Below are 226819 nucleotides of genomic sequence, written 5' to 3' on the forward strand. Positions count from 1 at the left end.
CGGTGGTGGCGGTGTCGAGGCTTCCGGCGAGCAGCTGCTTCAGTGTCGGCACCGGGATGCCGAGTTGTGTCGCGGCGGTTTCCGGGGCGGCGCGGGCGGCGGTCATCTCGGCGGCACTCAGCGAGCGGATGGTGACGGTGGCTTTGGCGTGGGCGACGGCATCGGCCTGTCCGTCGATGATGGTGTCGACAGCCCCTTCTGCGGTGGCCGGGTCCGGGCTTCGGTAAATGTCCTCGCTGACGGCTTCGCTGTTCTGCCGGGCCTGTTGGTTCAACACCTGCTCGGAGAGCCGCAGCCGTCGCAGACTCACCCGCAATGGTGTCCCGTCGTCTGCCAGCAGCCCGGCGTCGGCCATGTAGTGATCTCCGATGCCCGCGGTCAACCATTCCTGCCGGAACGGGCCGACTCCGGTGCGGTTCTTGTGCCGGTGGGCAATGAGTAACTTCTCCGACGGGTTTCCGAGCTCGGCGAGCGTCGCGCGGCATGGCTCGGTCAAGCGGACCGCGTTCTCCCACAGTTTTCCGGCCTCGCCGGCGAGGATTTCGGCGCTGTAGCGCTTGGTTCCCCGTCTCGGTTTGTCGGTGTTGACGGTGTATATCGAGTCTTCACCGGCACCGTCGGATGCCCTGAACGAGGTCACGGTGAGGTTGTCCATGACGGAGAGGTTGAATCCTCGCTCGCATACGAGAAGGACCATCAAGCAATAGATTTCCCGTATCGACGGGAACAGCGCCTGCGCCGGGTTTGACACGCCGGCCAGGTCGAAGCAGCCTTTGAGGACCACCCGGTTGGCGAGGTACTGAGAGGGAAGCATCCCGTTTCGCGACAGATGCTCCAACAGGGATCCGGTGCTCCACCGCTCCCCGCCGACATTGAACGTGATTCCGTCACCGACATCGCCAACCTCGCGGTACTGGTGCAGCCGCTTGGTGTTGGTCTGGATTCTGCGGAGCGCTTGACGGACCTCGCCTTTGGCGGCACTGCGGATCCGTCCGAACTCGTCGCGACTGTAGGAGTCATTCTTCGGCAAGCGTTTCCGGGGCTTCACGGCCTTGGCGCGCATCGCCTTGCGTGTGGTTTCAGGAAGTCGGGGTGATTCCGACAGGAGGGTCCGCATGAGATTCACTTGCCCCGGCCAGCGGGATTGGCTCTCCTTGGCAGCGCGCCACGTCCACCACACCTCGGGGCCGAAGTCGGCGATCGAGTGGACCTCGGGGAACTCGGTGCCCAGGTAGGCGATGAGTTGCCGCGCGGCACTCACCGCCGCATCCACGGTCGCCAGCGTGCGCCAACGGCCACCGGATTGAGACCCGTTGGCCAGTGCGGTGACCAGGTCTTCGATCAGTTCAGCGGGTCCGCGGACGTCGTTGAATGTGAATGTCCTAGTGCGTCCCGCCTCATCTGTGAAGCAGAGCTGCCGAAGCGCAGGGCCTACCCGGGCAGGTCGGGTGTACTTGCCGGCGGGCAGTGCCGCTGTTCTACCCGAGGCCACCGCTCACTGCTCCTCGACGTCGACAATTCCGGGAGCCACGGCTGCGATGTGTGTGATGAAGTCGGTGATCGACGTGTCCTCGGCGACGTCGTCGTTGAGGAACAGGTCCACCTGCAGGCCAGATACGGGTTCGAGATAACAGTTGCGCGTGGTTTCCACGCTCACGTGGCCCAGTAACGTTTGAACCAAAACCCAAGGGTCACCAAAGATATGGCGATATTCGCGCCGTTCGGCAGGGGTGATGCCCATCTTGCGTTCGTGTGCGTAGATCAACGTGACCAACATCCTCAGGGCGAACGAGTGGCGCAGCATATGCGGGTGACAATGGATGTCTACCCCAAGGGTCTGACACCGCTTATTGGCCGTGGAGAAGATCGCTTCCCAGGTGCGGTACGGCAGCGGAAGACCGCCTTCGGACAGCCACACCATCCATGGTTCGAGCCCGCGATCGGTGGTGATGTAGAAGTTGAGCCGATCTCTCCAGTCGAGACTGTCTAGCGGTACCGTTCCTTTGGTTCCGTCCCGGTTGGTGAAGTGAACACGACGATGATGGTCCACCGTGTCGACGATCTTGATGTCGGTCAGCGCATCGTAACGACCTTCAGACCGGGCCCCGTGAACCGCTGCTGCTCGGGTTGAAATGACGTAGTTGTCAATGTGGTTCAGTGCTGCGGCGCTAATCCAGAAGTCACGGCCGCGGCCTTTCGCGACGGCTTGCCCGACTCGGGCCTTAGCGTATCGCACTTGATTGTCGGCGCTGGGAATCTCGTCCAGGACCAGTGTTCCGCCTTCACGCAGCCGCAGTCCACTCGACCACAGCGCTTCGGCGAACGCCAGGTTGCGGCCGTCGTTGCGTCCTCGCCACGTCGCATCCCGTCGCCCGTCGCTGCGGTAGCCGCCGAGGCCGACGTTGCGCCAGCGCTTGTAGGCTCTGGGCGTCAGCCATTTCAATTGGACCGAGCGGACCGCGTTCGGCTGCAGCCGCGTGGAGTCCGAGTCCCCGGTCGAGCTGGGTTTGTGCAGGGCGACAGGAGACACAGTCACGTTGCCGCGCCACTGCTGCCAGTCGTAGAACTTCTTGATCGCCGCTAAATCCCGTGAAAATGTAGCTGCACCAACCCGATCCGGGTTTTGTTGGTCGCGTCGCCGCCAGAACTCATAGTCGGCGAGATGCTCGGATGTGGCAGCTCTCCAATCGATGCCTTGAACGGACAGGAAGGACAGAAACAGCTGGATGTCGGGCGCATAGGACTCCTGCGAGCCGGCCGCCAACGATTGGAACACCGCCGATCGGAAGAACTCCAAGACCTCGACGTCCGGCCGGCCATCGGCCATCAGGAGAAACGGCTGCCCAGGACGAATTCCGAGCGCGGCCTCACGCTCCGCTAGGTCCGGGAAGTCTGCAAGGACATCGGACCGCGCGGTATACAGCCGGCTAGGCTGCCGCGCCCAACACAACCTCCACCGGGAGCCGTCGTCGTGTTGTTCCACAGCAACAGAACCTGCCACAACACACCGACATTCTACGGAAGGGCGGGTTCCCGACGACGACGTGGATGGGCGCGGCGAGCTGCTTGACGATCCGGGAGTTGTTCTGCGGGAACATCTCCGTGTCCATCGAATCACCGTCTTCGGTGATCTGGAAAGTATCGGCGAGCACGATCCCCTCGAACGGGCTGTACTCCGTCTCGGTGAGTGCGTGGTAGGTGGTCTCGATGTTGACCGCCGCGATGTAGTAGGCGAGCAACATGATCTCGTTGGCGTGAAGCTCACCGGCGTACTTCCGCTCCAGATCCTGCCGCTTGACCAACCCTGACTGCAGCAGCCGGGTCAGGAACGTGGCGGTGCCGGTGAACGTTATGCGCTCTACTTGGGCGTGTCTCACCACCGAACCGTCTGCACACCGTTACCGTCGGCACTGACGCGCCAACGGGCGGCGGATCCGGAGGCTGGGACATGAACCCCGAAGGGCGGATTCTTGTATGTGGCAGGAGTCGGACGGTGCCGTCGGTGACTTGCTGACGTCGCACGTGCTCGGCCGAGTGGGTCAGATCGATGACCCGGTCAAAGTGAGTGCCTGGTGGGCTGATCACGGAATCGCGATTGACCCGGTCGAACTCAATCGCGATGCGCTGTTCGCAATCGCCGCACAGTGCCGGGAGAACGCGGATGCGGATTGGGTGTCTTTCCTGTGGCACGTTCTCGCCTGGGGCGTGATGGGTGACTATCGAAACGCACCCACGATCGTGGCGAGCGCAGCCGGTTGCGACCAGCGGATCCGGCTCAACGACATTCTGCGCAGAGCTGCTTACGCCAGCCATCGCGGCGAAATCCGTTCCGCTTACATGGCGATCCGCCGCAAAGTTCCACGACTGGGGCCGGCCTTCTTCTCGAAATTCCTCTACTTCACTGCTGACCGAGATTCGCCGGATCCAAGTTCAGTAATCCTGGATTCGCGCGTCAGCGCCGCGGCCTTCACGCTCACCGGCCGCGACTACTCGGAAGACAAGGCGGCGACATACGAGCGCTTCTGCAACGACATGCACATGTGGTCCCGGCAGTTTGGTGCACCCGCGGACGTCATCGAGTTTCGCATGTACCAGTTCGGCCAGCTGATCGACTCGCGCCGCTGGAAGTGGCTGCACGCCGAGGCCTCGCTGTACCGAGAGGGACACGAGCAGGTCGGGTTCGACGACATTGCCGAACGGCGAGCCCATCTCGCGGGCTGGAGAAGGTAACGCCAGTGGAGCTCTACTACGCGGATTGGGACCTCGTATCCGAAGGCGACTGCGAAGGCCTCGCCTCAGGCGATCCTCCAATCGTCCAGGACGGTACGCCGATCATCGTGGACGACGAGATGCGGCCGCTGGAGCCATGGTGCACGTTCCTGCGGCTATACAGCCAGAACCTGCGACCGAACTCGGTTTACGCCTACGCCCGCGACGCGTTGGAGTTCGGAAAGTTCTTGGACACGAGAGGGATTGGGGTGCTGAATGTCTGCGAGCACGACCTCGTCGCCTTCCGAAAGCACCGTCGCAGCGAAGGTGTGTCAGCGCGGTCCTGGTCACGACACCTGGTCGTCATTCGAGCCCTGTTCGCCTACCTGTACGAGACTGGACAGCGCGACAGCATGCCCTGGATTCAAGTCGGGAGCAGGTCAGTTGTCACTCCCAGGACACCACACACGGAGATGGATGTCCGAGCACTCTCACATGCGCAATGGCTTACCCTGCGTAACATCGGTTTTGGCGGAGAGCTGCCTTCTGGGGAGCTGGACCGGTCCTATCGTGGCCAATCGACCGTCCGCAACGTGTGTGCGGTCGACCTGGCCCTGACCAGCGGTATGCGTCTCACCGAGTGGTCCACGCTGCTGGACGTCGAGGTGCCTTCATCCGACGGTGGCGCGTCGCTGGTGCTGGAAGCATGCGCGAAGAATGAGCGTCGCCGGCGGGTCTATATCCCGGCCTCGACCGTCAAGGCCGTTGAACTCTACCGCGGCACAGAACGCAAATCCCTTGTCCGCAAGGCTCAGAATGCTCTGCGGCGGAAGCTGCCGACACTGGCAGTCGTCACACATGTTGACCCGGCGGCAGGCAAGCTCACCTACCGGTACAAAGGGATCGATAAGCGCGATGAGTTCGCTGCGATCCCTCCCGACGTGCGCCGTCTCTTGGTCAGAATCGACGAGGCTGGCTCCATCGAGCCCATGTCGCTCTTTGTGGGCAAGGGCGGCCGCCCGCCGTCACAGCGACGCTGGCATCAGTCCTTCCAGGACGCCAACAACCGCCTCGCCGCCTTCGGCAGCGCCACGCCCACCATGCCCCCGGCCGTCACACCCCATGACCTGAGACACACATTCGCCGTCGTCATGCTGCGAAGCCTTCAACGGAGAGCGGCGCAGTTCGAGCAGTCCCGGCCGAGAACAGGATTCGGCACCATCAGCGAACATGTCGTCCACAATCCGCTGCTGACACTGCAACGCCTGCTCGGGCACGCCAGCCCGTCCACGACGATGGTCTACCTCCGCTATGTCGACGAGTCAGATGAGTTGATCCAGCGAGCTTTTGAATCCTGGAACGACGACACCCGCGACTACTCCACGTACGTTCTGGACGAGCTGGAGGCGCAATCGTCGTGACACCCGATGACCGTGAACCGCGAGTCGTTATCTTCCCGCCTGGTGGTCCGATGAAGTCCGCCCGCATCAGTCCGAGTGACTATGTGGCCACGCGACTGGTCGCCGAGCTCGCCGATGCGTGGAAGGAGAGCGCTGAGACACTAGATCTCACCCCCGGAACGATCTCCCGGCAAGGCGGGGTCATCAGACGGGTCGGCGAGTTCTTAACCGATCGCGCCGACCGATTTCTCACGTTGTCCGGCGATGGGGCGGATGTTGCACGTCGGCTACACGACTGGGAATCGGCGATGATCGTGCGCTTTCCGCCGCCCAGCGTGCACGCGAAAGACCTCGGTATGGAGCTGCGCAATCACGTCGCTCGATATCTCCAATCGCACGAGATATTTGATGGAGTGCTTGCGGACTGGGCCAGCGGATGGGTCTTGGACGGCAGCGTGTGGGAGGGATTGCCGCTCGACGAGTTCAACAACAACGAACGCCTCCAGCTCGAGCAGACATGTCGAACGATCGTGCGCGATACCGAAGAACGGCTCGCCCACGGCAACGCCCTCCTGGCGGCCGGTACGGATCCTCGCCCGGACGGATGGAATCGGGTCGAGAATGTTCTGTGGGCTCTGCGGAACCTTCCCTACGACGACTCGTTCCATGTCCATCTTGCCGGGCCGCGTCGAGCGCTGAATGGATGTGACGTCGACCAAGAGTCAGGCGTCAACCGGGATGCCCGTTTGAAGGCCCGCCCGCTGGTGACGGCCGTGGGCGCCTACCTCACGCCAGAGGACGAATACCTTCTCGCCATCAGAGTGCTACTCCACCTGCAAACGGGGTGGGCACCCGAAGAGAGCCGCCGACTCCTTCGCAGCGACATCGAGTTCGGAGACTCGTCTGTCAGGGTGCGAGCGACCAAGCTGCGGGCGCAACGAATCCGTTGGCACACCCTGCCCTCGACGCAACAGCCGCCGTGGGGATGGAAGGCCGGCGACCTCATTCGACGCGCCGCACACGCGATGCAGCATGCGCACGCACTCACGCCCGACGAGCCCCTGTTCTGGGTGACAGGGATTCGCTCAGCCCGGAACCGGCGCGCCGACGAGTATCCTCAATATTTCATCCGTGCAAGGCATTTCGGCGGCCCCAACTCGCTCAACAAGCTGATCGGGCGCTATGGACTGTCAATCAGCGAACCACACGACATGCGTAGGATCCGCAAGACGGTGAAAAGCGCGCGAGCCGCGTTGCTCGGTACTCTCAACGGCGCAGCCGGCGACGACCACTCCGTCGAAGTCTTCAGGGGACATTACGCCCAGACCACCACGGTTCACACCATCGCCGCGCAGACGGTCCTGCGCGCCCAACGCAAAGTCCTCGACCGTGCATCAAATGGACCGACGTTTATCGATGCGACGGCCGCCGACGTCGCCGCCAGCCCAATTGACTCCGATGTAGCTGCCCTCGTCGCGTCAGTCGCAGAAGAATCACCGACCGAGCAGCAGCTGACACTTTCAGCGTGCCGAGACCCCTACGAACCGCCCGTGGGACAGACAGGTTCGTTGTGCCACGCATCGCCGTCGCTGTGTCTGCAGTGTCGCAACGCGGTCATCTTCCGCGACCACTTACCACGCCTCGTCATATACCGCGACCTGCTAGATGACATCGAAAAGACCATGCCACCAATACAGTTCAGTGAAATCTACGGCCAGCAACGAGTCAACATCGACGCCGTGCTCAATGAATTCACCAGTGACCACATCGAAGCAGCGCGCCAACAAACCGCTCACCTTCATCGACCGCTCGGACAGAGGGCAGAACAGTGACCCGCCAACTCACATCACCGATCTCGGCGGCGTGGGATCCACCCTTCGCCGCCGACGAACCGGTCCTACCGGCTTCCCGCCGCATTGCACCCGGCCCTGAACCGCGATTCGGTGACATGCCCCGCTGGGATCTGACCGCCGGCGGAATCGCCCCCAACTTGAGTCCGTCTCGTGCGCATCTGCGGTTCGATGGTCTCCCCGAGGCATGGGTGCCGATCGCCAAGACGTTGGCAATGGCCATGCTGCAGCCGACCCACAGCATCCTTCGGGAAGCGCACGTCTACCGGTCCAACCGGCCCTACAAGATCAAGTCGATCCAGCACACGCTCGCCGAGCTCCGATACCTCGCGAGATGGGCTGAGGACCATGATCGCACCGCTGATCTGTCGCAATGGATCGACGACGACAGCGAGGCCTATCTCGCATCGGTCCGCGCCACCCGCGCGCCCACCGCCGAGCATTCCGCCAAGGATCTGCTGCGTCACCTGGTGGAATTCGGACCCCTGATGCACAACGGTGGGTTGCGGGTGACGGTGGGGGCGTCCAAGACCGGGAGCTCGGGCGAGATCAAGACCCCGGTTATCCCCCCGGACGCATTCTGGCCGCTGATCCGCGCCTGCTGGACCTACATCGATGTATTCGCCCCCGATGTCCTTGCGGCCCGCGAAGACATCGAAACCCTGGATGCCAGTCCGCATCCCGCAAAATGGCCAGCAGCACAAACCATCGACAAAGCGATCAACTCCTGGCTGACCTCGCCCGATGCCTTCATTCCATTGCACATCTACACGCTTGGACGCGGAAAAGCCGGCGAGATCAACTGGGACGGCCTGGCACTATGTACCACGCCGCGGATCCGGGCAGTCAACTTCTACAACGGCAGCGGACCAGCCCGACGGCAACGAGTCCGCGACGCGATCGCCGGCGGCGTGCCCACCAAGTTCGGCTACTCCTCCGTTCCACCCACCGTCGTTGATCGACCCGACGGGACACGTGGGCCATGGATCAGCGGATTCGACCGCGTCATCGTAAGCAAAGAGCTCACCCAAATCCGCAACGCTGCTTATATTTTCGTCGCAATCATGACGATGATGCGGGACAGCGAAGTCCAGGGAATCGCCGCCGGAGCGATCGGCACGCACTATGGCGCCCCCGCGATCACCAGCACTGTCCATAAAGGCCAGACGGGTGCGGGTACACCACAGCGCTGGTGGGTAAGCCCGCCGGTCGTTCGCGCCCTCGAAGTCGCAGAACGCATTACCCGTGACCCAGGCAGACTGTTCGGCAGCGTCCGCACTGGCGTCAACCGTGACCTCGCCGGGTTCGACCAGCACGAACAGATCCGGTTGTTCATCAACTGGGTCAACGACCACTCACCCCGTAACGGGCTGGAACCGATCCTCGCAACAGCGTTGGCGCCGCATATGTTTCGCCGAACCATGGCCGTCATCACCGCCAACGAACCTGACGGCGAGATCGCCCTCGGAATCACCCTCAAGCACAACGCCACACGAGCACTAGCCAACGCGACTACCAGTGGGTATGGGGCACCCACACCGGAGTGGGCCAAAGAGTTTGAACACCACGCCAAGGAGGCCGCCGCCGCAGAACTCGTCGCCGACTGGGCACGGCACGCCAACGGTGACCGAGAAGTGCGCGGCCCCGGCGCGACCACATTCGTCAACAGCCTCGACAGCGTCACCGACCGTGCGGGCAGCACCGCCGCGGTAGGCAACGAACGCATGCTCCGAAACCTGCTGCGCGACGAATTCGCCACCATCCGCCTGGGCACCCTCAACCACTGCCTCGGTGACCCGAGCAAGGCACTCTGCCTGGAAGGCGCGTCCGCCGCAGTTAAAGCTGGCGGACCCATCCCGAGCATGTGCCAACCGGCCACCTGCCGAAACTCGGTCATCACCGACAAACACCTCCCGGTCTGGCGCCACGAGGAGGCCGACCTCGTCGAGAAACTCAAGGACAAGAAGATGGCCACCGTCCACCGCCAGCGCCTCGAAACCCAACTCGCCGACGTCCGACGAATCACCCAGCAGGACCCCAAGTGACCGCCGTCAGCCCTGCGACGGAGAAGAAGCTGCGCGACGCCATGCAGCGACTCCTCACAGGCCAATCCAGACGGACCGACGGGCGGCTCACCAAAGCCAACCTGCACGTCGAAGCCGGTGTCAGCCGCGCCACCATGAACCGGGCCGACGCCGTCCTCGCCGACTGGAATACCGCTGTCGGCGCCCGGGTCGCACCGCGGGACTCCCAGATCATCGAGTTGCAGGGAACAGTCACCAAGCTCAAGCAGACCATCGCGACGTTGCGGCAAAGCAACACCGACCTCGAACGCAAGAACCAAGCCGCCGTCACGGTCATCGCAGAACTTCACGCACAGTTGCGTGCAAAAAATGGAGAGGTGCCGACTGGCACCGTCACGCCCTTGGCTGCCAGACGGAATCGTAGACGCTGGTAATCCACGTGCTTGGGGACATCTCAGGTCACGACTTCAGTAGTTCTGCACGAGGATGCGCAAGTCACTTGCTAATGTCGACGTTATAGAGTCGACATCTCGGATTGGAGGTAGCCATGACTGACGAGCAACGTAGACGTCGCCCCCACGGCGAGGTGAAGAACGCGATGCGCGAATACCTGGCTGGCAAGAAGGGGGAGCCCGCCAGCATCGCCGAAATCACGGCAGCCCTCATGCCACAGATCGGTGAAGCGCCAAAATCCTCGTACCGCTCCGCACTCCAGGATGAACGGTACTTCGAGCGCGTCTCACCCGGCGTCTTCCGTATCCGTGGCTAGGCGCATCGTCACCTCCTCGTCGGTGGTAGGTGAGACGATCCCGGGTATGGGCGGCGTGAACTCTCTTAGCGACCTCGCACGTCTCTGCGTGGACCTTGGCGCGGACACCGTGGGTGAGCTGTCTTCCGACGAGAAGGCGCTTGTCTCCGCAGCGGAATCCCCGTTGGTATCCGCCGCGGTGGCGCGTGCACGTGCAGCGATCAAACGCGGGGCTGATCCACTCGGTGACACGTACTGCCGCCTGTTATCTCCCGCCGAGCGCCGTCCACTTGGGCAGACATACACCCCGTCGCCGATCATCGCCGCGATGACCGCCTGGGCATCGGCGCAGGGCACTCCCACCCGCGTCGTGGACCCCGGCGCAGGCTCTGGACGGTACCTAGTCGCGGCAGCCAAGAAGTTCCCCAGCGCCTCGGTGGTTGCCGCCGAGGTGGACCCTGTTGCCGCACTAATGCTCCGCGCCAACATCGCCGTGCACGAGCTAGGTAACCGCACTGAGGTGCGCCTCGGCGACTACCGCGCACTAGATCTCCCTGAAGTTGATGGATCGACCCTGTTTATCGGCAACCCACCGTACGTCCGTCACCATCAGATCAACTCCGAATGGAAGCAGTGGCTCGTCGACACTGCTCGGGCACGTGGCCTGAAAGCGAGCGGACTAGCGGGACTGCACGTGCATTTTTTCCTTGCCACCGCGCAACTCGGCAGGCCTGGCGACTTCGGGACATTCATCACAGGAAGTGAATGGATGGATGTCAACTACGGCAGCCTGGTTCGTCAACTCCTGCTGGACGGGCTGGGCGGCGAGTCGATCCACGTCCTGGACCCTTCAGCCGCGCCATTTGCCGATGCAGCGACCACCGGCGCGATCACGTGCTTCAAGGTGGGCGATGCCCCAGCGTCGATGAAGTTGCGTCGTGTCGAGAAAGTGAGCGACCTAGGCAATCTGAGCAAGGGGCGCAGGGTGTCCCGCCAACGGCTAACCGAGTCGAGTCGCTGGTCCGTGCTAACCCGGGTTACCCCGAAACTGCCGACCGGGTACGTCGAACTCGGAGAGCTGTGCCGAGTGCACCGCGGCGCGGTGACGGGCGCCAATGCTGTTTGGGTGCAGCGTCACACCGACATTAAGCTCCCTGAAAGTGTCCTGTTCCCGTCCATCACGAAGGCTCACGAACTGTTCAGCGCAGGTGACCGTTTGGCGTCACCCAACGGGTTGAAGGTAGTCATCGACCTGCCCGTGGACCTGGACCAGTTCGACAGCAATGATCGCAGGCAGATCGACCAGTTCCTCCGAATTGCCAAGGGACGCAAGGTGCACGAAGGATATATTGCCGCCACACGGAGAGCGTGGTGGAGCGTTGGTCTTCGTAACGCAGCACCACTACTTGCGACCTACATGGCGCGGCGCCCACCCGCGTTCGTGCGTAACGAAGCGGACGCCCGACACATCAACATTGCGCACGGGCTGTACCCGCGGCAAGAGCTGAGCACCACAGTGCTGGACAACCTTGGCGCGTACCTGCGCACTGCTGTGTCGCTTACTGAAGGACGTACGTACGCAGGCGGATTGACGAAGTTTGAGCCGAAGGAAATGGAACGCATCGTGGTGCCCAACATCGACATGCTCACAGCAGGTGTCACCGCGTGACCCCAGCACCGTCACCCCGCTGGACCAAGGAGCAGTTCGCTGCTGCCGCCGAGGCTGCGCGAAGGGAATTCGTGGAACTGCGAATGCAGGAGCCGTTGGAGCAGTACCTGGATCGCTTTGAGGAGTTCCGCTTGACCATTGAGGAGCTGATCGAAGGCACAGTTGACCTGTCACAGATAACTGAACAAGCCGTAGACCTTCTCACTAAATCTTCCGACATGCTGACCTCCATCAGGTATCTCGCCGCTCCACCCATCAGCGAGGACGACCTCAAGGAGATCGCGGATACGCGACTGAGCACCAAACAGCTCACATCTGAGGATGGTGCTGGGGCACAACGGGTCATCGAAACGGTGATGCAGGGTCTCGACCGCAACCGATTCCCTTGGGTATCGGAGAACCGCGAGCCCACACCGACAGAGCGGGAAGTCGCCGTAATCTCCACGGCAGCGCTCATCGCTGCCCGAAAGGTGGAGACGGCACGGCGCAACGAGTCGAAGAACGAGCAGGAAGACCACGTCGCCGAATACTTGATCAGTCAGGGGTTCGTCCAAGTTCCTACCCGAACGGTGACCAACCTCAGCGAGTTACCGTCGCAGGGTGAATTCTGCCGCGAGAGCCTGTTCGGAGAACGCAAGGCCGACCTGATCGTGCGCCTCTGGGACGGTCGCGCTATGCCCATCGAGTGCAAAGTTTCCAATTCCTCCACCAACAGCGTCAAGCGCCTCAACAACGATGCAGCGGTGAAAGCCGTTCGTTGGATCGAGGACTTCGGAAGGAAGCTCGTCGTGCCCGCCGCCGTGCTTTCCGGGGTATTCAAGGTGCACAACTTGGAGTCCGCGCAGCAGGACGGCCTCACGATCTTCTGGGCGCACAATCTCGATGCTCTCGGCGCGTTCCTCGACGCGACCAAGCCAAAGGGGATATGACGCTTCGCTTCTGAACCCGGGATTTCAAGTTGCGCGTTCTCCGCAGAATTAGCGCGAAACCACGTCTAGGCGCAGGCCGTTTTGATGTCTCTTGAGACGTCAAAATTTCGCATAATAGCGGGATCCAGCACGTGCACGCCCTCGTCGGTGAGACCGCGGCCGAACGCCTCCCGCGACGCGTGGTCGGCGGCCCGCAGGATGAAGTCCACGATCTCGACTGGGGTGTAGACCACGCCCAGGGCCTCGGCCTGCTTGGCGAAGCCAATCTTGAAGAACTTCTCGTACAGTTCGGCGATCACCCGCTGCTTACCGTCCGCAGAACCGACCTCCGACGCACGGATCCGCACCGAGTCATAGAAGCCCTCTAGATGCGCCGTCTCGGCTTCGAGACCCGCACCGCCGAGCTCGTCCACCATCGTCTGCATCGTCTTGGATACGGGGTTGTGCGCAGCGAACTCGTGGCCGGCGAACAACGCGTCGAAGACAGGTGCGGTGATCAGGTGCTGGGCGAGTATCGAGATCGCATCGTCTCGGGTGATGGAGTCGTTGAGGTTGTCGCGCAGGCCCCGCAGGAACCGGTCGAACGCCGCGGTCACCTTCTTGTCGGCGCCGTCGAGCAGGGCGCCGATGCGGGTGATCAAGGCCGCCGCGATGTCGGCGACGTCCTTCGCCCAGTCCTCCCAGTACGTTCGGGTTCCGACCTTGTCGACGATGCGGGTGTAGATGGCCTCCTGCCACTCCGACAGGGAGAAGAGCGCCATCTGCGAAGCCAGACCACCACCGCCGCCGGATCCGTCCCCGTCGGTTACACCAGCTGCGGGGTCGGCAGTTTCGGTGCTGCCTTCCGCGGCGGTAGTCGGTCCTTCGGCGCCGAATGTTTCGGGGTTGTCGACGGTCGGGCCGATGTGCCCGCCGAGTAGGCGATCCGATCCGTGACCGGTGTCCGTGCCGGGGTTCGCGGTGTTCAGCGCGATCGAGTTCACCATCGCGTTGAACCGGTCGTCGTGGGCGCGCAGGGCGTTAAGAACCTGCCACACCACCTTGAACCGCCGGTTGTCGCCGAGGGCCTGCGATGGCGAGATCCCGGCCGGGACGGCCACCGGCAGGATGATGTAGCCGTAGTCCTTGCCTTCGGCCTTGCGCATCACGCGGCCGACGGACTGCACGACGTCGACGACGCTGTTGCGCGGGTGCAGGAACATCACGGCGTCCAGGGCGGGAACGTCCACCCCCTCGGACAGGCACCGCGCGTTGGACAAGATCCGGCACTCGTCCTCCGGCAGCGGCGCTTTGAGCCACTGCAGCTCCCGGTTGCGTTCCAGTGCGTTGAAGGTGCCGTCGACGTGGCGGACCTGCACAGCGAGATCCAGGTTCGTGGTGTTGATGTCGACGCCGTCGTCCTGGCTGTCGGTGAGCAATTCCCGGTACGCGTCAACGACTTTCGGAAAGAGTTCGGCGACCTGCTTGGAGGTCGCGATGTCCTTGGCGAACGCTACGGCCCGGCGCATCGGGGGCGCACCCGGTACGAAGCCCTGACCGTCGGGGGTCTTGCCGGCACGCTTGGCGAGCCCGTTCCAGCACCCGACGATCTTCGTGGCATCGTCGAGCCGCAGTTCACCTTCCCCGCCCGCCAGCTGCCCCTGCAGCGGAGCGGCGACCATCTCCTCGTCCACGGTGAGGACCAGAACCTTGTAGTCGGTCAGCAGGCCACGCTCGACGGCCTCCCCGAACGAGAGGCGGTGGAACTCCGGCCCGTAGTCCTCCTCGTTGTCCATCCCCGTCAACACGGCGGAGTGTTCCTCCGCCTTCGCCTTGACGTTCTCGTCGAAGATCCGCGGGGTGGCGGTCATGTATAGGCGGCGGTCGGCGTGGAGGTAGTCCGCGTCGTGGACTCGAACGAAGTTGGACTCGTCGTCGCCAGCCAGGGTGACGCCCGTGGTGCGGTGCGCCTCGTCGCAAATCACCAGGTCGAAAGGGGCCACTCCGAGCTTCTGCGCGTCCGCGACGACCGGCAGCGACTGGTAAGTGGTGAAGACGACGGTCAGCCCCTTGGCTCGCTTGCGGTGCTCCATCTCGGAGGCGAGCTTCGCGGCGTTCGTGGTCACCGGGATCGCGACGTCGTAGGTGTTGATGTCCTCCGCTGCGCGGGAGACTTTGACGTCGGAGCAGACGGCGAACGCCCGCAGATCCAGCTGAGTCTGTGCGGTCCACTCACGCAGCGTCTGGCTGAGCAGGGAGATCGACGGGACGGCGAATAGGATCCGCGCGCTGCCACCGTTCTCAGCTACGGTGCGCTCGGCGATCTTCAGCGCAGTAAAGGTCTTGCCGGTTCCGCAAGCCATGATCAGCTTGCCACGGTCGTTGCCGGCTGCGAAGCCGGCGAACACCTTGTCGATCGCGGTGGCTTGGTGCGGTCGTGGTTCGTGGCGGGTCGCCTCCGACACGTCGACCTGGATGTCGCCGTCGACCAGGCTCACGTCCCAGTCGATCGGCGAATCGGCGATCTCCGCCAGGCCGATCCGCTGCACCGGGGTCGTCTGATTCTCCAGGGAGGCCTCGGCGTTCGGACCCCACCGGTCGGTGGTGGAGATGATGATCCGGTTGGTGAACGGCTTCTTCCCCGACTCGTTGAAGAAGGAGTCGATGTCGCTCTTGGCGAGCGTCGTAGTGGGCTCGTAGAACTTGCACTGGATCGCGGTGTACTCGCCGGTGTCCCGCTCCCGTGCCACGAGGTCGATCCCGAGATCGATCTTGCCCTTGGGGCGGTCGGGCCAGTCGACCCACCGCCACACCGCGTCGTACTGCTGCGACAGCATCGGGTCGAGTTCGAAGTATCGCACCATCAGTTTCTCGAACTTGGTGCCCCGCTCGGAGTTCGACGGCGCCTCGCGGAACACCTCCATCACCTCATGGATCGTCCCCACCTGTGTGCCCCCTGTCCGTCGAACGCGTGCGTCCGATGAGCCTATGCGGCGGCCGCGACTCGGCGTCGCTGATCGATGAGTTGTGCGGTTCCGTGTTACCGGTTGTCCTTCGGCACCCGCTCCGGCGAGGCTGACCGACAGCGTCCTTTCATGTGGATACGCTGCGTTCGACGGGGGAGAGATCCGCCATAGTGGCGCCAAATGGCGGAGTGTCAGGCGTCGACGGTACTTACGATCGGGTGGACACTCCCGGGACATCGCCACGTCGACATGACAGGCACAGGCCGGCGAACACCACAAGTAGCTGGTCGTCATCGGTCGCCCAGGAAACCCGGGTGTCGCGGTCGTGTCGACCGCATCCGTCGCAGAGGGTGTCAGCGTCGTAGCCCTTGATGTTCTGGGTGTGCGGGCCTACGCACTCCCAACAGACACGCATGTGGTTGGGGTCCCAGCCGAACACCGAGAGGTTGCGGGGTCCCATGCTGGCATGCACACAGCTTTGGGCATCAGAGTTTTCAGCGATCCGCCGTGCATAAAGCCGATATCCGAGGTCCAGCGCCGCCTTCTCACGCTGCTTGTTCTGGCGGATGAACTCAGCTGTGGCGATACGGCGTTCCCACTCTGCAGGTGCTCGACCTGCGAGATGGTCCTCGAGAGTTTGGCGGTAGCCGCGGAAGATTACTTCACCTTTCGAGGGGGCGACGCCGACCGTGTCGGTGTCCTGGGGGCGTTGCGTGCTTGTTAGCCCGGACATCGGGCTGATGTAGAACCCCTGACGCCGATACCACTGAATGGAGTCCGTGCGAGTCAGCTCGACGTTGCCGTACAGGCCAACGTATTTGCGTGGCATCCGGCGAACAGTGGCATCTAGCAGGGCTCGTCCGATTCCACTGCCGCGATGGCCCTCATCCACGGCTAGAACATAGATCTTCCACCAAGGGACCTTCGCCGGATCGAAGGCCGGCCCCCCTTTCTGGTGCAGGACATGCAGGTTTTTATCCGTGGGCTGGCCAACACCGATGACGCCACACACGACGCCGCGGCTGTCGGTCGCCACCAGAGAAAGCCACTCGTGGGCGCTCGACCCGGAGCCCAACCGCTCTGGCCACGGATAATCGATACCGACATACCGCTCGATCAGCCCGATCGCCCGCTCGTTGTCACCTGGAGATGCCTCGCGCACCTGGAATGTTGTCCCCACAGATCCATGCTTAGCAGGCGCCAATGACAACGCGCGTCAACGCCGAAAGTGTCGGTGGACGGGGCGAAGCACACTCTGAACGCGCAGCCGTGTGGCGTCTGCCCATCCGCGCCCTGTGCCCGCGCAGCTGGATCGCAGCGGCAAAGTCCCACCCCTCACACGACATCGGGGAGGACTGGATGAGCAGCGGATGCGCTTCGATCGACGCTGTCAACGCCGCCAACGCGGCACTCGGTCACAGCTGTTTTCACAGCCAACCCCCAGTTACCGTGGCTCTCGAACCGTCGACCAGCGCTGGACTGTGCAGGCGCGTCTGGCAACCTGTCGATCGGCGAGGTTAGGCTGCGGCCGTGTCCACACCGGCTGTCCCCGATCCCGGCTCCGTGGCCGGGCTGGACCGTGGTGTGCGCGAACGGATCCTGCGCGCCGCCTCCGGTGCCCAGTCGCCAGGAACCCGCCGAACCTACGACAGTTCCTGGAGCAGGTTCGAACGCTGGTGTGCCGCGCAGGGGCATCAGGCGCTGCCAGCACACCCCGCGGTGGTGGCCGCGTACCTGGTGGATGCTGCCGACACGTTGACCTCCGACGGCCAACGTGCCTATGCGCCAACGACCTTGATCAAGTGGGTGGCGGCGATTACCGACCGACATCGCCAGAGCGGAATAGAGTTCGCGCCCACCCACCATGAGATGGTGCGGACCACCCTGGCGGGCATACGGCGCGAATATGCCGCCGCTGGGGACCGTCCCCGCAAGCCGCGGGCGCCGCTGCTCACCGATGATGTGCTGGCCATTGTCGCCGCCGCCCGCGACCAAGTCGGCAGCTGGGCCGACGCAGTAGCGGAGCGGCGCGACTCGGCGCTCCTGCTGATGGGATTCGCCGGTGCGTTTCGGCGTAGCGAGCTGGTTGACCTGCGGGGATCAGACGTCGAGTTGCATCCGCTCGATGGGATCCACATCCACATCCGGCGGTCCAAAACCGATCAAGAAGGACTTGGAACCGTGCACGCACTGCCGCGTGCCGAGCTGCCTGACCGTTGCCCTCCGTGTGCGTACGCGCGGTGGGCACAGGTGGTTGCAGCCTTCGACAGGGGAGGACGCCCCGCAGTGATTGCGCTGGTCGCTGAAGACGACGGCGTGCTTAGCGAGCACCTCTGCCGAGGTCGCACTGTCCCCGGGATCGATTCGAGCCGAGCGATTTTCCGTGCGGTGGGGCGCACTGCCAACCTGTCGACGGGGCCTATGTCCGGCGCCGCAGTGCATGCCGCGATCCGCCGGCGCGCTGAGCGGGCCGGATACTCCGCGACGGCGGTGACCAGACTCGGGGCGCACAGCCTCCGTGCTGGATTCGTGACGCAGGCCTTCCGCAACGGCGCTGACGCGCACGCGATCATGCGCCAGACACAACACCGCAGCCCCGCAATGGTTGAGCGCTACGCCCGCGAAGAAGCTCCGCTGATCGGCAACGCTGTCACGTCCCTAGGGCTATGACTGGGACCGGGCCTCGTGAACGCGCCGTATGGCAGCTGTTCTGCGACTGGTGCACCGCATCGGGACGTGCGTCGCTGCCAACGGATCCGTTGACACTGGCGCAGTTCGTCGCCGCCACCCCAGCCAGTCAAGCCACCCAGCGCCGCCGCGTAGGAGTGGTCAACGCGATTCACGCACGCGCAGGCCTGCCCACGCCTGGACGGGGCGAGGCGGTGCGCCAATTGATGTATGACCGCCGCCGCGGCCGATTGCGGGAACGTGCTGTTGCTGCGGCCGGCGCGATCACCAGACTGCCGGACGAAGGCTGGCCGACAGCGCTGTTCGCCAGCCGGGACGCACTTGTACTTGTTCTGGCAGCTGCGGGGTTGCCCGCGACGAGAATGGAAGCACTGCGGATCGGCGATGTGCGTAGCGACCAGTCCGGACACCGGGTCCTTGTCCGGGACGAGAACGGTGGAATGCTTTCCACCCCGGATGATCTGGTGCATCTCGGGGTCTCAGCAGTTGACATTCATCGGAACTGGGCGCGGATCAGGAGCATTCAGCACCGCCTGTCCAATCCTCGGTTTCTGGCGGCTTTCCTTCGAGGCGAATCGGTACCTGCTACAGGGCAAGCTCCGCCGTCGCTGCCGCTCGTGACCCCCATCGACAGATGGGGCGCGACTCCGATTCTGGATGTTCCACTGAGCGCGCCGTCGATCGCTCACATCGTTGCCACTCATCTGGCGGGCGCGCCTGTCGCGCACCGTCCGGTTAACCGACCCACACCGACGCTGGATCCAGAAGACGAGGCACCGGAACCGCCGCAGGTTCCAGAACTGGACCCTTCGATGTTCTCGCGCGGGGTCGCCGCTCGTTACCGCGCGGCTCAGAAACTCAGCGGCGTGAGCGACACCCTCGACGACATCGAGGCGAAGGCTGATCGGATCCTGGCTGACCTCCTGAATCTTCTCAGTGACTGATGCTGGTGCGTGGTCCTAGTGGGCTGGGGCACTGCGCGGTGGACGTGACAGCAGCCCTGCCGTCACGTCCTGTGTTCCTGCGGCTCAACCCATCCCGGGGGCGGCGTAGCGCTGAACTGTGCCGGCTCCAGCCACAGCTGCATGTTGAGTTTCGATATGCCGTTCCCGCTGGAGACGGGAACGGCGACTGCGGCCAACCAGCCGCCATCGAAATCGGCGCATCCAGGCCACCTGTCGGCCTCGCTGCCACGGTTCGATCCGGAGACCGCCGCTTCTCAACCACATCGGGACCCCCGTCAGGCGTTTACCGAGGTCGGGGAACAGAGTCTGGAAGTGAACCCACACGGGTCTGTCCACCCTGTACAGCGTGGGGTAGTCGTCGGTTGTCACCCAGCGATCCAGATCATCGAACATAGTTTCGAACACTACTCGGTTGGGATGCCGCGGTCAGGCGTGGCGTGACGCCCGGGTGGCGCTGCTGCCCGCGCTCAGACGATGAGCACGGCAATGTACGGCCCCTGCCGGGCGAAAGCTCGACCACTTTGGTCCCCGGCCTTGATGGCCTCCCGCAGGGCGGATCGGGATCGTTTCAGATCGCCGAAGTGTGATGCCTCGGTGTGCGCCTACCCGTGGATCGGGAATCCGGGAACAGGCGCGCAGCATTCTGTACTCGTCGGTGTCGTGTCAGATGGGGAGCTGCGCCGCTTCTCGTCGCGCCGCACTCGCTGTCGCTGCGGAAACTGAAGCAGCGTTGCCCCCGGCACACCCAACCATCCGGAGGCGACATCGTGAGAACAGTCTATTTCGACCATCAAGGTGCAACGCACCGGCTGGAAGTCGACGATTGTGGTGACTCCGAATCCTCGGACATCGTGACGATCTACGGTCCCGACGGCAGCGAATTGTCCAGCTATGACAGCTGCGTTCACACCGACGAGGAGTACATCTCCGAGGCCAAGAACGAGCTCGGGGGACTGTAGGGGCCAATGGACATCCCTGATTCGATCATCGACCCCGCCACCGCAGATCCGGACGTATGGGCTTACATCGTCGCGCTCGATGATGACGACTGGGACCACTGGGGCTCTCCCAGCCAGATCGCGAAGTACAACGGCTGCCGCCGTTCCACCGGTCGCTGGAACCTGCGCGACGTCGTCACGGGAGCACCGGTCGATTGGGACTACGCCGACGACGAAGTTGTGGTCTTGAGGGTCCTGTCTTGACCTCGATCACGGCATCGTTTCGTCCGGCAGGGCGACACCTGACTTTCCCGTCCGCGTGTCGGGGCCTGTCATTGGACGCCGGCCCGCAGTGGAGCGAAACTCACCGGCATGTCATGTCATCTCTGAAAGCGGCGAAATGAACAACGGGTTCCACAAGGGCGACCAGGTGACGATCGGACACAGCGGACGTGTTGGCCGTGTTCTCGCGGTCACCGACGCCGCGCTCTATGTCAAATGGAACGACAACCCCCACGTCGGGTGGGAGCCGTTCGCTTCATACCCGCAAGGTTTGCGGAGTCTGACAGCTGAGGAGGCGTCGCTCGCCGCCGACGACGTCGCCGACAGGGTGAAAGCGAGACCGCGATGACCGTATACGTCGACGATATGAGGATGCCGGCGCGGGTCGGCCGCTTTAACGCGCGGTGGTCGCATCTGTTGGCCGATACCGACGAGGAACTGCACGCCTTCGCCGACCAGCTCGGACTGCGCCGGTCCTGGCACCAGAAGCCGGGGACGGCGATTTCGCACTACGACGTGACGGACACCAAGCGGGAGTTGGCGATTCGGCTCGGTGCCGTTCCGATCAACTACATGGGAGAGCAGTCCCGCGCGCTGATCCGCCGCAAGCGGGCTGAACTCGCAGGGCACTCGACAGCTGAACCGCGGGGACAAGGAGGCCGACGATGAAATTCGCCGGGTCGAATCCGATGTGACCAAGGGACCTGCGCCCCAGCGGTTCGACGATGTACCCGAGGGGACCCTGCGGGACAGGGTGCGTTAGGCGCGCATCACGCCGAGATGCGGCGCGACCGCGAGCTCCACAGTGTGTGATGCGGGAGCGGAGACGGCGGGACTCGAACCCGCGGCCGGCACCTGCCGACTACGCCGTAGCAAGGCGCTGCATTCGCCGCTCTGCCACGTCTCCAAAATCGAGATTGCGTCGAGGCGCAATCTGCGTCGGGATAGTGGGATTCGAACCCACGACCTCCTCGCCCCGAACGAGGCGCGCTGCCAAACTGCGCCATATCCCGGGTGCGGCACCGGGTATGCCGCACCGAGCCGCGTCACTCCTCGAAGATCCGCACCCCGTACCCGTCGCCGCGGGTGTCTGCGCATCCGAAGCCGGCAGCTGCGACCGCAAGCAGGACGTCGGCTGGATCTTCGCCGAGCAGGGCGAGTTCAGCGGTCGCGTGTTGCTCGGCTGTAGTGCGGTCGGGATGCTCGGAGCGTCCGAAATACTCACCGCTGCGGATCTTCTGGAACTCGCATACAAACATCGCCGTTCTTCCTTTTCGCCGGCGAGGTCGACCGGGGCGACCTCGATCACGCGAGAAGGTAGGTGCGCGAGGCTTTCCCTGCGCTACGCGGCGCGGACGTGCGCAGTGCGCCGTCCTGGAGCCCCCAACCGGAATCGAACCGGTGACATGCTCATTACGAGTGAGCCGCTCTGGCCGACTGAGCTATGGGGGCGGGTCCGGCGAGTAAGCCGGAACGGTTACAGGCCAAGCTGGGCGCGGTGTTCGTCAAAGTGTGCCGTGGCGGCAGCATCAACCTGATCGCGATCGTTTCCGCGTTCGACCCAGACGCAGTTCTGGCACACCGCCACCCGCTCACCGGACTCCCGATCAACATGCGCATCGACAGCGACCAGTGTGTTGCCCTGCTTGTCGACGAACTCCAGGTGCCGGACATCAGGGTGACCGTCCAGATACCCGATGCGGTCCATGGCGTCGCTCCTCGCTCGCAGGAAGGTGGGCAGGGGCGGCCAGTATCTACAAGAATCGACACGACGCGGGGGTGCGACGCGGCGCGGAGTCTGCGACCGGAATCGAACCGGTGTACGCGCGACTGCTGCGCCGCTGCCTCGCCATTCGGCCACGGAGACGGTGTTTTCGTGGGTAAAACCATGCCCGCCATCCGCGGCTATCGCCGGTTCTGCTCAGCGGCGGCGGTGCATCTTCAGTCGAAGTCCATCAGGCTTTAGGGTCATCATTTCGCTGATCTCCAGCCGGTAGTCGGGGTCAGGCTCCAGGTCGAACTGGTGCAGGACCGCGGCCAGGGTCAGCATCATCTCGTGTAGTGCGAATTGACGCCCGATGCATGCGCGTGGACCTGTCCCGAACGGTTTGTAGATGCGGGGCCCGAGCTGGCGTATCTCTTCAGGCAGGAATCTGTCCGGACGGAATTGGTCGGCGTCCTCGCCCCAGGCCGCTGGATCGCGGTGCGCTGCCAGGAGTACGACGAAAACCCAGTCGCCGGTCTGGAAGTGGAACTCGCCGTCACCGATCGTTGTGTTGTGGCGGGCCTGGCGGAAGTAACCGGGGGCGACCGGCCACAGGCGCAGCGTTTCGTCGACGACTCGGCGCAGATAGCGCAGACGAGCGATCTCGTCGAAGTCGAATTCGGGCAGGTCGCCGCGTGGCCAGCGGTTGTCGATCTCGGCGCGGGCTGCCGCGGCGATTTCTGGGTTGGTCGCCAAGTAGTGCAGGGCGAAAGCGATCGCGTTGGCAGAGGTTTCACTGCCGGCCACCATCAAGGTCAGGATCTGGTTGGCGATGTTCGCGTCGTCGAGTTTGTCGCCCGAGTCAGGGTCTGCGGTATTGAGCAGTGCGTCGAGCATGCCGGCACCGGAGCAGATCCCGCTGCGGCGGCGGTCGTCGACGATGGCTGCCACCTGCTCACGCAGCCATACCTTGTCGTGCTGGTGCTGCTCACGGCGCCGCCGGCCGAACAGCTTCTCGTAGAACGGGATCGCGTCAGTGCGCCGGTTGGCGTAGGTGAGTTCGCGGATGACGGCGGCGATGAACGGATCGGCGCTGTCGGAGCCGATTTTGTTGAAGCTGTGCCCGATGCCGGCGCGGCCGATCAGCTCGGCGGTGAGCCGGTTGGTAACCGCCGGGATCTCAATCCAGCTACCCGCACGGTCGTTCCAGACATCGATGAGTTCGCCGACAGTGGCCGCCATGTCGCGGTGGTAGGACTGCATGGCGGATTTGGTGAACGCTGGCATCAGGATGTTGTGGGCCTTGGCCCAGTTCGGTTCGTGGCTGTGTGCGGTGAATAGTCCGTCGCCGGCCGCGGCGCGCAACTTGACCATCGAATAGCCGACCTGCTTTTCCCAGTGCTGTTCGTCGTTGATCTCGTTGACCAGGTCGGTGCGCGAAACGATGATGCCGCTGACGTTGAACACCTTTTGCTCAATGATGCCGCCATGCTTGACCAGTTCGCGGGCCAGGCCTTGGCAGACCTTGTTGCGGTCGAGAGTGAGCAGGTCACCGACGATCGGTAACCGCCAGCGCGTGTGCGGGAAACCGTTGTGCGAGTTGGCGTAGGCCATTACGGGGCCACCTCCATTGGGCGGACGGAGCCGGTGAACGTTCGGGCCGCTGGCCACCAGCTGGCCAACCGGAGTAGGTCAGCAGCCTCTTCCCGCAGACTGGTGGAGCGGTATGTGGTGATTTCAGTTTGGTCGTTATCAGCGATGGGGGCGCCGGCCAGCTTGGCTTCGGCGGCTCGCGCCAAGCTCAGCGCGCGTAGCGCTTCGGGGTGCCGGCGCGGGGAGACTGCATGCTGTTTGAGGAACTGCGCGGCGTCGTCGCTATCAATCGGCCGTTCCCAGGGGCGAAGCTGCAGCATGGCGTCGCGCAGCTGCACGACGCTCTGGTGGACATCCAGGGGCTTCTTGCGCCGATAGGACGACGGTTCGTACAGCTGGAATGCGATCCCGGGGACGATACGTGTCATATCGGTCAACATCGGTTGCAGCTGGCGCCAGGTGCGGCTCATGGAGTCCAGCCCAGAGCGCGTGTGGACGGCCATCAGGCAGGGGACTGCGGCCAGTGCGTTGGCGCACACCGAGATGGTGAAGAAGATGACCGAATGCACGGCCAATCGGTAGTCGACGCTGTGCAGCCAGCCCAGTTCCTCCAGCAGTGCCAGTACCGCGGCGCCGGGATTGGATACTGCGATCAGCAACCCGATCACGATGCCACCGATGGGCACGAGGCGTTCTTTAAAGGCGGCGTCACGGCGGATGGTTTCCTTGATGCACATCCACATCAGGGGAGCGGTCAGTGCGACGATCGGGATCTCGTAAAACGACCAGGCGATGACCGCCGGCCAACCACCGTGTACCTCCAGGTGCTCATCGGCGTTGCGTGCTGGAGTGGCGGCGACCAGGAACACCACGCAGCAGACCACTGCGGTGATTCGGTGGATACGGTGTCGGCGGATTGCTTCGTCCTTGGGCAGGTCTCCGCGCCAGACGGTTGTGAAACCACGAAATTCAGCGCCGACGAAGATCATGAGAGCCAGAGAGATCTGTTGCATCGTCGTCAGATCCCAGCCCAGGGCCTGGTTGAGGTGCGTTTCAATGGTGCGGTCGCGCAGCAGGTTGGAGGCGAGTGCGAAGCCGAGGGTGTAGTTGAGGTACTTGTCGTACTGCGTGCTGTTGGTGCTGTAGAACGCGAACCTGGTGAGGGTCACCGCTGTCATAAAGAACAGCAGCGGCCACGCCACCGCGTCGGGGAGTCCTGTGATCATCTGCGCTGGAAGAACACACGGCGAATGATCGAACGCTCATGCGCCTGCTCCTCGGTGGCGATCATCAACAGCGAGGCGAACGTCTCGGCCTCGCGTTCCTGATCGTCGCCGTAGTCCTTACGACCCAGCACAGCATGCACTGTTTCGGGATCGATGTAGGGGAGAAGATGACGCCACGCAGATTCGATCGTCTCGTCGCGGTTTTCGCGCGGGCTGCCGCTGCGGTGTCCCAGGAGCATGTGCCCGATTTCGTGGCAGACGATCTGATCGATGTGGTAGTCCGAGGTGCCTCGCTCGTGCACGATCACATCCTCGTCATCGCGGGCCACCCACAGCCCGCACGGACTATCGATCAGCGAGGCAGTGTCGGTTGGGATCAACGTGATCGGCCGACCGCGCATGTCGGCAACCCCCTGCACGAAAACATCCCGATCCCATGGTGAGGGGATCGGGAGCGTTCGCGCTAGGTCAAGCATGTCTTGGTTGGACAGTGTCATTGAGAACCCCCCGCTACAGGTCCGCCTGGTCAGGACTCGCCGTCGACACGGTCGACAGGGGGCAGTTGCTCGACGCGTCGTGCCTGGTCAACCATTATTCGAATACTCTCAAGCGACTGTGGCGTTAGTCCAGACGCACGTGCGGCGATGTCACGCACTCCGGCATCTCGGAGAGTTTGTAGCAAACGTAGCTGGGCGTCAATGTTTGGGTCCGTTCCATTGTCAATCAGGTAGGACGCGGGGACGCCGAAGTATGTAGCAATCGCACGAAGGTGAGCGATCGTGGGATTGGTTTTCATCCCTGACCTAAGCTGCCACAGGTAGGCGGAGCTGATCGATACGCCGGTCTTTGCGGTGATGGCCTCCGCGGCGGCAGCGTTGGAGAGCGGCGATTCGGTCGGTTTCCGCATGATCTCGAACAGCCGGTTGATCTTCGCTGCCAGTTCGGAGTCTTCTGCTTGGTCAGCCACGATTCACTCCATTGCGTATTTGTGAGTTTTCGGTTAACGGTGCGTCTGTGTGCTCACGTTACTGCAGTGGTGGCTCGATTGGTACTTTCAGATCCACATCGGTGTCTATCTTCAGAGCCAACACCCAGCTTCGTATCGCAAGAAACACGATTGAGATGCGAAGACGCGCCTTGGACCGTCGCGGCATCGGATGGGCGGCATGTTTGGCCGTCCGCACGGCCCGCGGGGCCGTTCCCGTCTGAGGGAGACGTCTGGGGCGATGCGTGGGATTCGAACCCGACTACCTCCTGGACCACAACCAGGTGCTCTGCCGATTGAGCTACCACCGCCATGACAGGCCGACATACAGATCAGCCCGGCCGACGTCGCCGAACCGCCCGTCCACGGCCACAGAGGCGGAGCCATCCGCACCTGGCATCTCAACTGGGTAGGCAGTTCCAGCGCGGTATTCAACCGTGTCGGTGCGCGGAGGGCGGGAGGATCGAAACTCCCAAGAGCTTGCGCTTCGGCTGTTTTCAAGACAGTTCCCGTCGCCATCCGTCGGGTTGGCCCTCCAGGGTGCGCCGGCCTGTCTGGTCAGCGCGTCGTGGCTCCGGCGGGACTTGAACCCGCGACCACCGCATTATGAGTGCGGAGCTCTGCCAGCTGAGTTACGGAGCGTCAGGCACGGCGATGCTCCGTGCTGCTCGGCCTTGAACTCGATGGTTTTCGAGTCTCACCGGGTTTGCCGCGCCTGCTACCTTCCCTCCCCATGGAGATCGGACGAGGGAATCGAACCCCGGACAGCGCGAACGTCGTTGCGGAGGCGGGATTCGAACCCGCGACCTCCGGGTTATGAGCCCGGCGGGCTACCTACCTGCCCTACTCCGCGTTGGCTGATACGGGCGGCGACACTGGTATCGGATCGCTCGCATGGACGCCCGCCGCGGTAAATCGCGTTCGACCGTGCAGCGTGGTCCCGGCTGGGTCCGAACGAGCGACCTTTCCATGCCGTGGAAGCGTGTTGCCAACTGCGCCGACGGCCCGCGTCTTCTCTCTAGTGCGAAGCTTCGGCGAGGCGAGGCTCCGGAATGCCCAACAGGGTCCGCAGGGCTTCGGCGTTTCCGTGAGCGTCATCGAGCGGATGGTGGGTGTGCCGGGTACGCCGCATCCCCTTCCACGATGATTGATCGTTCCACTTGCCGCGGGAGCCGGCGTAGAAGTCACCGATGCGCCGCGACGAGTGACCGAACAGCACTCGCCGGAGCTGTTCATCGGTGAAGCAGTTCAGCCACATCGCATCGAAGCTGTTGTTGTCGCTGACCAACGTGCGCCGTGCGAGACCAAAGCCGTCGATCCAGCGGTGCAGCGCCCCGGCCACTTCGCTGGCCTCGCGGGCGTGAGTGGCATCTGCGGTGTCTTGGCCGTCGGTGCTCCAATAGGCGTCAATGATCGGTCGTCCCGCGGCGTCGAGTTCCACGACCGGCAGGGCCGGGGTGTCAGGGTGCGGATGAGCGCGGTACACGTGCCCATAGAACGACGCCCCGGTGACGACGTGGACCACGGCGAACTCGGTCATCAGACCTGACATCGGAGTCTTGTCAGTCGCTTCGACGTCCACGATGAACAGGTCTCCGACGCCGGCCGGCAGCAGGTGAGGATTACGCGTCATGGTTATTCCCCCTCGTCATGCTCGAAAACCGGTGCCCCTAGACGGATTCGAACCGCCGGCCGCCGCGTTAGGACCGCGCCGCTCTGTCCGCTGAGCTACAGGGGCATATGTACGAGATCCGGTGCAGGTCACCTCTCGTCCGGGGATAGGTGCGGCGTCGTGGAGGTGCCTTCGCCAGGTGATAGCAGGGGTGGCGTTGACACAGGATCTCGCGGATTAAGCATCTACGCGGCGTGCGGAATGTTCCACTGAAATGCCACGACACGCCGAAAGCAGTAGCGCCGACGGGAATCGAACCCGCGCATCCCCGAGGTGAAAGCCCGAGTGCCTAGCCATCACAGCACGGCGCCATGGACGAGACCGCGATCGTCGCCACGACCTCTGGATCCGACCATCGTTCGGTGATCGGAGATCTGCACGCCCGGCAGGACTCGAACCTGCGTTGTCCGGTTTTGGAGACCGGCGTCATAGCCGCTAGACCACGGACGCATAGGGGAGATATCCCCGTAAAGCGGAAGACGGAGGCGCTGATCCCCATCGCCGAAGCGACCAACGGTGTTCGAAGCCGTGCGCGCCCGGGCGCGTTCATCTTCCAGATCTCGGCCGAAGATACGACCTGGTGCCCCCAGCAGGATTCGAACCTGCGACTCCAGCAAGGTAGATAACCGTAGCTCTGGACCAGACTGAGCTATGGAGGCGAAGTACCCACGCCGAGAATCGAACTCGGCACCTCCTGCTTCGGAAGCAGGCGCTCTAGCCGCCGAGCTACGCGGGCTGAAAATCTTGTCGGGGTACCCGGATTCGAACCGAGGACCTTTCGCTCCCAAAGCGAACGCGCTACCAAGCTGCGCCACACCCCGTTTCGCATCGTTGAGGCCGACGCGGGCCTTGGTGCCGGCAGAGGGATTCGAACCCCCTCACCCGAGAGACCTGATTTACAGTCAGGCGCGCCTCGCCAACTGCGCCGTGCCGGCGTAGTGGTCCCGGAAGGGTTCGAACCCCCGACATCCGCGTTGTAGGCGCGGCGCTCTCCCGCTGAGCTACGAGACCTAAACGGTGCCCATTGCACCGCTGGCGCCAGTGACGGGGCTTGAACCCGCGACCTCCGCCTTGACAGGGCGGCGAGCTAACCAGCTGCTCTACACCGGCATGCGCGGCGATCCGCCGCGTGGTCGACCTGCGAGGAGTTGAACCTCGGACCTCATCGTTATCAGCGATGCGCTCTAACCGTCTGAGCTACAGATCGTTTCGGGGAGTTGACGGTCCCGGTCCGTTGCACCGCGAGAGGGATTTGAACCCCCGGCCCCTGCTTCGTAGGCAGATGCTCTTTCCACTGAGCTACCGCGGCTCGGCGTCGGTGGCAGGAGTCGAACCTGAACACCGACAAAGTGGTCCCGACCGGAGTCGAACCGGCGTCTCCGGGGCTTCAACCTGGCGCTTGAACCGTGTCAGCTTCGGGACCATTTCAGGTGCGTGCCCGCAGCTGCAGGTGCGCATCGACCGCCCCCATCACTGCGCGGGTAATGCCATGGCGCGCATCGAGCGCGGAAATCAACAGTCTGCCTGACGTGACGGCCGGCTGACCGGCGACGGCTAGGTAGTCCGTACGGGGATCGAACCCGTGATCTCCACCTTGAGAGGGTGGCGAGATAACCAACTACTCCAACGGACCATGTCGGGTCGGCGGCTGTGTCCCACACCGCGTCGACCGGCATGGTGCGGAACACAGCCGCCGTCACAGGTGGCCGGGACGAAACGGTTCGCGCACCAGGCGCATTCCCGCCTCGGCTGGCGTGCGATTGGCCTTGGCGCCGTTGCACGCCTCGCAGCTGGCCACCAGGTTGTGCCAGGTGTTTCCGCCTCCGCGACTGCGCGGCAACAGGTGATCAATCGTCGTAGCGCTCCCGCCGCAGCCGACGAACTGACACCGGTTCGCGTCGCGCGTCAAGATCTCGGCGCGGCTGGCGTGATCGGCTTCGCGACGGTACGGAACCGGGGCGTAGCGCACCAGCAGCAGCGACTTGGGCAGCTCGATTGCGGCGGTGGGGGAGCGCAGCACCTGTGGCGGGTCGTGCGCCTCCAGCGCGTAGGCGACCTCGCGCATCAGCATCGACACTGCAGCCTGCCAGCCAACCCGGTCGAGCAGGCTGTAGTCGGCGTTGAACACCTCGACGGCAGGTGCGGGGGCCGTCATCGTCATGGCGCCGCACCTCCTTTCAGTGTCGTGGCGGGCCAGGTGGCGCGGATGCGCCAGAAGTGGAGACTGGGAGATTCGAACTCCCGACATCCTGCTTGCAAAGCAGGCGCTCTACCAGCTGAGCTAAGCCCCCGAAGTGGTGCGCTGGCCCGGAAGGGGTCGAACCTTCAACTACGCGATTAACAGTCGCGTGCTCTGCCAATTGAGCTACGGGCCAAGGTATTTCCTCTGTGTACCCCTCCCCGGATTCGAACCGGGAACCTTCGGAACCTAAATCCGACGCCTCTACCAGTTGGGCTAGAGGGGCATGGTGCGGATGGCGGGGATCGAACCCGCGGCCTTCTCGTTGGCAACGAAACGCGCTACCGGCTGCGCCACATCCACTTAGAGCCCACGGCTTTCGACCAGCTACAGCTGGCTTGCCCAGTTCGGCTACTGCCGCCATGCGCCCCCGCATGGCAGAGGGGACCTGGTCTGACGGCTCCGCGCTCCGCTGCGCGAGCGGATAGTCACCGACAACCGTGGAGCCTTCACCGGGGGTCGAACCCGGGGCCTCGCCCATACCAAGGGCGCGCTCGTGCCACTGAGCTATGAAGGCGAAGCGGGCGAGCAGCGTACTTGAGCGTGTCCGCCAGATCATCTGCGTGGTCTCGGCTAGCGACAAGGGTGAGTAGCGCATTCACGCAGCGGAGCCTAGCGTCGTGATGCATGCGGATATCCCCACACACAGCCCTACTTGAACAACAGCGCTGTCTGCTGTTGGCCGGCGTTGGCCGGTGCAACGCCGATGAGTTGCACCAGTTCAGGATCCGAGTCGACCGGTTCGCTGAAGCGCCGACTCCAGACACGCCCATGGCCAGCCGTGAGCGCCTCCGCTACGGCCTCGCGACAATGGAGGACATGCTTGCGGCGATCGAGCGGCACTTTGAGCCGCTGCATTCGTCACAATCGGGTTGAGCCCCGGGCCGGATTCGAACCGGCGACGGTCGCTGCTTACAAGGCAGCCGCTCTGGCCGGACTGAGCTACCGGGGCGGGTTGTCCGCCTCGCGGCGGTTGCGAATGCGTTCATGCTGCTCGTCTCTCGGGAGGGGACCACCGTTCATACCGGGCGGAGTCATGCCAATCGAGGGAGTGGGAGCGCTGCTCGCGGCCGTACTAGCGGCAACCATTGGGCGTGGAGTCCTTTGCGTGCACGTCCTACGCCGGCGAGCTGTCGCACCGCTGCCCAGCCGGCCAGAAGTCAGCGACCGGAATGATCAGCGTGGTGCCGCCCGTGCCGATGTTCTCGCGGCGGAACCAATAGCAGCGCTTGCCCTCAACCTGCGGTCCGTACCCGAGCGCGACACGTGCTCCCAGATAGTTCCACTTTTCTCGCACGCCCACGTCGCCGAGACTGATCGGTGTGAGGTGCAGTTTCGGGTTCATCGACATGGGTGGATGTCCTCACTCCTGGAAACGATCAATATCCCTAAAATAGAGAATAGATGCCGCCGCCTACCAAGTGAGCAGCCCAGATGCGACACGCCGACGAGACGAGAGTGGCTGCCCCGCCTGGATTCGAACCAAGGCTGAACTGATCCAGAATCAGTCATGCTGCCGTTTAGATCACGGGGCATAGTGTGGTTACGGTCCGCCGACCTGCTGCCTCGCCAGGGTTCGAACCTGAACCAGGCGAACCAAAATCGCCAGTGCTGCCAGTTACACCACGAGGCAATCGGTAGCCCCCGCGGGAGTCGAACCCGCACGCCCGAATGGGCACGGGGTCTTGAATCCGGTGCGTCTTCCAGTTCCGCCAGAGGGCCTGGCCGTTGAGGGGAGCCGAGCGGGTGCTGCAGCGTCCTGGTCATGCGACGACGCAGCATCCGGGTCGAGGTGAGCCCGCGCATCTCGCGCATCTCGCGCATCGAGCGGACGACGGGCATCGAACCCGCGACATCCACCTTGGAAGGGTGGCGCTCTGCCAGCTGAGCTACATCCGCAGTGTCCCAGGCGGCGCCGGGGACTGGTCGCGTGTGGTGCGCCGCGAAGGGATCGAACCTTCGGCCCGCTGATTAAGAGTCAGCTGCTCTACCGACTGAGCTAGCGGCGCGAATCTGCAAGCGCGGACCGGCATTCAAGACCCGGTCCGCGCTTGCAGAAGACCGTACAGTCCACGCGATCGTGGTCCTGTACGGCCGCTGGGCGCATGGCGGCGCCCAGCCACTGCCCCGGGTTCACCGGTACGGGGGCGAAACGCGATCGTCTGGCTGACCGGTCACGTGCCCTCGAAAGAGCCCGGACGCCGAGGCGGCGCGTTCGCCTGTCCCGGTGAGGGGCAGTGCATCACACACTGTGGAGTTCTCAAGTTGCTGTGCATCACGGGGGTGTCCCGGGTGGTGCGGACCGAAGCCGTGATCGCTGGGAGCGATTCCGTATCCAGTGACCAGAATGGTGCTACTAGAAAAGCGAGTTGTCCAGCCCATTTTCGACTGAAATAGTTTGTGGGACTGCGGATTTGGGTGTAATTAGCTACAGAGACGTCAAGCGACGTTTCTGTCAGGGAAAACAGCCAGGCTGAGGGATTTATAAGATTGTTCTTCGGGCCCAAGCTTCCGGCCGGCGCACACGCCCACTGACGGGGCGGAAGGGTGACGCAGTGATGGCCGGAAGCACCTGGACTGGCTGAAGCTACGGGACTCGTCCACCGACCAGAGGCCGACAATGCTGGTGATGTTGGTGTCCGCGCATGACAACGAAGCCGAGGATGCAGCGTGCATCCCGGTCGTTGTGCGATAGTCGCGGCCCCACACGGTCATGTATCAAAAGGTAACACCCGCTACCGACATCAACCAGCGAATACGCACGGGGGCGACGCGCGTCCGCGCCGCTGGGAAGTTCGGGCAACCGCAGCTGTGACGCTGCAGCACATGATGGAACGAAACACTGAACTGTCAGGAACTGACCGCACCGCCGACGGTGTCCTGATCACCGAGGGCCTTCGGGTATGGACTAACGATCTGGAGCGAGGCCACATATCACTGGCCGAAGCCGGCTACGAGACCAACCAGAACACCGGCGACAAAACGCTGTGGTTCCATGTGATTCGACGACCCGGCGACCGGGGCGTGCTGCAGTCCAGCGACCGGGTCGCTACGCGCTTCCAAGGTAAGTCGGCCTGAAAGGCAGTGCATCCGATCGCGCCGCGTGACGGACGTCCCAGACTCGTTGGCGAGGATCTGCGCCATGAGCAACGACTGGCCCATCCCTGAGGACCTGAGCGCTGACGGCCGCAAAGCCGCCGAGACGATCCGAGACTTCTTCACCGAGAAAAACATCACCAATCACGGTGGGGGAGGCAAGTTCTACTCGCCGCAGCAGTGGCTGGATCGCGGCGAGTTGTACGGACTGAGCTCACTGCTGATCATCACCCACGACGGTGGTGATCATGCCGGTGCATTCAATCTCGACTACGAGCAGTACGAGCTCCATGACCAGCTGCAGACGCGGTTGCGGCCGCTCGGTGTGTTCGTCGAAGGCTGCACCGGCTGGTACAGCGCGATCCACCCCATCTGACAGATTCCTTGAAAGGGCAGACCTCATAGGCAGACTCACGACAGTCACCAACGTTGGAGCGGGAAGCCCGTGCTGTCGCCACCCGAATCTTGTTTGTGAAAGGGCGGGGGAGCGTCGGAGGTCTCCCGGGTCCGCCCCAGTGTCCTACCAGTCAGGCGCAGACGAGGACGTCGCCGTTGGCGAAGGCCTCGATCTCCGCGAGATCGGCGTCAGGCACGAGCGAATCGTTTTCGTTCGCGGTTATCTTTTCGGCTCCGACGCTCGCAGTGGTCGAGAGCCATTCACTGGCACGCTGTTCAGTTGTCTCTTCTGGCTGTCGAAACCTGTCAGCCCCGAGTGTCGCTAGTTTAGAGATGGGGCTCTGCCTGCGCAAGAGTTGGCGCTGCAACACGCCGAAGGAGGGGCCGTCCGGGGAATCTGGGCCGCGCTGCGTCTCCTGCCCCATTTTGGCCGGCGGCGTCCCGGAGCATGCTCGCTCCCACCGCTGAGGTGGTGCGCAGCTGGCGGTCCCGGTCACGGGTTCTCGAGCCCGCGGGCAGAATGGCCGCGGTGACCCGGCCCGAGACCGTGTTCGTCAGTGTGTCGCGGTAGGTCTACGCTGCTGGACGCCCGTAGGCGCCGTTCTTAGGTTCCGGCGGGGCCCACAGAACCTGATGTCGCGCCCGGGTCAGGGCCACGTACAGCAGACGCAGCTGCTCGTCATCGTCGTCATCGATCGGAACGTCGCCCATATCGACCAAGACACGATCCCAGGTTCCGCCTTTGGCTTTATGCACGGTGGAGACGGTGACGTCGGCGCCTGAAGGGTCCCCCACCAGAGCCTGAGCCAGTGTTTTGATCGCGGATACCCCGTACTTGAGAACTGCCAGCACCTGGTCTCGCAGCTCCTCGTTTTCGGGGTCCTCTTCATAGAGCCAGTCGTTCCAAAGCGCAAGGTCGGTGAACCCCTGCAACACAGTGTCTTTCGCCTCTTCGGCTCTGCCGTCTTCGACGAGTTCAACATCCCGGGCCAGTCGCTCCAACGCGACGATGTCGATCGTTGAGTGCACGCGGCGGCCGGCCGCGAGCTGAAGCATGATGTGTTCGATCACGCGGGCGTTGGTGCGGCACACCACTGCGGTGACGGCGTGGGTATCGCTGTCGCTGTATTGGTGGTGCACCTGCCCACCCTCCGGCCCAATCCCGACGAGGCGGATTCCAGTTCGGGCAGGGTCAAGCAGGTCGAGAACCTTGTTGGCCTCCGCGGCGATGGCGGGGCCGAAGCGGCGGCACTCTGTGAGCGGCAAGGCCCGGACTCCGGGCCGCATCACGAAGTCCTGCATGGCGTCGACGCTTCCAGTGAACGTGTAGATCTGTTGGTTCTCGTCGCCTACCAGGGCCAGCTGTACCCGGCCCTGCTGGGCCATGACGACTTGAGCTAGTACGGGGTTTGCGTCTTGGGCTTCGTCGTAGAGCAGCACGTCGCCGGGGCTGCCGATGATCGGCGCACTCAACGCCCACGCTTTCAAAAAGTGCTGGTGGCTCGTTCCCAGCGGGCTGTCGGGATCCGACAGTTCGTCCCACATGCCTCGTGCGCATGTGATCAGCTCCCGGCGCACGATCGGCCGCATCTCTTTGGGCATCCCTGCCAGTGACGGCACATGCATCCAGTCAATCTCGGGTTCTGCGGACTGACAGAACTTCTCCACCGTCTTGCGCGTCAGTGTCAGAAACCGACGTTGCAACGAGAATCTCGGATCCCGGGACGGCACGATAACCCCCACGCACTTTCCGGTGCCGGGCTCCAGCTTCAATACGGCGTCAAGACACCGTGCGGCGCGGGGGACACCGAGCAGGCGCATCTCCTCGGCCATGCGAAGAGAGTGCTTATTGAGCCGCTCCACCCAGTGCCGCAGCGCCGGGGTCGCCCGGCAGGTGCGGTTGGCCAGTGAGTGCGCGGTGGAGGCACGTGCGTTGGTGAGCCCGTACTCGGAGAATGTGGCCTGCACCTCGTCCGCGTTGCGTCGATTGAACGTGATGTACCAGGCTGTGGCACCGGGCCGATGATCCCGCTGAGCCTGTGCGATCAAGGCCAGGGTGCTCGACTTTCCGGTTCCCGCCAGTGCTTGTACGGCGAGGTCTTCACCACGGAGATACGCATCGATCACGGCCTGCTGCTCGGCGGAGGGGACGAACGGAACGGGCACAACGACTCTCCTTGCTCAACGAAATCTCTAAAAAAGAGAGTATCTAGGAGTTCGTGCACTGCAACCGAATCAGTGCGCCACGCCGAGGCGTATGACCGCCCCAACAAGGATTACGTCACGCCGTGAGGCTGAGTTCAACCTCAGCGCAGTCGACGCAGACACCGAGACCTGCATGCGGGCAGAGGCTGAAATGGATACCGCATCGCGAACACAGCCGCCGTACGCTGTGCTCGGCGTCAGAGATCCCGTATGAATCGCGGTGGTTACCGGCTCGGGCCTCCGACGGCCGGCGTGGTGGGCCGGGCGGGTCGAGTGCGAGAAGCTCCAGGAAAAGCCGATCATCGTCAGTCACCGGCCGATACGGAGCGTGGACCGGGAGCATGTCTTCGGTGACGTCGAAAATGCTGATGGCCTTCACTGCGCCGCCGGACCCCCAGATGACATCCTCATCGCCCTCCTTCGAAAAGGACCACTCGCCAGGCGTGCGCACGTCCCGCGGCGGCTTCGAAGTCGCCGACAGATGGTCCGTGTGTGTTCGATAACTCCCGTGAGTACCGCCGCAGCGCCTCGTCATGGGAGGGGAGGCCGATACTTGACCGCAGCACGGATAAGTATGCGTCGACGAAGACACGCAACGTGTCGGGGATGTCGCCGGGGACCGTGTCGATCCACCGGGAGAGCGGCGCTGATGCCTGAAGCTCAGCGGCGTACCCGATCACGGCGAGGAAGTTGCCGATGCAGGCGTGGATCTCGTCCTTCGCCACCGCTTCGTATGTCGGGTGGTCATGTTCGAGTGCGCGAGCCGCGTCTGCTCCACCCTGGTCGAAGGCGGCGTGCCACTGCTCCTGGGCGATTCTCGCGGTGCGTCGTTCCTCCAGCGCGGCTGCGAATTCGAAGAGTCGGTAACTGCCGGCTCGCGCACGCAGGCGAGTAAAGCCGGCGGCCGGGTCTGAATCGTCGACGATGTCCGGCAACAGAACTACGTAACGGTTGAACTCGGCGATCAGCCAGGCGAATGCGTCGGCCCGCAGGCTCTGGCCTCGCGTTCTTGCTGCAGTCTCGTGGCATCCCAACCACTCTGTGTCCGGGTGCCCATCGCCGCCGAATCCGATGTTGGTGTCCGGGGAGACCTCCGCGCTCACCGAATCCTCCTCCTTCACACACCGCTGTCTCGCTCTCGTCCGAAAAGAGAGCGGGCCCCTGTCGCTAAAGTGGAGAATAGGATCGACGGTGGGAATCACCTCAAAGCAACTGCGCGCCACGCCGGGGGAGCGGTCGGGGGGGACGTGCGGCTGTGATGTGTCGACGCACCCCGGCCGCGTGTGGCGAGTGCGGGACAAGGTCAAGACTCGGCGTTGGCGGCGTTCCAGCCCCGGCTGAAAGCTGCCAGCAGGTGCGTCTTCTCACCGACTGCGGCGTCGGCGACCTCGGCCATGATGGTGGGATCCAGAGCCGCGGCTGCCGGGCGACCGGCGGCGAAAGCGTTACGGCCCAGCTGCTCAGCTTGTCGATCGTCCACGGGCTCTTCCCCTTTCCCTGTGCACAATTCGCGCACACTGCCGACTTTGATCCATCCGCGGTGCGGATGTTCCGCAGACTTGCGGCTGGCGCAGTGAAACCGCGTGTGAGGCGCGATTGCGTCGGCGAAAGGCGTGCCGGGTGAGTAACGAATTAGCGATCGCGGGAAGGGGCGCGCCTCGTGGTCTTCTTGGCTACAGCTTTGCGCGGGGCCTTGGCGGGCGTGGATTTCTTCGCAGTCACGGCTGCCTTTTTAGCGGGGGCTTTAGCGACTTTGACTGGCGCAGACTTCTTCACGGCGGGGGCCGCGACTTTCTTGGTAGGAGCTTTCTTCGCACTTCGAGGAGAGGTGTTGGCCGGAACCGATTCCGGAGCCAGTCTGCGTGCGCGCCGGACACGGGCCATCGCCCGTTCATCGCCGGAGATCGCCTGCATCATGATGTGCGAGGGGATGTCGTAGGCCCGGGATAGGGCGTCAAGTTCTGGAACACGGCATGGCCGGTCGCCGATCTCGATCCGAGAGAGGACTGCGCGATTGACGTTGGATGCCTCCGCGCCGGCATCGAGATCCATCCCCACTGCTGCGCGTGCCTGACGCAGCACCGCTCCCACTGCCTCGTCGGTCAGGTCGTAGGTGCGCTGGGGGTGAATAGGCACAGTGCGTCCTTCCGCTTTAACCGAGGCGCGTTCACGTCTCTAACGTGGAGATTATGGCAAAACCACCCGTGGCGGCTACCGTAACAGCGCAGGGACGTGACATGTTGGCGAAAACAGGCGTTTCCGGCAGCGCTGAGTCTTGGAGCATGCCCCCTCGGAGAGATCGAGCGGGCCACATGGCGCGCAACACGCTCGCTGCGGGCGATGCGCGAGCGGTGGTGTGAACGCATCGTTTGCGGAACCTAGCAGCACGACACTGGAGATGAACCCACCCAGTCGAAGTTCTCTGCCTGCGTGATAGCTAAGTTTTTGCTGACACGCGCCACATGCGCCGTGTCATGTCCGCATCGGAGACAGTGCGGGCATGACACCAGACGCGATCGCAGCGATCCTGGTCCTTCTGTCCAAGGTCCAGGGAACTCCGTACATCCCCGGGGGCAACAGCGCCGCGGGAACCGACTGTTCTGGGTTGGCGTCCTGGGTAGCCAACACCGCGGTGGGACGCGACCCATTCTCGGGGCGATTCAGCACCGCCGACGAGGCATCCGAACTGGCTTCCCGCGGGTTCGTCCAAGGCACAGCACCCAATGCCCTGGTAATTGGGTGGAACGCGTCGCACACCGCGGTGACGTTGCCCGACGGTACAGCGGTGTCCTCCGGTGAAGGTGGCGGGGTGAAGTTCGGCGGCCCAGGTGCCTACCAGCGCCAGTTCACCCACTACATGCATCTGCCGGTTGTTGCGGATACGCCACCCGAAACGCCCGCGCCACCTCGGGCATAGGCCCGAGTACACGGCTGCGGTCGACGTACCGGTTCTAGATGCCCCCCGCGGACGCTCCGGCACCAGACCTCGATCCCCGCCGACGTGTCTGGCCCCGAGATGGTTCCAGCTGAAGCCCCGCCTTCCGGTGCGAGTGCGCCCCCCTGAATGCAATAAGTCGACCCGGCTGAGTGCAGCGGGTTACACCGTCGCTGCTGATCGGTTTTGCGGCCGGCTCCGATCGCTGCGATTCTCCGGACCATGGCGGGCCATGAGAGTTCGACCTCCCCGCCCGGTGTCGCGCCGTGCTACGCGAGTGGAGCCCAAATCGAGACCCAGGATGCGTCCGGGTTCACCGTCGAGCGGCACCGGCCGGCGACACGCACTGTCGCTGCCGATGTGCCTCGGGGTCCCCCCGCCACTGCGGCGGCGATGCCCCGCGTAGGGGCGTCCGATGCGCTCCCAACTTGTGTCGTGTCACGAATGCCGCGCCCATCTGTTCGAACAGGTTTTCGACAGACCGGTTCCCGTCTCCGGGTCCCGTATTCCGGCTGAATTTGTCGGATGTAAATTGTCCCGGCCGCGCTGAACCTCCCCGTACTTCGATGTAAATTACCCGTTTGACCTGCGGTAACTGTCAGAGGTCTGGTTACTTCACCGCTCAGCTGGGCAAACATGCAGCTGTCGTGGGAATGGGGGGTGCCTCCGACAGCGGATATTCTCTGTTTCAGAGAGAATGCAGGTAAAGATACGTATCTAGAACAACTAACTAATTAGCTTTCATCTATAGACCCTGTTGCCTTCCGTTACGCCGAGCTGTCCGAGGCACCCCCCATTCCCACGACAGCTACGCATTGGTGCAGGTGAACCGAAAAGTCACCGATTTACTGACAGTTACCGCAGGTCAAATGGGTAATTTACGGTGAAACTCGGGGAGGTCTAGCTAGCGGCGAATCATGTCGGCCGGCTGAACCGGAAACGAATGCGCGCAAGCGCCAGGGATGAATCGGACCGGAAGGCGAGTTCCAGGATTCCGAGCAGGGCTCGATGGGAGCTCCACTGGCTCCAGTAGTTGGAGGCGATCCGAGCGCCCCTTCCGGCGCCGCGGGGAGGACTGCACGGTCGGCTCGGTCAGTTGGTCTCGACGTCGGCGTAGCGGCCATCGACAAGCGGTGGTGCGCCGTGTTCTGAGAGGTGTGTCCGCCACATGGGCGCAACGGCCAGTCCGAGCAGGTGGGGAAAGTGGGACCAGCGCTGCGAGGCTGAGATGCTCACCGGGGCGACGACGCGCCGATATCGGAAGCGCAGCAGCGACAAGTCCTCACGTATCTCGCCGCTGAGAGCGGCGTGCAGGGAGCGCCCGAGAACTGCGGCGGCTGCGAATGGCGCCGGCCGTGATCATCGCCAGTTGCCGCCTCACTGAGGTCGACGCGCCCGTCGACGCGGTGCCGGATGAAGTTCCGGGTGTCGGCTTCGGGGCTCGGTGTGAGAATTTCGGCAGCCTCGTTGATGTGGTGCGCGACCGGCGGTGTGGCCCACCAAAGGGATTCGGCGCTGAGGGTGGGCGGCTGGTGTCACCGTGGGTCGCCGTAATTCTCAGTGCCGGTTTCTGCCCATCGTGCGGCAACGTGATTCGAGCGGGTTAGTAGCAGCCGTCAGCGCATAGCGCGGCATGGTGTTCGCCGGCGTCCCGGAATGCGACGTTGCTTTCGATGCTGGGGTCGCATCAAACAATTGCACTGTTCTTGGCTTTGCGGCGCCGGCCGTCAGAAGCCTGTGTGATGGTGCGCTGGCGGGCTTGCTCCAGCAGCTTGTCCACCGGGATGGGCAAGGCCGCGGCAATGGTGGACAGCTCGGTGGCGCGGCAGGGGCGCTGACCGAGCTCGATACGTGAGAGCACCCTTACGTCGATGCCGGTGTCACGGGAGAGCTGGTTCTGGCTGATTCCACGGTTCTGACGTTCGATACGAATGATTGCCCCGATCCGCGCGTCGGTCAACCGAGGCCGCTTCTGGGCGCGGATGCACTGCGCGGGGCGCGTGCCTGAGGTGGTCATCGTCGAGTGTCTCCGTCGTGTCGTGGGTAGTCTCTAAAGTAGAGAACTTTAGTTTTGATCGTATGTGACGGGAACAGGCGCTGCAAGGCGCGGGTGGCCTGTGCATGTTGTCCCAGCTGTGGAGGGAACCCGCCGGGAATGGTGGGGGATACAGCGTTTTCGGTCACCCTACGAGGTCCGATACGCACATCACTACATGCAGCGCCACGCCCATCACGCACACGGCGGGTGCGCTAACCCGCGCCCCACCCGCGCCGTGGCGGATCAATCGACCACGCTCAGCCCCCGAACGCGCCGCTAGCAACAGGCCCGGCGCCGGTGATCGAGGAGGTATCGGGTGCCCTGGTATCTGACAACCCCGCGGCAGATCAAGGGATACAGGCGCGAATTGAATCGTGTCGACGAAGCCCTGTCGCGTCAGGACGTGCGGGGCCTAGGTTCCCCTTTGAAGCGAATGCGCGGCTGGCTTGGGCTGGGCTTCGGAGGCGGCATCCTTATCCTGGTCGCGGCGTTCGTGGTGTCGCTGATCAGTCCGAAACCCGATGGCAGTGTCGCCGAAATTGTCACGACCCGAAGCGGTGGCATGTTCGTCCAGTTCAATGGGCGCCTGCACCCGGTGACCAACCTGGCCTCCGCGAGGCTGATTGTGGGCAAGGCCGACGATGCGAAGGTCGTCACCGATACGGCGCTACGTTCGATGCCGACTGGCCCACTGATGGGAATCCCCAATGCGCCGAACCTGCTTACGCCGCGTACCGATGAAGAGGCGGCCTGGACGGTGTGCGACTGGCGTGACACCGCTGTGCCATTGTCGCTGCTGCGCTCCGGTGACATCACCACCGCGGTCATCGCTGGGAAAGACATGTTGGAAGGTGGAGAGGACCTTGGCCAGACGCGGGCAGTTCTGGTTCGACCGTCCACCGATCCTTCTCAGCTGTGGTTGATCTACCGTGACACCCGCGCACAAGTGGGACGAGGCGACTTCGCCGCACAAGCCGCCCTAGGTCTGACTCCCGCTCGCATTGACTCGGCCGCAGTGGTGTCCCCGGCACTGCTGGGGGCGATTTCGGCCTCGCCAGTCTTGACCGCACCGCAGCTGGCTGATCAGGGCCAGCCAAGCGCAGCGGTCCCCGGGTCGGCTATCGGCGACGTGTTGACTGTGTCCACCGCATCAGGGGCCCGCGCCTTCTATCTGGTGGGCCGCACCGGAATTCAGCAAGTGGGGCCCGTGCTGGCCCAGATGATGGTCAATGTCGGTGCTGCACAGCGGCTGGTCGATGATCCCGCAACAGTGCAGACCTTCGAACGCGTGTCGATCGTCGACGACGGCCGGTTCCCGTCGTCGGTGCCGACCCTCGTCTCGAATCCAGCGCTGTGCTGGAGCTGGACTAAGACTCGCGGTGAATTGGCGGCTCACACCCGGGTTTTCACCAACTCGAAGATGCCACTGACTGAAGCGGGACGTATCTCGACTGTGCGCCTGCTACCCAACGAGGGAACCGCCGAGCAGGCCACCGACGCGATCACGCGACCGGGGTATGGCTGGTATGCCCGCGTCACCGGGGACGCCGCTGATTCGGTGGCCGCCGAACAGGTGTTGTGGATCGACCCGAACGGGACGCGCTTCCCGATCGATGCGGTGATTCCAGACAGTGGCAACAAGCTCGACGTCTCCTACGACCCGACAGTGAAGGCACTTGGACTCGAGAACGTGTTTCCGACCCCGATCCCGTGGTCGGTGGCCAAGCTTTATGCGCCTGGGGCCACGTTGTCGATCAAGAACGCACAGGTGATGCAGGGAACGATCAAGCCATTCTCTCAGGTGCCGAGTCCGGCGAGGACCGCCAACCAGGCCCCGCCCGCGCAAGCTCCTAGTCCCACTGGGGACCAGACCCCGCCGCCGGCCGCGCCGCCTGACGATTCGGCGCCGGAGGAGACCGAAGCGCCCACTGATTCTGCCTCCGCCGTACCAGCGCCCACCGCTGACGCCGCCGGCTGATCCGACACCCTGACCTGCTTCGAAGGAAGGACCTTCCGTGTTGTTCAACGAGTTCCGGCCAGCACCACGGCCGCAGACACAGCTCAGTCCCACCGGGGTGGAGATCCCGGCACCGCTACCCGCGCCGGAGCCGGACCGCCGCCCAACCTGGCAACGGATGCTTCCGCTACTCATGGTCGGAGTCATGGTCGCGATGGTGGGGGGCATGGCGCTGATGGGTGTCCGCGCGATCACCTCGGTTCTGTTCAGCGTTCCAATGATGATGATGATGCTGATCATGCATCTGAGCACCCAGCGCGGGGGTGCGTCCGGGGGCGACATCGAGCAGGAGATCGAGCGCTACGACTTGGACCTGCGGGAGCGGCGCGCCGAAATCCACGACCAGGGCCGGGCGATGCATGATCTGCGCACCACCTGCTTCCCGCACCCGTCGGATCTCCTGTCCCTGGTGGGAACTGAGGAAATGTGGCAGGCAGACCCGAATCCGGACATCGGCCGGGTGGTTCCCCCTGAGAGCGAACAGGATCCGGACGTCAAGCACCTGACGGCGAACCCGTTCCTGCGGGCCCGGGTGGGCATCGGTGTGGCTCCGCTGTTCCCGAAGCTGCCCAAGGCTGAGGAGATGGTGATCGAGATGACCGAACCGGTCACCTTGGTGCGGTACCAGCGGGCAATGAACACATTGTCGGTGGTGGCCAACCTGCCGATCGACGTGCGCTTGAGCGAGTGGCCTGCTTACGCGCTGCGCGGTGACGAGTCGGCGCGCCTGGATCTGGTGCGGGCAATGGTGATGAGTCTGGCGTTCAACCACCGACCCAGTGATCTGAATATCGGTGTCATCACCGACGATCCGAAGGCATGGGAATGGATCAAGTGGCTGCCGCACCTCGAGGACATCTCGAAGGTAGAGAAGGGGACCGGCCCACGCCTGCTGGCGTGGCGCAGTCTGGACGAGTTCGCGGTGCGCCACGCAGCTGTGATCGAGCGGATCCGTTCCGGCGGGGATGATCGGCCACCGCACTTGCTGGTGATTGTCGATACCCCTGAGCAGATGGTGGCATGGCCGGCCACGATGGCTGGCGGGATGGATGGCATGACATGGCTCGTGGTGCGCTACGGCACCGATCTGGTCTCTGAGGAGCGGTCGCGCATTCTGCTCAAGAACGGCCGCGTGTCGACGCTCGAAGACTACGACGCCGCGGCAGCCGATTCCGCGTCGGCGACCCTGGCCGAGACGTTCGCGCGTGCGATGTATCAGCACCGCCCGAAAGGCTACGGTGCCGGAGGCGGAGTCCAGGATGAGCGGGCCGAACACATCCCGGACTTCTTCGAAGCCATCGCGATAGGAGACATCGAAACGCACGACCTGATCAAAGTGTGGAAGTCCAACGCGTTCACAGACGAGATCAAAGTTCCGTTCGGGTACATGCGCAAGGGTGACGAACTCACCCCCGAGCTGAGCTTCCTGAACTTCTACGAGGAGAACCGCGACGGAAACGGCCCACACGGGGCGATCGCCGGCCGCACCGGATCGGGAAAGTCGTACTTCCTGCGGGCAATTGTGCTGGCGCTGCTCGCCTTGTACGGGCCCGACAAGGTGGCGCTTATCCTCGCTGACTTCAAAGGCGGTTCGACATTCCTGGGGATGGACCCCGACCGGATTCCGCACGTGGTGGCCAACATCTCCGATCTGGAGCACACCGCAGAGCTGGTGGATCGTCTCGGCGCGGTGATCGATGGTGAGGTCACCCGTCGCGAGGAATTCATCACCGGCGAAAAGGGATGCAAGGACATCTTCGAATACCGCGAGCAGCAGCAGAAACATCCCAACGATCCGCTATGGCCTCCGGTGCCAGACCTGATTGTCGTCATCGACGAGTTCGGTGAATTCCTCAAGAAACGTCCGGGATACCTGGAACTGTTGACCCGAGTCGGCCGCGTTGGCCGTTCACTTGGCATGCACCTGGTCATGTGCAGTCAGTACATTGACCAGTCCGTGCTCGGTGATCTTCTGCAGCACTTGACGTTCCGCTACTCATTGGCGGTGAACTCGCCCCAGCATTCGAACGTAATGCTCGGCACCGACGACGCGGCCCGAATGATCAAAGGCAACCTCAAGGGCAAGATCCTGCGCAAGTTCACCACCGACCACGGCCCGGTCGAGGTCGCGGCGTTCCATCACGAGGCCGCCTACATACGCAAGACGGTGGTCGAACGCGCCCGCTCGGGCGGCGATTCGGCTGAGGCGATCGCAGAAGCGGTCCTGCCGTTCGCCCTGTTCACCGAACGCAGCTTCACTCCAACGGTCGTCGACGGCGAGGTCGTCAACGTCAAGCAAGAGGAGACCGGCGACAGGATGAGTGACGTACTGCTGGAGAAGGTTTCTCGGCTGGCGGACATGAAGGTGCTCGACCTGTGGAAGCCCTCACTGCGTGAGCCTCTGAGTCTGCCGACACTGAAACTGAGCCGTTCCTCTGTGGGGCTGAGTATCCGCATCGGCGACCTCGATGTGCCCGAGAAGCACACCCGCTTGCCATGGTTCATGGACTTCAGCGGCGCTCTGCCGCACCAGGTTATTGCCGGTGGCGGTAAGTCGGGGCGCACCACGTTGTTGCAGACGTTGGTCATCTGTGGCTGCCTGCAGTACGGGTCGCGCCGGCTGGCGTTTATGCTCGCCGACTTCGGAACCGGCAAGCTGGGTGAGGTCAAAAACAGCCCGAACGTAGCGTCGTATGCGGCCCCCGGCAGCGCTGACGGAGTGTCGCGGATCCTGGGTGAGGCCCGGCGAGTTATCGGGCTTCGCCGTGAAGCGATGGTGGACCGTGCAGTGTCCTCGGTGGACGCCTATCTTGACTCAAAAGTCGACAACCCTGTTCCCGGTGACCCATATGGTCGGGTGATGGTGCTGATCGACGGGATCGGAGGGTTCCTCGGCGAAGACCGTTCCGAACGGGCCAAGCTGCTGCGCCCGATCCTCGACCTCGGCGCTGCTGTCGGTGTGCACCTGGTGTTCACCGCTGATTCTTCCGGCGGCGGCACCACCGGCAACGTGGCTCACTACTCCATCGACGTTCCCGGTGGCGTGCAGTTGCCTGCGACCGATTACGCCGGCGCCAAGATGGCTCCAGAGCTGCGGATGAATCTCAAAACCCTGATCCCGCAAGATCAGCCGGGGCGGTCGGTGGATCCGTACAGCACCAAGCAGGCGCGAACGGTGGTGCCGATCAACCGCGAAATCGAACCCGACTCGTTCGCCAGGGGCATGCCGGTGTTCGAGGTGAACGACTATGGCGCCGAGATCCGGGGCCTGTGCGACCAGCTGGCCGAGGTGTTCGCCGCCGAGCAGGTGCCTGTTGTCCGGCCCGCAGACCCGGTGATCGACTTTGAGACGATCTGGTCGGTCTATGCGCCGCTGGTCCCACCGAACCGTCATCCGGTACAGACACACTTCCCGGTGGGCTCCCTGACGGACACCCTGGAACTCGCGCTCGTTCCGAACAGGTCGCAGGACCTGCTGGTGTACGGCGAGAAAGGCTGTGGCAAGACCAATATGCTGCGGATGCACATGGAGTCGGTGATGCGTCAGTTCGCGCCGAAGGACGCCGTGATCGTCGTCATCGACCCGCTGCGTCAGCAACTCGGCGAACGCGACCGCCTCTACGCGCGTGGTCACGTGCGGCCGGCGAAGTTCGGCGAGCCTCGCGCGGACGGTACAACCAATCGGATCCGGCCCCCTGGCTATGTCAGCTCGGCTGAGGATCTCAAAGATGTTGCCGACATGCTGGTGCGGCTGATGGGCCAACGTCGCCCCAGCGAGGACGCAACCGCCGAGGATCTGATCAACCGGACCTACTTCACCGGTCCGGAGGTGTATGTGTACATCGACAACTTCCACGCAATCTCCGAGGGCTACATGGCCAAGACCGTGTTCGACACTGTCGAAGTCGGCGATCAGACAGTCTCCAAGCTGCTGTCGACGGGCACTGACCTCGGGGTGCACTTCATCATCTCCGACGACGGTGGGTTCAACGACCGGGTGAAGTCGGCCGCGATGCTTGCGGCACTGCGCGAGAAGATGATGGCCCCGATCCTGCAGTTGGCCGGGCAACCGTCCTCGGGTATGCCTATCCCGCAGGCGTACCACCTCAAGCCTTCTCGGTGGCGCCCTGGCCAGGGGCGGCTCATCATCGACGCGGACGCCTACGAGATGGTGCAGACGGCGCACATCGACGTCAATGCGGTGGCGGCGAGGTTCGAACAGAAGTAGGGCATACGACAACGCCCCGGTTCCGGTGGTCTGGGCCGGGCGTTGTCGTATGAGGGATCAGTGTGTGTCGCGGATCTGCAGAGTCAGCGCTCCGCCCCTGGCGGTGATGATCAGCTGTACCAGCGCATTGCCGGCGTTTGGGTCCAGCCACAGTGTCACGGGCACGGATGCCAGGTTGTGCAGGTTGTCGCGGGGGAGTACGGCCTCCGCAGCGGCGACGGGAAGCTCACCGTGGAGTTTCACCGTGCCGGCGACCTGTCCACCGTTGACCGGTTGTGGACCTTCGAACGACAGCGGTGAGATTGTCTCGATCATCGACGCCAAGCCCAGCTGCGGGTCCAAAAGCAGTGTCGGGTCGAAGTTTCCGCGCGCTGGGCCGACAGTGATAGGTTCTCCGTCCGCGGAGTCGAGGAGCAGCTCGCCGTCTCGGACTTGGAAGTTCGCTTGCTGCCGTTCGCCGTTGATCATGAGGCTGGCGTTACCGTTCGCGGCAGCCGGGTCGGTGCTCACCTGCGCCGCGTAGGACGATGCAATCAGATTCTCTATTCCGGTGGTGGCCACCATGATGGTTGCCGCGGTTGTGGTGCGCAGTCTTAGAGCTGCATCGGCCACCGCTGCGGACGGGGCAGAGGGAAAGTCCGGTGCTGCGGCGGCTGTCTCGGTGGCCGGGGGCGAGCCTGTCGGCGGTGGACCCGCAGTCGAGCAGCCGCTGGCCAATAGGACGGTGGCCAGTGCGGTGGCCACAGCAGAGACGGTGGGGGTGGGCATGGCCGGGGACGGTAAAGGCCTCGGCGTCGATGTCTGGCCGGTGGCGCGGCGAGTTCAGCAGTACCCTCGGAACCGCATCATCACCGACTTCTCGGCGGCGGTCACCGTGAGCCGGTACTTATTCTTCACCTGCACCTGTCGCTTGACGTACGTGCACTGGAACGACGGGTTCGGCGGCAACCACTGATCGGCCGAAGCCGCGCCCTTGGACTGGTTGGCCGATCCGTCGGAGGCCATCAGATTCAGTGGGTCATTGGCGATCTGCTTACGCCGCGCCGGCGGCCACGCTTCCGCCCCCGACACCCAGGCGTTGGCCAATGCGACCAGATGATCGATCTGTACCAGTGCAGAGGTGTCCCGGCCGCGGGTGAAAGTAATCACGGTGCCTGTATACGGGTCGGCCAGCGTGCCAGAGAGCACTTTGCAGCCGTCGCGCGTCAGGGCTCCTGTCATATCCCGAGCCAGGATGTCGTCGCGGGTGTTGCATCCGTTGTGTCCGTATTCGACGTCCACGTTATCGGTCCACGCCGCACCGAAGCGGTCTCGGGCGTACCCGCGCATAGGCCCCGACTTGGCTACCGTCAGAGTGGACGGGTCGTCGCTCGGGGTGCCGGTCCCTCCGATTCCGTCCGGCAAGGTTTGAGCCGGGTTGATCCGTTCGGTTGCCCAGTTGATGGCGGTGTCGGCATAGGCGCGCACCCCGTTCGGACCGATGCGGACAATGACAGCGATCACCGCGATGACGGCGGCGATCACCAACACTGTCCGTGCGAGTTCGCCCGAATCTCCGAGCACGCCACCCTTTTTGGACTTCTTCGAGTCTCTGTCAGCCACGATCGCAGACTGTCGCCGCACTCGCGCGACTGCGGCGACTACGGCGCGACTTGCGGCGACTGTCGCCGCCGCGGTGGGCGCGTCCTGAAGGCAGGCGGTGCGTCATTCAATACCGTGTCATGTCCCGTGGTTGCCTTGCGGCCAGTCGTCTCGCACGGAGTCACAGTCAACGGTCACGGGGGCTGTTGGAAGCGCTACGGCGCGGTGGTTGTAGCGCTGCGCGTAGTTCCGTGGGAATGCACGGTTCCGTCGAAACGCAGCGCCAACAGGCAGTTCAGAACGGTGAACCGGGCCGCTTATCGGCCGACGTGTCCCCTCTCGTGGCGATCGTTGTAGCGGCGCGTGTGGAGATGTCTGTAGCAGGGCGTCAGGCGACGAAGCTGGGCCCGGTGTACCCCCACCGCGCCGTAGACGGCCGAACGCAAACGTTGGGACCAATGTTGTGCCCGCAGCCCGGCACCCACACCGCCGATGCTGCTCGTCGCGGGATTCACCGCGACGGGAGCCAAGGAATCAGAAGGTGGAACGCATGCCCGTCATCATCGACAACGAATCGTTCGTCAAGGGACTGTCTGCGGCCAAAGTGATGGCCTATTCGGGAAACGACGACCCAACCCACGCCGCGGTCGTGCTGGGCTCGAGCCGGGTGGAGGCCGGTGACAGTGGAACTCAGAACAGCCTCGCCTTCATCGCCTCAGACGGTGTCAGTCCTGGGCAGGCGATCTTCGAGTGCGACGGCGATCTGAAGTTGGTGAAGTTTTCGGTCGACCAGGCGTCACAACTGTTGTCGGCGGCCAAGGGTGCGGCATCGGCGGTCAAGAAGCTCGACAAGGAAGCCGACTGCTCCGTCGAGCTCTCGGTGGTCGACAACGGCGCAACACTGCTGATGCGCACACTCACCGACGGCGACCCGGGCGAGGCCGACTCGCGCCACTACATCCCATTGCAGGACGCCGAGGACTTCCCGATCCGCTCGACGATCAGCCGACTCAATGCTCGTGGTGCCAAAGAGATTCTCGGCACGCGAGGAACGGGTGACGAACAGACACTCGCGCCGCTGGGTGCCGGCAACGTGCAATCGTTCACCGCTGATGCCATCAAGAAGATGAGCGCGATCACTGCAGTGTTCAAAGAGCCTGTCGAGCTCTACACGCGGGAACACCCAGCTTCGATCGTGACTATCACGTGCGCAGGGGTGTTCCGCGCGGTACTGGCTGCACATGCCTATTCACCCGACCTGGACGTCGATGACCCGGAAGTCCCGGTAGCTATAGCTCTGACCGACGACGCCGAAGCTGACGCAGCGTGACCGCGTGCCCTGACAAGGACTTCGACGCACTGGGCATCCCCAGCATCGAATGTCGCGAGCAGGCGATGCTGCAGGTCATGTTCGGCTACGGCCGCGGTGTGGTCACCGTGTGTCCCCGCCATGCCGAAAGGCGCGTCGCGCACGCGCAGCAGCGGGCGCGTAACGATGCCCCCGGGGCAAGTCCGGGCAGCCGAATCCTAAACGCGTAGAGGAGTTTCCGTGAGTCTTTCAGAACTGCAATTCGCACTGGACCAGCTCGGTGTCGCTTGCTGGTTCAACCATCTGCCGGCACACGTGCGGCACTGGGAGGACCGGCAGGGGAAAGAGGCGATCTTGCTCCGGGCGCGGGAATTCGCAGTCGCGTGCGGTGCCACCGCAGAACAGATCACCGATTGCGAACAGTACGGATCCCGCCTGGCGATAAAAGACAAGGCTCCACTGACGCTGGCGGGGCGATCGTGGGACCAGTTCTCCGCTGGGCTGCGGGACTCGCGCCGCGGCTGCGGCTGACCGAATCGCTGACGATGTCTGCCATGGCCGTCGACCTCGAAGCCAGATATTGCATCGGTGGCTACGCGGGCAACAGCGATGAACGGCAGCGATGTCGCGGAGAGTGCTGACGTTGCGCCGCAGTTCATCTCGATCTGTCACGTCCCCCTGAACTACCAACCCAGTGAAAGAGAAAACCATATGAGCTTCACAATCGAGACCGGCGACCTTTTCGCGCACCCGTCTGAGGCGCTCGCACATGGCGTCAATTGCATCGGAGTCGCCGGCGCCGGTGTCGCAGCAATCATGAAACAGCGCCACCCAAACGCGATTCACCAATACGAGGTGCTTGCACGCCGAGGTGAGCTTCCAGTTGGCGGGGCGATGATATGCCCCCAAGGGCCGGGAGATATGACGATCATCCACTGCGCCAGTCAGTATGAGCCGGGCCCCGACGCCCGACCCGAATGGCTACGCTCGTCGCTGACCGTCGGGCTCGAACTCGCAGTCTCGCACGGGATCGCGTCCGTGGCGCTGCCACTCATCGGCGGAGGCATTGGTGGTCTCGATCCGAAAGAGGCCGAACAGATCATTCGCGAAGTCGCCGAGTCTTCCTCGGTAGCGGTCACGCTCGTGCTGCTCGGGTAGAACCTGATTCGGCGCCACAGATTGGCCGGGACACGCCGTCGGACATGCATATTTCGTTCCACAATGCTTTGTCGGATGCCGGTGCAACGATTGAGGTAATCCGGTGCGGGAACACCCACAGGCCGGAGTGCCGGGGAAGTATTCCGGCTACGTTCTCGCACCGGATTACCGCAACAGAAACTAAACGAGAGGTTCCGCCATGACTGTCCCTATCGCTCAGGCCCCCGTGGCCGCTGCTCCGCCGGTCGCTCAGGCACCGGTTGCTGCCGCTCCGGTTGCTCAGGCGCCCGTGGTCGCTGCTCCGGTTGCTCAGGCGCCCGTGGTCGCTGCTCCGGTTGCTCAGGCTCCGGTGGCTGCCGCGCCGGCTCCGGCCGCCGCTCCCGCCGCCACCTACGGAGGCATCACGGCGGCCCCGGCGATCGGTTCGATTCCCACCGGCGGCGGTGGTGGTATCAGCGACGAGCACTTCAACAAGCCGATCCTGTTCCGCCTGCTGTCGGTGAGCCCGCGCTACAGCAAGTACGAAAAGGCCGAGGTTTCGACACCCACCGTCGACTACATCGTGCTCGATCCGGCCACCGGTGCCTTCACCGAGATCAAGAATGCGGTGATGATGCAGAAGCACATCCGGAACGAGCTGGTGGCATGTTTCCAGCGCGGAATGACCGCGGTGACCGCCGTGGCCATCAAGGTGCCGACGCAGAACGACGAACCGGCCAAGGTGCTGCGCGCGTTCGACGACCAGAACACGGGCTACGGCGCCGAACTGGCCACGCAGTACTTGCGTGAGGCCGCGATCAGCCAGTTCAACTGGTGGACCGCCACCGCCGCCTGACCCGCGATCAACACACGGCCCGTGCCTCAACCGGTGCGGGTCGTGTGTTGTTCTCACCGGCACTTGCGTAGACGCGTTGCGCGGAGTGATGCGGCGGCAACATAGCTAGCATCACCGCCGACATACCTGCAAGGGAAAGGCAGAGTCTTCATGAGCGAAGACGTCACCACCGGCGAGCCGACTTACTTCCGCCCGCCCAACGCTGATACCGGCGAGCCGACGCTGGCCGTCTACTTCTCGGCCGAGTTGTTCCCTCTGATGCGTGCCTACGAGTACGACGTCGCCGCCAAGACGGACCAACTCGCTGCCGATGTTCGCGACCACCTGGACAGGTTGGGCATCGCAATCCGGCCTACCATCCGGCACGGCCGCCTGCGCGCGCTGCAGGATATCGAGCCCGACGAGAACGGCGTCAACCGCGACCCCATGGTTGTTTCGACAGTCGTCGCGTATCTGACCGATGCCGAGCCCGATGACCCGCGTCTGGTCCCACTACTAGAGAACAGTTTTCACGGCCACCGCATTGACGCGCAGATCGAGTTCGAGATTCCGACCACCGCCAGCGAAGCGGCGCTAGCCGAGCAGGAAAAGGCTGACGCTGAGCGTGCCGCGGAGTACCGCGTCAAAGCCGATGCCGCGCGTGCGGAAGCTGCGGACCGGGAAGCTCGACCGTTCGACCAGGACATGAGCGAGCTGTTCGACTGAACCTCGCCAAAGGCCCGAGCGCGGAAATGTCATCGTGCTCGGGCCTTTGTCCTGTCTACACCTGATGAAAGGACGACATCCTGTGGCGCATTTTGGTGGACGCACACCCGATCGCGTCGCCGCCGACCAGCTTCTGGACAGGGCGCAGCTGCTCGACGCTGCGGGGAAATCGGAGCAGGCGAGTGAACTGCGCCGACGCGCTTCGAAGCTGATCGGGGTCAATCGCAAGTTCGAATGGCCGAAAGACGTGACAGGCTCTCCACCAGCGCCGTGAAACCGCTGCGCAACAGTAAAAGCAAGCCCCCAGTTGCTCCGGTCCAAAGTCGGCAGTAATCTCCAATTTAGAGAATAGAAGGGTATGGCTGCATTGTGATTTCACGTTCCATACTTCAGCGCATGGCGCTGGCGGGCGCGTTGACCGCCGGCGTCGGGGGAGCGACCACCACGGCCCTTCCAGGACTGAGCCACTGGCCGGCGCCATCGGTGATCGTGACCGTTGCTGCCATCACCCTCCTGGGCGGGCTGATCCGCAAGGTGTTACTGGTTGCGGCCGTTGCAGTCCTGCTCACAGTCGCGCTTGTTGCCGTGGATGCGGCAACAGGTCAACACATCCAGCAAGCGCTGAACCCGGCGGCGGCGCTGCGCATGGTGGGTCAACCGTGACCGTCAGCCGCGCATACGTGACCGACACCGAGACGGGCGTAGTCATCTACGTCGGTATATCCCTGTTGCACTGCGCCTAATCCACCACTACAGACGGGATTCCGTCCATGACCACCATGAACGCCACCGACGCACCCCTGCCAGCAGTTGACTTTGATGGCAACGTCTCCAGTGTCGTCAAGTGGATTGAGGACGACGGCCTCGGCTGGTTCCTGGCGGTATGCCGTGACGGTGCAACACGGCAGGTTTCCACCGACGAACTGATCGGGTTCGGGGTAGACCCGGCCCGCAACGTAAACCCCATGCGGCCGAACACTGCCCGCTAACCACCTGGCCCAGCGGCCTGACTGGCCGCCGGGAAGTTCCATCTGAAGGAGTTCGACATGAACGCAAGTCCCACCAACTGTCAATGCGTCGGACGTCGCGACGAATCCGACCCGCATTCGGTCCACTGTGACTCTGCCGGCGAGGGCGCGGACGTTCGCCCGATCGAGGTGGGCGACCGTGTTCAGTACCGCGAACGCGTTGGGCAGGAATCCCGCGCATTCCACGGAACCATCCTCGGAATCCATAGCGGCATAGCCACGATCGATCTGGGCGGCGGCGGACGGTCTAGCGTCGCCGTCGAACGACTTTCCCTCGTAGCCATCGACCCGTACGCGCCCGGCGCGGTGTACCGCTGCCGGATAGACATCAGCACCGACTACCGCACACACGAGGCGTTCGTCATCATCGACGCGCTTGAGGAATACGCGTCGCGCCAGCGATGGCGGGCAGAAGACGGCGACAACGCCGAACTCCTGAAGGAGCTGGCAGACACTGCCGACCGGCTGCGCGAACAGTTCCACGCCCAGATGCACGACGGAGCAAACGTTGTCGACGCCGCGGGAATCGCGCAGGAACCCGTTCCGATCGGCGTCGGCGACGTCGTGACGTGGACCTACGGCCACTCCGCGCCGTGGAACGGCGCCGAACAGCGCACGGGCACCGTCACCGCGCTCGATACCGACGTGAACGTTGCAACGATCGCCGACGCCGCCGACGGCCGCTCCTGCATCGTCGACGATTATCCGAACCGCCTGCGCCGCGCCTAATCCACCACCACAGAAGGTATTCCGATCATGCCTACTTACTATCCCGGTGACCACCTGCGCACACCCGTCGACCTTGCCGCCGACGCGGCCGAGGCCGCCGAATCCCGACCTCACCCCGACGCCGGATTGCCGCTGCCGGTCCACCACCTCGATGAGGGACATTTGGCGGCCGACAAACAACGCGGCGTGTGCCCGCACAGCGGCACCGGCGACATGGCCCACGGTTGCCCGCGCGGATGCGAGGGTGCCAGGGAGCACTACTCGAACGACGGGCACCCACAATGCGAGGACGACCCGTTCGGCGAGACCACCGCTGACGACGCCGAGAAGCTGCCCTACGAGTGCCCGGACTGCGGTGATCGTCACGACGGGATGACCACCGGCACCGAACGATGCCCAGATTGTGAAGGCGGCAACCAGTGCGAAGGCCACGAGTCCCTGGCCGGCGAGCACATGGGTGAGTCGGTGTACTGCGATGGCTCTTGCCGACGGGCAGCGAAGCGCGGCCGCACCCCCGGGCGGGCATAACCATGGCGAACAAAACGACCTACGTCGCCACCGCTCCCGACGGCAGCACCCGCACCCGCACGTCCACCCGGACCTACACGCACGCCGTGCTGGTCTTCGGGCGGAACTGGTACGCCAAGGTGCGCCGGAACGGGCTATGTCGCTGACGAAGAATGCGTCGATTGTGACGGAACCGGCGAGTGGTTCGAGTGACCAACAACAGGCCACGCAAGGCCAAATTATCGGAACAGGAGGAGCCGTGAGCAGAGCTACCGAGATCGTCACAACCATGCTGGTCTATGAGTCCATTGGTGGTGGTCACGTGAGTCGCAACGAGGCCGAGCGCCTGGCGGGCGAAGTTGTCGAGGCGTTGACCGAGGCGGGTTTCGACCTGACGTAATCGGTGAGACACGTTGAGCACCAAGGTCACAAAGGGGTCTGACGATGAAGATACCGATCAGCGAGCTCGACGCACAGGACGCCGGGGCGCGGAACTGCCCGGCGGTGCGGCCGGGCACGTTGGGATACCAAGGCTGCCGCCGAGTGGACGGGCACCCTGGCCCGCATGTGTCACAAGACCGTGGCGAGTGGACGACATAAGGAATAGGACATGGACATAGATGGACTGCTCGACAGCGAGGGCGACTGGGAGGTGCGATCGAGTGTCTACCGGGATGGGAAACTCGTCGGCCACGTGGACGTTATGTCCGCTGGCACATTCGACAACCTCAGTCACACGGTCTCCTGCGCATTTGAAGAACGAGATGTGGTGCGGCGTATCCGGAAACCGCGAAAGTAGGTGACCGTAAGGGGGGCACGACGTAGACGATGATCTGGGGCCTGCGGACCAGCGAATCGCCGCCAAGGGCTTACGTAATCGGCGGCAGACGGCGAAATCATCGGTGAAGGATGGGCGTATGAGTGGACAGACATGGCTGGAGAACATCAGTCAAGACTTCGCCGTTGGCGACCATGTCACGGTCGGGTCCGTGGTCACTGTTCGGCGTGCCCGCAATCGGGCATCGCAGCACGCCACAGGCATCGTCACCGGCTACAACGATGTCGGAATTGTGGTGGAGTTCGACGGCGGGCCAATCAACGGTGCTACTTGGTGCACGGCCAGCCCGTTGGAACTTCGGCACCTGACGTAATCGCGGTTCATCGCAGAGGAGAGGTATGACGCACACCGACCTGTACTGGGAGCTCCGGGACCGGGGATACACCGACCCGGAAGCTCACCGAGTGACCGAAGAACCCGACCTGATCGAGGAGGTAATGACATAACCAGGCCCGTATTGGCCGCCGAGCTCAAGAAACTCGCCGATGAGCGACTGTGGGGGCGCGTCGGCGCCACAGCAACTGGAGAGTTGTCGGCCTCTTGGTCTATTCTCTATATTAGAGAATAGACCGGATGCTGAAAGGGCCATGATGACCGCCGCAGGGGAACCCAGAACCGCGAGCCTCTACTACCGGGAAGGCAACAGCGACAAGGAATACCATGCGAGGCTAGAACCCACCGACGCCGGATTCCTCGTCACTTTCGCCTATGGACGCCGGGGTTCGGCACTGACCACCGGCACGAAGACCACCACCGCGGTGGACTACGCCAAGGCCACGGCGATCTTCGACAGGCTGGTCAAAGCCAAAGAGGCCAAGGGCTATACCCGCGGCGAGGACGGCACCCCATATCAGAACAGCGCCAGCGACCGCCACCCGTCTGGCGTGCTGCCCCAGCTGCTCAACGTCGCCGACCAGGCCGCTGCGAACGAAGCCATCAACAGTGACAGCTGGTGCCTGCAGGAGAAGTACGACGGCCGTCGCATGTTGATTCGCAAGACCGGCGACACCGTCGAGGCCATCAACAAGTTGGGCCTGGCGGTAGGGGTGTCCGCGGCGGTGGCCCGTGCAGCTGGGTCCATCGACGGTGACTTCATCCTCGACGGGGAGATCATCGGCGATGTGCTGTACGCCTTCGACATCTTCGAGTACGCAGGCAATGACCTGCGCGACAAGCCCTACCAAGAGCGCTACCGCATCCTGCTCGATCTGATCGCCCTGAACCTCGATGACGCGATCGCGCCGACCCACAACTGGACCTCCCAGAGTGACAAGCGCCGGAAGCTGGCCGAGCTGCGGGACGCCAAGGCCGAGGGCGTGGTGTTCAAGCGCCTGGATGCACCGTATTCGCCGGGGCGGCCCAAAAGCGGCGGCCCACAGCTCAAGTTCAAGTTCGTCGAGACCCTGAGCGCCCTGGTGACCGCGGTCAACACCCAGCGCAGCGTGGGCCTGAGCCTGCACGGCAACGACGGCCTGACCTTCGTCGGCAACGTCACCATTCCCGCCAACCACGACGTGCCGCCGGTCGGCGCCGTCGTCGAGGTCCGCTACCTCTACGCCGCCCCGGCGCTGTACCAGCCCGTCTACCTCGGTGTGCGCGACGACATCCTGCCCGCGGAATGCGTGATGGCGCAAGTGAAATTCAAGAACGGCCTGACTGGTGAACGCTGACGGCGAAAATTCACAATCAACGCGCGGTGGCGGCGGAGGACTCATGCGACATCACCGCGAGACCACGACGGATGGCGACCTGTTCGATCCCCCCGAACCGGGCAAGTTCATCGTCGATTGTGCCTGTGGCGACACCTATCTCGTTGACAAGCCAAGGCGGTCCGATGCCGAGTTCGAGGCACTGGAAGCCGCCGCACTGGCGCACGCCAGGAGACGACATGGCCACACCGTCTGAGCTTGTGAAGCAGGCTCTCGATGAGGCTGCCGGTTTCGGCACCGGAGACTGGGCCGACCGTGCACTCGCTGCGCTCCGTGAAGGCGGTTACGAGGTCACCCTTCGCAATCCGTGCAGGTGCGGGTGCGAAAAAGCCACGAGATCAGCACCTGTGCCCGTGCGGCTGCGGACATCCCTACGAGGACGCAGTACGCAAGGTGATGGGTGGCCCGATGTACCTGAACTGGGACCAGGCGAGCGCCAACATTGACGAGCACCCCGACGAGCCGTGCAAGTGGCCGGCCTGACGTAGGCGCAATGATCGGATGGGGGAATGATGGAGTTTGAGACTCGTCAGATCGTGATCGCTCACGAGGTTATGTGGGAAGCGATCAGCGAATGGGCAGGTAAGCGCGGCCTTCGCCTAGTGCAGATACCGGGGTCGGGCTACGCCGAGGACGACCTACCGGCGTACATTTTCTCCCCGATCGACCCGACAAAGTTGAGATAGTCAGTGAAACACGTTGATCGCCAAGGACACAACGCGAAATTGTCAGTGGAATAATCCATCCAGCATCACCGCGAGGCCACGGCAGACGGCGACCTCTACAGCCACTTCATAGCTGTGTGGGCGCCCGCGCCAAGCTGACGTAGGGGAGACTGCCAAAGCATGACCAGCCAATGCACCCATCCCGCAGACCAGCCGCGCGCCGTCTCCGACTTTGACGAACACCGCGACACCATCGACGGACCAAAGACATGGGTCCGCGAAACCGTCATCTGCGACGCTTGCGGCGAGCGCCGAAACATCCGAACATTGCTCACCAACGACACCGACGACGGTCCAGAGTCGGGGATACACAAGCGGTGTCCAGATTGCGGCGGCCGCGTGTTCACCACTGCCCGCGATGGCGCGCTGGGCCCGCATCAGTGCGCTGACGTATGAATCAACTGCCCGACTCAGAGGTGTTGCGCGGCCTGCTGCACGCCCGGATCAACAAGGCCCATTCAGCTGGGCAGCATCGCTACGTGGATTTCCTGTTGGACCGGCTGTATGGCCTGGACGCACAGAAAAGGCGGCTGGCGAGCCAGCGCGGGTCCCGACATCGAGCCGAACTTCCGTCGATTTCGCCGGCTCAAGACGACAGGTCCGGGACGTGACATCCCCGTGCGGCCGGTGATTGCACCGGCATCGAGCCAGCAGTCAGGCTGCCTGCCGGTTGAAATCCCCGCGGAGCACTCGATCGGCGAACTCGGCCAGACTGATCACGCGTGGGCCGGGAACTTGCCGGTTGTAGGTGGTGTCGCGCACCACGGCGATCCTTCCGGCACTTCGGATCTCGTCGATGTTGTGGGGAGCATCATCGAGGTAGACGTCACAGCCAGAGAGGCTCTTTCGCTGCTGGAAAAGCAGATCGTCAGTTTCGATGCCATGGCGAGCAAGCCAGCTTGCGAGGTCGCGGCGTCCGGCACGGTGCCCTGATTCTCCCGCGCGGTGCTCTTGTCGTGCAGTCACGATGGAGACCTTGTGGCCGCCGTTGCGCAGTTCACGCACCGCGGCCGGAGCGGTGTCGTCGAACAGTGCCAGATCGCCCAGGCCGCTCTCGTGCAGCTGGGCCATTGCCCTCGCCGCAGTGCGTGCATCGGGAAACCAGCCAGGTTCGATCAGTCCATAGGTGAGCGGTCCCTCGCCCGACATCGCGTGTCCGTTCCCGCGTCCGACCTCGGCGATGGCCGCCATATAGTCAGCAAGCACACCATCGACATCGAGACCTATATGCAACGATTGCCGGATCATTGCGAAACCAGTTCGGGGCAGCCCCAGTAGACCAGCGTGAAGGGCTTTCCGAAACCGGGACGGGCGGCAAACCAGTGCGCGTGCCACTCGCCTTCACTGTCGCATGACCAATCATGGCGGCCGCACCACTTGATCCGCGACGCCACGCTAAGCCAGACCTCTTCGACTACGAGTTCCTGGCCATCGGTGCGTTGGCTTCCGCCGTTGTCGGCCAGGTCGGCCAGCAGCATGCCACGGTCAAGATCATGTCCTGCATGGATGCGTTGCCATCCGTGATCCTCGTTGACGAAATCACTGGGATATTTCACTGTCTAGGCTCCTCATCTTGTCGGGCGGTGCTTACCGGTGTTCATCGCGATCCGGGACGCCGACACCACTGATCCACGCGTTGACGATCCGGTGCGGCCGGTGATCCTCGCTGCGCACGGTCACGTTGAGACCTTCTGGCCGATTGGGGCATCCAAGTGCTCAGTGTCGGGTTCAAGGGTGCGCCCGGTGATCCCATCGATCAGCAGCGCATGGATGTGCTCGTTTCCCTGCTGGGTGGACTCGAAGTCGCGCGTAGTGAACGAGATTTCGCTCATGCGGCAGGCCACCCATAAACGACGTCGCCGCCGTGCACTGAGGCGTACTCGTCCATCCGGTCGCGGCTGATTCCAGGCCCGCCGGCTATGACGGTGCCGCCTTTCCAGACGTGCCAACTAGTTTCGAATTCGATGCGCGGAACTACGATCTGCACTGACCGCGTGGTGATCTCGCCATTCGCGGTCCGGATTCTATACACCGACGAGCCTGTGATGGGGGAGTCGAACGGTCCCTCTTCGATAGTTCCAACCTCCAACACATTGCCGTACGCAATGACCTCGGCCCCGGCTGGGATGTGTGGTCGTGAGACTGAGTTCATGGCGGCTGTTTTCCTCTTATCGTCAGTTGGGGTACGGGGTTCGGATGTCAGACCCTGAGCACGCGACGTGCTTCCTGAACTCGCTGGAACTCCTCTGGTGTTCCTCCGCGGTCAGGGTGCGTAGCGCGCAGCGCGGCACGCACGCCGCCGTAGGAGTCGATGAGCGCCTGTGCGCGGGAACGGACGTCAGAGTGATTCTCGATCGCCACCCAGCCTCGGTACTGCTCATGTCCGGGCGTGATCCCGTAACGGTCCAAGCGGCGAAGCCCGTTGAGTCCGAGTGTGATGGCCCTCAGGTTGTCCTGCCAGGTATCGAATTTCGCGGCGGGGTAGGACAGCGGTCCGAATCGCGATTCGACGTGCAGGACTACCCCGGGGTGGATGGTTTTAGCGCTCGCCCGTGGCATCCCGTCCATGCGGAAGTCGTCGTCGCGTAACGCGATCTCAAGCACCGACGGTGCATTGCGGAAGTGCTTGCCCAAGTGGCGGAGTTCGCGGTCGAGCTCATCGAGGGTGGCCGACAGCGGCGCGGTGAACGGCGAGCCTATGTGTGCTGACGGCAGCTGTCCCGGCCATTCCAGCAGGGGGCGCAACGTCATCCCGTCCGGGTAGCTGGTCATGTCCCCTCTTTCATCGAGTCTCTAAAATAGAGAATATCATTGACGGTCCGAAGGTGTAACGGGCCGGACCGGCGCGATGGCTGCCCCATGGGGCACAGGCGCTCTACGCTGGAATGTCGAGGGCTCGCTGTTCGGCGGCCGATATCAGTCGCCGCAACCGGCCTGCGAACGTGTGCTTGGTCATCGGCGGTATGCAGCGTTCGGCAAGTTCGGTGTTTGAGGCGTCGGGGTGGGCGATCCGCAGCTGCGCAGCGCAAATCCACTCTGGCGGCACGTCGGACCCTAGAATGTCGAGGGCGAGCCGGACCTTCTCGGCGATGTGTTGTCCTGCTTGCGAGGCGCGTGCGCTGTTGGCCTGGGACAGTGGCCTGGTGTCGAGCCGAGATTTTGCGGCAGCAACAGCTTTCGCATCGACCCACCGCGTAGCGGCCCCCGGCGCGCCGAGCTGTTCCAGGAGAACCCCAACCCCGTAGCGGACCCGGACATAGTCAGCGGCACCGTCGATCTCACTGCCTTGACGTGCTTCCGCGATCGCCGACAGACGACGAGCAAAACCGGCCACTGCCAGTGCCGACGCCGGTCCGGGACAACGCATTTCCAGCGCTGGTGGCCTCACTGAAGTCACCCGCAGGTGTCCTGCGGACAACACCGCTCCGCGAAGTGCCGCAGCTGCGATCTCATCCGATGCGCACGCCGCTGACACCAAGGCTGCCGGCATGCCCACCACGGGGCGTCCGCGCGGGTCGAGAAGCCCGATGCGCCGAGCAAGGTCGTCGGCGTCGCTCACACGAAGTGTCGCGGTTCTGCGTGGTCCTACATCAACGCGCGGTGTGCATCCATACAGGTCGGTTAGCGCCTGCGCGATGCGCACTACGGCCGCTTCGGAGGACATGCGCGATTCCAGAGTCAATCGACCGTGCTGCATACGTAGGCCACCACCGACACGTATCGCGGAGACGGCCTCGGCTTGGCGGTACCTGGCTTCTCCAGTGCCTTCGACAGGGGTCTCTACCAGTTCTGCAACCAGACTCATTGTCGGATCCACGGAAACGCTCCTTCCGGCTCGTCGAGCCCAGCACTGACAGCCACCAGCTGCGGTTCCGGGTCAGCGACAGTGACGGGCAGGGCCGCTTCGTGCTTGTCGGCCAGCGCCAGCAGGCGCCGCAGGCGCCCTGCGACAGCGTCTTTGGTCAGCGGTGGATCGGCCAGGCGCCCCAGTTCCTCAAGAGAGGCCTCGCCGTGGGTCAGGCGCAATGTTCCGGTGACAGCCAGGTGCTCCGGAACGTCGGTACCGAGAATGGTCAACGCGCGTTCGACCCGGGCCGAAGTTTCTGCCGCAGCATCGGCAGTTCGCCGACTGTTGGCGGCGTCGAGGCTGGCCATGCGGCACATCCGTCGGCGCGTCGCACGGCTCTCCCACTCGAGGCGTGACTCGGGGGCTCCGATGCGCGTCATGAGATCGGCGATGTCAGTACCGGCACGGACCATCACCCGGTCGATACCTCGTGATTCGCGCACCAACGGCAGCACACCGATCCGGCGTGCGCAACTGGCCAGCGCGTATGCCACTTCTGTAGTGGGGCAGCGGATTTCCAGACTGGTGTTACTGCCAGGGCCGCTCAGGGTTCCCGAAGCCAGGAATGCGCCACGCCAGGCGGCCTCGATCTCGCCGGGGGAGCCCCCAACAACAGTGGCCGGCAGACCCTGGACCTGGCGGCCACGATCGTCGATCATTCCGATGGATCGCGCTAACGTCCCTCCGCCATCGCTGGCGGCGACACGGACCAAGTAGCGGCCGCCGCACAGTGCCGCATTTCGCGGCAGCACCGTCGCGACCGCGCGGTGGCCGTACAGCTCGGAGATCTCACGGCGCAGGTACCGGGCCAGCGATGCGCTGCTGACCTCCGCGGCGACAACCAGGCCACGCGACACACGCAGGGTAGCGGTCAGGCGTAGGACTGCGGCCAGTTGTGCACGCCTGCATCCTTCAGGGGTGCCGGTGTGCACTCCGAGGAGCTCGTCTTTCAGTTCTGCGGTCATCGACACGGTGTGCCTCCAGATTTGGTGGTGGTGGGGTAGTGGGGTGGGAGTGCCTGTCAGGCGGCGTTACTGGTCGGGCTGAGGTGTTCGGCGTCATCGAGCACACGCCACAGGGCGGTGTCGGCATCGCATGCGTCTTCGGGGCTGACACGGCGACGGTGATCGGCGATTGCGGCAACCAGATCGCTAGCGGCGGGCCAACGGGCATCCCGCATCTGCGCGAACTGCACGGCGGCATCGCAGGCGGCGACGATCTCGGTGGCGTTGGCGCTTCGTCGCAGCAGGACTGCTCGCTCGTCGGGGTCGGTACCGGTGCGCGCATCCAGCAATGCCAGGCGGGCGTCAAGTTCGGCTTTGACCCCACGCGCGGTGATCAGAACTTTGGACGCGACGTGAAGGTCCGCGCAGAACCCGTCGATCGTCGAGCGCACTGTGCGCCAGCACAATGCGTGCACCGCGGCCCGCAGTTCCGCCGGTCCGGCAGCAGCGATCCAGCTCGGGTCAGCCAACCGGGCGCGCATCGTGTCGCCTCCGGTACGGCTGGTGTCGGTGAGATTCACAGGGATAGTCCTTTCGGTGTCAGGCGGCGGTGGTGTGGGTGGGGCGGTCGAACAGCGGAAGCCAGCGGTCTGCTTGGGCGAGGGCGATCATGTCGGAAAGGTCGCGGCGGTCCAGGTTGTGTGCGTCGGGGACACCGAGACGGGCGGCCAGGTCGACCTGTGCGCCACTGGCCTCGCTGCGTTCCACATCACGCATGTGGCCGGAGAAGATTTGTTGGGCCAGTGAGTCCGCGCGCGCCAGGTCCATGCCCTGCAGGTGACAATCCGGTCCCGGCCGGGTCCACTGTCCATCGAGTCCCACCCAGAACATCTGGTGCACCGTGGTGTCGAAAAATCCGAAGGCCCAATCTTTTCCGGCGACAGTGCCTGGCACTCCGCGCATGTCGGCGAGCAGGATGGCGCCTTTGGACCCGCCCTGCCGGTAGACCGGCCGTACCAGTCCGCGCGGATGCTGGGTCCAGCGGATCGTCGAAGTACGCACCGACCAGGACGAATCGGTGCGACGCTTGGGGCCGGCAGCGGTGAGTTCGCCGGTGACCGGGTCGAACGTGACGAGCGGATCGACCCGGTGCTGGTCGCACTGGCAGCCGCAGCGGCACACTCCGAACACCGAGGCGCACTCGCACGTGCATTCGATGCTGCCTTTGACGGTCTCGACACCCGAACCGGTTGCCGCGCAGCTGCAGTCGCATGAACAGCCGACACCGGTGCAAGTGAGGTCGCATTCCCCGTTGCACGGCTGGTCACAGCCGCAGCCGAGCCCTTCCTCGTCGCCGTCGGGTTGCTCTCGGCGGTCGGGCTCCAGCCTGGTCTGCACGATCAGGCCCAGCGATCCCGCTCCGACCAGATCCACCACCAGGGCGCGCTCTTTGACGCGGCCGTCCTCGAATGTGTGCGGACGCAGTGCCCGGCCCACGCACTGCACCAGCCGAGACTGGCTGCGTGTGGGGCGGGCCAGCACCACGGCCTCGCAGCGGGGGAAGTCCGCGCCCTCAGTCAGAACATCGACGGTGACCAGAACCCGTGTGGTCCCGTTGCGGAATCGGTGGTAAATGCCGGTGCGATCACGAACGGTGGTCGGCCCCACCACCATCTCCGCGGTGGCGCCGAGGCCGACCAGTGATTCGGTGAGTTGGCGGCAGTGCTCCATTGAGGCGCCGAACGCGATAGTCGACAAGCTGGCGGTACGTTCGAGCACCGCCTCCACGGTGGCGTTGAGCGTGGTCGTCCGCAGCATGGCTTCGGCGGCCTCGTCATCAGTGATTTCGCCGGCGCCGGTGTGCAGCGATTCCACGTCGAGGTCGGGTAGGTCAACGGTCACCCCATAGGGAGGCAGTAGAAACCCGTTCTCGATAGCCCAGGTGATGTCCCGCTCGAAGACAACGTCGCTCCAGACGGTCCGAAGTGGTACCTCGTTCTTGCCGGCGGCGTGGCGCGTCATCGTGGCGGTGAACCCGGCGCGGCGTGCACCGAGTGCGTGAAAATGGTCAATTACCTTGCGGTAGGTGGTCGCCACCGCGTGGTGCGCCTCATCGACGATGACGAGATCGCGCTTACCCAGACGCAACAGCGCCGCGCTGCGCTGCAGCGATTGCACGGTGGCAGAGACGATCTGCGCAGTCGGATCGCCGCGGTGCGGCCCACCGATCATCGCCGGGGAAGGACCTGCCGGGTTCACCGCGGTCACAGCGCCGCTCATCTGCTCGATGAGTTCGTTGCGATGCGCCAGCAGCAGAACCCGGCCGCCGATTGCCACGTCGCGACGGACCAGCTCGGCGATCACCGTCGTCTTGCCCGATCCGGTGGGTAGCACAACCGCCGGTCCCTCTACGCCGCCGGCGAAAGCCTCGGTCACACGATCGGCGGCTTCGACCTGGTAGCCACGTAGCGTGCGGGGCTCGGCGCTCGGTACCAGTGACGGAAATGGCGCCGTCAGTGTGGAACTGGCGAGGGTCACGCCACCGACCTCCAGGTGATCCCTGCACGGACTCTGGAAATCGTGGCGTCAGATACTCCGAACTTGATGCTCAAGTCCCGGTTGGTGCCGGGGCTGGATCGGATCGAGCGGACTTGGGCGGCGGTCAGTTTGGCGGAGGGGTTGCCCTGGCCCTGCCGTGCCTGGACGGGCCTGCGGCGTGCCGCGATTTCCGCGAGGGAGGCCCAGCAGACATTTTCCGCTCGAACATCCGCATTGTTCTCGTTGAGAACGGCCACGTACGGCTTTCCCTCGGGAGCGGGACCGTGGTAGCCCTCGCAGACGAGCCGTTTGACCCCTTCCCAACGGATTCCGCCGCCGGGAATGCACCGAGCGACGCGCAGGTATCCGGACACTTCCGCAGGTTTGAGTGTCTTTCCCGACGGACCCTGGATCGTTCCGTCCGAGTGCACAAGGAATCCGCGGACGTGCTGCGGCGAGGTGAGGTTGGTCGGGTTTCGCTGTGGCAGAGAGGATGCGGTGGCCATGGCCGTCACATCGCTGGTGCTGGCAGGTGATCCAGCCAGGACGGCCACGCGCCTTCGGCGACGTTCCCGGCAGTGACGGCCAGGCGCACCGCGACGGCGTTGCGAACGGTGTCGGCTACGGGGTTACCGTCACGGCCAACCCGCGGGCAGACTATGCCGGCCAGATGATGCGCGGCCAGCGCTGCCCGGCTGTGCGGCACCAAGACACGACTCGGCTGATATTTGCGGGTGAGGAAGGACAGCAGCTCCAGATCTGCGCGTTCGACGCGCAGGCACATCAGCATCACCTGGCCCCAATGATCCCCGTAGAGGTCGTGCATGGTGTTGGAGCTGATCGCCAAACGCCGCAGCCGCGACATGGTGCGGGTGTCGGTGCAGTCCGGCTCGAGGTTCCAATCCTCGTCGGCGGGGGCAGCACTGCGATTCAGGATTTCGAGCAAAGTGGCGGCCAGGGTCGGGTGCTCGGCTGCGCTAAGGACCGCGCACCGTAGACATGTCACCTTGCTTGGATGGCGGTGAGGGTGGTTGACCTGTTCGACCAGACCGTCGCGGATGTAGCTGGCGGTGCGCCGTGCCAGGGCTCCGGTGTAGTCGATGATCAGCTGCATGTCGACGACCGTTTCTTCCGGCCCTTCACCGTTGCCGTCGTCGCCGTCATCGTGGGTGCGGGTCAGAGAGTCCATGCGGACCCGGATCATCGGCGGCGCCGGAGGCATCGCACGAAGCGGAATCGGGGCCGGCGACACAGCTGTCTCATCACCGGCAGCGGTTGTGTCGAATGCACTGTGAAGCATCCCGGCGGCGGTCACAGCGACACCGCCGCTGCCGTCGCGAAGGTCGCCAGCACCGCGGGACCATCTGCGGACAATTCCAGCACCGCGGAGGTGATCATCAGACCGGGCAACGCGTGGGCAGCCATCGCCACCAGGTCGCTGTCAGGGCCGATTTGCAGAGTGCGTCCGCCGCTGAGGTCGAACGGCAGCCGTACGGTGCTCAACACCGCAGCCGGCGGGGCGTCGGCAGAGGTAACAGGCGGGGGGCTCGGATTGGCGGGATTCTCAGTGGCAGGCACCTCGACGGGTGCGACGACCACGGAATCCTGCGCGATGTCTATGGCCTGAACCGGATTCACCGGGGTGGAAACCAGCGGCTGTTCGGCCACGGCGGCCGGCACCGGGGTCGCTACGGGTTCCGGCGCAGGATTGAGGCTCTGTTCCCCAGCCTCGACAGCTGCTGCACTGATCGCGGCTTCTACGTCGGCGCGCACGATGCGCCCACGGGTTCCGGTTCCGGTAATGGTGCGCAGGTCGATCCCGTGCCGGTCGGCCAGCGTCTGAACCGCTTTGGAGACCGAGGGCGCCGGGGTGTCGGCGGTGGGTTGCAGCGCTGGAGTGTCGGGAAGCGCGATGACCGGCGGCAGGGGAGCGCCACCGGCGACCGGCGACGGTGCGAACACCTCTTCTTGCGCCGGCGCGGATGGCTGAACGGGAGGCACACCCGTAACGGGCACGGTCACGGGTGCTGGCGGTGCGACAGCGGGCGCCGGAGGAACGGGGGCCGGAGCCGGAGCGATCGGCGGACCGGCAGGCACGATTCCAGTAATCACGCTGTTGTCGGCTGCCGCCGGCGCCGGTGCCACAGTCAACGGCGTGGACTGCACGGCGACAGGGTCGGGCACAGGCAACGGCTCCGAGGCAGTCACCGGGGCGACCGCCGCAGTGTGCGACACATCATGCAACGGGATGATCGGAGCCATCGCGTATGCGGGAGCCGGAGCTACGGATACGGGTGCTGGTGCAACAGCAGCGCCGTGACTGATGTCCTGCAGACCTTGTGGGGCAACAGGAGCCGCATTGGGGGCGGGCGGTACAGAAGCGGACATGGTGGTGTTCTCCTTGGTGGTGGTTGCCGGTGGGGCGGCGATGTCAGGCGGTGTACTTGAGGGTCCGGCCGGGCGACTTGGTGGTCACCAGCTCGTCGTAGATGTCGGGGTATTCCGCCTCGAGGCGCTTGTAGTCCATCTGCCGACCGCCGGCGGTGGCAGTCACCGTGAATCCGGCGTAGACACCCGCGGTGCCTCCGACTGAGTCCAGCAACGCGGTCCGCACCGCGTCGAGGGTCTTGGAAATCGCGGCGTTCACATTCGACAGAGTCCGGCCCTGCTCGGCTGCGCTGCGCGAGCGTGCGGCGGTGGCCAGCACCAGCTGGGTGAGGACCGCGACGGGATCGGCGCTGGAGGCGACTGCATCGGAGAGCGCAGCCAGGTCGAGAACCGTGGCGGTCTTGGATGTGGCCGGCGCAGCGGCCGTCGGGGCGATGGGGTAGCTCGGGGGCGCGGTGGGCGCAAGTGCAGCGGTCATAAGGACCCTCCTTGGTGGTTCGGGTTTCGGTGGTGGGGTGGTTCGTGGGCGGTGGCTTCGGGTGCCGGTACGAACCTGTGGTTGCTCACAACTACGAATCAGCCACGTTTTCGTCACCGGCACTGGATGCCAACGATGCCGACTGTAATGCCGACTGTGATGCCAGGCAACCCCTGTTGAGTTATCGCGTGTCGTTTGTATCTGCGGGCACCGACAAGGCGACGGAATCGAGGACGTCTGGCTTTACGGGATGGCGACTCTCGCGAGGCGGCTTGGACCGCCCCCTGGGGCCTCCCTGGCGGTCGATCAGAGGATCCTGAATTGCCGCCAGGATCCTCTACGGATGTCTCGATGGTGGTACTAAAGGTGCAGTAAAACGAGCATTTACAGCTGTAGTGGGCTCACGGCCGCGAGATCCTTTTCTGCCGCTCCAGTCCACCTAGAGCGGCCATCTCTGCGCGTGCGGCGGTGGCCGGCTACACAGCCGTGTAGTTCACGTGTTTCACACGCGTCTCAGTAGCACCTTCCCGCTTTGTCATGTCCCTAGCTCAGTCGGATTGGCGGACTGACTCGGCATCGCGATGCCGATCCAAACCGGCATCCGTGCGGCACTAGATTCCACATAGTGCCGTCATCGGCGTGTCGAAACAGTGCAGGCAAACATGTCGGCAACTGCTGCTTGACTGACTCGCGTGTCCCCAGAACCCGACGTCCCCCGAGTCGAGCTGCGTCGCGTCGCGGCTGCGCAGTTTCAGATCTACGACCACACCGTGGGTGCATACCTGGTCACCGACGATGACGCGATGGCGCAATGGGTCGACGCCCTGTGCTCCACCGCGCCCTCGACTGTGGCTGCCGACATCGAGACACGCGGACTGGACGTCAACAAGTTCTCGATCACCTGCGTGACGGTGGCATTTCACCTCGGCGCCGACACCGTGTCCCTGCTCTTGGACCCGCTACGCCGGCCCCAGCACCGCAAACTTCTCGCCCAGGTCTTCGACCATGCCGCGGCGTTGATATTCCACGGTGCTTGCTTCGACGTGGCGCCGCTGTATGCACACCGGCTGATGACCCGTGCACATATCCGAAAGTTGGGTGACACCCTGGTCGCCGCCCGAATGGTGAAGACCTACGACAAAGCCGGACGCACTCTGGAAGACCTGGCGATGGCGTACCAGCTGATGAATGACGACCGGACGACCATGTCGGAAGTGTTCGCTGTACGGGGGTTGAAGAAGGACGAAGGCTGGTGGGCCACCGACATCGACACACCCACGTACGCCGTTGGCGCGATGTCGGACACCGTGGCGACGCTGCGGCTGTGGGGCACCCCCGGAGTAGGTGGAACCGGAATCATGGCCACCGCTGCTCGGTACCTGACCACCCCGGACCTGGGGATGGGTGGTCGCGGTGTGCTCAACGCCGATGACGCCGAGCAGGTGGTTGAGGACGTTCAGCAGGTCAACCGGATCGTCCTGGAACGCACCGCCCGCGGCTATGCCGTCGACACCGAGTTTCCTGAGCGGTTCCGCGAACAGACGGTGGAGCAGGCGCGGGCAGCGGCGCAGCTGCTGGCCAACGCGGGCATCCGCCCAGGCAATGGCCGGGATCTGGTCAATGCACTAGATGCTCGTGGCGAATTGCCCCAGCCGTGGCCAACCACCCCCACCGGGCAGCTCAAGGCCGACAAAGACGCGCTGAAGATATTCACCGACGACGACGCGGTGCTGCGATCGGACCTGGCACTGGCACACCGCACGGTCGCGGGGGTCGAGAAAGTCCTTGGCTATGTCTGCAAGGTGAAGGAAAACGCCGCTCCCACAGGACGTTTGCACCCTGAGATCAAAATCCTCGGCGCCAACGCCACCGGCCGCATGTGCTTGCCGGAGAATCAACGGTTGCTCACCCGTCGTGGCATCGTCGGCGTCGGTGACATCAGGCTAGGCGACAAGACCCTTGATGCGGACGGGAATTGGACCACAGTGCGTGCGGTGCATCGCTACACCGATGCGCCGGTGAGTACCTATCGGCTGACAAATGGGATGCACTTCACGTGCACTCCGGAGCATCGTTGGGTGACTGAGGATGCAACGGCGCAAACACATCTCAAAACGCTCGACGCTCTGACGGAAACTGACACGATTCGGTTGACCCCGCCGCCGTACATCGCCAGGCAGCTCGGCGCAGACGCGATCAAGTCGGTGACGGAGGCATGGACTAACGGTGCCCAGTCGATGGCAGCTGCGGCGGCATGGAGGAAAGAACTCGAGCTTCAACAGTGTGCCGCGATGGCGGGAGGCGCATCCGTCTCCGTCGTGCGGAAACAGCTCCTGGAACGACGCTCCGCTGACTTCGCCGACCGGTTGAGGGATCAGGGCAGGCTGCCGAATCAACCGCTCCTGTGGGCGTTGGAGGCGCCGACTTCCGATCTGGCGGGCTGGGTGAACGGTGCGGGCTTCTGTCACGAAAAGGGTGCCCCGCCGCACTCTTTCGACGAACAGTGGGGGGCCGCGGCTGCGGTGGCGCTGTACCGTCTTGGAGTGTTGCCTCGCGTGAGTGGTGGGCTGGTCGAGGTATGGAACTTCACCGATGTACAGGTTGCAGAGGGGCCGATGTCGCTACCTGGCCGTGGCCGTGCCGACGTCTGGTGCGTGACCACTGATGCCGGCACCTTCACGGCGTGGGGATCTCGGGGACCGTACTTGACCGGCAACTCGGCATCCAAGCCGGAGATTCAGCAGTTTCCGAAGGAGGCGCGCGGGATCGTCGTGTCAGACGCCAGTGACTGGGTCAGCGCGGACTGGAAGTCGATTGAGCCGGTGATCCTAGCGACGGCATCAGGTGATGGTCAGTTCCTTGCCGACATGCGAGCTGGGAAGGATCCCTACGAGCCGGTCGGCCAAATGGCCGGTATCGATCGCAAACTGGCGAAACGCAAGATGCTTGCCGACATGTACAGCCAGGGTCACAAGGCAGCCGCGCTGCAGTACGGCTGGACTCTGGATCGGGCCAAAGAAGTCGCCTGGGCGATCCGGGACAGTCTTCCCATTCTTTATCGGCTCATCGACGCTCTGAAGCACGAGTCGAAGAACGTCGGCAGGGTGGTCACACTGATGGGGCGTGTCGTAAATCAGGAATTCTCGTTCTATGACAACGGAATTCGCATGAACGAAGTGGCATCGAGGATCGCACCGAACCATTTCTGCCAAGGGTCTGCACTTGATGTGATGCACTATTCGATCCTGGAACTGGATCGGATGGGCTTGTCCGACCATGTGCACCTGTGGATGCATGACGAGATCGTCGCGGATCAAGAGATTGCCGATGCTCTGACCCAAGTGATGGCCACCCCGCCGCCGTTCCTGCAGCGCGCGGCTGCGCAACGAGGGATCGAGGCGTTTCTGGCTGTCGACGTTAACGGGATGGGGAAGCGGTGGGAGTACGTCTGATGGACGACGCTGTCATTCTCGACATTCACTGGCGCAGCGGCAATATACCCAATCTTCCCCGGATGGTTGGACCTTTCACGTGTCAGGACGAGGCCGTGCAGTGGGCACATTTGAACGCACGGCGGTCACTGTGGCAGGTGCATCCGCTGACCTTCCCCTACTTGCGCAGCGGCGAGTCACTTGGCAAGGGAGACAACAATGCTCGGATCTGACCCGATCGCTGCGCTGCTGGGTGCAGGCATGGATCCGCGCCTGCCGGAGGTGCTGTGGAAAGGCTATCTGCGGCGGCTGGTGAATGCGGGTGCCGCAGTGACGATGCTCGGACCGGACGTGGTGGTCCCCGACGACGCCACCGACGCTGAGCGGGCAGGACTGGCAACGCTGGTGAGTACCTATCCCACCGGAACGCAGATGCCCATGGAAACAACCGGGAAGTTGGCGGGGGCCGGACTCATCGACGCTGCCGCGGAGCGGGTCAACGTCCGTGTCGGTGCCTACTACCGGCGGATCAATCGCACCGTGGGTAAAGATGTGGCCGCGGGTCTGTGGCGCCGAGGAGCGATCACCACCTCGGCGGCGATCCATGCCGGCGCGTCGAACATGGTGGCGGTGATGATCGGTGATGCTGCGTCGTTGCGGGTGTGGCGACAATGGTCCATGCAGGCTAGTGGCGATGGCTACGAACGCCACAGTGCACCAACGCTGTTGGTGCCGCAGTTGCGTGGCGGCGGGATGTATCTGTTCCGCACCTCGGAGGGGGACCGTATCGATCCACTGACCATGGCGGTCACCGGCTGGGAGGACTGCTCGATCACGGTGACATCTGGCGACATGCTGGTTCCTGTCCCGCCGACGTGCCAGAACGGCGCACCGGTGACGCGGCTGGGGCCGTGCCGCATGCTGCCCGGGTGGTTGCGTGAATCGCTGTTGGGCTACGGCGTCCCGCCGCAGTCGGCTGCCGCGTAAACAGCTGCACGACAAAGCCCCGCGACTGTATAGGTCGCGGGGCTTTGGTCGATGTGTGAAGCCTCAGCCGGCAGTCGCCATGCCGGGGCCCTGGTTCATGTCGAAGGAATGGATGTCATCCATCGAGGTGTTGAGCACGGTCACCATCTGGGCGTCCACTTCCTCGTTGGAAGTGATTGCGGCGTTCTGCTTGTCCGAGAACTCCTTGACCGCATCCGAGGTGGTGCCTTGCAGGGCGCCGCCGGTCATCTGCGTGTACTTGTCGAGCAGCGTCGTCGCGGAGCCGGCGATCGCCTTTGACAGGTTCTTCATCTGCGCGATGGCGTCAGTTGTCCCGGCGATATTGAGATCGATCATTCCACCACTCATAAGAATCTCCTTGTCGTTGAGGCGTGGTCGGTGGGCGGGTGGATCAGACGGGCCGGTATACGGCCTGCTTGGCCGCTTCGGCCTGCGCGATCTGCTGCTGGGTGTACTTGCCCAGCCCTTCGAGAGCCTGGTTGCCCGTGTTGATGAGATCGGTCATCTTGGGCATGGTCTCGGTCTCGAAGCGGTTGAGGACTGCTGTCGCGCCTTCGGACTGGAAATGCACATGCGCGATCTCGGTGATCACCTTGTGCTTGTTGTCCGTGGCCTGTCGCAGGTTGACGAGTTCGCTCAACATCGCGTCGCTGATGGCCGCAATTTCATCCTGCGTGAGTCCAACCTTCGGGTTGGTCATGGCTAACCTCCGTGTGTCGTCGCTAATGGGCGATTACGGCCGATGCTAGCGCAGATTTGCCGATCACCCGCCTCGGTATGCGTGTCGTAGAGCCTTGATGCCTTCCTCAATGCCAGCTGCGTTTCCCCTGGCATAGGTGATGCGCCGCAACGGTCCAGTGCCTGAGGGGTACGAGGCAACTATCCCTTTGCCCCGCAGAAATGCCAGCGCTAGCGCGGATGGAGCCCCCCGCTGGGTGTCCACGTCGTTGGTGCGAACAGTGATCTGGGCCAACGCGTGAACGGTAGAGGTGGCGATCTCGGCGATCGCGTCGGTGGCCGCAGCAGGGGTGCGTGCGGCGGCGAGTACTTTGCGGGCACCTTTGCGGACTCCGGCGCGAAGCTCTGCGTCGGCTGCGCGCTCATCATCTGTGGCGTCTTCGTCAGGCTCTGCGTCAATGAGCTTGGCCGTGGCCGCCGACGTGGCAAGCTCATCGGCGACAGCCCCCGGCAGCACCACGCTGGTGCGCAGCGGATACTCAGGCCAGATCCCCTGCGGATCGAGCAGACCCAGTACCGCGTCGGCAGCATCAGCAGTGTCATGGATACGCCGCAGTCGGCGTGCGAAGACAACGGTGTTGTTATTGACCAGAGTCGTCACCACCTCGCGGTCGCTGATACCTACCGCGAACGACACCCGAGGAACATCGCGCACCGCGGCGGACAGCCCGAACTTCTCCAGTACCGCGGGCAGCTTTTTGGGTGCGCGCCGCTGGGCGTAGAGCAGCACTGTCCCGTACACGGTGAGCTCGGAGAAACCTGTCACCGCACCGAACATGTCGGCCGCCTCGGCGGTGATTTGGCCATCGCCGCTGAGGGCCCCCCACGCTTTGAGGTCGAAGATCACCTGTGCTTCAGAGATGAACAGATGCGGCAGGACGAGCCCCAATTCGACGGGCATGCGCCGCACCATGTTCTTGGCCGCCAGCCACTGCCAGTGCGAAACAGTGAACCACGGCGAAACCTTGGTGACCGGCGACGACAAAGAGTTGTCAGCGCTCAGCCAGCCTCCGACCGTCCGAAACCCTCCATCAGGCGCCGTGTCAGGTCCCGGAACAAGGGTGTCCATCGCGTCACGCAGTGTCGAGGAGACGCGGACGTTCCCGCCTCCACCCATGCTCACGCCTTCACGTGCGGCGTGGGCGATCGGCGCCAGTGCCGGATTAGCCTCGACGGCCTGCGAGATCAACTCCCGGCGCACTTCTTCGGGGTCGGCGGTGTCTGCCGGCTTGGCGTGAGCGCCGGTGTCTTCGGCTTGCGTGTCGGGCACTGAACCGGAGTCCGTTTCGACGGGGCCGACGATGTCCGGTTCGGCTTCGTCGGTCGCCGCTTCGGCCTCAAGATCGGGGTCAGGGCGATCCTCGAGGAGCGCTTGCAGGCGTGGGTCAATCACATCGCTGATCGTGACGGCCCGGCTTCAGTCGACCGGCACGCGGCGCGCCCTACCCGAGCGCGTGTCCCTCATAGGGAACCTGCCGCGGCAGCGTCGTCTGATCATTTGACGAGATCGCCGATAGGGGCGCGGCTGCAGGAGCCGGCGGCGCAGGATCGCTCACTCGAGCTGGTGCCGGTGGCATCGCGGTAGCCGCAGCAGGTGACATGTCTGTCGGGGGCAGCGGAGCTGTCGAAGCGGGCTGATCTGACTTCGGGGCCGGCGCGTTCGGGGGATCCTGGGGGGCTTCTGCACTTGATGTGTTCACGGTGATGGCGGGCATGGAATCCCCGTCTACCCCATTGCGTTCGGGCACCACGGGAGCCGGGTTGTCCGGCAACAGCTGCCCGTCCGGACCGACCGGTTCTTCTGGCAGTTCCGGCAGCGGGATCGCCGAGATAAACCCGTCGTCCCCCAACACATCGGCCAGGTCCTCCACGAGACCCGTCGCGGTGAGCACCAGATCGTTGCCGAGATAGATGCCTGAGGAAACAGCACCGATGACCGCGTCACCGACCTGGACATCCGATGGATCGAGCGCATCGCCCAGGGAGGCGATGTCCATTCCGGAAGCTTTCGCGGCGTCGACAACCGACATCGGCGACCCTCCGCTGGCCTCGGCCATGTTCAACATCATCTCGCCAATCCGCGGGTCAGGAACATCCTTGACCTGTACGTTGCGCCCGTCGGCAGAGACTTCCAAGGCGAACGGTTTGACGGTCCGCTTCGACAGCGGGACTGCATCCTTGTCGACTTTGCCGTTTCCGTCCTTGTCGGCTGGCTTGCCGTTGGCGTCCAGCTGGTGCGGGCGGGCATCGGTACCGGGTGCACCGAGGTGTGTCGGAGCTGCGGGGCCCGCTGGTGTGGGGGTCGCCGACGTGGCAGCGGCCCGGTCAGTTTCGGCTGCGGCAACCGCCGCCGGATCGGCTTTGGCGTTGCTATTCGCGGTATCGCCACGCAACGCTTTGAGGACGTCGTCGGGGAGTGCGGCGGCTTTCTGGGCGGCCTCGGTGAGCGGAGCCGCGGTCTGCTGTGCGGCGTTGGCGGCTTGCTGCGGAACTGCGGACGCCTGCTGCGCGGCGGTGGACGCCGGTTGTCCCAGTGCCGAAAGTAAAGGTCCGAGGTCGTTGTTGCCTTTGGCCTTGGTCCCCGAACCTTCCGAGCCCGATGGTGTTGCTCCCGGCTTGGGGGTCGAGGCTCCGGTGCTGCCGGTGCTCCCGGTCACGTTCGACTTGTTGGTCGCCGCTGTGGGAGTAGCGGCAGTGTTCGCGACCGCGGCCGATACGTTCTCCACCGGCACTGTGTCGGGCTTTGTAATCGACCCTGCGTACTCCTGGATCTTCTGTGCGGCTTCGGTCGGAGCTCCCAAGCCGGCAGGTACGGCCACATCCGGCAGCTTGGTGAATTCCCCATGCAGCGTGAGCCGTTTCTTGATGTCGAGACCAGTGGTGCTGCCGTAGTCCCGCTGCAGGTTGGACACGATGTCACCGATGGCCCGCCGGATCGTGTGGTTGCTGTTGCGAAGCTCCTGGAAAGCGTTATTGGCGCCAGTTCCTGCACGCCAGATCTGCTGCGGAACATCAGCGGACGTGTGCAGCCCGGCGGCAAGCTGGTCGAACACCGGAGCGATGCGCTCCAGTTGCTTGGTGATCTGCTGCTCACCGCTCCTCTCGAACGCCCGGCGTAATGCGTCTAGAACCCCCAACGCCGCGGTCACTTTCTTGTCCGCGGCGGTGAATGCCGACCCGAGCGTGGAAATGTGGCTGCCGGTTCCGCTCTCGGTCGGGATGGCAGCACCGGACGGGCTCCACGCCTGTGACTTCTCCATGTCGACGTGGAAGTGTTCCAGGTTGACCTTCTGCAGCGCGTCGTCTCGTGCGTTGAGCGCCGCCTCGTCGCCGTAGGTCAGGCCGCCCTCGTCAGTAAATCCGGGGAGGTACTCGTTAGACGGCAGCCACCAGCGACTGCCGGCGAATGCGGGCGCGGCGTTGAACGCGGTGTCCGCCGCCGAATCGCTGGCCTTGAGCACCGATCCTTTCGCTCCGTACGCGTCGCTGTCAGGGATCTGGGTCGTGGCATCGGTGCTCCCATCGATCCTGGGCTGTTTGGCGTCGGCATTCCTCAGGACGTCCTGGGCATTGAGCGTCTTGGAACGGGAGCTGTAGGGACCGTCATTCAATTGATTGTTGGCCGTCGCGCGGAAATCGATCGCAGCGTCGATACCGTTGCGGCGACGAATGATCGCTTCAATCTGATCGAGCAGGGACTGGCCGGTCGCCCCACTCCGCATCGCCACACTGTCGATGCCGTTCCACTTGGCGATCAGCTGGGTGAGGGTGGCGTCGGTGCGAGACTGCGCGTCGGTTAGAGGTGCCATCGCTATCAGTACCCGACGCCTCGGCCCGTGCCCCGGGCCATGAACGCGTCCAGCCCGGAACCCGTGGCCAGGTTCACGCCGTACTGGACGCGGATGTAGCGCCAGGCCGCGGCGATGTTGGCAACCGGGTCGTAGATCGCGGTCGAGGTTCCGGGGGCGTGATATGTCGCGAACGTGCCGGGGACGGTCTGCATGGGACCGCGGCTGCTGTTGTGTGGTGCGCCGTCGGGCTGGGTGGCACCCCAGGCATTGGAATCCCAACGGTTCACTGCGTTGGTCGATCCACCGGACTCACCTCCGATGATGGTGCGGGTGGCCGCGGTGAACCGTGGCGTCAACTCCGGAGCCACCCCAGCTGCGTTGAGGCCCGCGACAATATCGGCGTCGCCGACGGCGGCAACCGGATGGGCGCTGTAGTCGACAGCGGCCTTGTCGATCGCGGTGGCGGGCACAGCCGGGTGCTGGCTCGGTTCCTCGGAGACGAGCACCAGCGTCCGCGACGGTGTCGTTCCCCCGATCGGGTCAGTGACTGAGACAGCCTGAACTGGGATGACGCCAGAGAGCAGTGACTTTCCTGGCTCAGGAGCCGCCGGGATCGGCGTCGAGCCGACCTCGTCCGGGATAAGGACGACGGGACGCGGCGGGACGTCGATCTGAGCCATGTCCACTTCGGCGGGACCGGCGGCCGCGCCGTTGGCTGCTCCGTGTGCCGTCACGGGCGGTTCGGCGCCCGGGGCCTCGAAAGTGAAAGGTTCGGTGAATGCGCGAGCCTCCAGCGCCGGGGGACTGTCGGGTACGGGCGCCGGCAACGCCCACAGCTGGTCAACGGCTTCCGGGCCCGGGACGTCGAACGTAGACGGATCGGGAGCGGCAACAGTGTCATCTGCGCTGGCGATACCGGCGCTGATCGCGCCGAGTGTCATAGCGGCGGCAGCAGGAAGAAGGATCCGCGTACCGGTGGACAGCGGGGGCATCGTCAGCAGAGCTCCTGTGTTTCGGGGCGCGTGCGCGCCGATGCCGGGAAACTTAGGTCGTCGGCATCTCAGGAACTGCCCGCGGCGCGAGCAGGTAGATACTTTGAAGCCAGGCGCATGATGCCGGTAGTGGTGCAGCGGAAGTTTTCGTATGCGTCGCGTTAGCCTGCGGCCATGTCGACCGCACATCCAAGCAAACCCTGGATCGCCAAAGTTGCTTCTGTCGTTGTTTTTGGTGCAGTGGCCTCCATGGCGACCGTCGCGCCCGCCGGAGCTGACCCTTTGCCCGGCGGGCCTTGGGTGGCGATCGCCGGGGTGCACGGCGCATCGCAGCCCGTCGAGGTGACTGCGGCTGACTATCCGCAGCCGGGAATTACCATCGCCTCCCAGGTGGATGAGACCGAGGCGCAGAACTGCACCGTGTCATGGCCGATCGTGGCGACCACCGACGATCCGGGCTACCTGACAGCGGGCCACTGTATGGCCGCTAAATCTGCCCCGCTGTGGATGTATACCGCCATGAACAAGTCAGCGCGAGAACAACTTCCACCGTTGCAGAGCTACGATCGCGGATACGACCGGGACGGGGTCTACCACGACGCCGCGGTGTTTTTCTTGTCGGCCAGCCAGCAGCAGGGGCCCTACGGTGTCGAAATCGCCCCCGGAGTCAGACTGCGCGGGGTCCTCGGCGTGGACGCGGTGCGGTCACTGCCGGCAGGGACTCCGATGTGCATGAATGGCGCCCGTTCCGGTCTCACCTGCGGTCCCTTGGTGAGAGCCACGTCTATACAGGTGCGTTGGGGTGGCTCGGCGGTCCATGGCGACTCCGGTGCCCCTGTGTTCGTCGTCGACGAGAGGGGAGAGGCGATGGCCGTGGGGATGCTCGCCTACGGCCCGACCGACACCGACAACTACGTCACCTACCTGGCTCCCGTGCTCAAGCGAATGGGGCTGCGCCTGGTCGTCGACAATGACGCAAAAGGAACTGACCGATGAGCGACACCACGTGGTGGCGGCAGCCCGCAACCCCGGAACATGCAGCGGCGGCTGCACTCTCAGCGGCGCTGATCCGAGTCGAACCGGTGCGGGCGCAGTCGGCCCGGGCCCTGTACCCGCTGATCGCCGAGTCCTCTTCCGGGGACGGTGTTGCGGCCCGCCGCAAGGCAGGTCCACTCTCAACACTGATGCAGGCACTGATCGACTCCGACTTGCAGTGCACAGACCTGGCGCTGGCCTGCGAACAGTGGCTCATGCACCCGTCGGCGGACACCGGCGCCGCGCTCGTCGTCGCAGCTGGCTCACTCGAAACCTCGCCGAAAGAGAAAGAGCTGGCGTGGTTGTGTGGGGCCGGGATCGATGTCGCGATGGCCGAAGTAGCCCTCAACGGTCTGCGCGACGCCTCGGATGCGGCCTGCTCACTCATCGCCGCGGGGTGCGCTCAGCTGATTCCGCGGGTGTGGGTGGCCCGACAGCTTGGGGTGTCCCGCGATGCGCTGCACCGCCGGATCCGCGCTACCGGTGCGGACGACTGGCGTCACCTTCTCGGGGCGTTCGCATCTCCATGCACAACCTGATCATCGCGGCTTGCCACTGAACTCCCGACCGGCACCGCTGGAGCGGGATCTGCAGCGCCACTGCGACGCGTCCGGATGCTAAATGGCGGGGTTCCGGCCGCCCTATTCGAGGACGTCTCGCGAATGCCGCGCCCATCTGTTCGAACAGGTTTTCGGCACACCGGTTCCCGTGTCCGGGTCCCGGTTTCCGGTCGAATTCGCCGGATGTAAATTGTCCCGGCCGCGCTGAACCTCCCCGTACTTCGATGTAAATTCCCCGTTTGACCTGCGGTAACTGTCACCGATCCGGTTACTTCACGGCTCAGCTGGGCAAACACGCAACTGTCGTGGGAATGGGGGGTGCCTCCGGCAGCGGATATTCTCTGTTTCAGAGAGAATGCAGGTAAAGTTATGTATCTAGAACAACTAACTAATGAGCTTTCACCTATAGACCCTGTTGCCTTCTGTCACGCCGAGCTGTCCGAGGCACCCCCCATTCCCACGACAGCTACGCATTGCTGCAGGTGAACCGAAAAGTCACCGATTTACTGACAGTTACCGCAGGTCAAACGGGTAATTTACGGTGAAACTCGGGGAGGTCTAGCGAGCGGCGAACCGCAGAGAAGACGAACACCGAGCAGCCGTTCGGACGGGCGAACGAGGTATGAGCGCTGAGGCCCCGACGCCGGTGATCCGAATGACGGTCTCGCGCCGCAGGCGCCCAAACTGTGACGGCTTCCTACAGTCACCGTCTGTGATCGAGTTTCTCCTGCATCCAGCGGTCCCGCTAGCACTGTTGGTGTTGTGGGGCGTGGTCTGGTGGGCCCAGCGCAATACTCCGCCCGTGCTGCCTCGGATGGATCGCCAACGGGCCCGGCCCGGAGATCTGGCCGCCGACGGCTCGACGGCGACCAGCAAGACCGAACAGCGCGTGCGCCAGGTCATCGAGAACGCAGGCTACCGGACCTACCCGCAAGGCACGCTGATGTGCATGGGGCGTGACAGCGCCGGGAAGAACCGATTCTTTACCCCCGATATCCTTGTGCGAAAACCGTTCTCGGTGGTGGAAGTCGACCCTGAGCGCTGGCACGGGACCCCAGAGCGTGTGGCCGAGGACCTCATGCGCAACCGGTTCTACGCGTCTCGCGGACTGAGGGTAGTGCGGGTTCGCATCGCCGGCACGCAACCGCTGAGCCCCAACGACGTTGTGATCGCCGATGCAGACTTCATCCCCGAACGCCACGGGGCCGCTCTTCTGCGCGCACTGCGCGGTGCCCGCATGCTGCCACCGCGGTACTGGGACAGGCGGGCCTCCTGACACACCGCTCGATTCACGGCGAGACTGGGCTGGGCGGGGCCAAATGGGCGCGAGACACGAAGCTCAGTTCGTGGCGGGTCGGCCACCGCGTGTGAAGATCGCCGTGTGGAATCAGTGAGAGACAAGGAATATCGCGCGGTGGCCGACCGGGCTGACGCTTCTCGCAAGAAGGCGGCCGAGACGTTGGAGGCTCTTCAGAAAGCGTCCACCCAACCAGATCCGATGCAGATCGCGTTGTTGTCGGCGTATCAAGAGCAAGCGAAGATCGATGCGTTGCACAAGATTTCGCACGAACTCGACTGGGTAAGGGACGCGATCGAATCCCGGTAGATGTGAGAGGGCACAGCGGGTAGTCGCCGCGTGCTGCGGGATGGACACAGCGACGTGACCGTGCTGTGTCGGCGTGTCGTGCCTGCAGATTGGGCGAAGGCCGCGGTGGTTCCTAGTGTCTGGGCATCTGTTCTGCAGCGATGCCACCACCGAGAGGGCCCAGATGACCACCACTACCTGTGACCACCTGGTCTACACAGACAGCGAGGCGAGCACTTTTCGCCAGAACATCGACAAGATCGCCGCGCGGGCAGTTGCAGCTCAAGCTGAGATCGTTGCTCTCGGTGGGGCGCATGGCGGCGCGCCGGTCGACAAGAATGCGGCGCTTGCCCAGGTGTACAGCGACCTGATGCGCGACATCGACAGGATCGACAGCTGAGCTGGCGAATTCTGCTCCAAGTCACCGCGAAGGTGACCATGCGGACGACCTGCGCCCCCCGGATCTGCGAAGTAGTAGCTACTGGAGCCGTTAACCTGCCCATATGGCAGGAAGCGTTGAAGGGGACAGCGCCGGAGGGCTGAAGCCTCCACGGCCGGGCGAGGAGACCGCGGAGGTGATGATCACGGTCAAGACCTACCCAAACCCTAGCGACAAGTACTTGGAGACCGTCTGCGTCGCCGGTGTGCGACTCGACCGTGGTCGTCCGGAGTGGATTCGTCTCTACCCGGTGAAGTTCCGCAATGAGGATTTCGACAAGCAGTTCAAGAAGTACGAGATCCTCCGACTTAACGGCACCTACACGCAGTCCAATGACAACCGCCCCGAGTCGTTTCGACCACGCCAGGAAGAGATGGTGCACATCGAGCACGTCGGGACCAAACACAACTGGTTGCGGCGGCGTCAGCTTCTCGGTGAGCTGGTTGGCGCCACCTCGATGTGCGACCTGATTGAGAGCAACCCAAAAGGCGGTATGGGCACGCCCTCACCTTCGCTCGGCTTGATCAAGCCGATGGATGTCGAAGTCGATGTCGCAGAAGGTGATCCGTGGTCGGATGTCGAGCAAGCAAAAGTTGAGAAGGCGTCAGCACAGGACTTGTTCGGCACGGCTATGAAGCCGCTGGAACCGGCGCCGTTCGCCATCCGCTACCGGTACCGCTGTGAAGCCCCCAAATGCCGCGGACACAGACAGAAGGTGCTCGACTGGGAAGCCGGTCAGGCGGGCCGTGACTGGAAAACACAGCACGGCGAAGCAAAAGCTCGCGAAATGCTCTACGGGAATTGGCGCGACCTGATGCTCGCACCGGAGCGGGACGTGCACTTCTATGTCGGCAATCAGGCCCTGCATCGTGGGTCGTTCTCAGTGCTCGGGGTCTGGTACCCAAAGACTGAGTTGGCATTGTTCAACTAGACGTGCACGACGGCTGCATCCGGGCAGGCCTTCAGGAGCTGGCGCACCACGATGTCGCGGTGGCACTCGGCGTGATTGTGTTCAAAGCACAGCAGCGCCACCGCTCCATCCTCGAGTAGCTCGCAGACGTGGGCCAGAGCATCGGACGCCGCGGCGCTCTCGAGCACCTCTCGGTACCGCGCGCGGGACTCAGGTTCGCCGGCACGGAACCCTGCCCTGTTGTCCTTGGGGTTGCCGAGCGCGCGGTGGTGGATGTAGCCGATGCCGACGGCAGCGAGCGCTTTGGACAGCTTCGTTTTCGACAGCCCAGGCTTGCGGCTGAGCGGGGTGAGGCGAACGTCGACGAGGACGCGCACGTCCTGTTCAAGCAGCTGGGCTACAAGGTCACTGGCGGTCTTGCCCTCGTAGCCGATGCTGACCAACGTGCCTTCGGCGGAGCCAGTTGTGCTCATGGGTTCTTATGGTGCAGCACGAGCTGCAAGACCGTGAAATTACTGCCGATATCGCGACGAAGATGTGATCGCCATGCCCGGGCACCCGGCCATAACCGCCACTGAACCAGATGCGCCAAGAGGCACGCTCCGCATCGAAGGACATGACACCCGTTCCATGCACACACAGCGCTCCCGAGGCGCTATCGACGTGAATGGGGTGGTGGGCCACTCTTGCAAGTGGATCCCACGGTGAAGGTCCCACGACCCCAGCCCAGAAGCGGCCGGGATCGTGGGACTTGTTCAGTACCCCTTGTATCCCTTCGGGACTGATCGGGTGCGTGCGTCGATCCCTCGCACCGCGATGACGATGTCTTCAGCGGTCAGCTCTGTCAGCTGCGCATCTGTCAACTTCGAAAGGTCGGTGTCCGTCAAGCGCGCAATGGACGCACGCGCTGCGTGCTCGACGATGTAGCTCGCGAACCGAATGTTGGAAAGCACATCGAGCGGTGAGTGGTCTTCGTCGGTGTGCTCGAACAGGTGCGCGACCTCTGTGTAGAACGTCGCTTCCGAGCCGGCCGCTGGCAGGCGGCCAGCTTTGTGGGCGAACCGCTGCAGGTGCTGCCAGAGTTCGGCCGCCGTGGGGCGTGCGAGGTCGATTCGCGCGCCAAGCAGAGAGTCCAGCCTGCGATTCGTTACGAAGAGATGCGCCACGTCTGATGGATAGCCGGTGAGGATCAGCGCGATGTCGCCGCCACTACCACCGTCATCCAGCTTGTCCACGAGCATGTCCGAAATCTCGGCCGCATGCCACGGCTGGACATCGTGAATGATGAGAGTTGCGCCGCTGGCTTCCTTAAGTACGGCCTGAACCTTGTCCACTGTATCGCCCGGGTTCGCACCCGTGAGCTGCGTCCAGCCGGCTACAACGACTTTTGAACTACGAGTGAGTCCGCACGTGTACAACGCGCGGGTGAGCAGGTCAGCGGTGTATGACTTTCCGGTTCCGGGATGACCGGTGATGACGAACGTGCGCTCTACGGCACCGATGCTCCCCAGGCCGCGCCGCTTTCGTTCTGCAGATACCTGCGCCGACGCGAGGGTTCGGCGCAACTGGTCTTTAACAGCGTTTCGTCCAATCAGGTTGTCGATCTCACCGTGAATCACCTGCAACTCGGACCGGCGAGCGGCGTCAGCGAGCTCCGCGAGACGTTCAGGTGTCGGCTTCTCGACCGGCTCGATGCCTGAAGACAGCGCTCTGCTCAGTTCCTGAACAGCCGAGGTTCGGTCAACGTTCAGTCCGTCCGGTTCGATGCTGCCGGCGACAGGGAGGGCAACGCGCGCCTGCAGTCCGGTAGCGGGGTCGATCGAGCGGCCGGGCTGGTCCCGGGGGATCTCAGCGTCGAAACGCGCTCGGAGAATGTTCGGGGCGTGAGCGCGGTGGTAGTGCTCGCATGGAAGCTGGATATGTCTGGAGAAGTTCGCCTCGAGCCCGGGGGAGATCTCCTGTGCGCGGGTCTGGTCTGTTGCCACAAGATGTACACCCAGTCCGCGGCCGAGAGCGGCGATTCGGTGTATTACCGAACCTCCACCGGCCCCGAATCCGGCGAAACCTGCAAGCCCATCAACGGCGACGATCACGTGGCCGTAGGGATCGCCGGGAACCGTGTCGGTGTTCTTTCCCGCCAGATAGGCATCTATCCCTGCGCTGTAAGGTCGGGTGACAGCGTCGTGACGCAGCCTCATCAACCGATCGATCTCGTCCAGAGCCGCTTTCACGCTTTCAGCATCCCCACTGTGGGCATAGGCGATCACGTTCGCCGACTCGGCGACCGCGTGCAACTGACCGGAGCGGCTATCGAGGAGAACGAACGATACATGCTGGGGCGTGTGCTGCGCGCAGGCCGCCAGCACAATGGTCTGCAGCGTTGTGGTGCACCCGGATCCGGGGTCCCCCGAGATGAGCCAGTGCGGGGTGTTTGAGCCGAGATCTATTGTCCAGGGGAGGGTTCGGTGATACAGCGGGTCGTCAAGGTAGCCGATCTGAATCCCGAGCCCATCCTTTTGGCGCTGTAATCCAAGTTCTGGCAGTGTTACTGGCTCCCGCAGTGGTTTTGTCCACAACCGGCGCACATCCGGAGCTGGTTCACGCGACAGCCGATCAAGCAGCGCGTCAGCCATCGTGGCATTGCGTCCAGAAACTGAAGCGCTGTGGTCCAAAGCCCTGATCTCGACGGGTGCTTCGTCGCAGCTGAACCTGCGCCAGATCTTCCCTGTGAGCGTGCCGCCGGACGATTTTGCAGCGGCATCAGTGCCGATCATGGTGATCGATTGATGTGGTGAACTCACTGCCATGCAGTAGCGGAATGCAAGCTGCTCCAACAGCTCGCCAAACGTGGACCGGTCGGCGTGCTGGCTGCACATGACCAGGTGCATGCCAAGTGAACGGCCAACGCGGCTGACGCGAGTGAGAAGTTCGTTGATTCCTCGTTGTCTCGGACGGGGACCATTGAACTCTTCGATGACCACGAACAAATTCGGCAGCGGAGGCCAGTCAAGCTCACCGGGGTGCTGTCGTTGCTGCTCCCGGTATTCGAAGATGTCCTTGCATCCCTTTTCGCCGGTGATGAACTCCTCGCGGCGGACAATTTCGCCCTCGATCACCAAGCCGAGACGATCCACCATCTCGGGGTCGTCAGCTAGGTTGGAAACGTTGGCCAGGACATGTGGGCACCGGCCGGGGTCCATGCCCCGGAATGTCGCTCCGCCCTTGTAGTCCGCGAGGAGGAATCCGATCCTGTCGGGGCTGTATCTGGACATCAGTGCAAGGACGATTGTTCGCAGGAAACGGCTCTTCCCGCTACCCGTTCGTCCAGTGATCACCCCGTGCGGTCCGTTGCCGCCGCGAGTCTCCTCGCCGAAGTTCAGATAGCTCAACTCCGGTAGGAGTTCATCGCCTGCACGTAGGAGGGCAACCGGGATTTCGATCTCATCAGTGTGATCATTGGCCGCCCATGTCGCCTGGAAGTCGTGGGTGGAGATCTCGGAAATCCCGAGGGCTTCGAAGAAGTCCGGAATGTCGTTGATGGACGCGGTAGAGGTGACTGGCGCGATGTCAGTTTCGGTGGCGGTGACCGCGTCGAGTGCCTGCTGGTACTTGGTGCCGGGGTGGGCGGCCATGTAGCGGCGGGCCCGGTTCTTGAGACGTGCGGATTCAACCATGTGGACTAAACCTCCTGTGTCGTACGGGATGTGGTCTGAACGGTTCCGCGACCACCTGCCACGTCCCGCTGAAACAGGAAGGACGAGCCGTGTGCCCCTAGGGGGGCTGACCGCCGAAATCGGCCGGGGTCGCGGCCCGGCTCGAAGACGACTCCCGCCCCACGACGAAGGCGATTGGGGCGAAAGGTAGGCGATGTCTGAGGCTGCCGACGAACGCGACGCGGTTCGGCCGCCTTCAACGCGCGGTCTTGGTGCCAAACGCAGTGGGGTCTGGCGACGGTTCGGGCTCACCGTCATCCCAGCCGCGGCAGTACGGACACCACAGCAGAAGCCGGTAGTGGGTCGTCTCTGAGTACAGAATGGCGAACAACCAGAGGTCCATCGGAATTCGAAGGCGAGTGGACCAGATTCCGGTTGATAGAGCGCCCGGAAGTGCGAGCGACAATAGCTGCGGGCCGACCAAGACGATGATCGTCACCGCTATCCCCGATGACCGAGTAACAAAATGGGCCAACCAGAGCCAGCGCTTCTTCCGCTGGGCACGGAGTGGAGCGTCGGTAGGCACTTCCTCGATGCAACGAACACATAACGGCCCCCTGAGCCGATGCCCTAGCGCCGCCAGTGCACACGCGGCCATCACTGTGCCGGCAGTGAAGCGGCTGGTGGGCCCCAGAAAGCCAAACCACGACGCGATACACACAGCCAGCCAGCAGGGCAGGACATAGAGACTGGAATGGGCAAGCATCCGCGAGAATCGTGAGGCTCGTGAGTCGCCCCCACAGGCATTCCTGTGCGTCATCTCAGGTCCTCCGTTGGCCGGGCGTTTTGCCGGCATTTTGCTTCGATCACGTCGCGATGCTCGCGCACGTCGACTACTTCGACGAGTCGGCATGCACGACACGCCGACGCAGCTGGTCGGCCGAAACGGTCGGACTGCGTGCAAGTAGAGGGCACGTGACAGTGCCTGTCGCGAAGCCGGTTTCGCTTCCAGAATCAGGCTGCACCCGCTTTCCACGGATGCAGGTGACCGCTGCGAGAATGCGCCGCAGCTGATCCAGCTGTCTCAAGACTCCGTCGAGGGTGCACGACACACGGGTGTACTGAATCCACACTGTCGCCGTCGCAGCGTGTAATCTCTAAAATAGAGATAGAAGGAGGTTGGGATGCGAGGCGGAATCAGCTCCCCGCGGCGGCAACTGCCATGGAATCGCACCGTGCACGAACGCACCGCACGCCAGATCGTCCTCGCGGCCACACTGTTGTGTGCCGCGGTGCTGGCCGGAACTGCCCTCGGTGAGAACCCTTGTCTAACAGGCCTGATTGCCGAGTTGGTTGTGCGATGACCCGACGCGTCATGGTTCTCATCACCGCGGGCGCGGTCGGTTCGGTACTGGGCTGCCTCTATCTAGCGGACATCGGCATGTTGGTGTGCGCCACAATCATCGGTGCTATTTGCTGGATCGTGCTCGACTTCCTCAAATGGCAGGGGGAGTGAGGTCGGGTGCCGGTGTCGACCCTGGTGGTGGCTGGTTCTGCGATATATATTGGAGGCGTTCTCCTTGGTGGTGGAACACACGTGGGATGCGAGGCCCCGGCTCCAGTCGGGGCCTCGCATATTTTCTCTGTCAACAGTCCCGCGACTACTGAGCTGAGCTGCGCAGAGATGCGCTCATCGCCACGCACCAGGATCTGGCCAGTTACCTGCCTGCCGGGGCCTGTCGCGAGGCGATCCGCCGCCCCCGAATTCATTTGGCCCGCCATTAGATCCGCCACAGGCTCTGACCCGAAAACCAATTGCTCCACATCACTTCTGTCACGGACCATGATTCGATGACGACCGTTCTGCACGAGCCGGGGCCCAGCACGGTGATGCTGGCCGGCGACTGGCACGGCAACACTGGCTGGGCGACGTCGCTGATCCTGTCCGCAGGTGTCCGCGGCATCCCGGTGCTGCTGCAGCTTGGAGATTTTGGATTCTGGGTTCCGGGGCGTCGTACCGACGACTATCTCGACGAGATCGACATGGCCTGTGCACGTCACGGCGTCACAGTGCTGTGGGTCGACGGCAACCATGAATGCTTTGATGCGTTGTACGACCTGCCGGCTGACCCCGACACGGGACTGCGCCAGATCCGGTCGCACATCTTCCACCTGCCCCGCGGCCTGCGCTGGCGCTGGCACGGCAAGACGTGGATGGCCTTGGGTGGCGCGCACTCGGTGGACCGCCCCATGCGCAAGCCCGGCGTGAGTTGGTGGCCCGAGGAACGTCTCACCGCAGCTGATGTCTCCCACGCGATCAGCGGCGGCCCGGTCGACGTGATCGTCGCGCACGATGCACCGGACGGCTACGAGATCCCGGGTCTGCCCGGCGGTTTCCCGCCAGCCGAGCTGTACCAGGCCGACCTGCATCGGCAGCTTGTCGGCGAGGTTGTAGACGCCACCACGCCAACGGTGCTGTACCACGGCCACTACCACATCCGCTACACCGCGCAGCGCGGACCGACCCGGATCATCGGCCTAGCCGACGACGGCGGCAACTTCGTGAAGAGCGCCATGATCCTGGACCTGACCGTCTGACAGCAGCCGCCGCGGGCGACGAACACTGCAGCTCGGGAGCGAGCGGTGCTCCGGTCCGCTGCGGTGCCAGCGCCTGTCACCACCAACAGCTCCAGGCGCAGCTGCGGGCTCGGAGGGCGGGACACGGCGGGCCGCGACACTGACGCACATCACGTCCCCCGATGTCCGAAGCTGTCGAGCCTCGGTGCGAAGATGCTGTGCATGGCTGAGGAGATGGTGCAGCGCGTCAAACCAGCTCGCCGGGATGTCGAGCTGAAGGATCTCACCATCCTCGTGCGCGCTGACGGAAATCCATTCGCCGTGCGGTGCTTCACCGAGGCGGAGTATGGCGAAGCAGAGCGCTACGCCACCGAGATCAATGGTGAGTTGGTCGATATCTCCTGGCCGCGGCTGACTGACTCGACAGCCGCGGCCGATCAATCGCTGTCGTAGTGGCGCCGGTGCGGCATTTCCCGTCACAGATCCGAGCAATCGCTCCGATCCGGTCCAGGTCTCCTCAACGTCGACGACATCGCGGCGCGCACGACAGAGCAGCGGAGGGTCACGCTGCTGTTCTCAGAGCGCGAAGGTGACGATCCAGCGCGGGTCGTTCTGCTCGATCGCCGCGGCTGCTTCCACGAACACGCCGCGGCTGCGTTCCTCGTCATCGAGTCCGAAGCGGTGTGCGATCGCGCCGGTGACGGCGGCGGTGTTGGCGTCGTCCCACTGCCCGGTGGCTCGCTGGCCTTGGGGGAGGTACACGTCAGCGCGGCCGTGGCGCGACACCCGGATCGCTTCGGTCTCGCGGTGGTCCCACACGTCGTAGTCCAGGTGCACGAAGACAGTCGCGGTGCTCACGACTGGAATGCCCCGCCGGCATCCACGATGCGGGCTGCTGTCGCCCATGCGAATTCGACGCGGCCGCCTCGCCCATCGCTACGCGACACCGTGGCGAATGGGTGGGCCCAGCCGATGATGCGTGCTGGCTCCCCGTCGAGCGTCACTTTCGATTCGCAGAGTTGTTGGCGTTGGGCGTCGTCGAGTCCACCGTGTGTTGGCATGCGCGCATAGTGGCAGCCATCGCACGGGAGCACGATGCTCGGCGCGAGTGCTTTTGGAGGAGATCAGCTCAGGATTGTCAAGGCTTCGCTTTGCGCGCGCGTCCAGTGGCGTGGGGGTGCGTCACCGGTGAACGTGGTCTCGTCCCACTCAATGGTGAAGATGCCTGGACGCATCCCGTGGTCGAGCCAGTCGACGACGGCGCCGATCGCGCCATTAGCGGTCTTGACAACATTGCCGAGTTCGACCACGGCGCCTTACCTTTCGACGGAGCAGATGTGGGTGTAGCTGAACCGGTCGAGATTCTGCTGCGACTTGATGGCGGTGAGCTGGCCGGCGGATTCACCGTCTGCGATGACCCCGTAGAGCCGTAGGCGGCCGTAGGCGTCGTAGCCGGGCTCGGCCAGGATCGCCGCGGCCTCGTCGTAGGTCAGGGTCTTCTCAACGCCGCCATCGATGATCGACATCAGCGGTTCTCCTCCATCCAGCCGCGAGCGGTGACCAGGCCCAGTGGACCGTTCGCCACAGACTCATCGGGCTTTCCGTAGTTCTTCACCACGGCCGTCGCGGTGTTCAGTGGCGTCCACACGATCAGAATCTCGATACCGTCACGGCCGTAGACGACCTGCTCCTGGTCTTCGAAGCACGGGGTCACCGAGACGGTGGCCCATCTGTGTTGTGCGGCGACCTGTTCGAGCACCGCGCGTCCGTTGTAGGTCATGTCGGCATCGTGGCAGGGCCCGCACATCACCGGTGTGCACGGCGCGACCAGCACCAGTGGGCAGGCGCATCTCGCCACCCCCGCCGCGATGTCACGTCCTGAGAGTGATCCGGCGGGAGGACCGCGACGCGCCGCGTTCGCCGGTCGGAGAACGGCGCGGGCAGAGTCGCGCTGCCATCCGCCGACGAGAGGAATCATCCATGGGCAGCACGAACTTCGAGCAGCTACGCATCAACGTGCTCAACGCTGCACGCGAAGGCCGGGCCACCTACCTGCCGGCCGGTGCCCGAGACAACCGCACCGCCGAGGTCTACATCGATGGCGAGCTGGTAGGCCAGGCGTCCACCGTCGCGCACTTCGTGCGTGAGGATCCGGAGAACACCACGCGCTTCGGGGAACGAAAATTGCTGCCCGGATACGACCACCAGATCCCGGAACGGTTGCGCTGAAACGAAACTGGAACCAGATTGGCGCCGGCCCGGCTCAAGCCGCAGCGAACAGGAACCCGTCACCGTCTGCGACCCAACTTCCGGGCGGGAAACCGTGATCAGCGATGAGAGATGCCAGGGCCGGGCTGCGCACCGCGGAGCTGGTCCCGCTCAGCCGCACCAGCACCGTGCCCTTGTCATCTTCGACCCACCGCGGCGGGGAGGCGCTGATTGCTGGTCGACGCCGTCGCCAGCCCCACTTCGGACTATCTCGCGACGAACGACAGGAACACCTGCTGCTTCTGCCCGCCGGCGGTCACGTCGAATTCTCCGTCAGCGTGCACCGGGTCACCGCCTGCCGCGCGGATCTGGGAGGCGACGGATTCAAGGATCAGCGCCAGGGTCTCGGCGTCGTCGGGGCCATCGGTGGATGCGGAAACAGTCAGGTTCATCGACACGGCGTCAGTGTCACCGCACCCTGGTGACCGGGCTCTGCGCGGCGCGAACACCGACTCGCACTAAGCCCGTCGAACAGCGTGGTGTCGACCGTGCGGACGTGACATTCTGAACCGAGTCCGTGCGGTCTGCGCAGGCCGAGCCACCCGAACTCCCGGCCCGACTTCACACATAGTTCCCACTCAACGGCTAATCCCGCCTATCCACTCTGCTATGTTTATGCAGGTCAAAGACGCATGGGCAGCGGCCTGAATCAGGGAAAACAGTGGTCTACACTCCTGGGGGTCAAGTGGTCGCAGGTTCAAATCCTGTCAGCCCGACACAGAAGAGAAACTCGCCGGCGAAAGCCGAGCGAGTTTTTTTTCTTTGTCGGGGACATGATGCGGGTCCTGTCGGCCCGACGTAGATCAGAGGCGGTTTCCGAGGTTCAGAAGCCAGGGGAACCTACGCCGGTATGACCACGACGCGTCATGCGCTCGTACCTGTGCGGTTGCTGCCAGGATGGCCGGATGAGCCCGAAGAGCCGAATCGTCCTGTCCGTCATCGCCACCGCCGCGGTGCTGCCGCTCGCCGCGTGTAGCGGCGGCGCCGCGCGGGCCACGGAGACCACCGTGGCGGAGACTTCCAGCACCATCGCGACTACCAGCGCCGCAGTGTCGCTGCCCGAGTCCTGCACCGCCACGCCGGCCGGCCCTTTCGGTCTCACGGGAGTCGAGCTCACCCCCGCGGCCGGGCACACTGACGGCGCGAAGACTGTCCGCTGGACCACGAACGCGCCGATCCCGGCCGGCAAAGTGGCATTCACCCTGGTCAGCGGCACCATCATGCGCGGCGTGAAGTTCAGCGACGGTGAATTGATCGAGAACTACGTGTTCCACGCGACAGGAGCGCCGCAGGACGACCTCACGATCCCGCCGAGCTCCGACGGCAACACCGTGTCGGCCGTCATCCCGGCTGCCGCCGCCGAGGAGCTCGGGGACACCTGGTCGGCCAATGTGGAGGTCGACGGGGAGGCGACTGGCAAGTGCGCGCCGTAGCGCCGGCGTCGGCGCCGGGAGCTCGTGTCGCGCAGAGCTTCACTGGTTGATCGAGGCCCGAATTCGGGCAGAGCGAAGCACCTCATAGGAGTGGCCCGTCACAAGACCTACGTGGAACCCGCTACTGCAACGTCGCGTACGTTCTTAGAGAATCAAAACCAAGAACCTAACGCAGCATTCAACGAAGGCCATCATGTCCCAGGATCAGAACACAGACGTCCCACCGAATCACCTCTCCATCGATCCGCGCAGCGCCTTCTATGACGAAGAGGTGCTCCAGCGCGACGTGGGTATTCGTTTCAATGGCGTCGAGAAAACCAATGTGCACGAATACAACGTGGCCGAGGGTTGGGTGCGTGTGGAAGTCCCCACCGCCAAGGATCGCCGCGGAAATCCGATGGTCGTCAAGCTCAGCGGCACGGTTGAACCTTATTTCCGCTCAGCCAATTAGCGGACGCCCTTGGCTTACTGGCGCGGTTCTGGGTTCGTCAGACCGTGCCGAGGTGAGCCGGTAGAAAAACCCTCTCCGACCAGCATCGGATAGGGTTTTCTCGTTGCCCGGCCGGTCGGCCTGCCAACAAAAGCCCCCCAGGCCGATTCCCACACCGAATTCGAAGTCCACGTTGACGCCCGGCACACCACTGACAGTGCCCGTGTTGGAGTTCGGGTTGCCGACGCAGTAATCGACCTCGACGCCATCCACGACGTCGCTCGTGCAGGTCGCGATTGGTTCTGCCGAGGCTTTCGGCGCGCCGACGATGGTGGACAGGGCGAGCGCGCTCGCTGCTATCGCCCGCCGCCCGAATCGTGCCTGCACAGCGTGCTACTTCGTGAGCAGCGAGTGGTAGAGCTCGAATGAGGCCTGTTCGACCCAACCGTGTTGTAGCTTGCCGTCGGCCACGGACCAGACGGCTGTGCCGGTCAGGACGATCGGTTTACCGTTGGGTTCGGTGCCGAGCATGCCTTTGTTGGTCCCCGTCAGTACCCACCGAGAGGTGACGCGGGTGCCATCCTCGTTCTGAAAGGATTCGACAGGTTTGATGTGCAAGTCGTTGACCTGATCGAGGAATTGCTGCACCCAGTTTTTTACGTTGTCCAGCCCAGAGATTTTCTGACCACTGGCTTCGATAACGATGTCGTCGGCGGCGAACCGGTCGACGGCATCGGCGTCGCGGGCGTTCCAGACGTCATCCCAGAACGCGGCGACGATTTCTGTTGATCGCATATCCGCACGATCCCACTCTTGTTCTGCGGCCGTGGCGATTTCGACATACTTTCGGAGCCGGGCGGGCTACCGCGAACGACCCGGCTACGCCGCAGCCGCTCCATCCGAGACCCGGACGGCCACTCGTGTACCTTCCGGGTTCTCGCTGATGCCTTCGTGTTTCGTGTTCACAGCAGCCCGTCAGACCGACTTGGTGATGCCGTAGTAGGCGACCACGTCGTCGGTGTCGGTGGTGGAGCTGGTCAGGGTGGCGAACGAGCGCAGGAAGGACTGACCGACGCAGCCGTCGACCTTGATGTGGACGTCTTTCAACGTGACGCGTACGGGAGCTGCTTTGAACGACTTCTTGTTGACCGAGACGTTGGTGACGGTGCCCGGCTTGGGGTGGACTTCCAGGGTGCCCGACATTGGCATGCTCACGCCGGTCGGGATGATGCCGGCCAGCGTCGACCCCGAGGTGCTCAGGCCGATCGACCCGACGAGGCGGACCTGTCCCAGTTCGATGCCGCAGCCGATTTGGTAGCCGGTGTCGAGTGTGCCTCCGGTCAGGGAGGTGGATCCGCCTCCGGCGACGGTGCCGGTGAACGTGCCTGCCACGAGGTATTCGCGGGAGGATGCGGCGGTGGTCAGCGGAGCGACGGGCAGCTGGCTCTCGTCTTTGGCGGCCACGGTGAGCTTCCATCCGTCGGGGGTGGTGACGACACCGGGCTCGGCGGAGGCGACCAGTCCGTTGTCCGGTGGTGGGCCGGCGTCAACGGCCGGATCGGCTGGGGGCGGGGGTGGTGGCGGGTCGGCCGACGCGAGGGGCGCCAGCGCTACCGGGGCCAACATGCATACAGCGGCCAAGGTGGCGAAACGATTCAACATGCGGGAACTTGTGCCTCTCATGGGTTTTGAATCTGAGGGGTCGGCGTGGTGATCAGAGCGGGTCATGGTCGGTGTCGTTTGCGGGCCCGGGGTCAGACGGTTTTGGTGACGCCGAGGTAGGTGACGACGTCGTCGGTGTTGTCGGTGGAGCTGGTCAGGGTCGCGTAGGTGCGGATGAACGATTGACCCGCGCATTGGTCGAATTTGATGCGGACGCCCGTGACGGTCACGCGGGTACCGGTGCCCTTGAACGACTTCTTGTCGATGGGGACGATGCTGACGGTGCCCGGCTTGAGATACACCTTGCCCTGCAGGCTGATACCGGTACCGAGGCTGCCATCACCGGCGGAGCCGGTGAACGGAATCCTGATGCCCGGTGTGAAGCTGATGCCGGGGTTGATCTCGGTTTCGTCGTTGATGATGCCGCAGCCGATCTGAGTACCGGCTTCGAGTGTGCCGCCGGTCAGCTTGGTCTTGCCTGCACCTGAGACCTTTCCGGTGAAGGTGCCACCGACGAGGTATTCGCGTGAGGACACCGCGGTGGTCAGCGGGGCGACCGGCAGTAGGGTCTCGTTGGCGCCGGCTACGGTGACGTGCCAGCCGTCGGGGGTGTCCAGGACGCCGGGAGCTGAGGACGGCATTGCGCCGGTGTCCGGCGGGGGCGGGGGATCTGCCGACGCGAGGGGCGCAATCGCCACAGGGGCCAACAGGCAGACTGCAGCCAGCGGGGCAAAACGACTCAACATGTGTGAACTTGCGCCTCTCGTGGTTGAGATCCAGGAATTTACATCGAGTTTGGGATCCATGTGATCCAAGGGATTTGTCGCGTCGAATCATTCGACGGGTCGAGTTGCAGCAAGGGGAGGAGCGTGTCAAGTTTTCTGTGTAGATCGCTTGTCTGAAACTTTCGGTTGTGGTGCTTACAGATACCGTTCGATGCGGTCTGGGTAGACCAGGGTGAGTTGTTCGAGGGCCTTCTTCCAGTTGGTGACTACCTGGCCTTCTACGAGTCGTCCTGGAGCTGTTCGGCTGCGTTTCTGACCGCGTTCCTTGGCGCGTTCGGCGGCGCGTTTGTCTTCGATGTTGCAGATCGCCAGCCACAGCAGTTTCACCACCGAAGCGTCGTTGGGGAACTGGCCGCGGTTCTTGGTGACCTTGCGCAGTTGGTAGTTCAGCGATTCGATCGAGTTGGTTGTGTAGATCACCCGGCGTAGCTCGGGCGGGAACGCCAGAAACGGGATGAACTGCTCCCACGCGCGTTCGAAAACCTTTGTCACCGTGGGGTTCTTCTTACCCAACTCCGATCCGGCGAAAGCATCCAATTCGGCGCGGGCGGCATCGGCGTTCGGCGCGGTGTAGACCGGTTTGAGCGCGGCGGCCACGGCTTTGCGGTCGCTGTAGGACACGAACCGCAGCGCGTTGCGGATCAGATGCACCACACACGTCTGCACGGCTGCTTGCGACCAGGTCGCCCCGATCGCCTCGGGGAAACCGGTCAGCCCGTCGCAGCACACGATCAGCACGTCTTTGATGCCGCGGTTGGCCAGATCGGCACACACCGCCGCCCAAAACGCCGCCCCTTCGTTCTGCTGGACCCAGATCCCCAGGACATGCTTGACCCCGGCCATATCCACGCCCACGGCGATGTGAGCCGCCTTGTTGCGGGTATGGCCACCGTCTTTGACCTTGACGATGATCGCGTCGAGGTAGATCACCGGGTAGATCGGGTCCAGCGGGCGGCGCTGCCAGGCGAGGACCTCATCGGAAATCTCGTCGACGATCTTGGAGATCGTCTCATGCGACACCACCGTGCCGATCGTGGATTCCAGATGAAATTGGATGTCGCGCAATGTCATTCCACCGGCGTACAGCGAAATGATCATGTCATCGAGCCCGCCGGTACGACGCTGGCCTTTGGGGACCAGCCGCGGGGTGAACGAACCATCCCGATCCCGCGGGACGTCCAGGGGTACCGGGCCGGCCTCGGTGGCCACCGTCTTGGGTGAGGTGCCGTTGCGGGCGTTGGGCAGTGCCCGGCCGGCCGGATCGCCCTTCTCGTAGCCCAGATGATCGGTCAACTCGGCGGCCAGGCCGCGTTCCAGGGCCAGCTTGATCAGCCCGGGCAGCAAGCCACCCTCACCGGTCAGCGCGACCTCGCCGGTATCGATCTGGGCCAGCAGATCATCGACTGCCCCCGAGGCCCGCAGCGCCTCAGCCATCTCCACCGTGGAGCCAGCCTCAGCCAACTGCGAATCCACGTCCTTGCCATCCGTCACGTCCTGAGATCCTTCCGTTAGGACCTACACAGAACATCTGACACCCCCAAGGGGAGGGTTCCCAAGGGACGCAAACGGCCGACAATTCGGGCCGTGTTCCCGGCTAGTGAGGATCCCGTAACGCCCCTCTGCTGGACATACAACACAGCACCGGCACCTGCCCGTGTGTTGTGCTCATCAACCACGTTCCTTCCGCACAGCGACGACCGCTAGAAGCTAGCGAAAACCAACGTCGTTGATACGGGCAAAAATCGGGATGATTTCAAATACTCCGATGAGGGACCCGCTCGACCAGCAGGAGTAGATGAAGGTTGGCGTGGCACTGCTTTCGGCAGCCGGAGTGAACTCACCTACCTGCCAGGTGCCCAGCTACGTGCCTGACGCTGCCCGACGGACCTCGGCTTCGCCGGGCACCAATTCGAGGTTGTCGCCGATGTCCACCGTGACTACAGCCGTGGCCTGGAACAGACCGTAGAAGTCGTCGGTTCTGGCGAACGTGTGTGCGCGGGAGAACAAGGGCTGCACGTCGAACACCTTCACCCGAAGCTTCTCGCGCGTGAGTCTGCCCAATTCCCGGCCGGATTCGGGATCGGTGATCACCTGATCCGAATCGGACTGGACGGCAAAGACCATGCCTGCCATCACGCCCGCCTCAGCCCCACGATTGATGACCAACGTGTAGTCGTCCTCGATGAGGGCGACCTGACCGGTGAGGGCGTGCTCGGTCATGATGCGGCGAGGGAAGTGTTGTCCCGCAGCGATTTTGCCGCGGAGCCGGCCCGGATTCGCGGCCGCGAGTCATGGTCGTCCATCGACAGCATCGCGTCGACATGGCTTGCGGTGTCCTGCTCCGTGCCGAGCGTGAGTTCGACGGCGGTCTTGGCCTGGAAGAGCGCGATCATCGCGTGTTGTTGACGGTCAGCGCCAAAAGCGTTGAGGGCGAGCGTGAGCTTCTTGTCGACGTATTCGATCGAACGCTGTAGGTCGGGTGTCGAGGCTGCGACGGCCGGGCCTTCCACGCGGGCGGCGGGCTGTGCGCCGAGTCCGCTGTACCAGCGGTGTCCGAGCGCGCCGAGGGTGATCGAGCAGAGCGGGACCACCACGACGATGCAGACCAGGCCGATGGAGCCTCCCAGTGCAATCGCGCCGACAATGCCCAGAAGCATCACGGCACCCAGCAGGGCGAGCGCGCGCACGGCCGGCGGCACTGCCTCGACCGCCAAGGCCAGCTGCCGAACGGTGCGGGCGACATACCGGGCAACGCCGACGATGAACCCCATGATGGCGGTGACGGCATTGCGAGCGATCCGCCCCACCTCATCGGCTTGCTCGCGCGTCACCGGAGACTTGGGCATCGTCCAGACGCGCTGCTGCTGAGCGGGCGAACTGGCAACGGGTTCGGGTTCACTACGCACCTCGTCGGCTTCCGGGCCGGACGTCGGGGGCACCGGGACAACGTTGGTCACATTCGCATCATCAACCACATCTGCATCATCGCGCCGTTTGCTCTCGATGCCGCTTCCGGCACGCCGATGATCCGCAATTTCAGCTCGGACATCCGGTGAAGGTTTGGGCGTCCTATAGCAAATCCCTTCCCCGGCGGGGCTGGTCCGCGCTATGAATCAAGGGTGAGCAACCATGTGAACCTGACACCGCAGGAAAACTCGTTGATCGATGAGAGCCATCCCGAGGCTCTGGCCCGCATGGACGAGAAGTCTCTGAAGGAACTGCAGAGCCGACTCAGGCAAGCGCGTGAGAAGAACTTCAGCCTGTTGCGGCGCCAGGGTGCCGCGCGGGTGGAGGCGGAAGGTGGCCGCGGCGCTGCCCAGCCGGCCAACGAGAAGCGGGGCGAAAAGGTGGACGTCTTCGATGAGGCATTGGCTCGGGTGAGCCAGCGCCTGGAAGACGTCGGCGACTCCGAATAGGAGCCGCCCGACTTTCCTGCGAAATACTTACGTCAGATACGTTTCGTGCCCGGTCGGGAATCCACCGCCGTTGGTGGCGATGTGCACGTGGTCGTAGTGGTTGGCCGTGTCCCCGCCGCGGTCGGACATCATTCGTGGCGCCTTACCGCGGTAGTAGATGTGCTGCCGGAAGATCAGGTGATTCACGCCGATCCGATCGGCATTGTCGAGGACGTACGCGACGATCCGGTCCCCGAGGGCTTTACCTTCCGGGCTGCCGTAGTTCGGGATCATCACGTCGATCGCCAAGCCGTTCGGATGCCACTTCATCGAATCGGCCCGGACCCCACCGATGTCGAGAATCTGGGGGAACCGCGCGCTGACGGCGCGGGCCGCCAGGATGGTCTCGACCTGGAGGCCCTTTTCGGGGGCGCGGCCGGCCGGCAGGGGGAACCTCATGTTCCGCCGCACGCCGCGCTCGGCCGGTACAGCCGGTGCGGCCGGGGCGGCGGCGGGCTGGACGGCCGCTACGGGCACGACCTCGGTGTCGAGTTTGGCGGTCGGCCCGGTGTCCGCGCCGACGACGATGAGTGCGACGGCAGGCACGACGACCGCAGCAATGGCTGCGGACCGGCGGCGCCGATCCATTTTCAACTGGTCTCTACCCACGGGAACCGGACCCTACCGGCGGGGCCGACGATCACTGGAATCGCGAAGTTGTCTGGTGCTGTCGATAGCAACCAGTTCGACGATCAGGCGTCAACCGTGGATTGACGCGCCCGGGTATCGCGGGAGCGCGAGGTAAGCACGAGGCGAATCCTGGTGAACAACCAGGTCAGATATCTTTGCACACCCCGCTGCGGGTGCGGATATCAGGGGGTGGGCAGGGCATTCCCGGCCGACCCGATTCGGCTCGATCGGAGTGACCTGCCCACGGGTGGGCAAAATTTATGGCATTTACCACATCTGTCTGCCAACAGTGCCTCCGGAGCGGCCGGCGACGGCGTAATTTGAGCGAATCTGGCCCGTCGAAAACGGGGAGCGTGACCCATGACCGATGTCGACTGTTGCGTAGTGGGTGCGGGGTTCGCAGGCCTGACCGCGGCCCTGCGACTGAAGCAGGCGGGCCGCTCGGTGGCGCTGCTGGAGGCCCGTGATCGGGTTGGTGGCCGCACCTTCACCGAAGTGCTGCCGGACGGCACGTGGATCGACCGGGGCGGGGCCTGGATCGGGCCGGGGCAGGATCGCATCAAAGCCCTGATGGCCGAGTTCGGCGTCGACGAATACAAGGAGTACGTCGACGGCAACGCGATGATGGTCCTCGACGGCAAGCAGCACCGCTATTCCGGCACGATTCCGTGGGCGATGAGCCCGTGGGCGATCGCCAACCTCGGCGCCGGATTGCTCGAGGTGGAGCTCATGTGCAAGACGATTCCGTTCGATGCCCCGTGGGAGGCGAAGAAGGCCATTGAGTGGGACCGGATCAGCCTGGGTGAGTGGATCAACCGTCACATGCGCTCCAAGCAGGCCCGCGAGATGCTTGAGATGGCGCTTGCCGGCATCTACACCTCAGCGGGATCCGAGGTGTCGTTGTTGTGGGCGCTGCACCAGATGGGGTCGGGCGGCGGGCCCGGCTTCGTCATTTCGAACCGGGGCGGCGCCCAGGATGCCCGGGTCCGCGGTGGGATGGGTGCCGTCTACGGGCCGATGGCCACCGAACTGGGTGAGGCGCTGCATCTTTCACAGCCGGTGCACCTCATCGAGCAGGGCAACGATGGCGTGACGGTCCACGCCGACGGCACCACGGTGCGGGCACGGCAGGCGATCGTCGCGGTCCCGTTGGCCGTGGCGAGCCAGATCGCCTATGAACCAATGCTTCCCGTCGACCGGATGTTTCTTCATCAACGGATGCCCAGCGGCGCAGTCTTCAAGATCTCGGTCGTCTATGGCAACGCATTCTGGCGCGAGGACGGCTTGTGCGGGCAGTCCGCTGCTCCCGGCAGCCCTGCCACGTTGACCATCGACGCGTGCACCGACACCGGCACCCCGGGGATCATGTGCGTCATCACCGAAGGGCCTGCCGCCCGCCGGCTCGGGCTGCTCGACGCCGCGGAACGCAAATCCGCGGTGATCGGCGAGTTGATCGACCGGTTCGGTCCGAAGGCCGCGTCCCCGATCAGTTATCACGAGCAGAACTGGACAGTGGAGCGCTACTCGGGTGGCGGGATGATCAGTCACGCGCCGCCGGGTGTGCTGACCGAGTTCGGCCATGCCCTCCGGGAGCCGTGCGGGCGAATTCACTGGGCCGGCACCGAGAGTTCAGCAGTCATGTGCGGTTGGATCGATGGTGCGGTTCGGTCGGGCGAACGTGCCGCCGCGGAGGTGCTGGCCGCCGAGAGCGTGGCGGCAGCGTAATTGGCCCGCGTAACGCGTTGGCGAGGGCTACCGTGCATTCGTCGGCGTCCGATCGCGAGGTGATATCGATGCGCACACTCGACGAGTCGATGCTGGCCGACGACGAGGAACAAGACCGGCCTGTCGTCGATTTCCTGCGGGCGACACCGGGCCGGATCGCGGTGCTGGCGGTGTTTCTGGTTGCGGCAGTTCTCACCGTGGGTGTGGCGGCGTCGGCGATGGAGTCCAGCCGGCAACGCCAACTGGAGACCCTGCGTTCGCACACCGAACCGCTGGCCGATGCAGCGCAACGGATTTACGGTGCGCTGTCGTCGGCCAACACCACCGCGGCCACCGCGTTTCTGGCCGGCGGGGTCGAACCTCGCGAGGTCCGCGAGCGCTACGACGCGGCGATAGGGGAGGCGTCGGCCGGCCTGGTCACCGCATCGAATGGGGTGTCACCCAACGACATTCCATCGCTGACGTTGCTCACCGACCTGTCGAACCAACTGGCGGTGTACACCGGCATGATGGCGACCGCTCGTGCGACCAACCGCGGCGGCCGCCCGATCGGCGTCGGGTACCTCAGCGAATCGTCCGCGCTGCTGCAGCAGGCCATCCTGCCCGACGCCGAGCGGCTGTACCGGACGCAGGCTCATGCTGTCACCGCATCGGGACGGTCGGCTGGCACACCGTGGGTGTTGATCGCAGGAGCCGCACTCGTGGTGGGGTTGCTGGTGGTGGCGCAGGTCTTTCTCGCCAGGCGCAGTCATCGGCGCCTCAACCCCGGTCTGGTGGTGGCCTCGGTGTTGATGACCGTGCTCGCGGTGTGGTTGGCCGTGGCCGGACTGGTCGTGACGCAGGCGGTCAGTAGCGCGCGCACCGAAGGCAGCGAACCACTGGAATCGGCGGTGATGGCTCGGATTCTGGTTCAACAGGCCCGTGCCGACGAGATCCTCGGACTGCTCAAACGCGGGTCCGATCCGCTCTCCGACATCCGATTCGAACAACGCACCACCGAAGTCGGCCGGATTCTCGACAAGCTTCCGGTGAACGGGGCGCAGGACGCGTTGCGATCCTGGAAGGAATCGCACGCCGAGGCCCGGCGAATGTTGGGCAGCGGCAACTACGCCGGGGCCGTGGCGATCGCGCGGGACGGCGGGCCGCAGCACTCAACGGCCCAGTTCGGCCGACTCGACGAGGCATTGGGAGGCGACATCGCCCGCCTGCGCGATCGGCAGCGCGACGGCATCACCCGCGCCTATGAGGCGCTGAGCGCACTTCCGGCCGGTGCCGCAGCCATCAGCGTGCTGGCGGCACTGGCGGTGGCCGCCGGTGTCGCGCCGAGGCTGAGCGAGTATCACTGATGCGGGCGGTTGCCGGACTTCTCCTGCTCGCCGCGACGGTGATGGCGGGATGTTCCACAGCGCAACCGCTCGCCCAGGTATCCGCCTCGCGCACCACGTTGCCGCTGCCGAGCGGGGCCGCCGTGGTATCGGAGGTGCCAGGTGCGCCGGTCGAGAGTTGCGACGCCACAGCGAGTTTGCGCCCGTCGACGGTGTCCGGCCCGGCGGTGCAGGCGATCCGGCAGCGGGGCCGACTGGTGGTCGGCATCGACCAGAGCACCAATCTGTTGAGTTTTCGCGATCCGGTCTCAGGTGAACTGCGGGGCTTCGACGTCGACATCGCCCGCGAGGTGGCCCGCGATCTGCTCGGCGATCCCACCAAGGTGGAGTTCCGCCTGCTGACCTCACCCGAGCGCATCAGCGCGGTGCAGGACGGCTCCGTCGACATCGTCGTGAAGGCGATGACGATCACCTGTGCCCGTGCGGAGCAGATCGCCTTCTCCACGGTGTATCTCGACGCGCACCAGCGGTTGCTGGTGCCGAAAGATTCGGCGATCGAGGGGCCCGGGGATCTGTCCGGGAAACGGGTGTGTTCACAGGTGGACACCACCTCGCTGGCCACCGTCGCCCGGGTGGCCCCCGAAGCGACCCTGCTCGCGGTTCAGAATTGGGACGACTGCCTGGTGGCACTGCAGCAGGGGCAGACCGATGCGGTCAGCACCGACGACTCGATACTGGCCGGCATGGCGGTGCAGGATCCCAACCTGCACCTGGTCGGACCCGGCCTCGAGGCCGAGCCCTACGGCATCGGGATGAACAAGTCCCGGGAGGATCTGGTCCGCGCAGTCAACGGCACCCTGGAACGGATACGGCGCGACGGAACCTGGTCGTCGCTGTACCGGAAGTGGCTGAACGTTCTGGGCGCTGCGCCGGGCCCTCCGGAGCCGAGGTACCGGGACTGACATGGCAGGGGAAGAGGGCACGCGAGCCGTCCTGGTGACCGAATCGGCACCGGTCAAGACCGAGGGCGCAACCACCCGCCCGCGCCTGCGTACCGGGCGGCGGCGCGTCGGCGATGGCCTGGTCGAGATCCCGATTCGGGAGGACATCGAACCCGCCAGTGCCGTCCTCGCCAATCCTGTTGTCGCCGAGGCGAAACGGGAGTGTCCTGGGTGCGGTCGTCCGGTGGGGCGGGGGAGCGCAGGACGGCCCGCCCCGAGCGACGGGGTGTGTCCGCAGTGCGGCACCTTGTTCACGTTCTCGCCGCAGCTGGAGACCGGTGAGTTGGTGGCAGGTCAGTACGACGTTCAGGGCTGCATCGCGCACGGCGGTGTCGGCTGGATCTACCTCGCGATCGACCGCAATGTCAGCGATCGGTGGGTGGTGCTGAAAGGTCTGCTCCAACCCGGAGGGCGGCAGGCGCAGGAGATCGCTGTCGCCGAACGGCAATTCTTCGCGATGGTCAACCACCCCGGCATCGTCAAGATCTACAACTTCGTCGAACACCCGGGGTTTGACGGACACCCGGTTGGCTACATCGTGATGGAGTACATCGGCGGAACCACGCTGGAAGCCATCCTGGACAAGCAGCTCGCTTCGGGTGGAGCGGCCAGGCAGATGATGCCGGTGGAGGAGGCGCTCGGCTATCTGCTCGACGTCATGCCGTCGCTGTCCTATCTGCACTCACTCGGCCTGGTGTACAACGACCTCAAGCCGGACAACATCATGCTCACCGAGGACAACATCGAGTTGATCGACATGGGTGCGGTATCGGGCGTCGAGGAGTTCGGATACATCTACGGCACCAAAGGATTTCAGGCACCCGAGATCGTGCGGACCGGACCCACCGTCGCCACCGACGTCTACACGGTCGGCCGTACACTGGCCAAGCTGACCGTGGACCTGCCCAACGACCGCTACGCCGAGACGTTGCCCAACCGCGACGAGGTGCCGCTGTTCGAACAGTGTGAGTCCTTCTATCGACTGCTCGTCCGTGCCACCAACCCCCGCCCGGCGCAACGGTTCTCGTCGGTAGACGAGATGGCCGACCAGTGCCGGGGTGTGCTCCACGAAATCCTTGCCGAGCAGGCCGGTGCACCGAGCCCCCGGAAATCAACGCTGTTCAGCCCGCCGGTCTCCACCTTCGGTGCCGATCTGGCGTTGCGGTGCACCGACGTGTTCGTCGACGGCCGTCAGTGCACCGTTGCCCTGGGCGCCCGCGACGTCGCCGGTGCCCTGCCCGAACCGGTGCCGGTCGAGGACTCCGACGATGACTGGCGAATCGAGTGGGACGACGGGATCGCCGGTCTGCAGGCCGGTGACCTCGGGGCGGCCCTGACATGTTTCGAGCGCGTCGTCGCGCTGCTGCCCGGTGAAGCCGCACCCAAGTTGGCGGCGGCCGCGACGGCGGAACTATTGCTGGACACCGACGACGCGCCCGATGCGGAACGCTTCCGGGCCTTGGCCGAACGGTACTACCGCACGTTGTGGCACACCGACCACGCGATGGTGAGCGCAGCGTTCGGCCTGGCTCGTGTCCTCTTTCGTCGCGGCGATCGGGTGGGAGCGATCGAAGTGCTCGACCAGATCCCGGTGACCTCGCGCCATTACGGTGAGGCCCAACTGACGTCGGCGGTGCTGCTGCTCGAGGGGCGGTCCAGCACGGAGATCACCGAGGCAGACCTACGCGATGCCGCGCGGCGCGTGGGCGCCCTGCCCGAGACCGAGCCACGCGTTCTGCAGGTCCGCGCGCTCGTCCTCGGCATCGCCCTCGACTGGCACCGCTCCGGCGCGGGGATTGTCTCCGGCGAACCGCTCCTCGGCCATCGCTTCGACGAACGGGGATTACGCGTCGGTGTCGAGGAGGCGCTGCGGGAGCTCGCACGCCATTCGCCGCGGCAGCGTCACCGCTACCGCCTTGTCGACGTGGCGAATTCGATCCGGCCGTCGAGCTGGATGTGACGTCTAATCGTCCGACCGGGTGACACCGTGAACCACGGCGACACAGAGGGTGGCGCATTCGGCCGCGAGATCCTCGGGCGTTTCGGCGGAATCCTCAAGCCAGGCCTCGATGATCTGGTTCACCCCGCCGACCATGAACTGTGCGCCACGGCGCAATTCGGCCGGACTCGGCGCCGCTGACGGCAGCACATCCGGGGCGAGCTGCACGATCAGGCCGGTGATCATCTCCAAGATGTGCGTGCGGTGCTCGGTCAGCCCGGCGACGCTGCTGACATCTCCGGTGGCGATGCGGTGGATGTGCGGATCGGCCGCGATGGTCTCGAGAAATGCGGTGAGTGCCGACCGGAGTTTGTCGGTCAGGGTGCCCGGGTCGCCGATGCCGGCGTTCACCAGCGCCGTCAACAGTTGATCCCGCACGTCGTCGGAAATGGCGAACAACAAGGCGTCTCGGGTCTCGAACTGTTCGTAGAAGTACCGCGACGTCAGCCCGGCGGCGCTGCAGACGGCACGGACGGTCACCTCGGTGATCCCGGATTCGCCCCAGATCTGTCGCCCGGCAGCGAGCAGCTTGCTTCGTCGCTCGGTGCGGCGGTCGGCTGCGCTGATACCGCCGTAGCCACGCACCACCTGTACGCGCTTCATCGACAGCACCCTACCTGCCGCCCAGCTATTGCCCCTTCGGCTTCTAGCGGCTTATCGACCCCATGAAATAGGTCTCGTGCCCGGTGGGATATCCGCCACCGTCGGTGGCGATATGCACATGGTCGAAGTGATTGGCGGTCTCGTTGCCGTAGTCCGCGGTCCAGTGCGGTGCGCCGATCCCGGGATAGAGGCCCTGACGCCAGATCGCATGCAGCACGCCCCAACGTTCGGCGTTGGCCAGAGCGAAACCGGCGATCTGATTGCCGAGTTCGATGCCTTCCTTGGACTGATAATTCGGGATCATCACGTCGATCGCCAGACCATTGGGGTGCCACTTCAGCGCATCCTGGCGATATCCGCCGATCGTGGTGATCTCGGGGAACATCACGGCAATGGCACGGGCCACCCAGATCGTCTTGAGTTGTAGCCCGCCCTCGGCTGCCGGACCCTTCGGCAGGGAAAACTGGAAGTCGCGGGCCACGACGGGCGCGCTGGCCGCCACCAACTCGGCCTGAGCGGGGACCGGCGCCGGTTGCTGACTGCTGGGCGGCGGTGTTGCCGATGGGACCTCCGGACCCGACTTCGACTCGGTGTTCTGCACATACACCATGCCCCCAGCGAGGGCGACCGAGGCGGCAAGTGCCAGCAAGCGTCCTGCGCCGCCGGCCAACCGTCGTTTCCCCACGGCAGCAATCTACTGCGGTCGCCGCCGTGGCGGGTAATCTTTGCCATCCGCGTAGCGATGTCACGCCGTCGCCAGAACCCGCAGTCCCTCACGTCCGTTCGCCGGTAGGACGAACTTGGCGCCGACATCGGCGGCCCGCTCCTGCCACGGCACGGTGAACGCGCTGCGGTAGTTGCAGTAGAACGTGGGCGGCCGTGCCGAGCCGAGAATGATCCGAGCGATCGCGGCGTGATCCGGGTGCGCGAAGTTGTCCCCGTTGGTCGAGATCAGATACCGCTTGGCCGCGATCGCGTCGATCAACTCGGCGGTGACGTTGGCCCGGCTTCCATGGTGCGGAAGCTTCACCAGGTCCAGCCGAACCCGTTCTTCACCCACCGTCGTGGCGTATTTGTGCAACGACTGCACGAGTACATCGGAGTGGGCGTCGGCTCCCAACAAGGCGCGCCGGCCCTCATATTCGACGATGAACGCAATGCTCGATCCGTTGGCCTCCGAGTTGTCGGCGCTGGACGCCGTCGCCATCGTGCGCAGAATCTGGTCGGTGAGCGTGTCGGACAGCGGCGGGACTTCCCGGTGGCGTATCGGCGGCGTCCGCGCTTCCAGCGGGGTTCCCTCGCCGGGCACCAGACCTGCCGCGGTGACCACCGATCGCCACTCGCTCGCCATCTTCTTCAGCTTCTGCCCGGTGGGGGACAGCAGATGGACGGCGGCACCGCCGGGCAGTTCGATGACGGGAAGCTCCGTACCCGAGGCCGAAACCACCACCGGCCCACCGACCTTGTTACTGACGCGGTTGCGGAACGGCTCATTCCAGCGGAACGGGCCGTCGTTGATCCGCTGGGTGAGTCGCTCGCCGTCGACGGGCCCCAGCACGCTGCCGCCACGTTCACAGTGCACGAACCCGTTGAACCAGATGTCTCGGATACGGTGGCTCAGATCCGGATCGGCCAGGATCTGCAGGCTCCCACCGATGTGGTCCTCGTCGACATGGGTGATGACCATCGCCTCGTAGGTGTGGTCGGGCCGGGCCTTGAGGCGTTCGCGCACCGCATCCCAGGAACGTGCGGTGCCGCCGTCGATCAGGATCCGGTGCGTATCCGCCGTGGTGCCGTACTCGACGACGAGGGCGTCGCCGTGACCGCCGGGCAGCATTTCGATGGCCAGCATGACTTCTCCTAACCGACCAGCTTGAGGTCGATCTCACCGACGGCGACCAGTAGTAGACCGACCAGCAGTCCGTTCGCGACCAGGTCGCGTCGGGCCTCGGTCAACGCCGATCCCAATGTGAGCCCGCCGTCCGCCGCGCCGGTGAACAGTGCAGAAACGACCGCGATAGCGGCCTGGGAAGCGTGCTGGCCCTTGAACTTCGTCAGTGTGGCCACCACCGCTGCGGCGCCCATGAGAATGAATGTCGCGGGCAATGCTCCGAAGACGTCGCCGGATATCGCGGAGTCACACGCGAACAACAGCACGATCGGTGCGGGATTGGTGGGGGCTCCGAGCTCACGCTCGGAGATGTCCGGTTGGGACAGCGTCGAATGCCCGCCGATCTCGATCCGGAACTCGGACTGGGCCTGATCGGTGTGGCCCAGCACCACCAGTAGTTGCGGGTCGGTTTCCTTCACCGCGGTGCGCCACTTCGGCCACGTCGCCACCCGTGTGCAGTTGGCGGAACCCACCCGCTGGGTGAGCGCGGATTGCAGCAGTGTCGAGGGCAATTGATCTGCCGGACTGCCGATGTCGGCGCGATCGGCTGCAGCGTAGACGACGGGCCGCAGGGCCAGTTCGGTGAGTTTCGGGCGCGATTCGGTGGCGGGCGCCGGGCCGAAGCGCACCGTCCGGGCGATGACACGGTTCATGCCCCAGAACCCCCACGGGCACACTCGCCGCCTGGAGCGCCGCCTCGTACACGGATGATCGGCAGGCCGGCCCACGCAGTCGCAGAGAGCCGCTTTCTCAGTCGGAGCCGGGCCGTCGTAGGCGAGCTCCAGGGGCAGGATCGGGGCGTCGTAGCGCACCATGACCGAGATGGTGCGGGCATCCTCCAGGTCGAGTTCAGTGAGTTTCTTGGCAAACTGGCTGCCGCGCCGGGCCAGCAGGATCAGCAACCTCACCGCTTCCGGATCGGTGATCGATCCGGGAGCGGAGTCGGTGCCCAACACCTGCGACGCCACCTGCTCGAAGGCCTTCGACCAATTCTCCGCGCCGACAAGGGGAATGCCGTCGGCGTGGTCGGTACCCCGTAGAGACAGCGTGACGCCGTCGTCGTCGAGCGCGGCGTCCGCACCGGTGACCACGGTCGGTTCCGACGGAGAGCTCAAGCCGATCGGCCAGAACTGGACCTCGTCGTCCGGAAGCGCACTGCTGCGGACGACGGCGACGATCCGGCCGGCCCGGGTCGGTCGATTACGGTACAGGACAGTGATATTCAGCTGCAGAATCGTCCCGTCGTCGCCGGCCCGCACGGGGAATGTCGCCGTGGTGCTCGGGCGGGTGCGGTCCTGCGGCAACACCATGGGCCGGGTGGCGTGAAAGGTTCCGTCCTCGCTGGTGACATCGACGATCAGGTCGGCCGCTCCGTCCGGATCGAATTCGATGTCGTCTTCGTCGAAGTCGATGCCCCGCTGACCGCGGCGCGGGACGGCGATCCGCACCGCGAGCGTGTGGTCCTGTCCCGGCGTCAGGACCGCGCAGACCGCACCGTCGCGGAAGATCTCGGCGATCAACTGCCGGGGTGCCTCGGTATCGGTGTCCACAGCGGGCGGCTGCTCCTGGACTCCGAGTTCGGGTTGGTCGGGGGGCGCCACGTGGGCCACGTCGCCGCGGAGGCTTGCGTGGCCCTCGATGACATCCGGTGTGGAGGCGATTACCTGCAGACCCGTGAGGTGATCCGACTGCGCCAGCAGAATGGCCTCTTCGACGCTGGCCACCCGGACGTAGAGCACCGAGACGTCGTGAGCGTGTTCGACGGCCTTCCGCCACGCAGTATGGAGCTGGGGCGCTATTCGTGCCGCGAATTCCGGATCTGGCGCCACCCAGTACGGCGGTTCCATTGGCCCACCGGGGCCAGAATCTGCGCACATCTGGATCAGTTTTTCGAGCCTGTCCATCAGTTTATCGGCGTCCCGCTGTGGCGCCAAAGCGTCGTTTCCCATCAACAATCCGGCAGCGAACAATACGTCATCAGGTATTGCTTCACCCGAGGTCATCGCAGGAATCTCCTACTCGACTGGTCGATCAGGAACTGAACCGAGTATCCCTGGGTCGGGCGCATATGTCCGATATTTCGACGCGGTCCGAGATGCTGCGAAACAATCTACTTCCGCTTGCAAATAACATGACGAGCGTCATTGGAACAATGGAGTTGCAGAATGCAATGTCCATTTGTCGTACGCGAAACTCACCGGCCAGAATTTTGCCGACGATCGCCAGGGCACGTAGTAATACCCATCCGTGCAGTGCACCGATACCGGCAGACTGGGGGCCATGCCAATCGATGAGGTTGTTCCGACCTCGGACACCGTCGCCCGCGACACCAAACTCGACCGCGACCGCGCTGTTGACGTGGCGCGCCTGGGCGCCCTGCTCGTGGTCATGTTCGGGCACTGCGCCCTGCTGCTGGCCACCATCGACTCCGGCGGCGTGCGGGTCGGCAACATCCTCGGCGCCTTGCCCGCGCTGGCCCCGGTCACCTGGGTGCTGCAGGTGATGCCGCTGTTCTTCATGGCCGGTGGTGCCGCGGGCGCCTACAGCTGGCGCGACGGACGACCCTGGGGGGAATGGCTGCTTGCCCGCGCACAACGGCTGTGCCGGCCGGTGTTCTGGTACCTGGCCGTGTGGACGGTGGTCCTGCCGGTGGTCCACGCGACGATGGGAGCCTCGTCCGCGTCGGCACTCGGGCGCGAATGCGTTGCCCTGCTGTGGTTCCTGGGTGTCTACCTGGTGGCGCTCGCCTTTGTCCCGGCGCTGATGCGCCTGACCACCGGTCGGACGCTGGCCTGGGTGGTCGCCGGACTGCTCGCCGCGTCCGGGCTGGTGGATGCGATCCGGTTCGCAGTGGGAACACCCGAGGCGGGCACCGCCAACCTGATCATCGTCTGGCTGATCCCGGTCGTGATCGGCGTGGCCTACGCCCGTCACCTGATCTGTGCACGGAGAGCGCTGGCGATCGCCGTCGTCGCCTTCACCGCGCAGGTAATCCTCGCTCTCACCGGCATTTACGACGTATCCCTCGTCGTCACCGGAACCGAGCGGGTGTCCAACGTGTCGCCCCCGACGCTGCTGCTGGCACTGCAGTGCGTCTGGATGCCATGCCTGTTCATCGCCGCCGCGAACCCGATCCGCCGCTGGGCCGCCCGTCCGCGCGTCTGGTGCGTGGTGGCGACGGGCAACGGGGGAGCCATGACGCTGTACCTGTGGCACATCCCGGTGATCGCGATCGCCGCATTCAGTCTGCACGCTCTCGGCCTCGATGCCTTCGATCCGCACGCCCCGGGCTTCTGGGCCCACCTGGCCCTGCGCGCAGCGGTTTTCGCCGTTCTCATGGCGGTGGCTTTCCGGCTGCTGTCACCACTGGAACACCGCCCGCTTCCGTGGTGGGACAGCCGGGTTCAGATCAGCGGGGCACGCTCGGTAATGACCGGTGTCCTGCTGTGCGTCGCCGGTGCCACGTTGACGCTGATGGCCAAGAACGGGCTCGACGGCGTGCTGGGCTGGTCAGCGCTCGGTGGGTTCGTCATCGCTGTGGTAGCCGCGCGCGGGAGCGCAGGGCGGGCGGCGGAGGCCGGATTATCACAATGTCGTGCAACGTAATTCACTACCCCTGTGGCTGAATCATGCGTTGTGGATAACGCCTCCGCGTGTCAGGACATCGGTGACGGTTCGGGTGGTCTTGGTGGTGACACTTCTGCCTTCAGGCTCGGGCGGTGGCTGTCAATGAACCCATCGCGCACGTCATACGGTGAACACCTCCGGGACCATCCCACCAAATGTCACCCATGTCCTGATGCAGAACTGTCACCGATCTCTTGAGAGATAACACTCGCGCCCGTCGCCCGGTAGTGGCATAATCGAACACGTGTTCGAGAACGTGTCTGATGTGGAGCTGATCGACAAGGTCGGTGCTGCGGCGCGGGCGGAGTCGGTGGCGATTGCGGCACGGTTGGCGGCGATCGGCGGGTTGGACAGCCTGCGTGAACAGGAACTGGTCGACAGCATTTTGTGGCGGACCGATCCGTTTGAGGAGGTGGCGGCCGAAATCTCGGTGGCGATGCGGATCGGTCGGGGCCGGGCCGGCACCCAGATTCATCATGCCCGGGTGTTGCGGGACAAACTGCCGTTGGTGGCGGCCCGCTTCGCGGTCGGGGATGTCGATTATCGGGTGGTGTGTGCGCTGATCGCCCGCACCGGCACCGTGGATCGGGCGGTGTGGGCCGGGCTGGATGCCGAATTGGCGGCGCGGGCGCATAAGTGGATGCGGCTCTCAGAGCGGGCGTTGCGGGATCGGGTGGATCAGTGGATCGCCAAACTCGATCCGAACGGGGAGCGGGTCCCTCCGGATGTGGCTGAGGAGCGGTTCGTGCAGATCGAGCCGGGCAGCCCGGGTAAGGCTACGGTGTGGGCCAATGTGGATGCTGCTGACGGGGCGGCGTTGGATCAGCGTTTGGATGCGTTGGCGGACACGGTGTGTGAGCATGATCCGCGGAGCCGTGAGCAGCGTCGGGCTGATGCGGTGGGGCCGTTGGCCCGGCTGGAAGCTCAATTGGCCTGCCGGTGTGGTCGTGACGATTGCCTGGCCGCCCAGAAGCGTGCGGCTGCCGATGCGGCGGTGGTTCATGTGTTGGCCGGGCAGGCCACCGTGGAGGGCTCCTCCGATGATCCGGGGTATCTGCCCGGGTATGGGGTTCTGCCCGCCGAGTCGGTGCGGGATCTGGCCGCGACGGCCAAACTCAAGCCGCTGCCGGTGCCTGGTGGTCGCTCCGATACCAACGAACCCACCGAACCCGCCGGACCCGACCAGGCGGTCGAACCCGCCGAAGTTGGCGAGCCGCAGTACCGGCCCTCGGTGGCACTGTCGGAGTTCATCTGCTGGCGGGATCTGACGTGTCGGTTCCCGGGCTGTGATGCCCCGGTGGCACGTTGCGATATCGACCACACCGTGCCCTATCCACTGGGTCCGACGCATCCGTCGAACACCAAATTGTATTGCCGGGCACACCATTTGGTGAAAACGTTCTGTGCTGGCTGGTCGGATCGACAATTGCCCGATGGCACCGTCGAATTCACCGCACCTACCGGGCACACGTATGTCACCGAACCGCACGGCGCCGGCATGTTCCCGGCCCTGGGCCAACCCACCGGGGAGCTGAACCTGCCCGAACCCGAGGCGCCCAGCCCGAACCGGTCCGCGATGATGCCCAAACGTCAACGGGCCCGCGAACAAGACCGCCAAGACCGTATCGAGGCCGAACGGCGCTTCCGCGCCGAAATCAACAACGACCTCGAATTCGAACGCCAATACCAAGCCTGGCTCGCCGAAGAATACGGACCACCCCCACCATTCTGAGCCGAACGGCGTTGCGCCGACGGAGGACCCCCTTCATCGGATCATCCGTGCATCGGATTCCACGGCCGGGTGGCCGTCAACTCGGCGGTCCATGTGCCGGACCTCACCAGGGCCGTTCCAAACCTGGACGATGACGTATGCAGGCAAGGCCGTTGAGACGTCGTCGGCCGATCTGGTCGCCGGCACCTCCGATGGTCCCCTGGTAGACGTGGCGTTCCACGTCGAGGCGAAAATGGCTGTGCCGCCATGGATCCAGGGCTCGTTGCAGAAGGCGGCAGGGGACCGGATCAAGAATTCCGTAGAAGGCGATCTCATGGGTGGTGCCCGCTATGAGCAATTGTTCCGGGCGCGCGGATCGGTGACGATCAACGGCGACAGCCAGGACTTCACCGGCAGCGGTCTGCGGATCCGCCGGCAGGGGGTACGCAAGCTGGGCAGTTTCTGGGGCCATGCCTGGCAATCGGCGGTTTTCCCCAGCGGCAAGGCATTCGGCTACATCGCCTACCCGCCGCGCGACGACGGCCGGCCCACCTTCAACGAGGGCTACCTCTTCACCGGTGACGGTGAGCTGACTCCCGCACGTGCGGTGCAGGCGCCGTGGCTGACGAAACTACAAGCAGTGGGTGAGGACGTATCGGTAGTGCTGGAAACAGCTGACGGCCAGGTGCACATCGAGGGGGAGACGGTGTTCTCGACCCATGACATCCACCACAACGACAACACGTTCTCGGTGCGCGAGATGAAGAAGGAGAACCCGAATTTCCCTGCCCTGCAACAGGCCGGCGTGCGCTACCGGTGGGACGGCGAGGAGACCTTCGGCATGCTCGAACGCTCGAATCCGATCGAGAAGATCGACCTCGATGCACGGGCTTGAGGGCAAGACGTTCATCATTGCCGGGGGAGCGACCGGCATCGGCGCCGGCACTGCCGAACGGTTGGCTGCCGAGGGCGCGTCGGTGGTCGTGGGTGACGTCAACATGCAGGGTGCCAAGGCCACTGTCGAGACAATCACGGCCACCGGCGGTGCTGCGATCGCCGAATTCGGTGCGGTCCACGGACTGGACAACGTCGGTGCCGACCTGTCGGCGCACAACCTCGGGCGTGACACTACGATCCTGGACACGCCGTTGGAGGTGTGGCACCGGACCATCGACGTCAACTTGCTCGGCTTCGTGCGCACCATCCGGGCGGCGCTGCCGCATCTGCTCGAGCACGGTGGCGGCAGCATCGTCAACACCTCATCGGGCGGCTCACTCGGAACCGACCCCATGCACGTCGCTTACAACGCCTCCAAGGCCGCAGTCAATCAGCTGACCCGCCACGTGGCGAACAACTACGGAGCCAGGGGGATTCGCAGCAATGCCGTGATGCCGGGACTGGTCATGGGGGAAACCCAGGAACGCCAGAACGATCAGCAGATGCAGCAGATGTTCCTGAGGGCGGCCAAGGTGACGCGGCTCGGTAGGCCCGCGGACCTGGCCGCCGTCACCGCGTTCCTGCTGTCCGACGACGCCGAATGGATCAATGGCCAGACCTGGTATATCGGCGGCGCATCGCACATGCGCCAGTGAGGCAGCGCGAAAACCTCAGTCCTCCTTGCGGATCAACCGTCCCAGCGCTTCACGATCGGGCGCCAGCAGTTCATCGATGCGGGCCTGGTTCACATCGGCCACGATGATCTCGCCGACCTCCTGGTACACATCGCTGAAGATGCCGTGCGCCTTCATCTTCTCGGTCTGATAGACGTTGTCCTCGGTCGGCGTCACGTAATAGACGATCTCCGGCTTGAACCGGTGGATGAGCCATACATGTATCAGATCCATCAGGCGCTTCTTGCGCAGCTTCTCGGCGAAGGTGTTCTGGTCCCGCACCGTCAGAATGTTTCGGCCATGCCGGTCCTTGATGGGGTCGACGACAACGTTGGCCAGCGGCTCGTCACCGCTGCCGTAGATACCGAGGTCGAGCACGTCCGATCCGGCGCGGCGCGGCCGCAGCTGCACCCGCAGGTTCTCGCCGATCTTGTAGTGATCGCCCCACATCGCCAGCCACTCCTCGAGCAGCTTCTTGGGCACCTCGGTCTGGACCAGATGCTGATGCTGCGTGGAGCCGGCGCCCATCGACTTGGTGGTGGCGGTGCGGCCGGACGACGCCGCCAGCGCCGCATCGCTGCGCGGGCCGCCCACCAGGGTCTGCGGTGTTCGATAGGGAGATTCGACGAGTCGCATCTTGCGTTGCAGACGGGCCAACGCCAGCATGCCTTCCTGCTGGAGCGAGGTGGCGAACTCCTCGCACGCCACGCCGTCGACCTGGTGGCCGCCGTAGGTGATGAAGTTGAAGACGAACCCCATCTTGCCGAGTTCCTCCGGGAACGCCCGCATCTCGTCATCGGTCATCCCGGTGGTGTCCCAGTTGAACGACGGTGACAGGTTGTAGGCGAGCATCTGGTCGGGGTACTCGGCGTGGATCGCGTCGGCGAACTGCTTGGCGTCGGCCAGGTCGGCGGTCTTGGTCTCCATCCACAGGATGTCGGCGAAAGGCGTGGCCGCCAGCGACTTCGCGATCGCGTACGGAATGCCACCGCGAACCTGGTAGTAGCCCTCGGGGGTCTTCACCCGCTCGCAGTCCCAGGCCACGTCGGCGCCGATCTCCTGCGCCTTCTGCTGCGCCGTGTACAGCGATGCTCGCGCGGCGAAGGCACGCCAGTCGGTGGCGCTCATCGCGACCGGTTCTCCCTCGCGTTGCCGGTATTCCAGCAGTTCGGCGACCGCCTCGCCGTAGGTGTTGAGGCCGGCGTCGGCCTGCCAGGCCTCGACGAACGCCGACTCGACCTCGTCGAACAGGGCATCCACCGAGGCGCCGGCCCGGTGGCCCTTCGCGGCGTCGTCGATCGTGTTCGTGATGCCCTGGCGATCCAGCCAGGCCTCGGCGGTCGCGTACTCGCCGTCGGGTAGCGCATACAGCAGGTGGCCGTTGAGTTCGGTGACGCCTTGGTCGTAGAACCGACGCACCATCGCCAGGAAACACGATTTGTAGGTCGGTACCGAGAGGTTCGTCGCCCCCAACAGGAACGGCTGGTCGCGCTCATCGGCGCGGCTGTCGATCAGGTTGGCCGCCTCGGCGTCGGTGCGGGCGACGATGATGCCGGGCACCCGCATGATGTCCAGCTGGAACCGGGCGGTGTTGAGCCGCTTGATCTGCTCGTCGGACGGCACCAGCACCTTGCCACCCTGGTGCCCGCATTTCTTCGTGCCGGGACGCTGATCCTCGATGTGGTAGCCCGGCACCCCGGATTCGACGAAGCGACGGATCAGGTTGCGCACGTGCGGATCGCCGCCGTGTCCGGTGTCGGCGTCGGCGATGATGAACGGGCGGTAATCGACCGCCGGGGTGGCTGCGCGCTGTTCGGGCGTCATCCGCAGTCGCAGATACTGCTGATTGCGGTCGGCGGTCAGCAGCGCCCGCACCAGCCCGGCCGCCTCGTCGGGCACCTGGCTCAGCGGGTAGCTCGCCAGGTCGGGCCCGGGATCCTCACTGATCGAGCCTTTCGCCGAGGTGGCCCAGCCGCCGAGGTAGATCCCCCTGATTCCCATCCGTTTCATCACCACGGCCTGACCTGGCGAATACGGCCCGAAGGTGGTGATGCTCAGCTTCTGCGCGAACAGGTCACGAAGGTAGAGGAAGAAGTCGGTGGCGGCCTCGCGCGCCACCGGATAATCCGACGGGATGGTGCCGCGCTGCTCAGCGACCTGCCGCGCCGTGTATAGCCGGGTGATGCCCTCGAACCGAGAGCTGTCGATGTAGACCTGCGTGGCTTCGACATCCTTCTCGAACGACGAGTTGGTCTGTGCGTTGGCGTCGGTGGTGGCCATGTCTGCGCTCCTGAACTCGGGTACTGGTGATTATCGCGGGATGCGGGCCGTGACGGACCCAGTTGGCGCAAATCGGCAAACTCCTCCGGGTCGCGGCTGTCGCACGTTGCGGTGGACAATTTCCAAAGACGGCCGATGTCAGGGTGTTTCGCGAGCGGGATGGTCGAGTTGGATCGATGTCGCCGTGAGCTACCCGCCGGCGGCCTAGGATCGGCAGATGTCGAAGTTCACCAGGAAAGTGAAGTCGATCTTCAGCAGGCGCCGGCCGGTGACACCGCAGGATGCCGCCGAGATCAACGACTGGGTCAGCGAGGGCGGTGCGTTGCACCCCGACGGTCCGCCAGACATCATCGATCCGAAGAAGAAGCGCTGATGGCGGACGCAGTCGCGCTGGCCGCCGGCGCCATCCGCTTCGCGTCGGGCGTCTCGTTTCTCGTCGACCCGTTGCGGGCCAACCGACTGTGGGGCGCACGGAACGAACCCGACACGACGGCACAGCTGCTGTTGCGGTCGATGGGATATCGCGATGCGCTGATCGGCGGGCTGCTGCTGGCGGCGGGATTACGAGGCAAGGACACCCGCGGCTGGTTCCTGGCCTCCGGCGGTGCCGACGCCGCCGACCTGCTCGGCGGCGTCGCGGTCCACGACCAGATGCCGCGGTCGCAGCAGGTCATCGGCCTCGGGGGAGCCGTGGTCGGCATCGGGGTCGGTCTGTGGGGTGCCACCCGCCGGCGGGAGCGTGCCACCGACCGGCAGTCGATCAGCCCGGTCTAGGTAGCCGTCTCGATGATGTCGGCGCGGTACCAACGTGCAGCGATGAGGTAGCAGCCCATCGCCATCAGCTGCAGCGCCGGCACCAGGATCAGCAGGGCCCGCCCCAACGCCTGCGCGCCGAGATCGGCAGTTAGCGCGTCACTGATCAGGCCGGTGACGAACGGGCCGACGGACCCCAGGGTGGCGTTGAAGAACAGGAAGATCGCCGACGCGGTGGCCCGTTGCCCCGGCAGGACCAGACGGTGGATGGCCGCGATCGACGGGGCCAGGTACGCCGTGCCGATGATGTAGCTGAGCGCCAGGAACCACACGCATGCCAGGCGGCTTTCGACGGTGAACGCCAAGACCGAGGCCGGCAACAGCAGGGCCGTCGTCGCCACCACGATCCAGAGCAGCCAGCGGGCATCGCGCACCGCCAATCGATCGGCCAGGCGACCCACGATCAGCAGCCCGAGCACCCCTCCCAGGCCGGTGGCCAGGCCGTACTCCCACCCGACCTCGCTGAGCGACATGGACCGCGTCCGCATCAGGAATGCCGGGGAGAAGGTGGTCAGCGAGTAACCGGCCGCCGAGACCAGCGCGGTCCCGCCGATGACGGCCAGGAAGCTGCGTTTACGCAGCAGAGCCCACCACTTGACCGTGACGTCCTGATCCCGGTGTACCGCAACCGGCAGCGATTGGCGGGTCCCGACGATCAACAGCACCAACGGGGCGAACACCACGCTGAACGCACCCATCACTACGAAAGCCATTCGCCAGCCCAGGTTTTCGGCCAGCAACCCGCCGCCGATGAGGCTGGTGGCGCTGGCCAGCGGGATCGCGAAGGTGATGACTGCCAGCGGCGCCGCGCGACGTTCCGGGGCGAAGTTGCGGGCCACGTAGGCATGGGCGGCCGGGGTACTGCCCGCCTCGCCCACCGCGACGCCCACCCGGGTGAGCGCGAGCTGAAAACCGGATTGCACGGCACCGCCGAGCATGGTCATGCTGCCCCATAGCGTCAGACAGGCGGCGATCACCGCGCCGAACGCCCCGCGGTCGGCGACCCGGGCCGCCGCGACGCCGAGTACCGCGTACACGATCAGAAAGCCGAAGCCGTTGATCACCCCGATCGCGGTGTCCGACAGGGCAAGGTCGTGTTTGATCGGCTCGGCCAGGACCGAGGGCAGGAACCGGTCGACGTAGTTGAGGGTGCCGGCCAGAGTCAGCAGCGCGACCGCGGCCCATGCGCGTCGTGGTGGGTGGCCGGCCTCAATCACGCCGAATGCCGCGGCTGAATCGCCACAGGTACCGCGGCAGCCGGCGTAGCGGAACGGCCTTCGGCCACTCCTGGGGACGGAAGAAGGCGTCGGAGCCACCGTCGACGAAAATCACACTGCCACAAAGGAAGTCGGCCGAGTCCGACAGCATGAAACACATCCAGTCGGCGAGGTGGCCGGCGTCGCCGTACCCGCCGACCGGTACCGGGAACTTCCGAACGGCGGCACCCTCGCGTGGATCGGCGAGTTGGGCCTGTAGGAGTGGAGTCAGGATGGCGCCCGGGGCCAACGCGTTCAGTCGGATACCGGCACCGGCCCAGGCGGCAGTGACCGCATTGGTCCGTAGCCAGCGGCTAACCGCAATCTTGGAAGCCGCATACATGAGGGCCGACCCGTTCCGGCCCAACAGGCGCAGCGAGCGGACCGCCCGGTCGGTGTCGCGCGCCAACAATGCCCGAATGGTGCGGCGGGGAACGATCGGTACCGTCGTCGTCGAATTGCTGGAGATCACCACGACTTTGGCGCGGTCGGCCTTGGCCAGGGCGGGCCGCCAGGCATCGAGGAGTTCGACCACTCCGAGAAAGTTGACCTCGGCGATCAATCGGTTGCGGTCGGCACCCGGGCCGGGGCCGAGGCCGGCAGCCAGCACAGCTCCGTCGAGCACTCCACCGCACGCGGCCAGCACGCCGTCGGCGGCTGCCCGGCGGCCCTGCGGGGTGGACAGATCGGCGACGACCTGGCCTTCTTTGAGGTCAACACCGATCACGGTGTGTCCGAGATCCTGGAGTCGTTGGGTGACCTGCAATCCCATGCCGGATGCGGACCCGGTGACCGCGTAGGTGCCGATGATCGTCTCCTTTGCCGCCCGATACCGGGCTGGTGTGGCGGCCAAAGATAGCATCCGAGGGATGACCGACCTTGCCAGATACGGGCCGTGGGCCGTGATCGCCGGCGGCTCCGAAGGTGTGGGCGCGGAGTTCGCCCGCCTGCTCGCCGAGGACGGGTTCAACCTGGTCTTGCTGGCGCGCAAGGCCGGCCCGCTGGAAGCCACCGCGCAACGGCCGGGAGCTGGGCGTGCAGGTGCGCACGCTGCCGGTGGACTTGGTGGACAGTTCGTCGACCTCAACGTGACCCGGATGATGGAGTTGTCCAGCACTTCGGCAGGCCGATGGCCGCGCGCGGCCGGGGCGGCATCCTGCTGGTGGGGTCGCTGGCGGGTTATGCGGGATCGATGCGCCACAACGTCGACGTGCTGGAGCTGGTGCTCGGGGTGACCCGCACGCCGGCGATGCAGCGCGCCGGCCTGAACTTCGACGCCCCGGGCATGCTGATCAACGATCCCGCCGAGGTTGCCCGCGAAGGACTGGACCACCTTGGTCGGGCCCAGGTGATGCTCACGTCCGACGCTGCCATCCGCGACCTGATCAACAGGCGAGCGCAGTGACGACGTCCGAGGTGGCAGCACCGGAGGCGCGGCTGCGCCGCCTGGAGGACGAACGCGACATCGCCCGGTTAGTGGCGTCCTACGGCCCGCATGTGGACGCCGCCGACGCCGACGGCACTGCCGCGCGGTGGGCGACCGACGGCCAGTTACGAGGTCGAGGGCTGGACGATAGCCGGCCGCGCAGATGTCCACGCGATGGTCAGCTCGACATCTCACTGTGCCCTGGTGGCCTCGGGCTGCAGCCACTTCCTCGGGCCCGCTGTGGTGACGGTTGACACCGACACCGCGGTGGCGGTGTGTGAGTCGCTGGTGCTGGTGCGCCGATTCCGGTGATCCGGGAGTCGGTGCCGACCATCGCGCAGGCACCCGGCGGCCCACCGGCAGCCGAGCCGCACCTTGCGGCAGATCCGGCGCCCGGCCCGGCGGCAGTGCCACTGCCCGCACCTGCGCCTGCAGCCTGTGTTTCCTCGGCGCGATGCCGTAGCAGGGAGCCCGCCCGAATTACGGCATGGTCGCCACGTTGTTCCAGAAATGCCTGAGACTGTCGGTACCGCCGAACAACGTTGTGAAATTGGTGGAATCGACCAGGACGATATCGCCGGCCCGACCACCCGCCGGGGGCATCCAGATCAGCGCGTTGAACTCGGTGTTGCCCGCCTCGGTGAACGGATGCGGCCGGGTCGGGTCGACGCGCTGGCGCCCCAGCACCCGCAGTGCGCTGCTTTCCGGTGCGGTCAGTTGGTAGTGCGGCAGGTGCGGGTGGAAATTGAAGGTGGGGACATCGGCGAGCAAACCGGGGGAGTCCAGATCGCGCAGTGCCGTCAACGGGGCGATCTCGGTGGTGCCCTCCACCACCGCCGGACGTAGCCCCCAGACGTTGTGCACCGGGACGTCGAGCGCCGACATCAGCGAGCGGGTGTACTGCCCGAACCGCTGCTGCCGTGGCACCAGCGGATCGCCGTGATGCAGATACTCGACCTGGCGTCGGGCGTAATCGTCGGTGTCGCCGACATCGTGATGCGGCGCCAGCAGTAGACAGGTGCCCTCGCGCCGCAGCCAGCGACGGATCGCCTCGATCTCGGCGGCATTGGCCTCCTGTTCGGACAAGATGTGGTCGAGGCCGAACACCATCAGGGTGTCGCAGTCGTCGAGAATCCGCTCGTCGATCGGTAGCCGGTAGCCGGCCTGGTCGATCCGCTGGAACACGGCCACCGGGTGCCCGGTCGCTTCGCCGGCCAAGTCCTGGAAGGCCAGCGTCGACCGGTGGAACAACTCCAGCGTTCCGGCGATGCCCTGCAGAAAAGCGGCTCCGTCGTATTCGGGTGTCTCGTATGCCGGCCACAGCACGTTGCGGACCTCGGTCATCGTGGAGAACCGGTTCTCCATGGCGGCCGGACTGCGCTGGGCTTCCCACGGGTAGCTCCACGTCCAGTAGATGCTGATCCGGCGGCATCCGTCGTGGCGGCGGGGAACGTGTGTCTGGTTGTAGGTGCGGGCACCGGTCAAGAGACGGCCTTTCCGTCTCCGGCGGCCAGGTACCGCAATGCCGACATACCCGGTAGTAAGAAGTAGGCGCCACCCCGAAGCGTGGTGAATGCCGGAATTCCCTTGTGTACCTTACGTATCGGCCGTTTGGGTACGGTGAAGTCCAGCGTGCCGTCCTGGGTGCCGCAAATCGGGTCGTGCTCGTTGTCCAGTTCGTGGAACGTCTTGTCGTTGATCCAGACGTTCTGCGCGAACTCGAACTGGCGCACCAGATCGGCGCAGATGATGAACGCCGCGATACCACGCTCGGCACCGTCGTCGGGTGCGCCGTCGGGCAGGGCCGGGCCGTAGGTGGCGCCGCGCCGGATCATCCGGCGGCGGTTCATGTAGTGCGCGGTGTCCCGTGGGTTGAGTCGGCGCGCATGTGACCCCAGCGGGCAGGCGTAGCCGAAGGGATCCATCTCTTTGTAGTTGAAATCGTTGTTGCGCATGGGATCTGCACCCAGCTCGGGATCGTCGTGCTCGGGTGCCAGCACCAGGGGAGCGCCGCTGCGCCACCGCCCCATGAACTTCGCCGCCAGCAGTTCCCCGGCTTCGGGTGAATCCGACCGTTCACGGATGTAATCCCGGAACAGCGTGACGTGCTCCTCGAGCCGGCGGTAGGCCATATAGCTGCCGTTGCGGGACAACACCTCCGGCTTGGGCAGATTGGCGACCGGTCCGTCTTCATCGGGATAGCCGAGGATGAACTCACCGGGCTCCAGCGGATCACCCGAACCCGGGGTCGGCTCCTCCCCGGACCCCTTCATCACCGGTTGGGACAACCGGTCGCGAAATCCGAAGTGATCGTGGGCGTAGTTGAACGGTGGGCTCGCGTTCAGGTCCAGATAGGACAGGCTGCGTACCCCGTCGGTTCTGTCCAGCAGCTTGTCGTGCTCATCGATGGAACGACGGCACTGCTCGTCGGTGCGGGAGAACAGGATTGCGATGGCATGCAGGTCCTCGCCGGCCAGGCCGCCCAGCCAGTGTTCGGGTGCGGCCGCGCCGGTGTCACCCAGGATCGAGGCACGCTCCGCCATGCCCTGCCGGAACGCATCCGGGAAGCTGGCCAGCGCCTCCTCGTCGACGCCGAGTGCCCGCAATCCGGTCCAGGTGAAGGCCAACGTGACCCAACGGTCGGATTCGTCCATGGTCGCCACCGCGTCCGCGGCCGAGGACACCTTGTCCAGCAGCGCGGCGAGCCAGGCCCGGCCACCCTCGGGGGTGTCGAACGTCAGGAACTCGTAGCGCCCGGTCAGCGCCGGGGTGCGGGTAAGCAGGATGTGCTGGATCTCGTCGAACTCGAGCACGGTCGGCTACTGCATCTGGTCGAGCATGTCCGAGAAGGCCGCCTTGAGTCGCAGGGCCTTCTTGATCTCATCGGCGGTGACGTACGGATACTCGCCGTATTCCAGGAAGCTCGGAACCTGGTGCGCCCGGACGAACTCGATGAACGCCTGTGGGTTCTCCTTCCAATCCTCGGGAAACCCCTCCAGATGGGTGAACACCGTGGTGATGCCGGTGCTACTGAACAATTGCACCGCATCCTCGGTGTACTTGTCGAAATCGGTGTCGAAGATGCCCTGGTATTGGAAATGTAGACCCGACCCGACATCAAAAAGTACCCAACGCAAATAATGCAGTCGCAGTGGCGCGAGTACGTCCGGACTGCCGGCGATCGCCGCCTCGATTTGCTTGCCGTATTCGCGCACTACCTCTTCCCGCCCCTCCTTCACCTTCGCGATGATGGAGAAGCCGTGGCAGGCAGGTGTCCTCGGGTAGACGGGCCCATACCTGCCTTGTTCGAGTTCGAAATAGCCCTCCGGCGGAATGGCCAGCGCGGCGGGCTTGGTCCAGTCGGGTTTGTTCGCAGTCACTTTGGCACCCCCAGGTGTAGTCAGGTAGGACGGAACGCTAGCACCCTCATTAAGTCGGGGACGGGGATTGCATTGACGGCTTGTCTGAATTTGTCGGGGCATCTGAGGGAAAACTCGGAAAACGCGCGTACCGGGCGTATCGTTCGCTGGGTCGGGGCCATTTGAGGGGTTGGCCGCGGCCATCTCCTGGCCCGATCCACTACGCGTTCTCGGTGCCGCTCAGAACGGCAGCGCGGGCGAAGGCACGAACCCGGTCCTTGGCGACCTTGCCGTTGCCGGTCAGCGGCAGCGACTCGGTGAACAACACCACCCGTGGCCGTTTGAAACCGGCGATGATCCCGCGGGCGTGGCCGATCAACTCGTCGGCGGTCGGTTGACGCCCCGGCACCGGGACGACCACCGCACACACCGCCTCGCCCCAGTAGTCATCGGGGACCGCGACCACCGCCACCTGGTCGACCCCGGGGTGGCCGGACAGAGCGTCCTCGACCTCGCGGGAGGACACGTTCTCACCGCCGGTGACGATGATGTCCTTCAGCCGGTCGACCACGAACAGCCGACCATCGGCGTCGGTGCGGCCCATATCGCCGGTGTGCAGCCAGCCATCCTCGGTGCCGGCACCGTCCGGCCAGTATCCGGGAGTCACCTGTGCGCCGCGCACCAGAATTTCGCCGACCTTACCCACCTGACCGGTCGGCACCAGCCCGCCGTCCGGGTCGGCGATGCCGATCTCGACCGCGCGGTGTGGATGGCCGGCGCTGGTGAGCAATTCGGGCCGTCCCGCGGCGCCGGCCCGGTGGTCGTCGGGACCGAGAAACGTGATGTTCCCACCGGTTTCGGTCATCCCGTAGCCCTGGTGGAAGTCGACTCCGAGCACCTCGATCGCGCGGCGCAGCAGATCCAGCGGCATCGCGGCAGAGCCGTAGGCGACCGTGTTGAGGGTGGGCAGGTCGGTCGCGGTGCGTTCCAGATAGCCCAGCAGCGCGTGCAGCATCGTCGGCGCCAGCGAGCACGAAGTGACCCTGTGCGCGCGAACCAGTTGTGCGAAACTCTCGGGGCGAAATTGTGCGCACAGCACGACCGTGGCGGCGACCGCGTGCTGAACCAGCATATTGTAACCGGCGATATGGCACATCGGGAACGGCAACAGGTACACGCCGGCCGGCTGCACCGAGCGACCCTCCACCGAGCCCCACACCGCGGTGAGGATCGAATGATGGCTGTGTAAAACAGCTTTCGGAACACCAGTGGATCCGCTGGTGAACAGTAGCCAGGCCGGATCGTCCGGACCGGCGTCATCGGCGAAGGGGAGATCGCTTGCGGGTGCGGCTTGCCACTCTGCGGATCCGAACGCGACCGCCGGCGCCGCGGTGCCGGTAAGAGCCGAGAGATACCGGTCATCACCGAGCAAAAGGGTGGGCCTGGCGGTGGCCAACTGCGCCACCTGCTCGGCCGGGCTGAGACGCTGATTCATCAACGTGAGCACGCGCCCGCTGCGCGGCACACCGTAGTACAGCTGGGCGTAGGCGGCGCTGTTGTCGGCGACCACCGCCACCCGGTCACCCGGGGCGGTCCGGGCGGCCACCCAGCCTGCGACACCGCGGACCTGGCGGTCGAACTCGGCGAAGGTCGCGGTGGTCCCATCGTCGCCCACCACGGCCTGGCGTCGCGGTGTGCCGGCGGCGGCCACCGAAATCAGCTCGTGGAGAAGACTCATTCCGGATCACCCGGCGGCAGTTCGAACCGGTCAAGGTAGCGGCGCACGAAATCCTGGGCCTGGCCGTGCCCGCGGCTGATCCCCAGTCCCTGTTCGAGCACCAGGATGCGGGCCAGACTCGCCACGATCATCGACATCACCACGGGCGGAAACTCGTCCGTGTCGACCCCGTGGGCCTGTAACGCCGAGGCCATCGCGGTCTCCTCCAGAGCGCGGAACCGGTCGGCGTAGCCGGCGATCTCGGTGCGGATGGCCTTGCGGTGGTTGGCCAGAGCCGTGAACTCCATCCACAATGCTGCACCCTGTGTGCTGTTGAGCTCCCACAGCGCGTGCAGCGGGCCGTCCTCGGCGAAGGCCTCCTGCTGTGTGCTCAGGTTGCTCTCGGCTCCGGCCTGCAGCACCGCCACGAACAGGTCGTCCATGCTGGGGAAGTAGTAGTGCACGAGTGCCGGTTTCACCCCGGCATGCGCGGCCACCCGTCGTGATGTCGCGGCGGCATAACCTTCCTCGAGCATGACCTGGGCGGTCGCCCGGATCAGGGCGCGCCGGGTGGTCGACTCACGTCCGGCGGGGGCCTTGTGCGTACTCATCGCATCCTTGACCACGCGCGGCGGCGGCTGCTAGACATGGCCTGAGTGTAATTATTGGGCGATCGCCCAAGGTAGGCAGTGTGGCGGTAACCCGACACCTGCCCCGGCATTGAGGGCGGGCAATGACTGGACGGGTCGACGGCAAGGTTGCACTGATCACCGGAGCCGCCCGGGGGCAGGGGCGCAGCCACGCGGTGCGGCTGGCAACCGAGGGCGCCGACATCATCGCCGTGGACATCTGTGCCACCTTCGACCGGTCACCGGTCTCGGGTGCGACTGCCGAAGACCTGGCCGAAACTGCCGACCTGGTCAAGAACCTCGGCCGGCGCATCGTCACCGCCGAGGTCGATGTACGCGATTTCGGCGCGCTCAAGGCGGCGGTCGACAGTGGCGTCGAGCAGCTGGGCCGACTGGACATCATCGCGGCCAACGCGGGGATCGGCACCACCGGGGTGAAGCTGGACCGGATGGACGAGGACCTCTGGCAGGAGATGATCGACGTCAACCTCAGCGGGGTGTGGAAGACCGTGAAAGCCGGTGTGTCCCATATGCTTGCGGGTGGACGTGGCGGTTCGATCATCCTGACCAGCTCGGTGGCCGGGTCGAAGGCCTACCCCTTTACCGGGCACTACGTCGCGGCGAAACACGGCGTGGTCGGCTTGATGCGCAGCTTTGCCGTCGAACTGGGTCAGCATTCGATACGGGTCAACACCGTGCACCCGACCCACGTCAACAGCCCGATGCTGATGAACGAGAAGACCTACCGTATGTTCCGGCCCGACCTGGAGAACCCCGGCCCCGACGACCTGGCGCCCATCTGCCAGACCTTCCACATGCTGCCGGTCCCGTGGGTCACCCCGGAGGACATCAGCAACGCGGTCCTGTTCTTGGCGTCGGACGAGGCCCGCTACATCACCGGGGTCACCCTTCCCGTCGACGCCGGCAGTTGCCTCAAATGACCGTCTACTACGACCCGTACGACGTCGGCATCGTCGCCGATCCCTATCCGGTGTACGCCCGACTGCGCGACGAGGCACCGTTGTATTACAACGAGCGCTATGACTTCTGGGCGGTGTCGCGGCACGCCGATGTAGAAGAAGCGTTGTCGGACTGGGAAACATTCTCCAACAGTCGAAGTGACATCCTCGAACTGATCAAGTCCGACTTCGACATGCCCCCGGGCGTGATGATGTTCGAAGACCCGCCCATGCACACCCTGTTGCGCGGGCTGATGTCCCGGGTGTTCACCCCGCGCCGGATGGCCGAGATCGAGGACCAGATCCGGCAGTTCTGCGTGCGCTGCCTGGACCCGCTGGTCGGGTCGGGTGGTTTCGACATCATCGCCGAACTGGCGTCGATGATGCCGATGCGGGTGATCGGGATGCTGCTCGGCATACCGGAATCCGAGCAGATCGGGGTGCGTGACGCCAACGACGCCAATCTGCGTACCAAACCGGGCGCACCCATGAAGGTGGTGCAGGCCGACCGCATCGCCGACGGCCGGATCTACGCCGACTACGTCGAGTGGCGGTCGAGGAATCCCTCCGACGACCTGATGACGGCGCTACTCAACGTCGAGTTCACCGACGAGTTCGGCGTCACCCGCAAGCTCGAGCGCAAAGAGGTACTGCACTACACCCAGGTGGTGGCGGGTGCGGGAAACGAGACCACCGGCAGGCTCATCGGCTGGCTGGCAAAAGTGCTCGCCGAACATCCCGACCAGCGTCGCGAGGTGGAGCGGGACCGCTCACTGCTGACCCGTGCGGTCGACGAGACGCTTCGCTTCGAACCCACCGGTCCGCATGTGGCGCGCTGGGTGGCAAGGGATTTCGAATACAACGGTGTCACGGTTCCGGCCGGGAGCGCGATGCTGCTGCTGTTCGGGGCGGCCAACCGCGATCCGCGCCGCTACCGCAACCCCGACACCTTCGACGTCCACCGCGACAACATCAGCCACCTCACCTTCGGCAAAGGGTTGCACTACTGCCTGGGCGCCAATCTGGCCCGGCTCGAAGGCCGGGTGGCCCTCGACGAACTGCTCAACCGTTTCCCAGAATGGGAGATCGACTACGACAGTGCGCAACTGGCGCCGACCTCGACGGTGCGCGGCTGGGAACGATTGCGTCTTGTGGTGAACTGAACACCGTGAACATCTGGATCGGTCAGGCCCGGCGCAATGTCAGCGGTGAGGTGCCCGCACCGCCCGAACAGGTGCGGGCGTTCTACGTCGATCTGGACAACATCCCGCGGGTGCACCCGCTCGTGCAGTGGGTGCGCAGCACATCCCGGGTGGACCTGGCCGACGGATACCAGCAGGACTATCGGGTGCGCGATCGGATCCCGTTGGGGCCGATGGGTCTTCCGATCACGTATCGCGCCCGGGTGATCGTCCCCACCGCCGGCCCGGTGACCGCACACGCCAGACAGTTCCCGCAGGTGCGGCTGGACAGTCGGGTGGACTTCGTGACGATCGTCACCGGCACCCGGATCACCGAAGAGTTGACCATCGCCGCGCCCAGGCCGTTGTTGGCGCTCACCGTGGAGCAGGCGGTCGCCGCCCACACCACGATGCTTGCCGCCATCGCCAAAGTGATGTCGGACTAGGAGGTACTGACGGCCTCGGCGTGCTCGGTGGCCACCGACTTGGCCCAGCGGTAATCGGCCTTGCCTGCGGGGGAGCGCACGATCTGAGGTGACCGGACGAACGCCTTGGGAATCTTGTAGCGCGCGATCGCAGTCTCACACACCGCCACGAGTTCCTCGTCGGTGGCCGAAGCGCCTTCGGCGAACTGCACCACCGCGACGACCTCGTTGCCCCAGCGCTCCGAGGGGCGCCCGACCACGACCACGTCGTAGACGGCCGGGTGTGCGGCAATGGCCCGCTCGACCTCCTCGACGAAGATCTTCTCGCCACCGGAGTTGATCGTCACCGAATCCCGGCCCAGCAGCTGAATACGCCCGTCGTCCAAGACGTTTGCCCGGTCGCCCGGAACCGCCCAACGGACTCCGTCGATGGTGGGGAAAGTGCGTGCCGTCTTGGCCTCGTCGCCCAGGTAGCCCAGCGGGATCAGATCGCGTCGCGCCAGCCAGCCGCCGCCCTCGCCGGCGCCGAGTACCCGCGACAGATCCTCGGCAACCACCGCGGTATCGGATTGGGCATTGAAGGTGGCGGCCTCGGAATCGGTGCCTGCGGTGGAAGCGGTGCTCATCTGGGTGCCCGACTCCGAGGAGCCCACGGCATCGAGCAACATCAGGTGCGGCAGTGCGGCCAGGATGCGCTCGCGGACGGTCGGGGAGAGGGGCGCGCCGCCGTTGGTGATCGTGAACAGGCCGGACAGGTCGTAGTCGCCCTTCTCGATCTCGTCGATCAGCGGCCGCGCGATCGCATCGCCGACGACGGGGATGCTCAGCACCCGTTCGCGTGCGGCCAGTGCCAGCACGTTGTCCGGGCGCATCCGCACGACATCGTCGGGAATGACGAGCTTTCCGCTCATGGTGATGGCGTTGTAAGCGGCCCACTGTGCGGCGCCGTGCATGAACGGAGGGATCATCAGCAGCGACAGCCCGCCGCCCGCGGTGGCGGCCCGCTCGGCGAGTTCCTCGTACGACGCGATGAAGGTGTCGCTGCCGAACGGCCGGCCACCCATCGAGGACAGGAAGATGTCGTGCTGGCGCCACAGCACGCCCTTGGGCATGCCGGTGGTTCCGCCGGTGTACAAGACGTACAGGTCATCGCCCGACGGGGTCGGCATACCCGCCTGCGGCGCAGGGGTTTTCAGGATCGTCTCGTAATCGACGGCACCCGGCAGCAGTTCGTTGCCGGATTCGTCGGCGACCTGGATGAGCACCTGCAGATTCGGCAACTGGTCGCGGATCGCAGCCACCCGGGGTGCGAACTCGGCGTTGTAGATCACCGCGCGGGCGTTCGAATCCTTCAGCAGGTAGAGGAGTTCCTCCTCGACATAGCGGTAGCTGACATTGAACGGTGCCACCCTGGCGCGGTAGCTGCCGATCATCGACTCGAGGTACTCGTTGCCGTTGCGCAGGTAGATGCCGAGGTGGTCCTGGCCCGATTCGTGCCCGGCCAGTCCATCGCGCTCGGTGTGCATGCCGAGACCGGCCGACACCAGGTACTGCGCGAAGCCGTCGACGCGCGCATCGAACTCGGCGTAGCTCAATCGGAGTTCCCGCCACACCAGGAAGGTGTGACCGGGCACAGCTTTGGCCACCGTGGAGAACACTGTGGACAGGTCGAACTTCACGTCAGCGCTCATGGCACTCCTGGTGTGCACGGATTCGGGCCCCACGACCATACAAGGATCACTTGGCTGTATGGCCGAGGGGGTGTGACCCGCGACTCAGACCGGGAAGAAGCCGTCGCCGGTGAGTACTCCGGGCTGCCAGCCCTGCGGTCCGAGGCACAGCATCGGCCGGCCGTCAGGGGACTGTGCTGCGGCCTGCGGCTCCGGGCACGGTGTGCCGATCTCCTGCACGCCGTGCAACGGATAGGCGTAGGTCCAGAAGCCGGTGTAGACCGGTGGCCACTGGTTGGGGATCCAGCGGCACTGCATCGCCGTGCCGCCCGGCCCGCGGCCGAACACGTTGCGTTCCCAGCTGAAGCAGGGTGCGCCGTTGGACGCCTCATAGCTCATGCCGGGGACGTCGGTCGGATAGCGGCCGGGATTGTCCGGGTACATATTGCTGTTGTCGTCGGCGAAGGCGCCGGGCGCCACCGAAATCGCCGTTGCCAGTGCCGCCGCCGCGACCGCCGTGGTACCGAAGAGCTCGCGAATCATGTTCCACCCTCAGTATCGCCGGCCGCCTGTCGAACCCGGCCGGCCAGTTCATTGACTTTGGCTCAGAAGCCTAGCCGGTCGCCGAGCGGCGCAGTCCACATTTGGACCCGTTGTTACTCGCCGGTATCGGTGTCGAGCACGCTGACCGCGATGCCGTAGGGCAAGAACCGCACCCGGCGGCCGGGATCGGTATTCGCCGCGTTGGCCCGCAGGGCATCGAGTTCATGCGGGTAAACCTGCTCGATATGGGCGCCGCCGGCATCGTCCACGGTGTAGATCGCCCACACCCCGTCGCCCTTTTCGCCGGTGGTCTCGGGCTCGGTTCTCGGCCGCGAGAACCGGGTAACCTCATCGATCAGGCCGGCCCACCCGGTGGCCTGGCCGGAATTTCCGAGAAACTTGCCCAACCCGTCGAGCGCATCGCGGGCGACGCGGTCGAAGTCCTCGGGGTCGAACCCGAACGGTCCACTGCCACTCATGCGCTCTCCTCGGTGGTTGTGGGCATCTGAATGTGTCAAACACCAGTGTGCGCGCACGCGGCGCCGGGCGGGATGGTAAACGATCCATATGCTCTTCACACGGGACGAACTGTTAGCCACCGTCGAGTTGTCACCGCAGGCAGCGGGTGCGCACGACCGTCAAGGATGGGTGGGACTGTTCGCTGCGGGCGGACAGGTCGAAGATCCGGTGGGCTCACGGCCGCACCGCGGACCCACCCAGATCGAGCGGTTCTACGACACCTTCATCGCGCCCCGCGACATCACGTTCCACCGCGACGTCGACATCGTCATCGGATCGACGGTGCTCCGCGATCTCGAGCTCGAAGTCGTCATGAGCCCGTCGGTCACCATGCGGATCCCCGCTTACCTTCGCTATGTGGTGACGTCCGCCCCGGCCGGCCCGCGGATCGATGAACTGCAGGCGTACTGGGAGCTGCCCGCGATGATCGGGCAGTTCGCCCGGGCCGGTCTGGGCGCCGTGCCGGTCGGCCTGCGGCTGAGCACGGCATTGCTGCGCAACCAGGGACCTTCGGGCGCACTCGGGTTCGCGAAGGGAATGGGCGGCGCGGGCCGGGCGGGCAAGCGCCTCATGACGGGGCTGCTCGACGACCTGTGTGCCGGCGACGCGGTCGCGGTGCAACGGTGGCTGAGCGCCGACACCGTCATCCGCGCCGGCGACGACGCACCGCTGAGTGCTTCCGGTTTGGTGGAACGCACGTCGGGTGCCTCGTGGCGCAAACTGATCGCGTCCGGGTCGAGTCTGGTGGCCGGGCTGGACCGCGACGGTCGACGGGCGGTGCTGATCGCGGATCTGGGCAGCAGACCTCGCACGGTCGCCCGATTGCGGTACTTCGCGGACGCGAACTGAACGCGGCATCGACACGCATAGGGACCCGGCTGCACCACCCCGATCTACCGGCGTGAGACCGTAGAAGGATCATGGCTGATCACGCTTTCATCACCTACGAGGAATTCGGGCGACGGTTCTTCGAGGTGGCGGTGTCGGAGGACCGGGTCGGTGACGCCATCGGCTCGATCGCCGGCGACGAGTTCGAGATGGGTCCGATGGCCCAGGGGCCGGGCAAAATCGCCAAGGTCACCGCGCGGGTGAAGATCCAAAAGCCCCGGGTGAACCGCGTTGTGGGCGAAACCATCACGTTCTCCATCCGGATCCCACTGGAGATCGACATGGTGATCGACCTGCGCATCGACCGGCCCAAGTTCATGGTGTTCGGTGAGATCGCCCTGCGGGCCTCGGCGTTGGCCGCCGAGCCGCTCCTACTGATCCTCGATGTCAAGAAACCGCGGCCGTCCGACATCTCGATCCACGTCACCTCCACGTCGCTGCGGGCCGAGGTGCTGCGGATACTGGCGGGTGTCGACGCGGAGATCAAACGCTTCATCGCTGCGCACGTGGCCGGCGAGATCGACAGCCCGGCGTCGGAGCAGGCCAAGGTGATCGACGTCGCCAAGGAACTCGACTCCGCCTGGGGCGGAGTCTGAGGGGCGCCCGAAAAAGGCGCCCCTTCTTGAGGTTTCGTGAATCTGGTCGGCTTACTTCACGTCTACGTAAACCGTCTTGTTGACGACACTGGTCTGAAAGTTGTCGCCTGGGTTACCGGAATCTGTCCGGCTGTAGGTCTGGCCCTGCCGGATCGACACCACCGTCGCCCGGTTCAACGGAGTGGAGCCGATGTGGTTGACGACCACCTTGTAGCCCTGCCGCTGCAACTGACTGATGGTCTGCTCGGCATTGCCCGGGCCGGTCGGTGCTGACTGGGCCGGTGCGGTCGGGCTGATCACTGCTGCGGCGGCCGCGCCGGCAAGTGCAGTGGAAAATCCGATCCTCATCATCTTTGGTGCCTTCTTTCGATCTTCTTTTGTTTCGCGTTCGCTGTCGACTTCGGCCCCCGTCGTCAGCTCCATTCGGGTGTTACTCAATGGTTAACCGGTTGTTCACAATTTAGATTCCGGCTGGCCGAAAATAGTTGACGAGTGGTGCGTCACATCTGGCGGTGCGGCATCCGCGTAGCGTGCACCGGGTGGCGAAGTTGAGCGCAGGCGTCCTGCTGTACCGTCTCGCCGGGTCGGCGGTGGAGGTACTGATCGCCCACCCGGGCGGTCCGTTCTGGGCCCGTAAGGATGCCGGGGCATGGTCGGTGCCCAAGGGGGAGTACGTCGACGGCGAGGACGCGTGGTCGGCGGCGCAACGTGAGTTCACCGAGGAACTCGGCTCGCCCCCGCCCGCGGGGCCACGCATTGAGCTGGCCCCGGTGCGGCAGGCGGGAGGCAAGGTGGTCACCGCGTTCGCGGTGAACGGAGACTTCGATCCCGCCACAGCCGTGAGCAACACATTCAGCGTCGAGCTGCCGAAAGGATCGGGGCGGCTCGTCGAGTTCCCCGAAATCGACCGCGTCGCCTGGGTTTCGGTGGCAGCAGCCCGTACCAAGCTGCTCAGCGGGCAGCGCCCCCTGTTGGACCAGCTGATGACCGCACCCGAACTGGCCGGCTACGGAGAAGGCGATCCCGAGGGCGGGTAGCGGCTCAGAGGTCGAGTGCCAGCCGGTGTCCGGCCTCGGCCCGCGACACGCAGGTCAGCAGATACCCGGCGTCGCGCTCCGGGTCCGTCAACAACGTATCCCGGTGCTGCACGGTCCCGTCCGTTCCCGGCAGGGTTCGAATTCGACAGGTGCCACAGAACCCCTGCTGACATGAGTACGGGGCATTCACCCCGGCCCGGCCCAACGCGGCGAGCAGCGTCTCGTCGGCGCCGACCGACACCGTGGCGCCAGTAGAGGCGACGGTCACCGAGAACTCCGCACCGTCGACAACCGGTGGGGCCGCGAACCTTTCGAAATGCAACTCCACGTCGTCACGGCCGGCGAGCGCGGCCCGGATTCCGGTCAGCATCGGGGCCGGACCGCAGGCGTAGACCGTGGTGCCGTCGGGACAGTCGCCGAGAAGATCCGCGGCGATGGGCAGGCCCTCGACATCGTCGGTGCGGATCTCGATGCGGTCACCGAACCGGGCGAGCTCGTCCAGGAACGGCAGGCTGTCGCGACTGCGCCCGGCGTACACCATCGACCAGTCGACACCCAGCCGCGCCGCCAACCCGAGCATCGGCAGGATCGGGGTGATGCCGATTCCGCCCGCGATGAAGCGGAAACGTTGGGCGGGCGACCCGTGACCGGGCACCGTCAAGGCGAACGCATTGCGCGGGCCGTGGGTGCTGACCCGGCTGCCGACCTGCAGGCTGTCGTGTACTTCGACGGAGCCACCGCCGCCATCGGGGATGCGCCGCACCGCAATTCGATAGCTGTCGGTCACCGTGGGATCACCGCACAGGGAGTACTGCCGGACCCGTCCGCTGGCCAGGTGCAGGTCGATGTGTGCACCCGGATACCACTGCGGCAGCGGGCCGCCGTCAGCCGCAGTCAGGGTGAGTGCGATGACATCCTGGTCATGGGCCACCACTTCCCGCCCGGCGACGCTCAACGCGATCGTGCGGTCCAGCTCCGGCGGCAGGGCCGGTCGCCGCACGAGTCGGCCCACCGTCCAGATCGTGGCGATGGCGGCGCCGGCGGCACCGAGCATCGGATCGTGCCGAAATCGGCCCGAGATGCTCGGTGGCAGGCGGCGATATCGGGATATCAGTGACAGCGTCGGCATGGCTGAGCCCGTCACAGGTGCGCGGCCCGCGCCGCGGGCGAGCTCGCCAGGTACGCGACCGCCTGGGCCGTCGACCCCATCTCCTCCGGTGAGAAGCCCGGCCGACAGTAGGCCAGGGTGTGGGAGCCGAACATCTGGGAGAACTTGGGCAGCAGTCCCAGCTTGGAATCGCGGATACGCATCTTGTTCATCCGCCACCAGCCGATGTCGAGGGTCGGGTCGTTCTTCACCATCGCCCAGCAGCCACGCTGGAAGAACAGGTAGACCGCGGTCGCCGCGATCGACATCGCGCGCACCCGGCTGAAGTAGCTGTCCTGGAAATAGACCGCGACATCGTGGGCCACGCTGCGGTGCTCGACCTCTTCACTGCCGTGCCAGCGGAACAGATCGGTCATCGTCGGGTCGGCTGCGTAGTCCTCCCAGGAGCAGTTCAGCACGAAGTCGCCCAGCACCGCGGTGTAGTGCTCGATGGCCGCGATCAGCCACAGCCGATCGCACAGGTGGGCCAGCCTGCGGCGCGGATCGGGGGAGTCCGACGGTGCCAGTGTCTTGGTGAATACGTGCTCCACCAGGGACAACACCGGCTGGTAATCCACCCCGTGGCTGGTGAAGAACTCGTCGAGCACCTGATCGTGTGTCTCGGCGTGGGTGGCTTCCTGACCGATGAAGCCACGCATGTCATCGGCGAGCTTGGGATCGCGCACGTACGGCAGCGCTTCGTTGAACGTCGCGACGAACCAGTGCTCGGCTACCGGCAGCACCACATTGAACAGGTTCACCATCGACGAGGCCACGGGATGACCGGGGATCCAGTGCAACGGGATGTCATCGAGATCGAAGTGCACTTTTCTGGCCTGGATCTGTACCGGGCCCGGGTCGATCTCATGGTCGAACCGCAACGGACGCAACATCGAGAGCCTCCTGGGATGAGTGGACTCTCAGCAGTGTACGGATTTAGGTGGGAACGGCGGTACCGGGTGGGGTCAGGCGGGCGGTGGAGTACCCGCGCCTGGGGCGCCGGGGATCGGGATCACCGGGGTCGGCGTCACCGTGGTCACGCCATTGCTGCCGACCCTCGGTCCGCCGGGCACGGCCGATTCGGCGGACTGTTCGGCGGCGGCTTCGCTGCAGTCCAGCGTCAGGATCATCTTGCCGCTGGAGTTGACCTTCTGGGAATCGACGAGGCACTCGGCCTGCGGCAGGGAGCTGCCGAAGGAGCCGCCGAACGTGGCCTTGACGCCCTGGCTCTTCAGGATGGCCAGCGCCTTCAGATACGGCTCGCCGACGACGTTGACCGAAGCCGAGCTCGGCTGTGAGGTGGCCGTGCCCGCGGCCATCAAGGCCATCGAACCGGCGGCGAGTAAACCGCCGCCGAGTGCAACAAGCTTCTTCACGTGAACTCCGTCAGTCGGGTGCGTTTGCGAACATATCGCAGCTGTGACGATTGTGAAACCGGAGCAGAGGCCGGAAGTGTTACATCCCGGCCCCGTCTCCGTGTCCGGTGATCCCGGCCACCACCTCGCTCAACGCGGCTGCCCGGGGGTCGGCGAACACGTCTTCGAGCAGCAGTCGTCGGCCGTCCGGACCGGCCAGCGGGATCCGCCAGTTCGGGTACTCGTCGGTGGTTCCCGGCTGGTTCTGGGTACGCAACTCACCGACTGCGTCGGCAAGCGACAGTGCCAGCAGCTTCGACGGGGTCCGGGCGAGGTACCGGTACAGCGCCGTCACGATCTGATCGGTATCCGGGTCGGGTCCGAGCAGGCCGACCCGGCGAAGCTCGTCGAGCCAGGCCGATTGTGCGGCGCGGTCGGCGGCCGACTCCTGATCGGCAGACCGGGTGAGCAGGCCGAGTTCCTCCCGCAACCGCACATGCTCGCCGGCCAGATAGCCGGGCGTGGGCGGCAGGTCATGCGTGGTCACCGAGGACAGGCAGTACTCACGCCAGTGTTCGGCGGGGAGCGGCTTTCCGGACCAGTCCGACTCGAACCACAGGATCGAGGTGCCGAACAGACCCCGCTCGCGCAGGTAATCGCGCACCCACGGTTCCACCGTGCCCAGATCCTCGCCGACCACGAGCGCGCCGGCCCGGTGCGCCTCGAGCGCGATGATGCCGATCATCGCGTCATGGTCGTAGCGCACATAGGTGCCTTCGGTCGGCGCGACGCCCTTCGGGATCCACCACAGCCGGAACATGCCGATGATGTGGTCGATGCGGACCCCGCCGACGTGCCGGAGCGCCATCTCGACCAACGCCCGGAACGGTTCGTAAGCCTGCGCGGCAAGTCGGTCCGGTCGCCACGGAGGCTGCGACCAATCCTGACCGAGTTGGTTGAACTCATCCGGTGGGGCGCCGGCGGTAACCCCGAGGGCCAGCACGTCCTGCAGTGCCCACGCGTCGGCACCGTCGGGATCGACGCCGACCGCGAGGTCGCCCATGATGCCCAGCGCCATCCCGGCCTGCACCGCCGTGGCCTGAGCCGCGGTGAGTTGGTCGTCGAGAACCCACTGCAGCCAGCGGTGGAAATCGACGGCTTCCGAATGGGAGGCGGCGAACGCGGCGACCTCCGGGTTTCCCGGATGCTGCAGCGCGCACGGCCAGGCATGCCAGTCGGCACCGTACTGTTCGGCCAGCGCGCACCAGGTCGCGAACTCTTCCAGGCTGCGGCCCTGCCGGGCCCGGTAGGCGGTGTACGCCAGTTCCCGGCCGGCCGAGCGTTCAACCCGGTACACGTGTTCCAGTGCGGTGCGTTTGGCCTGCCAGGCCGCATCGCGGTCGATGGTCGGCCGGCGGTCGGCGCGCTTGTTGACCGTGGTGCGCAGCCCCCGGAGGCGGCCGCGGTGACGGACCGAGGCGAATTCGGTGATGGCCTCCACCCGCAGGTAGAGCGGATTGCCGAAGCGCCGCGAGGTGGGCAGATACGGCGAGGGCTCCATCGGGGCCGTGGGGGCGGCCGCGTGTAGCGGGTTGACGAGAATGAACCCGGCGCCGTGCTCGGCGGCCGACCATACGGCAAGATCGGTCAGGTCGGTGAGATCGCCGGTACCCCACGAATGTTGCGAGCGGACGCTATAGAGCTGGACTGCCAGACCCCAGGCCCGACGCCGGTCCAGGCGGGTGGGCAGGCCCACGGCGGCGGGGGAGATCACGACGGGCGTCTCGGTATGGAAGTCGCCCTCGCGCAACCGGAGCCGGTGATAGCCCAGCGGCAGATCCGCCGGCAGCTCGAACGTGGCCTCACCGACCAATCGGTCGCCGAGATCGTATGGGGGCCGGTTGTTTTCGAGTTGCCTTAGGTCGCCGCGTTCAGTGCCGTCCTCGAGCGACAGTGCGAGGTGCACCGGATCCCCGTGCGTGACGTGGACCCAGAAACTCGACGGCATCCCGGCCTGGCCCAGCACGATCGGCGGCAGCCGTTGCTGCCAGTACCGCCGGTCGTGCGCCGCCAAGGCGTCCGCGCACTCCCGTTCGGTGCCGGCTTTCACGCCCAGCGCGTCCAAGACGGCGACCAGAGTGGACGCCGCGACAGCGGTACGGCAGCCGGTCCAGTCGTCGAACTCGGCGGCCACGCCATAGCGACGGGCCAACTCCAGCAGGGCCGGCGACGAAGAAGTCATGACGCCAATCTTGGTGCACCTTCGGCTCACGTGCTCACGGCCGCTGTAGGGTGTCTGTAACGATCCTTACCGACAGGTGATACAGATGACCCAGCCGGCCACCCGACGACAACAGCAGGGTGCGGATTCGCGGGAGCAGATCCTCGAGGCCACCGAGCGGCTCATGGCCACCCGCGGTTACGCCGCGACCTCGATCAGCGAGATCCGAAAGGCCTGCGGCCTACCGGCCAGCTCCATTTACTGGCATTTCGGATCCAAGGACGGCGTCCTCGCCGCGGTGATGGCCCGTGGGGCCGAACTTTTCTTCGCGGCGATACCGAGCGAAGGCAGCATCGACGAACAACTGGCGGTCCTCGCCGAACTGCATTCGCAGCGCCCCGAATTCCTGCGGATTCTCTACCTGCTGTCCCTGGAGCGCAGCGATGATCCGACGGTGACGCAGGTGGTGCGCCGGGTCCGTGACACCGCGATCGCGCGATTCTCCGACGCCGTTCGCCGCCTGCTGCCCAACGGACTGCCGCCACAGCGCGCCGAGCGGGTGGTCGCCGAACTCACCGCCTTCGCCGTCGCGCAGTCCGACGGCGTGTTCTTCGCCAACCACCTCGAACCCGACACCACCGACGTCGTGCGCATGTACCGGAGGCTGTGGCAAGCCGTCACCGCTCTGGTCCCGATACTCCTGGAGGACGAACAGTGAGCGACAAGACCGCGATCATCACGGGCGCGAACACCGGGCTTGGATTCGAATGTGCGCGTGCCCTGCTGGAATCCGATCCGGGGTGGCACGTGGTGCTGGCCGTGCGCGATGCCGAACGTGGCGCCGACGCGGCGGAGCGGCTCGGCAGCCCCGGCCGTGTCACGGTCAGTGAACTCGATCTGGCCTCGCTGCGGTCGGTGCACGACTTTGCCGGCAGATTGCCGCGATTGGACGTGCCGCCGGTGACCGCGCTGGTCTGCAATGCCGGGCTGCAGATGGTTGCGGGTTCGCAGGCGACCGCGGACGGCTACGAAATGACGTTCGGCGTCAACCATCTCGGTCATTTCGCCCTGGTACAGCACCTGCTCGAGCGCTTGGCCACACCGGCACGGATCGTGGTGGTCAGCAGCGGCACCCACGATCCGGACAAGTTCACCGGTATGCCGGCGCCCCGCTACACCACGGCTGACGACCTGCTCAGCCCGCCGCCGGGCGGACTCACCGGCGAGGAGGGCCGGCGTCGCTACACCACCTCCAAACTGTGCAACCTGTTGTTCAGCTACGAGTTGGACCGGCGGCTGGGCCACGGTGCCCGCGGAATCACGGTCAACGCGTTCGATCCGGGCCTGATGCCGGGCTCGGGGCTGGCCAGGGATTACTCGGGCGTTCAGCGAATGGCCTGGCGTCTGTTCATGCCTGCCCTGCGGATACTGCCCAATGTCAACAGCCCTCGACGCTCCGGAGCCAACCTCGCCGCCCTGGTGGCCGGTCCGGACCTCGACGGCGTCACCGGCGCGTACTTCGAAGGGAGTCGCCGGATCCGGTCCTCGCGTGATTCCTATGACGGGGCCAAGGCCGCCGACCTGTGGCAGGTCAGTGAACGGCTGGTATCGGCGGTCGGCTGACCCAGAGGGCGCGCAGTAGTGTCGGCTCAGTGGCATCGACGTTGCGCCGGGCCCGGATCGCGGTCGGGGCGCTGTTCCTGACCAACGGCGCGATCTTCGCCAATCTGCTGCCACGCTATCCGGAGATCAAGACCGACCTTCACCTGAGCAATGCGGTGTACGGGGCGGCCGTCGCCTCGTTCTCCGGTGGCGCGCTGGTCGCAGGATTGGCTGCGGCGACGCTGATTCGACGGTTCCACAGCGCGCGCGTGGCGGTCATCGGCACCGTGGCGCTGGCCGCCTTCGTCGTCATGGCCGGTGTGGCGAGCACACCGCTGACGCTGGCGGCCGCGCTGTTCCTGGCCGGCTCCTGTGATGCGGTGGTCGATGTCGCGCAGAACGCCCACGGGCTGCGGTTACAGCGCGCACACGGCCGATCGATCATCAACTCACTGCATGCCGTGTGGGCCGCCGGGGCGATCTTCGGCGGCCTCACCGGTGCCGGCGCCATTGCCCTGGGGGTCCCGCGCGCCGTCCACCTCTCGGTGATCGCCGTGTTGTTGAGCGCGGTGGCCCTGGTGTCCTACCGCTACCTGTTGCCCGGACCCGACCATGACGAGCATCGTGCGGCACACGCCCCGGCCGGGACCCGTGCCGGTCCAAGGACTTATCTGATCCTGCTGGCCCTGGTGCTGATCGCCATCGCAGGCGCCACGGTCGAGGACGCCGGAAGTTCCTGGGCCACCCTGTATCTGCGCGACAGCCTGCACACCCCGCCGGCCTTGGCGGTCTTCGGGTACATCGCGCTGGTCGGGTTCATGTTCGTCGGGAGGCTGATCGGCGATCGGCTGGTCGACCGGTTCGGCGAGGCCACCGTGGCGCGGGTCGGAGGACTCATCGCCGCCGCCGGGATGGGGACCGCACTGGCCTTCCCGAGCATCGCCACCACGATCGTCGGCTTCGCGCTGGCGGGCCTCGGGGTGGCCACGCTGGTGCCGGCCGCGATGCACGGCGCCGATCAGCTGCCGGGCCTGCGACCGGGGACCGGGCTGACTGTGGTCACCTGGCTCATGCGGGTGGGGTTCTTCGGTGCGCCACTGCTGGTCGGGCTGGTCGCCGATGCCGCCGGGCTGCGGGTCGGCCTTCTGGTCGTGCCTCTGGCCGGGCTGGCTGCCGCCCTGCTGGCCGGAGTACTGCCGAAACGGCGGTCGTCAGTGCGTCGTTCCGGGGCCGATACCGGCCAGCTCGATCGTGAACACACCCGACACGATGAGCGCGATACCGAGCAACATCACCGGGGTCAACGGTTCGCCGAATAGGAACTTGGCGATGACGGCGACCAGCGCGACCCCGCACGCGGTCCAGATGCCGTAGGCGATACCCACCGGCACCCCCAACGACAGGGCCAGCCACAGCAGGTAGAAGGACAGCACGTACCCGGCGATCACCGGCGCGATCCACGCCTTGCGGCGGAAGCCGTCCGACGCACGCAACCCGAGCGTGGCACACACCTCGACCAGGATCGCCCCGGTCAGGGCCAGCCACATCATGACTCCGCCTGACGCGGGCGTGACCCGAGCTCGACCAGCAGCACGCCGGCGATGATCAGACCGATACCGGCCACAATCGGCCAGGTGAACGGATCGCCGAACAACGCCGCGGCCAGCACCGCCGTCGCTGCGGTACCCAGCGCACCCCAGATGCCATAGGCGACACCGACGGGCATGCCCGCCCGCAGCACCAGGGTCAGCAACAGGAATGCGGTCAGGTAACCGGCCACCACCAGCACCAGCCACCCCGCATGATCCTGGGATGCGCGCAGCGACAGCGTGGCCGCGACCTCGGCGACGACAGCCGCGATCAGCAACGCCCACTTCTGCACCGGACAAACCTAGCCGAGCCCCGGTCGACGGGTGAGTACCGTGGGGGAGTTAGCCCCAGCTTCACCGAGGAGTCCGCATGACCGGGTCCGTCCTGGACTTTCTGCCCCCGCCGATGCGCGATCCGGTTTTCTTCGCGATCCCGTTCTTCCTGGTGTTGTTGACCGTGGAATGGGTTGCCGCCCGGCGCCTGCAGCACATCGAATCGCAGCGGGAACCCGCAGGCGCGTTCAACGCCCGCGACGCATGGACGAGTATCTCGATGGGGTTGGTCTCCATCCTCACCATGGGCGGATGGAAACTGGTCGCGCTGTTGGGTTATGCCGCCATCTATGCCTATCTGGCGCCATGGCACTTACCCGGGAACCGGTGGTACACCTGGGTGATCGCGATCGTCGGGGTGGATCTGCTGTTCTACGCCTACCACCGGATTGCGCACCGGGTGCGGTTGATCTGGGCGACGCATCAGGCCCACCACTCGAGTCAGTACTACAACTTCGCCACCGCGCTGCGTCAGAAATGGAACAACAGCGGTGAGATCCTGATCTGGATTCCCCTGCCGCTGCTCGGTATCCCACCCTGGCTGGTGTTCACGAGCTTTTCGCTGAACCTGGTCTATCAGTTCTGGGTGCACACTGAACGAGTCGGAAAGTTGTGGCGGCCAATCGAATTCATCTTCAATACCCCGTCGCATCATCGGGTGCACCACGGCCGCGATCAGCTGTATCTGGACCGCAACTACGGCGGCATCCTCATCATCTGGGACCGCATGTTCGGCACGTTCCAGCCGGAAGTGTTCCGCCCGCACTACGGGCTGACCAAACAGGTGGACACCTTCAACATCTGGAAGCTGCAGACCCACGAATATGCGGCGATCGCCCGCGACGTGCGGCGGGCCCGCCGGCTGCGTGACCGGCTGGGCTACCTCTTCGGCCCACCGGGATGGCAGCCCGCCGAGGTTCGCGATTCTCAGCCGGTCGGCTGACCGCCCGGAACCGGGCAGCGCCCGCCGCCTTGGCGATTCCCAGTGTTTGCGTGGCGTTTGAACTCGCGGCGAGCTGAATCCCGCCAAAGCAAACGTGAAATCAGTAAGGTCAACAAGACCCGGGTGCCTTCACCCGGATCACGGTCACGAAAGGGGCATTGCGTGGGAGACACACTCACCGAAGGTCAGAAGCTGGAGAAGGGTGGTTCGCTCACCTCCAACAACGGCGCATACACGCTGACGTTGCAGGATGACGGCAACCTCGTGTTGGAGGCGCGTGGCCAAGCGGTCTGGTCGACTTCCACCAACGGCCAGGACGTCGTGCGGGCGGAGGTGCAGACCGACGGCAACTTCGTGCTGTACACGTCCGAGAAGCCGGTGTGGCACACCGACACCAAGGGCAAGAAGGACGTCAAGCTGGTTCTCCAGGACGACCGCAACCTGGTGCTGTACGCCGCAGACGGGCCCGCGTGGTCGTCCGACACCGCGACCTCCGAGCCTCCGCCACCGGCGCCCGAGGCCGAAGTCGCCCCGGCCGCTGTCGAGGAGCCGGTTGCCGTGGCCGAGCCCGCTGCGCCGGCCGCGCCGCCGCCGCCCCCGCCTGCACCCGAGCCGCGGACCTACACCGTGGTCTCCGGCGATACTCTCTGGGCGATCTCCGAGCGGTTCTACGGAGATGGCAACAAGTACCAGCAGATCGCCGATGCGAGCGGTATCTCCAATCCCGACCTGATCCACCCCGGCCAGGTCTTGACAATTCCTTGACCTGAACAGACGCACGGCCCGGACCTCGATGGTCCGGGCCGTTCGTTGTTTCTGGCGATGGATCGCACGGGATATGCGGACCGCCGGTAACGAAGTTGCCGCCTGACCGATATTGAAGTCAGTAGGGTGACGTTCACCACGTTCGCACAGCGAGGGAGGTCGGCCGTGAGTAGGTGGCTAGGTGGGGTGATACGGGCGCTGGCCGGGGTTCCGGTGGCGGGTCTGCTGGCGTGTCCGGTACCGGTGGCCGCCGCCGCGGGTTCGCTGGTGTACCCGGGTATGGAGATCCGGCAGGGCACGAATGTCTGCACGCTGGGTTACGTCGATCCGATGAGCCGCGTCGGCTTCACCGCGGGTCATTGCCGGGGTGGCGGTCCGGTGGGCGACCGGGACGGCAATTTCATCGGGCACCAGGGGTCCTTCGAGGACAACACGCCCGACGGCGCCACGGTTGACACCAACTACATGATCTCCGATTGGGAGACCATCCAATTGGCCGGCGATGTCGCGATCAACAACATCCTGCCGGGCGGGCGGATGCTGGTGGAGGATCCCGGGGTGGTTCCGACGCCGGGTGCCCCGGTCTGCCACTTCGGTGTGGTTACCGGTGAGAGTTGCGGCACCATCCAAGCCGTCAACAACGGCTGGTTCACCATGGCCAACGGTGTGGTCAGCCAGAAGGGCGATTCCGGTGGTCCGGTGTATGTGGTCACCCCGGACGGCCGTGCCGCCATCGTGGGCATGTTCAACAGCACCTGGGGCACCTTTCCGGCCGCCGTGTCCTGGCAGAACGTCAGTGGGCAGTCCCGCGGCGGCGGGTTACCCGCCGGCGAGGTGTCGACCCTGGTGGGGCAGCCCTGACCACTAACTAGAACACGTTCTAGCCATTGCGCCGGGTGGGCGATATTCTCATGGCGATGCTTAATCAGACACCTGTCCAGATCGCCTGGGTTACCGCTGATCTGGACGCCACCGAACAGGCCCTGACCACCATGCTGGGGGCTCGCCGGTGGGTGCGGATGCCCGCGGTGCATTTCAGCCCGGAGACCTGCCGCCACCACGGCCGACCCGCCGATTTCGTCGCCGACATCTCACTGAGCTACGCCGGTGACACTCAACTGGAGCTGATTGCTCCGGTCAGCGGCGAGAGCATCTACGCCGAGTTCCTGGAACGGCACGGCGCGGGTCTGCACCACGTCTGCATCGAGGCGGCCGACGCAGAGGAGTTCGAGGCGCGACTGCGCGACGCTGAAGGCGACGGGACACCGGTGGTGTGCCAGGGCGAGATGCCCGGAGGAATGAGATTCGCCTACCTGTCGGCCGTAGGAGCCGGGGTGCCGTATCTGGAGATCGCTTACATTCCGCCCGAGATCCGGGCGTTCTTCGAGTATGTGAAACAGGAGCAGCAGTGAAGGAAATCCCCGAGGTCGTCGAGGCCGCGGACATCGAATCCTGGTCGGACGAGTTCGATGTCGTGGTCATCGGATTCGGTATCGCCGGAGGCTCTGCGGCGGTCAGCGCCGCCGCCCGCGGTGCCCGGGTGCTGGTGTTGGAGAAGGCTGCGGCGGTCGGCGGCACCACCGCGATGGCCGGTGGGCACTTCTATCTCGGCGGCGGGACCGCGGTGCAGGAGGCCACCGGGCACTCCGACACCCCCGAGGAGATGTACAAGTATCTGGTCGCAGTCTCGCGCGAGCCCGACCTGGACAAGATCCGCGCCTACAGCGACGGCAGCGTCGAACATTTCAATTGGCTTGAGGCACTGGGTTTTCAGTTTGAGCGCAGTTTCTACCCGGGCAAGGTCGTGGTGCCGCCGGGCACCGAGGGGCTGTCCTACACCGGAAACGAGAAGGTGTGGCCGTTCATCGAGCAGGCCGCGCCGGCGCCGCGAGGTCATTCGGTCCCCGTGCCCGGCGAGCTGGGCGGCGCCGCGATGGTGACCGATCTCCTACTGAAGCGCGCCGAGACGCTGGGTGTCACGTTCCGGTACGAGACGGGAGCCACAAACCTGATCGTCGAGGGCGGCGGGAACGACCGCTCCGTGGTCGGGGTGAAGTGGAAGAACTTCGGTGAAACCGGTTGTGTCAAAGCGAAATCAGTCATCATCGCCGCCGGGGGATTCGCAATGAACCCGGAGATGGTCGCCGAATACACGCCGGCTCTCGGAAAGAAACGTCGCACCAAGCACCACGGCGAGGTCGAGCCCTACATCCTGGGCAACCCCAACGACGACGGCCTCGGAATCCGGATGGGTGTCGCCGCCGGCGGCGTCGCCAACGGCATGGACCAGCTGTTCATCACCGCCGCGGCCTACCCTCCGGAGATCCTGCTGACCGGTGTGATCGTCAACAATCAGGGTCAGCGCTTCGTCGCCGAGGACTCCTACCACTCCCGCACGTCGGCGTTCGTCCTGCGTCAGCCCGAGCAGCAGGCGTACCTGATCGTGGATGAGGAACACATGGAGATGCCGGCGATGCCGCTGATCAAATTCATCGACGGCTACGAGACGATCGCCGAAGTCGAAGAGGCACTGGGAATTCCGGCCGGGAACCTGGCGGCCACCCTGGACCGCTACAACGCGCACGCGGCCGACGGCGAAGATCCCGACTTCCACAAGCAGTCCGACTACATCGCGGTGCAGCACAAGGGTCCGTGGGCGGCGTTCGACCTGTCGCTCGGGGTCGCCATGTACTCGGGATTCACCATGGGCGGGCTGACCGTGTCCATCGACGGTGAGGTGCTGCGCGAGGACGGCAGCCCCATCGCCGGCCTGTACGCAGCCGGGGCCTGTGCGTCCAACATCGCCCAGGACGGCGAGGGGTACGCCAGCGGTGTGCAACTCGGGGAGGGCTCGTTCTTCGGGCGCCGCGCCGGTACGCACGCCGCGGAACGATGAAGAGGATCGCCGTCTCGACCGGTTAGGTCGGCAAGCCGACCGGCGCGAGCTCCCAACGGCCGTCGCCGAGCAGTTCGAGGCGACGGTCGTGGAGCTCGTTGACGCTGTCGCGGTGGCTGATGCTGACCACGATGCAGTCGGGTAATTCGCTGCGCAGCGTCGAGTACAACGCGTACTGCTGACCGGCATCGAGCGCCGAGGTGGCCTCGTCGAGGAATACCGCTGCCGGCTTGGCTAGCAGCACCCGGGCGAAGGCGATCCGTTGCTGTTCGCCCGGGGACAGCACCTTTCCCCAATCGGTGTCCTCATCGAGGCGAGAGGTCAGATTCCCCAGGGCGACCGCGTCGAGCGCGGCCCGGATCTCGTCGTCGCCGTACGTGCCCGCCGGTGCGGGATAGCAGACCACGGTGCGGAGATCGCCCAGCGGTGCGTAGGGGAGTTGGGACAGGAACATGACCTCACCCTGCTCGGGATAGCGCACCGTCCCCGATCCATACGGCCACAGCCGGGCCAGGCTGCGCAGCAGGGTCGTCTTCCCGGTACCGGACGGCCCGGTGATGACCAGCGAATCGCCGGGGGCCAGTTGGATGTCGAGGTCGTGCAGCAGCAGATCTCCGTCGGGCGACCGCACCTCGACATCCTCGAGTTCTACCCCGCCGTTGGCGCTCACCCCGATATCCAATCGCGGTAGCGCCCTTGCCTGTTCGTTCGCTTTCACCAGTCCGTCGAGGCGAATGATCGCGGCCCGGTATCCGGCGAATGCGTCGTACACCGAGCGGAAGAAGCTCAACGAACTCTGCACCCGGTTGAACGCACTTGCCGACTGAAGGACATCACCGTAGGTGAGCTGACCGGCGAACAACCGTGGTGCCTGGACGATCAGCGGAAGCGGGTCGATGATCTGGTTGATGGATCGGTTCCAACCGAGAAACGCCACGCCGCGCAGGACAAGCCGCCGGTAATTGGCGATGACGGCGGCGAACCGCGCTGCCAGCGTGTCACGTTCGGTGCGTTCGCCGTGATAGAAGCCCACCGCTTCGGCTCCGTCACGGACCCGCACGAGGGCGTACCGGAAAGCGGCGTTCGTGAGCGAGTTACGGAATGTCAGCCGAATGATCGGCCTGCCGATCCAGATCGCCACGACCGTCGTGACCGCCACCCACAGCAGTGCGATCCAGAACAACGCCTTCGGCAGCGTCACGCCCAGAAACGTCAAGGGGCCGGCCAGATTCCACAGGATCGGCGTGAACGCCACAACCGAGACGAGCGAGTAGACCGATCCGAACAACAATGTCTGCGCGGTGGCGACCGTCGGCGTGTTGGTTTCTGGCCCGGTGCCGGTGGTGAAGACGTCGATGTCCTGTTGGATGCGCTGATCAGGGTTGTCGATCGGAGTGCCGCCGAAGCCGCCGATGAATCGGCCGCGGTAGTAGGCCCGTTGATCGAGCCAGTCGCCGGTGAGTCGGTGGGTGAGCCAGACCCGCCAGCGGACGATGAAGTACTGCATGAGGTACAGGTCGAGCAAGGTGCGGGTGATGTCGACGGTCACCAACAACGCGAAGATCAGGATCGAATGCCAGAAGCCGTCGATTCCGGAGCTGCGGACCGCTTCGTTGCCCGAACCGGCGCCGGAGAACGCCACCTGCAGCGCCGTGGTCTGGTCGTTGAGGTAGTAGCTGAACAACACGTCCATGCGCACCGAGAACATCACCGACAGGAGCAGCACACCCAGCAGTCCCCACACCGGAATGCTTTCGCGGCCAAGGAAATAACCGCCGGTGACCCGCCAAAACTGACGGCCCCACGTGGTGAAACGCGCCAGCACGGCCAACGCGAACACCAGAGCCACCGCACCGATCGCCCAGGCCTTCGCGACCCACCACAGCGAGGCCAGGATCTCGTTGCCCCAGTCCAGAGACTGGGTGAACATCTCCATACCCCGGCAAGTTACCGGGAACTACCGCCCGATCAGGGTTGCTTGACCAGGTCGGCCGCGTCGTCGTCGACCTCGCCCAAGGTCCAGCGACCCTCACCGTGCAGCTGCAGATGCTTCTCGTGGTGCTGGCCCACGGTGCTGCGATGGGTGACGCTGACCAGGATCGTCTCCGGCAGCTCGGACCGCACCAGCGCATACATCGTGTACTCCAGGCCCTCGTCCAGAGCGGAGGTGGCCTCGTCGAAGAACACCACCCGCGGCCGGGTCAGCAGGATCCGGGCGAAGGCGATGCGTTGTTGCTCACCGGGGGAGAGCACCTTCGCCCAGTCGGCCACTTCGGAGAGTCGCTGGGAACACTGCGGCAGTGACACCTTCTGCAGCGCCGCGTGCAGTTCCTCGTCCGGGATGCTGCCGGGCTCGGCCGGATAGGAGACCACCGCGCGCAGATCGCCGAGTGGGACATACGGCATCTGGGACAGGAACATGGTCTCGTTGGCGTCGACCGGATAGCGGAAGGTGCCGGTGGCATAAGGCCAGAGTTGCGCCAAGCTGCGCAGCAGGGTGGTCTTTCCGGCGCCGGACCTGCCGGTCACGATCAGGGTGTCGCCGAGGTTCAGCCGCAGGTCCAGGTTGTCGACCAGCGGCTCACCGGACGGCGTACGCACCTCGACATCCACGAGTTCGACCAGGCAGTCCTGGCTCGGCTCGACAGTCAACTCCGGCAGTTGCCGGGCCTGTTCGTTGGCGACCACCAAGCCGTGCAGACGCATCACCGACGCCCGCCAACCCGCGAAGCCGTCGTAATTGTTGCGGAAGAACGACAAGCCGTCCTGAATGCTGCCAAACGCCGAGGAGGTCTGCGAGATGTCGCCGAGCTTGATCTCACCGGCGAACATTCGCGGCGCCTGGATGATCCACGGCAGCGGATTGATGATCTGGGAGATCGAGAGGTTCCAGCCGTAGAACTTCACCGAGCGGTTGATGAACCGCTTGTAGTTGTCCACCACGGGAGCGAACCGCTTGCGCAGCTGCATCCGTTCGGCCGCCTCGCCACGGTAGAACGCCACGGCCTCGGCGGCGTCGCGCAAGCGGACCAGCGCGTACCGGAACGCCGCGTTGAACTTCTCGTTGTTGAACGTCAGCCGGATCAACGGACGGCCGATCCAGAAGGCGATGACGGTCGCGACGAGCACGTAGGCGATACCGATCCAGAACATCGCCTTCGGCATGGTGAACCCGAACATCGTGAGGTCACCGGAGAGGTTCCACAGGATCACCGTGAAGGAAGCCACACTCACGATGGCGTCGATGGCGCCGAACAACAGAGTGCTCTGCGTGAAGGTATTCGGGTTGCTGGGAAGCGGACCGATGCCGTTGGTGAAAATGTCGATATCGGACTGGATGCGCTGGTCCGGGTTGTCGATGGAGTCGTCGATGAACCGGGTGCGGTAGTAGGCCTTGCGGTCGAGCCAGTCGCCGGTGAGCCGGTCGGTCAGCCAGGCGCGCCAGGCCAACGTGAACCGCTGCATCATGAACAGGTCGAGCATGACCCGGGCGACATGGACCGTGGCCAGGATGCCGAAATGGATGAGGGCCCACCAGAAGCCGTCGACGCCGGACTGTTTGACGGCGTCGTTGCCGCCGCCCATTCCCTCGAACGCGGTCTGCGCCGCCGACATCAGGTCGTTGCTGTAGTAGCTGAACAACACCTGCAACCGGACCCCGGAGATGACCGACAGCAGCAACGCCGACAACCACAGCCACACCTTGACGCTTTCCGGACCGGTGAAGTACCCACCGGTGACGCGCCAGAACTGCCGGCCCCAGGTGGTGAACTTCGCGATCAGTACCAGCACGAGCATGGTGGGAACCGCGGTGTAGACCCACACCTTGGCGATCCACAGCAGTGAAACGGCCAGCTCGGCGCCCCAGTCCAGCGAAGGGCTAAACATCTCCATCCGGGCAAAGTACCCGCATCAGCTGGCGTGAGCCCGGCCGGACGGCTCCAGGCGCGGTCGCGCCGATCCGGTTTCTGGGGCACTCCGCGCGTCCGCGTACCGTGAACGTGTGTCGAAGACGTCCAGCGCCAAACCGGGCCGCTTGAGCAGCAAGTTCTGGAAGTTACTGGGGGCCAGTACCGAGCGCAACGAGGCCCGGTCGCTCTCAGAGGTCAAGGGTGCAGCCGGGTTCGAGGACAAGGCTGCCAAACTCGACGACGAGCAGCTCACCAAAGCCGCCAAGCTGCTCGAGCTGCAGGACCTGGCCGCATCGGCCGACATGCCGCAGTTCCTGGCACTCGCGCGTGAGGCCGCCGACCGGACGACTGGCCTCCGGCCTTTTGATGTGCAGCTGCTCGGTGCGCTGCGCATGCTCGCCGGCGACGTCGTCGAGATGGCCACCGGTGAGGGCAAGACGCTGTCCGGGGCGATCGCAGCGGCCGGCTACGCCATCGGCGGCCGGCACGTCCATGTCATCACCATCAACGACTATCTGGCCAAGCGTGACGCGGAGTGGATGAGCCCGCTGCTGGAGGCGCTCGGTCTGACGGTCGGCTGGATCACCGAGGACTCGACGGCCGAAGAACGGCGCGCCGCCTACGGGTGCGATGTCACCTACGCGTCGGTCAACGAGATCGGCTTCGATGTCCTGCGTGACCAGCTGGTCACCGATGTCGCCGATCTGGTGTCACCCAACCCCGATGTCGCGCTCATCGACGAGGCCGACTCGGTCCTGGTCGACGAGGCACTGGTGCCGCTGGTGCTGGCCGGCACCAGCCACCGTGAGCAGCCCCGCGTCGAGGTCATCCGAATGGTTGGCGACCTGATCGCCGGGACCGATTTCGACACCGACGACGACAACCGCAACGTGCATCTCACCGAGGCCGGTGCCCGCAAGCTGGAAGCTCGGCTGGGAAACATCGACCTGTACTCCGAGGAGCATGTCGCCACCACGCTCACCGAGATCAACGTCGCGCTGCACGCACATGTGCTGCTGCAGCGCGATGTGCACTACATCGTCCGTGACGGCGCGGTCCACCTGATCAACGCGTCCCGTGGACGTATCGCCTCGCTGCAGCGCTGGCCGGACGGTCTGCAGGCCGCCGTCGAGGCCAAGGAGGGCATCGAGACCACCGAGACCGGCGAAGTTCTCGACACCATCACGGTGCAGGCGCTGGTCAACCGCTATCCGACCGTGTGCGGCATGACCGGTACCGCGCTGGCGGCCGGCGAGCAGCTGCGCCAGTTCTACAAGCTCGGGGTGTCGCCGATCCCGCCGAACAAGCCCAATGTCCGCGAGGACGAGACGGACCGGGTGTACCTCGCCGAGGCCGCCAAGAACCACGCCATCGTCGAGCACATCGCCGAGGTGCACGAGACCGGTCAGCCGGTGCTCGTCGGCACCCACGACGTGGCCGAGTCCGAAGACCTGCACCGCAGGCTGATCAAGGCGGGCGTCCCCGCCGTCGTGCTCAACGCCAAGAACGACGCCGAAGAAGCCTCCGTGATCGCCGAGGCAGGCAAGCTGGGCTCGGTCACGGTGTCGACCCAGATGGCCGGTCGCGGCACCGACATCCGGCTCGGCGGGTCCGATGTGGGTGACGACTCGGCAGAGAAGGAGAAGGTCGCCGACCTCGGCGGGCTGCACGTGGTCGGCACGGGCCGGCACCACACCGAACGCCTGGACAATCAGTTGCGCGGGCGGGCCGGACGCCAGGGCGACCCCGGTTCGACGGTGTTCTTTTCCAGCTGGGACGACGAAGTGGTGGCGGCCCACCTCGACGACACCAAGCTGCCTACCGAGACCGACGAGAACGGCCGGATCACCGCACCCAGGGCGGCCGGTCTTCTCGACCACGCACAGCGCGTTGCCGAGGGCAGGCTGCTCGACGTGCACGCCAACACCTGGCGCTACAACCAGTTGATCGCCCAGCAACGCGCGATCATCGTGGACCGCCGCGAAACCCTGCTGCGCACCGACACCGCCCGCCAGGAGTTGGAGGCCCGCTCGCCGGAGCGCTACGCCACCCTGGCCGAGGATCTCGGCGAGGACGGTGAGCAGAAGCTGGAGAAGATCTGCCGCCTGATCATGCTGTACCACCTGGACCGAGGCTGGTGTGACCACCTGGCCTTCCTTGCCGACATCCGGGAGAGCATCCACCTGAGGGCGTTGGGCCGCCAGAACCCGCTCGACGAGTTCCACCGGATGGCCGTCGACGCATTCGCCTCGTTGGCCGCCGATGCCATCGAGGCCGCCCAGCAGACCTTCGACACCGCGGATTCGATCGAGGACGAACCGGGTATCGATCTGTCCAAGTTGGCGCGGCCGACGTCGACGTGGACGTACATGGTCCACGACAATCCACTCAACGACGACACCATGTCGGCGCTGAGCCTGCCGGGTGTGTTCCGCTAGGTTTTAGGCATGGACCATGCCGTGCACGATCGGGTGCTGACGGTGCCCAACGCACTGAGTGCGCTGCGCCTGGTGCTCGTGCCGGTGTTCCTGTGGCTGCTGTTCGACCAGCACGCCAACGGGTGGGCGGTAGCGGTCCTGATGTTCAGCGGGTTCTCCGACTGGGCCGACGGCAAGATCGCGCGCCTCGTCGACAACCAGTCGTCGCGGCTGGGCGAGCTGCTGGACCCGCTCGTCGACCGGATCTACATGGTCATCGTTCCGATCGCCCTGGCGCTGTACGGCGTGGTGCCGTGGTGGGTGGTGCTGACCCTGCTCGGCCGCGATGTGCTGCTGGCCGCCACGCTGCCGATCTTGCGCCGCCGGGGACTGACCGCCCTGCCCGTGACGTATCTGGGCAAGGCCGCCACCTTCGCATTGATGTCGGCCTTCCCGTGGGTGCTGCTCGGCCAGTGGGACGCGACGTGGAGTCGCGTCGCCCTGGCCTGCGGATGGGCCTTCCTGCTGTGGGGAGTGGCGCTGTATCTGTGGTCGGCGGTGCTCTATCTGGTTCAGGTGGGCATGGTGGTGCGACAACTCCCCGTACGGGCATGAGCACCCTGGGTGGTTACGAGTCGGGGGCCGGGCTCAACGACCATGAGGCCCACGCGCCCACCCGGATCCCGCTGCCGTCACTGCTGCGATCGTTGTTGTCCGAGCACCTCGACCCCGGCTATGCCGCGGCCGCGGCCGCGCGTGAGGCCGGCGACCGGCCGCGCCGGCGGGTCCGGGATTTCGGGTGGCTGGCGCTCGGCGCGGGCGCGATCGCCACGGTGTTCGCCGTGGCCGCCGGCCAGGCCCAGACTGCGGCGCCGGCGGCCCGGGAAGCCCAGCACACCATGGCCGGACGGGTGCGCGCGGCTCAGATCGGCGCCGACGCGGCCAGCGCTCAACGGGACACGCTGGTCAATCAGGTGGACACCGAGCGACGCAGCCGGCTCGGGATGGACGAGAACGGCCAGCAATTGCTCGGCAGCCTGGACACCGCCAACATCGAAGCGGCCGCAATCGCGATGATCGGGCCCGGGCTGACCGTCACGGTCACCGATCCCGGCATGTCCAAAGACCTCAGCGACGTGTCCAAACAGCGGGTCGCCGGCGGCCAGCAGATCATCCTCGACCGGGACCTCCAGTTGGTGGTGAACTCACTGTGGGCCAGTGGCGCAGAGGCGGTTTCGGTGGATGGCGTGCGGGTCGGCGCCGGCGTCACGATCAGGCAGGCCGGTGGTGGAATTCTGGTCGACAATCAGCCGATCACCAGTCCGTATGCCATTGTGGCCATCGGACCACCGAAGGGGATGGCCGATGCCTTCGACCGCACTCCGGGTTTGCAGCGGTTGCGGCTGTTGGAGACTTCCTACGGGGTAGGGGTGAATGTGAGTGCGGGTGACGGCCTGACCGTGCCCGCGGTGTCGGTGCGAGATGTCAACTTCGCCAAACAGATTGGATAGGCCGGACGTGCACAGGATGGACCGTTAGATGATCGGGATCGTCGCACTGGTCGTCGGGATCGTGCTCGGGTTGGTGTTTCACCCCAGCGTTCCCGACTTTGTCGAGCCGTACCTGCCGATCGCCGTGGTCGCGGCACTGGACGCGGTGTTCGGGGGGTTGCGCGCCTACCTGGAGCGCATCTTCGACGCCAAGGTGTTCGTGGTCTCGTTCGTTTTCAACGTGTTGGTGGCGGCGTTGATCGTGTACGTCGGTGATCAGCTGGGCGTCGGTACCCAGCTGTCGACGGCGATCATCGTGGTCCTCGGCATCCGGATCTTCGGCAACGCCGCCGCACTGCGGCGCAGGTTGTTCGGCGCCTGACATGAGCGAAGCAGAACCCCCACAGGTTGAGCCGGACCATCCCGACGCGGAGTCCGAGCCCAAGCCTGAGCACCACGGCCGCCATGAGATGCCCGCCGATGTCTCGCCGCGCCGGTTCCGGAATCTGCGGATCGCGCGTCGTAGCCGTTCGCAGTTGGTGTTCGGCGCACTGGGGGTGTTGTTGTGCCTCCTGCTGGGCATGGCGATCGTGACGCAGGTCCGCCAGAACGAGTCGGGGGATTCGCTGGAGACCGCGCGTCCGGCTGATCTGCTGGTGCTGCTCGATTCCTTGCAGCAACGTGAGGCTTCACTCAACACCGAGGTGGCCGATCTGCAGCGCACACTGCAGCAGTTGCAGGCCTCGGGCAGCAGCGATCAGGCCGCGATCGAGAACGCCCGGTCGCGGCTGGAGGCATTGTCCATCCAGATCGGGACGGTGGCCGCCACGGGTCCAGGAGTGACGCTCACCATAGAGGACAACGCTCCTGGAGTGCCCGCCGAAACCATGCTCGATGTGATCAACGAGCTGCGCGCAGCGGGCGCTGAGGCCATCGAGATCCGCGGCGCAGACCCGCAGTCCGCCGTACGGGTCGGCCTCGACACCTGGATCATCGGCACACCTGGCGCGCTCACCGTGGACGACGTGACGCTGCGGCCGCCGTATTCTGTTCTGGCCATAGGGGATCCGCCGACCCTGGCGGCCGCGATGAACATTCCCGGCGGGGCAATGGACAGTGTCAAGCGCGTCGGCGGCACGATGGTGATGCAACAAGCCGAGCGCATCGACGTCACCGCCTTGCGGCAACCGAAACAACGCCAATACGCTCAGCCCGTCAAGTAGTGCAGCAGCAATCAACCGCCCGACCTGAAGGAGCGCCGTGAGCGAGATCCCAGCCGACCTCTACTACACCTCGGAGCACGAGTGGGTAGTGCGTATCGGTGACGACACGGTACGCGTCGGAATCACCGACTATGCGCAGTCCGCCCTCGGCGATGTGGTGTTCGTCCAACTGCCCGACGTCGGCGCCGAGCTGGCCGCCGGCGATGCGTTCGGCGAGGTCGAGTCCACCAAGTCGGTATCGGACCTCTACGCGCCCGTCGCGGCGAAAGTCGTTGCGGTCAACGGTGATCTGGACGGCAGTCCACAACTGGTCAACTCCGACCCCTACGGCGAAGGCTGGCTGGTCGATCTGCGGCTCGAGGAGGGCACGCTCGACGCCGCTCTGGCCGGTTTGCTCGACGCGGACGGCTACCGCGCCGCCGTGACCGAGTGAGGGGTTGTTAGGGTTTCGAAGGCCGGTCGCCAGGACCGGTTCGGCAGTACCCTGCGCGCAGATATCTTCCCCATCGGATCCGGCGGTGGTGGACACAACGATGCCTGAAGCGCGGTACGGTCGACGTGAGACCGACGATGAGCTGGGGCCGCGCCGGCCAACGCCACAGCAGCCAGTGAGGAGCAGCGGGTGACGGAAAAGGACAGCAATTTGGGGGCCGACCAGTCGGAAGACGTGACGGTGGAAACCACATCGGTTTTTCGCGCGGACTTCCTGACCGAACTGGATGCACCCGCAACGGCAGGTTCCGAAGGCGCCGTTTCCGGTGTCGAGGGCCTGCCCGCGGGTTCGGCATTGCTCGTCGTCAAGCGTGGGCCGAATGCCGGATCGCGCTTCCTGCTCGATCAGCCGACCACGTCGGCGGGGCGTCACCCGGACAGCGACATCTTTCTCGATGACGTGACGGTCAGCCGGCGACACGCCGAGTTCCGGTTGGAGAGCGGCGAGTTCCAGGTTGTCGATGTCGGCAGCCTCAACGGTACGTACGTCAACCGCGAGCCGGTCGATTCGGCCGTACTCGCCAACGGCGACGAGGTGCAGATCGGGAAGTTCCGCCTGGTGTTCCTCACCGGCCCTCGATCTGACGACGACAGCGGCCCGACCAGCTAGCCGATGACAGCCCCCGACAGACCTGCGCTGGCCGGGATGTCGATCGGCGCAGTGCTGGACCTGCTGCGGGGCGACTTTCCGGACGTCAGCATCTCCAAGATCCGGTTCCTCGAGGCCGAGGGACTGGTCACCCCGCAGCGCACCGCGTCGGGCTACCGGCGGTTCACTGCATACGACTGTGCGCGGTTGAGGTTCATCCTGACCGCCCAGCGTGACCAGTATCTGCCGTTGAAAGTGATCAAGGCTCAGCTGGACGCCCAGTCGGACGGTGAGTTGCCGCAGACCGGATCGGCCTACGCGGTGCCCCATCTGGTCGGGGTGTCCGAGGGTGGAGACGGCCCGGACGGCGCCGCCGCAGGTGTTTCCGCGGTGGCGCCGACACAGGTCCGGCTGTCTCGTGAAGATCTGTTGACCCGGTCGGGAATCGACGAGGAGATGCTCGGGGCGTTGGTTCGCAACGGCATCATCACGGCCGGACCGGCCGGGTTTTTCGACGAACATTCCGTGGTGATCGCCCAGTGTGCGCGAGCCCTGGGCGACTACGGAGTCGAGCCCCGCCACCTGCGGGCATTTCGGTCCGCGGCGGACCGGCAATCCGACCTGATCGCGCAGATCACCGGCCCGGTGGGTAAGGCGGGCACGGCCGGTGCGCGCGATCGCGCCGACGATCTGGCCCGTGAAGTGGCCGCCCTGGCAATCACTCTCCACACGTCGCTGATCAAGTCCGCCGTACGCGACGTTCTGGATCGCTGAGGACTAGACTCGTTTCGACGGCCAGCTCGTCTAAGTCGGGACCCCTGAGGCGAACTGGCGAAGGACGAAGATTCGACGAAACGGCACGGCGGTGCGAAGGGCAGGCACAGATGGCTGAGGTTCGCGTGGTCGGCATTCGGGTGGAGCAGCCGCAGAACCAACCCGTGTTGCTGTTGCGGGAATCCAACGGTGACCGTTACCTGCCGATCTGGATCGGGCAGTCGGAGGCCGCCGCGATCGCTCTGGAACAGCAGGGTGTCGAGCCCGCCCGGCCGCTCACCCACGACCTGATCCGAGATGTCATTGCCGCCCTCGGACATTCGCTCAAAGAGGTGCGGATCGTCGATCTGCAGGAAGGCACGTTCTACGCCGACCTGATCTTCGACCGCGACATCACGGTGTCGGCCAGGCCGTCGGACTCGGTGGCGATCGCCCTGCGTGTCGGTGTGCCGATCTACGTGGAGGAGGCGGTGCTGGCCGAGGCCGGCCTGCTGATTCCCGACGAGAACGACGAAGAGGCGACGGGCACCGTCCGTGAGGACGAGGTCGAGAAGTTCAAGGAGTTCCTGGACAGCGTTTCGCCGGACGACTTCAAGGCCACCTGATCGTCGCCCGCGCCGCGGTACCGTCGCAGATCACGGATACGTCTCAACTGCGCATACCGGTGTCGACACGCGGCGCGGGAGCCGATCAGGCCGGAATTCGGGCGCCATACTTTCTTCGCAGCGGGCAATCAGGACTCGGCGGAAAGCGTATGCTCGACACATTCGAGCTCACCGCAAACCGCCGCAGTAGAGATTGCTGCGGTGCAGGACATATCGATACGGCGCGGGCGAGTTTGATCGGCGAGAGGATTCACAGTGGGTGACACGCCACGGCAGGAAGAGCTGGATCTGGCCAACGGGAGCGGTGCGGAGCCGCCTGTCAGGCCAGCTGGCGAGCCGGTGCAGGGTGGCCTGTTCCCCGACGACTCGGTGCCCGACGAACTGGTCGGATACCGCGGGCCCAGTGCCTGCCAGATCGCCGGCATCACCTACCGGCAGCTCGATTACTGGGCGCGTACCTCCCTGGTGGTTCCGTCCATCCGGGGTGCGGCCGGTTCGGGCAGCCAACGGCTCTACTCGTTCAAGGACGTCCTGGTCCTCAAGATCGTCAAGCGGTTGCTGGACACCGGTATCTCGTTGCACAACATCCGGGTCGCCGTCGACCACCTGCGCCAGCGCGGCGTGCAGGATCTAGCCAACATCACCCTGTTCTCCGATGGCACCACGGTCTACGAATGCACCTCGGCCGAAGAGGTCGTGGATCTGCTGCAGGGCGGTCAGGGCGTGTTCGGCATCGCGGTGTCCGGAGCAATGCGTGAGCTGACCGGCACCATCGCCGATTTCCCGGGTGAGCGTGCCGACGGCGGCGAGTCCATCGCCTCACCCGAGGATGAGCTGGCCTCGCGGCGCAAGACCCGCGACCGCAAGATCGGCTGAGTTCCCCCGCGCCTGTTCGCGTCTACCGGCGTGCTGCCGGTAGAATTGCCGACGCATCGCCCTCGTGCGGGAGAGCTTCGTGACAGCCAGCCACGGACGCCGAAGGAGCAATACCTCTCCGTCAACCTCTCAGGCACCCAGGACCGCGCAGGCCCCGATGCCTCTGGAAAGTGGTGCCCACTGGGCACCCGCCCATGGGGAAAAGTCCTGTATCGGGGCTGAATCTCTCAGGCGCCCGGACCGGGTCGACGACAGAGGGAGAGGGACTGTAGGACGTCTGCGTACGTCTGCGCCTCCAGGAGAGTGTCGTGTCCGACCAGCTTCAATCGCGTTTCGCCGATCGCCATATCGGCCCGGACGCCACCGCCGTTGCCACCATGCTCGAGGTGATCGGTGTCGCATCGCTCGACGACCTCGCTGCCAAGGCGCTGCCGGCAGGCATTCTCGATGCGCTGTCCTCCGGCGGGGTCGCCCCGGGCCTTGAGGGTCTGCCCGCGCCCGCCACCGAAGAGCAGTCGCTTGCGGAGCTGCGTGCGTTGGCTGACTCCAACACGACCGCGGTCTCGATGATCGGCCAGGGCTACTTCGACACCTTCACGCCCGCCGTGCTGCGGCGCAACATTCTTGAGAACCCCGCCTGGTACACCGCCTACACGCCGTATCAGCCCGAGATCAGCCAGGGCCGGCTCGAAGTGTTGCTCAACTTCCAGACCATGGTGTCGGAACTGACCGGACTCGAGGTGGCCAACTCCTCGATGCTCGACGAAGGCACCGCCGCGGCCGAGGCCATGACCCTGATGCACCGTGCGACCAAATCCAAGACGAACCGGCTGCTGGTCGACACCGATGTGTACGCGCAGACGGCGGCCGTGCTGGCCACTCGCGCACAACCGCTCGGCATCGAGATCGTCACGACGGACCTCCGCGAGGGGCTCCCTGACGGCGAGTTCTTCGGCGTCATCGTGCAGCTGCCCGGAGCCAGTGGTCGCGTCGACGACTGGACGGGGCTGATCGGCGAAGCCCATGAGCGTGGCGCACTGGTGGCCGTGGGTGCCGACCTGCTGGCGATGACGGTCATCACCCCGCCGGGCGAGATCGGGGCCGACGTCGCCTTCGGCACCAGCCAACGGTTCGGTGTGCCAATGGGATTCGGCGGTCCGCACGCCGGCTATCTGGCGGTCCACGCCAAGCACGCCCGGCAGTTGCCGGGCCGGTTGGTCGGTGTCTCCGTCGACGCGGATGGGTCGCCGGCCTACCGCCTGGCGCTGCAGACCCGTGAGCAGCACATCCGTCGGGACAAGGCGACCAGCAACATCTGTACCGCGCAGGTGCTGTTGGCCGTGATGGCGGCGATGTACGCCAGCTATCACGGCGCACAGGGATTGACCGCGATCGCTCGCCGCGTGCACGACCATGCCGCTGCCATCGCGCACGCACTCGGTGATGCGCTGATCCACGACACGTACTTCGACACTGTGCTGGCCCGGGTCCCCGGACGTGCCGACGCGGTGGTCGCGGCCGCCAAGGCCAAGGGGATCAACCTGTGGCGTGTGGACACCGACCACGTGTCGGTGTCCTGCGACGAGGTCACCACCGACGAGCATGTGGCCGCCGTGCTTGAGGCATTCGGGGTTGCGCCCGTCGGTACGGCCGTTGCCGGCGACTCGAGTGTGGCCTCCCGTACCTCGGAGTTCCTGACCCATCCGGCATTCAACTCATACCGCACCGAGACCGAGATGATGCGCTACCTCCGGATGCTGGCGGACAAGGATATTGCCTTGGACCGCAGCATGATTCCGCTGGGCTCCTGCACGATGAAGCTCAATGCGGCCGCCGAGATGGAGCCGATCACCTGGCCGGAGTTCGGCCGTCAGCACCCGTTCGCGCCGGCCTCGGACAATCCGGGCCTGCGCAAGCTGATCGCCGATCTGCAGGACTGGCTCACCGGGATCACCGGCTACGACCAGATTTCGTTGCAGCCCAACGCCGGATCCCAGGGGGAGTACGCCGGACTGTTGGCGATCAAGGCCTATCACGACGCACGTGGAGACACCGGACGTGACCTCTGCCTGATCCCGTCGAGCGCGCACGGCACCAACGCCGCGTCGGCCGCGCTGGCCGGCATGCGCGTCGTGGTGGTGGCCTGCCGCGAGAACGGCGATGTCGATCTCGACGACCTGCGCGCGAAGATCGCCGAACATGCGGATCATGTTGCGGCGCTGATGATCACCTACCCGTCGACGCACGGTGTGTACGAGCACGACGTCGCCGACATCTGTGCGGCGGTGCACGATGTGGGGGGACAGGTCTATGTGGACGGCGCAAACCTCAACGCGCTGGTCGGGCTGGCCCGACCGGGTCGCTTCGGCGGCGATGTCAGCCATCTGAACCTGCACAAGACGTTCTGCATCCCGCACGGTGGTGGCGGTCCCGGCGTCGGTCCGGTCGCGGTTCGCTCGCATCTGGCCCCGTTCCTGCCGGGCCATCCGTTGGCCGACGAGCTGCCCGACGAGCACACCGTCTCGTCGGCGCCGTACGGGTCCGCGTCGATCCTGCCGATCACCTGGGCCTACATCCGGATGATGGGCGCCCCGGGCCTGCGTGCAGCGACCCTGACCGCGATCGCGTCGGCCAACTATGTGGCCCGTCGCCTCGACGAGTACTACCCGGTCCTCTACACCGGGGAGAACGGGATGGTCGCCCATGAGTGCATCCTGGATCTGCGCGGGATCACCAAGGACACCGGCGTGACCGTGGATGACGTGGCAAAACGTCTGGCGGACTATGGATTCCATGCCCCGACGATGAGCTTCCCGGTGGCTGGCACGCTGATGGTCGAGCCGACCGAAAGTGAGAGCCTGGCCGAGGTCGACGCGTTCTGCGACGCGATGATCGCCATTCGGGCCGAGATCGACCGGGTCGGCTCGGGGGAGTGGTCGGTGGACGACAACCCGTTGCGTGGTGCCCCGCACACCGCCGAGTGCCTGTTGGTGGCCGACTGGGATCACCCGTATACCCGCGAACAGGCCGCCTACCCGTTGGGCAAGGGATTCCGTCCCAAGGTGTGGCCGCCGGTGCGTCGCATCGACGGCGCGTACGGCGACCGGAACCTGGTGTGCTCCTGCCCGCCGATCGAGGCGTTCGCGTAGCGCGCCGTCAGGCGGGCAGGGTCACCTCAGGCCGATGTGCCGGGGTGGCCTGAACGCGTCTGCCGGTTGGGCAAGCGCCACCGCGATACTGCTGCCGATCGGGCCGTGCCGGTCGAAGAGGGTGGCCGCCCCGGATGCGATACCCGAGCCGCTGTGATGACTCTGGGCTGCCAGGCCGATGTATTCGCCGTCGGGCCGGCGGCTCAGTGACACCGTGAAATCTGCGTTGATGTAACGCAAACCTCCTGTGCCCCAATGTGTCAGCGCGCTGGTGACGTCCCCGGCCAGGGCGAGCCGGGTGAACGGGGTCATCGGATGGTCGGCAATCAGTGGCCGGACCTCCTTCACCCAGGCGAACTTCGGTGCGTGGTCCTGTTCCCACTCGGGCGAGGTGCCGCCCAGCACGCCTTCCGATCCGCTGGCGCCGTAGGCCCACAGTAGAAACGGCATCTCGATCTCGGGCACGTCGGAGTCGTCGGGGAGTGGCGGCATGCTGACCGGGGCAGACCACACGGTTCCCTCCGGGTGGTCACCCCGGCGCAGGAACACCGCGCTGGCCCGTGACACCACGGTGTCGCGTTGCAGCACCTCCGCGTCGATCACCGTGATGCGCTTGCCCTCCCGTTGCACCGTCGTGCGTAGATACACCGGCTCCATGAACGTGGGGCGGAGCAGATCGACGGTCAGCCGGGCGGGTTGCAGCGCAGGGTCGGCCTGTGCGCCCTCCACCGCCCAGCCGAGCAGCCCGCCCATGATGTGGCCGCTGACCGTCGACCCCCATGGGCCCTGTGCCAACGGTCCGGGCACATAGCTGTCGCCGTTGACAGTGAAGAACGCGTCGGATTCTGGCACCGGGATGCGGCTCAGCCCAACATCGTGTTGATCGCGGTGGTCAGCTCGGGCGAAGTGGAGCTGGAGATGTGTTGGTAGGTGCCGCTACTGGCCTGCGTGACGGCTTCCCACGTGGCCTTGTCGGAGCCACCGCCGAAGTCGATCACGTTGACCGCAATCGGACGGGCGGGGTCGAATGCGCCGCGGATGTACTCCTGCAGCCCAGCCCCATCCAGACTCTGGTCTGTGTGCGGTCCGGCGGTGATCACCAGGATCGAATTACTCTGACCCTCACGATATTTCGACAGTGCTTCGGTGTAGAGCATGCGTAGCGTGGTGAACGACACCGCGCCGCCACCCGAGGCGGACTGCTCGTCCAGTGTCGAGGTCAGCACATCGGAGCGGCGCTGCCCGTTGACCGGTTCAGCCAACGGACCGGTCGAAATCTCCGAACGCCCCTCGGTGCCGTCAAAGGTCCAGAGGCCGACTGCGGCGGTATCCGGCAGTGCCTTGACCCGGCTGTCGAGCGCTGCCGCGACGTTGGCCAACCGGGACTTGCCGCCCTCCTCGGTCGGCATCGACTGGTCGAGCATGATCGTGACCGCAGGTTTTCCGGACGGTGCGGCGGTGGCATTGGACAGCGTCACCCGCGTGGCGTTGTCACCGACCGACAACGGTGCGGCGAGCTGACTGAAAGACGTGACATCGCTGGACGGTGGCTTTGTCCCCTCGGCGCGGAACCCCGCCTTGGCGAACGCGGCGAGCTGCTCGGGCTTGCGCAGGTAGCGCGCGAACTCGCTGGCGGCGGTGACCTGTTCCTTCTCCAGCCAGTCCCCGGACAACAGCACCGTCGGATAGTCGGCGGTGGCGGGGGCCCCCGGCGGCAGCCAACCGGCCAACGAGGACCTGACGTCGTCGACCGAGGTGGCCCGCTGGAACAGTTGCTGCTCGGTGGTGGCCACGGCGTGCACCGGCGCGGTCGCCGGATCGGAGGCGTTGAGCAACGCGTCGAAGGCGGTGCCCAACTCGGAGTCATCGAGTTTGGGCTGCCCCTGGATCAGGCTGCTCGCACCGCTCATACCGGAGGTCGCCGGCGCGCCGGACGGAGCCGTCGCCGCGGCGACAGCCTCGACGACGAGGGAGGCGGCATCGCCGTTGCTGCGGGTCGGTAGCGCCAGTTTGAGCGTGCCCCACCCGGGCAGCTTGAGCGCGTTCATCGCTGCCGGGCTGCTCTGAAGTTGCGGCAGAGTAGCCCAGGTCTGTTGTGCCAGTGCGTCCTTGAGCTGAGGGCGGACCGCAAGCAGGACCGGTGAGGTGACCAGGGACCGGCTGTCGCTGACAGTCTGCGTGCCCGCGGCCGCCTCCAGTCGCGCCTCGGCGATGCCGCTGGCCGGAATCCACAGCGCCGGGCGGTCACCGAGCTCGCTGGGCCACGTGTTGGCGAAACCACCGACCACGCGGTCGGAATCGGCGGACTGCACCCGCACCTTGACGCAGCGGTCACCGACCGGGCTGACCGACTCGTTGTACGCGTTGGCCAAGCCCTCGATGTGGGTCGAGATCGTCGGGTCGGCGATGACGGCGACACCGAGTTCGCCGTCGACGCAACGTGCGGCGGCAGCGTCGCTGCGGCCGGCCAGGACCTCGCCGAAGAAGTTCCACAGGATCACCGCACCGACGACGGCCACCACGGTGACCAGTGCGACGATCACGCTGACGCTGACACCGCGTCGGCCGGACTGCACCGCGCGATGGCTGCCCGTCCACTCACCACCGTCCCAGTCACCGCCGTGCTGGCGACCGGTCGGACCGGACGGCGGCGGCGGTTCGCTCACCGCACCGAACTGGGCGGTCGGCTGATCATCGCCGTACTCCGCGTCGTAGTCGTCGGAGTACGTGCTGCGGTACCCGTCGATGTACTCGTCGTCGTACGAGTCGTCCTCGGCGTTGTCCGATTCGTCATAGTCGGCGTACTCCGAATCGTGGTAGTCCGATTCGTAGTCGTCGTCCCCGTCGGCGTACTGGGGTGCGCGGTATTCGGGTTCGGCCCGGTACCCGCGGTCGTCCCGGTACGTCGGCGAATCCTGGTAGCCGGCATCGGGGTGACGCCCGGACGGGTCGAACTCGTCGTAATCGTCCTCGTAATCGGAGTCCCCGACGTGCCCGTGGTCGGGCCCGTCGGGTGCACCGTCAGGGTCGGGAATGCTGTGCCTGCCCATTCCTAACCCCTGTACGTCTCGCGCCGACTAGTGATCCGGATCCGCCGAAGTCTAATCACTTCCCGGCGGCGCTCGCTTTGAACTCGCGGCGGCGCCGGTGCAGGATCGGCTCGGTGTAGCCGTTGGGCTGCTGGGCTCCGGACAGGATCAGCTCCTGTGCCGCGCCGAACGCGATGCTGGCGTCCGGGTTGGGCGCCATCGGCAGGTAGTCCGGGTCCCCGGCGTTCTGCTGGTCGACGACTGCGGCCATCCGGCGCAGGCTGGCCTTGACGTCCTCTTCGGTGATGACGCCGTGACGCAGCCAGTTGGCCAGCAGTTGGCTGGAGATCCGCAGGGTGGCGCGGTCCTCCATCAGCGCGATGTTGTGGATGTCGGGCACCTTCGAGCAGCCGACGCCGGCGTCGATCCAGCGGACCACGTAGCCCAGGATCGACTGGCAGTTGTTGTCCACCTCTTCGTGGATCTCCTCGGGCGACCAGGCGAGCGACTTGTCCGAGAGCGGAATAGTCAGCAGATCTTCGATCGTGGCACGCTTCTTGCCGGTCAGCTCCTTCTGCACCGCCTCGACGTCCACCTCGTGGTAGTGCATCGCGTGCAGGGTGGCCGCGGTCGGTGAGGGCACCCACGCAGTGGTGGCGCCGGCCTTCGGCTGACCGATCTTCTGCTCGACCATGTCCGCCATCAGGTCGGTCATGGCCCACATGCCCTTGCCGATCTGGGCCTTACCGGCCAGGCCGGTGGCCAGGCCGACGTCGACATTGTTGTCCTCGTAGGCCTTGATCCACGGCTGGGCTTTCATGGCGCCCTTGCGGATCATCGGGCCGGCCTCCATCGAGGTATGGATCTCGTCGCCGGTGCGGTCCAGGAAGCCTGTGTTGATGAACACCACGCGGTCCGCGGCAGCCTTGATGGCGGCCTTGAGGTTGACCGTGGTGCGGCGTTCCTCGTCCATGATGCCGACCTTGAGGGTGGACTCGGGCAGGCCGAGCACGTCCTCGACGCGGCCGAACAGCTCGCAGGTGAAGGCGACCTCGTCGGGCCCGTGCATCTTGGGCTTCACGATGTAGACCGAGCCGGTGCGGCTGTTCTTCAGGGGGCCGTTGCCCTCTTCGTCCTTCAGGCCGTGCATGGCGATCAGGCCGGTGAACAGCGCGTCCTGGATGCCCTCGGGGATCTCGTTACCGTCGGCATCCACGATCGCATCGTTGGTCATCAGGTGGCCGACGTTGCGGACGAACAGCAGGCTGCGGCCGGGCAGGCTCAGTTCGCCCTCGCCGTCCGGGGTGGTGAAGGTCCGGTCGGGGTTGAGCGTCCGGGTGAAGGTCTTGCCGCCCTTGGTCATCTCTTCGGCCAGGTCGCCCCGGTTCAGGCCCAGCCAGTTGCGGTAGCCGAGCACCTTGTCGTCGGCGTCGACGGCGGCCACCGAGTCCTCGAAGTCCATGATCGTGGTGATCGCGGATTCCAGCACGACGTCCTTGATGCCCGCGGCATCGGTGGAGCCGATGGGGGAGTCGGGGTCGATCAGGATCTCGATGTGCAGCCCGTGGTTGGCCAGCAGCACCGACCACTGGGGCTGGCCGAGCTCACCGGTGTAGCCGACGAATTGCTCAGGGGTGGCCAGGCCACTCGAGAGACCGTCGCCGTACTCGACGAGCAGCTGGCCGTCATCGATCTTGAGGCCGGTTGCTTCGGCCCAGGTTCCCGCGGCCAACGGGACGGCCTGATCCAGGAAGTTGCGGGCGTAGGCGATCACCTTGTCGCCGCGGATCTGGTTGTAGCCAGTGCCCTTCTCGGCGCCGTCGTCCTCGCTGATGACGTCGGTGCCGTACAGCGCGTCGTACAGCGAGCCCCACCGGGCGTTGGCGGCATTGAGCGCGAAGCGGGCGTTGAGGATCGGCACCACGAGCTGCGGGCCCGCGGTCGAAGTGATCTCGTCGTCCACGCCGGAGGTGGTGATGGTGAAGTCGGCAGGCTCGGGCAACAGGTAGCCGATGTCGGTGAGGAACTGCTTGTACGCCTCGGGGTCGACCGGCTCGAGCACATGAGCGCGGTGCCACTTGTCGATCTGCGCCTGCAGATCATCGCGACGGGCCAGCAGGTCCTGATTCTTCGGGGTGAGGTCAGCGACAACCTTGTCCACACCGGACCAGAAACTGTCCGGATCGACGCCGGTGCCCGGCAGTGCCTCTTTGGTGATGAAGTCGTGCAGCACCTGCGCCACGCGCAGGTTCCCGACAGTCACGCGATTGGTCATGCGCGTTTCCTCCCTCGGCTCCAGGCGCCGTGCGACGCCTGCCGTTTATCCAGCTTACCCATTGGTAACGTCGGCCTTTCAGCCGTCCAGCCTGGTGAGCAACAGCTCACACCGGTTTGCCAGAGTGACCCGCAACGGAGCCGCTCGCTCGGCGATGCGCTGTTGGGCTCTGACGTATTCGGCACGCCCGGCCGGTGTTTCGATGGCGATCGGCTCGAAACCATACTGCGTCAAGTCGTATGGGCTGGCACACATATCGAGTGCCCGTGCGTCGGCCGCCAGATCGAGTGCGTCCATGACCAATTCCGACGGCACCAGCGGGCCCAGTTTGTAGGCCCATTTGTAGGTGTCCATGGCGGCGTGGATGCAGCCGGGCTGCTCGGCGTCGAGCTGCTGCTCCCGGCGCAGTTGCCGGTCGTTGCGGGTGACGGCGGCGTCGGTGAAGAATCGGAACGCGTCAAAATGGCTGCACCGTAAAGGCATTGATTCGACGACGGCATCGGTTCCGGCGGTGCCGAGGCGCAGCGGAACCTGGTCGTGACGTAGCTCGGGAGCCCGGTAGACCATGGCCCACTCGTGCAGTCCGAAGCAGTTCATCCGGGGTGCCCGCGTCGCGGTCGCACGCATCAGTCGGGCCACGAACCGGACCGTCTCGATGCGGGAGAGCAGGTAGTCGTCCCGCACCGTGACGCCGTGCGGGTGCGGGCCGTAACCCGTGCGCCGCAGGTAAGGGGCTGCTGACTGCCCGGCGAGTGTCACCCCGAAACCCGGATGCCATTGGCGTAGCTGGCGGGGGCGAAGGCTGTAGTAGGTGAACAGGAAATCCCACACCGGGTGCGGTTCACCGGCGTGTCGGCGCCGCACGTGCGGTGTGAGGAAGTCGTCGGCGCGCCGCCGGTGTGATTCTGCTCGGGCAGCCCACTCCGGGGGCGCCAGGACCTGCTCGGCAGATCCCGCACGGCCTTCCATATTTCCTCCACCAGGCGGGCCCGTCGCCGCCACGCGGCTCGAGCCTACCGATCAGACCGGGAGACAGTCCCCGAGGTCAGATGCGGTGCGTGCCGTCCCGTACCGTTCCGACCAGATCCTCGACGAGGTCTTCCAGCGCGACCATCGCGGTGACAGTTCCGGCCGCCTCTCCGTCATTCTCGTCGCCCGGCCCCTCGTCACCCTCGTACCCGGGCTCGTCACTCGAGACCACCAGCGCGAGGTGACTGTTACTGCGCCGCATCAGCGACAGCGCGTCGGGCAGCGGCAACGACGCCGGGACGCGGGGCAACGGACGCACCATCGTCACGTCCACCACCGCATCGGGATCGTTGATCTGCGGCAGCACATCCTTGATGTGCAGGTATCCGATGACCGATCCCGACGTATCGGTCACCGGGAAACGGGAGTAGCCGGTCTCGGTGAGCGCCTGCTCGACCGCACCCACGGTCGGCCCGCTGCCCTCGGCGGCCACGGGTATTGCGTGAATGTCGGTCAACGGCATCGCGACGTCGTTGACCGTCCGGCTGCGCGTTTGCAGCGCCCGCGTCAAGCGACCGTGCTCCTCGCTGTCGAGCAGGCCTTCGGACACCGATTCGGCGATCATCTCCGACAGTTCGACGGTCGACACGGCCGAGGCCAGCTCATCGACCGGTTCGACCCGGAACACGCGCAGGGTGGCGTTGGCGCACCAGTTGTAGAAGGCGATGAACGGGCGGGCCGCGCGGATGTACACCAGGTACGGCGGGACCAACAGCATCGCCGCGGTCTCGGGCCCCGCGATCGCGATGTTCTTCGGCACCATCTCGCCGAGCAGCACGTGCAGGATCACCACGACGGCCAGCGCGACGAAGAACGAGACCGTGTGCAGCACGGCGTCGGGTACCCCGATCAACGCGAACGGCGTCTCCAGCAGATGCGCGACGGCCGGTTCACCGACCCGGCCCAGCAGGATCGAGCAGATCGTGATGCCCAGCTGGGAACCGGCCAGCATCAGCGACAGGTGCTCGCCGGCCCGAATGACGGTGACGGCACTGCGTTTACCCTGTTCGGCCAGGGCCTGCAGCCGGTCCCGGCGGGCCGAGATCAGCGCGAACTCTGCCGCCACGAAGAACGCGTTCGCCGCCAGCAGCAGCACCGTCAACAGCACGCCGAGGATGTCACCCATGGTCGTGCTCCCGGTGGCCGAGGCTGGTCAGCTCCAGCAGATCGATCCGGCGGCCGTCCATCCGCACCACGGTGGCCAGCCAGTGCGTGGGTTTGTCAGGATCGCCGTCGGGGTCGAACGCGACGAGCTCCACGGACTCGCCGTTCTCCGGGATGTGGCCGAGTTCCTGCAGGACGAGCCCGCCGATGGTCTCGTATTCACCTTCGGGAGCGCGAAATCCGGTGGCGGCCGCCACCTCGTCGATGCGCAGCAGCCCGGACACCTGCCAGCCCGCCCCGGCCGGCACCACGTCGGGGGTGGCGTCGTCGTGCTCATCGCGTACGTCGCCGACGATCTCCTCGATCAGATCCTCCACCGTCACCATGCCCGCGGTGCCGCCGTATTCATCGACGACGAGCGCGGTCTGCAACCCGTTGGCGCGGATCTGGGTCATCACGGAGTCGCCGTCTAGGGTCGAAGGCACGGTCGCCACCGGCAAGGCCAATGCGGCCAGGCGCATCTTGGCCCGGTCCTCGCGCGGAACCGAGAACACCTGTTTGACGTGGACCACGCCGATCGTCTCGTCGAGGTCGCCCTCGACGATGGGGAACCGCGAATACCCGGTGCGGATCGCGGTGGCCATCAGGTCGGCCACCGAATCGCCGGCGTCGAGTACCTCGATCTTGGAGCGTGGAGTCATCAGTTCCTCGGCGGTGCGCTCACCGAACTGCAGCGAGCGGTGCACCAGCAACGCAGTGGTGGGATCGAGCGACCCGCTGCGGGCCGAATTCCGGACCAGCGATGCCAGCTCCTGGGCCGAGCGGGCCGAGCGCAGCTCCTCGGCGGGTTCGACGCCGAGGCGACGGACGATCCAGTTGGCGGTGCCGTTGGTCAGCCGGATTACCGGGGTGAACAACAACGAGAACAGCAGCTGGAGCGGTGCCGCCGCGCGTGCCGTCGGGACCGGGCGGGCCACGGCCAGGTTCTTGGGCACGAGCTCGCCGAACACCATCGACACCGACGTCGCGATGAGTATCGCCAGGAACAGGGACAGACCACCGGCGAATCTGGCGGGGATGCCGATGGCATCCAGGCCGGGGCGGATCAATTCCCCGACCACGGGTTCGGCGAGGTAACCGGTGGCCAGTGTGGTGATCGAGATGCCGACCTGGGCGCCGGAAAGCTGGAATGACAGGGTGCGGTGTGCGCGGCGGACCAGTTGGTCACGGCGGTCGCCCGAGCGGGCGTTGGCTTCGACCGTGCTGCGCTCCAGTGCGGTCAGGGAGAACTCGGCGGCCACGAAGACCGCCGTGCCGAAGGTGAGTAGAACGATCGCCAGGATCGACAGCAGCGAGAAAATCACGTCTGTTGAGCTGCCCATCAGATCCTCACCAGGGTTACGCCGGGCCTGGGGCCCGGCCGACTAGGAGAGGGGTCGTCAGCTTCGGCGGGCAGTAGGGACTGATGTTCCACCCGGAAGGCCGGTTCAGAACCGGAGGCCTCGGTGGGTGCCTGCGGCACGTGAACCCTTTCGTTCGATCTGACGCAGCGGACGACCGGGCAATGTCCGACCGTCCGCGCGATACTCCGAACCTCAATAGTATCGCGGTCACCATCCGGTCGGCAGCGGATGACCCTCGGCGAAGCCGGCGGCCGATTGCACGCCCAGCACCACCTTCTCGTGCAGTTCGGTGATATTGGTGGCCCCGACATAGGTGCAGGTGCTGCGGACTCCCGAGGTGATGTGGTCGAGCAGGTCCTCGACGCCGCCGCGCCCCGGGTCGAGGCTCATCCGCGAGGACGAGATGCCCTCTTCGAACAGGGCCTTGCGGGCGCGGTCGAACGAGCTGTCCCCGGCCGTACGGGCGGCCACCGCACGTTTGGAGGCCATGCCGTAGCTCTCCTTGTACGGCCGTTCCTCCCGGTCGTGCAGCAGGTCGCCGGGGGATTCGTAGGTTCCGGCGAACCAGGAGCCGATCATCACGTTGGCGGCGCCGGCGGCCAGCGCCAGTGCCACGTCCCGCGGGTGCCGGACACCGCCGTCCGCCCACACCTTGGCGCCGAATTCCTTTGCTGCAGCGGAACATTCGACGACAGCGGAGAACTGTGGGCGTCCCACGCCGGTCATCATCCGGGTGGTGCACATCGCGCCGGGGCCCACCCCGACCTTGACGATGGAGGCGCCGGCCTCGATGAGGTCGCGGGTGCCCTCGGCGGAGACCACGTTGCCCGCCGCCAGCGGCAGGCCGAGGTCCAGCGATGCCACCGTCTTGACGGCGTCGAGCATCTTGAGTTGATGCCCGTGTGCAGTATCGATTACCAGCAGGTCCACCCCGGCCTCCGCCAGTGCGCGAGCCTTGGCGCCGACATCGCCGTTGATTCCGACGGCCGCGGCGATGCGCAGTCGTCCGGCGGCGTCGACGGCCGGCCGGTAGATGCCCGCCCGTACCGCTGCGGTGCGGGTCAGCACCCCGGCCAGGGAGCCGTCCGCCGCGGTGAGCACCGCGAGATCGATCGGCGCGTGCTCGAGCAGGTCGAACACCTGCCGCGGGTCGGTGCCCACGGGCGCGGTGACGAAGTCCGACACCGCGACGTCGCGGATCCGGGCGAACCGGTCCACGCCGGCACAGCCGGCCTCGGTGACCAGACCGATCGGGCGTCCCTCGAACACCACGACCGCCGCGCCGTGGGCACGCTTGTGCAGCAGCGCCACGGCGTCGGCCACCGCGTCGTCGGGGCCCAGCGTCACCGGTGTGTCGACCACCAGGTCGCGGCTCTTGACGAACTCCACGGTTTCGGCGACCACGGTGCTCGGCAGATCCTGTGGCAGCACCACGATGCCGCCGCGCCGGGCAATGGTCTCGGCCATGCGTCGACCCGCCACCGCCGTCATGTTCGCCACCACCACCGGGATGGTGGTGCCGGATCCGTCGTCGGTGGACAGATCGACGTCGAACCGCGATGCCACATCCGAGCGGCCGGGGACGACGAAGACGTCGTTGTAGGTCAGGTCGTACGGCGGCGTGTGTCCTGGAAGAAACCTCACGCCACGAATCTACTCAGTCTGCTCAGGCAGGGACTTCGCTGCGGTCGCCGCTCCAGAGGGTGTGGAACTTCTGACCGGGCGCGGCATCGGTGCGTCCGTAGGTGTGCGCGCCGAAGAAATCGCGCAGGCCCTGAGTCAACGCCGCGGGCAGCCGCTCGGTGCGCAGCGCGTCGTAGTACGACAGCGACGAGGCGAAGCCCGGGACCGGAATCCCCAACTCGGTGGCCTTGATCACGACCCGGCGCCAACTGTCGATGCCGGCCTCGACTGCGTCGCGGAAGTACGGCGCGGCGATCAGGGTGGCCAGGTCGGCATCGTCGTCGTACGCCTCCTTGATCCGGTTGAGGAACTTCGCCCGGATGATGCAGCCACCGCGCCAGATGGTGGCCATATCGCCCAGGGTGATGCCCCACCCGTACTCGGCCGAGCCGGCCTGGATCTGATTGAAGCCCTGGGCGTAGGCGATGATCTTCGAGGCGTACAGCGCCTTGCTGACATCGTCGATGAACTGTGCTGATTCAGAAGGCTTGTCGCCGAGCTCGCCGGACGCCAGGCCGGTCGTCGCCTTGCGCTGGGGCACCGAGCCCGACAGCGCCCGGGCGAACACCGCCTCGGCGATACCGGTCACCGGGACGCCGAGGTCGAGGGCTGCTTTCACCGTCCACCGCCCGGTGCCCTTCTGCTCGGCCTCGTCGACGATGACGTCCACCAGCGGCTTGCCGGTCTTGGCATCCACCTGCTTGAGCACCTCGGCGGTGATCTCCACCAGGTAGCTGTCCAGATCGCCCTTGTTCCACTCGGTGAACACGTCGGCGATCTGCCCGGCCGCCAGGCCCAGGCCGTCGCGCAGCAACTGGTAGGCCTCGCCGATCAGCTGCATGTCGGAGTACTCGATGCCGTTGTGCACCATCTTCACGAAGTGACCGGCGCCGTCGGGGCCGATGTGGGTGCAACACGGAACACCGTCGACGTGGGCGGAGATCTCCTCCAGTAGCGGGCCGAGTGACTTGTAGGACTCGGCCGGGCCGCCGGGCATGATCGACGGCCCGTTGAGTGCGCCTTCCTCGCCGCCGGAGATCCCGGCGCCGACGAAGTGCAGGCCGCGCTCGCGGATCGCCTTCTCGCGGCGGATGGTGTCGGTGTACAGGGCGTTGCCGCCGTCGATGATGATGTCGCCGGGCTCCATGGCGTCGGCCAGTTCGTTGATCACGGCGTCGGTCGGGTCACCGGCCTTGACCATGATGATCACCCGGCGCGGTTTCTCCAGGGCGTCAAGGAATTCGGCGATGGTCTCGCTGCGCACGAACTTGCCTTCGGACCCGTGTTCGGCGAGCAGCGCGTCGGTCTTGGCGATCGACCGGTTGTGCAGCGCGACGGTATAGCCGTGGTTGGCGAAGTTGCGAGCGAGATTGGAGCCCATCACCGCCAGGCCGGTAACGCCGATCTGCGCAGTGGCGGTGGTGCTCGACGGAGTGCTCGACGAAGTCATGCAGCAGCCTTTCGTTGTTTTGTTGTAGCAGAACGCCTGTCGTGCAGGGCGTTATCCGAGTCCGGAGAACAGGCGGTGAAGCTCGGTGAGCCAGGGAACTGCGACGGCGACGGTGGGGATCACCAGAACTGCGGCCGCGGTCAGATAGGCGGTGGCGGCCATGGCGACGCTGTTGGGCTTGCCGCCCAGGCGTCGTACCCGGATCACGGTGGTCGGCCCGCCGGCGGCCAGCGCGCCCGAGGGGGTGCGGCCGCTCGCGCAGGCAACCAGCGCCCGGGCCAGGGGAGTGGGACCTGCGGTCCGGACCGCGGCGTCGTCGGCCAGCAGCTCGATCAGTAGCCGGACGGCATCCAGGGCGTTGGCGCTGCGGACGAACCGCGGGAAGGCGGCGTGGACGGCGGTGAACATCTCCAGGACCAGATCGTGGCGGGCGCGCAGATGGGCCCGTTCATGGGTGAGGATTGCGGCGATCTCGTTGTCGGACAACGTGGTCAGCGTTCCCTCGCTGACCACGACGCGACTGCGGACGCCGGGCAGGCAGTAGGCGAGGGGCTGGGCGACGTCGAGAATGCGCAGCCCGTCACCGGCGAGCGGACGGTGGGTCGTACAGAGATGGGCCGGAACCGCGTCACGGGACTTGCCGAGCAGGTCGACCATCATGCGGTGATGGGCGCGCCTGCGCCGGGTGGCCACCGCCACCTGGATCACGGCCACCCAGAGCCGCCCCCCGATGAACAGGGTGAGCGTGAACACCACGACCAGCAGCAGCCACAGCGGCCAGCCGAGGGCCTCGATCTCGCTGGTGATGGTCGCTGTCGGCCGGCCGTCGGGCCCCGGAACGAACAGCCGGCTCGCGATGGCGATCCCGGCCGAGAAAGCGGAGAGCACAGCGGCCAATGCGATGGACTGCCACAGCACAATCGCCGCGCGCGGGGCGCGCAGGGGCCAGGTTGCGCGCGCCAGCACCGCCGGTACCGGCCCGACCAGGGCCAGTGCTACGAGGGTGAAGGCCAGCGCGGACACGCCGTAAGTCTCTCTCAGGCGGTACCGGAATTGCCAGTCGGTGGGGGCAGCTGGTGCTTGCTCTCCAGTTCGGCGAGCGCCCGGCGCAAGGCCCGGGCCTCGTCGACGCCGACTCGCTCGACGAAATGGACCAGCGCGGCCTGGCGGCCGCCGGAGTCCGAGGCCTGGTCGAGGGCGTCGACCATCAGGCCGGCGACCAGTTCGTCGCGGCCGTGTGTGGGCGCATAGCGGTGCGCCCGGTCATCGCGGTGCTGTACGACGAGGTTCTTCTTCGCCAGTCGTTGCAGCACGGTCATGATCGTGGTGTAGGCCAAGTCGCGGTGGGCGGCCAGCGCCTCATGCACTTGGCGCACTGTTTGGGGTTCGGGCGCAGACCACAACCGGTCCATCACCTCGCGCTCAAGCTCCCCGAGACGCGTCAATTTGGCCATGTTCCGTTCACTCTCCTGAGCAGTAAAGCCAGCGTACTACGGGATTACTACCGCGCGTCGTATGCGGATGCGACCGGCCTCTGGACAGCTGTCTGCATCGGTTTAGGGCAAGGTCAACGCCCGTTGTCGGGCGCCTTGTGAATCCAGTCACAGGGGATGGCTCTCGTGCTTCACGTGACTATAGTAAGGCTAACCTAAGTGAACTTGGAGCCTTCGGAGGTGGCATGACGGTTTTGATCGAGGACCCGCTGATCGTGGGCATGGACATCGGGCGGACACTGCCGCTGCATGAGTCGAGTCGGCGCCTGCGCGAGCTGTACCCGGAATGTCCGCGGGTCTACGGCGTCGCTGTGGTCGGCGATCTCTCGCGCCGGCGGTGGTGGCCGCTCGCGGAGGCGTTGTCCGCGGATCGGCTGCAGGGAATGTTCGATGCCGCGATGGCCGAGACCGGGAACCGGGCCGCCGTCGCGCAGCAGTTGGCCGCCACGTTCACCCATGTGGTGATCGGTCGGGTCGTGCCGCTGTTGGTGCTGGAAGGACGGGCCTGGGACACCGGCCTGGAAAACCTCTGGGTCCATGTCGACTCCGAGGGGGCGATCGACTGGGTCGGTGTCGTCGACCCGACCCTGCGTGGCCTGCCCGGGGATCCCTGTCTTTCCGGCCGGACGGCCCGGCTCGCCCGTGCGTCCCATGACAGGATCGTCGCGTTGCCGAGCGAGGCGGCGCTGACGACCTGGGTGGCCCATCGCAGCCATCGGGCGCTCGCGCCGTTGTTCGCCCGGCTGGTGGAGATCAGCGACGGTGCTATCACGGCCGCTGCCATGTGGCACATGGTGGGCGCGGCTGTGGTCGGCGCGGCTACTCAGATCCCGCTGCTGGCCGGGTCGAGCGAGGTCGTGAGTATGCGGCGCGGTCAGGCCGTGCTCGATGCCCTGGTCGGCTTCGGCCTGCCGGTCCGCGGCTCGGGCCGGGTGGGGAAGGTCTTGCTAAATTAGGATAGCCTTGCCTAGTATGTAGGTACGAGACTAACGGACCGAGCCGGAGTCCTGAGGGCTGCAGAGACCCCCGGTCCGCTCGAGGGCGGGTTCCGCGTATTACGCGGGACCCGCCCGCATCTTTGCGGCGCCACAGCGTGTAGACACGAGGACTGTGACCACTGATTCCCCCGAGGGCCTGGGTAAAGGGTTCGACACCGAGCTCGGCCTGACCTATCTGGACCTCACGCCCGACGGCGGCCGCGCGCAGCTGACGATCCACGACAAGCTGTTGCAGCCGTGGGGCATCGTGCACGGCGGCGTGTACTGCTCGATCGTCGAAAGCCTGGCCAGCGTGTCCGGCCATGTCTGGTTGTCGGAGAACGGCGGCGGCACGGTGGTCGGGGTCAACAACAACACCGACTTCCTGCGCGCCATCGGTTCAGGCACGGTGACCGCCGTGTCGACGCCGATCCATCGCGGCCGACGTCAGCAGCTGTGGTTGATCACCATCACCGATGACAACGACCGCCCGGTGGCCCGCGGACAGGTGCGGTTGCAGAACATCGCCGAGTAGTCACCGGCCCGCCATGCGTGCGCTGCCGAACTCCGCTCGCCGTGGCAATATCGCGCACTATGCGTTTGACCCCGCATGAGCAGGACCGCCTGCTCATCTCGTATGCAGCCGAGCTCGCCCGCCGCAGACAGGCTCGCGGCCTGCGGCTCAATCACCCCGAGGCTGTCGCGCTGATCACCGATCACCTGTTGGAGGGTGCTCGTGACGGTCGTACCGTCGCCGAGTTGATGGTGAGCGGACGAGATGTGCTGACGCGCGAACAGGTGATGGTGGGCGTGCCCGAGATGCTCGACGACGTGCAGGTCGAGGCGACGTTCCCCGACGGCACCAAACTGGTCACCGTCCACCACCCGATCCCGTGATCCCCGGCGAAGTCGTGTTCGGCGACGGTGCGATCGTGCTCAATGCCGGTGCGCCACGGTCGATTCTGGACGTCGTCAACAATGGTGACCGGCCGGTGCAGGTCGGCAGCCACGTACATTTGCCGCAGGCCAACGCCGCCCTGGACTTCGACCGGGCCGCAGCCCGCGGCCATCGGCTCGACATCCCGGCCGGCACCGCGGTTCGTTTCGAACCCGGTGTGGCCCAGCGCGTCTCGGTGGTCCCACTCGGCGGTTTGCGCGAGGTGCACGGAATCAGTCTCGATCCGCCCGGTCGATTGGAACCCTCATGACCGAATTGACCAGGGCCCGCTACGCGGCTCTGTTCGGCCCGACCGCCGGTGACCGGATCCGACTGGCCGACACGGACCTGTTCATCGAGATCACCGAGGACCGCAGCGGCGGCCCTGGACTGGCCGGCGACGAGGCGGTGTTCGGCGGCGGCAAGGTGCTGCGCGAGTCGATGGGGCAGTCGAGAGCCACCCGGGCCGACGGCGCGCCCGACACCGTCATCACCGGCGTGGTGATCATCGACCACTGGGGAATCATCAAGGCCGACATCGGGATCCGCGACGGCCGCATCGTGGGGATCGGGAAGGCCGGCAACCCCGAAATCATGACCGGCGTGCACCCCGCCCTGGTCGTTGGTCCATCGACCGAGATCATCGGCGGCAACGGCCGGATCCTGACCGCAGGCGCGATCGACTGCCACGTGCACCTGATCTGTCCGCAGATCATGGCGGAGGCGCTCGGTTCCGGCATCACCACGATCGTCGCCGGGGGCACCGGACCCGCCGAGGGCAGCAAGGCGACCACCGTCACCCCTGGTGCCTGGCACCTGGCCCGGATGCTGGAATCGCTGGACTCCTGGCCGCTCAACGTCGCGCTACTGGGCAAGGGCAACACCGTCAGCTCCGAGGCGATGTGGGAGCAGTTACGAGGCGGCGCGGCCGGTTTCAAGCTGCACGAGGACTGGGGCACGACGCCGGCAGCCATCGACGCCTGCCTCACCGTCGCCGACGCCGCGGGAATCCAGGTCAACATCCACACCGACACCCTCAATGAGGCCGGTTTCGTCGAGGACACCCTGGCCGCGATCAAGGGCCGCGGCATCCACGCCTATCACACCGAGGGTGCCGGCGGCGGGCATGCACCCGACATCATCACCGTGGCCGCGCACCCGAATGTGCTGCCCAGTTCCACCAATCCGACCCGGCCGCACACGATCAACACCCTCGATGAACACCTCGACATGCTCATGGTGTGCCATCACCTCAACCCGAGCGTGCCCGAGGATCTGGCCTTCGCCGAGAGCCGGATCCGGCCCTCGACGATTGCCGCCGAGGACCTGTTGCACGACATCGGGGCGATCTCGATGATCGGCAGTGACGCGCAGGCGATGGGCCGCATCGGTGAGGTGGTCCTGCGGACCTGGCAGACCGCGCACGTGATGAAGCGCAGGCGTGGCGCGCTGGAAGGTGACGGTGCGGCGGACAACAACCGAGTCCGCCGGTACGTCGCGAAATACACCATCTGCCCGGCAGTTGCGCACGGTCTGGACGACGAGGTCGGTTCGGTCGAGGTCGGCAAGCTGGCGGATCTGGTGCTGTGGGAACCGGCGTTCTTCGGGGTGCGCCCGCACGCGGTACTCAAGGGCGGAATGATCACCTGGGCGGCCATGGGCGATGCCAACGCCTCCATCCCCACCCCGCAGCCGGTGTTACCCCGCCCGATGTTCGGTGCGGCTCCCGCCGCGGCGGCGGCCACATCCGTGCATTTCGTTGCGCCGCAGGCGATCGAGGACGGCTTGGCCGAACGCCTCGATATTCGTCGAAAGCTGGCTGCGGTCAAGAATGTTCGGCAGGTGGGTAAGGCTCAGATGCCGCTCAACGATGCCATGCCGAGTATCGAGGTCGATCCGGACACCTTCACCGTGCGGATCGACGGGCAGGTGTGGCAGGAACAGCCCGCGGTCGAGCTGCCGATGGCACAGCGATATTTCCTGTTCTAGATGACCAGCCTGACAACCCTTCTGAACCTGGCCGATTCGCGGTTGCCGACCGGCGGCCACGTGCATTCCGGCGGCGTCGAGGAGGCGGTGACCAGCGGCCTGCTCACCGACCTCCCCACCCTGCGTGCCTTCCTGGTTCGTCGGATCCGCACCACTGGCATGGTGGCCGCCTCGCTCGCGGTTGCGGTACACACCGGGGCCCTGGATCCCGAGGCTGCCGATGCCGAAACCGATGCCCGCACACCGGCTCCGGCGGCGCGTGACGCCTCCCGCGCTCAGGGCCGCGGACTGGTCCGGTTGGCCAGGCGGGTCTGGCCGCTGCAGTCGTGGGACGTGCTGGGTCCCCGGCCGCATCTGCCGGTCGCAGCGGGCGCGGTCGGGGCAGCCGCCGGACTCGATCCGGATCAGACGGCACTGTCGGTGGTCTATCCCACCATGACCGGTTCGGCCACCGCCGCGCAGCGGTTGCTCGCGCTGGACCCCGCTGATGTCGCGGCCCTGACCTTCGAGCTGTCCGGGTTGTGTGACGACGTGGCGGCCGAGGCGGTCACCGGGTTGGCCGATCTGTCCGACCCGTTGCTGGACGTCCTCGCCCAGCGGCACACCGAACGGGACCGTCCCCTGTTTGTCTCGTAAATTTCTGTCAAGTTCTCGAAAGGCCCACCATGCCACCACATTTCCTCGACGGCGAACCGCACACCCACACCGACCGGCCCAAGCGGGTACGTCATCCCGGTGAGCCGCTGCGCATCGGAGTCGGGGGTCCGGTCGGCTCAGGAAAGACCGCACTGGTCGCGGCGCTGTGCCGGCAGCTGCGCGATGAATTGTCGCTGGCGGTGTTGACCAACGACATCTACACCACCGAGGACGCCGACTTCCTGCGCCGGCATGCGGTACTGCCCGACGAGCGGATCGCCGCCGTGCAGACCGGGGGATGCCCGCACACCGCGATCCGCGACGACATCACGGCGAACCTGGATGCCATCGACGACCTGATCGAGGCCAACCCGGCGCTGGATCTGATCCTCGTCGAATCCGGCGGTGACAACCTCACGGCGACATTCTCGTCGGGGCTGGTGGATGTGCAGATCTTCGTCGTCGACGTGGCCGGGGGAGACAAGGTGCCGCGCAAGGGGGGCCCCGGCGTCACGTACTCGGATCTGCTGGTGGTCAACAAGACCGATCTGGCCCCGCTGGTGGGCGCCGATCTCGGCGTGATGCGCCGGGACGCGGCCAAGGTACGCACAAACCGGCCGACGGCCCTGATCTCGCTGACCGAGGATCCGTCCTCGGGTCCGGTGCTGGCCTGGGTGCGCGAACAGCTCAAGGCCGCGCAGGCAACGACGGTCTGATGCACGCGCATGTCGTGATCGTGGCCGCGCCGGGCCGGTTGCCGCGCATCGAGGCCGCCGGCGGTGTGGCCGGGCGGTGCACCGAACCCGATACGGTGCACCTGATCTCAACGGCGGCCACGCCGCTGGGTGGCGACACCCTCACGGTGCGGCTGGTCGTGGAAGCCGGTGCCCGGCTGCGGGTTCGCACCGCCGCGGCGACGCTGGTGCTGCCCGGCGCCCACACACTCGGGTCGACGGCGCATTGGGACATCCAGGTGGCCGGGCAGCTGGATCTCGATCCGCAGCCGACCGTGGTGGCAGGCGGTTCGACGCATTGCACCACCACGCGACTGCAACTGGCCGATGCCGCCCACCTCCGGATCCGGGAGCGAACCCAGATCGGCCGATCCGGTGAACGAGAAGGCTTCTGGTCGTCGGCGATGCATGCCGACGTGAAGTCGGCGCCCTTGTTACGTCATCGGATAGAACTCGGCCGCGGAGCAGTATCCGATGACGTATTGGCCACACCTCGGGCCTGCATCAGCGAACTGCGTTACCCCGCATCCTCATTCGATGCGCGCGGAACGGTGCTGGCATTGGCCCGCGGCGGCAGCCTGGCCACCTGGCAAGGTGACCGGCTCCCACCGGACGCCTAGGACGCCGCCTTCTCGGTTTCCTGCACCGAGGCGGCGATCTCTTCGAGTTCCTCGATCCGGGTGCGGGCGTAGGCCTGCTGCTCGGTGATGGTGAGCTGACCGCGCTTGGTGCTCAGGAACGTCACACCCCACGACAACACCGTCACCAGACGGCTCTTGAACCCGACGATGTACACCAGGTGCAGCACCAGCCAGCACACCCAGGCGAAGAACCCGGAGAACTCGATCGGGCCGACCTTGGCCACCGCCGAGAACCGCGACACCGTCGCCATCGAGCCCTTGTCGAAGTACTCGAACGGCGCCCGGATCTTCGGGCTGGTTCCGGCCACCTCGCGCTTGATCAGCTTGGCGGCGTAACGGCCGCCCTGGATCGCCCCCTGGGCGACACCTGGCACACCTTCCATCGCGGCCATATCGCCGACCACGAAGACATTGGGATGGCCCGGAAGCGTCAAGTCCGGCCCCACCTTGACCCGGCCGGCCCGGTCGAGTTCCACCCCGGACTGTTCGGCCAGATCCTTGCCGAGCGGGCTGGCCGAGACGCCGGCCGACCACACCTTGCAGGCCGATTCGATACGCCGCAGGGTGCCGTCGGAGTCCTTGACCGTCAGACCGTTGCGGTCGACGTCGGTCACCATGGCGCCGAGCTGAACCTCGACCCCCATCTTCTCCAGCCGTTCCTGGGCCCGTTTGCCCAGCTTCGGGCCCATCGGTGGCAGGACGGCCGGTGCGGCGTCGAGCAGGATCACCCGGGCCTCGGTGGGGTCGATGTGGCGGAAGCTGCCGTGCAGTGTCTGATCCGACAATTCGGCGATCTGTCCGGCCATCTCCACGCCCGTCGGACCGGCACCCACCACGGTGAAGGTGAGTAGCTTGGCCCGACGCACCGGGTCGCTGGAACGCTCGGCCTGCTCGAACGCGCCGAGGATGCGGCCGCGCAGCTCCAGCGCATCGTCGATCGACTTCATACCGGGGGCGAACTCGGCGAAATGGTCGTTGCCGAAGTAGGACTGCCCGGCGCCGGCCGCGATGATCAAACTGTCGTACGGAGTGGAGTACGTGTGCCCCAACAGGACTGAATCTACCGTCTGGTTCTCCAGATCGATGTGGGTCACGTCGCCCAACAACACCTGGGCGTTCTTCTGCTTGCGCAGGATGACGCGGGTGGCCGGGGCGATCTCGCCTTCGGAGATGATGCCGGTCGCCACCTGGTACAGCAACGGCTGGAACAGGTGGTGGGTGGTGCGGGCGATCAGCTTGACGTCGACGTCGGCACGTTTGAGGGTCTTGGCGGCGGTCAGACCGCCGAAACCCGATCCGATGATGACTACTTTATGCCGATCCGATGCCGTAGCTCCGGGATGGCTCATTGCTGCTCCTCGCGGACGTGTTTGCCACTCGTATAACGAATAGGTTAGACGGCGCCATTCCGGTCAGTGCGGTGAGATGGCTAACCGAACCGATTGTTTACCCGTATATAAGCGGTTTCAACTCCTCGGCCACCGCGGTGATGCCACCCGGCACGTAACCGCCCGTGGTCACCGGACTCAGGATGACCCCGTCGACCCCGGCATCGAGGACCTTCGTCTTGACCTGTTCGGCGACCTGCGCTGGGCTGCCGAAGACCACATTCTGCTTCACCTCGTCGGGAATCATGTCGGCCGTGATGTGGTCGCCGATCATCGAGAAGACCAGCATGCTGGTCTCCAGTGTTGCCGGGTCGCGGTCGATTTCCTCGCAGCGTTGTCTGACCACCTGAACTTTGCGGGGCAGCTCGTCGAACCCCGCGATGATGTTGAGGTGGTCGAAATGCCGCGCCGCCAAGGGGATGGTCTTCTTCTCGCCGCTGCCGCCGATCATCAGCGGAATGTGTTCGCGGAAGCGCGGTTCGGCAAAGGCGTCCTGGGTGCGGTAGTAGTTGCCGCTGAAGGTTGCGTGCTGGCCTTCCAACATCGGCAGGATGATCTGCAGTGCCTCGTCGAGCTTCTTGAATCGCTCGGTGAAGGTGCCGAATTCGAAGCCGAGGCTGTCGTGTTCGAGTTCGAACCAGCCGGTGCCGATGCCCAGAACGGCTCGGCCCGCGCTGACCACGTCGAGCGTGGTGATGGCCTTGGCCAGCAGGGTCGGGTTCCGGTAGGTGTTGCCTGTCACCAACGTGCCCAGCTGTACCTCTTGGGTTGCGTTCGCCAATGCACCGAGAGCGGTGTAGGCCTCCAGCATCGGCTGATCGGGAGTGCCGATCTGCGGCAGCTGATACAAGTGGTCCATCACGAACACCGAATCGAATCCGGCGGCCTCGGCCTCGCGGGCCTGGGCGATGACGGTGGGGAACAGCTCGGCGATGCCGGTGCCGTAGGTGAAATTGGGAATCTGGAGCGCGAGTCGGATCGTCACTCCGTCAACCGTAACCTTCTAGCCGAGAGTCGCCAATGCCCCACGGCTGACGTGCATCGTCTGCCCGGTGATGTGGCGGGCCGACGGCGTGCTCAAAAACACTGCGAGACGGGCGAACTCATCGGCGACCGACGGCGGCGTGGCGCCGAGGCCGTCATAGCTCGGCTCGGCGGAAAGGCCGGGGGCGATGGCGTTGACGGTGATTCCGCGGGTGCCGAAGTACGCGGCCTGGCCGGCCGTCCATTCGCCGAGAGCCGCCTTGACCGCGGCTTCGATGCTGCCTTCACGCGGGCTCGCCGGCACGACGTTGATGATCGAGCCGCCCGAACTCAGCTGGTCGCCGACGATCTGCACGGTCAGCACGGCCGAGACCACGGTGGCATCCAGTGCGTTGCGCCAGGCGGTGGACTGATCGGCCAGCGTGAAGGTGCGGGGGTCCTTGGCCTCGAACAGCGGGGCCGGGACGTTGACCAGGGTGTCCAGGTGGAGGGGGAACTGGGCGCGGGCGCTCTCGACGCTGGCCGGATCGGTGTTGTCGAACACGATCGACGAGATGTCGAGCTGCTTGGCCGCCAACTCCAGATCTTCGCGGCGGGCGCCGGCGATGACCACGTTGTGGCCGGCATCGAGGAAACCTGCCGCAATCGCGCGGCCGAGTTCGGTATCCCCGCCGGTGACCAGCACCTCCGCCATGATGTACCTCCGTGTACCTGGGGGTCGCCGCGCCGGACGGGGGCGACCACGGTCCAATGTTACTGGACGGTAGCTAGGTCGGGAAACTCGGCGCGCCCGTCCGCGGCTCGCATAAGGTAGCCGAGATGACCCGACCCAGTGCCGCGACCTGCGTCGACGTGGTCGGCAAGGTGGTGTCGTGACGAATTCGCCACGGCTTCCGCGCTGGATATATCTCCCTGCCGCGGTGGGCGCGATATTCGTCGTGCTGCCCCTGGTCGCGATGGTGGCAAAGGTGGACTGGCCGCAGTTCGGGTCACTGATCTCCAGCCCGTCGTCGACGGCGGCGTTGAAGCTCAGTCTGGAGACGTCACTGGCCAGCACGGTGTTGTGTGTGCTGTTCGGAGTCCCGTTGGCGTTGGTGCTGGCTCGCACAGAAGGTTCTGTCACCCGAATCGTGCGGCCGCTGATCCTGTTGCCGCTGGTGCTGCCGCCGGTGGTCGGCGGTATCGCATTGCTGTACGCATTCGGCCGGCTCGGGTTGGTCGGCCGGTACCTGGAGGCGGCCGGCGTGCACATCGCGTTCACCACGGTGGCGGTGGTGCTGGCGCAGACCTTCGTGTCCCTGCCGTTCCTGGTCATCTCGCTCGAAGGCGCGGCGCGCACCGCCGGCGCCGATTTCGAGGTCGTGGCGGCAACTCTGGGTGCGCCGCCGGGAACCGTGTGGTGGCGGGTGACGCTGCCCCTGTTGGCGCCGGGCCTGATTTCGGGAGCCGTCCTGGCCTTCGCACGTTCCCTGGGCGAGTTCGGTGCCACGTTGACGTTCGCGGGGTCACGCCAGGGAGTCACGCGCACCTTGCCGCTGGAGGTCTATCTCCAGCGGGAGAGCGACGCCGACGCCGCCGTCGCCTTGTCGGTGCTGTTGGTGGCGGTGGCGGCGGTCGTGGTCATCGGGCTCGGCAGTCGTCGGCTGCGGGCAGGCGGATGGACATGACGCTGCAGGTGCGAGTCGTCATCGAAAACCGGGGCCTGGACTTGGAATTCGCTGTAGCGGCCGGTGAGGTCCTGGCGGTGCTGGGCCCCAACGGTGCGGGCAAGTCGACCGCACTGCACTCCATCGCCGGACTGGTCGGTCTGGATGCCGGGCGTGTGCAGGTGGGGGACCGGGTGCTGACCGATACGGCCGCCGGGGTGCACGTGCCGACGCATGCCCGCCGGGTCGGCTTGTTGCTGCAGGACTCTCTGCTGTTTCCGCACCTGAGCGTGCTGGCCAACGTCGCATTCGGGGCACGCAGTGGGCATCGGGCAGGACGTCGCGCTGCCGACGAGAGTGCTCGCCGGTGGTTGGCCGAGGTCGACGCGACGGATCTGGCCGATCGGCGGCCCCGCAGGCTGTCGGGTGGCCAGGCGCAGCGGGTGGCCCTGGCCCGGGCGCTGGCCGCCGATCCCGAGGTCCTGCTGCTCGATGAACCGTTGGCGGGGTTGGACGTGGCGGTGGCGGCGTCGATGCGCAAGGTCTTGCGCCGCGTTCTCGCCACCGGCGGCAGGTGCGCGGTGCTGATCACCCACGACCTGCTCGACGTCCTGACGCTGGCCGACCGGGTGATCGTGGTAGAGGGTGGCCGTATCGTCGAAAGTGGTTCTGTGGCAGAAGTATTGGCTACGCCGAAGAGTCACTTCGCGGCGAGGTTCGCCGGTGTCAACCTGATCGGCGGCACGGCCGCGGCCGATGGCGTGCTGACCACCGCGTGGCAGGCGAATTGGCACGGCGCGCCGGCGATCGACGTGCAGCCCGGCGCCCCGGCCGTCGCATTGTTCTCCCCAGCGTCGGTCTCGGTGTACCGCGACGAACCGCACGGCAGTCCGCGTAACACCGTCGCGGTGACCGTCGCCGAGCTGGACAGCCGGGGGCCTGGCATCCGGGTTCGGGCTGATGAGCAGCCCGACGGCGCACCCGGCCTGGCCGCCGACATCACCGCGGAGGCGGCCGCCGAGCTGCGGCTGACCCCGGGCGACACCGTGTATCTCTCGGTGAAGGCGCAGGAGGTAGCCATCCATCCGGCGGGGCACCGGACGTGACTCGGGGCCCTTCGCGTAACACCGGCGGGCGCAGTCCCGAATCACCTGTTGAGGGCCCGGTCCGTCGAGTGCCGGGGAGCGGGTTGCCAGCTCCGGCGTGGCGCCCGACACGCTCGTGCGTCAGCAATCGATGTAATTGCACTTACCTGATGTTCTCCTGTAGGTAGCAAACTTACTTTTGAACACTCTAAGAGCAACTCACACTTGCGTCACGGCCGTAACACGGTAGTTTCATCCCCATGGACGAGTCGGATGCGATGCCACCTCGGCGCAGAGGTCTGTCGAAGAAGCTGGCACTGGTTGCGCTGACCGGCGCAACCGCCGTGGCCGTTGCGCTGCCTGCGGTGGCGTATGCGGATCCCGAGCCGGCGCCCCCGGCGCCCCCGGCGCCGGCCCCAGCTGTGCCCGGCGCACCCGCCCCGGCTGCTCCGGCTCCGGCGGCGGCGCCTGCTCCCGCCCCGGCCGTGCCCGCGCCGCCTGCCCCGGCTCCGGCCCCTGGAGCGCCTGCTCCCGCCCCGGCTGCTCCCGCGCCGCCTCCGCCTGCCGATCCCAATGCTCCGGCCGCACCCGCACCCGCACCCGCACCTGCTCCCGCGGATCCCAACGCCCCGGCCCCGGCCCCCGCGCCGGAGCCCGGTCGAGTGGACAACGCAGCGGGCGGCTTCAGCTACGTCGTACCCGGCGGGTGGAAGGTGTCCGACGCGACCCAGTTGTCATACGGCCAGGCGTTGTTGACCCCGATCCCGCCGGAGGGCGCGCCCGAGCCTCCGAACGACACCAGCGTGCTGCTCGGGCGCCTGGACCTGAAGCTGTTCGCGGGCGCCGAAGCAGACAACGCCAAGGCGGCCGTCCGGCTGGCCTCCGACATGGGTGAATTCTTCATGCCCTTCCCCGGAACCCGGGTGAATCAGGAGACCGTTCCGCTGGATGCCAACGGGCTCACCGGTGTCGCCTCGTACTACGAGGTGAAGTTCACCGATACCAACAAGCCCAACGGCCAGATCTGGGCCGGTGTGGTCGGTGCCCCGCCGGCCCCGGGAACCCCGCGCGGGCAGCGTGCTCCGGAACGCTGGTTCGTGGTGTGGCTGGGTACGGCGGCCCATCCGGTGGACAAGGCCGCCGCGGCGACATTGGCCAACTCGATCCGGCCGTGGACGCCTCCGCCGTCGGCCGCGCCTGACCCCAACGCGCCGCCACCGCCTGCCGACCCGGCCCATCCCGGTGTCGGGGTGCCGGTACCGGTTACCAACGCTCCGCCGGAGATGCTGCCCCCGGGCTGATACCGGGCACGCCGGGTCACGAGAATCCCGCAGGCGAGCGCTGATTGTTCCCGATTAGCCCACCGGATTGTTACGTTCGGCAGGTACATCTGGGATGTGGCTCAGCGAGCCCGCTGGGCCTAGCCAGTGACAGGCAGGAGACCTGCAATGGATGTAATGGCGGCTACCGAAATTCTGGCCCGTTCCTCCACGCTGACGAACGTCGGCTGGATCGGTTACATCATCATCGGCGCGTTGGCCGGATGGATCGCCGGAAAGATCGTCAAGGGCGGTGGCTCCGGCATTCTGATGAACATCGTCATCGGCGTGATCGGCGCGCTCATCGGCGGATTCCTGCTCAGCTTCTTCCTCAACACCGGAGGGGGCGGCTGGTGGTTCACCCTCTTCACCGCAATCCTCGGATCGGTGATCCTGCTCTGGATTGTCGGAATGGTGCGCAAGGGCAGCTGATTCGGCGCCGGTCATGACCACCGGGACGATGACAGCCTGGCAGGTCGTCCACCCTGGCCCGGTGAGTTCACGGCCGTTGCAACGAGTTACGGTGCGCACCCCGCAGCCCGGCCCTGACGAACTGCTCGTCAAGGTGCTGGCCTGCGGGGTGTGCCGTACCGATCTGCATGTCGCCGAAGGGGATTTGGCTGTACACCGGCCACAGGTGATCCCCGGGCACGAGGTCGTCGGTGAGGTCGTCGCGCTCGGTGCCGATACCGGCGGCGGTTTCGCCCCCGGTGATCGGGTGGGTGTGGCGTGGCTGCGGCACACCTGCGGGCAGTGTGTCTATTGCCTACGAGGGCGGGAGAATCTCTGTCCGTCCTCGCTGTACACCGGCTGGGACGCCGACGGCGGCTATGCCGAATTCACCACCGTCCCCGCGGCGTTCGCGTTGCGGTTGCCGACCGGATACTCCGATATCGAGCTGGCGCCGTTGTTGTGCGCGGGCATCATCGGCTATCGCGCCCTGTTGCGGACCGACCTACCTCCGGGCGGACGGCTGGGACTCTACGGTTTCGGCGGCAGCGCGCACCTGACGGCGCAGGTGGCGTTGGCGCAGGGGGCTCGGGTGCATGTGATGACCCGTGGCGAGCGCGCCCGGGAACTCGCACTGGCGCTGGGTGCGTCGTCGGTGCAGGGCAGCGCCGACATGCCACCCGAACCCTTGGATGCCGCAATCCTGTTCGCACCGGTCGGCGATCTGGTGTTACCTGCGTTGGCGGCCCTGGACCGCGGCGGCATCCTGGCGATCGCGGGAATCCACCTCAGCGACATCCCGACCTTGAACTATCAACAGCACCTGTTCTTCGAACGCGAAATTCGGTCGGTGACCGCCAACACCCGTACCGATGCCCGTGATTTCCTGGCGTTCGCGGGTGCGCACCGGATGGCGGTCAGCACTCCCGAGTACGCCCTGGACCACGCCGACCAGGCGCTGGCCGATCTGGCCGCCGGCCGTATTGCGGGTGCAGCGGTGCTGCAGGTGTAGCCGGCAACGCATCAGAGTGCGGCGAGCGCAGCGCCCAATCTGCCGTCCAGGTCGCCGTGTCCGAACGCGTACAGGGGTCCGAGTCCGTCGTTGAGCACCCGGTTCAGGCGGGCCATCCCGCGTGCTGCGACCGGTAGCGGTGAATGCAGTCGCAGGGCGATTGCGTCGATCGTCGCCTCGGCCGCGGCAATATTCTTCCGGTGCAACGGGATTCGTGACGACCACAAGATGGTGTCGTTGGCGGCCTCGCGCGCGCAGCGGCGCAGTACGCGGGCCACGGCTTCCCGCTCGGAGATCGATGTCAACCGGGTCGCCCTGGCCGCGATGGCGCTGCCCGGGGGAGTCGGCGCGCCGACGGCCAGCATGGCGTCGAGTCGGCCCGACCGGATCCGTGCGGTCAGGCGGGCCCGGATCGACGGGCGGCAGGGGATGGGTGCACGGCGGACTGAGGTCGCTGGTGTCGCGGAAATTCGGTTGTCGTTCATGGCGATACCTCGTAGTTTCCGTGGTGCGCGGTTCCGGGAAGGCGTGACTACCTAAGACTGTACGACGGTCATGAATGACTAGTCAAACCAATTTAGCGGTCACGGCGGTACGCTGGTGTCATGACGACGACGTGGGCCGGCGACACCGAGACGAAACCCGCGCCCGGTCCGCTGGCCCGGATTCAGGGGTTGGTCAACACCATCGAATTGCCCGCCGGAATCGACCGCCTTGCGGATCCCGACGACGCGGCGCCCTGGCTGGCGGCGAACGGGTTACTCGCAGTAGGGGCGAGCCCGACCACAGCCGAACTGGACCTGGTGCGTCGGGTGCGCGAAGCGTTGCGCGCGCTGCTGATTCACAACATCGGTGGTCCGCCGCCGGGCGCCGATCACCTAGCCGTGCTGCAAGAGGTCACGGAAAGATCCACCGCGAAGGTCGACGTAACCCCCGACGGGCAGGTGCGGTTGTCGGCCGTCGGAGAGGGCGTGGGGGAGCGACTGCTCGAGCTGCTGCTGGTGATGCGCGATGCGCAGCGCGACGGCACGTGGGCCCGGCTCAAGGCGTGTGGGAACGACGAATGTACGTGGGCGTTCTACGACCGGTCCCGCAATCATGGCGGTACCTGGTGCGATATGGCCAGCTGCGGGAACATGCTGAAAAACCGTGAGTTCCGGGCGCGGAGACGCGCCGGTAGTTAAGTCGACAGATGCCACACCACGGCGGCGGCCAGTGCGCCGATCCCGTTGAGTGACCAGTGCAGGGCGATCGGCGCGATCAGGCTGCCGCTGCGTCGGCGCAGCCAGGTGAACACGAAACCGGCGACGCCGGTGGCGATCACGGCGAGCACGACACCGGCGACCATCCCGAAGACGCCGCCGCCGAACAGTCGGGTGAATCCGACGTTCTCGCTCGTCAGCCCCAGCGAACTGGCGATGTGCCAGAGACCGAACAACAGCGAGCCACCCGCGGCGACGCCGCGAAACCCCCAGGCCCGATTGAGGGCTCCGTGCAGTACACCGCGAAACGCCAGTTCCTCGGGGATCACTGTTTGCAGCGGGATGATCACCATCGACGCCAGCAGCGCGCCCGAGATGGTGGCGTAGTTGTCGTTCATGAACATCGGCCGCGTCCACGGCAGCGCCGCCCCGATCGCGATCACCGAGACCACCAGGGCGACGGCGCCCAGCGCGTACCCGGCTCCTGCGCGCCAGTGCTCGCGGCCCAATCCGAGTTCCGTCCACCCCAGCCCGCGGGCCCGCACCAGGATCAACAGGCCGACCGCGGCGGCCGGGACGGTGGCGATGCTGGCCCACGGGGTGGTGAAGTGCGCGATCAGGTTGGTCAGGGTGAGGATGACGACGACGATGCCGATGTCGGCATAGATGCGGAAGTGATGCAACGCAGAGAGTTGGGCCACCAGCGGATGTGGGTGCGCGGCCACGGCGCTCGGCTCAGACATAACTTGCCAATCGTACCGGTGCAGCGCAATTACCCAGGTCACACCGCATCCCAGGTCCAGTTGGAGATCGCCGGGTCGTCCTCGCCGTGCTCGCGGGTGTAGCTGCGGGCGGCCAGTCGGGCGTCGACCATCTCCTGCCGCAGCCCGGCGGCCCTGACCGCCAGGCCGTCGACCCGGTCGATCACGTCCATGACGAGGTGGAACCGGTCGAGGTCGTTGAGCATCACCATGTCGAACGGCGTCGTTGTCGTACCGCGTTCTTTGAATCCGCGGACGTGGAGTTGGTCGTGGTTGGTGTGCCGGTAAGTCAGCCGGTGAATCAGCCACGGGTAGCCGTGATAGGCGAAGATGATCGGCTTGTCCGTGGTGAAGATCGAATCGAACTCGCGATCGGGCAATCCGTGTGGATGTTCGGACTCGGGCTGCAGGCGCATGATGTCGACGACGTTGACCACCCGGACCGACAGGTCGGGAAGCTTGCGGCGCAGGATGTCGGCGGCGGCCAGGGTCTCCAGGGTCGGGATGTCGCCCGCGCAGGCCAACACCACGTCGGGCTCACCGGTGGCATTGCTCGCCCACTCCCAGATCCCCAGTCCACGGGTGCAGTGCGCGACGGCCTCGTCCATGGTCAGGTACGTCAATGCCGGTTGCTTACCCGCCACGATGACGTTCACGTACTGGCGGCTGCGCAGGCAGTGGTCGGCGACCGAGAGCAGAGTATTGGCATCCGGCGGCAGGTAGACCCGCACGACCTCGGGACGTTTGTTGGCGACGTGGTCGATGAAACCCGGATCCTGGTGTGACGCGCCGTTGTGGTCCTGGCGCCACACATGAGAGGTCAGCAGATAGTTCAGCGACGCGATCGGCCGGCGCCACGGCAGGTGCGAACTGCTGAACAGCCACTTGGCGTGCTGATTGAGCATGGAGTCGACGATGTGGACGAAGGCCTCGTAGCAGTTGAACAGTCCGTGCCGCCCGGTGAGGAGGTAGCCCTCCAGCCAGCCCTGGCACAGGTGTTCGGACAGCACTTCCATCACCCGGCCGTCGGGGGCCAGGTTCTCGTCGACGGGCAGTGTCTCGCCCTGCCATGCCTTGTCGGTCTTCTCGAACACTGCGGCGAGGCGGTTGGAGGCGGTCTCGTCGGGACCCATCAGCCGGAAACGGTCCGGATTGCCGGCGATGACATCACGCAGGAAGGTGCCGAGCACCCGGGTGGCTTCAGCGGTGTCGGAACCGGGGCTCTCCACGGTGACCGCGTAGTCGGTGAAGTCCGGCAGGTCGAGATCACGCAGCAGCACGCCACCGTTGGCGTGCGGGTTGGCGCTCATCCGCCGGGTGCCCGACGGCGCGAGTGCGCGCAGGTCGGGGTGGAGCGCGCCGGTCGCGTCGAACAGTTCTTCGGGCCGGTAGCTGCGCAGCCATGTCTCGAGCTGGGCCAGGTGCGACGGATTGGTCCGGGTCTCCGACAGCGGCACCTGGTGGGAGCGCCACGTGCCCTCGACCAGTTTGCCGTCCACCTCGTGCGGGCCGGTCCAGCCCTTGGGGGTGCGCAGGATGATCATCGGCCACAGCGGACGGCCCGGCTCGTCGTCGAGACGGGCCGCGCGTTGGATCGCCGCGATCTGGTCGAACGCGTCGTCCATGGCGGCGGCCAACTGCTGATGCACGTCGGTCGGGTCGTCGCCGGCCACGGTGATGGGCCGATAGCCGTACCCGTACATCAGTGATTCGAGTTCTTCGGCGGGAATGCGGGACAGCACCGTGGGATTGGCGATCTTGTAGCCGTTGAGATGCAGGATCGGCAGCACCGCTCCGTCGACGACCGGGTTGAGGAACTTGTTCGAATGCCAGCTGGCTGCCAGCGGGCCGGTTTCGGCCTCGCCGTCGCCGATCACGCAGGCCACCACCAGGTCCGGATTGTCGAATGCCGCGCCGTAGGCGTGTACCAGGGCGTATCCGAGTTCGCCGCCCTCGTGGATGGAGCCCGGTGTCTCGGCGGCCACGTGACTGGGGATCCCGCCGGGAAACGAGAACTGGCGGAACAGTTTCCGTAGACCGTCGGTGTCCGGCCCGATGGCGGAGTAGACCTCGCTGTAGGTGCCTTCCAGGTAGGCGTTGGCCACCAGACCCGGACCCCCGTGGCCGGGCCCGGTGACGTAGATGAGGTTCGCGTCGCGCTCGCGGATGATCCGGTTGAGATGGGCGTACAACAGGTTCAGCCCGGGGGTGGTGCCCCAATGGCCCAGCAGTCGTGGCTTGACGTGTTCGGCGGCCAGCGGCTCATCGAGCAGCGGATTGGCCAGGAGATAGATCTGCCCGACGGACAGGTAGTTCGCCGCCCGCCAGTAGGCGTTGAGCTGTTCAAGTTCTGTGTCGGTCAGTGCCGGTGATCCAGTCGCGTCGCTCATATCCTCATCGTGGCCGGTGTCGGTGAATGGTGTCTGCGTTCCGGGTACCCGGATTCGTTCCGGTCAACCAACGCGACGCGAAATACGCCGCCCTACGCGGTCGGATGTGCTATTCACAGCCACAGAACTCACCTAGATCGGAGCCCACCATGGATCGCATTCCCGCCCCGGGCGAGCCGGCCCAACTGTTCATCGACGGTGCCTTCCGTACCGCTGAGCGGGCCGAGTCGGTGATCGAGGCGGGCACCGGTGAACCGCTCGGATCAGGATGCGCAGCAACCGAATCTGAGGTCGACCTGGCAGTATCGGCGGCCCGAGCCGCGCTGCCGGGCTGGCGGGAGGTGCCGGTGGCCGAGCGTGCGGCGGCGCTGCTCCGGTTTGCCGACGCGCTGCAGTCCCGGGCGAGCGCCACCAGGGAACTGTGCAGCCGGGAGAACGGGATGCCGCTGGCGTTGTCGCGCGGGGCCAACGGCGCGTTCCCCGCGGCGCTGCTGCGCTACTACGCCGCATTGATCGTGGAGAACGGTATCGAAGAGACCCGTCCCAGCACGATCGGGCACACCATCGTGCGGCGCGAACCGGTCGGTGTCGTCGCCGCGATCATCCCGTGGAACTACCCGCAGGCGCTGGCGGCGATGAAGTTTGCGCCGGCCCTGGCCGCGGGCTGCACCATGGTTCTCAAGGCGGCACCCGAAACAGCCCTGGATGCACTGGTTTTCGGGGAGGCGGCCGTCGAGGCGGGCCTGCCGCCGGGAGTGTTGAACGTGCTGGCCGGCGGGCCGGACGCCGGTGCGCACCTGGTGGCGCATCCCGGGATCGACAAGGTGGCATTCACCGGGTCGACGGCAGCCGGGCGAAAGATCGCCGAGGTGTGCGGGCGGTTGATGCGTCCGGTCACCTTGGAACTCGGAGGCAAGTCGGCGGCGATCGTGCTCGACGACGCCGACCTGGACGCCACGATCCGCGGGCTGCGTACCGCGTCGTTCGTCAACAACGGCCAGACCTGCCACCTCAATTCGCGCGTCCTCGCTCCGCGTTCGCGCTACAACGAGGTGGTCGATGCGGTGGCCGCGCTGGCCGAGGGGCTGCGGGTGGGAGACCCGCTGGACGCCGCCACCGAAGTCGGGCCGTTGGTCAGTGCCCGGCAGCGGTCTCGGGTGCTCGACTACATCGAGGTGGGCCGCGCCGAGGGCGCCAAACTGGTCGCCGGCGGGTCGGTTCCCGCCGACCAGCCGCACGGCTGGTTCGTCGCGCCGACGGTGTTCTCCGAGGTGGACAATTCGGCGCGGATCGCGCAGGAGGAGATCTTCGGGCCGGTGCTGGCCGTCATCCCGTATGACAGCGATGACGATGCGGTGGCCATCGCCAACGACAGTGAGTTCGGCCTCGGCGGCAGCGTGTGGTCCACCGATGTCGAGCGGGCGACCGATATCGCCAGGGCTGTGCGCACCGGCACCATCGGGATCAACGACTATCAGTTGGACATGGGCGCACCATTCGGCGGTGTGAAATCCAGTGGCATGGGCCGGGAGTTGGGGCCCGAAGGCTTGGCCGCCTACCAGGTACTGAAGTCGATCTACCGCGTCGGCTAGGTTCGTGGGCATGACCGTCCCCAGGACTCTCGACCCACGCACCCCGGTACTGATCGGCTACGGCCAGGTCAACCTGCGGGAGGAGAATCCGGACGTCGAGCCGGTCGATCTGATGGTTGCGGCCGCTCGCGAGGCTGCCGATCCGCGGGTGCTGGAGATTGTTGACTCGGTACGGATCGTGAACCTGCTGTCCTGGCACTACCGGGATCCGGGTTTGCTTTTGGCTCAACGCATCCGGGCCGACAAAGCGGCGACGCGCTACACCGGGGTGGGCGGCAACGTCCCGCAGTCGTTGGTGAACGAGGCCTGTCTGGATCTGCAGGGTGGACGGGCCGAGGTGGTCCTCATCGCGGGCGCCGAGACGTGGCGCACCCGCAGCCGCCTGCGCGCGGCCGGGACCAAACCCGACTGGACGCGTCAGGACGAATCGGTGCCGGAGGCACCGGGTGCGCATGACGGTGTGCCGATGGTCGGTGATGCCGAGATCCGGATCAATCTGGACCGTCCGGCCTACGTGTACCCGATGTTCGAACAGGCGCTGCGCATCGCGGGCGGGGAGACCAGCGAGGAACACCGCAGGCGGATCGGCGAGCTCTGGTCGCGGTTCAGCGCGGTAGCGGCCGACAATCCGCATGCCTGGAGCCGGGAGGCGGTACCCGCCGAGCAGATCTGGCAGCCGGGCCCGGACAACCGGATGATCAGCTGGCCCTACACCAAGTTGATGAACTCCAACAACATGGTCAACCAGGGTGCGGTGCTGATCCTGACCACCGTCGAGAAAGCGACGTATCTCCAGATCCCGACCGACCGTTGGGTTTTCCCGTACGCCGGGACGGATTCGCATGACACTTATGCGATCGGCGAGCGGGCCGAGCTCTACCGGTCACCGGCGATCCGGATCGCCGGGCGCCGGGTGTTGGAGCTGGCCGGAGTGGGTGTCGACGACATCGATTTCGTCGATGTGTACTCCTGCTTCCCGTCGGCCGTGCAGGTGGCAGCGGCCGAACTCGGTCTGTCAGTGGCCGACCCAGCCCGGCCGCTGACGGTCACCGGTGGGTTGACCTTCGCCGGCGGGCCGTGGAACAACTACGTGTCCCATTCGATCGCCACCATGGCCGAGAAACTCGTGGCCAATCCGGGGACCCGCGGGTTGATCACCGCCAACGGCGGATATCTCACCAAGCACAGTTTCGGTGTCTACGGCACCGAGCCGCCGTCCCACGAATTCCGTTGGCAGGACGTGCAGTCCGAGGTGGACGCCGAGCCGACCCGTGCGCTGCAGTTGGACTTCACCGGCATCGGCGAGGTGGAATCGTGGACCACCCCGGTCGGTCGTGACGGCACCGCGGAGCGGGCCTTCCTGGCGGTGCGGACCCCTGAGGACGGACGAACGCTGGTCCGGATCGTCGACGAGTCTCAGGCGGCGGCGACCATGACCGAGGACATCGCCGGGGCCGCCGTGCAGGTTCACCCCGACGGCAGCGCGACCCTGCTCTGAGCGGCCAGGGCCAGCACTTCGTCAGTGGTCGGAGGGCTGGGCGGATGGTGTGACAGGCACCAGGGCGTCTGGATCTTGTGAAAGGCGTTGCCTTCCAGTGCCAGATAGAACTGGCCTGAGCGCAGCTTGCTGATGTCGGGTACGTGGCCACCCTTCACCCGGGCCATCTCCCGGGCCACCGCGATCTGGGCGGGGGAGTTCAGCAGACCGTAGAACTGGGTGGTGGCGTTACCCGGGATGTGGTTGTGCAGACCGCGCGGGGACTGCGTGGCGAACACCAGTCCGAGCCCATACTTTCGGGCCTGCGAGGACAGCGCCAGGGTGCTGTGTGTGGAGGCGGTCGTATGGCTGGACGGTGCGAAGTTCTGCGCCTCGTCCATCACCAGCAACCCGCCCAACGGCCGGTCCGCGGCCGGGTTCCGCTTGATCCAGGCGAACAGCGCCATCTGCAACTGGTTGACGAATCCTTCGCGCTGTTGATCGCTGGTCAGACCGACCATGCTGATCACCGATACCCGCGCCCGGTAGCCCGGCGACGGTGTCAGCAGGACCCCCGGGTCGGCGGCGGTCCCGGTGCCACCGAACAGCGGATCATTGACGGTCGCCGCGCGCAGGTTCTGGGCCAGCTCGGCGGCGAGCTTCTGTGCCCCGCCCAATGCGCTGACGTCGGCGGGCAGATGGTCGAGCAGATCGATGAAACCGCCCAGGGACACCGAGGGGCCGGCCCCGTAGAACCGCAGCGCCTCGCGCAGCACCGCGCGGGACCGCTCGGCCTTGGCGGTGTTGCCGGCGATCAGGGCTCGGGGTTCCAGTGCGGCGACGGCGGATTCGACGGCGTCGGAGAACTCGTCGTCGTCATCGATGACGCTGGCGAAGTCGGGGAGCGGCTGGAAGGACAGCGGGCGGCCGGTCGACCGGCCCGGCGTCCACACCACCACTTCGGCGTTGTCGAAATACGCGTCGGCCCGTTCGTCGTCGGCCGGGTTCCATCCCGGCGGATTCTCGGGCCAGCGCGCGCCCAGCCGGGACAGGTCGTTGTTCGGGTCCAGCACGATCGACGACACGCCTCGCAGCGCGCACTCCTCGACCAGCCGCCGGATCAGCACGGTCTTGCCCGACCCGGAGCCGGCGAAGATCGCGGTGTGTTTGCGTAGTGCGGCCAGGTCGACCGAGACTGGGCGCCCGCCGGGGCTTTCCAGACCCAGGGTCACAGCGGTGGGCGAATGCTCGATCACCGGTGCCGGCGGCTGAATACGTATCGGCCCGGTGGCGAGTTCGGCCTCCACGTCGATCTGGGCCGGCGGCGGCGGGTCACCCGCGATGTCCCCGAGGGCGGCACGCAGCCAGCCGATCCCGTGGGCCGGGCGGCGGCGGCGCAGCCATTCGGGTAGGTCGGGGTGATTGTCGTCGATGAGGTCGCGCAGCGCCGTCATCGTGCGCACGTCGTCCTCGGTCATCGGCAGCACCCGGCCGCCGGCGGCCTCGAACTCGGCCATCATCACCGCGGTTTTGGCGCCCTTGGGCCACGCGGTGTTGCGCAGCAGGAACAGCTGCCGCCGGTCCGCGTTGAAACCCGTTGCTTCCCAGGCTTTTCGGATCCTGTTCTGCACGGCCACGGCATTGCCGGACGAGATGGCGCGAAATGCCCAGTGCCGCTCGTCGTCGGTGGCGGCGTCGAGGGTCTGGCGTAGCCGCCCGTGCAGCACCACGCGTTGGCCCGGGAGCGGATCGGGACGAAACGCTTGCCCGGCCTCGCCGAGTTCGGTGATCCACGCGTCCAGCGCCGCCGACAGCAGCCCGGGCATGGTGATGTCCTCGCCGTCGGGGTCGAGCGCGGCAACCGTCACCGCGCGACGGCGGTAATCGGCGAAGCGGCGGTCCAGTTCGCCCGTGTCGCCGGGTGCGCCGTGGCCCCCGGTGGGGTCCTGGACGTCCACCTGGGCGGTCAGTTGGGACAGTTCTTCGACGGTGTCGTGTTCCAGGCAGCGGCGGATATGGGTGTCGACGCGCTTGAGCAGCTGACGCGGCGTGTACTGGGTGGCCTCCTCGAACGCCGACGGCAGGATCGGCCAGCTCGCGTACGGCGCGGTGAACCCGATCGAGGCGTAGCTGGCGGTGAACCGGCGTTCCAGGATGGCGCGGCCGACGTCGGGCGTCGGCAGGCCCTGCAACAGCGCGGTGGTGCGGAACCTGTCCTGCACGGTGGCGGTGGCGCGGTCCTGGATCGCCTCCCACGCCGCGGGCAGACAGGCCACCACGCCGACGGTTCGGCGCATGGTCTGCCGGATCGACATCAGGCCGTGCGCGATGTGCTCGAGGTCGCCGTTCCCCGGCTCGGCGCCTGCGGTGTCGGTGCGTTCGGTCGACTGGGCGAGCAGCGTGTCGATCTGGTCGAGGGCGAGAACCGAGGGCCCGGCCAGGGCGATCAGCCGAGAGATGTCGCGGACCGATTCCTGCGCGGTGAGCGTCGGCGCGGGCAATCCCCAGGCTTCCCGTTCGCCGCTGCCGGTCAGGAACGCTTCGCCGACGTCCTGCAGCTCGAGGTCTCCGGAGCCCAGCAGGACGAGCGCGCGCAGGGTGTGGTGTGCACGTTTGACGGTGTGGCGGTGGACCTTGTGCAGCGCGTTGACGAAGTCGCTGAGGATCTCGGGCGTCAGGTCGTCGTCGCCGATCACGGCCCGGCGGTTGGCCCGGGAGATGTGGGCGACCGAGGACAGTTCCCACAGCAGGTCTTTGAGTTGGGTCTCGCGCTCGCTGCCGGGCCGGCCCAGGCTTTCCAGGATGCCGGCACGGGCGGACTGCCAGAAGCTGGCCGCATCGAGCAGTTCGACCAGGAAAAAGTATCCACCCCCGGTCTGCACCTGCTCGCGGACCTGACCGAGGAGGTGGGTCTTGCCGGATCCGGCCGGGCCGCGCACCACCACGCCCAACGGGCTGGAGTCGGTTTCCCGTTCGGCATCGCCGAAGGCCGCCATCACATCGGCCATCGGCCGGTCGTGCATCCCGCGGACGTGCAGCGCGCCCTGTGAATGCCACAGATCGTCGGCGGTCGGCGCCCAGGTCAGGCGAAGCGCACTGAGCGCTTCGCGGTGCTGTAACTCCATCAGGACTCGATCGCGATCAGGTGTTTGTTCTGGTTGCCTATCTCCACCGCGGCGTCGCGGTCGGCGGGGGTGAGCACCTTCTGGTTCTCCTCGGGGATCAGGCTGACGCCGGGTTGCTGGTAAAGGCTGATCAGCGCGGCGTCGACGGTAGGTCGGGGCAGCCCGGGCACGGCCTGACGGAGGTGCAGCAGACTGACCCAACCGCCGGGCCGGGTGGTCAGCCCGGCATAGGCGGTGCGCAACTGGACTTCGGGGGCCTGGTCGGTGTCTTGGTCGGGCGGCACCTCGGCAGGCAGGAAGACGTCGGCGGGAACCAGGTCGGCGTGTTCGAAATAGCGGTGCAGCGCACCCAGCAGCGTGTAGAGGGCCTTGCCCTGTCCGGTGGACCGGGCCGGCGCGCCCGCACCGAACAGGGAACGGCACAGCGCCCACCCAGCGTCGGTGAGTTCGTGGACGAGAGGGCGGGTGCCGGTGGACTCGATCAGGCCCAACCGGTTGAGCCGGTCGCGCTTGGGTTTGTCGAGTTTGGGCCCGAGGCGCTCCAGCTGAGCGTTGGGCACCGGGCGGGACTCGGCCATCAATACCAGCAGGACGGCCTGCTCGGTACCGGTCAGCTCGTCGGGCGTGACATTCACCGGATGCTCACCTTCCTGCCGTCGTGGATGTGGCACGCGGGCGGCGTGATGCCGGCACGTGTCTCATGCACGTTAGCGTGTACCAGTGACCGCGCGAGAATGTCGTTGTGCTGCACGGCATTCGCCCACGCGGGCGATGTGCGGCTCGCAGCTATCCGACTGACAGTGGCTGTGCCGGATCGGCGATGCGTTCCGGGTCGACCGGCGCCGCTGACCGGATCAGCGCCTTGACGTCGTCAAGGACATCCCACACGTTGACGTTCATTCCCGCCAGAACGCGGTTGTCGGCGTCGAGCCAGAAGGCCACGAATTCGCGTCCAGCAACGTCACCGCGGAACACCATCCGCTGATACTCGGGGGCGTGGCCCACGTATTCCATGCCGAGGTCGTACTGATCGGTGAAGAAATAGGGCAGTTCGGCATATTCAGCGTGCTTGCCCAGCATCCCCGCCGCCGCCACCGCGGGCTGCTTGAGTGCGTTGGCCCAGTGCTCGGTGCGGATTCGTGTCCCGAAGAAAGGGTGTTGTGCGGCGGCGATGTCGCCGACGGCATAGATGTCGGGATCGCTGCTGCGCAACGATGCGTCGACGAGCACTCCACCGTTTCCGGTGGCCAGGCCGGCGTTCTCGGCGAGTCCGATGTTCGGTGCGGCGCCCACGGCGATCAGTACCGCGTCGGCGGCGACGATGGAGCCGTCCCCGAGTCGGAGTCCGGTGGCGGTGCCGTGCTCGGTGGTGATCTCCTGCACCGACTGGTCCAGGCGCAGGTCGACCCCGTGCTCACGGTGCAGTTGGGCGAACACCTCACCCACCTCGGCGCCCAGGGCGGCCAGCAGCGGTAGGTGTGCGGCCTCGACGACCGTGACGTTCACATCGCGCCCACGTGCGCCGGCGGCGACCTCCAGCCCGATCCATCCACCGCCCACGATGGCCAGCGTGGAACCAGGGGTCAGCGCCGCGCTCAGGGCCGCGGCGTCGTCGAACGTCCGCAGATAGTGCACCCCCGCGGCGTCGGATCCCGGGATCGATGGCCGGCGTGACGAGGATCCGGTGGCCAGCAGCAGTTTGTCGTAGCCGACGGTGGTGCCGTCGGGTAGCGCCAGCGTGTGCGCGGCGGCGTCGACGGCGGTGACCTCGGTTCCCAGCCTCAGGTCGACGTTGCGGTCGCGGTACCAGGCCGCTGGATCGACCGTGAAGTCGTCGAGTTTCTTCTTGCCGGCCAGGTACTCCTTGGACAGCGGCGGACGTTCGTAGGGCAGGTGGTCCTCGGCGCTGAACAGCACGACATGGCCGTCAAAGTCGTTGTCCCGCAGTGCTTCAGCTGCTTTGGCGCCGGCCAGGCCGCCGCCGATGATCGCAATTGTGGGCGACGTTGTCATACCGATCCAGCCTACTCGCCTGAGCTACCGCACATCTGTGATCGCTAGGGGACGTCGGTGTAGTGCAGGGTGTAGCCCTCGGTGGAGAAGGTGAAACCTCGGCCCGTCGCCTCCCGTACACAGGACACCCCGGACTGCTCCTGAACGTTGCAGCGGAATCCCGCTACCGCGAGCGCCTTGCCGAACGGCAGCACGACTGCGGCCGATTGGGCGAAATCCGGCTGTGCCAGGTTGGCGAAATGCGCGTCGGTGTCGCGGTCGAGGACCAGCGCATTCGGTGCTGCGGAACCGCCGGTCGCATCGGGCACGGTTTCGGGGGCGCCCGTCACGCTCATCGCCGAGGTGCCGCCCGCCGGTTGGCAGCCGGCACGGTCGCGGGGCAGGATCGCACACTGCCAGCTCCCGCTCGGGGTGCTGAAGTAATAGGCCTTGCGACCGTTGACCTCGATGGCGTAGTCGGCGGCATCGACCAGGTTTGCGGTACCGAACTGGGGTCGCGGTGTGGTGGTGCTCGTGGGCGGCGGCCCGGCGGCATCGTCGGTGTTGACGACAGTTCCTGACGCGCATCCGGTGAGCGCAGCAGCAGCGGCGGCGGCGACTACGACGAGGCAAGCCTTCACGACGCAAGACCCTAGCCAACGGTCGCGGAGACCGGAACGGTAGCGTCGACTTTCTGTGACCTCCGACGCGCGCCCGGCAGCTGCCCGGGTCACCTCGGCCCTGCTGACCGCCGGCGTGGCGGCCGGCCTGTTGCTCACTGCGGTTTCATACACCCTGGTGTTCACCCGCTCTGGCTTCGACCTGACCCGGCACGCCAATTCGATGCTCGTCCTTGGGGATTGGGGCTGGATTCAGTCGGTCGACTTCGTGGTCTGCGGCTTGCTGCTGATCGCATTCGGGGCCGGGGTCTGGCGGGTGGCCGCCGGCATCCGGTCGGGCCGCATCGCGGCGGTGTGTGTGGCGCTCTACGGCCTGCTGGCCGGTGTCGTGGCGGGGCTGAACCCGACCGATCCGGGGTCCGGGTTTCCGCCGGGCCGTTCCGGGGTCGAAGAAGCGAGTACCTCGGCGACGATTCACGGCGTGGCCGGCGGACTTGGCTTCCTGGCCATGACCTGCGGATGTTTCGTGTTGGCAAGGTATTTCGCACACATCGGCGATCGGGTGTGGGCGGCGATGTCGGCGGCGATCGGGGTCGCGATCCTGGCGGTCCTCGCCTACATGGGCGCCAGTGCCGGTGCGCAGACCGAGACCTTCAACTACGTGCCGACCTGGGTGGTCGGCACGGTGCTGTGGCTGTATGTCGCGGGTGTGGCCGCGCGGCTGCTGCGCTCACATCGCGACGCATACGTCGGCGCCCAGTAGCAGCACCGGCCACAACAGCGTCACCTGGCCGAAGGCCACCAGATCGGCGCCGGCCGGAAATTTGGTCAGCAGGCTCGCCTCGATCAGCTGCACCTGTTCGGGATGGAAGAACGTCCAGACCAGTCCGATCACCAGGTAGGGCAGAGACAGCCACATCAACGTCTCGAGCATCTGCTCGACACTCACCCGGTGGCCCAGGATCCGGCGAATCCGGTTCATCAGATCAGCGCCTTGTCGGCCGCCATCCGCCGGCGCACGTCGGCCAGCAGGAGGTAACTGCCGCCCTGGCGGATGAACACCGGCAGGAACCGGTTGCCGAATGCCACGGCCAGGAACAGCCATTCGAACAGTCGCTGTCGGCCCGGGCCCCAACCGAAGCCGACGGCGTCCCGGAATATCGGCGCCAGAAACCCGGTGGTCAGGAATTTCAGCAGCGGCCGGAACGGAATCCGCAGCAGCGGGTTGATCATCCGCAGATCCACCAGGTCGTGCAGATACCGCCTGACGACGTCGTCCATCTGGACCCGCTCACACGCGGTATCCCAATAGGTGTCGAAATCGCCCCGTGTGGGCGGCCACTGCTGCTCGCTGACCTGCAGGGTGGTGCCCAGCGTGGCGGCGGACTGGTAGAACTGCTCGGCCTGCGCGTCGGTCATCCGACCGCGCAGCAGTTGATAGACATCCTCGAGCCCGACGAACAGGCAGGCCGCCACCCACATCTGCAGGTCGCGGTCGAAGGCGTTGTACTGCACGGGACTTGCCGGCCCGGACCGGACCTGCCGGTGAGCCGCGTCGACGGCATCGCGGAACGCCGCTCGGTCCTCGGCGTTGCCGAGGATCGCGACCGCCAGGTAGCTCAGGGTGGTGCGGGCGCGTTTCCACGGATGCTTGAGCAGATTGCCGGAATCCACCGTGCTCTCCACGACGCCGTAGCCGACGCCGGGCGCGGACAGCTGCATGATCACGTTGGCCGCGCCGGCAGCGAAACCCCAGAGGTCCATCGCATCGGCAATGGTGACGTCGTCGTCGGACCAGCGCGAGGTGCGCCGGGCGATCGAGATCCGGTTGGGGGAGGTGGAGTTCATCTGCAGCCGCCCCGTCAACTCATGCACACGTTGGTGAACAGCAGGACCGGCCAGGAGACGATGGAGCCCAGAAAGGACACCGCCGCATCGGCACCGTGCATCCCGGCCAGGTGGCTGGTGTGGGTGAGCGACCAGATCAGGCCGATGAGCAGATAGGGGACCGCGAGGATGATCGCGGTGCCGATCCACTCGGCGATGGTCATCTGAAAGCCGAGAATCTTGCGTACTGCGGTCAACATGTGTGGTGCGCCCCCGTCGTTGTCAGGCGCGCTCTATGTTAATGGTGATTCTGATCGGCGTCCCGGGAACTGTTTGGGCGTGACGGGCGTATTGCCGTTGGCCAGGTCCGGGCCGAAGGTCAATCAGAACCCTTCGACTCAAGGTCGGCGGACTCCAGATCTGCGTGGAAGGCGGCTTCGCGGGCCAGATGTCCGGGGCGACGCCGCAGCACCAACCACGCGATACCCAGCACCAGGAACCACGCCGGCGTCACCAGTTCGGCCTGCAGGGTGTCTTCCTTCTGGGTGAACGCCCACAGCAGGAAGGCGAAGAAGGCCAGGACGACGTAGCACATGAAAACGCCGCCGGGCATCTTGAACTTCGATGCCTCATGCAGTTCCGGTCGGCGCCTGCGGTATACGAGGTAGCTGATCAGGATGATCGTCCAGACGAAGATGAAGCACAGCGACGAGATGGTGGTGATCAAGGTGAAGGCCGCGACGATCGAGTCGCCGGCGACCACCATGACCACACCCGACAGCAGGAACACCCCGGACAGGAACAATGCGTTGGCAGGTACGCGCCGGGACGTGAGCCGGCCGAACAGGCTGGGCGCGTCACCTTCGGTGGCCAGGCCGTACACCATCCGAGAGGTCGAATAGATACCGGAGTTGGCCGACGATGTCGCCGAGGTGAGCACCACGAAGTTGACCACCGATGCGGCAACGCCCAGGCCCGCGAGGCTGAACATCGCCACGAACGGGCTGAGGTTGGCATCGATCTCGCGCCACGGCGTGACCGCGACGATGATCGTCAGGGCGGCGACATAGAAGAGCATGACGCGTACGGGGATCGAGTTGATCGCCTTGGGGAGGTTGCGTTCGGGATCCTTGGCCTCGGCTGCGGTGGTGCCCACCAACTCGATTCCGACGAATGCGAAGGTCGCGATCTGGAACCCGGCGACGAAACCCATTGGGCCGGTGGGGAAGAAACCGCCGTCATTCCACAGGTTGGCGAAGGACGCCTGGGCCCCGGTGGGGGCGGTGAAGCTGGTGAAGATCATGACCAGGCCGATGACGATCAACGTCACGATCGCGATGATCTTGATCAAGGCGAACCAGAACTCGGTCTCGCCGAAGGCCCGCACGGTCGGCAGGTTCAAACCGATCAGCACCACGACGGTGGCGAGCGCCGGTATCCACAGCGGTAGGTCCGGCCACCAGAAGGCCACGTATCCGGCGATCACCACCACGTCGGCGACGCCCGTGACGATCCAGCAGAACCAGTACGTCCAGCCGGTGAAGAACCCCGCCCACGGGCCGAGCAGGTCGGCCGCGAAATCGGCGAACGACTTGTAGTGCAGGTTGGACAGCAGCAGCTCGCCCATCGCCCGCATGACGAAGAACAGCATGAAGCCGATGATCATGTAGACGAAGAGCACCGACGGGCCGGCCAGCGAGATGGTCTTGCCCGAGCCCATGAACAGACCCGTGCCGATCGCACCGCCGATCGCGATCAGCTGGATATGCCGATTGGAGAGCTGGCGGGAGAGGTGTCGATCGTCGGTGGATGCGTCTGACGTCACACCGTGAAGGATTGCAGACGGCGGCTTGCGGCGCGTGTGTGGCCCCACTCCGCTCGAAAGTCACGCTGGAGTGGCTGCCGGGGTCGGCAGCCACTCCAGCGTGACAAAGGTGCGAGCGTGACAAAGCTGCGCGTTCGATCAGGCGGCGGCGGCCGCGGCGTCCTCCCGGGGCTCCAGCGCCGCCACGATGATGTCGGCCACGTCGGTCATGGGCTTGACCTGCACCGCCTCCAGCACCTCGGCCGGGACCTCGTCCAGATCTGGTTCGTTGCGCTGGGGGATGAAGACCGTCTTCAGCCCGGCGCGCTGCGCCGCCAGCAGCTTCTGCTTCACCCCGCCGATCGGCAGCACCCGGCCGTTCAGCGTGACCTCACCGGTCATCCCGACATCACCGCGGACCTGACGCCCGGTGGCCATCGACACCAGTGCCGTGACCATCGTGACGCCGGCCGACGGGCCGTCCTTGGGCACCGCACCCGCCGGGACGTGCACGTGGATCTGGCGATCCAGTGACTTCGGGTCGACACCCAACTGCTCGGCGTGGGCCCGGACGTAGGACAGCGCGATCTGCGCCGACTCCTTCATCACATCACCCAGTTGCCCGGTCAGCTTCAGGCCCGGCTCGCCATCGTTGGCATTCGCCTCGATGTAGAGCACGTCGCCGCCCAGGCCGGTGACGGCCAGGCCGGTTGCCACGCCCGGCACCGCGGTGCGTTCGTCGGACTCCGGAGTGAACCGTGGACGGCCCAGGTACTCAACGAGATCCGGCCGATCGATCACGATCGCAGCCTCGGCGGAGTCCAGTTTCGTGGTCACCTTGCGCAGTGCCTTGGCCAGTAACCGCTCGAACTGCCGAACGCCTGGCTCGCGGGTGTAGTCCGCGGCGATCTTGCGCAATGCCGCGTCGGTCACCGTCACCTCGGAGTCGGTAAGCGCCGCTTTCTCGGCCTGCCGGGGGAGCAGGTAGTTCCGCGCGATGGCGACCTTGTCGTCCTCGGTGTAGCCGTCGAGTTGGATCAGCTCCATCCGGTCCAGCAGCGCCGATGGGATGTTCTCGATGACGTTGGCCGTCGCCAGGAACACCACGTCGGACAGGTCCAGATCCAGCTCCAGGTAGTGGTCGCGGAACGTGTGGTTCTGCGCCGGGTCCAGCACCTCCAGCAGTGCGGCCGACGGATCGCCGCGGTAGTCCGAGCCCACCTTGTCGATCTCGTCCAGCAGCACAACAGGATTCATCGAACCCGCCTCGCCGATGGCCCGCACGACGCGACCCGGCAGTGCGCCGACGTAGGTACGCCGGTGGCCGCGGATCTCGGCCTCGTCGCGCACACCACCCAGGGCGACGCGCACGAACTTGCGGCCCAGCGCACGGGCGACGGACTCGCCCAGCGAGGTCTTGCCGACCCCGGGCGGACCGGCCAGCACCATCACGGCTCCCGAACCGCGGCCACCGACGACGGCCATGCCGCGCTGGGCGCGACGTGCCCGCACAGCCAGGTACTCGACGATGCGGTCCTTCACGTCGTCGAGACCGTGGTGGTCGGCGTCCAGGATCTCCCGGGCGCCCTTGAGGTCGGTCGAATCCTCGGTGCGCTCGTTCCACGGCAGGTCCAGCACGGTGTCCAGCCAGGTGCGGATCCAGCCGCCCTCGGGGCTCTGCTCGCTGGACCGTTCCAGCTTGCCGACCTCGCGCAGTGCAGCCTCGCGGACCTTGTCCGGCAAGTCGGCGGCCTCGACGCGGGCCCGGTAGTCATCTGATCCCTCCGGCTCGCCGTCGCCCAGTTCCTTCCGGATAGCGGCCAGCTGCTGGCGCAGCAGGAATTCCTTCTGCTGCTTGTCCATGCCGGCGCGGACATCCTCGGCGATCTTGTCGCTGACCTCGACCTCGGCCAGGTGCTCGCCGGTCCAATCGATCAGCAGACGGAGCCGACGACCCACATCTGAGGTCTCCAGAAGCTCACGCTTCTGCACATCGGTCAGGTACGAGGCGTAGCCGGCCGTGTCTGCCAAGGCGGAGGGGTCGGTGATCTTGTTGACCACGTCCACGATCTGCCAGGCCTCGCGGCGTTGCAGCATGGCCAGCAGCAGTTTCTTGTATTCGGCGGCCAGCGCCTTGGTCTCGTCGGAGACCGGATCGGCCTCGGCCGCCTCGTCCACCTCGACCCATAGCGCCGCGCCCGGTCCGGTCGTTCCCGAACCGATGTGTGCGCGGCGTTCACCGCGGACGACGGCGGCTTCTGCGCCTCCGGGCACGCGGCCGACTTGCACGATCGACGCGATCACACCATGAGTGGGGTAGCGGTCGTCCAGGCGCGGGGCGATCAGCAGCTTGCCGGATTCGCTGGCCTGGGCGGCGTCGATCGCCGCGCGGGCAGCGTCATCGAGTTCGATGGGCACCACCATTCCGGGCAGGACGATGGGCTCGCTCAGGAACAGGACCGGCACTGCGATTTGTTCAGGCATCAAACCTCCAAAGTTCAGTCTGATGCGCTCAACCTTGATGAGGGCAGGTTTGTTCCCGGCGTGCCCGTCGTCCGAGTTCGCCGTGAGTGAACGGAAGCTAGGATCCAGTCATGAACCGGGGATTCGTCGTATCGTTCGCGATCGGTGTGATCGTGGCGCTGTTCGGCCTCATCTGGGCGTTGCAAGGTTTCGGTGTGCTGCAGGGCAGCCCGATGAGCAACACCACTACCTGGTCGGTCATCGGCCCGATCACCGCGGCGATCGGGGTCGTGATCGCTGGGTGGAGTTGGCGCAAGCTCTCGTCGAAGTAGCGGGCCGGATCAGGCCACGGTGAAGTCCACCGAATGCCAACCGGTGGCGCCGTCGGGCACGGTCGAGGTGTGATCTGAGGTCTGGACCGCCCCGGTGTTGTCGGTGGCCCGCACCGTGATCGTGTGGCTGCCCGGACCGCTCGCCTGCCAGGGCAGGCTCCACAACCGCCAGGTCTGGTTCGAATAGGCGGCACCCAAGAGTGCGGGTTGCCATGGGCCGTCGTCGATTCGGACCTCCACGGCACGTACGCCCCGGTTTTGCGCCCAGGCCACTCCGCCGAAGGTCGTCGGCCCCGCCGCCACCTCTTGACCCCGCTTCGGCACATCGATGCGCGACTCGGTTTTGATCGGGCCGCGCGCGGCCCAGCCCTGTTTGGTCCAATACGCAGCTGCGCGGTCGTAGCGGGTCAACTCGAAGTCGGTGACCCACTTCGTTGCCGACACGTAGCCGTAGAGTCCGGCCACCACCAATCTCGCCGGATAGCCGTGCTGGACGGGAAGCGGCTGTCCGTTGAGGCCGATGGCCAACATCGCATCGCGGCCGTCGCTCAGGGCGTCCACCGGGGTGCCCACGGTGAACCCATCTACCGATGTCGACAGCAACATGTCCGCATCGGTGGCCACACCGGCCGCCTTCAGGAGGTCGGTCAGCCGGTAACCGGTCCAGATTCCGGTTGAGATCAGGTCGCCGCCAACCGGATTGGATACGCACGTCAGCGTGACGGCCTTCTCGATGAGATCGAACTGGGTCAGATCAGCGAAACTGTAGGTGATCTCGCGGTCGCCTGTTCTCTGCCCGACAGGCGTGTCGAACACGGTTTGTGAATGGTGTCGGTGATGATGGGTGCGATGCCCGTGAGGTGAGGGGAGTCCCGGGATGGCTGGTGATTCGGCTGATGGTTGGACCCTTCATTTCTACGACTTTCAGCAGCGGTTCGTCTCGGTGGAGGACGTCGTTCCGGGGGTGGGTGATGTCGAGGCCTGGGCGAAGCGCAATGGTGTGCGTGATGGCACTCCGTTCTTTCTGGACCCGTGGGGCCGGGCGGATGCGTTGGTGAACGCCTACTGGCGGGATCCGCTGGTGCGGGGACGGGCAACGGGGACGTTGCGTCGTTACGCGCTGTCGTTGAAGGTGTGGCTGGATTTTCTGCACGCGGTGGGCGTTCGGTGGGATCAGGCGTCGCGGTCAGAACTGGCTGCGTTCAAGGAGTGGCGTTTGTCGGCTGAGAAGAACCCCCGGCAAGTGAGTCCAAATAGTTTCTGTGTCGATCGCGCGGCGATCCGCAGTTTCTATTCGTGGGCGGCCGAGCAGCACGGAATTGACAACCCCGTCCGAGCCCGCGTGATTGCTACGTCGTGGATGGGCGGTGGCCACGTCGTGTTGGAGAGCACTCCCTCCGGGATGCGCAGGGCTGACGTGAAATGGCTTACTCCACAGGCATTTCGGTTGTGGCGGAACCTGGGGTTGCGTGGTTTTACGATGGAGGGCGTGCCGCGCCACGATTGGCGGGGCGCGACTGAGGATCGCGACATCGCGTTCGTGGAGGGGTTGTTCGGGACGGGTTTACGAATCGGCGAGTGGTCCAGCATGTTGACTATAGAGGTGCCCAAACCGGGCTCTGAGGGGCTTATGCGTTCGCGGGTGGCTTCTCATTGCGCGAAGGGTGGTAGCGGGCGGGCGTTCTGGATGCGGCGTCGCGTCGCCCAGCAAGTGCACTTCTATCTGGAGGAAGGTAGTCGCACTGCTGCCATCGCCCGCGCGCAACGTGCTGGCCGGTACGGGCAGGTTACGGATCTCTGGGTCGTTGAACGGGTTCGCCGGGATGGGCAACTGGAGGTTGTAGATGAGAAGGGATCGCGTCGTATGGTCCGGCTGGACGCACTTGGGCCGTCGACGCGAATGAGGTTATTCCGCCAGGGTCGTGATGGCCTGGAGCCGATGTGGTTGTGGCTGAATGACGACGGGACACCTCGTCCCAAGCACGCCTGGTACAAGACGTTCGACCGTGCGAACGCCAGGGTCGCGAAGGCGCTCGTCCAAGTGGGCGGTACGCCGCTGTGGTGCCGTCCCCACATGCTGAGGCATTCCTTTGCGCTGCGGTGGTATTGCATCGCCACGTTCGTCGCGTGGCGCCGTACCGACATGTTGACCAAGCAGGAGCAGCGCGACTTCCGCAATCAGCTTGGTGATGTCTGGTTCCTGCTGGCGACACTTCTTGGACATCGTAGTGCCGAGGTGACACGCAGCGTTTATCTCGAGCCGTTTCAGGTGCTGCAGGTCGAGGAGCTCATCGCGCTGATGGATGCCGATGATCGGCAATCTCTTGAGCGTCTCGTCGCAGCAGTGGGTGTCGGTGAGTCTCGCGTGTTGACGGTCCCAACGTGACGGGTCACCGCGCGGCGCAGCCGGATTCGGAGTGGGAGCCTGTATTGCGGCGACGCGGGCTGATCGTGACGTTCGTCAGCGAGGACGGCACTCAGTCGAAGGACTTCGACTTCGGTTCGCTGGCGGGCGTTGACGGGATCCGCCACGATTTCGCGATCGCGTTCGAGGACGCCACTGGTGTGCTGGGCGTATCCAAGCGGTTGAGGGGCGCTGGCGCGCTGTGGCAATCTGCCCGGCACGCCTGCTGCTGGCTCGCCGAAAACCGGCCAGCATTAAGGGGGCTGACAGACTTATCAGCGTCGGATGCCCGGCTCCTCGCCTTGTCGTGTCGGGTACCCAGCGGTCCTGGCCCGTTGCATAGCCTGAAGACTCTGCTGCGTTGTAGTCCTGTCGTCTCCGATGAGGCACGGCAGGCGTTCACGCGCGTGCGTCACCCGAAGACGAACACGGCACGCCAGCCCTATTCCACCGATGAGCTTCGCCGCATCACCGTCGTTGCGCGGGGAATGGTGCGGCGGGCGCGTACCCGGCTGAAGACTCATTGGCAGATGGTCGACGACCATCGTGCGGGACGGCTCGATCACCTCCCCCGCACGGACCCCAATCGTAGTCTGGCCGAAGTGCTCGATCACTGCGCCCGTGAGGGAGATTTCCCCCGCACCGCCTCGGGCGCAAGGACTTACGTGACCCGGCGGGTAACGGCAGCGGCCGGTGGATGCCGTCTTCAGTCGTTGTTGCATCTCAACCCGGGCGAGGCATGGGCATTCGGTGTTCTCCTCGCCGGACTGACCGGCCTGAACCTGTCGACGCTGGACTCGCTGCCCGCACCACACCGACGAGCCAGCAGCCCAGATGAACCCGGCATCGTGTTCGTCAACGCCGACAAGCCCCGCCGTGGGAAACGGTCGGTCATGACGGTGCCGGTGACTGCGCTACGCCCCGAACTGCGGCCACTTGGTGGGCAGAATCGGCGCGCCGCAGTGGCCAACACGTCGCTGACGACCGCGTACGGGGTCTTCATGGTGCTGTTGGAACTTACCGAACCGGCCCGCACGCTGACCGGGTCTCAGCGCGCATTCATCTATTACAGCGCCCAGCCCGACCATGTCGAGCAGAAACTCTTCGGATACGGAACCAGCAGCAAAGGCACCGGCGTGACTGCTCGGCGGCGGTGGATGGCGCCGTGGCTGACCGGTGACGCCGAGCATGACGGCTTGCTCCTCGGGATCAGCATGGATCGGCTGCGCAAGACCTACCTGGAGCAGGTCCGAAAACCCACATCCCACACCCCGGCCACGTTGGCTCGCTACCTGAGCCGCATGGACCCCGTGCGCAACGAGGGATTCCAGATCGTCGCCGAGGCCCTCGACGAGCAGGTGAACCGAGCACTGGCCCGCCGGTCGATCACGGTGCAACCGGACACCCACGACGACGGATCCGGCCAAGACGCCGTGCTGGGCACGTGCGCTGATTTCGAGCACTCGCCGATCGACGGTCAACGGTGCCGCCAGTCGTTCATGGCATGCCTTGACTGCAGCAACGCCCGCGCCTTCCCGCGCCACCTACCCGTTCAACTGGTCGTCGCCGACCGGCTTCGCGGCCTGCGCCAAGAGATGCCCCTTGGGCAGTGGATCGCCGATCACGCGGGTCCTCTCGCGCAACTCGACGACATCTTCGCCGAGTACGAGCAGGCCCAGCTGAGCGCCGCGCGAGCCGAGATCACCGACAGCGATCACCACACGGCCAACCTTCTGCTGACAGGAAACCTCGAAGCGTCATGACCCATACAGCTGAAGCTTTCGACGTCGTGGCAGGTGTCCACGTCGCCCCCGCAACAGAGGTCGTGATCAACCGCACCCTTCACGTCCCAGGGATCCGATACCGATTCGGCGACCCGGTGTGGGATCTGTCCGCGGCGATCGAGGACCGCCACAGCGCAGGACAAGCCGTGCACTGGGACGGGTTCCCAACGCCATTCCGCCACGCCTGCAAGCTCTACCTGTTCGCCCTGCTCAACATCGTCGACGACGCACCCCGCCTTGACAGTTCCCGATCGCTCTATCCGCACATCAAGACGATCTTGGCCGAGCTGGTGCCGTTGCGGAGGCTCACGACATGGCTGGCGAAAATGGGTGTGACATCGTTCGGCCGAGTCGGCGCCGAACATCTCGACGACTATCTGCGCCACGTCACCGAGACCAGCGGCGTCAGCGCCGAATCCAAACGTTCAGCGTTACAGGCCATCAAGCGTCTGCACGTGTACCGGGATGCCCTGCCCACGCATTGCCGGCTCCCCCCGGGCCCGTTGTGGGGCGGCGCGAGCGCCCGAGGCCTCGCCAACTACGAGTCATCCTGGGGCAAACCGAACACCACCCCGCGTATTCATCCCGACATCATGGAGCCGCTACTCTCGGCAGCATTGATGGTGACCCACACGATCGCCACCGATCTACTTCCCGCAGCACGCAGCCTTCTCGCGATGCGATACCTGGCCCATCGCATCGCACCCGCCATTCGTCGGGCTCCTACTCGCACGGTGTCGGTGTTCGAGACCACCAAGCAGCAACTCGAATGCCTGCTCGCGGCACTAGGCCGCAACGACGCCTCACTTCCAGGTATCCGGACGGGCGACACGACCAGTGTCGATCTGATGGGGTTGGCCGTGGGTGGATGGCTCAACCACACCGAACTGAGGCGGATGAAAGAGACACCGGTCCTGGTAGCCAAGCATGGATTGCCGATCGAAGTGGACATGTTGCGCGCCACCACATTCAGCGCCACCGGCATGCACTGCTGGCGCGAAGCCCCCGTCGGCGCGAGTGAACTCGTCGAACTGCTGCGCCACGTCACGACTGCCTGTTTCCTCGTGATCGCCTACCTCTCGGGTGTTCGGACCGGCGAGGCACTCAACCTCCGGCGCGGCTGCATCAGCCGGGACTCGAAACTGGCGTTGACACTCATGTCCGGTCACCAGTTGAAGGCCGATGACCGGCGCCGACACCGATCACCCGCCACCATCCCCTGGGTCGTGACCGACGAAACCGCCCACGCCGTCAACGTTCTTGAGCAGATCACGGTGAGCGATCTGCTGTTTCCGGCTTTCAACATGTGCTCCCAACAGCGATTCCTCTTCGGCGCCAACCGGACCAGAACACCCGGCTCCATCAACGCCGACATCACCAGCTTCATCGAGTGGTTCAACCACGCGATCGCTCCAGCAGGCATCCATCCGCAGATCGGCGCCGACCCGCACGGCACAATCCAAGTGCCGCGCCTGCGACGCACACTGGCATGGCACATCGTCCGGCGGCCCGGCGGAACCATCGCCGGCGCAACGCAATACGGCCACCTGCACACACAAATGATCCAAGGTTATGCCGGCGGAGCTGATTCAGGATTCCTCGACGACATCACCTTCGAACAATTCCTCCACCGTGCCGAGATCATCCACGACGACAACCATCGACTCGAGCGCGGCGAGCACGTCTCCGGTCCAGCTGCCGATGAGTACCGGGCCCGCGTTGCTCGGGCAAGCACGTTCGCGGGTTTGACAGTGACCACCAAGAGTCAGATCAACAATGCACTGTCGAACCCCGACTTGCAGATCCACCACGGCGCGGTCGTGACGTGCGTGTTCCGGCGCGCCACCGCAGCCTGCCTGGAACCTACCGACAACAGCTCTGTTGAACCGTTCTGGAGTCGGTGCCGACTTGGCTGCGTCAACGCCGCCCGCACCGACCGCGACGCCGCCAACCTTCGTCAGCATGTCGAAGCACTCCAACGCGATCTGGCGACTCTCGAACTTCCCGAACCGCTGCGGCAGCGAGTTCAGGTTCGCCTGATCGAGCACCGAAAGGCCCTCGCAGAGCACGAATCCAGCCGACCGACGACAAACCCCCAGCAGGACGAGGACGACGAATGACCCTCATGGGTGATGCTGCCGCACGCAACGATGGAGAACGCCAGCTGGTGCTGGCCGCGATGAGCCGCCTCCGAGACGACAAAGCCGAGCAGAGCAACGGCCCACGTACCGTGGTGGCCTTGGCAGCCGAATCGGGAGTATCGCGGCAGAGACTCTATGAACATCACGGCGATCTGCTCAACGAGTTCAAGGCGACGGTCGGGTGCGGACCCGTTCCCCCGAATGTCGAAGCGCTGCAACGACAACTTGCACAGGCCCGTGAGCACAACCAGGAACTGACCAACGAGAATGCTCACCTGCAAAGCAAGATAAGGACGCTGTCAGCGGTGATCACCGAACTCACGCACGAAACCTCCGGAGCCAACGTCGTTGTTTCGATGCCACGGAAACTCGCGGGACGCAACGGGTTCACCTGAACAGACCGTCCCACGGATTCTGTCTGATCTTGGCTGGTCGTTTGACTTGGGACTGTCAGAGAAACGGTGGATCTGATCTTGGTGTGACACGCCGAGCGTGAGCTTGGCGGGAAGGATCACCAATGTCAGAAACACTCGATCCCGTGGCGACTGAACTGGATCAACGGCAGCTTGCCGAACAATTGTTGGCGCAGGCCAAGGAGCAAGGCGTCGAGCTGGTCGGCCCGAACGGGCTGCTCAACCAGTTGACGAAGAACGTGCTGGAGACCGCGTTGGATGCCGAGATGACCGAACATCTGGGTTATGACCGGCATGATCCCACCGGGCGGGGCAGCGGCAACTCCCGTAACGGGATGCGATCCAAGACGGTGTTCACCGAGATCGGCCCGGTCGACATCGACGTGCCGCGGGATGTGAATTCCTCGTTCGAGCCGCAGATCGTCAAGAAACGCCAACGTCGCCTGACCGGTATCGATGAGATCGTCTTGTCCTTGACGGCCAAGGGATTGACCACCGGGGAAGTGTCGGCGCACTTCGCCGACGTCTACGGCGCCACGGTGTCCAAGGACACCATCAGCCGGATCACCGACAAGGTGATCGAGGAGATGGCCGAGTGGTGCAACCGTCCGTTGGAGGCGGTGTATCCGGTGGTGTTCATCGACGCCATCAACGTCAAGGTCCGCGACGGCCAGGTCACCAACCGGCCGGTCTACGTGGCCATCGGAGTCACCTGCGGCGGGGAACGCGACATCCTCGGTTTGCGGGCCGGCGACGGTGGTGAGGGCGCCAAGTTCTGGCTGGCGGTGCTCACCGAGATCAAGAACCGCGGCACAGGTGACGTGTGCATCGTGGTGTGCGACGGCCTGAAGGGGCTGCCCGAAGCGATCACCACGGTGTGGGACCGTGCCATCGTCCAGACATGTGTTATTCATCTGCTGCGCAACACGTTTCGATACGCGTCGCGGAAGTACTGGGACCAGATCGCCAAGGACATCCGCCCGGTCTACACCGCGGCGTCGGAGGCCGCGGCCAAGGAACGCTTCACCGAGTTCACCGCGACGTGGGGTGCCCGGTACCCGGCGATCATCCGATTGTGGGAGAACGCCTGGAGCGAGTTCGTGCCGTTCCTGGACTACGACGTCGAGATCCGACGCGTCATCTGCTCGACCAACGCCGTCGAATCCCTCAATGCCCGTTACCGCAGAGCGATTCGCGCCCGCGGGCACTTCCCGACCGAGCAGGCCGCGATGAAGTGTCTCTACCTCGTGACCCGCTCCCTAGACCCCACCGGCCGCGGTAAGGCACGATGGGCAATGAGGTGGAAGCCAGCGCTCAATGCGTTCGCGATCACCTTCGAAGGCCGGATCACCCCGACCGGCAACTAACAGATGCCAAGGTCGGATCCACCGTTAATCTGACAGCCCCTTTGACTTACAACGAGCGGCCAGTGTATCGCGCTGTCAACTCTGATTGACGGATTGATGCTCAGCTGCACTGTCTTAGTTGAGCGCCGTCACAGCCGGTTTCATCGACCGGCGTCTTGGTTGGAGAGAGCCGGGGACGTGATCTTGTGAGCGGGAGCCTCCAGGAGGTCGGCCAGGTTCAGCCCGGTCGACCGTGGGTGAAGTTCGCCCCGAATCGTCTCGCCGACTCGGCGGTATGAGGCCGCTCGCTACCTCTAGGGGTTGCCCGCTCTAGCGAGCTCCACGGGCAGGTTGGAGAAGATGGGCATCCCGGTGATCGGGTCGATGTCGTCGGCGCTGGTCAGCTGGTTGACGTTGCAGCTGCCCTCAAAGCCGTGCGGCACCGAAAGGGCGCCGGATACAAGCGTGGGATCGATCGTCACGGAGCCCGTGAGTTCACCGTGCCTGCTTCGGACGACCGCGATGTCCCCATCGTTCAGACCGCGTTTGGCGGCGTCGTCGGGATTGACGTATATACCGGTGGTGCCATGGTCGGCCGATTTGCGGGAATTGAGTTGGTTCTTCTGCCGTCGCGAGATGAGCACGAGGTCGGGTCCGGGGGCCAGCTCGGCAAGCTGAGCTACAAGCGGGCCTGGCGCCAGCCGCCAGCCCCCGAACTCGTCGGCCCGTGACTGCAGCCAGCCGAATGCCCGGTCCGCCGCCACGGTGTAGTTCGCTTCGCCGCTGGTGTCGATGGGCGTCCGCGCGCCCAGCGCGAGTAGAGCCACCACGTCGTCGTCGGTGACGGTGTCTGGGTTCACTCCGGGGAAGAAGTCCAGACTCATCCGCTTTCCGATTTGGGTCAGGATCCACCAGTAGGACCGGACGTCACCTCGCGGCGCTACCACCGCGGGGGTGAACTGCGCACCGAGCTCGGGGAACGAAAAGTCTGTACCCAGCGACACGTCGGGACGTTCCAGCTGATCCTTGGCGGGCAACACGTGAGTGGACAGCGCCGTCGTCGCGTTGTCGGCGATCTCGACCGTGAGCAGGACCTCGAGTTGTCGCAGCGCGGCGGTGATCCGCTCGGTTCCCGGCATGCAGGTGATCAGGTTGCCGCTGAGGTTGATCAGCGCGCGCAGGTTGCCACTCTCGATCTCGTCCGGCATTGCCGCGCAGGGGTATTCGCCTGCGACCGAGCGCAGGTCGGGACGGCTCGCGGGCCCGGGCCCGCGGAACCCCTCCTCCGGCGCAGTCGGGATGCGGCGGTTGTCGAGCTGGGTGAGCATGCCGGGATTCGACCAGGCGCCGCCCTCGCGGTCGAGCGACCCGGTGACGATCATCAGCGCCCAGGTCATCCACGCGGTCACGTTGGCCGCAGGCGACATTGACACGCCGGTGCCCGACTCGACGCTGACCCTGCCGGCGCGCCGTACTGCGGCCGAGAACTCTTCCAGGACCTCGGTCGCGATGCCGCTGATCGCCGCCGCCCGGGCGCACGTAAAGCCCTCGACGGCCTCTGCCAGCGCCTCGACGTCCTGCGCGTGCCGGTCGAGGTATTCGCGATCGGCGCCGTCGCGCAGCAGCTCGCGCACCAGGTAGGCCAGCACCGCGTAGTCGGTCCCCGGCCTGGTCTGCAGGTGTCGCGTCGCCTTGACCGCGGTCTCCGAGCGGCGCGGGTCGAGCACCCACACCTGCCCCTCAGTGGTGAACTCCCGCATCCGCACGGCCGGGCTGCTCAGCATCGCGGTGTGTCCGTGTGAGACAAGGGGATTGGTGCCGACGTAGATCGTCATCCGGCAGCGGCCGAAGTCCGGACGCGGCAAGGCGGCAAAGCCGCCGATCATCTCGCCCACGAGAATCTTGGATACGGTGTCGATCGTCATGTCGCTGTAGTAGGAGCGAGTGCGAAGTGCCTTGCGCATCATCTGCGCGGTCGCGTAGGCGGCACTGTCGAGGTACCCGCCGCCGCCGAGGAAGATGCCGACGGCGTCCGGTCCGGACTCGTCGATGATAGCGCGCAGCTTGGCAGCGACGTCGTCAAGCGCTTCATCCCACGAAACCCGCTCCATTGCATCGCCGTTGCGTATCTTCGGATACAGCAGCCGGTCCTCGCGGTGGTGGCCGTGTCCCATGGCCCGGCCCTTGGAGCAGGTGTAGCCGTGCGAGAGTAGGTTATCGGCGTCGCCGCGGACGCTGAGCACACGCTCTTCGTCGTCGACCTCGACGAGCACTCCACATGCGGATGTGCAGATTCGGCAGAAGGACTTTCGGATCATGCGATCACCTCGTCGGTGCGCCGTCTGTGACCTGCTTCGGACTCGGGTACGAGAAGCGCTGCAATCGCGGGAAGTTCAGCGTAGGTGACGATGCCGGGCGGCGCCGCGCACACCGCCGGAATGGCGTTCACCAATGGTGCGGCGGTGATCCGTAAGCCAATGTTGCGCATGCGTTGCGGTGACCAATCGGCGAGATCTGCATCGGTGGGCAGCAGGTCGATCTTCATGCGCACGTTCGGGTCGCCAGAAATATCGACGAGGTAGCCGTGTTCGATGTGCCACGCTGGCTCCAGCAGCGGGGTGGCGGCCCATCGCTGCTGGACACAAACCACCTCCTGGCCAGCCTGGTGTCCGCTCCATCTGACCTCGATACCCCCGACATGGCCGTCGCGAATCAGGACGCCGTCGGCGACGGCCTCCTGTGTCGCGTGCGCGAACTCAACCGAACAGGAGATCTCGTCGAGTTCGACACGCAGCATTCGGGCTAACGCGTCGACGGCTTCGGCGAACACCGCCGTGGCGACACGTACGTCCTCCACATGGCCGGGGTCGTTCTTGGGTCGACCCCATCCGACCCCAGCGAAGTTGGCGTCTCCGATGAACTCTGAGACGTCAACGGACTCCACTACTGTTGCTCTGCGCACGTTCGTCGAGACACCGCTGGCCGCCGCGGCGGCAAGCTGCACGAACCCCGGGTTCATTCCGCTGCCGAAAATGCTCGAACCACCGCCGAGCGCAGCAGAGTTGAGCGCTGCACGGTCATTGCTGGACAGATTGACGCCTGTCATGAATTCCGCGCTGGTGACGACATTGACACCGGCTCGTAGTATCCGTTGCACCTCAGCAAGGTTGAAGTGCAGGGGCGTATACACCACGCAGTCAGGCCGCAACTCGACTAAGGCATCCACATCGGCGGTAGCCCGGACGCCCAGGTCCGTTCCCAGACCGCACAGCGCGCCCAGGTCGACCCCGGCTTTCTCGGGCGAGCGGGCGTATGCGCCGACCACAGCGATATCCGGTCGGCCCATGAGGGCACGCACGACCTCCGCAGCCACGTTGCCCGTCGTCCATTGCACGACGCGGAGCACTCGCTGCTCAACCTCGAATGTCATCGAATTGGACCGATCTCGGGCCCCATGCTTGGTGACCACGAATCACTTACCTGCGCCGACGGGTTCACTGGGTGTGAATACGACCGGCATCGATTCCAAGCCACTGACGAAGTTCGCCGCGCGCAGCGGCAGCGCCAATTCGTCGGCCAGCCGCAAGTCCGGAAGCCGCTTCCATGTCCGAGTGAGCATAAGCTTGAGTTCGAGGCGCGCGAGTTGGTTACCCAGACAAAAGTGCGTACCGAAGCCGAAGGCGATGTGGCTGTTCGGATTACGGTCGATTCGGAAGTTGTCCGGGTCGCCGAACACCGTCTCGTCGAAGTTAGCCGACTCGAACATCAGCATGATCTTCTCGCCCTCGCGCATCTCGGTCCCGTGGAACGTGGTGTCGGCGGTGAGCGTGCGGCACATGTTCTTCACCGGCGACGTCCAGCGCAACATCTCCTCGATAGCACCGGGCGCCAGCTCTGGGTCGGCGACCAGGCGTTCCCACTGGTCGCGGCGGCGTAGCAGCTGTTCAGTGCCGCCTGAGAGGGTGTGTCGGGTCGTCTCGTCGCCGCCGATCAGGAGCAGCAACGTCTCCATGACGATCTCGTCGTCACTCATTCGCTCGCCCTCGACCTCTGCGTTGACGAGCACGGAGAACAGGTCGTCGGTGGGCTCGGCGCGGCGCTTGGCGATGGCGTCCATCGTGAACGCGGTGTAGGCGGCGTGGGTGTCCATCAGATTCTGGACGGTCTGTTCGTCGAGGTGGGAGCTCAGCCCGCACACCAGCTCGTCAGACCATTGCAGCAGCTTTGCGCGCTCGTTGGGCAGCACGCCCAGCATGTCGCCGATGACCGCCATCGGCAGTGGTGCGGCGATGTCGCGGACGAAGTCGCATTCCCCGCGTTCGCACACGGCGTCGATCAGCGTGTCGCACAGCCGCTCAATCGAGGGCACCTTGCCCATCACCCGTTTGCGGGTGAAGCCGGCGTTGACCAACTTGCGCCGCAACAGATGGGCGGGATCGTCCATGTCGATCATGTACGGCATCCCGGGCTGGTCGGGCCGGATGCCGCCGGTGGACGAGAACAACTCGGGGTTGCGCTCGGCGTCGAGGACTGCTTGATAGGTCGCCGCCGCGGCCAGCCCGTTGCGGTCGCGAAAGACGGGCTCGTTGGTCCGCATCCACCGGTACGCATCGCGAGTGCTGCTGTCTGCGTAGAACGTGCCGTCGGTCAGGTCGACATCTGGCCGTGTCCGCGGTCCGGTGTCAATTGTCATTGTCGATCCCTGTTCGAGTGGTGAATTGACCTGCTAGGTACTTCCACGAGCGAGGCCGACTGCACCGCGGGCTTGGTGCAGCCGGCCTCCTGTCGATCGCCGAAGCAACTGGCTTTCGGGAATGGATCGACGTGTGCTGAAGACATGCGATGCAGTCAGATTGCCCGGATGCCTTCTTCTTTCGGACGCAGCGACCCGATCGCAGGGGTCAGCGGGATGCGCAATGCATCGACAAGGCCGGGTTCGGCAGCGCATACCCACGGGATGGCGTTGATGGCCCGCATGCCAGTCGCGAGTAAGCCGTGATCTGTGGAGTCCTCGTCGTCGTGGAATCCGACCTCGAATTCGGCATCGAAGCTCGGCTCGCCCTCGATGATGACGCGCCACACTCCGTCAATTCCGCCGGCGCGGCTCTTCGGCCAGTCCGGGGCGATATCGTCGGCCATCCGGTCGACATGCTCGATGGTGATGGCTTCATGGCCGTCCACCACGCCGATGCAGCGGAACCAGACGGCGCCCACGGTGCCTTCCTCGATGACCCCGGAGAGCGTCTCGAGTCGGCGCGGCGCAGGCGCGAACTTGCAGTCCTCACGGATTTCGTCGAGCTGCACCCCGAACGCGTCGGCGACCATCGTCACCGCCGCACCCCAACCGAATTTGATGACGCCTGGGATCATCACGCCGCCCTGATAGTCCAGCGGTTGACCGAAGCCGAACAGCTCGCGCATCTCGTAGATCGTGCTGTCGCGGGAGTAGTCGGTGATCTCCAAGCCGCGAACCGAATACACCCGGTTCGACATCGACGACAGCGCCACCGCGAAAAGATCACATCCGAAGCCAGGCTCGATGCCCGTGGAGTAAATGGAGCTACCGCCTTCGTGAGCGGCATCGACGATCCGCTGCAGCGTCGAGGGCTTCAACGAGCCACGCGGGTAGACCATCCCCGGCACCGACGTCGTCACGATATTCTTACCCGCCCGTAGGATCCTGCAGAAATCCTCGAACGCCTCACGTGGACGGTTGGTCGCCGGCCCGGTGTAGATGATGCAGTCGGCGTCACCGGACAGAATCGCGTCTTTATCACGAGTCGCGGCGACGCCGAGGGGGTCGATCCCGGCGAGCGTGCCGGCGTCCTGACCGTCCTTGGATTCCGAATGGACCCACACTCCAACGAGTTCCAGATTCGGGCGGCCGGCAACCGAGCGAATGGCCAGCTTACCGACCCGGCCGGTCGCCCATACTACGACTTTGTAGGTCCTATCGATGTTGTCCAACGGGTTGGTCATGGTGCAACAACTCCTGCCTCGATGCTGGTGACTCCACCAAGTCAACACCGTTGACCCCGTACCCGTCAACAGTGTTGACCAGATGGGGAGCCGAGGGCAGGATGGGCATTCACTTCGAGTCCCAAGGAGGACCACGATGGCGCAGGCAGCCACAAAGTCGGCGCCTCGACGCGGTCGGTCCATGACGACCGCCGAAGCGATCAAGCGCTGCGCGGCCCGACGGTTCTGGCGCGACGGTTACGCCTCGACCTCGGTGCGCGCGATCGCCGCGGACGTCGGCGTCGACCCGGCGTTGGTGATCCGCCACTTTGGATCGAAGGAGGAGTTATTCCTCGAAACGCTCCCGGTGCGAGGGTTTTGGGACGACGTGTTGGCCGGCCCGTTGGATACGCTCGGTACCCGGCTGGTGGATTTCGTGCTCAGTCGCGCGTCGGGAAAGATGCTGCGGGTGCATACCACGTTGGTGCGGGCGTCCGACAGCCCGGCGGTGCGGGCGCGGCTCTACGAGATCGTGGACTCGTCGTTCATCGAGCTGCTGAGGGAGCGGCTGCCCGGGCCGGATCCGGTGCTGCGTGCAAGGTTGATGGCCGCCCAGGTCGGTGGGCTGCTGCAGTCGCTGAGCATGTCCGATGAAGCGTTGCGCGATGACGATCCCGCCGCGGTCGTCGCGGTTTACGGCCAGGCTATCCAGAGCATCGTCGGGGTCTGAAAGATGTCCACCTTTGCACCGTCGGAAAGGCCGATGTGACCGCATCGCCGAGAATGCATCACGTGATCTATGCCGTTGACCGCGAGCGGTTCGAGGCGGCCACTGCGTTCTTTTCCGAAGTCGGATTCACCTTCACCGCCGTCGAATTGGGAGACGTCGGTTTGCAGGTGAGGGTGGATTGGACCGGAGGGGTGGAGCTGATCAGCCCGCTGGACACCGAGGCGGGACGCAGCAGCGCGGTGGCCGAGTTTCTCGCCTCCCGCGGCGACGGCGTCTACTCGGTCGCGATCCGGGTCGCCGACATGGCTGCCGCTGAGCAGGTGGCCGCCCGGTATGGGGCGGTCACCGGGTTCCGCCAGCATCGAGACGGTGACGGCTTCGCACTCGACGAATCGGAGATGACGGTACTGGGCCTGCCAATGACGTTGCTGGCCACCGACTTACCCTGAAACTGGCGTCACCACATGGTGCCGCGTAGGTGATCGGTTGGCCGTAAATCGTGTGCGGCGAGGATGCCTGCCGGAGCCGCGCAGACCGCACTGATGGCGTTGACCGCACGCGCTGCTGTGCCGGTGACGCCCCCCTGGTTGTGGTCGATGCCTATCCCGACGTGGGTGTTGATCTCGACCCCGGGATCGCCGTCCACGACGACGCGGTGCACGCCAGGCCGCCCGTCGGGCGGGAAGGCCCAGTCCGGCGCGGCGGCATCGGTGAGCCGGTTGACGTGTTCCATGGTGATCACGACGTCGCCATTGGCTACGCCCTCGACGCCGAACCGCACCGCGGCGACCTGGCCGGGTTCGACCGTCATCATCGTGCATTCGATGCGTCGCTCGGTGACCCACTTTTCGTGGCGCTCGCGCACCTCGTCGAGTTTGATGCCGAGGTTGTCGGCGAGGGTGCGCACCTGTCCGCCCCACAGCGACGTCAAGACGCCGGGCGCGAACAAGATCGGCGTGTGGTCCGGTGTCGTGCCGAATCCGAAACTGACGCCGGTGAATTCGGCGTCGTCGTAGCTGCCGTAGTCGCAGATCTCCTGCACGGTCACCGCGGTGGCCCGCGTGGACAGGCTCAGGGCCGCATGCACCAGCGTGTCGCCGGAGAAGCCAGGGTCGATGCCGTTGACGTACAACGTGGAGCCGCCCTGCTTGCAGGCCTGCTCCAGCGGCTCGCGCAACCAGGCGTCGGCATGCTGGGGGGCGACCATCCAAACCAGCGACGTGCCCACCACGTTGACGCCAGCGTTCAGGAATCGGCTGAGCTCATCGATGGCCTCGGTGGGGCGGGTTTCGGCTTGTGAGGTGTAGACGACGCAGTCCGCGTGCAGCGCCAGTAGCGCGTCGAGATCGTCGGTCGCGGTGATGCCGGTCGGTGCGGTCAGCCCGCACAGTTCGGCGGCGTCGCGGCCGACCTTGTCGGTTCCGTTGGCGTGCACGCCGACCAGTTCGAGATCGGGCCGGCCGATCAGCGCGCGCAGTGCATGCTCGCCGACGTTGCCGGTGGAGAATTGAATCACTTTGCGTTTCATCAGAATCGTCCCTTCAGAGCAGGTCGGTGATCGTCTTCAGACCGGCTTCGTAGAGCACGCCGGGCATCATGCCGCCGTCGATCTCGATGGTGGTGCCGTTGATGAAGTCGGCTCCGCCACCGGCGAGGAACACACAGGTGCGCCCGACCTCCTCAGGCTCGCCTCCTCGCTGCAGCGGGATTCTGGCGAAGTAGTTGGCGCCGGTGGGATCGTCGTTGGGCAGCACGAACGAGCGGAAGTTCTCGGTGATGTGTGGCCCAAGAGCGATCGCGTTGACGCGCGCGTGTGGTCCCCATTCCTCGGCCAGTGACCGGGTCAGGTGGTTGAGGCCGGACTTGGCCGCGCCATAGGACACCAACGTCGGCGAGCCGGCCGGGTGCGAGGCGCCGCTGGAGATGTTGATGATGCAACCGGTGCCGTCTTGGCGCCGCATCTGCCGATAGACCCTGATGGCGAACCACAGCGGGCTGGTGAGGTTCATCTGGATGGCGAACGCGTGGAACAGCACAGTGCGTTCGTAGTCGTCGTCGCTGCGCGGCGCGCCCTGGATCTTCTGCACGAGTTCGGGAATGTCTTCTGCGTGTGGCGCGGGTACTGTGCCGCCGGCGTTGTTGACCAGGATGTCGATGCGGCCGTAGGTGTCAGCCACCTGTTGCACCATGGCATCGATCGCCGGGTGGTCGCCCTGGTCGCACACCAGCTGCGCCGAGCGGTCCGCCCAATCTGGATGTTCGTCGGTACCGGGGATGGTGTCGAGCGGCTTGCGCGAGCAGCCGACGACGGTGGCGCCCGCTCGCAACAGTTCGTGGGCGATGC

The 226819-nt window shown here is 65.4% G+C and carries 217 protein-coding genes, 30 tRNA genes, 7 pseudogenes and 1 riboswitch (1 of these 255 cut by a window edge); of the genes and pseudogenes, 114 read left to right on the forward strand and 140 right to left on the reverse strand.

All coding sequences use genetic code 11. From position 1 onward, the window contains the following. The 3 genes and pseudogenes from JOF57_RS08965 to JOF57_RS08975 form a co-directional block, all read right to left on the reverse strand. Positions 1-1492, reverse strand: a 1492-nt coding sequence (locus tag JOF57_RS08965; RefSeq protein ID WP_209915956.1) for a hypothetical protein, incomplete at its 3' end; no start/stop codon positions are given. 3 nt (positions 1493-1495) lie between these two features. Next, positions 1496-2827: a site-specific integrase gene (locus JOF57_RS08970; protein ID WP_234938090.1), complete on the reverse strand. Its 1332-nt coding sequence runs from the start codon at positions 2825-2827 to the stop codon at positions 1496-1498. A gap of 193 nt (positions 2828-3020) precedes the next feature. Next, positions 3021-3347: pseudogene (locus JOF57_RS08975) on the reverse strand (hypothetical protein); the annotation flags it as partial. A 127-nt stretch (positions 3348-3474) separates the two neighbouring features. On the opposite strand from JOF57_RS08975, the gene JOF57_RS08980 reads away from it, so the two are divergent. The 8 genes from JOF57_RS08980 (at position 3475) to JOF57_RS09015 (ending at position 12829) form a co-directional block, all read left to right on the forward strand. Next, positions 3475-4230 (forward strand): 8-oxoguanine DNA glycosylase OGG fold protein, encoded by a 756-nt coding sequence (locus JOF57_RS08980; RefSeq protein ID WP_209915959.1) that lies wholly within the window; start codon positions 3475-3477, stop codon positions 4228-4230. A gap of 5 nt (positions 4231-4235) precedes the next feature. Beyond that, the gene (locus JOF57_RS08985) at positions 4236-5630 is read left to right on the forward strand and encodes a tyrosine-type recombinase/integrase (protein ID WP_307869986.1); all 1395 of its coding nucleotides are present in this window, start codon (positions 4236-4238) and stop codon (positions 5628-5630) included. 50 nt (positions 5631-5680) lie between these two features. Then, a complete protein-coding gene (locus JOF57_RS08990) occupies positions 5681-7441 on the forward strand; it encodes a hypothetical protein (RefSeq protein WP_209912441.1) in 1761 nt (586 codons plus the stop codon). Next, positions 7438-9504 (forward strand): hypothetical protein, encoded by a 2067-nt coding sequence (locus JOF57_RS08995; RefSeq protein ID WP_209912443.1) that lies wholly within the window; start codon positions 7438-7440, stop codon positions 9502-9504. Before JOF57_RS08990 ends, JOF57_RS08995 begins: the two co-directional genes overlap by 4 nt. Next, entirely contained in the window at positions 9501-9917 is a 417-nt protein-coding gene (locus JOF57_RS09000) for a hypothetical protein (protein ID WP_209912445.1), read from the forward strand. Before JOF57_RS08995 ends, JOF57_RS09000 begins: the two co-directional genes overlap by 4 nt. Before the next feature lie 113 nt (positions 9918-10030). Beyond that, entirely contained in the window at positions 10031-10252 is a 222-nt protein-coding gene (locus tag JOF57_RS09005; RefSeq protein WP_209912447.1) for a hypothetical protein, read from the forward strand. Beyond that, entirely contained in the window at positions 10245-11900 is a 1656-nt protein-coding gene (locus JOF57_RS09010; protein ID WP_307869928.1) for an Eco57I restriction-modification methylase domain-containing protein, read from the forward strand. Before JOF57_RS09005 ends, JOF57_RS09010 begins: the two co-directional genes overlap by 8 nt. Then, positions 11897-12829, forward strand: coding sequence for a XamI family restriction endonuclease (locus JOF57_RS09015; RefSeq protein ID WP_209912449.1), 933 nt, complete (start codon positions 11897-11899; stop codon positions 12827-12829). Before JOF57_RS09010 ends, JOF57_RS09015 begins: the two co-directional genes overlap by 4 nt. Before the next feature lie 122 nt (positions 12830-12951). On the opposite strand, the pseudogene JOF57_RS09020 reads toward JOF57_RS09015, so the two are convergent. Together JOF57_RS09020 and JOF57_RS09025 are read right to left on the reverse strand one after the other, a co-directional pair. Beyond that, a pseudogene (locus tag JOF57_RS09020) lies at positions 12952-15753 on the reverse strand (restriction endonuclease); the annotation flags it as partial. Between the two features lie 229 nt (positions 15754-15982). Continuing rightward, positions 15983-16936 (reverse strand): GNAT family N-acetyltransferase, encoded by a 954-nt coding sequence (locus JOF57_RS09025; RefSeq protein ID WP_209915964.1) that lies wholly within the window; start codon positions 16934-16936, stop codon positions 15983-15985. A gap of 368 nt (positions 16937-17304) precedes the next feature. On the opposite strand from JOF57_RS09025, the gene JOF57_RS09030 reads away from it, so the two are divergent. The 5 genes from JOF57_RS09030 to JOF57_RS09050 all read left to right on the forward strand — a co-directional run bounded on the left by JOF57_RS09030 (position 17305) and on the right by JOF57_RS09050 (position 21316). Beyond that, positions 17305-18444 carry a tyrosine-type recombinase/integrase gene (locus JOF57_RS09030; protein ID WP_019344646.1) on the forward strand — a complete coding sequence of 380 codons (1140 nt, stop codon included), beginning with the start codon at positions 17305-17307 and terminating at the stop codon, positions 18442-18444. Then, positions 18441-19406: a hypothetical protein gene (locus tag JOF57_RS09035; RefSeq protein WP_019344647.1), complete on the forward strand. Its 966-nt coding sequence runs from the start codon at positions 18441-18443 to the stop codon at positions 19404-19406. Before JOF57_RS09030 ends, JOF57_RS09035 begins: the two co-directional genes overlap by 4 nt. Positions 19407-20194: 788 nt before the next feature. Further along, positions 20195-20386, forward strand: a complete 192-nt coding sequence (locus tag JOF57_RS09040) for a hypothetical protein (protein ID WP_019344655.1) — start codon at positions 20195-20197, stop codon at positions 20384-20386. A 6-nt stretch (positions 20387-20392) separates the two neighbouring features. After that, positions 20393-20629: a hypothetical protein gene (locus JOF57_RS09045; protein WP_019344656.1), complete on the forward strand. Its 237-nt coding sequence runs from the start codon at positions 20393-20395 to the stop codon at positions 20627-20629. A 363-nt stretch (positions 20630-20992) separates the two neighbouring features. Continuing rightward, positions 20993-21316: a DUF4031 domain-containing protein gene (locus tag JOF57_RS09050; RefSeq protein WP_019344658.1), complete on the forward strand. Its 324-nt coding sequence runs from the start codon at positions 20993-20995 to the stop codon at positions 21314-21316. A gap of 152 nt (positions 21317-21468) precedes the next feature. On the opposite strand, the gene JOF57_RS09055 is transcribed toward JOF57_RS09050, so the two are convergent. The 39 genes from JOF57_RS09055 to JOF57_RS09245 all read right to left on the reverse strand — a co-directional run bounded on the left by JOF57_RS09055 (position 21469) and on the right by JOF57_RS09245 (position 32076). Continuing rightward, positions 21469-21554, reverse strand: a tRNA-Ser gene (locus JOF57_RS09055). Positions 21555-21586: 32 nt separating this feature from the next. Then, a tRNA-Pro gene (locus JOF57_RS09060) sits at positions 21587-21660 on the reverse strand. Positions 21661-21693: 33 nt separating this feature from the next. Further along, positions 21694-21906, reverse strand: coding sequence for a hypothetical protein (locus JOF57_RS09065; protein WP_019344659.1), 213 nt, complete (start codon positions 21904-21906; stop codon positions 21694-21696). A gap of 116 nt (positions 21907-22022) precedes the next feature. Next, positions 22023-22099 (reverse strand) — tRNA-Thr (locus JOF57_RS09070). A gap of 25 nt (positions 22100-22124) precedes the next feature. Further along, positions 22125-22355, reverse strand: a complete 231-nt coding sequence (locus tag JOF57_RS09075) for a hypothetical protein (protein ID WP_019344660.1) — start codon at positions 22353-22355, stop codon at positions 22125-22127. A gap of 87 nt (positions 22356-22442) precedes the next feature. Then, positions 22443-22514 (reverse strand) — tRNA-Cys (locus JOF57_RS09080). Positions 22515-22568: 54 nt separating this feature from the next. Next, a complete protein-coding gene (locus JOF57_RS09085; RefSeq protein WP_083339320.1) occupies positions 22569-23966 on the reverse strand; it encodes a cytochrome P450 in 1398 nt (465 codons plus the stop codon). Beyond that, entirely contained in the window at positions 23966-25171 is a 1206-nt protein-coding gene (locus tag JOF57_RS09090) for a DUF6545 domain-containing protein (RefSeq protein WP_019348413.1), read from the reverse strand. The genes JOF57_RS09085 and JOF57_RS09090 overlap by 1 nt, the downstream gene beginning before the upstream one ends. Beyond that, on the reverse strand, positions 25168-25572 hold the full coding sequence (locus JOF57_RS09095) for a hypothetical protein (RefSeq protein WP_019348414.1): 405 nt from the start codon (positions 25570-25572) through the stop codon (positions 25168-25170). The genes JOF57_RS09090 and JOF57_RS09095 overlap by 4 nt, the downstream gene beginning before the upstream one ends. Before the next feature lie 125 nt (positions 25573-25697). Continuing rightward, on the reverse strand, positions 25698-26078 hold the full coding sequence (locus JOF57_RS09100; protein WP_110549555.1) for a helix-turn-helix domain-containing protein: 381 nt from the start codon (positions 26076-26078) through the stop codon (positions 25698-25700). A gap of 312 nt (positions 26079-26390) precedes the next feature. After that, positions 26391-26467, reverse strand: a tRNA-His gene (locus tag JOF57_RS09105). Positions 26468-26725: 258 nt separating this feature from the next. Further along, positions 26726-26798 (reverse strand) — tRNA-Met (locus tag JOF57_RS09110). A gap of 137 nt (positions 26799-26935) precedes the next feature. Beyond that, a tRNA-Met gene (locus JOF57_RS09115) sits at positions 26936-27009 on the reverse strand. Between the two features lie 165 nt (positions 27010-27174). After that, positions 27175-27789, reverse strand: coding sequence for a hypothetical protein (locus JOF57_RS09120; RefSeq protein ID WP_019348416.1), 615 nt, complete (start codon positions 27787-27789; stop codon positions 27175-27177). 32 nt (positions 27790-27821) lie between these two features. Continuing rightward, positions 27822-27894: transfer RNA gene (locus tag JOF57_RS09125), tRNA-Arg, on the reverse strand. A 171-nt stretch (positions 27895-28065) separates the two neighbouring features. After that, a tRNA-Glu gene (locus JOF57_RS09130) sits at positions 28066-28139 on the reverse strand. Between the two features lie 66 nt (positions 28140-28205). After that, positions 28206-28278 (reverse strand) — tRNA-Trp (locus JOF57_RS09135). 128 nt (positions 28279-28406) lie between these two features. Beyond that, positions 28407-28487 (reverse strand) — tRNA-Asp (locus JOF57_RS09140). 4 nt (positions 28488-28491) lie between these two features. Continuing rightward, positions 28492-28564: transfer RNA gene (locus tag JOF57_RS09145), tRNA-Arg, on the reverse strand. 11 nt (positions 28565-28575) lie between these two features. Beyond that, positions 28576-28649, reverse strand: a tRNA-Pro gene (locus tag JOF57_RS09150). A 29-nt stretch (positions 28650-28678) separates the two neighbouring features. Further along, positions 28679-28763, reverse strand: a tRNA-Tyr gene (locus JOF57_RS09155). 4 nt (positions 28764-28767) lie between these two features. Then, positions 28768-28839, reverse strand: a tRNA-Val gene (locus JOF57_RS09160). Positions 28840-28861: 22 nt separating this feature from the next. After that, positions 28862-28938: transfer RNA gene (locus tag JOF57_RS09165), tRNA-Asp, on the reverse strand. Between the two features lie 20 nt (positions 28939-28958). After that, a tRNA-Ile gene (locus JOF57_RS09170) sits at positions 28959-29035 on the reverse strand. A gap of 30 nt (positions 29036-29065) precedes the next feature. Then, positions 29066-29137: transfer RNA gene (locus tag JOF57_RS09175), tRNA-Arg, on the reverse strand. A gap of 41 nt (positions 29138-29178) precedes the next feature. Beyond that, positions 29179-29251 (reverse strand) — tRNA-Phe (locus tag JOF57_RS09180). A gap of 136 nt (positions 29252-29387) precedes the next feature. Further along, positions 29388-29461: transfer RNA gene (locus JOF57_RS09185), tRNA-Glu, on the reverse strand. Between the two features lie 63 nt (positions 29462-29524). Beyond that, positions 29525-29989, reverse strand: a complete 465-nt coding sequence (locus tag JOF57_RS09190) for an HNH endonuclease (RefSeq protein WP_019348417.1) — start codon at positions 29987-29989, stop codon at positions 29525-29527. Positions 29990-30046: 57 nt separating this feature from the next. Next, positions 30047-30119: transfer RNA gene (locus JOF57_RS09195), tRNA-Ala, on the reverse strand. An 11-nt stretch (positions 30120-30130) separates the two neighbouring features. Next, positions 30131-30203 (reverse strand) — tRNA-Asn (locus JOF57_RS09200). A 16-nt stretch (positions 30204-30219) separates the two neighbouring features. After that, positions 30220-30293, reverse strand: a tRNA-Leu gene (locus JOF57_RS09205). A 1-nt stretch (position 30294) separates the two neighbouring features. After that, positions 30295-30370: transfer RNA gene (locus JOF57_RS09210), tRNA-Gly, on the reverse strand. Between the two features lie 138 nt (positions 30371-30508). Next, positions 30509-30584 (reverse strand) — tRNA-Thr (locus tag JOF57_RS09215). A 358-nt stretch (positions 30585-30942) separates the two neighbouring features. After that, a tRNA-Thr gene (locus JOF57_RS09220) sits at positions 30943-31019 on the reverse strand. A gap of 165 nt (positions 31020-31184) precedes the next feature. Further along, a complete protein-coding gene (locus JOF57_RS09225; RefSeq protein WP_019348419.1) occupies positions 31185-31418 on the reverse strand; it encodes a hypothetical protein in 234 nt (77 codons plus the stop codon). A 108-nt stretch (positions 31419-31526) separates the two neighbouring features. Then, positions 31527-31602, reverse strand: a tRNA-Gln gene (locus tag JOF57_RS09230). A 103-nt stretch (positions 31603-31705) separates the two neighbouring features. Continuing rightward, positions 31706-31789: transfer RNA gene (locus JOF57_RS09235), tRNA-Leu, on the reverse strand. A gap of 104 nt (positions 31790-31893) precedes the next feature. Beyond that, positions 31894-31966, reverse strand: a tRNA-Gly gene (locus tag JOF57_RS09240). A gap of 34 nt (positions 31967-32000) precedes the next feature. Beyond that, positions 32001-32076 (reverse strand) — tRNA-Lys (locus JOF57_RS09245). 817 nt (positions 32077-32893) lie between these two features. Between JOF57_RS09245 and JOF57_RS09250 the strand changes: the two genes are divergently transcribed. Further along, positions 32894-33145 carry a hypothetical protein gene (locus JOF57_RS09250; protein WP_070945712.1) on the forward strand — a complete coding sequence of 84 codons (252 nt, stop codon included), beginning with the start codon at positions 32894-32896 and terminating at the stop codon, positions 33143-33145. A gap of 64 nt (positions 33146-33209) precedes the next feature. Beyond that, complete coding sequence (locus tag JOF57_RS09255; protein WP_019348421.1) at positions 33210-33539, forward strand: hypothetical protein; 330 nt, start codon at positions 33210-33212, stop codon at positions 33537-33539. A 593-nt stretch (positions 33540-34132) separates the two neighbouring features. Here the strand turns inward: JOF57_RS09255 and JOF57_RS31330 are convergent. From JOF57_RS31330 to JOF57_RS09275, 4 genes are all read right to left on the reverse strand, one after another. Beyond that, entirely contained in the window at positions 34133-35725 is a 1593-nt protein-coding gene (locus JOF57_RS31330; protein WP_209915967.1) for an ATP-binding domain-containing protein, read from the reverse strand. A 446-nt stretch (positions 35726-36171) separates the two neighbouring features. After that, positions 36172-36867 (reverse strand): hypothetical protein, encoded by a 696-nt coding sequence (locus JOF57_RS09265; RefSeq protein ID WP_209915969.1) that lies wholly within the window; start codon positions 36865-36867, stop codon positions 36172-36174. A 200-nt stretch (positions 36868-37067) separates the two neighbouring features. Then, positions 37068-37244: a hypothetical protein gene (locus tag JOF57_RS09270; protein WP_019348427.1), complete on the reverse strand. Its 177-nt coding sequence runs from the start codon at positions 37242-37244 to the stop codon at positions 37068-37070. A gap of 152 nt (positions 37245-37396) precedes the next feature. Continuing rightward, positions 37397-37900 carry a helix-turn-helix domain-containing protein gene (locus JOF57_RS09275; RefSeq protein WP_307869987.1) on the reverse strand — a complete coding sequence of 168 codons (504 nt, stop codon included), beginning with the start codon at positions 37898-37900 and terminating at the stop codon, positions 37397-37399. A 364-nt stretch (positions 37901-38264) separates the two neighbouring features. On the opposite strand from JOF57_RS09275, the pseudogene JOF57_RS09280 reads away from it, so the two are divergent. Beyond that, a pseudogene (locus JOF57_RS09280) lies at positions 38265-38828 on the forward strand (peptidoglycan endopeptidase). A 1558-nt stretch (positions 38829-40386) separates the two neighbouring features. On the opposite strand, the gene JOF57_RS09285 reads toward JOF57_RS09280, so the two are convergent. Beyond that, positions 40387-40716 carry a helix-turn-helix domain-containing protein gene (locus JOF57_RS09285; protein ID WP_209915973.1) on the reverse strand — a complete coding sequence of 110 codons (330 nt, stop codon included), beginning with the start codon at positions 40714-40716 and terminating at the stop codon, positions 40387-40389. 337 nt (positions 40717-41053) lie between these two features. Here JOF57_RS09285 and eccB point away from each other — a divergent pair, with 337 nt between their 5' ends. Next, a complete protein-coding gene (gene eccB / locus JOF57_RS09290) occupies positions 41054-42715 on the forward strand; it encodes a type VII secretion protein EccB (RefSeq protein WP_209915975.1) in 1662 nt (553 codons plus the stop codon). A gap of 37 nt (positions 42716-42752) precedes the next feature. After that, a complete protein-coding gene (locus JOF57_RS09295; protein WP_307869988.1) occupies positions 42753-46982 on the forward strand; it encodes an FtsK/SpoIIIE domain-containing protein in 4230 nt (1409 codons plus the stop codon). Between the two features lie 57 nt (positions 46983-47039). Here JOF57_RS09295 and JOF57_RS09300 read toward each other — a convergent pair whose 3' ends face one another. Further along, positions 47040-47750 carry an LppX_LprAFG lipoprotein gene (locus JOF57_RS09300; protein ID WP_209915978.1) on the reverse strand — a complete coding sequence of 237 codons (711 nt, stop codon included), beginning with the start codon at positions 47748-47750 and terminating at the stop codon, positions 47040-47042. Positions 47751-47804: 54 nt separating this feature from the next. Then, positions 47805-48584, reverse strand: a complete 780-nt coding sequence (locus JOF57_RS09305; protein WP_307869989.1) for an HNH endonuclease family protein — start codon at positions 48582-48584, stop codon at positions 47805-47807. Positions 48585-49113: 529 nt separating this feature from the next. Here JOF57_RS09305 and JOF57_RS09310 point away from each other — a divergent pair. From JOF57_RS09310 to JOF57_RS09390, 17 genes are all read left to right on the forward strand, one after another. Next, positions 49114-49893, forward strand: a complete 780-nt coding sequence (locus tag JOF57_RS09310) for a hypothetical protein (RefSeq protein ID WP_019348340.1) — start codon at positions 49114-49116, stop codon at positions 49891-49893. Next, positions 49890-50102, forward strand: coding sequence for a hypothetical protein (locus JOF57_RS09315; RefSeq protein ID WP_019348341.1), 213 nt, complete (start codon positions 49890-49892; stop codon positions 50100-50102). Before JOF57_RS09310 ends, JOF57_RS09315 begins: the two co-directional genes overlap by 4 nt. Positions 50103-50112: 10 nt before the next feature. Continuing rightward, positions 50113-50403, forward strand: coding sequence for a hypothetical protein (locus JOF57_RS09320; protein WP_019348342.1), 291 nt, complete (start codon positions 50113-50115; stop codon positions 50401-50403). Positions 50404-50481: 78 nt separating this feature from the next. Then, positions 50482-51030, forward strand: a complete 549-nt coding sequence (locus tag JOF57_RS09325) for a macro domain-containing protein (protein WP_019348343.1) — start codon at positions 50482-50484, stop codon at positions 51028-51030. A gap of 199 nt (positions 51031-51229) precedes the next feature. Continuing rightward, on the forward strand, positions 51230-51865 hold the full coding sequence (locus tag JOF57_RS09330) for a hypothetical protein (RefSeq protein WP_234938091.1): 636 nt from the start codon (positions 51230-51232) through the stop codon (positions 51863-51865). 150 nt (positions 51866-52015) lie between these two features. Then, positions 52016-52570, forward strand: coding sequence for a hypothetical protein (locus tag JOF57_RS09335; RefSeq protein WP_209915980.1), 555 nt, complete (start codon positions 52016-52018; stop codon positions 52568-52570). A 396-nt stretch (positions 52571-52966) separates the two neighbouring features. After that, positions 52967-53233 (forward strand): hypothetical protein, encoded by a 267-nt coding sequence (locus JOF57_RS09340; RefSeq protein ID WP_019348347.1) that lies wholly within the window; start codon positions 52967-52969, stop codon positions 53231-53233. A gap of 107 nt (positions 53234-53340) precedes the next feature. Beyond that, positions 53341-53559 (forward strand): hypothetical protein, encoded by a 219-nt coding sequence (locus tag JOF57_RS09345; RefSeq protein WP_019348348.1) that lies wholly within the window; start codon positions 53341-53343, stop codon positions 53557-53559. 57 nt (positions 53560-53616) lie between these two features. Next, positions 53617-54327, forward strand: a complete 711-nt coding sequence (locus JOF57_RS09350) for a hypothetical protein (protein ID WP_019348349.1) — start codon at positions 53617-53619, stop codon at positions 54325-54327. 27 nt (positions 54328-54354) lie between these two features. Next, entirely contained in the window at positions 54355-54855 is a 501-nt protein-coding gene (locus JOF57_RS09355; protein WP_019348350.1) for a hypothetical protein, read from the forward strand. A gap of 2 nt (positions 54856-54857) precedes the next feature. Continuing rightward, on the forward strand, positions 54858-55001 hold the full coding sequence (locus JOF57_RS09360) for a hypothetical protein (protein WP_019348351.1): 144 nt from the start codon (positions 54858-54860) through the stop codon (positions 54999-55001). A 92-nt stretch (positions 55002-55093) separates the two neighbouring features. Next, positions 55094-55234, forward strand: coding sequence for a hypothetical protein (locus JOF57_RS09365; RefSeq protein ID WP_019348352.1), 141 nt, complete (start codon positions 55094-55096; stop codon positions 55232-55234). A 517-nt stretch (positions 55235-55751) separates the two neighbouring features. Continuing rightward, positions 55752-55985: a hypothetical protein gene (locus JOF57_RS09370; RefSeq protein ID WP_047036502.1), complete on the forward strand. Its 234-nt coding sequence runs from the start codon at positions 55752-55754 to the stop codon at positions 55983-55985. A gap of 277 nt (positions 55986-56262) precedes the next feature. After that, on the forward strand, positions 56263-57342 hold the full coding sequence (locus tag JOF57_RS09375) for an ATP-dependent DNA ligase (protein WP_209915982.1): 1080 nt from the start codon (positions 56263-56265) through the stop codon (positions 57340-57342). Between the two features lie 43 nt (positions 57343-57385). Then, complete coding sequence (locus JOF57_RS09380; RefSeq protein ID WP_209915984.1) at positions 57386-57577, forward strand: hypothetical protein; 192 nt, start codon at positions 57386-57388, stop codon at positions 57575-57577. A gap of 20 nt (positions 57578-57597) precedes the next feature. Then, positions 57598-57864, forward strand: a complete 267-nt coding sequence (locus JOF57_RS09385; RefSeq protein WP_209915985.1) for a hypothetical protein — start codon at positions 57598-57600, stop codon at positions 57862-57864. A 362-nt stretch (positions 57865-58226) separates the two neighbouring features. Next, the gene (locus tag JOF57_RS09390; protein ID WP_019348357.1) at positions 58227-58502 is read left to right on the forward strand and encodes a hypothetical protein; all 276 of its coding nucleotides are present in this window, start codon (positions 58227-58229) and stop codon (positions 58500-58502) included. A gap of 258 nt (positions 58503-58760) precedes the next feature. Here the strand turns inward: JOF57_RS09390 and JOF57_RS09395 are convergent, their stop codons facing one another. From JOF57_RS09395 to JOF57_RS09450, 12 genes are all read right to left on the reverse strand, one after another. Further along, positions 58761-59354, reverse strand: coding sequence for a 5' nucleotidase, NT5C type (locus JOF57_RS09395; RefSeq protein WP_043370599.1), 594 nt, complete (start codon positions 59352-59354; stop codon positions 58761-58763). After that, on the reverse strand, positions 59351-59662 hold the full coding sequence (locus JOF57_RS09400; protein ID WP_019348360.1) for a hypothetical protein: 312 nt from the start codon (positions 59660-59662) through the stop codon (positions 59351-59353). The genes JOF57_RS09395 and JOF57_RS09400 overlap by 4 nt, the downstream gene beginning before the upstream one ends. Before the next feature lie 120 nt (positions 59663-59782). Then, a complete protein-coding gene (locus tag JOF57_RS09405) occupies positions 59783-59938 on the reverse strand; it encodes a hypothetical protein (RefSeq protein WP_019348362.1) in 156 nt (51 codons plus the stop codon). Positions 59939-60305: 367 nt separating this feature from the next. After that, complete coding sequence (locus JOF57_RS09410; RefSeq protein WP_019348364.1) at positions 60306-60878, reverse strand: hypothetical protein; 573 nt, start codon at positions 60876-60878, stop codon at positions 60306-60308. 103 nt (positions 60879-60981) lie between these two features. Next, positions 60982-61911 (reverse strand): DNA-binding protein WhiA, encoded by a 930-nt coding sequence (gene whiA, locus JOF57_RS09415; protein WP_081489096.1) that lies wholly within the window; start codon positions 61909-61911, stop codon positions 60982-60984. Beyond that, positions 61908-62918 (reverse strand): DNA-binding protein WhiA, encoded by a 1011-nt coding sequence (whiA, locus tag JOF57_RS09420; RefSeq protein WP_019348366.1) that lies wholly within the window; start codon positions 62916-62918, stop codon positions 61908-61910. The genes whiA (JOF57_RS09415) and whiA (JOF57_RS09420) overlap by 4 nt, the downstream gene beginning before the upstream one ends. 56 nt (positions 62919-62974) lie before the next feature. Further along, on the reverse strand, positions 62975-63478 hold the full coding sequence (locus JOF57_RS09425; RefSeq protein ID WP_019348367.1) for a hypothetical protein: 504 nt from the start codon (positions 63476-63478) through the stop codon (positions 62975-62977). Between the two features lie 19 nt (positions 63479-63497). Continuing rightward, a complete protein-coding gene (locus JOF57_RS09430) occupies positions 63498-65435 on the reverse strand; it encodes a DEAD/DEAH box helicase (RefSeq protein WP_019348368.1) in 1938 nt (645 codons plus the stop codon). Beyond that, positions 65432-65941 (reverse strand): hypothetical protein, encoded by a 510-nt coding sequence (locus JOF57_RS09435; protein ID WP_131823394.1) that lies wholly within the window; start codon positions 65939-65941, stop codon positions 65432-65434. Before JOF57_RS09435 ends, JOF57_RS09430 begins: the two co-directional genes overlap by 4 nt. A gap of 5 nt (positions 65942-65946) precedes the next feature. Next, positions 65947-66657, reverse strand: a complete 711-nt coding sequence (locus JOF57_RS09440; protein WP_131823393.1) for a hypothetical protein — start codon at positions 66655-66657, stop codon at positions 65947-65949. A gap of 89 nt (positions 66658-66746) precedes the next feature. After that, the gene (locus JOF57_RS09445; protein WP_085980521.1) at positions 66747-67823 is read right to left on the reverse strand and encodes an E3 binding domain-containing protein; all 1077 of its coding nucleotides are present in this window, start codon (positions 67821-67823) and stop codon (positions 66747-66749) included. Positions 67824-67866: 43 nt separating this feature from the next. Next, positions 67867-68301, reverse strand: coding sequence for a hypothetical protein (locus tag JOF57_RS09450; RefSeq protein ID WP_083339318.1), 435 nt, complete (start codon positions 68299-68301; stop codon positions 67867-67869). A gap of 692 nt (positions 68302-68993) precedes the next feature. On the opposite strand from JOF57_RS09450, the gene JOF57_RS09455 reads away from it, so the two are divergent. Genes JOF57_RS09455 through JOF57_RS09465 form a run of 3 tightly spaced genes read left to right on the forward strand, consistent with a single transcriptional unit; the run spans position 68994 to position 72719 of the window. Further along, complete coding sequence (locus JOF57_RS09455; protein WP_019344668.1) at positions 68994-71753, forward strand: DNA polymerase; 2760 nt, start codon at positions 68994-68996, stop codon at positions 71751-71753. Beyond that, positions 71753-71965, forward strand: coding sequence for a hypothetical protein (locus JOF57_RS09460; RefSeq protein WP_019344667.1), 213 nt, complete (start codon positions 71753-71755; stop codon positions 71963-71965). Before JOF57_RS09455 ends, JOF57_RS09460 begins: the two co-directional genes overlap by 1 nt. Next, the gene (locus JOF57_RS09465) at positions 71952-72719 is read left to right on the forward strand and encodes a hypothetical protein (RefSeq protein WP_019344666.1); all 768 of its coding nucleotides are present in this window, start codon (positions 71952-71954) and stop codon (positions 72717-72719) included. Before JOF57_RS09460 ends, JOF57_RS09465 begins: the two co-directional genes overlap by 14 nt. Before the next feature lie 63 nt (positions 72720-72782). Here the strand turns inward: JOF57_RS09465 and JOF57_RS09470 are convergent, their stop codons facing one another. The 5 genes from JOF57_RS09470 to JOF57_RS09490 all read right to left on the reverse strand — a co-directional run bounded on the left by JOF57_RS09470 (position 72783) and on the right by JOF57_RS09490 (position 78261). Further along, on the reverse strand, positions 72783-73088 hold the full coding sequence (locus JOF57_RS09470) for a hypothetical protein (RefSeq protein WP_070945678.1): 306 nt from the start codon (positions 73086-73088) through the stop codon (positions 72783-72785). Positions 73089-73131: 43 nt separating this feature from the next. Continuing rightward, a complete protein-coding gene (locus JOF57_RS09475; protein ID WP_019344664.1) occupies positions 73132-73440 on the reverse strand; it encodes a hypothetical protein in 309 nt (102 codons plus the stop codon). Between the two features lie 63 nt (positions 73441-73503). After that, positions 73504-74871, reverse strand: a complete 1368-nt coding sequence (locus tag JOF57_RS09480; protein ID WP_019344663.1) for a hypothetical protein — start codon at positions 74869-74871, stop codon at positions 73504-73506. A 49-nt stretch (positions 74872-74920) separates the two neighbouring features. Continuing rightward, positions 74921-77287, reverse strand: coding sequence for a type 1 periplasmic-binding domain-containing protein (locus tag JOF57_RS09485; protein WP_070945677.1), 2367 nt, complete (start codon positions 77285-77287; stop codon positions 74921-74923). 5 nt (positions 77288-77292) lie between these two features. Continuing rightward, entirely contained in the window at positions 77293-78261 is a 969-nt protein-coding gene (locus tag JOF57_RS09490) for a lysozyme family protein (RefSeq protein WP_131823392.1), read from the reverse strand. A gap of 249 nt (positions 78262-78510) precedes the next feature. Between JOF57_RS09490 and JOF57_RS09495 the strand changes: the two genes are divergently transcribed. The 6 genes from JOF57_RS09495 to JOF57_RS09520 all read left to right on the forward strand — a co-directional run bounded on the left by JOF57_RS09495 (position 78511) and on the right by JOF57_RS09520 (position 82811). After that, positions 78511-79257, forward strand: coding sequence for a chymotrypsin family serine protease (locus JOF57_RS09495; RefSeq protein WP_019348816.1), 747 nt, complete (start codon positions 78511-78513; stop codon positions 79255-79257). Beyond that, entirely contained in the window at positions 79254-79835 is a 582-nt protein-coding gene (locus JOF57_RS09500; RefSeq protein WP_019348815.1) for a hypothetical protein, read from the forward strand. Before JOF57_RS09495 ends, JOF57_RS09500 begins: the two co-directional genes overlap by 4 nt. Before the next feature lie 733 nt (positions 79836-80568). Next, positions 80569-81132 (forward strand): putative endonuclease domain-containing protein, encoded by a 564-nt coding sequence (locus JOF57_RS09505; protein ID WP_019349166.1) that lies wholly within the window; start codon positions 80569-80571, stop codon positions 81130-81132. Between the two features lie 105 nt (positions 81133-81237). After that, positions 81238-81462, forward strand: coding sequence for a hypothetical protein (locus JOF57_RS09510; RefSeq protein WP_131823391.1), 225 nt, complete (start codon positions 81238-81240; stop codon positions 81460-81462). A gap of 163 nt (positions 81463-81625) precedes the next feature. Next, entirely contained in the window at positions 81626-81841 is a 216-nt protein-coding gene (locus tag JOF57_RS09515; RefSeq protein WP_131823390.1) for a hypothetical protein, read from the forward strand. A gap of 103 nt (positions 81842-81944) precedes the next feature. Then, positions 81945-82811, forward strand: a complete 867-nt coding sequence (locus JOF57_RS09520) for a DUF8757 domain-containing protein (RefSeq protein WP_232490770.1) — start codon at positions 81945-81947, stop codon at positions 82809-82811. Here the strand turns inward: JOF57_RS09520 and JOF57_RS09525 are convergent. Continuing rightward, positions 82808-83263 carry a DUF488 domain-containing protein gene (locus JOF57_RS09525; RefSeq protein ID WP_019347781.1) on the reverse strand — a complete coding sequence of 152 codons (456 nt, stop codon included), beginning with the start codon at positions 83261-83263 and terminating at the stop codon, positions 82808-82810. The two genes, JOF57_RS09520 and JOF57_RS09525, sit on opposite strands and share 4 nt — an antisense overlap. A 282-nt stretch (positions 83264-83545) precedes the next feature. Continuing rightward, entirely contained in the window at positions 83546-86464 is a 2919-nt protein-coding gene (locus tag JOF57_RS09530) for an FtsK/SpoIIIE domain-containing protein (protein ID WP_070945675.1), read from the reverse strand. Positions 86465-87627: 1163 nt separating this feature from the next. On the opposite strand from JOF57_RS09530, the gene JOF57_RS09535 reads away from it, so the two are divergent. The 4 genes from JOF57_RS09535 to JOF57_RS09550 all read left to right on the forward strand — a co-directional run bounded on the left by JOF57_RS09535 (position 87628) and on the right by JOF57_RS09550 (position 89473). Then, the gene (locus JOF57_RS09535; protein ID WP_209915987.1) at positions 87628-87807 is read left to right on the forward strand and encodes a hypothetical protein; all 180 of its coding nucleotides are present in this window, start codon (positions 87628-87630) and stop codon (positions 87805-87807) included. Beyond that, positions 87804-87959 (forward strand): hypothetical protein, encoded by a 156-nt coding sequence (locus tag JOF57_RS09540; RefSeq protein ID WP_019346320.1) that lies wholly within the window; start codon positions 87804-87806, stop codon positions 87957-87959. The genes JOF57_RS09535 and JOF57_RS09540 overlap by 4 nt, the downstream gene beginning before the upstream one ends. A gap of 335 nt (positions 87960-88294) precedes the next feature. Continuing rightward, complete coding sequence (locus tag JOF57_RS09545) at positions 88295-89041, forward strand: metallophosphoesterase family protein (RefSeq protein WP_019346319.1); 747 nt, start codon at positions 88295-88297, stop codon at positions 89039-89041. Between the two features lie 201 nt (positions 89042-89242). Continuing rightward, positions 89243-89473, forward strand: a complete 231-nt coding sequence (locus JOF57_RS09550) for a hypothetical protein (protein WP_047038489.1) — start codon at positions 89243-89245, stop codon at positions 89471-89473. Positions 89474-89596: 123 nt separating this feature from the next. On the opposite strand, the gene JOF57_RS09555 is transcribed toward JOF57_RS09550, so the two are convergent. The 5 genes from JOF57_RS09555 to JOF57_RS09575 all read right to left on the reverse strand — a co-directional run bounded on the left by JOF57_RS09555 (position 89597) and on the right by JOF57_RS09575 (position 90800). Further along, complete coding sequence (locus tag JOF57_RS09555) at positions 89597-89878, reverse strand: hypothetical protein (protein ID WP_019346317.1); 282 nt, start codon at positions 89876-89878, stop codon at positions 89597-89599. Further along, on the reverse strand, positions 89875-90081 hold the full coding sequence (locus JOF57_RS09560; protein WP_047038453.1) for a hypothetical protein: 207 nt from the start codon (positions 90079-90081) through the stop codon (positions 89875-89877). Before JOF57_RS09560 ends, JOF57_RS09555 begins: the two co-directional genes overlap by 4 nt. A gap of 63 nt (positions 90082-90144) precedes the next feature. Then, a complete protein-coding gene (locus tag JOF57_RS09565) occupies positions 90145-90330 on the reverse strand; it encodes a hypothetical protein (RefSeq protein ID WP_019346315.1) in 186 nt (61 codons plus the stop codon). A gap of 6 nt (positions 90331-90336) precedes the next feature. After that, positions 90337-90546, reverse strand: a complete 210-nt coding sequence (locus JOF57_RS09570; protein ID WP_019346314.1) for a hypothetical protein — start codon at positions 90544-90546, stop codon at positions 90337-90339. Further along, positions 90546-90800, reverse strand: coding sequence for a hypothetical protein (locus JOF57_RS09575; RefSeq protein ID WP_019346313.1), 255 nt, complete (start codon positions 90798-90800; stop codon positions 90546-90548). The genes JOF57_RS09570 and JOF57_RS09575 overlap by 1 nt, the downstream gene beginning before the upstream one ends. 200 nt (positions 90801-91000) lie before the next feature. On the opposite strand from JOF57_RS09575, the gene JOF57_RS09580 reads away from it, so the two are divergent. Further along, entirely contained in the window at positions 91001-91249 is a 249-nt protein-coding gene (locus tag JOF57_RS09580) for a hypothetical protein (RefSeq protein ID WP_019346312.1), read from the forward strand. A gap of 245 nt (positions 91250-91494) precedes the next feature. Here JOF57_RS09580 and JOF57_RS09585 read toward each other — a convergent pair whose 3' ends face one another. Then, positions 91495-91686 carry a hypothetical protein gene (locus JOF57_RS09585; protein WP_019346310.1) on the reverse strand — a complete coding sequence of 64 codons (192 nt, stop codon included), beginning with the start codon at positions 91684-91686 and terminating at the stop codon, positions 91495-91497. 507 nt (positions 91687-92193) lie between these two features. Here JOF57_RS09585 and JOF57_RS09590 point away from each other — a divergent pair. Both JOF57_RS09590 and JOF57_RS09595 read left to right on the forward strand, forming a co-directional pair. Continuing rightward, positions 92194-92721 carry a hypothetical protein gene (locus JOF57_RS09590; protein WP_209915989.1) on the forward strand — a complete coding sequence of 176 codons (528 nt, stop codon included), beginning with the start codon at positions 92194-92196 and terminating at the stop codon, positions 92719-92721. 193 nt (positions 92722-92914) lie between these two features. Further along, positions 92915-93172 (forward strand): DUF3297 family protein, encoded by a 258-nt coding sequence (locus JOF57_RS09595; RefSeq protein ID WP_209915991.1) that lies wholly within the window; start codon positions 92915-92917, stop codon positions 93170-93172. Here the strand turns inward: JOF57_RS09595 and JOF57_RS09600 are convergent. The 7 genes from JOF57_RS09600 to JOF57_RS09630 form a co-directional block, all read right to left on the reverse strand. Then, complete coding sequence (locus tag JOF57_RS09600; protein ID WP_209915993.1) at positions 93161-93538, reverse strand: hypothetical protein; 378 nt, start codon at positions 93536-93538, stop codon at positions 93161-93163. The genes JOF57_RS09595 and JOF57_RS09600 overlap by 12 nt on opposite strands. Before the next feature lie 6 nt (positions 93539-93544). Beyond that, positions 93545-93946, reverse strand: a complete 402-nt coding sequence (locus tag JOF57_RS09605; protein WP_209915995.1) for an ester cyclase — start codon at positions 93944-93946, stop codon at positions 93545-93547. 180 nt (positions 93947-94126) lie between these two features. After that, the gene (locus JOF57_RS09610; RefSeq protein WP_209915997.1) at positions 94127-94813 is read right to left on the reverse strand and encodes an MspA family porin; all 687 of its coding nucleotides are present in this window, start codon (positions 94811-94813) and stop codon (positions 94127-94129) included. A 92-nt stretch (positions 94814-94905) separates the two neighbouring features. Next, the gene (locus tag JOF57_RS09615; RefSeq protein WP_209915999.1) at positions 94906-95559 is read right to left on the reverse strand and encodes an MspA family porin; all 654 of its coding nucleotides are present in this window, start codon (positions 95557-95559) and stop codon (positions 94906-94908) included. A 174-nt stretch (positions 95560-95733) separates the two neighbouring features. Further along, positions 95734-97089 carry an IS256 family transposase gene (locus tag JOF57_RS09620; RefSeq protein WP_209916000.1) on the reverse strand — a complete coding sequence of 452 codons (1356 nt, stop codon included), beginning with the start codon at positions 97087-97089 and terminating at the stop codon, positions 95734-95736. 369 nt (positions 97090-97458) lie between these two features. Further along, the gene (locus JOF57_RS09625) at positions 97459-97818 is read right to left on the reverse strand and encodes a hypothetical protein (protein WP_209916002.1); all 360 of its coding nucleotides are present in this window, start codon (positions 97816-97818) and stop codon (positions 97459-97461) included. Beyond that, positions 97815-98555: a hypothetical protein gene (locus tag JOF57_RS09630; RefSeq protein ID WP_209916004.1), complete on the reverse strand. Its 741-nt coding sequence runs from the start codon at positions 98553-98555 to the stop codon at positions 97815-97817. Before JOF57_RS09630 ends, JOF57_RS09625 begins: the two co-directional genes overlap by 4 nt. 162 nt (positions 98556-98717) lie before the next feature. Here JOF57_RS09630 and JOF57_RS09635 point away from each other — a divergent pair, with 162 nt between their 5' ends. Beyond that, on the forward strand, positions 98718-99014 hold the full coding sequence (locus JOF57_RS09635) for a hypothetical protein (RefSeq protein WP_209916006.1): 297 nt from the start codon (positions 98718-98720) through the stop codon (positions 99012-99014). Between the two features lie 27 nt (positions 99015-99041). Here the strand turns inward: JOF57_RS09635 and JOF57_RS09640 are convergent, their stop codons facing one another. Then, positions 99042-99641, reverse strand: a complete 600-nt coding sequence (locus JOF57_RS09640; protein ID WP_209916007.1) for a VldE C-terminal domain-containing protein — start codon at positions 99639-99641, stop codon at positions 99042-99044. 402 nt (positions 99642-100043) lie between these two features. Here JOF57_RS09640 and JOF57_RS09645 point away from each other — a divergent pair, with 402 nt between their 5' ends. From JOF57_RS09645 to JOF57_RS09660, 4 genes are all read left to right on the forward strand, one after another. Next, a complete protein-coding gene (locus tag JOF57_RS09645; protein WP_209916009.1) occupies positions 100044-101408 on the forward strand; it encodes a flavin monoamine oxidase family protein in 1365 nt (454 codons plus the stop codon). Between the two features lie 68 nt (positions 101409-101476). Next, positions 101477-102754 carry a GlnX family signal transduction membrane protein gene (locus JOF57_RS09650; RefSeq protein ID WP_209916011.1) on the forward strand — a complete coding sequence of 426 codons (1278 nt, stop codon included), beginning with the start codon at positions 101477-101479 and terminating at the stop codon, positions 102752-102754. After that, a complete protein-coding gene (locus tag JOF57_RS09655; RefSeq protein WP_209916013.1) occupies positions 102754-103695 on the forward strand; it encodes a glutamate ABC transporter substrate-binding protein in 942 nt (313 codons plus the stop codon). The genes JOF57_RS09650 and JOF57_RS09655 overlap by 1 nt, the downstream gene beginning before the upstream one ends. Position 103696: 1 nt before the next feature. After that, entirely contained in the window at positions 103697-105694 is a 1998-nt protein-coding gene (locus tag JOF57_RS09660) for a serine/threonine-protein kinase (protein ID WP_209916015.1), read from the forward strand. 3 nt (positions 105695-105697) lie between these two features. Here JOF57_RS09660 and JOF57_RS09665 read toward each other — a convergent pair whose 3' ends face one another. Genes JOF57_RS09665 through JOF57_RS09680 form a run of 4 tightly spaced genes read right to left on the reverse strand, consistent with a single transcriptional unit; the run spans position 105698 to position 110074 of the window. After that, a complete protein-coding gene (locus tag JOF57_RS09665) occupies positions 105698-106336 on the reverse strand; it encodes a TetR/AcrR family transcriptional regulator (RefSeq protein ID WP_209916017.1) in 639 nt (212 codons plus the stop codon). Between the two features lie 43 nt (positions 106337-106379). Next, positions 106380-107021 (reverse strand): VldE C-terminal domain-containing protein, encoded by a 642-nt coding sequence (locus JOF57_RS09670; protein WP_209916019.1) that lies wholly within the window; start codon positions 107019-107021, stop codon positions 106380-106382. A 60-nt stretch (positions 107022-107081) separates the two neighbouring features. Next, positions 107082-108188, reverse strand: a complete 1107-nt coding sequence (locus tag JOF57_RS09675) for a ComEC/Rec2 family competence protein (protein WP_209916021.1) — start codon at positions 108186-108188, stop codon at positions 107082-107084. Positions 108189-108196: 8 nt separating this feature from the next. Further along, on the reverse strand, positions 108197-110074 hold the full coding sequence (locus JOF57_RS09680; protein WP_209916023.1) for a CHAT domain-containing protein: 1878 nt from the start codon (positions 110072-110074) through the stop codon (positions 108197-108199). A gap of 433 nt (positions 110075-110507) precedes the next feature. Here JOF57_RS09680 and JOF57_RS09685 point away from each other — a divergent pair, with 433 nt between their 5' ends. From JOF57_RS09685 to JOF57_RS09700, 4 genes and pseudogenes are all read left to right on the forward strand, one after another. Next, positions 110508-111833: an acyltransferase family protein gene (locus tag JOF57_RS09685; protein WP_209916025.1), complete on the forward strand. Its 1326-nt coding sequence runs from the start codon at positions 110508-110510 to the stop codon at positions 111831-111833. 265 nt (positions 111834-112098) lie between these two features. Next, positions 112099-113586: an HNH endonuclease signature motif containing protein gene (locus JOF57_RS09690; protein ID WP_209916027.1), complete on the forward strand. Its 1488-nt coding sequence runs from the start codon at positions 112099-112101 to the stop codon at positions 113584-113586. A 112-nt stretch (positions 113587-113698) separates the two neighbouring features. Next, a pseudogene (locus tag JOF57_RS09695) lies at positions 113699-114460 on the forward strand (hypothetical protein); the annotation flags it as partial. Next, positions 114447-115157: an SDR family NAD(P)-dependent oxidoreductase gene (locus JOF57_RS09700; protein ID WP_209916029.1), complete on the forward strand. Its 711-nt coding sequence runs from the start codon at positions 114447-114449 to the stop codon at positions 115155-115157. The pseudogene JOF57_RS09695 and the gene JOF57_RS09700, both read left to right, overlap by 14 nt. A 15-nt stretch (positions 115158-115172) precedes the next feature. Here the strand turns inward: JOF57_RS09700 and aceA are convergent, their stop codons facing one another. Further along, entirely contained in the window at positions 115173-117455 is a 2283-nt protein-coding gene (gene aceA, locus JOF57_RS09705) for an isocitrate lyase ICL2 (protein WP_209916030.1), read from the reverse strand. 217 nt (positions 117456-117672) lie between these two features. Between aceA and JOF57_RS09710 the strand changes: the two genes are divergently transcribed. Continuing rightward, on the forward strand, positions 117673-117828 hold the full coding sequence (locus tag JOF57_RS09710) for a hypothetical protein (protein ID WP_209916032.1): 156 nt from the start codon (positions 117673-117675) through the stop codon (positions 117826-117828). Beyond that, positions 117828-118229, forward strand: coding sequence for a DUF4267 domain-containing protein (locus JOF57_RS09715; RefSeq protein ID WP_209916034.1), 402 nt, complete (start codon positions 117828-117830; stop codon positions 118227-118229). The genes JOF57_RS09710 and JOF57_RS09715 overlap by 1 nt, the downstream gene beginning before the upstream one ends. Here JOF57_RS09715 and JOF57_RS09720 read toward each other — a convergent pair. Next, a complete protein-coding gene (locus tag JOF57_RS09720) occupies positions 118226-119485 on the reverse strand; it encodes a spinster family MFS transporter (protein ID WP_307869990.1) in 1260 nt (419 codons plus the stop codon). The genes JOF57_RS09715 and JOF57_RS09720 overlap by 4 nt on opposite strands. Next, the gene (locus tag JOF57_RS09725; protein ID WP_209923213.1) at positions 119478-120332 is read right to left on the reverse strand and encodes an SDR family oxidoreductase; all 855 of its coding nucleotides are present in this window, start codon (positions 120330-120332) and stop codon (positions 119478-119480) included. Before JOF57_RS09725 ends, JOF57_RS09720 begins: the two co-directional genes overlap by 8 nt. A 61-nt stretch (positions 120333-120393) precedes the next feature. Between JOF57_RS09725 and JOF57_RS09730 the strand changes: the two are divergent. Next, positions 120394-120929 (forward strand): annotated as a pseudogene (locus JOF57_RS09730) (SDR family NAD(P)-dependent oxidoreductase). Beyond that, a pseudogene (locus JOF57_RS09735) lies at positions 120926-121250 on the forward strand (nuclear transport factor 2 family protein); the annotation flags it as partial. The pseudogenes JOF57_RS09730 and JOF57_RS09735, both read left to right, overlap by 4 nt. 180 nt (positions 121251-121430) lie before the next feature. On the opposite strand, the gene JOF57_RS09740 reads toward JOF57_RS09735, so the two are convergent. The 5 genes from JOF57_RS09740 to JOF57_RS09760 form a co-directional block, all read right to left on the reverse strand. Next, on the reverse strand, positions 121431-122435 hold the full coding sequence (locus JOF57_RS09740) for a hypothetical protein (protein ID WP_163660912.1): 1005 nt from the start codon (positions 122433-122435) through the stop codon (positions 121431-121433). Continuing rightward, on the reverse strand, positions 122432-123763 hold the full coding sequence (locus JOF57_RS09745; protein WP_163660914.1) for a Dyp-type peroxidase: 1332 nt from the start codon (positions 123761-123763) through the stop codon (positions 122432-122434). Before JOF57_RS09745 ends, JOF57_RS09740 begins: the two co-directional genes overlap by 4 nt. Before the next feature lie 6 nt (positions 123764-123769). Beyond that, positions 123770-124330, reverse strand: a complete 561-nt coding sequence (locus tag JOF57_RS09750; RefSeq protein WP_163660916.1) for a hypothetical protein — start codon at positions 124328-124330, stop codon at positions 123770-123772. Between the two features lie 199 nt (positions 124331-124529). Beyond that, entirely contained in the window at positions 124530-126047 is a 1518-nt protein-coding gene (locus tag JOF57_RS09755; RefSeq protein ID WP_163660917.1) for an AMP-binding protein, read from the reverse strand. Next, positions 126044-126637, reverse strand: coding sequence for a TetR/AcrR family transcriptional regulator (locus JOF57_RS09760; RefSeq protein ID WP_163660919.1), 594 nt, complete (start codon positions 126635-126637; stop codon positions 126044-126046). The genes JOF57_RS09755 and JOF57_RS09760 overlap by 4 nt, the downstream gene beginning before the upstream one ends. Before the next feature lie 122 nt (positions 126638-126759). Between JOF57_RS09760 and JOF57_RS09765 the strand changes: the two genes are divergently transcribed. Genes JOF57_RS09765 through JOF57_RS09775 form a run of 3 tightly spaced genes read left to right on the forward strand, consistent with a single transcriptional unit; the run spans position 126760 to position 129241 of the window. Further along, on the forward strand, positions 126760-127596 hold the full coding sequence (locus JOF57_RS09765; protein ID WP_163660921.1) for a mycofactocin-coupled SDR family oxidoreductase: 837 nt from the start codon (positions 126760-126762) through the stop codon (positions 127594-127596). Then, a complete protein-coding gene (locus JOF57_RS09770; protein ID WP_163660923.1) occupies positions 127593-128777 on the forward strand; it encodes a cytochrome P450 in 1185 nt (394 codons plus the stop codon). The genes JOF57_RS09765 and JOF57_RS09770 overlap by 4 nt, the downstream gene beginning before the upstream one ends. Before the next feature lie 5 nt (positions 128778-128782). Beyond that, complete coding sequence (locus JOF57_RS09775) at positions 128783-129241, forward strand: SRPBCC family protein (protein WP_163660925.1); 459 nt, start codon at positions 128783-128785, stop codon at positions 129239-129241. Here JOF57_RS09775 and JOF57_RS09780 read toward each other — a convergent pair. From JOF57_RS09780 to JOF57_RS09790, 3 genes are all read right to left on the reverse strand, one after another. Further along, on the reverse strand, positions 129238-130911 hold the full coding sequence (locus tag JOF57_RS09780) for an acyl-CoA synthetase (RefSeq protein WP_209916036.1): 1674 nt from the start codon (positions 130909-130911) through the stop codon (positions 129238-129240). The genes JOF57_RS09775 and JOF57_RS09780 overlap by 4 nt on opposite strands. A gap of 84 nt (positions 130912-130995) precedes the next feature. Next, a complete protein-coding gene (locus tag JOF57_RS09785; RefSeq protein WP_209916038.1) occupies positions 130996-131433 on the reverse strand; it encodes a hypothetical protein in 438 nt (145 codons plus the stop codon). Positions 131434-131546: 113 nt separating this feature from the next. Continuing rightward, complete coding sequence (locus JOF57_RS09790; RefSeq protein ID WP_209916040.1) at positions 131547-131912, reverse strand: Rv0313 family protein; 366 nt, start codon at positions 131910-131912, stop codon at positions 131547-131549. An 88-nt stretch (positions 131913-132000) separates the two neighbouring features. Between JOF57_RS09790 and JOF57_RS09795 the strand changes: the two genes are divergently transcribed. After that, positions 132001-132801, forward strand: coding sequence for a ketosteroid isomerase family protein (locus JOF57_RS09795; RefSeq protein ID WP_209916043.1), 801 nt, complete (start codon positions 132001-132003; stop codon positions 132799-132801). A gap of 71 nt (positions 132802-132872) precedes the next feature. Further along, complete coding sequence (locus JOF57_RS09800; protein WP_209916045.1) at positions 132873-133436, forward strand: hypothetical protein; 564 nt, start codon at positions 132873-132875, stop codon at positions 133434-133436. Between the two features lie 51 nt (positions 133437-133487). On the opposite strand, the gene JOF57_RS09805 is transcribed toward JOF57_RS09800, so the two are convergent. Then, positions 133488-133787 carry a hypothetical protein gene (locus JOF57_RS09805; protein WP_209916047.1) on the reverse strand — a complete coding sequence of 100 codons (300 nt, stop codon included), beginning with the start codon at positions 133785-133787 and terminating at the stop codon, positions 133488-133490. Positions 133788-133975: 188 nt separating this feature from the next. Here JOF57_RS09805 and JOF57_RS09810 point away from each other — a divergent pair, with 188 nt between their 5' ends. Continuing rightward, positions 133976-134473 carry an NUDIX hydrolase gene (locus JOF57_RS09810; protein ID WP_209916049.1) on the forward strand — a complete coding sequence of 166 codons (498 nt, stop codon included), beginning with the start codon at positions 133976-133978 and terminating at the stop codon, positions 134471-134473. Positions 134474-134477: 4 nt separating this feature from the next. On the opposite strand, the gene JOF57_RS09815 is transcribed toward JOF57_RS09810, so the two are convergent. The 4 genes from JOF57_RS09815 to malQ all read right to left on the reverse strand — a co-directional run bounded on the left by JOF57_RS09815 (position 134478) and on the right by malQ (position 139217). Then, a complete protein-coding gene (locus tag JOF57_RS09815) occupies positions 134478-135602 on the reverse strand; it encodes a PDR/VanB family oxidoreductase (RefSeq protein WP_209916051.1) in 1125 nt (374 codons plus the stop codon). 11 nt (positions 135603-135613) lie between these two features. After that, the gene (locus tag JOF57_RS09820; protein ID WP_209916052.1) at positions 135614-136513 is read right to left on the reverse strand and encodes a metal-dependent hydrolase; all 900 of its coding nucleotides are present in this window, start codon (positions 136511-136513) and stop codon (positions 135614-135616) included. A gap of 72 nt (positions 136514-136585) precedes the next feature. Beyond that, positions 136586-136996: a hypothetical protein gene (locus JOF57_RS09825; RefSeq protein WP_209916054.1), complete on the reverse strand. Its 411-nt coding sequence runs from the start codon at positions 136994-136996 to the stop codon at positions 136586-136588. 79 nt (positions 136997-137075) lie between these two features. Further along, positions 137076-139217: a 4-alpha-glucanotransferase gene (malQ, locus tag JOF57_RS09830; RefSeq protein WP_209916056.1), complete on the reverse strand. Its 2142-nt coding sequence runs from the start codon at positions 139215-139217 to the stop codon at positions 137076-137078. An 85-nt stretch (positions 139218-139302) separates the two neighbouring features. Here malQ and JOF57_RS09835 point away from each other — a divergent pair, with 85 nt between their 5' ends. The 3 genes from JOF57_RS09835 to JOF57_RS09845 are packed head-to-tail and all read left to right on the forward strand — an operon-like array spanning position 139303 to position 142117. Beyond that, complete coding sequence (locus JOF57_RS09835; protein ID WP_163660946.1) at positions 139303-139914, forward strand: TetR/AcrR family transcriptional regulator; 612 nt, start codon at positions 139303-139305, stop codon at positions 139912-139914. Continuing rightward, positions 139911-140819, forward strand: coding sequence for an SDR family NAD(P)-dependent oxidoreductase (locus JOF57_RS09840; RefSeq protein ID WP_163660948.1), 909 nt, complete (start codon positions 139911-139913; stop codon positions 140817-140819). Before JOF57_RS09835 ends, JOF57_RS09840 begins: the two co-directional genes overlap by 4 nt. A 29-nt stretch (positions 140820-140848) precedes the next feature. Then, a complete protein-coding gene (locus JOF57_RS09845) occupies positions 140849-142117 on the forward strand; it encodes an MFS transporter (RefSeq protein ID WP_209916058.1) in 1269 nt (422 codons plus the stop codon). On the opposite strand, the gene JOF57_RS09850 is transcribed toward JOF57_RS09845, so the two are convergent. Both JOF57_RS09850 and JOF57_RS09855 read right to left on the reverse strand, forming a co-directional pair. Next, complete coding sequence (locus tag JOF57_RS09850) at positions 142010-142345, reverse strand: DMT family transporter (RefSeq protein ID WP_209923215.1); 336 nt, start codon at positions 142343-142345, stop codon at positions 142010-142012. The two genes, JOF57_RS09845 and JOF57_RS09850, sit on opposite strands and share 108 nt — an antisense overlap. Then, positions 142345-142680, reverse strand: a complete 336-nt coding sequence (locus JOF57_RS09855; RefSeq protein ID WP_209916060.1) for a DMT family transporter — start codon at positions 142678-142680, stop codon at positions 142345-142347. Before JOF57_RS09855 ends, JOF57_RS09850 begins: the two co-directional genes overlap by 1 nt. Positions 142681-142757: 77 nt before the next feature. On the opposite strand from JOF57_RS09855, the gene JOF57_RS09860 reads away from it, so the two are divergent. The 5 genes from JOF57_RS09860 (at position 142758) to JOF57_RS09880 (ending at position 147324) form a co-directional block, all read left to right on the forward strand. Further along, a complete protein-coding gene (locus JOF57_RS09860; RefSeq protein ID WP_209916062.1) occupies positions 142758-143663 on the forward strand; it encodes a sterol desaturase family protein in 906 nt (301 codons plus the stop codon). A 162-nt stretch (positions 143664-143825) separates the two neighbouring features. Further along, on the forward strand, positions 143826-144428 hold the full coding sequence (locus JOF57_RS09865) for a LysM peptidoglycan-binding domain-containing protein (protein WP_209916064.1): 603 nt from the start codon (positions 143826-143828) through the stop codon (positions 144426-144428). Between the two features lie 165 nt (positions 144429-144593). Further along, complete coding sequence (locus JOF57_RS09870; protein WP_407666558.1) at positions 144594-145289, forward strand: Rv1815 family serine proteinase; 696 nt, start codon at positions 144594-144596, stop codon at positions 145287-145289. A 56-nt stretch (positions 145290-145345) separates the two neighbouring features. After that, on the forward strand, positions 145346-145840 hold the full coding sequence (locus JOF57_RS09875; protein ID WP_209916066.1) for a VOC family protein: 495 nt from the start codon (positions 145346-145348) through the stop codon (positions 145838-145840). Further along, positions 145837-147324, forward strand: a complete 1488-nt coding sequence (locus JOF57_RS09880; protein WP_209916068.1) for an FAD-binding protein — start codon at positions 145837-145839, stop codon at positions 147322-147324. Before JOF57_RS09875 ends, JOF57_RS09880 begins: the two co-directional genes overlap by 4 nt. A 22-nt stretch (positions 147325-147346) precedes the next feature. Here the strand turns inward: JOF57_RS09880 and JOF57_RS09885 are convergent, their stop codons facing one another. Together JOF57_RS09885 and JOF57_RS09890 are read right to left on the reverse strand one after the other, a co-directional pair. After that, the gene (locus JOF57_RS09885) at positions 147347-149260 is read right to left on the reverse strand and encodes an ABC transporter ATP-binding protein/permease (protein WP_209916070.1); all 1914 of its coding nucleotides are present in this window, start codon (positions 149258-149260) and stop codon (positions 147347-147349) included. A gap of 32 nt (positions 149261-149292) precedes the next feature. After that, positions 149293-151218: an ABC transporter ATP-binding protein/permease gene (locus tag JOF57_RS09890; protein WP_209916072.1), complete on the reverse strand. Its 1926-nt coding sequence runs from the start codon at positions 151216-151218 to the stop codon at positions 149293-149295. A 109-nt stretch (positions 151219-151327) separates the two neighbouring features. On the opposite strand from JOF57_RS09890, the gene secA2 reads away from it, so the two are divergent. From secA2 to gcvP, 11 genes are all read left to right on the forward strand, one after another. Further along, the gene (gene secA2 / locus JOF57_RS09895; protein WP_209916074.1) at positions 151328-153673 is read left to right on the forward strand and encodes an accessory Sec system translocase SecA2; all 2346 of its coding nucleotides are present in this window, start codon (positions 151328-151330) and stop codon (positions 153671-153673) included. A 9-nt stretch (positions 153674-153682) separates the two neighbouring features. Then, a complete protein-coding gene (locus JOF57_RS09900; RefSeq protein ID WP_209916076.1) occupies positions 153683-154267 on the forward strand; it encodes a CDP-alcohol phosphatidyltransferase family protein in 585 nt (194 codons plus the stop codon). Next, positions 154264-155163 carry a DUF881 domain-containing protein gene (locus tag JOF57_RS09905; protein ID WP_209916078.1) on the forward strand — a complete coding sequence of 300 codons (900 nt, stop codon included), beginning with the start codon at positions 154264-154266 and terminating at the stop codon, positions 155161-155163. The genes JOF57_RS09900 and JOF57_RS09905 overlap by 4 nt, the downstream gene beginning before the upstream one ends. Positions 155164-155191: 28 nt before the next feature. Continuing rightward, complete coding sequence (locus JOF57_RS09910; RefSeq protein ID WP_036449743.1) at positions 155192-155524, forward strand: small basic family protein; 333 nt, start codon at positions 155192-155194, stop codon at positions 155522-155524. Between the two features lies 1 nt (position 155525). Further along, entirely contained in the window at positions 155526-156365 is an 840-nt protein-coding gene (locus tag JOF57_RS09915; protein WP_209916080.1) for a DUF881 domain-containing protein, read from the forward strand. 37 nt (positions 156366-156402) lie between these two features. Then, the gene (gene gcvH / locus JOF57_RS09920; protein WP_209916082.1) at positions 156403-156798 is read left to right on the forward strand and encodes a glycine cleavage system protein GcvH; all 396 of its coding nucleotides are present in this window, start codon (positions 156403-156405) and stop codon (positions 156796-156798) included. Between the two features lie 189 nt (positions 156799-156987). Then, entirely contained in the window at positions 156988-157467 is a 480-nt protein-coding gene (garA, locus tag JOF57_RS09925; protein WP_209916084.1) for a glycogen accumulation regulator GarA, read from the forward strand. A gap of 3 nt (positions 157468-157470) precedes the next feature. Continuing rightward, positions 157471-158220: a transcriptional regulator FtsR gene (gene ftsR / locus JOF57_RS09930; protein WP_209916086.1), complete on the forward strand. Its 750-nt coding sequence runs from the start codon at positions 157471-157473 to the stop codon at positions 158218-158220. A gap of 110 nt (positions 158221-158330) precedes the next feature. Continuing rightward, entirely contained in the window at positions 158331-158825 is a 495-nt protein-coding gene (locus tag JOF57_RS09935; RefSeq protein WP_064885652.1) for a bifunctional nuclease family protein, read from the forward strand. A 255-nt stretch (positions 158826-159080) separates the two neighbouring features. Beyond that, positions 159081-159701 (forward strand): MerR family transcriptional regulator, encoded by a 621-nt coding sequence (locus JOF57_RS09940; RefSeq protein ID WP_209916088.1) that lies wholly within the window; start codon positions 159081-159083, stop codon positions 159699-159701. 57 nt (positions 159702-159758) lie between these two features. After that, positions 159759-159857, forward strand: a riboswitch (glycine riboswitch). A 152-nt stretch (positions 159858-160009) separates the two neighbouring features. After that, the gene (gene gcvP, locus JOF57_RS09945; protein ID WP_209916090.1) at positions 160010-162850 is read left to right on the forward strand and encodes an aminomethyl-transferring glycine dehydrogenase; all 2841 of its coding nucleotides are present in this window, start codon (positions 160010-160012) and stop codon (positions 162848-162850) included. A 21-nt stretch (positions 162851-162871) separates the two neighbouring features. Here gcvP and JOF57_RS09950 read toward each other — a convergent pair whose 3' ends face one another. The 10 genes from JOF57_RS09950 to JOF57_RS09995 all read right to left on the reverse strand — a co-directional run bounded on the left by JOF57_RS09950 (position 162872) and on the right by JOF57_RS09995 (position 176277). Then, entirely contained in the window at positions 162872-163708 is an 837-nt protein-coding gene (locus JOF57_RS09950) for a thioesterase family protein (RefSeq protein ID WP_407666626.1), read from the reverse strand. Positions 163709-163713: 5 nt separating this feature from the next. Continuing rightward, positions 163714-165900, reverse strand: coding sequence for a substrate-binding domain-containing protein (locus tag JOF57_RS09955; protein WP_209916092.1), 2187 nt, complete (start codon positions 165898-165900; stop codon positions 163714-163716). Positions 165901-165955: 55 nt separating this feature from the next. Continuing rightward, positions 165956-168154 carry a malate synthase G gene (locus JOF57_RS09960; protein WP_209916094.1) on the reverse strand — a complete coding sequence of 733 codons (2199 nt, stop codon included), beginning with the start codon at positions 168152-168154 and terminating at the stop codon, positions 165956-165958. A 78-nt stretch (positions 168155-168232) separates the two neighbouring features. Continuing rightward, positions 168233-169123, reverse strand: a complete 891-nt coding sequence (locus JOF57_RS09965) for a 3-methyladenine DNA glycosylase (RefSeq protein WP_209916096.1) — start codon at positions 169121-169123, stop codon at positions 168233-168235. Between the two features lie 76 nt (positions 169124-169199). Then, the gene (locus tag JOF57_RS09970; RefSeq protein WP_209916098.1) at positions 169200-170309 is read right to left on the reverse strand and encodes a hemolysin family protein; all 1110 of its coding nucleotides are present in this window, start codon (positions 170307-170309) and stop codon (positions 169200-169202) included. Next, a complete protein-coding gene (locus JOF57_RS09975; RefSeq protein WP_209916100.1) occupies positions 170302-171669 on the reverse strand; it encodes a hemolysin family protein in 1368 nt (455 codons plus the stop codon). The genes JOF57_RS09970 and JOF57_RS09975 overlap by 8 nt, the downstream gene beginning before the upstream one ends. Positions 171670-171897: 228 nt before the next feature. Next, positions 171898-173334, reverse strand: coding sequence for a GuaB1 family IMP dehydrogenase-related protein (locus JOF57_RS09980; RefSeq protein ID WP_209916102.1), 1437 nt, complete (start codon positions 173332-173334; stop codon positions 171898-171900). A 22-nt stretch (positions 173335-173356) separates the two neighbouring features. Continuing rightward, on the reverse strand, positions 173357-174823 hold the full coding sequence (gene gndA / locus JOF57_RS09985; RefSeq protein ID WP_209916104.1) for an NADP-dependent phosphogluconate dehydrogenase: 1467 nt from the start codon (positions 174821-174823) through the stop codon (positions 173357-173359). Between the two features lie 51 nt (positions 174824-174874). Further along, positions 174875-175846 carry a M56 family metallopeptidase gene (locus tag JOF57_RS09990; RefSeq protein ID WP_209916106.1) on the reverse strand — a complete coding sequence of 324 codons (972 nt, stop codon included), beginning with the start codon at positions 175844-175846 and terminating at the stop codon, positions 174875-174877. Positions 175847-175860: 14 nt separating this feature from the next. Continuing rightward, complete coding sequence (locus JOF57_RS09995) at positions 175861-176277, reverse strand: BlaI/MecI/CopY family transcriptional regulator (protein WP_209916108.1); 417 nt, start codon at positions 176275-176277, stop codon at positions 175861-175863. 224 nt (positions 176278-176501) lie between these two features. On the opposite strand from JOF57_RS09995, the gene JOF57_RS10000 reads away from it, so the two are divergent. The 8 genes from JOF57_RS10000 to JOF57_RS10035 all read left to right on the forward strand — a co-directional run bounded on the left by JOF57_RS10000 (position 176502) and on the right by JOF57_RS10035 (position 182209). Continuing rightward, complete coding sequence (locus JOF57_RS10000; protein ID WP_209916109.1) at positions 176502-177272, forward strand: iron reductase; 771 nt, start codon at positions 176502-176504, stop codon at positions 177270-177272. A 154-nt stretch (positions 177273-177426) separates the two neighbouring features. Then, the gene (locus tag JOF57_RS10005; RefSeq protein ID WP_209916111.1) at positions 177427-177828 is read left to right on the forward strand and encodes a PaaI family thioesterase; all 402 of its coding nucleotides are present in this window, start codon (positions 177427-177429) and stop codon (positions 177826-177828) included. 59 nt (positions 177829-177887) lie between these two features. After that, positions 177888-178190, forward strand: a complete 303-nt coding sequence (locus JOF57_RS10010; RefSeq protein ID WP_209916113.1) for an urease subunit gamma — start codon at positions 177888-177890, stop codon at positions 178188-178190. Beyond that, complete coding sequence (locus JOF57_RS10015; protein ID WP_209916115.1) at positions 178187-178501, forward strand: urease subunit beta; 315 nt, start codon at positions 178187-178189, stop codon at positions 178499-178501. Before JOF57_RS10010 ends, JOF57_RS10015 begins: the two co-directional genes overlap by 4 nt. Continuing rightward, positions 178498-180219: an urease subunit alpha gene (locus tag JOF57_RS10020; RefSeq protein WP_209916118.1), complete on the forward strand. Its 1722-nt coding sequence runs from the start codon at positions 178498-178500 to the stop codon at positions 180217-180219. The genes JOF57_RS10015 and JOF57_RS10020 overlap by 4 nt, the downstream gene beginning before the upstream one ends. Continuing rightward, on the forward strand, positions 180220-180855 hold the full coding sequence (locus JOF57_RS10025; protein ID WP_209916120.1) for an urease accessory protein UreF: 636 nt from the start codon (positions 180220-180222) through the stop codon (positions 180853-180855). A 29-nt stretch (positions 180856-180884) separates the two neighbouring features. Further along, the gene (gene ureG / locus JOF57_RS10030) at positions 180885-181571 is read left to right on the forward strand and encodes an urease accessory protein UreG (RefSeq protein ID WP_209916123.1); all 687 of its coding nucleotides are present in this window, start codon (positions 180885-180887) and stop codon (positions 181569-181571) included. Then, entirely contained in the window at positions 181571-182209 is a 639-nt protein-coding gene (locus tag JOF57_RS10035) for an urease accessory protein UreD (protein WP_209916125.1), read from the forward strand. Before ureG ends, JOF57_RS10035 begins: the two co-directional genes overlap by 1 nt. On the opposite strand, the gene JOF57_RS10040 is transcribed toward JOF57_RS10035, so the two are convergent. From JOF57_RS10040 to JOF57_RS10050, 3 genes are all read right to left on the reverse strand, one after another. Continuing rightward, the gene (locus JOF57_RS10040; protein WP_209916127.1) at positions 182206-183579 is read right to left on the reverse strand and encodes a type II NADH:quinone oxidoreductase Ndh; all 1374 of its coding nucleotides are present in this window, start codon (positions 183577-183579) and stop codon (positions 182206-182208) included. The two genes, JOF57_RS10035 and JOF57_RS10040, sit on opposite strands and share 4 nt — an antisense overlap. A gap of 97 nt (positions 183580-183676) precedes the next feature. Continuing rightward, positions 183677-184603, reverse strand: a complete 927-nt coding sequence (locus JOF57_RS10045; protein ID WP_209916129.1) for an LLM class F420-dependent oxidoreductase — start codon at positions 184601-184603, stop codon at positions 183677-183679. Positions 184604-184621: 18 nt separating this feature from the next. Beyond that, entirely contained in the window at positions 184622-185296 is a 675-nt protein-coding gene (locus tag JOF57_RS10050; RefSeq protein ID WP_209916131.1) for an SDR family oxidoreductase, read from the reverse strand. 178 nt (positions 185297-185474) lie between these two features. Between JOF57_RS10050 and JOF57_RS10055 the strand changes: the two genes are divergently transcribed. The 5 genes from JOF57_RS10055 to JOF57_RS10075 all read left to right on the forward strand — a co-directional run bounded on the left by JOF57_RS10055 (position 185475) and on the right by JOF57_RS10075 (position 190114). Then, on the forward strand, positions 185475-186269 hold the full coding sequence (locus JOF57_RS10055; RefSeq protein WP_209916133.1) for an ABC transporter permease: 795 nt from the start codon (positions 185475-185477) through the stop codon (positions 186267-186269). Further along, complete coding sequence (locus JOF57_RS10060) at positions 186260-187354, forward strand: sulfate/molybdate ABC transporter ATP-binding protein (protein ID WP_407666559.1); 1095 nt, start codon at positions 186260-186262, stop codon at positions 187352-187354. The genes JOF57_RS10055 and JOF57_RS10060 overlap by 10 nt, the downstream gene beginning before the upstream one ends. Before the next feature lie 239 nt (positions 187355-187593). Then, positions 187594-188634, forward strand: a complete 1041-nt coding sequence (locus tag JOF57_RS10065) for an APA family fibronectin-binding glycoprotein (protein ID WP_209916137.1) — start codon at positions 187594-187596, stop codon at positions 188632-188634. 147 nt (positions 188635-188781) lie between these two features. Next, on the forward strand, positions 188782-189084 hold the full coding sequence (locus tag JOF57_RS10070) for a GlsB/YeaQ/YmgE family stress response membrane protein (protein WP_209916139.1): 303 nt from the start codon (positions 188782-188784) through the stop codon (positions 189082-189084). Positions 189085-189097: 13 nt separating this feature from the next. Continuing rightward, positions 189098-190114 (forward strand): zinc-binding alcohol dehydrogenase family protein, encoded by a 1017-nt coding sequence (locus JOF57_RS10075; RefSeq protein ID WP_209916140.1) that lies wholly within the window; start codon positions 189098-189100, stop codon positions 190112-190114. 11 nt (positions 190115-190125) lie between these two features. Here JOF57_RS10075 and JOF57_RS10080 read toward each other — a convergent pair whose 3' ends face one another. Next, positions 190126-190599, reverse strand: coding sequence for a hypothetical protein (locus JOF57_RS10080; RefSeq protein WP_209916142.1), 474 nt, complete (start codon positions 190597-190599; stop codon positions 190126-190128). Positions 190600-190719: 120 nt separating this feature from the next. On the opposite strand from JOF57_RS10080, the gene JOF57_RS10085 reads away from it, so the two are divergent. After that, positions 190720-191298, forward strand: a complete 579-nt coding sequence (locus JOF57_RS10085; protein ID WP_209916144.1) for a CGNR zinc finger domain-containing protein — start codon at positions 190720-190722, stop codon at positions 191296-191298. Here the strand turns inward: JOF57_RS10085 and JOF57_RS10090 are convergent. Together JOF57_RS10090 and JOF57_RS10095 are read right to left on the reverse strand one after the other, a co-directional pair. Further along, on the reverse strand, positions 191295-192059 hold the full coding sequence (locus JOF57_RS10090; protein WP_209916146.1) for a CPBP family intramembrane glutamic endopeptidase: 765 nt from the start codon (positions 192057-192059) through the stop codon (positions 191295-191297). The genes JOF57_RS10085 and JOF57_RS10090 overlap by 4 nt on opposite strands. Positions 192060-192097: 38 nt before the next feature. After that, entirely contained in the window at positions 192098-194467 is a 2370-nt protein-coding gene (locus JOF57_RS10095; protein WP_209916148.1) for a phosphoketolase family protein, read from the reverse strand. A 149-nt stretch (positions 194468-194616) separates the two neighbouring features. Between JOF57_RS10095 and JOF57_RS10100 the strand changes: the two genes are divergently transcribed. Both JOF57_RS10100 and JOF57_RS10105 read left to right on the forward strand, forming a co-directional pair. Then, positions 194617-196059 carry an aldehyde dehydrogenase gene (locus tag JOF57_RS10100; protein ID WP_209916150.1) on the forward strand — a complete coding sequence of 481 codons (1443 nt, stop codon included), beginning with the start codon at positions 194617-194619 and terminating at the stop codon, positions 196057-196059. Between the two features lie 10 nt (positions 196060-196069). Continuing rightward, positions 196070-197557, forward strand: a complete 1488-nt coding sequence (locus tag JOF57_RS10105) for an acetyl-CoA acetyltransferase (protein WP_209916152.1) — start codon at positions 196070-196072, stop codon at positions 197555-197557. Here JOF57_RS10105 and JOF57_RS10110 read toward each other — a convergent pair. From JOF57_RS10110 to JOF57_RS10125, 4 genes are all read right to left on the reverse strand, one after another. Next, on the reverse strand, positions 197527-200661 hold the full coding sequence (locus tag JOF57_RS10110) for a helicase HerA domain-containing protein (RefSeq protein ID WP_209916155.1): 3135 nt from the start codon (positions 200659-200661) through the stop codon (positions 197527-197529). The genes JOF57_RS10105 and JOF57_RS10110 overlap by 31 nt on opposite strands. Next, entirely contained in the window at positions 200661-201296 is a 636-nt protein-coding gene (locus JOF57_RS10115; protein WP_209916156.1) for a hypothetical protein, read from the reverse strand. Before JOF57_RS10115 ends, JOF57_RS10110 begins: the two co-directional genes overlap by 1 nt. A 151-nt stretch (positions 201297-201447) precedes the next feature. Then, complete coding sequence (locus JOF57_RS10120) at positions 201448-202674, reverse strand: NAD(P)/FAD-dependent oxidoreductase (RefSeq protein WP_209916158.1); 1227 nt, start codon at positions 202672-202674, stop codon at positions 201448-201450. Positions 202675-202718: 44 nt separating this feature from the next. Beyond that, positions 202719-203294: a hypothetical protein gene (locus JOF57_RS10125; protein ID WP_209916160.1), complete on the reverse strand. Its 576-nt coding sequence runs from the start codon at positions 203292-203294 to the stop codon at positions 202719-202721. Positions 203295-203349: 55 nt separating this feature from the next. Between JOF57_RS10125 and JOF57_RS10130 the strand changes: the two genes are divergently transcribed. Next, on the forward strand, positions 203350-204036 hold the full coding sequence (locus JOF57_RS10130; RefSeq protein ID WP_209916163.1) for a DUF998 domain-containing protein: 687 nt from the start codon (positions 203350-203352) through the stop codon (positions 204034-204036). Here the strand turns inward: JOF57_RS10130 and JOF57_RS10135 are convergent. From JOF57_RS10135 to lon, 5 genes are all read right to left on the reverse strand, one after another. Beyond that, complete coding sequence (locus JOF57_RS10135; RefSeq protein ID WP_209916165.1) at positions 204004-204255, reverse strand: hypothetical protein; 252 nt, start codon at positions 204253-204255, stop codon at positions 204004-204006. The two genes, JOF57_RS10130 and JOF57_RS10135, sit on opposite strands and share 33 nt — an antisense overlap. Continuing rightward, positions 204255-205121 (reverse strand): oxygenase MpaB family protein, encoded by an 867-nt coding sequence (locus JOF57_RS10140; protein WP_209916167.1) that lies wholly within the window; start codon positions 205119-205121, stop codon positions 204255-204257. The genes JOF57_RS10135 and JOF57_RS10140 overlap by 1 nt, the downstream gene beginning before the upstream one ends. 14 nt (positions 205122-205135) lie before the next feature. Continuing rightward, positions 205136-205360: a hypothetical protein gene (locus JOF57_RS10145; protein ID WP_209916169.1), complete on the reverse strand. Its 225-nt coding sequence runs from the start codon at positions 205358-205360 to the stop codon at positions 205136-205138. 119 nt (positions 205361-205479) lie between these two features. Beyond that, the gene (gene cycA / locus JOF57_RS10150; protein WP_209916170.1) at positions 205480-206925 is read right to left on the reverse strand and encodes a D-serine/D-alanine/glycine transporter; all 1446 of its coding nucleotides are present in this window, start codon (positions 206923-206925) and stop codon (positions 205480-205482) included. 138 nt (positions 206926-207063) lie between these two features. Then, positions 207064-209388 (reverse strand): endopeptidase La, encoded by a 2325-nt coding sequence (gene lon, locus JOF57_RS10155; RefSeq protein WP_209916173.1) that lies wholly within the window; start codon positions 209386-209388, stop codon positions 207064-207066. A 110-nt stretch (positions 209389-209498) separates the two neighbouring features. Here lon and JOF57_RS10160 point away from each other — a divergent pair, with 110 nt between their 5' ends. Then, positions 209499-209699 (forward strand): hypothetical protein, encoded by a 201-nt coding sequence (locus JOF57_RS10160; protein WP_209916175.1) that lies wholly within the window; start codon positions 209499-209501, stop codon positions 209697-209699. A gap of 9 nt (positions 209700-209708) precedes the next feature. On the opposite strand, the pseudogene JOF57_RS10165 reads toward JOF57_RS10160, so the two are convergent. Continuing rightward, positions 209709-210482: pseudogene (locus JOF57_RS10165) on the reverse strand (molybdopterin-dependent oxidoreductase); the annotation flags it as partial. 94 nt (positions 210483-210576) lie between these two features. Here JOF57_RS10165 and JOF57_RS10170 point away from each other — a divergent pair. The 5 genes from JOF57_RS10170 (at position 210577) to JOF57_RS10190 (ending at position 217808) form a co-directional block, all read left to right on the forward strand. Then, positions 210577-212085: a site-specific integrase gene (locus tag JOF57_RS10170; RefSeq protein WP_044516874.1), complete on the forward strand. Its 1509-nt coding sequence runs from the start codon at positions 210577-210579 to the stop codon at positions 212083-212085. Then, positions 212082-213866 (forward strand): hypothetical protein, encoded by a 1785-nt coding sequence (locus tag JOF57_RS10175; protein WP_209916176.1) that lies wholly within the window; start codon positions 212082-212084, stop codon positions 213864-213866. The genes JOF57_RS10170 and JOF57_RS10175 overlap by 4 nt, the downstream gene beginning before the upstream one ends. Next, the gene (locus tag JOF57_RS10180; RefSeq protein WP_209916178.1) at positions 213863-216007 is read left to right on the forward strand and encodes an integrase; all 2145 of its coding nucleotides are present in this window, start codon (positions 213863-213865) and stop codon (positions 216005-216007) included. The genes JOF57_RS10175 and JOF57_RS10180 overlap by 4 nt, the downstream gene beginning before the upstream one ends. Next, the gene (locus JOF57_RS10185) at positions 216004-216423 is read left to right on the forward strand and encodes a coiled-coil domain-containing protein (protein WP_209916180.1); all 420 of its coding nucleotides are present in this window, start codon (positions 216004-216006) and stop codon (positions 216421-216423) included. Before JOF57_RS10180 ends, JOF57_RS10185 begins: the two co-directional genes overlap by 4 nt. Before the next feature lie 122 nt (positions 216424-216545). Beyond that, on the forward strand, positions 216546-217808 hold the full coding sequence (locus JOF57_RS10190; RefSeq protein ID WP_209916182.1) for an IS256 family transposase: 1263 nt from the start codon (positions 216546-216548) through the stop codon (positions 217806-217808). 293 nt (positions 217809-218101) lie between these two features. Here JOF57_RS10190 and JOF57_RS10195 read toward each other — a convergent pair whose 3' ends face one another. From JOF57_RS10195 to JOF57_RS10210, 4 genes are all read right to left on the reverse strand, one after another. Further along, positions 218102-220105, reverse strand: a complete 2004-nt coding sequence (locus tag JOF57_RS10195; protein ID WP_209916184.1) for a molybdopterin-containing oxidoreductase family protein — start codon at positions 220103-220105, stop codon at positions 218102-218104. Continuing rightward, the gene (locus JOF57_RS10200) at positions 220102-221217 is read right to left on the reverse strand and encodes a dihydrodipicolinate reductase (protein WP_209916186.1); all 1116 of its coding nucleotides are present in this window, start codon (positions 221215-221217) and stop codon (positions 220102-220104) included. Before JOF57_RS10200 ends, JOF57_RS10195 begins: the two co-directional genes overlap by 4 nt. A gap of 42 nt (positions 221218-221259) precedes the next feature. Further along, on the reverse strand, positions 221260-222480 hold the full coding sequence (locus JOF57_RS10205) for a cytochrome P450 (RefSeq protein WP_209916188.1): 1221 nt from the start codon (positions 222478-222480) through the stop codon (positions 221260-221262). Positions 222481-222635: 155 nt separating this feature from the next. Next, positions 222636-223766, reverse strand: a complete 1131-nt coding sequence (locus JOF57_RS10210) for an NAD(P)H-dependent amine dehydrogenase family protein (RefSeq protein WP_044516863.1) — start codon at positions 223764-223766, stop codon at positions 222636-222638. Between the two features lie 181 nt (positions 223767-223947). On the opposite strand from JOF57_RS10210, the gene JOF57_RS10215 reads away from it, so the two are divergent. Together JOF57_RS10215 and JOF57_RS10220 are read left to right on the forward strand one after the other, a co-directional pair. After that, on the forward strand, positions 223948-224475 hold the full coding sequence (locus JOF57_RS10215) for a TetR/AcrR family transcriptional regulator (RefSeq protein ID WP_049924898.1): 528 nt from the start codon (positions 223948-223950) through the stop codon (positions 224473-224475). A gap of 53 nt (positions 224476-224528) precedes the next feature. After that, positions 224529-224924, forward strand: coding sequence for a VOC family protein (locus JOF57_RS10220; RefSeq protein WP_209923222.1), 396 nt, complete (start codon positions 224529-224531; stop codon positions 224922-224924). An 8-nt stretch (positions 224925-224932) separates the two neighbouring features. Here JOF57_RS10220 and JOF57_RS10225 read toward each other — a convergent pair whose 3' ends face one another. Continuing rightward, a complete protein-coding gene (locus JOF57_RS10225) occupies positions 224933-226003 on the reverse strand; it encodes an NAD(P)H-dependent amine dehydrogenase family protein (RefSeq protein WP_044516859.1) in 1071 nt (356 codons plus the stop codon). 13 nt (positions 226004-226016) lie between these two features. Continuing rightward, on the reverse strand, positions 226017-226819 hold the 3' portion of the coding sequence (locus JOF57_RS10230) for an SDR family NAD(P)-dependent oxidoreductase (RefSeq protein WP_209916190.1). The gene runs 61 nt beyond the window's last position; only the last 803 of its 864 coding nucleotides appear in the window; its start codon lies beyond the right edge, outside the window — the gene reads right to left on this strand; its stop codon occupies positions 226017-226019.

Source organism: Mycolicibacterium lutetiense, from assembly GCF_017876775.1.
In the GTDB taxonomy this organism is placed as follows: Bacteria; Actinomycetota; Actinomycetes; order Mycobacteriales; family Mycobacteriaceae; genus Mycobacterium; species Mycobacterium lutetiense.

Excerpts from the sequence above, each read along its gene's own strand:
- JOF57_RS08970 (WP_234938090.1), bottom strand. The coding sequence starts at position 2,827 with ATGGCCGATGGCCGGCCGGACGTCGAGGTCTTGGAGTTCTTCCGATCG.
- JOF57_RS08980 (WP_209915959.1), top strand. The coding sequence starts at position 3,475 with ATGTGGCAGGAGTCGGACGGTGCCGTCGGTGACTTGCTGACGTCGCAC.
- JOF57_RS08990 (WP_209912441.1), top strand. The coding sequence starts at position 5,681 with ATGAAGTCCGCCCGCATCAGTCCGAGTGACTATGTGGCCACGCGACTG.
- JOF57_RS09005 (WP_209912447.1), top strand. The coding sequence starts at position 10,031 with ATGACTGACGAGCAACGTAGACGTCGCCCCCACGGCGAGGTGAAGAAC.
- JOF57_RS09035 (WP_019344647.1), top strand. The coding sequence starts at position 18,441 with ATGACTGGGACCGGGCCTCGTGAACGCGCCGTATGGCAGCTGTTCTGC.
- JOF57_RS09045 (WP_019344656.1), top strand. The coding sequence starts at position 20,393 with ATGGACATCCCTGATTCGATCATCGACCCCGCCACCGCAGATCCGGAC.
- JOF57_RS09050 (WP_019344658.1), top strand. The coding sequence starts at position 20,993 with ATGACCGTATACGTCGACGATATGAGGATGCCGGCGCGGGTCGGCCGC.
- JOF57_RS09065 (WP_019344659.1), bottom strand. The coding sequence starts at position 21,906 with ATGTTTGTATGCGAGTTCCAGAAGATCCGCAGCGGTGAGTATTTCGGA.
- JOF57_RS09075 (WP_019344660.1), bottom strand. The coding sequence starts at position 22,355 with ATGGACCGCATCGGGTATCTGGACGGTCACCCTGATGTCCGGCACCTG.
- JOF57_RS09085 (WP_083339320.1), bottom strand. The coding sequence starts at position 23,966 with ATGGCCTACGCCAACTCGCACAACGGTTTCCCGCACACGCGCTGGCGG.
- JOF57_RS09090 (WP_019348413.1), bottom strand. The coding sequence starts at position 25,171 with ATGATCACAGGACTCCCCGACGCGGTGGCGTGGCCGCTGCTGTTCTTT.
- JOF57_RS09095 (WP_019348414.1), bottom strand. The coding sequence starts at position 25,572 with ATGCGCGGTCGGCCGATCACGTTGATCCCAACCGACACTGCCTCGCTG.
- JOF57_RS09100 (WP_110549555.1), bottom strand. The coding sequence starts at position 26,078 with ATGCGGAAACCGACCGAATCGCCGCTCTCCAACGCTGCCGCCGCGGAG.
- JOF57_RS09120 (WP_019348416.1), bottom strand. The coding sequence starts at position 27,789 with ATGACGCGTAATCCTCACCTGCTGCCGGCCGGCGTCGGAGACCTGTTC.
- JOF57_RS09190 (WP_019348417.1), bottom strand. The coding sequence starts at position 29,989 with ATGACGATGACGGCCCCCGCACCTGCCGTCGAGGTGTTCAACGCCGAC.
- JOF57_RS09225 (WP_019348419.1), bottom strand. The coding sequence starts at position 31,418 with ATGTCGATGAACCCGAAACTGCACCTCACACCGATCAGTCTCGGCGAC.
- JOF57_RS09250 (WP_070945712.1), top strand. The coding sequence starts at position 32,894 with ATGATGGAACGAAACACTGAACTGTCAGGAACTGACCGCACCGCCGAC.
- JOF57_RS09255 (WP_019348421.1), top strand. The coding sequence starts at position 33,210 with ATGAGCAACGACTGGCCCATCCCTGAGGACCTGAGCGCTGACGGCCGC.
- JOF57_RS09285 (WP_209915973.1), bottom strand. The coding sequence starts at position 40,716 with ATGACCACCTCAGGCACGCGCCCCGCGCAGTGCATCCGCGCCCAGAAG.
- JOF57_RS09300 (WP_209915978.1), bottom strand. The coding sequence starts at position 47,750 with ATGCCCACCCCCACCGTCTCTGCTGTGGCCACCGCACTGGCCACCGTC.
- JOF57_RS09310 (WP_019348340.1), top strand. The coding sequence starts at position 49,114 with ATGCCCGTCATCATCGACAACGAATCGTTCGTCAAGGGACTGTCTGCG.
- JOF57_RS09325 (WP_019348343.1), top strand. The coding sequence starts at position 50,482 with ATGAACGGCAGCGATGTCGCGGAGAGTGCTGACGTTGCGCCGCAGTTC.
- JOF57_RS09330 (WP_234938091.1), top strand. The coding sequence starts at position 51,230 with ATGACTGTCCCTATCGCTCAGGCCCCCGTGGCCGCTGCTCCGCCGGTC.
- JOF57_RS09335 (WP_209915980.1), top strand. The coding sequence starts at position 52,016 with ATGAGCGAAGACGTCACCACCGGCGAGCCGACTTACTTCCGCCCGCCC.
- JOF57_RS09340 (WP_019348347.1), top strand. The coding sequence starts at position 52,967 with ATGGCGCTGGCGGGCGCGTTGACCGCCGGCGTCGGGGGAGCGACCACC.
- JOF57_RS09345 (WP_019348348.1), top strand. The coding sequence starts at position 53,341 with ATGACCACCATGAACGCCACCGACGCACCCCTGCCAGCAGTTGACTTT.
- JOF57_RS09350 (WP_019348349.1), top strand. The coding sequence starts at position 53,617 with ATGAACGCAAGTCCCACCAACTGTCAATGCGTCGGACGTCGCGACGAA.
- JOF57_RS09355 (WP_019348350.1), top strand. The coding sequence starts at position 54,355 with ATGCCTACTTACTATCCCGGTGACCACCTGCGCACACCCGTCGACCTT.
- JOF57_RS09360 (WP_019348351.1), top strand. The coding sequence starts at position 54,858 with ATGGCGAACAAAACGACCTACGTCGCCACCGCTCCCGACGGCAGCACC.
- JOF57_RS09370 (WP_047036502.1), top strand. The coding sequence starts at position 55,752 with ATGAGTGGACAGACATGGCTGGAGAACATCAGTCAAGACTTCGCCGTT.
- JOF57_RS09375 (WP_209915982.1), top strand. The coding sequence starts at position 56,263 with ATGACCGCCGCAGGGGAACCCAGAACCGCGAGCCTCTACTACCGGGAA.
- JOF57_RS09380 (WP_209915984.1), top strand. The coding sequence starts at position 57,386 with ATGCGACATCACCGCGAGACCACGACGGATGGCGACCTGTTCGATCCC.
- JOF57_RS09385 (WP_209915985.1), top strand. The coding sequence starts at position 57,598 with ATGAGGCTGCCGGTTTCGGCACCGGAGACTGGGCCGACCGTGCACTCG.
- JOF57_RS09390 (WP_019348357.1), top strand. The coding sequence starts at position 58,227 with ATGACCAGCCAATGCACCCATCCCGCAGACCAGCCGCGCGCCGTCTCC.
- JOF57_RS09395 (WP_043370599.1), bottom strand. The coding sequence starts at position 59,354 with ATGATCCGGCAATCGTTGCATATAGGTCTCGATGTCGATGGTGTGCTT.
- JOF57_RS09405 (WP_019348362.1), bottom strand. The coding sequence starts at position 59,938 with ATGAGCGAAATCTCGTTCACTACGCGCGACTTCGAGTCCACCCAGCAG.
- JOF57_RS09410 (WP_019348364.1), bottom strand. The coding sequence starts at position 60,878 with ATGACCAGCTACCCGGACGGGATGACGTTGCGCCCCCTGCTGGAATGG.
- whiA (WP_081489096.1), bottom strand. The coding sequence starts at position 61,911 with ATGAGTCTGGTTGCAGAACTGGTAGAGACCCCTGTCGAAGGCACTGGA.
- whiA (WP_019348366.1), bottom strand. The coding sequence starts at position 62,918 with ATGACCGCAGAACTGAAAGACGAGCTCCTCGGAGTGCACACCGGCACC.
- JOF57_RS09435 (WP_131823394.1), bottom strand. The coding sequence starts at position 65,941 with ATGGCCACCGCATCCTCTCTGCCACAGCGAAACCCGACCAACCTCACC.
- JOF57_RS09440 (WP_131823393.1), bottom strand. The coding sequence starts at position 66,657 with ATGCCTCCGGCGCCGCCGATGATCCGGGTCCGCATGGACTCTCTGACC.
- JOF57_RS09445 (WP_085980521.1), bottom strand. The coding sequence starts at position 67,823 with ATGTCCGCTTCTGTACCGCCCGCCCCCAATGCGGCTCCTGTTGCCCCA.
- JOF57_RS09450 (WP_083339318.1), bottom strand. The coding sequence starts at position 68,301 with ATGACCGCTGCACTTGCGCCCACCGCGCCCCCGAGCTACCCCATCGCC.
- JOF57_RS09460 (WP_019344667.1), top strand. The coding sequence starts at position 71,753 with ATGGACGACGCTGTCATTCTCGACATTCACTGGCGCAGCGGCAATATA.
- JOF57_RS09465 (WP_019344666.1), top strand. The coding sequence starts at position 71,952 with ATGCTCGGATCTGACCCGATCGCTGCGCTGCTGGGTGCAGGCATGGAT.
- JOF57_RS09470 (WP_070945678.1), bottom strand. The coding sequence starts at position 73,088 with ATGAGTGGTGGAATGATCGATCTCAATATCGCCGGGACAACTGACGCC.
- JOF57_RS09475 (WP_019344664.1), bottom strand. The coding sequence starts at position 73,440 with ATGACCAACCCGAAGGTTGGACTCACGCAGGATGAAATTGCGGCCATC.
- JOF57_RS09485 (WP_070945677.1), bottom strand. The coding sequence starts at position 77,287 with ATGGCACCTCTAACCGACGCGCAGTCTCGCACCGACGCCACCCTCACC.
- JOF57_RS09490 (WP_131823392.1), bottom strand. The coding sequence starts at position 78,261 with ATGCCCCCGCTGTCCACCGGTACGCGGATCCTTCTTCCTGCTGCCGCC.
- JOF57_RS09495 (WP_019348816.1), top strand. The coding sequence starts at position 78,511 with ATGGCGACCGTCGCGCCCGCCGGAGCTGACCCTTTGCCCGGCGGGCCT.
- JOF57_RS09500 (WP_019348815.1), top strand. The coding sequence starts at position 79,254 with ATGAGCGACACCACGTGGTGGCGGCAGCCCGCAACCCCGGAACATGCA.
- JOF57_RS09515 (WP_131823390.1), top strand. The coding sequence starts at position 81,626 with ATGACCACCACTACCTGTGACCACCTGGTCTACACAGACAGCGAGGCG.
- JOF57_RS09520 (WP_232490770.1), top strand. The coding sequence starts at position 81,945 with ATGGCAGGAAGCGTTGAAGGGGACAGCGCCGGAGGGCTGAAGCCTCCA.
- JOF57_RS09525 (WP_019347781.1), bottom strand. The coding sequence starts at position 83,263 with ATGAGCACAACTGGCTCCGCCGAAGGCACGTTGGTCAGCATCGGCTAC.
- JOF57_RS09530 (WP_070945675.1), bottom strand. The coding sequence starts at position 86,464 with ATGGTTGAATCCGCACGTCTCAAGAACCGGGCCCGCCGCTACATGGCC.
- JOF57_RS09535 (WP_209915987.1), top strand. The coding sequence starts at position 87,628 with ATGCGAGGCGGAATCAGCTCCCCGCGGCGGCAACTGCCATGGAATCGC.
- JOF57_RS09540 (WP_019346320.1), top strand. The coding sequence starts at position 87,804 with ATGACCCGACGCGTCATGGTTCTCATCACCGCGGGCGCGGTCGGTTCG.
- JOF57_RS09545 (WP_019346319.1), top strand. The coding sequence starts at position 88,295 with ATGACGACCGTTCTGCACGAGCCGGGGCCCAGCACGGTGATGCTGGCC.
- JOF57_RS09550 (WP_047038489.1), top strand. The coding sequence starts at position 89,243 with ATGGCTGAGGAGATGGTGCAGCGCGTCAAACCAGCTCGCCGGGATGTC.
- JOF57_RS09560 (WP_047038453.1), bottom strand. The coding sequence starts at position 90,081 with ATGCCAACACACGGTGGACTCGACGACGCCCAACGCCAACAACTCTGC.
- JOF57_RS09570 (WP_019346314.1), bottom strand. The coding sequence starts at position 90,546 with ATGTCGATCATCGATGGCGGCGTTGAGAAGACCCTGACCTACGACGAG.
- JOF57_RS09575 (WP_019346313.1), bottom strand. The coding sequence starts at position 90,800 with ATGACCTACAACGGACGCGCGGTGCTCGAACAGGTCGCCGCACAACAC.
- JOF57_RS09580 (WP_019346312.1), top strand. The coding sequence starts at position 91,001 with ATGGGCAGCACGAACTTCGAGCAGCTACGCATCAACGTGCTCAACGCT.
- JOF57_RS09590 (WP_209915989.1), top strand. The coding sequence starts at position 92,194 with ATGAGCCCGAAGAGCCGAATCGTCCTGTCCGTCATCGCCACCGCCGCG.
- JOF57_RS09595 (WP_209915991.1), top strand. The coding sequence starts at position 92,915 with ATGTCCCAGGATCAGAACACAGACGTCCCACCGAATCACCTCTCCATC.
- JOF57_RS09605 (WP_209915995.1), bottom strand. The coding sequence starts at position 93,946 with ATGCGATCAACAGAAATCGTCGCCGCGTTCTGGGATGACGTCTGGAAC.
- JOF57_RS09610 (WP_209915997.1), bottom strand. The coding sequence starts at position 94,813 with ATGTTGAATCGTTTCGCCACCTTGGCCGCTGTATGCATGTTGGCCCCG.
- JOF57_RS09615 (WP_209915999.1), bottom strand. The coding sequence starts at position 95,559 with ATGTTGAGTCGTTTTGCCCCGCTGGCTGCAGTCTGCCTGTTGGCCCCT.
- JOF57_RS09625 (WP_209916002.1), bottom strand. The coding sequence starts at position 97,818 with ATGACCGAGCACGCCCTCACCGGTCAGGTCGCCCTCATCGAGGACGAC.
- JOF57_RS09640 (WP_209916007.1), bottom strand. The coding sequence starts at position 99,641 with ATGGATCGGCGCCGCCGGTCCGCAGCCATTGCTGCGGTCGTCGTGCCT.
- JOF57_RS09645 (WP_209916009.1), top strand. The coding sequence starts at position 100,044 with ATGACCGATGTCGACTGTTGCGTAGTGGGTGCGGGGTTCGCAGGCCTG.
- JOF57_RS09650 (WP_209916011.1), top strand. The coding sequence starts at position 101,477 with ATGCGCACACTCGACGAGTCGATGCTGGCCGACGACGAGGAACAAGAC.
- JOF57_RS09655 (WP_209916013.1), top strand. The coding sequence starts at position 102,754 with ATGCGGGCGGTTGCCGGACTTCTCCTGCTCGCCGCGACGGTGATGGCG.
- JOF57_RS09660 (WP_209916015.1), top strand. The coding sequence starts at position 103,697 with ATGGCAGGGGAAGAGGGCACGCGAGCCGTCCTGGTGACCGAATCGGCA.
- JOF57_RS09665 (WP_209916017.1), bottom strand. The coding sequence starts at position 106,336 with ATGAAGCGCGTACAGGTGGTGCGTGGCTACGGCGGTATCAGCGCAGCC.
- JOF57_RS09675 (WP_209916021.1), bottom strand. The coding sequence starts at position 108,188 with ATGCTGGCCATCGAAATGCTGCCCGGCGGTCACGGCGACGCCCTCGTC.
- JOF57_RS09680 (WP_209916023.1), bottom strand. The coding sequence starts at position 110,074 with ATGGAACCGCCGTACTGGGTGGCGCCAGATCCGGAATTCGCGGCACGA.
- JOF57_RS09685 (WP_209916025.1), top strand. The coding sequence starts at position 110,508 with ATGCCAATCGATGAGGTTGTTCCGACCTCGGACACCGTCGCCCGCGAC.
- JOF57_RS09700 (WP_209916029.1), top strand. The coding sequence starts at position 114,447 with ATGCACGGGCTTGAGGGCAAGACGTTCATCATTGCCGGGGGAGCGACC.
- aceA (WP_209916030.1), bottom strand. The coding sequence starts at position 117,455 with ATGGCCACCACCGACGCCAACGCACAGACCAACTCGTCGTTCGAGAAG.
- JOF57_RS09710 (WP_209916032.1), top strand. The coding sequence starts at position 117,673 with ATGTCGAAGTTCACCAGGAAAGTGAAGTCGATCTTCAGCAGGCGCCGG.
- JOF57_RS09715 (WP_209916034.1), top strand. The coding sequence starts at position 117,828 with ATGGCGGACGCAGTCGCGCTGGCCGCCGGCGCCATCCGCTTCGCGTCG.
- JOF57_RS09755 (WP_163660917.1), bottom strand. The coding sequence starts at position 126,047 with ATGAGTCTTCTCCACGAGCTGATTTCGGTGGCCGCCGCCGGCACACCG.
- JOF57_RS09760 (WP_163660919.1), bottom strand. The coding sequence starts at position 126,637 with ATGAGTACGCACAAGGCCCCCGCCGGACGTGAGTCGACCACCCGGCGC.
- JOF57_RS09765 (WP_163660921.1), top strand. The coding sequence starts at position 126,760 with ATGACTGGACGGGTCGACGGCAAGGTTGCACTGATCACCGGAGCCGCC.
- JOF57_RS09770 (WP_163660923.1), top strand. The coding sequence starts at position 127,593 with ATGACCGTCTACTACGACCCGTACGACGTCGGCATCGTCGCCGATCCC.
- JOF57_RS09780 (WP_209916036.1), bottom strand. The coding sequence starts at position 130,911 with ATGAGCGCTGACGTGAAGTTCGACCTGTCCACAGTGTTCTCCACGGTG.
- JOF57_RS09785 (WP_209916038.1), bottom strand. The coding sequence starts at position 131,433 with ATGATTCGCGAGCTCTTCGGTACCACGGCGGTCGCGGCGGCGGCACTG.
- JOF57_RS09790 (WP_209916040.1), bottom strand. The coding sequence starts at position 131,912 with ATGAGTGGCAGTGGACCGTTCGGGTTCGACCCCGAGGACTTCGACCGC.
- JOF57_RS09795 (WP_209916043.1), top strand. The coding sequence starts at position 132,001 with ATGCTCTTCACACGGGACGAACTGTTAGCCACCGTCGAGTTGTCACCG.
- JOF57_RS09800 (WP_209916045.1), top strand. The coding sequence starts at position 132,873 with ATGGCTGATCACGCTTTCATCACCTACGAGGAATTCGGGCGACGGTTC.
- JOF57_RS09805 (WP_209916047.1), bottom strand. The coding sequence starts at position 133,787 with ATGATGAGGATCGGATTTTCCACTGCACTTGCCGGCGCGGCCGCCGCA.
- JOF57_RS09815 (WP_209916051.1), bottom strand. The coding sequence starts at position 135,602 with ATGCCGACGCTGTCACTGATATCCCGATATCGCCGCCTGCCACCGAGC.
- JOF57_RS09820 (WP_209916052.1), bottom strand. The coding sequence starts at position 136,513 with ATGTTGCGTCCGTTGCGGTTCGACCATGAGATCGACCCGGGCCCGGTA.
- malQ (WP_209916056.1), bottom strand. The coding sequence starts at position 139,217 with ATGACTTCTTCGTCGCCGGCCCTGCTGGAGTTGGCCCGTCGCTATGGC.
- JOF57_RS09835 (WP_163660946.1), top strand. The coding sequence starts at position 139,303 with ATGACCCAGCCGGCCACCCGACGACAACAGCAGGGTGCGGATTCGCGG.
- JOF57_RS09850 (WP_209923215.1), bottom strand. The coding sequence starts at position 142,345 with ATGTGGCTGGCCCTGACCGGGGCGATCCTGGTCGAGGTGTGTGCCACG.
- JOF57_RS09860 (WP_209916062.1), top strand. The coding sequence starts at position 142,758 with ATGACCGGGTCCGTCCTGGACTTTCTGCCCCCGCCGATGCGCGATCCG.
- JOF57_RS09875 (WP_209916066.1), top strand. The coding sequence starts at position 145,346 with ATGCTTAATCAGACACCTGTCCAGATCGCCTGGGTTACCGCTGATCTG.
- JOF57_RS09885 (WP_209916070.1), bottom strand. The coding sequence starts at position 149,260 with ATGGAGATGTTCACCCAGTCTCTGGACTGGGGCAACGAGATCCTGGCC.
- JOF57_RS09890 (WP_209916072.1), bottom strand. The coding sequence starts at position 151,218 with ATGGAGATGTTTAGCCCTTCGCTGGACTGGGGCGCCGAGCTGGCCGTT.
- JOF57_RS09900 (WP_209916076.1), top strand. The coding sequence starts at position 153,683 with ATGGACCATGCCGTGCACGATCGGGTGCTGACGGTGCCCAACGCACTG.
- JOF57_RS09905 (WP_209916078.1), top strand. The coding sequence starts at position 154,264 with ATGAGCACCCTGGGTGGTTACGAGTCGGGGGCCGGGCTCAACGACCAT.
- JOF57_RS09910 (WP_036449743.1), top strand. The coding sequence starts at position 155,192 with ATGATCGGGATCGTCGCACTGGTCGTCGGGATCGTGCTCGGGTTGGTG.
- JOF57_RS09915 (WP_209916080.1), top strand. The coding sequence starts at position 155,526 with ATGAGCGAAGCAGAACCCCCACAGGTTGAGCCGGACCATCCCGACGCG.
- ftsR (WP_209916086.1), top strand. The coding sequence starts at position 157,471 with ATGACAGCCCCCGACAGACCTGCGCTGGCCGGGATGTCGATCGGCGCA.
- JOF57_RS09935 (WP_064885652.1), top strand. The coding sequence starts at position 158,331 with ATGGCTGAGGTTCGCGTGGTCGGCATTCGGGTGGAGCAGCCGCAGAAC.
- JOF57_RS09955 (WP_209916092.1), bottom strand. The coding sequence starts at position 165,900 with ATGGGCAGGCACAGCATTCCCGACCCTGACGGTGCACCCGACGGGCCC.
- JOF57_RS09960 (WP_209916094.1), bottom strand. The coding sequence starts at position 168,154 with ATGACCAATCGCGTGACTGTCGGGAACCTGCGCGTGGCGCAGGTGCTG.
- JOF57_RS09965 (WP_209916096.1), bottom strand. The coding sequence starts at position 169,123 with ATGGAAGGCCGTGCGGGATCTGCCGAGCAGGTCCTGGCGCCCCCGGAG.
- JOF57_RS09970 (WP_209916098.1), bottom strand. The coding sequence starts at position 170,309 with ATGGGTGACATCCTCGGCGTGCTGTTGACGGTGCTGCTGCTGGCGGCG.
- JOF57_RS09975 (WP_209916100.1), bottom strand. The coding sequence starts at position 171,669 with ATGGGCAGCTCAACAGACGTGATTTTCTCGCTGCTGTCGATCCTGGCG.
- gndA (WP_209916104.1), bottom strand. The coding sequence starts at position 174,823 with ATGACTTCGTCGAGCACTCCGTCGAGCACCACCGCCACTGCGCAGATC.
- JOF57_RS09995 (WP_209916108.1), bottom strand. The coding sequence starts at position 176,277 with ATGGCCAAATTGACGCGTCTCGGGGAGCTTGAGCGCGAGGTGATGGAC.
- JOF57_RS10000 (WP_209916109.1), top strand. The coding sequence starts at position 176,502 with ATGACGGTTTTGATCGAGGACCCGCTGATCGTGGGCATGGACATCGGG.
- JOF57_RS10010 (WP_209916113.1), top strand. The coding sequence starts at position 177,888 with ATGCGTTTGACCCCGCATGAGCAGGACCGCCTGCTCATCTCGTATGCA.
- JOF57_RS10020 (WP_209916118.1), top strand. The coding sequence starts at position 178,498 with ATGACCGAATTGACCAGGGCCCGCTACGCGGCTCTGTTCGGCCCGACC.
- JOF57_RS10025 (WP_209916120.1), top strand. The coding sequence starts at position 180,220 with ATGACCAGCCTGACAACCCTTCTGAACCTGGCCGATTCGCGGTTGCCG.
- ureG (WP_209916123.1), top strand. The coding sequence starts at position 180,885 with ATGCCACCACATTTCCTCGACGGCGAACCGCACACCCACACCGACCGG.
- JOF57_RS10035 (WP_209916125.1), top strand. The coding sequence starts at position 181,571 with ATGCACGCGCATGTCGTGATCGTGGCCGCGCCGGGCCGGTTGCCGCGC.
- JOF57_RS10040 (WP_209916127.1), bottom strand. The coding sequence starts at position 183,579 with ATGAGCCATCCCGGAGCTACGGCATCGGATCGGCATAAAGTAGTCATC.
- JOF57_RS10050 (WP_209916131.1), bottom strand. The coding sequence starts at position 185,296 with ATGGCGGAGGTGCTGGTCACCGGCGGGGATACCGAACTCGGCCGCGCG.
- JOF57_RS10060 (WP_407666559.1), top strand. The coding sequence starts at position 186,260 with ATGGACATGACGCTGCAGGTGCGAGTCGTCATCGAAAACCGGGGCCTG.
- JOF57_RS10065 (WP_209916137.1), top strand. The coding sequence starts at position 187,594 with ATGGACGAGTCGGATGCGATGCCACCTCGGCGCAGAGGTCTGTCGAAG.
- JOF57_RS10070 (WP_209916139.1), top strand. The coding sequence starts at position 188,782 with ATGGATGTAATGGCGGCTACCGAAATTCTGGCCCGTTCCTCCACGCTG.
- JOF57_RS10075 (WP_209916140.1), top strand. The coding sequence starts at position 189,098 with ATGACCACCGGGACGATGACAGCCTGGCAGGTCGTCCACCCTGGCCCG.
- JOF57_RS10080 (WP_209916142.1), bottom strand. The coding sequence starts at position 190,599 with ATGAACGACAACCGAATTTCCGCGACACCAGCGACCTCAGTCCGCCGT.
- JOF57_RS10085 (WP_209916144.1), top strand. The coding sequence starts at position 190,720 with ATGACGACGACGTGGGCCGGCGACACCGAGACGAAACCCGCGCCCGGT.
- JOF57_RS10090 (WP_209916146.1), bottom strand. The coding sequence starts at position 192,059 with ATGTCTGAGCCGAGCGCCGTGGCCGCGCACCCACATCCGCTGGTGGCC.
- JOF57_RS10095 (WP_209916148.1), bottom strand. The coding sequence starts at position 194,467 with ATGAGCGACGCGACTGGATCACCGGCACTGACCGACACAGAACTTGAA.
- JOF57_RS10100 (WP_209916150.1), top strand. The coding sequence starts at position 194,617 with ATGGATCGCATTCCCGCCCCGGGCGAGCCGGCCCAACTGTTCATCGAC.
- JOF57_RS10105 (WP_209916152.1), top strand. The coding sequence starts at position 196,070 with ATGACCGTCCCCAGGACTCTCGACCCACGCACCCCGGTACTGATCGGC.
- JOF57_RS10110 (WP_209916155.1), bottom strand. The coding sequence starts at position 200,661 with ATGGAGTTACAGCACCGCGAAGCGCTCAGTGCGCTTCGCCTGACCTGG.
- JOF57_RS10120 (WP_209916158.1), bottom strand. The coding sequence starts at position 202,674 with ATGACAACGTCGCCCACAATTGCGATCATCGGCGGCGGCCTGGCCGGC.
- JOF57_RS10135 (WP_209916165.1), bottom strand. The coding sequence starts at position 204,255 with ATGAACCGGATTCGCCGGATCCTGGGCCACCGGGTGAGTGTCGAGCAG.
- JOF57_RS10140 (WP_209916167.1), bottom strand. The coding sequence starts at position 205,121 with ATGAACTCCACCTCCCCCAACCGGATCTCGATCGCCCGGCGCACCTCG.
- JOF57_RS10145 (WP_209916169.1), bottom strand. The coding sequence starts at position 205,360 with ATGTTGACCGCAGTACGCAAGATTCTCGGCTTTCAGATGACCATCGCC.
- lon (WP_209916173.1), bottom strand. The coding sequence starts at position 209,388 with ATGCCTGAACAAATCGCAGTGCCGGTCCTGTTCCTGAGCGAGCCCATC.
- JOF57_RS10160 (WP_209916175.1), top strand. The coding sequence starts at position 209,499 with ATGAACCGGGGATTCGTCGTATCGTTCGCGATCGGTGTGATCGTGGCG.
- JOF57_RS10170 (WP_044516874.1), top strand. The coding sequence starts at position 210,577 with ATGGCTGGTGATTCGGCTGATGGTTGGACCCTTCATTTCTACGACTTT.
- JOF57_RS10180 (WP_209916178.1), top strand. The coding sequence starts at position 213,863 with ATGACCCATACAGCTGAAGCTTTCGACGTCGTGGCAGGTGTCCACGTC.
- JOF57_RS10185 (WP_209916180.1), top strand. The coding sequence starts at position 216,004 with ATGACCCTCATGGGTGATGCTGCCGCACGCAACGATGGAGAACGCCAG.
- JOF57_RS10190 (WP_209916182.1), top strand. The coding sequence starts at position 216,546 with ATGTCAGAAACACTCGATCCCGTGGCGACTGAACTGGATCAACGGCAG.
- JOF57_RS10195 (WP_209916184.1), bottom strand. The coding sequence starts at position 220,105 with ATGATCCGAAAGTCCTTCTGCCGAATCTGCACATCCGCATGTGGAGTG.
- JOF57_RS10200 (WP_209916186.1), bottom strand. The coding sequence starts at position 221,217 with ATGACATTCGAGGTTGAGCAGCGAGTGCTCCGCGTCGTGCAATGGACG.
- JOF57_RS10205 (WP_209916188.1), bottom strand. The coding sequence starts at position 222,480 with ATGACAATTGACACCGGACCGCGGACACGGCCAGATGTCGACCTGACC.
- JOF57_RS10210 (WP_044516863.1), bottom strand. The coding sequence starts at position 223,766 with ATGACCAACCCGTTGGACAACATCGATAGGACCTACAAAGTCGTAGTA.
- JOF57_RS10215 (WP_049924898.1), top strand. The coding sequence starts at position 223,948 with ATGACGACCGCCGAAGCGATCAAGCGCTGCGCGGCCCGACGGTTCTGG.
- JOF57_RS10220 (WP_209923222.1), top strand. The coding sequence starts at position 224,529 with ATGCATCACGTGATCTATGCCGTTGACCGCGAGCGGTTCGAGGCGGCC.
- JOF57_RS10225 (WP_044516859.1), bottom strand. The coding sequence starts at position 226,003 with ATGAAACGCAAAGTGATTCAATTCTCCACCGGCAACGTCGGCGAGCAT.